This window comes from Psychrobacillus sp. FSL K6-2836 (assembly GCF_038003085.1).
In the GTDB taxonomy this organism is placed as follows: Bacteria; Bacillota; Bacilli; order Bacillales_A; family Planococcaceae; genus Psychrobacillus.
In genome coordinates this window covers 2,479,873-2,710,558 of record NZ_JBBOOM010000001.1, presented here as the reverse complement: position 1 = coordinate 2,710,558, position 230,686 = coordinate 2,479,873, and the positions used below count along the sequence as shown (strand labels likewise).

The window sequence follows — 230,686 nt, the reverse complement described above, 5'->3', positions numbered from 1 at the left end:
GCAAGACCTTTCTCCGTCAAGTTATATTCTACCCGTATAGGTACCTCGGAAAAGACAGTTCTTTCAACTATTCCCTCTTTTTCAAGTTCCTTTAAACGCTCTGATAACAAACGCCCACTAATAGGAAGTGACGACTCAATTTCATTAAATCTTTTTGCTCCATCCATTAGTTGGTGCACGATTAGCGCCGTCCATCTTTTTCCTAGCAACTCCATTGCCTTTGATAAACGTGGACATAATAACGTTTCTTTCATCTGATTCACCTCTATTACTTCCTATTATATTCTTTTTTTCTCACTTTGTAAAATTAAGTAATTTAATTACTTGACGTAACCAAGATATTAATCTACATTTAGTTACATAAAGTAACTAAAAGTTTACCCTTTAGAGAAAAAGGTACAGTAAATTATGGTTTTATTATATTGTTTCGAAATAAAAACTCTTGATTTCAAAACAATATTGTTTTATACTAAAAAAAACAATCCTTAGGAGGAAATTAACAATGACAAAATTTAATCTCGACGCTGCACATTCTACAATCGACTTTTCAGTAAAACACATGATGGTTTCAAAAGTAAAAGGATCATTCACAAATTTCACAGCAGACTTAGATGGTAATGCCGAAGATTTAACCGGTGCTACAATTAGCTTTGATATTGAAGTAAAATCAATCAACTCAAACAACGAAGATCGCGATAACCACTTACGCTCTGGAGATTTCTTTGATGCAGAAACCTACCCAAGCATCAAATTTGTGGCAACTGATATTAAGAAAACAGACGATGGTGAATATGACGTAACTGGTGACCTTACGATTAAAGACGTTACAAAACCAGTAACATTTGACGTTGAATACGGCGGTAAAGGTACTAATCCATGGGGTCAAGAAGTAGTAGCTTTCTCTGCAGATACAAAAGTAAATCGTAAAGAATTTGGTTTAACTTGGAACCAAGCTTTAGAAACTGGCGGCGTTCTAGTTGGCGAAGACATTAAAATCACTGTTGAACTTGAGTTAAACCCAGCTCAATAATTGTTGTAAATGGAAAAAGCTATCCTTTTGGATAGCTTTTTTGTTTGTACTATAAAATCACCGGTTCACAAGTTTAATACCAACTAAAATTAACTGAATATTACGAAATATATTGCATACTTTATAATGTTAAAAAAATGTGTTATTGTATGAATTATCTTATTTTCTGAAAGGGCGGAATATTATGTCCCAAATGCTTGCTTTAGTTATTGTCGTTGCTATTTTATTTATTGGAGACTTTGTTTCCATACGGACTAAGGCTTGGATTCCTTCTGTTTTCGTAGCTGCTGTTCTTTTCATTATTGGTTATTGGACTTTCTTCCCAAAGGAAATCGTTTCGATAGCTGGTGTACCACCAGTAGTTGCAACTATGATGATTTATCTTCTAATCACAAATATGGGTACATTACTTTCTCTTAAACAACTAAAGGAACAATGGAAAACTATACTAATTTCACTAGCTGGAATTTTAGGTATAATTGTCGCATTATTCACAATTGGAACTGTATTGTTTGGAGTTGAAACTATCATTGTTGCAATCCCCCCATTAGTAGGAGGTGTCGTTTCTGCTCTCATCATGTCAGAAGGTGCTGCAAATGCGGGTCTTACCACTTTGTCGGTTTTCGCAATTGTCATTTACGTTATGCAAGGATTCGCCGGATATCCACTTACTTCAATCGTTCTAAAAAAAGAAGGAAAAGACCTTCTTCAAAAGTTCCGTTTCGGTGAGATTACTATTGCAGGACAAAATAACGGTGAAGCTGAAAAACCAAAAGAAGAACTCAAAATGTTTAGTAAGTTACCAGCCAAATATAATACGGATTATTTTAAGCTGTTCCGTCTAGCTTTCGTCGGTTTCCTTGCTTATGGGGTATCTACTCTTTTAAATCCTATTATAGAAATTAGTCCTTTTGTAGTTTGCTTGTTATTTGGTATTATCGCGGGAAGTTTTGGTTTCTTAGAAAGCAATGTCCTACAAAAAGCAAACAGCTTCGGTATTTGTATTTTAGTATTAATGCTCTTTGTTTTCGATGCTTTGAAAAATGCTACCCCTTCAATGATTATGGAACTACTTTATCCACTTGTAGGAACAATTGTTATAGGAGTAATCGGAATGTACATCTTCTCCTTCATCATTGGAAAAATCCTGAAAGTTAGCAAAAACATGGCTTTTGCAGTTTCTTTAACAGCACTTTACGGATTTCCTGCTGATTACATCATTACAAATGAAGTTATTAAATCTTTAACAGAGGATGAAAAAGAAAGAGAAGTTTTAACTAGTTACATGCTTCCTCCAATGCTTGTAGGTGGATTCATTAGTGTGACCATCGTATCTGTTATTCTAGCAGGTATTTTCGTAGGATTCTTATAAGTAGTGTTTGAAGAAAGTAAAAAAACATATTGAACAATGATTATAGATGAAACGGCATTATGATTAACGGAGGGAACAGCATGATTAACAATAAAATAAAAGAATCAATCAAAAATAATAGAGAAGAACTAACTCAATTACGTAGAAAATTGCACAGCGAGCCTGAGCTATCATTTGAGGAATTCAAAACAACTCAGTTTGTATGCGAGTATTTAGATAATCTAGGAATCTCTTATCGAAAAACTGAACCTACCGGAGTTATCGCAGAAATTAAAGGGGCAGCAGGAGGAAAAACAGTTGCTCTTCGAGGAGATATGGATGCCCTTGCTGTTCAGCAGCTTAACAAGCATGTCCCTTACGCCTCTAAAATAGAAGGTAATATGCATGCATGTGGTCATGATGCACATACCTCTATGCTATTAATAGCAGCAAAGGCACTTTCAGAGGTAAAAGATCAGCTTCCCGGTAATGTACGCTTCTTATTCCAGCCAGCAGAGGAAATAGCACAAGGTGCACAGGCTATGGTCAACCAAGGCGCTATGGAGAATGTTGATAATGTTTTCGGCATTCATATTTGGTCTCAAATGCCGACAAATAAGGTTTCCTGTACACCAGGTCCTTCTTTCGCTGCAGCTGATATCTTCAAAGTGACATTCAAGGGTCGCGGTGGTCACGGTGCCATTCCAGAGGCTTGTATCGATGCAGCTCTTGTTGCTTCGTCTTTCGTTATGAACATTCAAACAGTCATTTCCAGAACGATTGACCCACAAAGCCCCGCTGTTCTAACAGTTGGTAAAATGGTCGTTGGTACACGATTTAATGTTATTGCGGAGAATGCAGAGATAGAAGGAACTGTCCGTACGTTCCAGCCAGCTACTCGGGATCATATTGAAAAATCTATTACCCAATATGCGGAAAGCGTGGCAGCTATTTACGGAGCAACCGCTAAAGTTGAATATATAAGAGGCACAGATGCTGTAGATAATGATGAGGAAAGTGCTAAACTTGTCCAACAGGTAGCTTCAGCAGCATTTGGATCAGAAGTAGTTTTCAATGAGAAGCCGACAATGGGTGGAGAGGATTTCTCTGCATTTTTAACAAAAGCTCCTGGTAGCTTTGCATTTGTCGGTAGTGGAAACTCTGAAAAGGATACGGAGTGGGCTCATCATCATGGCAACTTTAATATAGATGAGGATGCACTTTCTACTGGTGCTGAACTGTATGCGCAGTATGCTTGGGCATATTTGAATAAATAAAGTCAAAAATGCATTCTGGTAGAGAAAACAGATTCATAGTTTTCTCTGCCTTTTTTTGTGCGGAAATTATCGTCTGACTTTTGGAACTATTTTTATAGAGAATCGTATATAATATAGATTATAAAATATAGAATTGGAGAGATATTAATGGAAGATTTATTAGGAATAGGTCTCGGTTTCGTAGCAATCATATTGACTTTTTCAATACCACTATCCGCAATTTGGACAAATCATTTACGAAAATCACAAAAAGTACGAGCACAAATCGTTAAGGACGAAATTGAACTAGAAAAACTTCGATACAATAATTTTTTAGTGGAAACAGAGAAAATGCGTCTAGACCTTCAATCCAAACAGGCAAGTTTACTAGAAACAGCGGATCCAGTTATTTTAGATTTACAGAAGCAGTCGATATATGAAGCACAAACTATATCTAGATAGAATTATCTTGCCAAATTTCAAGACGATTGTTTTTTTATGCAAAAAAATAGGAGTTTACTATGAAAACATCTACCAAAGGATTTTTCCAGTTACTCAAAAGTCTTAAGTGGCCAGTAAAGATAACAATTATAGCAATTGTTCTATCCCTCTTAAGTACTGTTATTGGATTAATCGTACCTCTTGTTACAAAAGATTTAGTTGATACGCTAACAACTACTGCTTTCAATTGGAAAATGATTGGCGTTTTACTCGTCGTATTCCTTTTGCAGGCGATTTCAGGCGGATTTTCATTTTACTTATTATCTTATATCGGTGAATTTATCGTCGCGGATCTTCGTAAAAAACTATGGAGCAAAGTACTCCATCTTCCTGTTCCCTACTACGATCAAAATGAAAGTGGCGAAACGATGAGTCGTATTACTCAAGATACGACGACGTTGAAATCACTTATTACGGATCATTTAGTAAATTTCGTGTCTGGAATTATTACAATTATAGGGTCCGTTATTATCTTATTTTTTATTGATTGGAAAATGACGTTGATCATGCTTATTAGTGTTCCGCTAAGTATAGCAATCATGATGCCACTTGGCACGATGATGCACAAAGTATCAAAGTCTACCCAAAAAGAAATGGCTTCGTTTTCAGGACTTTTAGGGCGAGTGCTATCTGAAATCCGGTTAGTAAAATCTTACCAGGCAGAGAAAACGGAAACTGTTAGAGGAAATGAGGCCATTCAAAACTTATATCGATTTGGCTTGAAAGAAGCGAAGATACAAGCATTCATCTCCCCTTTTATGACGCTCATCATGATGGCAATTTTAGTCGTCATTTTAGGTTATGGCGGTTTACAGGTATCTAAAGGAATCTTATCTGCCGGAGATCTCGTTGCAATCATCTTTTACTTAGTAAACATTATTGTTCCTTTTGCACAGATGGCAACATTCTTTACCTCTTTCCAAAAAGCAGTTGGAGCAACGGAGCGTATCCAAGAAATATTCTATATGGATGCTGAAACAGCAGAACTAGAAGCACCAAAACCTTTAAAAGATGGAGTTATAACATTTGAAGATGTCCATTTTTCTTATGGCCCTGAGAAGAAAGTAATAGATGGTATTTCCTTAACAGCACAGCCAGGAACCGTTACTGCTTTTGTTGGACCTAGTGGTGGAGGAAAAACTACTATTTTCTCCTTGCTTGAACGATTTTATGAACCTGATTCTGGAACCATTTTATTCGATGGATCACCAATTACCAGGTTATCTTTACATGCCTGGCGCTCTAAAATTGGCTACGTCTCTCAGGAAAGTCCCTTAATGAGCGGCACTATTTTATCGAATATGACGTATGGAATGACGGAAAATCCTCCAATGGAGAAAATAATCCAAGCAGCTGAGGCAGCAAATGCTATAGATTTTATAGAGGAACTGTCAGACAAATACGACACACTCGTTGGAGAACGGGGCATCAAGCTATCAGGTGGACAACGCCAACGGATCGCTATTGCACGTGCACTCTTACATGATCCTAAAATATTATTATTAGACGAGGCAACCTCTAACCTAGATAGTGGTTCAGAAGCATCCGTACAAGAAGCGCTCGAACGATTAATGGAAGGTCGAACCACCCTGATCATTGCTCATAGACTCGCAACAATTATTCATGCCGACCAAATCTTATTCTTAGAGCAAGGGAAAATCACAGGAAAAGGCACACATGAAGAGCTTCTTGCACACCACAAACTATACAAAGAATTTACACATGGGCAAGGATTGTCGTGAAATAGAAACTCCAATGAGCACAGTCTTTAGACTTGGCTCATTGGAGTTTTATAAGTTAAAAACGTATAAGCCTCTACTTCTCGAATTCCTCGACAATTCTGTGTTATCATAACTAACAACTAAGAGTGAAAAGTTTGATTAACTAAGATGGAGGTTCATTATGCAGCTAACAATTAGAGCAACAGGTGAAAATGTAGAAGCTATTACTTATCTTCTTGCTAAAAACCCTAATAATATATATGAACGGAACCATAAAGGTCATCACATTAGAATGTTTTATAATGTAGTAACTGATACAGAACTTGAGCTGACTATTTTCGTGTCGCCAGATCCACTAGCCCTTGTAAATCATTCTTCGAATGCATATGACATAACCCATTATATTAACGATCGTGAATTTGTAGTAAGCAGCATCTTTATGTCACTCATCCGAAATGCACTTGGTACTGCTTTAAACGGGAAGCCAAAAGAAGAATATACAAAATGGGTGGATTACCGTTTTCCTTTTGTCTTTAGTTTTGGACCGGTTGCAACTGAGTTAAGTGAACATGAAATTCGGAATCTATTTGAACCATTGGGTTATGATGTCAGAGTTGAGTATGCAGAAACGGATTATTCCTTTCGTTTAAAAGAAAGAAGTTCTGCATGTTTTATCACTTTGTCTAGTCAAACTTCCCTTCAAAAAGGGCTCCAACAGCTATTTATACTCATTCCGGTGTTGGACAACTATAAACATTATTTTATTGATGAATCAGAAATTGAAAAGCTAAAACGGTACGGTGAGGGCTGGCTTGAGGATCATCCCCAGAAAGAGTTTATCGTCCGTAAAGCTTTACGTTTTAAGGAAATCTATAGTCAACTTGAAGAACAGGATAATTCTGAAAAGCAAATTCATCCTATACCGCTGAATGAGCTTCGTTACGAAAGAATTGTGGATTCAGTTAGAAAACTACCCGTAAAAAATAAGATTGTCGATTTTGGATCTGGTGAAGGTAAATTATCTGCTCGACTAGGTTTTGTTGAAGAGGTTCGGGAGATTTTTGCCGTGGAACCAAGTGAAATTGCAAGATTAAAAGCATTGAAACGATTTGAAAAGATAAAGGATCAAAAAGGCTTTGTCGAACCAAAAATGATTTGGGGCTCTCTTTTTTACTTTGATGAACGCTTAAAAAACAAAGATGTCATCATCCTTTGTGAAGTGATTGAGCACATCGATGAAGAAAGATTACCAAAAGCAATGGATCTAATTTTAGAACATTATTACCCAGCTTCTTTAATCATTACTACACCAAACAAGGAATATAATCATGTTTATCAAATGGTTGATTCTATGCGACATAATGATCATCGTTTTGAATGGACAAGAGAAGAATTTAAGAAATGGTGTCTTCGTATGAATCACTCTGAACGCTACGAGCTGTCGTTTGAAGGTATTGGGGATGAGGATGAAACCCATGGTTTTCCTACTCAAATGTGCACGTTTATCAGGAAGGAGAAGCATTCATGAAAATAACAATACCAAGTTCAGGGATTGTCCTTCTAATCGGCGCGTCCAATAGTGGAAAAACAACATTGCTAAACAACTGGATCCGTGAAGAAACTATTTTACCATCGGAAGTGATAAGTTCTGATGATTATCGTTTAGTTGTGGGCGATACGAATTTTATTGAATGGACAGGCAGACCAAAAGATGAGGCAGATAGTCTCTACGACCAATACTATACTATATCAAAAGAAGCCTTCCATATGATGGATAATGTAATCGAAGCTAGATGTCGATTAAATAAATTAACATTTATAGATGCAACACATATTTTCTCAGATGATCGAAAAAAATATATAGCGTTAGCTCGAAAACATCATGTACCAATTGTTGCAGTTGTATTAGATATTCCACAAGAAACACTACTTGAACGTGATGAACAACGAGAACAACCTCGTGGAAAGAAAAAAGTAAAACAGCAGTATCAAAATTTAAAGCGGGAAAAACGTTCCATAAAAAAAGAAGGGTTCAAATCAATCTATTCCATCAATGCGGAAGAAGAAATTGGGCTTGTGCGGATGGATCATCCTCTACTGGTCGATGTGGAGTATGGTATTGATTTAATTGGAGATATACATGGCTGCTATGATGAATTTATTGCCCTTTTGAAAAAACTTGGTTACAAGGAAAGCGATGATGCATTATATATCCATCCAAAGGGTAGAAAGTTTATGTCTGTTGGTGATGTTATGAGCAGAGGACCAGAATCACTAAAAACGATGCTGTTTTTCCAACGACATGTCGAACAAGGATTGGCATATATGACGGACAGCAACCATGGTTGGAAAATTGCCCGTTGGCTTGATGGACGAAATGTAACATTAAATTATGGGGACGAGAAAGTAGAAGAAGAATTTAAAGAATATGAGAAGGCTCATGGGATAGAGAAGACAACGGAAACAAAGGAAATGTTGAAAAATTTCCTACTTCGTTCTCCTTCTCATTATGTATTAATGAAAAATGGTACTCCTACCGCAGTATGTACCCATGCCGGAATTAAAGATGAGTTTATTGGTAAACAATCACCTGATATTCAAGATTTTTGTCGATATGGAGATACAAGTGGTTTGAATGAAAAAGGAAAGCCAATCCGGGACGATTGGTTTGTCCATCATAAAGGGAGCATAGTTATCATTTGGGGACATGACCCAAAACTACAGCCACTTGTGATAAATAATACGATTAATATCGATCAAGGCGTTGTTTTTGGTGGTAAGCTAACAGCGTTTCGATATCCCGAAGAGGAATTCGTTTCTGTAAAAGCCGCGAATGATTATTCTGGTCCATTAGATAATCCATTGCAGGAATGGGAAAAGAAACGTTTTGATGCACCAAATATAGGGAAGTTTATTGACGGATATTCCGTACAGACTGAACTTTTAGGAGATATTAAGGTTCATCAGGATATCGTTAAATCTGCTATAGACACCGTCTCTCATTATACGGTTCCAATCGAACAACTGCTTTATATTCCACCAACAATGAGTCCTACTCCGGAAACTTCAAAGCTTCCCGATTTCTTAGAGCATCCAAAAGAAGCTATTGAATATTATCGGAGTCATGGGATTGAAACGTTGATCGCTGAGAAGAAGCATATGGGCAGTCGTGCAGTACTACTTTTATTTAAAGATAAAGAATCAGCGAAAAAGTTCATCGGTTGGGAAATAGAAGGTGTAATCTACTCGAGAACTGGAAGAAGATTTTTTGATAAGATAACAGAACAAAAAGTTTTACGAGAGTTAAACGAAGAGTTGACTCGAAAAGGGTATTTTGAAAAGTATGAAACGGACTATGTATTATTAGATACAGAAATTATGCCTTGGAATTTAAAAGCTAAAGAACTAATTAGCAGTCAATATGCTCATGTTTCGGAAAATGCAATTTTAGATCGAAAGAAACTATTAGAAAAGCTAAATAGTTCCAAACATGTGGATGTGAAGAACTGGCTAGTAGAATACAAGGAAAAACTTGCGAATGCAGAGACATTTAAAGAAGTGTTCCAAAAGTATTGCTGGGATATTGAAGGGACAAATACTATTCAAATTGCACCGTTTCATGTGCTTGCTCACAGTAATGTATCATTTTTTCATAAGCCCCATACATGGCATATGGAAATGAATAAGGAATTCGCTAAGGATTCATCTCTTTTTGTGACAACTGAATATAAAACCATTTCTGATGCAGCGAGTGAATTAGAAGTAATCACTTGGTGGGAAGAAATGACAAAAGAAGGACATGAGGGAATCGTTATTAAGCCTGAATTTTATATCCCAACATCTAGAGGAAGACTAATACAGCCAGCTATTAAAGTAAGAGGTCGTAAATATTTGCATATCATTTACGGGATGGATTATTTAAGTCCTGCAAACTTAGAACGATTGAAGAAACGAAATACAGGTAAAAAGCAAAAACTTGCACTAAAAGAATTTGCGTTAGGTATAGATGGTATAAAACGTTTCGTCAATGGTGACTCGATTGAACGTGTGCATGAATGCGTTTTAGCTACTTTAGCAATGGAATCAGATCCAGTCGATCCAAGATTATAATATTTCGGTACAAAACTGTTTGAAATTATTTATGGACATTAAGAAAACCAGGAAAAAACATGCCCAGCCCTTTAAGGTCAAAACCTGTTTCTATCGTTTTCGAAGTGCTTTGGACAGACGTTTTGCTATAAGATTACCGTTTGATTTTTAAAAAGGCTGGTAATCTTATGGCAGTTGCCTGTCTGTCCGTGCCCTTCTACAACTATTAGAAACAGGTTTGTGCGTTTTTGGATAACTAGAGAGAAGCCACTTTCCTATTTTTAAAGGAAGCTCACGAAGATACAATTTCGTGAGCTATTTCGCTTCTTTATTTAGTAAACACTTACTATTCCTCTTTATCTCCACCAGTAAAAAGAAAACTGCCTGCCTCCATCTATCATTGAATAACAGTATCTCTACTTCATCAGCAATTACAAATCTTTATATCCCTACATTAACTTGAGCTAATCTTATTATCTAAGCGATACGCTTTGCCAAATCTTCTAAAGTAGTACTACGCGATAAGACATCACAACGAACGCGTAAGGCGGTGACAGCTTATACGCTCACCCTTGCGGAGGCCAACAGGATGTTGGTCACGAAGACGTTGCGATCGCGATGTGGCGCACTTAGCCTTTGTACTTCCACCTGAAACGGAAATCTGTAGTCTGAGTTAATTCTGTGAAGACACTGTAATTTTCAATATTATAATCTCCACCTGTGAAAGTATCTTGTAAAAAACATCGATTTTCTGCGCTTTTTCATCGTTACTTTCTTAATGAAAGCTTTCTATGTTTTTCTAACTAGAATATGGTATCTTATTTATATAATTGGATTTGTTTTCCTATTTATTGGCTTAAAAAAGGGTGTAGATTAGATGAACCTAGGACAATTGATCAAGTTAGAGCGGCAGAGACAGAATATAAAGCAAGAAGCATTAGCTACCGGTATTTGTGTCCCCTCTTACTTGAGCAGAATTGAAAACGGATTAGTCATTCCAAGTGAAGACATAAAAAATCATATTCTGATGAGATTGAATATTTCTTTAGACTCATCGAATGGCGATCAAAATGAAAAAAAGATTGTTCAGTTTAAACTAAAGTTCAAGCAAGTACTAAACTCTCGAGATAAAAAGTTGGCTAAAACGCTTCTTTCCGAAATTCATCTTTATATTGTAGAACATCCGCTAGAAGAAGAACGACTAACCCTCCTTTTGTTAGAAGCTCGCTTGATGCTCATGTTACCTGAAGCAGTGGATATGAAAAGTAATGTCTACATTTTAGAAGAATTCAAAAAAGAAATGACTATTGAACAGTTATTTTATCTCTACACGATTCAAGGTATTACCGCCTATCAAGATAATCAGTTTAGCCATGCCTCTCAGATTTTTAAAGAAGTTTTTCAATTGATAAAAGGCTTTCGAATGGAAGACTGGGAGATGGCAGAATTATATTACATATCTGGGTTATCACTTTTATCCGAATCTCGCTACATTCTAGCAATCGATTATGTAAAGGAAGCCATTTCCTATTTCAATCAAGAAATTTTAATCGAACGATCGATGGAGTGTTTAATAATCCTTGGTATTGCACAAAAACATACTGGCCTCTTAAAGGAAGCACTCACTACTTTTGAAAAGGCTAGAGATATCAATTCAAAAATAGAATCCTCTGAGTTCAATGGAATGATTGAGCATAATTTAGGCTCTTGCTACTCGCTGCAAAAAGAGTCTGAACAAGCATTGCTGCACTTTTTTTATAGTTTGGATGCGAAGCATAGTCCTGATGATAAAATTGTGACTATTCTATCTATTTTGAAAGAATATCATAAAATTGATGATTTGCAGAATGCATTAGTATGGCTGCAAAAAGGGATAGAGACTATCGAGCATTTGTCCAATAGCAAAAAGGATCTCTATTCAAACCACTTCTCCGTATATGGAGCGATATTACTGGAGAAACAAGAACTTATCCCCATTTTCAAGAAAGCTTTGGACTATTTCGGAGGTAAGCAGGATTATAAAAACTGTATGATTTATTGCTACGTATTAGCTAAGCGATTAGCTGAAACTAAACAATATAAGCAAGCATCAATTTACTACGAATTAGGGTTTCATTTTCATTTGAAGCAATCAAAAGTAACTAGTTGGGAGGAATTGTCATGAAGAAAATTGTATTTGGAGTTCTATTTTGTTGCGTTCTATTCACGCTTCCAGTTTTAAGTTCAAACCATCTGGGAGAAGATGACAAACCAAAAATTACTTCTGTTGACGAGTTTATCTAAACACAGAATCAGATTTAGTGAAACATAAAAACGAGCCCTCTTCTAAAGATGGACTCGTTTTTATCTGTTAAATACTATTAGCTTTAGGAAGTCTTATTCAACCGTCACTTCTTCATCCACAATAATATGCTGGCTGTATACCTCTACAAATTCCAAGGTTTCCTCAATATTGTCTACAAGTTCAAAGACGTCGAGAATCATTACGAGCTTTATCGTCGTTTCTTCCCCAAAAATGTTTTTATAGGTGACATCTTTATAATGTGCCTTAACTAGACGATCAACATCCTCTAATTTTACAGCCCGTATGATATTAATGGTCTCTTCATATATTTTGTTTGACATAGTACTAGATAACGAAATGTGTTCGAATAATAGTTTGACAGAAAAAATTTTATACATTGCGCTCACCTCTTACTTATAACTCTATTATGTGAGCACATGTAATGCTATATATTTCATGTGTGAAAGTATCGTAGAAAAGATGCACTTAAATCACATTTTTTGTTCTCACTTTCATCCTTATGTTAGTTCAAATATTAAACTGGCTTTCATATAGCTCGGAGTAAAAACCTCGTTGTTCCAATAGCTCTTTATGTGTCCCCACCTCGATTAAATTACCTTGGTGAATGACTAAGATTTTATCAGCGTTTTCAATCGTTTTTAACCGATGGGCTATGACAAAACTGGTACGCCCTTCCGATAGACGATTTAGGCCTTGCTGGATATCTATTTCTGTTTTCGTATCGATACTGGAAGTTGCTTCATCTAGAATTAGTATATCTGAATCTGCTAAAATGGCACGAGCAATCGCTAATAATTGGCGCTGTCCTTGACTTAAATTGGACCCATTCCCAGTAATCTGTGTGTCATACTTATCGGGTAAATGCTTGATAAATCGATGAGCAGATGCCAGTTTAGCAGCCTCTATTACTTCCTCATCGGTTGCTTCTAGTCTACCGTAGCGTATATTTTCTAAAATGGAGCTTGAAAATAGAAAAGTATCTTGTAAAACAATACCAATTTTTTCACGAAGCTTACTTATTTCATATTCACTGATAGATACCCCATCGATTTTAATATCTCCAGAGTCTATCTCATAAAAACGCATGAGCAAATTAATGATTGTAGTTTTTCCTGATCCTGTTGGACCTACTAAAGCAATCTTTTCTCCTGCTCTAGCGTCAAAGCTAATATTCTTCAAAATCGGTTTTCCAGTCTCATAAGAAAAGTCAACATTGGAAAATGTAATGTCTCCTTTTAAAGTATCTATTGTAAGTGCGTTTTCCTGGTTTTGAAGATCCGGAGCTTCATCCATTATTTCAAATACTCGTTCAGCTCCTGCTATAGCAGACTGAAAGGTATTCAATAAAGTTGAAAGCTGATTAATTGGTCTAAAGAATTGTCTTGAATAATTAACAAATGCTGCAATGATACCAACTGTTGCCAATTCTTGTACTGTCATCACAGCCCCAATTCCAATAATTAAAGCAAGACCTAAATTGTTGATAAAGTTGTTGATAGGTCCTAGAAATCCCGATACAGTATCAGCAGCAGTTGCTGAGTGACGAAGTCGTTCATTAACTATCGAGAACTTGTTGAAATTCTTTTCTTCTTGCCCAAAAAGGGTAATTACTTCATTTCCTGAAATGGCTTCTTCTATAAAACCATTTAGCTCACCTAAATCACGTTGTCTTTTGATGAAGTTGCTACTACTATAGGTGATTATCTTTTTCGTTGTAAAAATAACTAATGGAACCACTAACAGTGACACTATAGCCAACACCCAGTTAAGCATAAACATCGCTATCGTTACACCTGTCACCATCATTATAGTAGAAATAATTTGAATTACACTTTGACTTAATGCGTTATTCAAACTTTCAATATCATTCGTAACGCGACTCATAAGGTCTCCATGCGTACGTTTATCGAAAAACCGCAATGACAGAGTTTGAAACTTTTCATATAAATCTTGGCGTAGTGACCTAATTGTTTTCAAAGACACTCGAACCATTAAAAAGTTCTGTAGCCAAGTAAACATAGCAGCTGCTGTGTACACAATTGCTAATATTACTAAGAAACGTAGTGTTCCGTCCATATCCTTTGGAATTATATACTCATCAATGGTGACACCAATCATATAAGGAACCAACAAGTTTAATAGAGTAGATATTACAACCAATATAATTGAAACAACAATAGCAATTTTTTGTTTCTCCATATATCGCCAGATTCGTTTTAACGTACCTTTTTTATCTTTTGCTTTTTCTACCGGTCCACCAAATCCTCTTGGACCTCTTGCACGACCAATTGCATTAGAGGCTGGTTGAGCAGAAGCTTTACTCATAGGAAAGGACCTCCTTTCCACTTTGGGTTGCATAAATACTGAGGTAAATCTCGCTAGTTTCAATCAGTTCATCATGTGTACCACTTGCTACAACCATTCCATCCTCCATTACAAGAATTCGATCGGTGTTTATAATGGAAGAGACTTTGGATGATACGATGAATACAGTTGTATCCGATAGATACTGCCCAAGTGCTTGTTGTACCTGAACTTCAGATATTGCATCTATGGCAGAAGTCGAGTCATCTAATACTAGTATTTTCGGTTGACGGATAAACGAGCGGGCCATCGATAAACGCTGTTTTTGGCCACCAGACAGATTTGTAGCCCCTTGCATAAGCTCATGGGAAAACTGCCCATCTACTTTTTCTATAAATTCACTGGCAGCTGCTGAGTTAGCTGCTTTTTCCATGTCCGCTAAAGTTGCCTCTTCTTTACCGAAGCGTATATTTTCTTCTATTGATCCTGCAAATAACGTTGCCTTTTGAGGTACAAACCCGATCAAACTTCTTAAACTCTCAATAGAATACTCTTTTATGTTTATTCCATCTATCAATATCTCCCCTAAATCTGGATCATACAATCTAGGAAGAAGTTTGATAAGTGTTGACTTCCCACTTCCTGTAGGTCCTATAATTCCAATCGTTTCTCCACTATTCACATGAAACGAAATATCCTTTAATACATATTCCCCATTTTTGCTATAACTAAAATTGACTGATTTAAACTCTATCTCTCCCTTGATGTCGTTGTCCGATACAGGTTTAATAGGGTCAGTTACATCAATTTTTGTTTCCAAAACTTGTTGAATTCGACCAGCAGATGTGAATGATCTCGTAATCTGCATTAATACATGACTACTAGATACCAACCCGTTCATAATAATCGTTAAATAGTTGGTGAACGCTAAAATAACTCCGACCTCTAGCGTTCCCTCATTTACTTTTATAGCACCCATCCACATCCCAATTACTACACCAATATTAACGATAAATAGCATAACGGGCATTAGTGTGAGAATCACCTGTTCTGCCGACATATTACGTTTCGTTAACTCTTCATTTACACCTTTAAATGCTTTTATCTCATAATCTTGTCGATTGAATGATTTAATCACACGTATCCCCGCAAACGTTTCTTGAAGCTTCGTATTCACTTTGTCCATAGCTTTTTGTACTCTTTCAAATAATTTTCCTGTTTTATAAGAGAAAAAGTAGATTAAAACAATTAGTATTGGAATAACAACCAATAGCACAGGGAATAGCTCTCTAGCGGTAAACCAAACAATCGCAACTGCTCCTATAAATAATAGCGGTCCTCTTACAAAAACACGAAGTGTCATCATAAGTGCTTGTTGGACAGCAGTTATGTCATTTGTCACAATCGTTATTAATTTCCCTACACCAATATTGTCCATATTTTTACTTGAAAACTTCTCAGTCATTTTGAATACATCTCTTCGAATATCAGCCGCAAAATTTACTGCTGCTCTAGTGCTATATATCGTACACCCTGCTCCACCTACCAGCCCAATGACTGCAGTAACAAGCATTAGAACACCAAGTTTCACGACATAAGCTGTATCATCATTAGCAATACCATCATCAATAATATGCTGCATGATTGTCGGTGATAATAAATCCATCGCCACTTCAATACACATAAAAATTGGCGCTAAAATAGCAAAAAGCATATATGGTTTAACATAAGGAAGTAGTTTCCTAAAGGATTTCATAAAATCTCACTCCCTAATAGTCCTCTGTCTGTAATCGTTCTGTTATTTCTTTCATAAACGCAATAAGTTTTGGTGAATTCTCGGGAGTGCTCCGGGTTTGCTTTATCGCCTTTCTAAGCTCAGCCTCCCACAAATCAATTATCTCTTTTAGATGAATAGCTTCTTCAGAGTTTTGCCAAATCCACCGAGCCTCCCAGTTGCTCCAAAATGACCCCTCTTTGCGATTTGCAAACTCCAGCAATCGACTTTTCCCCTTTTCTTGAATGCAATAAGTCTTTTTATCGGATGAAGGTTCGAGTTCTATCATTTCCTGCTCTAGTAATTCTTGAAGTGCAGGGTATACCGTTCCCGCACTGGCTGAATAATGTCCTCCCGACCTAACTTCTAATTCCTTCATTATTTGGTAGCCATGCATCGATGCTTCCTCCAATAGATGCAGGATTGCCATCTGAACAAATCCTCTACGTCTTTTCATGTAAACCAACTCCTTTATATATATCGGTAATTTTAATCGATATATCGATTAAAAACAATAGTAAAAGGAGTTACCCAATATAATTTAGGTAACTCCTTGTTATCAGCTATTATGGAATCGTATATTCTAATTACTATCAGTCGACATATTCCACTTTTTCTAATGGTTCAAATGCAGGACCCTCTAATACGTCTCCCTTATAACTAAACCTGGATCCATGACATGGACAATCCCATGAGCTTTCCGCATTATTAAAGGAAACATTACACCCCATATGAGTGCATGCCGGTTTTACTAAATAAACTTTTCCTTGGTCATCCTTGTAAGCGCCGACCTTTTTACCATCTAGCATTATTAGATCACCACTACCATTTTTTAAATCCTCAAGCTTCAAATCTACCAGTTCTGTTTTCCCTTTAACTAGTTCTTTTGCAACACTTGCATTGGTCTTTGCGAAGCTTGTTATATCTTCTTTTTTCAGTTTAGAGCGGGATGGGTTATAAAGTTCTATATAGCGGTTTTCCCTTTCCAATACAAGATCAGCCATGATTCTTGCGGCAACCGTACTGTTGGTCATTCCCCATTTTGCATATCCGGTTGCCACTAATACATCTGACTTTCCTGCTGTCATCGCACCGACATATGGTAGCTGATCTAAAGTAACTAAATCTTGAGCAGACCAGCGATAATCATAATTTTTCACCTTAAACTGTTCTCGACCAAAAGCTGCGAGAGTTTCGGTATTCTCATTTGTATCGCCTTCGAATCGACCAGTTACATGACCTTCTCCTCCAATTATCAAATACCTTTTTCCATCATTACCTAATGCTGTCCGTACAGATCTTGTAGGTTTCTCTACATTTATATACATACCTTTTGGATAATTAGTCGGTGCAATAGAAGCTAGTGCGTAGGAACGTTCTGAATGCATCCGAGCAAAGTATAATCCATCTCCATCATTAAATGGGAAATGACTGCAAACTAATATTTTGTTTGCACGAATTAGCTGACCTTCCATTAGTTCTACTGTGTTAGACTTAACGGTCTTTGCACGAGACTCTTCAAAAAACTGTACTCCATTCTCTATTGCTTTATCCATTAATGCCTTTGCGTATTTTATCGGATGGAACTGGCCTTGGTCTTCTAACTTAAGTGCTTGCTTCACTGTATAAGGTAGTCCGGTATCCTTCGTTAAGGTTGCTCCTTCTATGCCAAGAGTGCTGTAAGCCTCCATTTCCTTTTCCACTTTTTCTATACCAACCTCGGTATCTGCATAAATATAGGCAGGCAACGTTTCGTATTCGCAGTGTATGCCCAATTGTTCAATCGTCTGTTTTATAAACTCTTTGGCTTCTGTATTTGCGTCATAGTATAGCCGTGCCTTTTCTTCTCCAAAGGTAGTAATCAGTTGCTGATAGATGGGACCATGCTGCGCGGTCACCTTGGCAGTTGTGAATCCCGTAGTTCCTTCCAATATCCGACTACCCTCCACTACTATCACCTTTCGTCCGCTACCACTAAGCAAATATGCTGCGGTAATACCTGTGAGGCCAGCGCCGACAATGACAATATCCGTTTCGATATTATTATTTATTTTAGGATATAGCTGAAGGTCATTATTTACTCTCCAGTAGGATTTAGATTCCTTAGGTAAAATTTGATCTGACAATATATTTCCTCCTTTTTCTACAGTGTCTATCTATTGATGAAACTTTATTCAATATTTTGCGTATAAAAGAAAAACAGTTATAAGTTAGGGGTATGAAGATGGATAGTTTTGGGTTCTTTGTTGCTGGGATGCCTATATTTTTTGTGATAGTATTTTTATTAATTTTGGGGCTTATTATTTTTGCGATTATTCAGGGTTTAACGCAGTGGAGTAAAAATAATAACTCTCCTAAGTTATCTGTACCCGCTCAAGTAGTGACTAAACGCTCTAAAACGAGTGGTGGTTCGGGCGATAGTTCAGCATCGACTTCCTACTATGTTACTTTTCAATTTGATAGTGGCGATCGTTTGGAATTGCGTCTTAACGGCACAGATTATGGGATGCTTGCAGAGGATGACTTAGGTATACTGACTTTCCAAGGTACAAGATATCACTCATTTGAAAGAAAATAAAAACGTGCAGGCTCAATTTGGGCTGCACGTTTTTTGTGAATGACTTGTATTTGTAATTGCGCTTTTCAAATCACCGATCCTCTTTCCCCCAGCACTCCGTGTTCTTTAGACCAGGAATTGTTTTTGCATAAAATACCGGATTTTCTCCTTTTTTTCGTTGCTTCGTGTAATCATTGAGCACACGGAATGCTGTTTTGCCAAGGAGCAGTATCACAGCAATATTCAGCATCGCCATTAGTCCCATGAATAGATCTGCTAAGTTCCAAACTAGTTGTACATGTGCAAGAGATCCGAACATGACCATCGCTAACACTAGCACGCGGTAACCAGTCATCCACCCCTTATGTGTATTGATAAATTCAATATTCGTCTCACCGTAATAATAATTTCCTATTATAGAACTGAAAGCAAAGAAGATAATAGCTATCGCTACGAAATATGGTGCCCAACTTCCAACATGTTCTGCCAACGAATTTTGCGTTAACACAATTCCATCACTTTCTCCTGTCTTATAGAGACCTGCCAAAATAATAATGAATGCAGTTGCCGAACATATGATAATCGTATCAAAAAATACTCCAAGACTTTGTACTAAGCCCTGTTTTGCTGGATGAGATATACTTGCAGTAGCTGCCGCATTTGGCACACTACCCATCCCAGCCTCATTGGAGAATAACCCACGACGTACACCTTGCATGATTGCCGCACCCAAAGTGCCTCCTACTGCTTCTCGAAGACCAAACGCCTCCGTAAGGATCAAACTAAGTACTGTAGGTATTTCTGAGAAATTAGTCACCACAACGTATATGGCAACTATTAAGTAAAATATAGCCATTACTGGCACGATGATTTGAGTCACCTTAACAATTCTATGTACACCACCAAAAATAATTGTTGCCGTTAGCAACACTAACAAAATCCCTATTACATACGGAGGAATACTAAATACTTCTCCTACGGAAGCCGATATCGTATTAGACTGAACCGCATTAAATATAAAACCAAAGCACAGCGTTAATAAAATACTAAATATAATAGCTAATTTACGAGTACCTAATGCTTTCTCCATATAATACGCCGGTCCACCTCTAAACGTATCTCCGTCCTTCACCTTATAAACTTGTGCAAGTGTACTTTCGATAAAAGCAGTTGCCATACCAATTACAGCAATTACCCACATCCAAAAAACAGCCCCTGGGCCACCAACACCAATTGCGAGTGCTACACCAGTAATATTCCCAGTCCCAACACGTGAAGCTGTACTAATTGTAAAAGCTTGAAAAGGTGAAACTCCACCCTTCTCTTCTTTCTTTTCGACAATCAATCGAAACATCTCTCCAAACAAACGAAATTGTACAAATTTCGTACCAATGGTAAAGTAAAGTCCCGCTATGATTAACAAGGCGATCAGTATATTACTCCATAGAACATTATTTACTGAGTCAACCATACTTTCAATCCAGTCCATAGTTTCTCCTCCAATTTTTTGTTAACTTTTTTTCTATACCCTTTTTTCCATAAGAAAAACCAATAGTGGATTCCCCTATTGGTTGAATTGGGCATCATTTTATTTTAGCCTACAATCCTTCTTCTTCCGCCACTTTTTGTAGCGCTCCTACGAATGTTTCTGTTGGTTGAGCTCCTGAAATAGCATATTTGTCGTTTATAACAAAGAAAGGTACTCCCCGGACACCGATTTGCCCTGCTTTAGCAATGTCTATACGTACATCTGCTAAATACTCTTTGGAGTTCAAGACTTTTTCTGCTTCTTCTCTAGATAGATCAAGTGATTCGATCAGATCAAGAAGTACATCATTATTTCCAATCTCTTTACCCTCGATAAAGTATGCATGTAGCAATAACTCATTTGCTTCTTTTGCTTTACCTTGTGCAGATGCCCATTTTACTAATCGATGTGCATCTAAAGTATTGGCAGGCTTCATTGCTTCAAAATTATAATCTAGCCCTACAGTTTTTGCTTGTTCTACTACTCCAGCCGTCATCGTTTTAGCAGCTTCCACAGTAGAACCATATTTTTCTGCAAGCACTTCATACATAGTTCTATCAGATTGTTTTGGTGTATTTGGATCTAATTCAAAGCTTTTAAACTCTACTTGTGCTTGTGAATTAAAACCGGTTTTTTCTAAAGCTTCTTCTAATCTTCTTTTACCGATATAACAAAAAGGACATACGAAATCGGACCAAACTTCAATTTTCATTTTCATCATCACCTCTTCTACATTGTAATAGGATTAAATCTTGAATTCAAAATTACTGCTTGTCGGCTTAGATGGTCCGTCTTTATATGTGAAAATAACACATTCTATTGATTGACAGAGGTACATTCATATTGGATAAATATTCCGTTTCACAAGTAAAACCCCTTCTTCAGCAAGTATATAGCCATCCAGCTCAAGTAACGTGGGAGTAAAGCAAGTAATTTCTCCCTGAGCGCAAATAAACGACATATCAAAGCAAGTAAAATGCTACCCGACATTAAAAACCAGTCTAAAGTGTGACTTTCTATATTGATGTGTGGTTGCCATGTAGTACGTATGCGGATATTGCCAGCATCAATACAATAAATAGATGAAATACTCTATGATATAGAAAAAACGATGCAAATTGCATCGTTTTTTAGTTTTTCTTATTCTGTTAAAGCTTCTGTTAAGGCTGGTACTACTTGTTTTTTACGAGATACTACACCTTTTAGAAGAGCTGTATTGTTTTCAAATTTTACGCTGAATGCAGCTTCTGCTTTTAATGCTAGTTTTCCAAGAGCTAATGCTACGGAGTCGTTATTAAGGATATCTGTTACGACAAAGAAAAATAGATCTAATTCTTTTTCTTGGATTTCACGAGTTATTAACTCTTCTAGTTCCGCTTGACGATTCATCACATCATTGACGTCTACTGCGTTTACTTGTGCAATGATTACCTTAGACTCACCCATACCAAACTCTTTCGCATCTAGCGTAAGTAGGTCCTCTAAGCTCTTATCACTCAAATCTGCTCCTGCTTTTAGCATTGCAAGACCGTACTCTTCAACACCCACTCCAGCAATTTCCTCTAACTCTCTTGCAGCAGCTATATCTTCCTCTGTGCAAGTAGGTGATTTAAATAATAATGTGTCTGAAACAATTGCAGATAGCATTAATCCTGCAATATTTGCAGGTACTTCTACGCCTTTTTCTTTATAGATTTTATTTATAATAGTAGCTGTACAACCTACTGGCTCTGCGCGGTAGTATAGTGGATCAGCTGTTTCAAAATTTGCAATACGGTGGTGATCGATTACCTCTGTTACTAGAACCTCTTCGATACCATCTGCACTTTGTTGTTTTTCATTGTGATCAACTAAAATCACCTTTCTCGCTTCTGTTGATACGTTTTCTATAAGTCTTGGCGTGCCGAAACCGAATTTCTCTAATGCGAACTTTGTTTCATTATTTAAATCGCCTAAACGAACTGCTTCTGCTTCCACACCGATCTGATTTTTTAAGTGTGCATAAACGATAGCAGATGTAATTGTGTCTGTATCAGGGTTTTTGTGACCAAAAACGAGTACTTTTTCCATGAATAATCCTCCTAAAATCTATTTCCGACTATATTCTATCATACATCTTGAGTGTCATTGAAAAGTAAATCCGCTAATTTATGCTTTTGATGTAAGAAATCTGACAGTGTATATCCATCTAACACCTGTAGATAGGCATTCAGTGCTAAGCGTAATGCTGCTCGTAATCCACAAACTGATGTAATAGCACAACTATTCGTCTGACAATCAAAGCATTCAACAAGATGAAAGTCGTCTTCGGTATGTCTTACAACCTGTCCTATATTTATAGCTTCTGGCTCCATTGCTAAACGGATACCGCCGCCTCTTCCTCTAACCGTATCTATATAACCTAGTTTCCCAAGCTCATGGGTTACTTTCATCAGATGGTTTTTGGATATTCCATAAGCATCTGATATAGCCTGAATCGTAGAAAGTTTTTCTTTTTCTTGTGCTCCAAGGTATATTAACACGCGAAGTGAGAAATCTGTATACATAGTCATTCTCATATTGCCACCGCCATTCTTCCATATCATTATAACTATTTTGACAACATTGTGGTATAAATGTGTCTGATTTATTAAAGATGTATTTTATATATTGCTTTTAAAATTTATCAGGAGTATATTGTGTTTGTAATCAAAAGAAAAGGACGTGTTTATAAATGTTATCTCAACAAACAATTGATATCGTCAAATCTACAGCACCAGTTTTAGAAGTACACGGTGTAGCTATTACTACTGCTTTTTACAAAAATATGTTTGAAGCTCATCCAGAACTATTAAATATATTCAATCATGCCAACCAAGCAAAAGGCCGTCAACAAACTGCTTTAGCGAACACAGTGTACGCTGCTGCTGTTCATATTGATAATCTTGCAGCAATCATTCCTGTAGTAAAACAGATTGGTCAAAAACATGTGAGTTTAGGTATTAAACCTGAACATTATCCAATTGTTGGAGAATTTTTACTTGGTGCTATTAAAGAGGTACTAGGGGATGCAGCAACGGATGATATTATCAATGCTTGGGCAGAGGCTTATGGAGTTATTGCAGCTGCATTTATCGGCATTGAGGAAGAAATGTATACTGCAACTGAATCTAAACAAGGAGGTTGGAGATTCTTCAAGGATTTTGTTATTGCTGACAAAGTAAAAGAAAGCGATAATATCACTTCATTCTATTTGAAACCTGCTGATGGCTCTGTATTACCATCTTATGAGCCTGGTCAATTTATCACTATTCGTGTAAGTCTTCCAGGAGAAAAGTATTTGATGAATAGACAATATAGCTTATCCAAAGCGACAGATAGTGAATCATTCCGTATTTCTGTGAAAAAAGAAGACGAAAATAACCCGGAAGGTAAAGTATCGGTTCATCTTCACAATAATGTGAATGTTGGGGACAAAGTAGAGCTTACTGCACCAGCTGGAGATTTCATATTAGATCCATCAAAAGCTACACCAGTCACTTTCGTAAGTGGTGGTGTTGGAATCACACCGATGATGAGTATGTTCGAGACGATTGCGAAAAACAATCCGAGTCGTTCAGTATCCTTTATCTATAGTGCCCGTAACGAAAGCTTACATCCATTTGATAAAGATATTCGCTCTTTGATGGAAAACATGGATGATGCAAAATATGTATCGCTATACTCTGAAAGTGGCGATGGCTTTATCACGAAAGATGTTCTAAAAGAACATGCTATTGTAAACGGCGATGTTTATGTATGTGGTCCAGCAGGATTTATGGAAGCAATGATCAATCACTTATTAGAGCTAGGAGTTCCAAATGAAAATATTCATTTCGAATTCTTCGGACCGGCAATGCAATTAGAATTAGTAAAAGCTTAATCATTTTTATGAAAAGTGTTACTTCTATATGAGGTAATGCTTTTTGTTTTGGAATAATTTTACTGTTGGATAGATTTTAAGTTATGTTTATTTATCAACAATAATGTTATAATTAGGATATATTTCATACCTTGAGAAGAAATGAGTGAATATGTCTAATGCCCAAAAATTCCGAGAGCAAATACATCCCACTGGCTGACTTTTTTAAACAATCGACTAATAAAGAAATTATATTAACATACGTTGAAATCGAAGCAATTATTGGGCATGTTCTTCCTAATGCCGCTTATTTAAGTAGTAGTTGGTGGAAAAAAACGAAGCCACCTGCACTTCATTATTTTGCATGGACAGATTCAGGTTATTCCGTAAAAAGGGTTGATCTTGGAAAAGCAATTCATTTTCACAGTGTTTTACATGAGACCGATGAACGTAAATCTGATGATAATAACAATCAAGACATTCTTATTATTCGGGAAGCGGATTTAGAGGATGCTCGTCCTTTTATAAACTTACAGGAAACTATTTTTGCAGAAACAGATTTTATGTTATTCGGAAAATCTGATAGACAATTAACAGTTCAAAGTATCCGCAAAAGCATGAATACATGGAAAACTTCACCTAACTCTATTTTGCTTTTAGCTATTATGAACGGCCAATATGCAGGCTATGTACAGTTTATTGGAGGCCCAGCTCCACGTGCTGTACATAGGGCATCTGTAGTTATTGGGGTCAAGCAAGATTTTTCTAAGAAGGGAATTGCATCTTCTCTAATGCTTCAAGGAGAAAAGTGGGCAAAAGGATCTGGCATTTCTAAGCTTGAACTTACTGTTATTAAAGAAAATATTAATGCACAAAAACTCTATAAGAAGCTTGGGTTTGAGTTAGAGGGTACACGAAAAAACGCTTTAATTATTCATGACCAATTCGTAGATGAATACTATATGGGGAAACAGATTTAAATCTGTTTAACATGTTCCAAGACAGACTTCCAAATATCAACTTTTGGAAGTCTCTTTATTTGTAAAAAGGAATTTGTATTATAGTGTCGAATTGTTACTTTGATGGGGTGAATAATATGTTGGAGTTTAAAATCAATAAGGATTGTTTTAACAAAGCAATTTTAGATGTTAGTAAAGGAGTATCAACGAAGACTCTTTTACCAGTCTTATCTGGGATAAAGTTAGTAGTTAATATCGATCATTTAATCCTAAGTGGAAGTAACTCAGTAATAGCTATTGAGAGGGTTATTCCACTAACATTGAATGACAATAGCGTTTTGGAGGTCATTGAAACAGGTAGCGTTGTTTTATCGGCAAAGCATTTAAGTGAAATCATAAAAAAGTTACCCAGTGACATTCATATTAAAATGCAAGAGAAACAACTGGTGACTATACAATCGGAAGAAATCATTATCCGTTTAAATGGCTTTAGTTCGGAAGAATATCCTACTCTCCCGGACATCGATTTATCAAAACATATAAGTATTCCAAGCAATAAGCTGTTAGAAATCATGGAGCAAACTATGTTTGCTGTTTCTAACAACATGTCTAGACCTGTTCTAACAGGAGTAAATATAACCTTATCAGAAAATGAGCTTTCATTTGTTGCTACAAATTCACAACGTCTAGCATTAAGAAAGTATTCATTAGTATCCGACTTTGAAGGATCGTTTATTATCTCGGAAACAAGTTTACGTGAGCTTTCTAAGTTAATTAAAAATGAAGTTCACATGATTACTATTTATTTTTCGGATAAATATATATTATTTAAATCCGATAATCTAACACTGTATTCAAGCCTTATTGAAGGTAGTTATCCTAACACATCGGGATTATTTCCAAAAGAGGCTAAAACGATTATTACTTTAAACACCAAACAGTTTTTACGAGGTATTGATCGAGCCTGCCTCTTTGCTAGTGAGTGGCGAAATAATAACGTACACATAGAAGTGGAAAGTAAAAACGACCTTAAAATTACCTCTTTCTTCTCTGAGATAGGAATAATAGAAGAAACACAACCTATTAAAGAAATCACCGGCGAGTCAGATTTAAAAATTTCACTTGATGCAAGTTTCTTAATGGACGCTTTAAAAGTGATTAAAGAAGAAGAAATAAGATTGAGTTATAGCGGTTCAATGGGTCCGATTTTAATCGAACCCATCAATAATCCTTCTTATATCCAGCTTATCTCACAAGTACGTACATACTAAGAAAAATCGGGCAAAAGACATGCTTGGTTCTATAAGTTCTAAACCTGTTTCTATAGTTTTCGAAGGGCTTTGGACAGATATTTTGCTATATTATTACCGAGCGAATTTTTAGTGATATTGGTTGTGACTTCCTTCACAACCAATATCGCTTTTTTTCGGTAATCTTATGGCATTTGTCTATCCGTCGTCCTTCTACAACTCTTAGAAACAATTTGGAAACGAGTTTTAAAACAATCACTTAATACTGATCTAAGTTTTCGAAAGTTAACTCCTTACTTTTAATAACTAGTCTTATGCTACATAATAAAACCAGAGAGGACCTATTTCCAGGTCATCTCTGGTTATCTCATTTTCGATACGAATGGATTATCTGTTTCCCAGAATCTATACGGGTAATGGACGGCCTCTCCACTGTTTTGAATACCTATTCTTGGACCAGTGGATACAGAGGTTACCCGCTCCCCTTCTGCCATATATAAGGGCTTATCTGTCCAATGTGATCCATAGTGTTCCATGGATATAGCCATAGCTTTTGTTAGCTTTCCTGGGCCATTTGTCCATTGTTTCATCGGAAGGTCGTTACGGAATTGCTTCATCAGTTCTAAGCCCTCTATTGGTTCCACAGCACGTATTAATATCGCATTGGGAATGTCCAAAGGTGCCGCAACGACGTTGATGAGCGTATGGGTATGCATTTGATACGAGTATATTAATCCTGGCTCTCCAAACATAACCTCAGTCCGCTTTGTCCTTCTATTCCCAAAACTATGTGCTGCTTGGTCGTCAGGTCCCATATACGCTTCAGTTTCAACGATTTTCCCAATAAGTAGCCCACTTGGATGCTCATGGACAATATAATTTCCTAATAATTGGCGAGCAAGTTCTAAAGTTGGCTGTTGAAAAAAACTAGCGTTAATTGGCTTCATTTTAAATAAACCCCATTTTTTTCGCTTCGAATGTTAACTCTTCTCTAAACTTAGGATGAGCAATCGATATAAGTTGTTTCGCACGTTCTGAAATTGGCTTTCCGAACATTTTAGCTACACCGTACTCCGTAACAATCATATCCACATCATTTTTAGATGTCGTTACTACTGATCCTGGACTTAGACTAAGCTTTATACGAGATATTTCATCATTTTTAGCTGTAGAAGTCATACATACAAACCCTTTCCCTTCTTTAGCAAAACGTACACCACGAGCGAAGTCTGCCTGTCCTCCTGTAGAAGAATAGTAATTTCCGGCAACCGTTTCGGATGCACATTGCCCAAATAAGTCGACCTCTGTAGTCGCATTAATCGAAACAATACGCTCTTCCTTGGCAATTTCTCGAGGATCATTCACAATACTTACAGGTAAAAACTCCACAGCGGGATTATTATCAAGGAAGTCATACATTTTCTTTGATCCATGGGCAAATGTAGCAATGATTTTCCCTTTATTCGTAAACTTTTGTGTTCCATCAATAGCTCCTGCTTGTACTAAATCCACAATTCCATCGACGAACATTTCAGTATGAATGCCTAAATGACGATGACTTTTTAATAAGCTCACTACGGCATTTGGAATAGAGCCAATACCAATTTGCAGAGAGTCCCCATTTCTAATCGTATCCGTTACATACTCAGCTATTTTAATATCCTTCTCGCCAATAGGAACTGCAACATCCTCGAATAAAGGACGATTATTTTCAACAAATCCGGCAATTTGACTAATATGGATTTGATTTTGACCAAATGTACGAGGCATATGTTGGTTCACCTCTAATATAAACGGGACTGTACCGATAAATTCACTCACTATATCTGCCTGTGTCCCCAAGGAAAAGTAACCAAACTCGTCCATTGGCGAAGCTACAGCCATAATCACCGACAGATTTGTAGAGCTTTTTAATATACGTGGCATTTCATGAAAATGATTTGGAACTAAGTCCACCAATCCTTGATGAAACTGTTTTCTTGTCGCCCCACTTAAAAAATAAGAGACATGATGTAGCTGTCCTGGAAAGGCGCCATTCATATACTCCCTAGATTGTAATGCAAGCAATTGATGGACTCTTACATTATTCAATTGATGAGCATGATCCTCTAAAATATCCAACAGTTTATGTGGTTCTCCATTTGTAAGTGGAAGAATAATATCTGCATTAGTAGGAATTAAGTCTATTACTTGCTGTGCGGTCAGCTGTTTGTTATTCATGTTGGTATACTCCTATGTTGTTCGGTATTTTTTAATCGGTGCGGTCATTAGAAATTCTTGTTCCCCATTAGTTTAGCCATTATTCCATTTTACTATGTTTTCACCTGCAGGCAAAACAAAAGAGGCTCGGACAAAACCCACCTCAAAATTAAAAGCAGTTCAAATTTTACGATGAGTAAAATTTGAACTGCTTTATTTTTATGTCTACTTCGTAGCCGTTGTTCTCCGTTACGGCGGACGCTTTCCTGGGGGCACGGGTCGAGCCTGTAGTCTCTCCCACGCGCTTGTCCCCTGGGAGTCGCCGCCTTCACTCCGCACAACTAATATTTCTTCTATATTCAGTTAATCTCTACATAATTTCAGGCAACAAAAAAGGACATCTTCTGTTAAAATTTTAGTATCCTACTACCAAATTCTAAACGAAAGAAGTGTCCTTATGTTTAAAAATTATAACATGAATCAACTCATTTTACCGCTAGATTTAGAAGTGAAATTACAAAAAAATGATATTGCCTTTTCCATCCACCATTTAGTCGAAAGTATTCCAAATGAAGCTTTCGCTCCTTTCATTCATCATACAGGTTGCCTATCGTATCATCTCATACCCTTGGGCTAGCCACATCATGCGAATACTATCTTTCATCAGATCCTCCATTTTACGACCTGAAAAAGTGGATTGTGTGTACCCACATAAAATCAGTTTTAGCATCATACGAGGCGCACTATTAACCGTTTCCGTGTACATCCAGATATGAAAGAACTGTTTCGCCAATGTTTTGTACAATTTCGTGGAAAGTCGTGGATTGAAAATGAAATTGGGGTCGCATTCATGGCCACAAATTTAAGAAAATACGCGGTACGAGGATAACGTCTCGTAGGATATTTTCAAAATAAAATGTAAAAAGAGAAATCGCACTGTGCAATTTCTCTTTTTGCGTAAACTGAAACTAATTATGTCCCAGCCTCCTGCATCTATTCTAATTCTACTTGTTTTGTTTCCGTACCTAGGAACAATACTGCTAATACTCCAATAACGATTGCAATACAGAAAATGGTGAAGATATAACCGATTTCATAGCCTCGCATTACGAGAGTTCCAACCAACAATGGTCCCAAAATCCCTCCTATACGCCCAACAGAGGCAGCCATACCAGAACCGGTTGCTCGAATGACTGTTGGATATTGCTCTGGGGAATAAGCATATAACGCTCCCCATGCCCCAAGGTTAAAGAATGATAAAAGAATTCCTGAAACCATCAATAATGTTGTTGTCTCTGCAGAGCCAAAGACGAATGCACTTGCCGCAGTTCCCAATAAATAGGTGACTAACACAAATTTCCTTCCCGCCTTCTCGATTAACCATGCTGCTGAGAAATAACCTGGTAATTGAGCTATGGTCATGATTAATACATATTCAAAACTTTTAATGAGGGTGAATCCTTTAATGACCATAACACTTGGTAGCCATAAGAACATTCCATAATAGGAAAACACAACTGTAAACCAAACAATCCATAACATTAATGTTCGCTTCGCGTATTTCTTTGACCAAACTTCACTCATGTTTTGCATAATACTTCTAGATTCCGATTTTTTCTCCGTATATTTTGGGGAATCGGGTAATTTTATCCTCAAATAAATTGCATAAAATGCTGGTAATGCTGTGATTATTAAAGCAACCCTCCAGCCGTAATCAGGAATTATAAAATAGGCAATTATTGCGGAAATAATCCATCCTGCCGCCCAAAAACTTTCTAATAAAACCACTACTTTTCCACGTTCTTTAGCTTCCACACTTTCAGATACTAATGTTGATGCTACGGGAAGTTCTCCTCCGAGTCCCATTCCTACAAAAAATCGTAAAAGTAGAAATGCAGCTAATGTTGTCGTTAGAGCGGACAGTCCACTTGCGATAGAGAACATCAGTAGTGTAATCATAAATATTTTTTTTCGGCCTACTTTATCTGCAAAAACTCCAAATACGAGAGCTCCTACTGCCATCCCAATAGAGTTGACACTCCCGATCCACCCCATCTGTTCTGGAGATAAATTCCAGTCTACTGCTAAGGCTGCTATTACAAATGATAGTATTCCAACATCCATTGCATCGAACATCCATGCAAGCCCTGCAATCCCCAATAGTTTATTTTTAGATATCTTTTTTTGTTCTTTCATAGCTGTATATCCAACCCCTGTCTTTACACCTGTAAAGTTTTTAGTTTACTTGTTTAGTATACGCAAGGTACAACAAAGTTACAATATAAATTTTATCTTGTTTTTTACACTTTATTAGAGTAAAATGTCCTTTATACAAATACATATGTTTCTTCAAGAAGAACAGAGAGGCGGAATACATCATGGCTTGGCAAGGATTAATAGAAGAGTATAAAGAGTTTCTACCAGTAACAGAAAATACCCCTAAATTGACTTTACTGGAGGGTAATACGCCTCTTATTAAGCTGGAGAATTTATCAAAAGAATTAGGCATCGAATTATACGTAAAGGTAGAAGGAGCAAATCCCACTGGTTCTTTTAAAGATAGAGGCATGGTGTTTGCTGTTGCAAAGGCAAAAGAAGAAGGAAGTAAAGCAGTTATTTGTGCTTCTACAGGTAACACTTCAGCTGCGGCAGCTGCTTATGCAGCTCGTGCTGGAATGCGAGCAGTTATTGTTATTCCAGAAGGGAAAGTAGCAGCCGGGAAGTTAGCTCAAGCATATATGTACGGAGCAGAAGTTATTCAAATAGAAGGAAACTTTGATGTGGCGCTTGATATGGTCCGTGCAATAAGCGAAACATCTCCAATTACACTAGTGAATTCTGTTAACCCCTATCGTATTGAAGGGCAAAAAACAGCAGCTTTTGAAATTTGCGATGTGTTAGGTACTGCACCTGACTATCTAGCAATACCAGTAGGAAACGCAGGTAATATTACTGCTTACTGGAAAGGGTTTAAAGAATATAACGAGAAAAAACAAACAGGTCTACCTCAAATCTTTGGCTTTGAAGCTGAGGGCTCTGCTGCCATCGTACAAGGAAAACCTATCGAATTCCCTGAAACAATCGCTACTGCAATTCGTATCGGTAATCCAGCTAGCTGGAAAGGCGCAGAAGCAGCACGTGATGAATCTGATGGTGTCATCGAAGCTGTAACGGATGATGAAATTATCGAAGCGTATAAACTAATTGCAAGTAGAGAGGGTGTCTTCGCAGAACCTGGCTCATGTGCTTCTATCGCAGGTCTATTACGTTCAGTAAAAAACGGAAAAATTAAAGCAGGAAGCAAAGTAGTTGCAGTATTAACTGGCAACGGTTTAAAAGATCCACAAACTGCAATTGACGTAAAAGTTGCTGAGCCACATAAACTAGAAAGTAATGCACCAGCTCTACGTGCATTTATCGAGGAGGTGCTGGCATAATGGTTTGGTGTATATCAATACCGGCAAGTACAGCGAACCTTGGACCAGGATTTGACTCCATCGGTATCGCCCTAGATAAATATTTAGAGCTTGAAGTCGAATTAGGATCTGATTGGAAAATCATTAATTTAACGGATAATCTTCCCGATGTTCCAAACCCACAGGATCACTTAATTGTCCAAGCTGCTGAAAAAACTGCTGAGCTACACGGTTTTTCACTTCCTCCATGCACAGTGAGAGTGAAGAGTGAAATTCCGCTAGCACGTGGTATGGGGAGCAGTGCTTCTGCCATTGTCGCTGGGGTTGAATTAGCCAACCAAGTCATGGAATTACACCTAACTACCCAAGACAAATTAAAAGTTGCGACTATAATGGAGGGACATCCTGATAACGCAGCTGCTTCCATTTATGGGGGCTTTACCATTTCCTCTAATGCAGAGAATGGGGAGATAAATGTATTTCATGCCAATCATATCGATGCATCATTTGTTCTTTTTATCCCAAATTTCGAGTTAAAAACTGCTAAGGCAAGACAAGCATTGCCAGATACTTATACTCGTCTAGAGGCAGCACAGGCAAGTGCAACCGCAAATTTGTTAACTGCAGCCTTTCTATCACAAGCATTTGAACAAGCTGGAACTTATATGGAACAGGATTTATTTCACGAGCCATACCGACTCGATTTAATCCCACAGAGTAAGGATATAAAAATCGCTGCTAAAAATGCAGGTGCATATGGAACTTGTATAAGTGGTGCAGGACCTACCCTCCTGTCGCTTGTTGAAAAAGGAACAGAAGTAGAATTCATCTCTAAGTTAAAAGGACAGTTCCCAGATTTCAACCTCGTCGCAGTACCTATGAATCGTACAGGAACAATTGTTTCGGTAAAAAACGCTGAACCTACTCGTTAAGCGGTGAAGTAAGTATACTTACAGAAAGTTTTCTACAGGTTGAAGTTTTTATACGTTTCCGATCAATTATTAAAGGCAGTGCTAGCTACTCTCTCCTAAGAGAAGCTACACTGCCTTTTTTTATTGTTAAGCTAATAATACAAGACTTAGGGCCATTACGAGCATTCCTGCAACGACTCCGTAAATAGATAAATGAGTTTCATCATATTTTTTCGCTGCTGGTAGTAATTCATCCAATGAAATAAAGACCATAATTCCTGCTACTGCTGCAAATACTACTCCAAATACTACTCCATTTAAATAAGGCATCAGTATTAAATAAGCGACGAATGCTCCAACTGGTTCAGCTAAACCAGATAAGAAGGATAATTTAAAGGCTTTTTTTCGACTTCCTGTTGCAAAGTATATTGGTACTGCTACCGCAATCCCTTCTGGAATATTATGAATTGCTACCGCAATAGCAATTGCAATACCTAAATTGGGATCTTGCAAAGCAGATGCGAAGGTTGCAATTCCTTCAGGAAAATTATGAATTCCTATGGCAAGAGCTGTGAAAACACCCATTTTCATCAATTTGGTATGCTCTGGGTTGCTTAACTTTACATCCATATCTTCTACACTTTTAACCTCATGGGGATTACCAAGAGTAGGTATTAATCGATCTATTACCGCAATTACTACCATCCCACCGAAGAAACCAACTAATGTCATCCAATACCCATTAGTCGCTCCAAGTTCTGCTACGAGAGAATCCTTAGCCTTCACGAAAATCTCTACTAAGGATACATAAATCATGACACCCGCTGAGAAACCTAATGCAACTGATAAAAATTTTGTATTCGTGCGAGATGTCAATAAAGATAGCAGACTACCAATCCCTGTTGCAAGACCAGCAAATAATGTAAGTAACAAAGCAAAAGCTACATTTCCATCCATTGACCCAACTTCTTTCTATTTAATCGATTTTCATTTATTATACGCAAAATGTTTCCTTCGTGCAACTCTTTTCAACTAACGAAAACATTATTTTTTTACCTATGATCAATTGGAAAATTTCTTGAAACCTTTAAAAGAAACATCCTGCTCCTCAATTTGTTGCCTAACTGAGCTAGATTTAACCTATAACAAGTCGTTTTAAAGTTTTAACTTCCTCCTATCTACTTCTTCTAAATAAGAAAAACCGAGCAAAAAGACGCCCGGTCCTTTAAGTTCAAAACCTATTTCTATCCTTCTCGAAGGGCTTTGGACAGACATGTTTGCTATATGATTACCGAGTGAATTTTTAGAGATGCTAGTTGGTTGTGACCTCCGTCACAACCAACTAGCATCCATTTTTCCGGTAATCTTATAGCGTTAGTCCCGTTTTAACGGGCAGTACACTCCCATTTAAATGTTTGACCTAAGCGACAAAAAGCATAAGTGGGAGATAACTGCCCGTAAAAAGCCCGAATGGTTCAACTAACATTCCGTGGGGATGAAGCCCCCACGGAATGAAGTTTTACTTTTTCTGTCCGGCGTCCTTTTATAACTCTTAAAAACAGGTAAGTGCATTTTTGGATAACTAGAGAAAAGATACTTCCCCATTCATAGAGAAGATGACAGTCTAAGTACGCGACATCGTGGCGCTCCTGCGCAAAGCTCGTCGCAAAATAAAAAAACATTTCGCAACGACTGCCTGACCCACATCGTGTGGGCCCCGAAGATGCAATTTCGTTCGCTATTTCGCTTCTTTATAAGGTAAACACTTACTATTTCTCTATACTTCCACTTATATAATAGAAATTCTACTTCCTTCATCTCTTATCAAATAATAGCATTTCTAATTCAAAAGCGATTACAAATAATTTGATCACTCTTTAAAATTTGAACAATCTTATTATCTAAGCGATAAGGTTGACTAAATCTTCTAGTGGAGTAGTACACACTGCTTGATTGTAGGGGAAGGTGGCGACTCCGGCAGGATCAGTGAGACAGATAAGACATCTCAGGCGAACGCGGAGCGGCGGTGATGGCTTATCGCTCACCCTGCGGAGGCCAACAGGATGTTGGTCACGAAGGCGTTGCGATCGCGACGTGGCGCACTTAGCCTTTGTACTCCACCTGAAACGGAAATCAGCTGTATTATTCATTATTTCAAGTCCCATGAACCCGGTGTTCACGCTACATTTTTTTATCCTTTCTTATCTTTTAAAAAAGCATCAGAAAAAGTGTTTGAGACACTTAATCCAATGCTAGATTTTAATATAAGTATTTTTATTACGTGAAAACCGCTATTATTCTATTCCACAACAGTGTAACTACCGTGCTCCATAGCAATTACATATTCAGGCTGCGGTGGTTTTCCACCATGTTCTTTAATTTTCTTTTTATGCCCCGCAATATGCTCTGGACTTTTTTCCCATGCTTTCCAAGCCTCTTCTGATTCCCAACGAACAATCATTAATACTTCTTCTTCACCGCGACGAACATTTTTCACTAATAACTCACGCCCGATGAAACCTTCACGTTGCTCAATTAACGATGGACCTTGATCTGGTTTTTTATTAAAGCGTTCTAGAATTTTATCAGCATTTCCTTCTGTCACTGTCCATTTACGAATTTGTACTAACATTTCCATTCCTCCATTTAAAATATCTCTGTATATTCTGTCTCTTTAGCTATGTGTATCAATTGACTTCTCTTCATTAACAATCTCTTGAGTTGTTTCTTCTACTTCATATAGTTCAAATAGCTGTGCAAACTCTTCCATTAGTGTTTCTACTGCCTTCAATTCACCAACTATAATTGGATTAATTGATTGTAATTCAGGAGTTTCTAGTTGTTTCTTTAATGCATTGGACTTCATATTCATCAGATCATAAAATGCTAATGCTCTACCTCGTCGGAACGTTTTAGCACCGTGTTTTTTCTCTATATCTACTTGTTCTGGTCTTCCTCTGCGTCGTCCTTCACGATGATGTTCGTCATGGTGACCATGTCTACCTCTAGGATGTGATTCACTTCTCATATCAACGCCTCCTTTGTATACGTTTGTATACTATATCAATATTGTATACAAAGGTATACAATTAGTCAATTAAGAGTCCTTTAATTCGTCTAAGATAAAATCAAAAACTCCTATTCGATAAATAATTTCCAATACTATCCCAATCCTGCTTGAGAAAGTCTCGATTGGACGGTCTATAAAACACAGAGGCTGGATGGTAGGTAGGAATTATCATATAACTTTCAGCAGACCATATAAATTCAGCAGAATCCAGGGATTTCAAATGCCGTATTGGTCTATGAAGCAATTCACCATGCAATATAGATACCTTTGCATCTTTTCCCAATAAACGTTGTAAACCAACATTTCCTAACGTAACAATAATATGAGGCACAATATTTTTTATTTCATAATCTAATATTGGTGCATGTGCCACTACTTCTAATTGAGTAGGTGGGCGATTATACTTTTTTTGTATTAACTCGCCATTTCGTGTCTTCTTTTCTCTCCACACATATGGACGGCTGCGAACTGCGCTTGTCATGTATACGTCTTCTCGGGTCAATCCAATACTTTCTAATGACTTATTTAACTCGTCACCAGCTCTACCGATAAATGGCACTCCTTTTATCGCTTCATTCTCTCCAGGAGCTTCACCTATTAGTAAAATACTTGGTTTTTTTGGTCCCTTCCCTTTAACAAATCCTTCAACAGGAAATCCTGCTATACGTTCGACCCCAAGTTTAACAAGCTCCTCTGGTATTTCAAACATGTATCTCACTCCTCTTAAAAAAACCTTTCCAACAAGGAAAGGTTTTTACTGTGTATACTTTTTAAAAACTCTGTTTCTATATTCATACCACAATGCTACGATTACAAACCAAGAATATCCAATCATCCATCCAGCTATTACATCTGAAGCATAATGTCGATGTTCCGCAATACGAGATAGCCCTACCATCATGGTGATAGATATGGTGATTGTCCAGATTAGAACCTGTTTTAGTCTACTCGATTGATGCTCTGTTAAAAAGTAAGCAATCGTAAACAAACATAAAAGTCCAACCATCGCATGCCCGGACGGAAAACTAAAGGTTTCTATCTGTTGTGGAACATCCGGACGTTCTCTTTCAACCCATTTTTTGAGCATTTGATTTAGAACATTTCCAAATCCTATGGAAAGTACAACAAACAGCATTCCCCGATAGTTTCTTGACCGAAACCATAGATAAATAATTAATATAAGCGTTATAAATACAATAAATTTAGTTTCCCCTAAGTAATGGAATAATCCAATCACTTTATTATCACCAAACAACTGGGACATCTGATAGTCGAGCTGCGCTATTTCTTTCGAACTGAAATATAATAACAGGACAGCAAATCCTAATAATGTTACTAGGCTAAGTGGATAAAACCATTTCCTCATAACAAAAACCCTCCTATCCATTAACCAAATTATATGTTAAAAATTTTAGGTTGTACAATGAATACAGCTAAAAACTCACCTAAGAAAAAACTACTTTTCCATCTGATTGGTAAAATAGATTAATTTGATTTCTATTATAGTCAAGAAAAGAGCTACCTTACTCGTATACACGAATAGGATAGCTCTTCTTTAGAATGGATTATTTTAATTCATCTAAGATTTCTTGTAGTTTAGCTGCCTCAGTTGTTACACCGTTGCTTGAGAAGTACCAGTTCGTACCGTCTAAGTATACGATTTTACCTTCTTTATAAGCACGTGTTTGTTTAATAATATCATTTTCGATATCTGCTTTAATCGTTTCTACATCCGAAACTGTACGGTCAACGATTAATAATACTTCTGGATCTACAGAAAGTAATGACTCATAAGAAAAGTCAGACCCGTGGGAAGATGCTTTAATATCAGTTGTTGCTGGTTTGAAACCAAAATCATTGTACACATATGCGAAACGAGATTCTGCACTATTATCGAAGCCAGAGATTTTTTTGTCGTTATACATTGCAACTAATGCATTTTCATAGCCAGCTGCTTTTTCTTTTACAGCATCAACTTTTTCTTGTAATTCAGCTTTTAACTCTTCACCTTTTTCAACTTTACCAAACATGTTTGCGGCTAAGTCAACTGTTTCATAAACTGCATCAATATAGTTCGAATTATCGGAACCGATAAATACCACATTTGGTGTAATTTCTTTTAACTCTTCATAGAATGGAGTTTGGCGCCCTGACATAAAAATGATATCTGGGTTTGCAGCTGCAACTGCTTCGAAGTCGATTGCTTTTAATGTACCAACATCAGCAATTTCATCGCTTGGTGCATATTTTTCTTTTAAGTGTTCTGGAATATTCCCTTTACCACCACCAGCTGCTACACCTACGATACCTTCAACTCCTAGTGCGTCAAGTGTATCTAAGAAACCATAGTCCAAAGAGATGATGCGCTTTGGCTCTTCTTCTAACGTAATGTCTTCAAAAGTAACTGAAGCACCTTCTTCTGTTTCGCGAGCAGTAGTTAACGAAGATACTGTCATTGGAAACGCTGACTCTTCCACTACTTCTTTTTCTGTTTCACTTGCTTCGTTGGTGTCACCTGCTTTTGGTGTCTCTGTTTCTTCTGATCCACAAGCAGCTAACATTAATGCTAATGCTGCAGCAGTTATAATATTCCACTTCTTCATACTAAATTTCTCCTCCTAATAAAACTCTTTCATTTTGAAAATGATAATGAAAATCATTCTCAATCAACTAAACCAAATTCTAGTTTAGTTTGCTTCAATTGTCAATTACTTTCTTAAAATTAATTATGCGAATTAAAATAGACACAGATTCTACAGCCATCTTGCACTTGAACAGGAATATGCATATCATACACTTCGCGTAAAGAATCTGAGTTGATAATCTCATCTGTTGGACCATCTTTTACTAAACGACCATCCTTTAACGCAACGATACGATCTGAATAAACAGAGGCAAAGTTAATATCATGCAATACGATAACTACTGTTTTCCCTAAATCATCTACTAATTTACGTAGAATTTTCATGATCTGAACAGAATGCTTCATGTCTAGATTGTTTAATGGTTCATCCAGTAAAATGTATTCAGTATCTTGCGCAATAACCATAGATATAAATGCGCGCTGCTTTTGTCCACCTGAAAGCTCATCTAAAAACTTATCTTGCATATCAGTTAAATTCATATACTCCAACGCTTGATCCACAAACTTATTATCTTCTTCGTTCAAACGCCCTTTTGAGTAAGGATACCGACCAAAGGCTACAAGCTCTCGAACAGTTAAACGAATATTTAAATGATTTGATTGCTTTAAAATTGCAACACGCTTCGCAAATTTATCTGATTTCATTTTCTTTACATCTGATTGGTCTAACAATACTTCACCTGTATCCGCATCTAACAAACGACTTACCATTGACAATAACGTTGATTTCCCCGCACCATTAGGTCCAATAAAGGACGTAATGGCTTTTGATTGAATTTTTAAAGTAACATCTTCAACTACAATTTTTTTCCCAAAGCTTTTAGAGAGCCCTTTAATTTCTATCATGCTGCTTTCCTACTTTCCTTTAGTAATAAGTAAATAAAGTAAAGACCGCCGATAAAGTTAATAATTACACTAATCGTTGTCGTTAAATTAAATACGTGTAGCACTAAAAATTGACCGCCGACTAATGCAATGATACTAATTAAACTTGCTCCTATAATTAAAACCGAGTGTTTGTATGTAGCAAAATATTGATACGCTAAGTTGGAAACGATTAACCCTAAAAACGTAATTGGTCCTACTAACGCTGTCGATACTGCTATTAAAATCGATGACAAAATTAGAATTCGTAAAACCATCTTGTCATAGTCAATACCTAAGTTCATGGCATTATCACGCCCTAAAGCCATAACATCTAATTTATGTAATATGCGTGTGCCATAAAGAAATGCTAATACTAAAATACCTGCTGATAAAAATAACAATTCTGTTTTTACATTCATAAAGCTAGCAAACAATCTAGCTTGTAAGCTTTCATACTCTACTGGATCAATAATTACTTGCATAAAGGTAACTAAGCTTCCAAGCAATGTACCGATGATCATACCTGCCAATAGCAATAAGAAAATCGGATACTTATCTGCACGAAATAAGAAGCGATATAAAATTAAAGCGAACAAAACCATAGCAATAATTGATACTCCAAAGTTTAAATAACGGCTTACAACAAAAATAGAAGATGATCCTAAGGCAAAATAAATAATCGTTTGAACTATATTGTACATGGAGTCAATACCCATAACCGATGGTGTTAATAGCCTATTGTGGGTTACGGTTTGGAACGCAACTGTTGCATAAGCGATTGCAGTACCTGTAATAATCATCGCAAACATTCGTTCTAAACGTTTTGGAAATGCATAACTAAAACCACCTTGAATATCGTAAAAGGCAAATAACATCATAAAAATGAGCGCAATAACCGATAATAAAATTAACTTCGTACTATTTTTTCGCATATGCTTTCCCCCTAAACAACATAATTAAGAAGATCGCACTACCGATTACTGCAACAGTTGTATTTACCGGAATTTCAAATGGATGTACGATTAAGCGGCTAATAATATCACAGAACAATAAAAATGCTGCACCCATAAAAATGGTGTGTGGTATTGTTTTACGTAAATTATCCCCTAAATAAAGGGAAACAAGATTTGGTACTATTAATCCTAAAAACGGGATAACACCCACAGTTAAAATGACTGTCGTCGAAATAACAGCAACAATAATTAACCCGATATTCAATACCGTACGATAGCTTAAGCCGAGATTTTTAGCAAAATCCTCACCCATACCCGCTACGGTAAATTTATTGGCGTAAATATAAGCAATAATAATTGCTGGTACAGCTACATAAAGAAGCTCATAGCGTCCAGAAACAACTAGCGTGAAGCTCCCCTGAAAAAATGCATCAACATTTTGTAGCATGTTCCCTTCATACGCTAGGAAAGTAGATAGTGCTCCTATAACATTTCCGTACATAATACCAATAAGTGGTACAAACACAGCATCTTTGAACTTAATTCGTTCAAGCAACTGCATAAAAATAAATGTACCTATTAAAGCAAATGCAAAACTAAAAGCAATTTGTCCAATATATGACATACCTGTAAAGAACATCATTGATATGATAATCCCTAGTTTTGCTGCATCTAACGTACCAGCCGTTGTTGGCGATACAAATTTGTTTCTACTTAAACTTTGCATTATCAAACCTGCAATACCCATCCCTGCGCCAGCTAAAATTATAGCTAATAATCTTGGTAAACGACTCATTAAGAAAATTTGTGTTTCTAATGATTCCCAATTAAGCAAATCACTTGGCTTTATGTCAATCGCACCAATAAATAGCGAAATTACTGACAGGATGATTACTGTAACAATCAGCATCCACAGTCTCATTTTAAACCCCATATTTCTTTTATTCTCAGATGCTATTGAAAATTATTCTCAACACTGAGTAAATATTTTATTATATATTGAAGATAAAATCTTCCCTACACTAGCCCAACTAGCGGAACAAATATAAGTACTATGTATTAGCAAATACTATTATCGATATTCCTAATCTAGTTGCATCAAACGTCCCAGCAGTAGTTGGTGATACAAACTTTTTCTACTAAGACTTTGCATAATTAGAGACCTTCAAAACTATCCTTGTCATTCTTTTTGTATATAGACGGTATTGAAAATCATTATCAATTAGTGACAGTTTAATTATAGCATCTCGACCATTTAAGTCAACGATTAGATGAAAATGATTTTCAATTGACCATACACGTATATGCCGTTTCAATCTATTTTAGTCCTATTCTATTTTACTACATTCTGCCCCTAATTCAAAAAGACTACTGCAATTGTTGATTTTTCGCAACAATTACAATAGCCTTTTAAATGTAAACTATTCATTTAAAGTTCAGTTGCACCATCAATAATTTCTTGAGGAACGACAATCTCATCTATTTCATTGAAATTAGAGAAGTTGGTTTTAGCATTCAATTGCATGTTCACCGTTTCGCCTTCTATTGTCATGTCCATATCTATAATCATATCTAATTTGTTCGTTTGGAATGATTTTTTATCAATATGAACTAAGTATTCAATCGAATGAATAGCAAAGTCTAAGTTAACATTTTCTTCTGTAGTTAGACTTTGAAGTGCTTCATCTACCTGATCTTGCACAAGACTCGTAAACTCTTCCCCACTACCCTCAAGTGTTAAAATATAATTTTCATCGTCTTGTTCAAATTCCACTTGTTCTAAATACTCTTGTAAAGGCTGCAGTTGAGTTGCAGGATCAGTTTGTTTTGTAGTACTTAACATTTGGTCTACCATTTCCTGAGGAAACTTCATCCATTGTGCAGTGGTGCCTTCATACATATACATGGCATCTTCTGTAATATAAGTCTCCATCTCAGTCTCCTGAGATTCTCCACCTTCACCAACGCCCAACATAGTAGTTGTACCCTTTTGGTGCATTTGCATAGGTTCTATTATATATTCCATATCCATCACTGATTGAATATCCAAAGTCATTTCTTCACTTGGAATAGTCATTGTCTGTTTCATATCTATCGAACCTTTTACGCTTTTTAGCTCTTTTGAGGCTTTCATTGACTTGTCATATACTTCTTGTAAAGTGAGTTTACTAGTTTCCGTTACCTCTTTTTCTTGCACCGGAGTTGCGGTTTCGTTACAAGCAGCCAAACCTAATGATAAGGTTACTACCGATAATAGTGCTGTCCATTTTTTCATAAAAATAATCATCCCTTCTCAGTAAGATACTTACTTTACGGGATGGTTATTTAAATAGTTTCACTTTTATAATAATAACAGGTAATAACAGGAAGAAAGACTCCCTTTAATAGGTATTTTATTCTACTTAACGCCACGCATATATTTTTGGATCAATGGAGTCATAAAGTAGAGTAAGAAACCGATAATTAGAGCTACTGCTCCAATAACACCGAAGTAGATAATTTCGTTTTCCGGTGTATAAAATTTAACTACTTGAGCATTGATAGCTTGCGCCGATGCGTTCGTCATGAACCATAAACTCATTGTTTGAGCAGCAAATGCTCCTGGTGCAAGCTTTGTAGTAGCAGATAATCCAACTGGTGACAATAATAATTCACCTAATACTACAAGGAAAAAGCTCAGTACAAGCCAGAAAGGACTAACTAGAGAGTCTGTTCCATTGAAGTAGGCTGGAATGATCATGACGATAAAGGACATCCCCGCAAAGAACAAACCAAATGAGAATTTCTTAGGTGTAGATGGTTGTCTGTCCCCTAATTTTACCCACATCCAAGCAAACACTGGTGCAAGCGTAATTATAAATAATGGATTTAGTGATTGGAACCAGGCAGGTGAAATCTCAAATGATCCAATCATTAAATCTACTCGTTCATCTGCGTATTGAGCTAAAATGTTCGATCCTTGCTCTTGAATAGCCCAGAACATCATAGCTGCAACAAATAATGGAATGTATGCAAGTAATCGAGACTTTTCATCCTCAGTTGTTTTACTGCTTCTATACATAACGATAAAGTACAATGTAGGAATAACGATACCTAGAATAGAGACTGTCATGATGAATCCAGCAATCGTTAAAATACCTTGTTGGATCAATATAAACCCAACGACCAGAATAATAACTATAGCAATACCAATTCTCGTTAATACTTTTTTACGTTCTTCTTTAGACATTGGGTTTGGCACATATGTACCTGCTAATCCCAGATATTTCTTTTTCGTGATCAAAAATACGATTAATCCTAATGCCATACCTATTGCGGCAATTCCGAATCCTAAATGGAAGTTATATTCAAGACCAATAGTCCCAACGATTAAAGGTGCGATAAATGCCCCCATGTTAATACCCATGTAGAAAATACTAAATCCTGAATCACGGCGAGTATCTTCTTTCGAGTATAGATCCCCGATAATGCTTGAAATGTTTGGTTTCAGCAAGCCTGTCCCAATGATAATCAGTGCCATTGACACAAATAGAGTAGTCACTCCTCCAGGAAATGCCAAGACAATATGACCAAACATGATTAGGACTCCACCGTAGAAAACGGTTTTGGTTGTACCGAATAGGCGGTCGGCTATCCAACCACCAATAATCCCGGACATGTATACCAGTGAACCATAGACAGACATAATTGAGTTAGCAGTTGAACGCTCTAAACCTAGTCCACCCTGCGTCACTTCGTAATACATGTAGTAAATTAATATGGCACGCATTCCATAGTAGGAAAAGCGCTCCCAAAATTCCGTGAAAAACAATGATAGTAATCCTTTCGGATGACCAAAAAACCCTTTTTGAGGGACAGATTTAACAATCTCTTCTCTTGATGCCATTCTTTTTACCTCTTTTCTAATTTTGAGAATATTAGGAATAAACTCCACTTAATATAGTCAGAGCATATAAAGAGTTACCTAATACCTTAAACTAACAAGACAATTATTATAAACTTCCCTTTTTCAATTGTCAAAAAACCTTTTATATTTAAATTAGGAAGATTACTATTAAAAAAAGAGTAAAATCAACAATTTCAGATGATTTACTTCAAGTAAATTGACGAAAATTGGAATTTTTATTTATTCTATCGAATTTAATTATTTCGACTTTTGAAATTGTTAGTTATAATAGTCGTTATGACAGAAGGAAGGAGCGATTTTAATGCTCAAGAAGTTTTTCTCATATTACAAACCGCATAAGCGACTTTTTATCATTGACTTCAGCAGTGCTGTATTTGTCGCAATTTTAGAGCTTGTATATCCATTAGCAGTTAAATGGTTTATCGATGAATTGTTGCCTACTGGTGATTGGGGCATGATTACACGAATTAGTATTCTACTATTAGTAGTCTACATATTCAGTACTTTTCTACAGTATGTTGTGAGTTACTTTGGACATAAGCTCGGGATTAATATCGAAACTGACATGAGACAGCAGCTATTCAATCATGTTCAGCGTCAGTCGTTTCGATTCTTCGACAACACTAAGACAGGTCATATTATGAGTCGTATCACGAATGATCTTTTTGATATTGGTGAACTTGCCCATCACGGTCCTGAGGATTTGTTCATCGCATTTATGACAGTAATCGGGGCATTTACGATTATGTACAATATAAATCCTGAACTTGCGATTATCGCTATCGTCATGGTGCCAGTCTTATCCGTCGTAGCAACGTATGGTAACATTATGATGAATAAAGCTTGGAAAAACATGTACGGGAAAATTGCCGATGTAAATGCACGAGTAGAAGACAGTGTTTCTGGTGTTCGTGTCGTTCAATCTTTTACAAATGAAAATTTTGAAATAGCTCGTTTTAAAGAAGATAATGGTCAATTCCGTTTAGCTAAGTTGGTTGCCTATAAAGTGATGGCCGGTACACATTCCAGTATCTATATGTTAACTCGGCTTGTTACATTGGTCGTGCTTGTTGTAGGAGCTTGGTTTACGTACAAGGGCGTTCTTAAATACGGAGAGCTTGTAAGCTTTGTGTTATATGTCAATGTGTTGATCAAACCTGTGGATAAAATTACTGCACTACTTGAGCTGTATCCAAAAGGAATGGCTGGGTTCAAACGTTTCTTAGAGCTAGTTGAACAGGATCCTGAAATTCAGGACAAACCTAATGCACTTACTGTTCAGCATTTAAAAGGGGATATAACTTTTGAACAGGTTGGTTTCCGATACGATGAACATAAACCTGTATTAGATAATATTAATTTGTCTATTAAAGCAGGAGAAACCATCGCTTTTGTAGGTCCATCTGGCGCAGGAAAAACTACTATTTGTTCACTAATCCCAAGATTTTACGATGTTCAAGAGGGTGTCATCTCTGTTGACGGATTGAACATTCAAGATATTACAATGAAATCATTACGTTCACAGATTGGGATTGTACAACAAGACGTGTTCTTGTTTACAGGGTCCATTCGTGAAAATATCGCTTACGGTAAAAAAGATGCTAGTGAAGCAGAAATTCGTGATGCTGCCAAAAAGGCACATTTAGAGGATATGATCGCTTCTCTTCCAGAAGGCTATGATACACAAATCGGGGAACGAGGACTTAAGTTATCAGGTGGACAGAAACAACGTCTAGCGATAGCGCGTATGTTCCTGAAAAACCCACCAATTCTAATTTTGGATGAGGCTACATCTGCTCTTGATACAGAAACAGAACGATTCATTCAGAAGTCTTTAATGGAGCTTGCTGAAAATCGTACTACACTTATTATTGCACATAGACTGGCAACTATTCGTGATGCAGACCGTGTACTTGTCGTAACAGAAGACGGGATTGCGGAGGATGGAACCTACAGTGATTTAGTAGCACAGGATGGTATATTTGCTAGACTGCATAATATACAGTTTCAAGAGGTTTAATGTGAAATAAAAAGTTGTCCCCCAGTTGGAAACCACTGGCGAGACAACTTTTTTATTTATACCCACTGAATCTCTTCTGCATTCTAGTGATTCTTTTTTACATTCTAGCGATTCTCTGCGGCATTCTAGCGATTCTTTGCTACATTCTAGTGATTCTATCTATTGAACAAATAAAAATTCTTGAAAGCGATCATAATCTGACTTTTTCAATTCTACCTGTACGACAGTACCCTCTTCTTCATACGAGGTAGAGGAAACTGATGCATGCTCGTTTAGGTAAGATACAATATCCCCACGATCAAACGGGATCAGTAGTGAGCAGCGGACATAATTAGAAAAAATATGCTTTTTAATAATCTCTAATAATTCATCCAGTCCTGCTCCCTCTTTCGCAGAAATCCAAATATTATCTCCAGCAATATGTGGGTATTTCATATCAGCTAAATCCGATTTATTGTATACATAAATTGTTGGTACATCCTCCACACCGACAGCATGCAGTGTATCATTCGTAATGTCCATCATAAAGCGATGTTCATCATTCGAGACGTCTACTACATGTAGAAGTAAATCCGCATCACGAGCCTCTTCCAATGTGGAGCGAAAAGCTTTCACTAAGTGATGAGGAAGCTTACTAACAAATCCTACTGTGTCGGTTAGTAAGAATTCTTTTTGGTCCGGAAGTTTAATCTGCCTTACGGAAGTTTCTAGAGTGGCAAAAAGCATGTCCTTTTCAAATACTTGCTTCGATTCCGTTTGCCCAACTTTGTTGAGTAATTGGTTCATAATTGTCGACTTACCAGCATTCGTATAACCTACTAAGGACACCACAGGAATTGCGTTTTTCTTACGTTGCTTCCGTTGTGTTTCTCGTTGATCTTTTGCATGTTCAAGGTCTCTTTTAAGCTTAGCAATTTGGTCTTCGATTTTACGTCTATCAAGCTCTAGTTTTGTTTCCCCGGCGCCACGGTTTTTGAATCCGCCGCCAGTTCCTCCTCCTTGTCGACCAAGAGATGCTCGGAGTCCCACAAGACGTGGAAGCATATATTGAAGTTGCGCCAAATCAACTTGCATTTGTGCCTCATTCGATTTTGCACGACGAGCAAAGATATCTAGGATTAGCATTGTACGATCGATAACTTTGCAATCTAAGTCGCGTTCTAGATTTCTTATTTGTGATGGAGATAGCTCATCATTGAATATTACAAGATTAGCACCTGTTTCTTCATAAAAGTTCTTAATTTCTTCTACCTTACCTGTGCCAACGTAATGGGAAGAGGTAACTCGTTCAAGATTTTGCGTTACTTCCCCAACTACCTCCACATCTAGTGCCTCTGCTAAATTGTGCAGTTCTTCCAATTCATATTCAAAATGTTCATCTTTTTGTAGTTTAACGGCAACGAGTATTGCCTTTTCTATTAATTCATCCATTTATTTTCTCCTTTTAAAGAAACCGATAGATTGCTTGTTCGTAAATGATTTCTTCCTGTAGATTAGCACCCTCTATATTAATGCTTACAAGTCGCTCTTTATCTTCATTTGTACTTTGTTTAAATATTAATCGAGTATTTTCCAACAGTAATGTTTGTTCATCCTGCTCGATCAGTTGAAAATACCTTTTCCATTTATTCATTACTTCCCTCGGATTTCGAACTTGAAACTCACAAGCAGTAATAGTTAACTCTAAATTGCTTTTATCGATTGTTCCATCCTCTTGAAGCAAATGGTATCTGGTATCATCGCTCTCCTCCCATTCTATAAAGAACGGAAAAGGTAAATCGTTACTAATTTCTTCTTGTAAAAATAGCATTTTCCACTTACGTACTAATCCACTAGTCGTCTTCCTTTCAGCATGTAGAACTCCCGATGTTTTTATACCCCGCTCCTCTAGCTGATTACAAAGATTATCTATAGTCGTAGTGCGAATGCAAATTGTATTGAACCCTGATCCACTCGTATTCAAGTCATGGAGCATAAGATTTATTAAAGGATGATTAGCATTTTTTGCAATTTCTTCATATTCTGCTGCAAGCCATTCAATATAGCTAGTTTTTGTATAGAGAAGTGCGTTATATGTTCCCCACTGAGTATGTTGACCACCCACTACTGCATGGATACCTTTATTAGTCCAATCCTCAGTTACTTCTATTGGTTTTTTCGTTACACTATGAACGATATGATCCAAATACAAGGTAGAACCTCCATTCAATAATTCCCATATTATCAGTATATCAATAAATGTTAAGAGCATCGATTTGAAAAACGGATGCTCTCATCTTTTCTAAGATTCGGCCTTTATAACTTGTGTCCTGACAACAATATCATAAAGGGATTTTTTTCTTTTAGTAAATAGCGTTGTTAGGATATATGCAAACATAAGCGTATAGATAATCCCACCAACGATATAGTAATTTAATGGAACTTCTGCATCTCCGAGGTAAACTAGACGATAAACTAGATAATGCGAAAGCTCCCAAGGAAGAAATTTCAGAATGGTTCTACAAATGGCATGGAGTATCGTAATAGCTTCATACCGTTCATTGACTACTTTAATCCCCATATATCTCTTTCCAAGGGACTGTCTCCCTATCACTGAGTCACTTATAATAAAATATAGTGAAACCGGCAAAGTCACCATTAGAAATCCTGTGACTTGTGCTACTACAAGTGAGCCACTAAATAAACTCTGCACAGATGGAAATATTAATATATTAAAGATAGCAAGCACAACCAAGTAGGCAAATATAAGCAAGTAATCAAGCATAAACGCTTTGAATCGCATTATGAAATTTGCATTCACTTAAAGTTATTCCTCCTATTGGATTTGTTTTCTTATTCTGGTTACATGAATCTTGTCGATTTCCCAGGAAATAATTCGAATTATGCCTCGGTCTTCTCCTTAGACATTTCACGAAGGAGGAATTTTTGGATTTTTCCTGAAGCTGTCATCGGATATGCCTCAATAAATTCTACATACTTCGGTATTTTATGAAATGAAATTTTCCCTTTGCAGTATTCCTTTAACTCATCAGAAGTTATTTGCTGACCATTTTTTAAGATAACCCATGCCATAAGCTCTTCCCCGTATTTTGGATCTGGTACTCCAACTACCTGTACGTCCTGGACCTTAGGGTGCTGATATAAAAATTCCTCTACTTCTTTTGGATAGATGTTTTCTCCGCCACGGATGACCATATCTTTAATACGTCCTGTTATATCGATATATCCTTCCTCATCCATCACCGCAATATCACCTGTGTGAAGCCAGCCATTGTTGTCGATTGCCGACTTGGTTGCTTGATCGTTTTTATAATAGCCCTTCATCACTAAATAACCTCGTGTACAAAGCTCTCCAGGAACTCCTGCTGGTGTATCATCTCCAGTTACTGGGTCGATAATTTTAACCTCTACTCCTGGGTGTGCCTGACCAACTGATGACACACGTTTTTCAATGGGATCATCTGTCTTCGTTTGTGTAATGACTGGAGATGCTTCCGTTTGTCCATAAGCTATTGTTATTTCGGTTGCACCCATGTCATCCATCACTTTTTTCATCACTTCGATTGGACAAATGGATCCTGCCATAATACCTGTTCGCAGCGTATTCAATTTAAACTGATTAAAGTCAGGATGATTCAATTCTGCGATAAACATTGTCGGTACCCCGTGCAACGCAGTACATTTTTCATCCTGTACTATTTTAAGTACTTTTCCAGGATCGAACTGTTCGATAATGACCATTGTAGTCCCATGTGTGACGGATGCGATTGTTCCCATTACACACCCAAAACAATGGAAAAACGGCACTGGAATACAAAGACGGTCTTTTTCCGTCAAATATATATAATCTCCCACAAGTTGTCCGTTATTTACTATGTTTTTATGAGATAGCATAACGCCTTTAGGAAAGCCAGTAGTTCCAGAAGTATATTGAATATTAATAACCTCATCGTTGTGAAGTGAATTTAAAGCGAATTCCAGTGTTTCGTCCGCAACCTCATCAGCAAGTGCCAATAGCTCCGACCATGTATACATGCCTTTATACTCATTCTCACTCATTACAATAACACGCTTAAAATGTGGAAACTTTTCGGAGTGAATATTGCCTTTTTCCGACTGAATGATTTCCGGGCATATTGCACGTACAATATCTAAATAGGAAGTTCCTTTATAAGATTCACATAATATAAGAGTTGTAGCATCAGATTGCTGCAATAGATATTCTAGTTCTTTCTCTTGATAATTTGTGTTCACTGTTACTAGAACTGCACCCATTTTTCCTGTTGCGAATTGGCTAAGTAACCACTCTCTCTTATTGTCAGACCAAATAGCCACATGCTCTCCTTTTTGAATACCCATACCGATAAAGGCTTTTGCAAGCTCATCTGTTTCTTCATCAAATTCTTTATATGTTTTTCGAATACCAAGTTCCGGATACACATACGCTTCTGTGTCTGGAAATTTTCTTGCTGCTTCTTTAACAATTTCCCCAACTGTTTTTTCATTTAACAAACCAATCACCCCTTTGAGGTTTATATATATTCTATTTTATCATAAAATTCTGATGAAATAGACATTTCATTTTCTAATTGACAGTCTGTTGAAACATGGTAAAATCCTAATTACTTTAACGATTGAAAGCGTTGAATCGACAAAGTGTGAAAATTAATTTAGGAGGTTATATAATGTTTCGAATTTCATCTACGATTACGCCTCCTTTTAAAGAGGCATTGTTTCTTATTTTATTAATCATTACTTTAATGGCTGTTTGTATTATAGAATTTGAGGCTGTACCTCATATGCCCATTTTATTTGCTATTTTGCTTTTAATAATGTATGGACTCATAAAAAAGGTGTCATTCAGCTCATTGGAAGTAGGACTCATAGAAGGGGCTAAAACAGGGCTCGGAGCAGTTTTCATCTTTTTCTTTATAGGAATTTTAATAAGTAGCTGGATGATTGGCGGAACTATTCCAACGCTTATTTTTATAGGATTTCAATTCATTTCTCCACATTTTTTCTTTGCAATTGTCTTTTTAGTTACTTGCGTCATTGGGTTATCTATTGGAAGTTCATTAACAACCGTCGCAACTATAGGGGTTGCATTTGTCGGTATAGCAAGTGCTATGGATATTTCATTGGCTATAACTGCGGGGGCTGTTGTATCAGGTGCCTTTTTCGGAGATAAGATGTCCCCATTATCAGATACAACGAATCTAGCATCTGCCATTGTTCGAGTTGATTTATTTGAGCATATCCGAAATATGGGCTGGACTACAATTCCCGCTTTTTTTATAGCGATAATTGGCTATGCAATACTTTCACCTAATAAGGAAATCCAGCAGCTAGAACAGATAAATGTACTAAAAGATGGACTACTTCAAACTGGTATGATTCATTGGTACTCATTGCTGCCTTTAGTTTTTCTTATTGTGCTTTCTTTTAAAAAAGTACCAGCTATTTTAGCTCTTGCATTGACGTCTGCTAGTGCAATAGCTGTTGCATATTTCCATCAGTTTTTTACTGCAAGTGAAGTATTAAACATCCTATTTAGTGGTTATACATCTCAAACAGGTATAGCAGCGATTGACTCCTTACTTTCTAGAGGCGGAATGTCTAGTATGATGTTCACTATTTCACTTGTCTTACTGGCTCTAAGCATGGGGGGTCTTTTATTTACCTTAGGTATCGTGCAAAGTTTATTGCGAAAAGTGGAAAGTTTACTAACAAGTGTTGGGAAGGTTATTTCAGCTACAGCATTTACTGCTATTGGGGTAAATGTGCTTATCGGTGAGCAATATTTATCGATTTTATTAACAGGTGAAACATTCCAAGCCCATTTTCAAAAAGTCGGATTAGCAAACAAAAACCTGGCTCGTGTGATGGAGGATGCAGGTACAGTAGTAAATCCACTGGTACCTTGGAGCGTATGCGGGATTTTCATCACAGATGTTTTATCTATATCAACGATTGACTACTTGCCGTTCGCCTTTTTCTGTTTGCTTTGTCCTGTGCTCACTATTTTGTTCGGACTGACTGGCAAAACACTTACTTATAATAAATGAAGTCGATGTGATACACTATTTCCAAGTATATTACGAAAAAGTAGGCGATATTATGGAATTTCAGGAAATGAAAGAATACTTGCTTGAGCAAATTGTAACGAAGCAGTTAGTCAGTGCAACCATTAGTCAACCACGTGCAAAGTCTAATGAAGTGAAACGAGTAAAATTAAAACCGATTGAGATAAAAAATACGTATCATATCCAGCTTGAATATCAGTACGAGCGAATATTGAAGCATGAAAATATTGCTTTAGATGCATTTACAGAAACATTAGATGAGCTCTTAGAACAGTTCCGTCAGCTTCATATAGATTTCAAAGCAGAAAAAGTACAGGCTCAGCTTTCTAAGAAAAACAAAGTGATGTGGAAATCAGAAAAATCAGCAGCCACAAAAGCGGTAGACCTTTCCCATAACCGTAAAAAAAATTATTTGTTGGATGAGCATACACCATACCCTTTTCTTATACGATTAGGTGTGCAGACATCTGATGGAAAAGTCAAAAAGCAAAAGTATGACAAGTTTAAACAAATTAATCGCTTTATCGAATTTATCGATGATACACTTGCCTACCTCCCCAAGGATAAAACCGTTCGAATTCTCGATTTTGGATCAGGTAAATCGTATTTAACATTCGCATTATATCATTATTTAAAAATCGAAAAAGGACTTGATATCCGAGTTACTGGGCTTGATTTGAAAAAGGAAGTCATTGAAGAATGTGCACAAATTGCAGATGATTTAGGATACGATCAGCTAGAATTTTTAGTTGGAGATATTAATGACTATAATGACGAAACTGCTGTGGATATGGTTGTCACGCTTCATGCCTGCGACGTTGCAACAGATATGGCACTTGCAAGAGCTGTTAAATGGGATGCGAGCGTTATATTAAGCGTACCTTGCTGCCAACACGAATTAAATACACAGCTAAATGCACCGGGTTTAGATATTATGTTGAAACATGGACTAATTAAAGAACGCTTTGCAGCTTTAGCAACGGATTCCATACGAGCAGAGATTTTGAATATGGTTGGATACGAAGCACAATTAGTAGAGTTTATCGATATGGAAAACACACCAAAGAACATATTGATACGTGCTTATAAGACGGGCAAAAAACCTACTTCTGAACAAATGACCAGTTATCAGCAATTTAAACAGATGCTAAATGCAAAGCCGTTTTTGGAGAATGAATTAAAGGATTATTTGAATTGATAACGATTGAAATACCACGTCGCTGGAGGATCCTATGATGAAAGAACCAACAATTAAAAAAGTTGCTTATGGTGTAGCAATGGCGATCGCAATTATCATTGTGCACTTTATCGATGCTCGCGTTTATGCGATGCCTCCCATTTTCTCATTGTTTTTAGCGATTTTCATAACCTATCTTGGTATTGTATTTATTAAGAAATCTGATAGATTCGATCAAACGATTTCTAGAACTAAATATAATTTAATAAATGCAATAGTTGTATTTGTACTTTTCATTGCTTATTTTACGATTTCTGGATAGGAAAAACTGAGCAAAAAAGATTCCCGGTCCTCTAAGCACAAAATCTGTTTCTAGCGTTTCCGAAGTGCTTTGGACAGAACTTGTCGCTATATTATTACCCCGTGAATTTTTAGAGATGCTGGTTGGTTGTGACATCCGTCACAACCAACCAGCATCCTTTTTTTCGGTAACCTTATGGCGTTCGTCTGTCCGTCGCCCTTCTGCAACGCTTAGAAACAGATTAGTGCGTTACTTTCCTATCTCTTGAAAAAGAGTAAGTAAGAAATGTCTTAAGACACTTCTTACTTACTCTTTTCTTTTATAATTCCTGACGTAATGCTTGAATCACGTCAATTTTAGTTGCTTTGCGTGCTGGTCTCCAGCCGGAGATCATTGCTACTCCGATACTAATAGCAGACGCTAAAACTACTAGCTGCCAAGGGATTAATGAAAATGTAATAGATAAGTCTTGAAGTCCATCCTCCCCTAATGCAGCCCCAACAACCATTGGTAGCAGCCAGTTAGCAAGATAGCTCACTGCATATGAAATGATGACCGCAAGGACAGTACCAATTATGCCAATCCATGCACTTTCCATTAAGAACAATCGTTGAATTAGTTTAGGGCTAGCTCCAATTGCTTTCATCACGCCAATTTCACGAGTTCTTTCAGTTACTGCCATTGTCATTGTGTTGAAAATACCAATAGATGATATAAGAATTGCAATTGTTCCAACGAAGATTAATCCAATTTTAAATGCCATAAAGAATACATCGATTTGCTCTAATTGCTCTGATACAGAATAGACGCTATAGCCCATATCCTTTAAGTCTTTTGTTACTGATTTCACATGCTCTAAACTAGATGTATAGATTTTAGTAGTTGTGTAAGTAAAGTTTTCCGGAATTTCTTCTACATTTGCTTCATAAGCTCCTGTTAATTCTGGTAGCCATGATTTATCCATTAAAATGCTTTGATCTACAATCCAGTCTTTTGCTGGATTATCCATTACACCTACAACTGTAAAATTCCATTTTTCTGGGAAAGTATTATCTGAATCATATGATTGCAATGACAATGAAACTGTTTCGCCGATAACCGACTTTTCATAACCCTTTGGAAGATCTGCCTCTTCAACAACTTCTTCCATTTTTGCACGGTCTTCATCTGTCCATAAATTCTGTGCAAAGTGGTACCCTACTACTATTTCCGATTCATTTTGTGGTAATCGTCCTTCTGATAATTTAAGGTTTGATTGTTCTTCCTCTTTCATATCAGTTAATTGCAAGTTTCCTTGTATCGTACGGTCCTCTAAATGGAAGGTTGTCATAACTTCCATGCTTGTTCTTTGAACGATTGCGCCCACATATGGTACAGATTTGATTTCTTGCAGATTTAATTCTTCATTTTCATTCGGGTAAACTTCTACTTCCGTGATGGCTTGATCTTGGAGGATTTCGTTGCGCATAGTATCTTGTATACCAAATCCAATCGAAGCTAACACGATTAAAAACGCACAGCCCATTGTTGCGGCAAGCACTGTCATAAATACACGTAACTTATTTTTCTTAATATGTTGTCGAACAAAGTCGACTTGATCTTTAAATAACATGTTTAGTGTCTCCTTTCACTAATTCCCCGTCACGCATTTTAAATGTTCTATGTGCAATGCTTGCTACTTCCTCGTCGTGCGTGATCATCACAAATGTTACGCCTAGTGTTTGATTTAATTTTTGTATTAACAATAAAATATCCTGCTCGGTTTCGGAATCTAGACTTCCAGTTGGCTCATCTGCAAACAGTATAGGTGGGTTAGTAATTAGGGCACGTGCAATACTTACACGTTGCTGCTGTCCTCCAGATAATTCATTTGGATAATGGTCTCCAACCTCTGTTAGCCCTACCTTGTCCATCATTTGCCCGACACTTGCTTTTCTTTCCTTCGGGGATATACCCTTTAGCTTCAAAGGTAGCTCTACATTTTCAAAAGCGGTTAATCCAGGCATCAGTTGAAAGTTTTGAAAGATGAAGCCGAAATTGTTTAAGCGAAACGCCGCTCTTTCCGTTTCATTTAAATTAGCTGTTTCTTGCCCATTCACTGTAATTGAACCTTGTTCGGGACTCATAAATCCCGCTATTGTGTGTAGCAAAGTCGACTTGCCAGAGCCACTTTTCCCTACAATAGCCACGATTTCTCCCTTTTCCACTTCGAATGATAAACCTTTTAAAACCGGCACTTTTTTCTCTTTTCCTTTTTTTCCTATTAGAAATGTATGATTCACTTGATTTACTTGTATCATTATTTACCCTCCCGTTTCGCTACTTCACTCATTGTACCCGCCATTTCTTAACATTCTAGAAGGATAAAAATGAAGAAATTCTTAAGATAGTTTGAAATGTGGAGGACGCCCGTTGGCCTCGACTAGCGTTGGAAGAATGACGGTAAAGGCGTACTTTGCCTTTATCCGACATTCTGTAACGACTCGAGGGGTTGGCGTCCGGAACTAGATAATAAGAAAAACCGAGCAAGAAGATGCCCCGTCCTTTAAGAACAGAAACGTAGATATGCCGCTGATTTCCGCTCCGAGCGGACGCTTTCCGTGGGCACGTCTTCAGCCGCTTCCCTTGCTCCTGCGCAAGCTCGTCGCAAAAAAGATTTTCGCTACGCTTAGTCCAGGGTCTTCAGCTCGCGCTGTTCCCACTGGAGTCGCCGCCCTGCTCTCCAATCAACTAGGTCCACTTTAACTAAACGCATAATTGGATATAAAACCACATAAATATACGTGTTTTATCTTAAAATAAGTAATGATGAAATGGACACTTGTAAAAGAAAATCTACTTTTTCCTTTCATTAAAATAGGATTCCTAACCGGGCTCGTCTACTCTTTTCATCTGAGCGAGAGGCTATGTTAAATCTTAGTACTACTCACTTAATTGATTGTAGTGAAATTTGGCGACTCCAGCGGGATAAGCGAGAAAGTCGAGACCCCGCAAGGAGCGTAGCGAATGAGGAGGCTCGACCTCGCCCGCGGAAAGCGTCCACATGTAACGTAAATCATAGGGATTATTCCGCCTTGAAAGTTTAGTGAACCCAGTAATCATAGGACATTTTTATATACTTTCTTCCTTTAAAATAAAAAAAGTGCACAAAGTTTTCACTTCGTACACTCACATCACTTTATTACATTTTAATAGCCACTCTCTTCGTAAGCTGGCGGATGAGCCATAGAACTATAATTATCATTACTACTATTCCTAGTATGGATATAGGTAACGAAAAGTCGTACGAGGAGAATCTGTCTGCTACCGGAAGTCCTAACCCTATACTTAATAATGCATTCTCTAAAAGGACCAAGACAATTGAAATTGCGATAAACACTATCCCGATTACAACACCAAAACGATAAAAAGCACTTCCTATTAACCAACCTAGTAGATAAAACGTTAAAAGGTTTAAAGTAACGATGAAGATCGCTAACAACCAGCTACTTTGAGGGTCGACATAAGGAGCTATAATAATGGATTGAATGATTTCACTAATAATTCCATCGTCCTCTACGTCGACTTTTTCTCCAAAAGTCGTCGAAAATATAGTAGACATATTAAATATTTTCAAGACAAGTAATTCAATTACAGAGACTATACCTGAAATCACTGGAAGCGCAATAGAAAGCCCTATAGAAGCAAGTGCTGCTCCTTTAAAATAATCTTTTCTTGTTACACCATTACTGACGTAGTGAGGCAAAAAGCCATATGATGAAATTATACCCACTACAAGCATGAATATATTAGACGCTACAAATGTCGAGACAAAATACAATTCTATATCATTATCATTGTTAATAGCTAAGACTATTTTTACTATATGAATTGCGAACATTATTCCTAAGAAGCCAAATGCCCAAAATAGTTGGACCCAGAACAAATCTGTTGCTACCTTCGGAAAAATCGATGCTTTTTTCAACTTAGTCATCCCCCTCTGTCAAATGTATAAACAGATCTTGAAGTGAAATTGGACCAACCTCAAGTCCCTTTTGCTGAGCCGCTTTTCGGTCACGATCATTCAGTTCTCCATATACCATAACGGACTTCGTATTCCCCAATTGTTGAGTATTTAACTGTTTCATCGGGCGTACAAATTCATCTACAATCTCGGTCGCACCTGTAATGGAGGACCCTTTTGTTATTAGTGACTCAAAATCCTCTTGCAATACAATACTTCCTTTATGCAAAATGATTACTTCATCAAACAAGTAATCCATTTCGGATACAAGATGTGTAGATAATATAATGATGCGCGGGTGGTTTGATTGGTCCTCTAACAATTCACGGTAAAATATATCTCTAGTTGGGGCATCCATCCCAAGGTAGGCCTCATCAAATATCGTAATCGGGGACCTGCTTGCTAGGCCAATCGTTACGTTTAGCGCAGACTGCATACCCTTTGAGAATTCTTTTATTGGTTTTTTTAACGGGAGTTTGAACTTTTGCACTAAATAGTCAGCGTACTTTGCATCAAACTGTGAACGGTATCGCGCTACATACTCTAGTGTTTCTTTTACATTATCTGATTCCTCTTTATAGTCTTTATTGAAGATGAAAGATACATGTTGCATTATTTCCGCATTTTCGAATGGGGCTTCGCCACCTATTGTGACAGTTCCACTTGTTTGCTCGCGGAATGAAGCCAAGATAGAAAGTAGAGATGTTTTTCCAGCACCATTTCTACCTAATAGCCCGTAAACTTTTGGCTCATTTAGCATGAACGAAACATCCTTTAATGCGGAGTAGGAACCATAGGTTAAGCCTAAATTGTTTACTGAAACATTTAAAGTCATTGAGAATCACTCCTTTTCACTTTGCTTAATAGCTCGACGATTTCGTTTTCGGTTATACCTAATTTCTCGGCTTCTCTCACTAGACCCACGATATAATCATCTACGAATGCGTCTTTCCGTTTTTGGACTAGCATCCCTTTAGCTCCTTCTGCTACGAACATCCCTATCCCTCTTTTTTTAAATAATATTCCTTCTTCTACTAATTGATTGACCCCTTTTGATACGGTTGCATGATTAATCTTGTAAAAGCTAACCAATTGATTCGTAGAAGGTGCCTGCTCCCCCTCTTTTAATTGATCGTTTACAATTTGATCTTCGATTTTTTCTCGTATTTGCAAATAGATCGGTTTGTCATGGTCGAAAATTGTGCTCACTACAAAAACCTCTCTCCTTATCACTTATATGGTTATATACTTATGTGTATAACCATAACAGTTGAAGTAATTTTCGTCAAGCAGAAGCTTTATCATTTAAATTAATAAAAGGCAAACTTTCTTTCAGCCAACCCCGTCTAATATTTAGTACGTTCGAACGTTACAGTTAGAAAAAGGAGCACACCCCTGTCATGACAAAATCAGAAAAGTTTCAGCAAGTGGAAAATTATATAGTTGAAAACCAACATGCCCATTATCGGCTGGCCTATAGCTATGTAAAAAATAAGGAATCTGCCTTGGATATTATCCAAGACAGTATTATGAAAGCTTTAAGATCGATTGATTCTCTTGAGCAAACTCAATATTTGAAAACGTGGTTTTATCGTATATTAATAAATACTTCCATAGATTTTATTCATAAAAACAAACGAATGGTTGTAGTGGAGGATGAAGTTTTAGACTTTCATTTACCATCCCAGGAAATGGATGTACCAGATATCGACCTGTACGAGGCAATCGATCATTTAACACCGGAACAGAAAACTCTAATTATCCTTCGTTTTTTTGAGGATATGAAAATAGAGGATATTGCGAAGATGCTTGGTGTAAACCAAAACACAATCAAAACAAGATTATATGCTGCTTTAAGGAAATTACGCACCAATATGGAAGAGAAGGTGAAAGTATGAGTAAATTAAATGATTCTAAAAAACAATATAATGATATTGAAATACCAACAGAGCTAAAGCAAGTAGTAAGTAAATCCGTTCAAACTGTAAAAAGAGAACAATCGAAGAAAAAACCGTCTTTCAAAAAGTTTGGAATTGGAGTTGTTGCAGCTGCAGCAATCTTTGTAGCAAGCGTTAATATGAACCCTGCCCTTGCCCAATCACTTTCCGTAGTGCCTATTCTTGGATCCATCGTTCAAGTCGTTTCGATACAAGAAATAACTATAGAAGAGGACACATATAACGCGGACTTGAAAACACCAAATGTAACTGGACTAACTAATAAAGAATTAGAAAATAGTCTAAATGAAAAATATATTGCAGAAAACAAAGAACTTTATGAAGGCTTCCAAAAAGAGATGGAGGCTTTGAAGGAAGCGGGCGGTGGTCATCTTGGTGTCGCATCTACGTATGAAGTAGTGACGGATACAGATGAGATTCTATCGATTAGCCGCTACGCAGTGAATATAGTAGGTTCTTCATCTACAACGATGAGGATAGATACGATTGATAAAAAAAATGAAGTCCTTATCACATTACCTAGTCTATTTAAAGACGACAAAGGATACATCGAGACAATCTCCACGTATATTAAGGGTGAAATGAAAAAAGAAATGGCTGCAGATGAAATGAACATGTACTGGATTGCCGGTGAAGAAGATAGTTTTGATGGTTTTGATACCATTCGACCAGACCAAACATTCTCTATTACTTCAGATCATAAGCTAACCATTTCCTTCGATAAATATGAAGTGGCGCCAGGTAGTATGGGCGTTATTACATTTGAAATACCAACGGATGTTATAAAGGAAGAGTTAATTAGTGATTATTATATTAAGTGATTCCAATGATATTCGAACGATTATCATTTATATTCAGCCGGTTACTTGCTTATCCAACCAATAATCGGACTGATTTAACCGATTTTCAAAATAACACTCACAAAAAACGCTCCTTCTCACAATATGTGAAAAGGAGCAGTTTTTTTTTTATGAAGGCATTGGTGTTTTGGTTGGTGCCGCATACCCTTCCTTATATGTTTCATCGATTGTATTACGAATTTCTACTAGTGACTTTCCTTCTTGGATCATCTGGATGGATGTGATAGCCGTTTCTAGGCAGGCTGCACAACGAGTTCCATGATCATCCCAAACGACTTCCCCATTTTCTTTTATTTCATGAACGAAGCAGTTGAAATTACTTTCGTGACCTGCACTATCTCCGCAGCCACAATAGCAAGGCATCCACTTTAGCACATCATTTGCCTTTGCAGCGGCTTGATAGACAAGCTTCATGTCCTCGGACTGTGTTTCTAAGAAAGCTGGCAAAACATCTGTTGATGCTGTAGTTTCTTGCAAATCGCCATTTTCTAAATGACCTACGTGACCCTCGTGCTCTTCATGATTTTCTTGCTCATTTTCCTTACCACATGCCGATAGCACTAATATACAGCTTAATAGAATAAATAATATTTTTTTCATAATTACCTCTTAAATCATATTTTCAGGTCGGACAATTTCATCGAATTTATCAGCAGTCAGAAGATCTAATTCGATTGCCGCCTCTTTTAATGTTGTTCCGTTTTTATGGGCATGTTTTGCGATTTTAGCTGCATTTTCATATCCAATATATGGATTCAACGCAGTTACTAACATTAGTGAGTTATCTACGTGATGCTTAATCGTATCTAGGTTAGGTTCAATTCCAACTGCACAATTATTATTGAAGCTTAGAATGGCATCACTTAATAACCCAACTGATTGTAAGAAATTGTGAATGATAACTGGTTTAAATACATTCAATTGATAATTCCCTTGGCTTGCTGCAAAGCTGATGGTTGTGTCATTACCCATTACTTGTGCAACAACCATTGTCATTGCTTCACTTTGGGTTGGGTTTACTTTACCTGGCATAATGGAGCTTCCTGGTTCATTTTCCGGTATTGAGATTTCACCAATTCCCGAGCGAGGACCACTTGCTAGTAAGCGAACATCATTCGCAATTTTCATCAAGTCAGCTGCTAATGCCTTTACTGCCCCGTGGACGTAAACAACATCATCATAGCTTGTTAAAGAATGGAACTTGTTTTTGGCTGATGTAAATTCGATTCCTAGAGCTTTAGAAATTTCAGCCGCCACTTGGTCACCAAAGCCTTTTGGCGCATTTAATCCTGTACCAACAGCTGTTCCACCGATTGCAAGCTCCTTCATATCTTCTACACTTTGTGAAATCATTTTCGCTGATTTTTCTAACATTCTATGCCATCCACTAAACTCTTGTCCAAGTGAAAGAGGTGTTGCATCCTGTAAATGTGTACGACCGATTTTGACAATGTCCATAAATTGTTCGGATTTTTTGCCCAGCGTTTCCTTCAATACACCAATTGCTGGTAGTAGCTGGTTCTCTACTGCAAGTACTCCTGCGATATGAAGCGCTGTTGGGAAGGTGTCGTTAGAGCTTTGTGATTTGTTCACATCATCGTTAGGATGAAGACGTTCTTCGCTCCCCTTTTCCTCAAGTATTTGGTTTCCTCTATGAGCGATAACTTCATTTACATTCATATTAGATTGTGTACCACTACCTGTTTGCCAAACAACTAACGGAAAATGCGCATCTAGTTTCCCAGCTAGTATTTCATCTGCTGCTTCTGCGATAGCATCTTTTTTTGCTTCTGATAGGTTTCCTAGCGAATGACTAACGATTGCTGCAGATTTTTTTAAAAGGGCCAAACCATGAACTACCCCAATTGGCATCTTTTCTATACCAATTTTAAAGTTTTGTTTGGATCTTTGCGTTTGTGCTCCCCAAAGACTATCTTCTGGAACTTTAATTTCCCCCATAGAGTCATGCTCAATACGATAAGACATTAACCTCGCTCCTTTTAAATCCATTTATTTTGTTTTTCTTCAAGCATTGCCAAAAATTCATCCACTACCTCAGGGTGAAATTGAGTGCCTCTTCCATCTTTCATCTCTTGAATGGCCTCCTCAGTCGTCATTGCCTTACGGTATACCCGATTCGTGGTCATTGCATCGAATGCATCCACCACCGAAACGATAGAAGCTTCTATGGAAATTTCATTCCCTATTAAACCATATGGATATCCCTTTCCATCATACCTTTCATGATGTTCTTCTACAATAAAAGCGGCTTTACGCATTCGCTCTATTTCATGATTGCGCATCATCTCTGCCCCTAAAGTTGTATGCATTTTAATGACTTTCCATTCATCTTCTGTTAGTTTACCCGTTTTGTTCAATATTTCTATAGGGATTGCTAGCTTACCAATATCGTGAAAATAGGAACCCACCGTTAGAATAGCAACCCCTTGTCCTTTTGGTTTCATTCTTTTCCATAGTTCAATAGAATAATCACAGATTCGTGAGCAATGATGATAAGTATACCCGTCCACTTCTTGAATTCGCTTAGCATCTCGTTGAATTATCTCACGCTCTGAAAAGCTTTTATCAAATCTCGAGGAAGTCATTTCAAATAATATCTCCACATGTGATTCTGTATTACAAGTGATAATCCCGCCGCACTCATTTAAATCAATTACATCACCTCTATGCAGTGTCGACTTTTGACCATCCAGCTCTATTTCTAAAACACCATTTAAAATTGTATAACGCTCCACAAAATCAGCAGAATTATTTGAGTTATAATAGAACCAAGTAGTTGTATTAGGAAACAATGTGTATAAAGAGTAAGAAATATTTTCTGCACTTCCAAGAAATGTAGTAACCGATTGATCTGTAAATACTCTTGGAAGATATGCTTTCATCCGTATATCCTTTATCTGTTCAACTGTTAGCATATTTTACCCCCTATACTTATGACAACATTCTGCTTTATCTGCTTTTATTATACAATTCAAACAACTTAAATGAAATACAATAAAAAGAACCTATGAATATTTTCATAGGTTTTTTGCCTTAAAACGTTATGGAGTTTCATTTATACTTTTTATTTCTTCCGTTAACCGTTCTATACTTGGACGAACATTTCCTTTCCCCGCATAGCTTTCTAGCATTTCCTTTACATCGATTCCAGAGGAGGCCTTTAGCGTTTCTTGAAGAGTAGACATCAAGTTCGTTGCATAAGAGGTGACTTTGTTGGCCCCTCCACCCTCTCCGCCACCAGTGTCGACAACCGTAATTTTGTCGATATTTGAAAGTGGACTAGCAATTTGCTTAGCGTATTCAGGAAGCATATGAACAATCATATCGAGAACAGCCGCTTGACCGTACATTTCAAAAGCCTCAGCTATCTTACGTTTTGCTTCTGCCTCTGCAAGTCCTTTAAGTCGAATAACATCGGCCTCTGACTCCCCTTGTGCTCGTTGTGAATCCGCTTTTGCTTGACCATCTAAACGAACCTTCTCTGCATCCGCTTTTGCTTTTGCTTCAATTCGATACTTCTCTGCATCTGCCTCTGCTATCTCACGTGACTTAGAAGCTTCTGCATTTTGTTCAATAGCATAACGATCTGCATCGGCTTTTTTCTTCACTTCAGAGTCATATTGCTTCTCTCTTCTTAGAATTTCTTTTTCTTCTAGCTCTATTTGCTTTTGACGTTCAATAATTTGAATTTGCATTTCTTGCTCGGTTACTTCTTGCTTTGACCGTGCAGTTTCAAGTTCATATGCTTGGTCAGCACGAGCTTTAGCAATGTCTTGCTCACGGCGATATTCCGCAACCTTCAGTTGGTTGTCTTTTTCCGCTTCAGCAATTTCTGTTGCTCTTTCGATTTCAGCTCTCTGCGCATCCTTAGAGGCTTCTGCACGTTTAATACGTGTTTCTTTTTCTGCCTCCGCTGTTGCGATATCCGCGTCACGCTTAACTTGCGCAATTCTCGGCTTTCCTAGGGAGTCCAAATATCCGTTTTTATCACGTACATCTTTAATTGTAAAAGATACAATGATTAACCCCATTTTCGCTAAATCCTGGGAGGCTACACGTTGTACTTCCTGCGAAAATTTATCTCGATTTTTGTAAATTTCCTCTACGGTCATGGAGCCTAAGATAGAACGTAGATGACCTTCCAATACTTCCTTCGCTTCGTTTTCACGGTCTGCCTTTGATTTACCTAAAAACTGTTCCGCAGCAGTAGCGATTTCCGAAATAGAACCACCAATTTTAAAAATTGCCGTTCCATCCGCCATTACAGGAACACCTTGCTCAGTATATACTTCTGGTGTAGTAACTTCTAATTTACTAGAAAGTAAGCTTAGCGGTTCAGCTTGTTGGAACACTGGAAATATAAATGTACCTCCACCACGAATAATTTTAATGCGATTACCAGAATCGTCTGTATGGACATTCTTAGATCCTAAATAGCTCCCTGTTACAATTAGCGCCTCATCTGGTCCTACCGTACGATATTTTGTAATAAAAACAGCTAACATTGCAACTATAACAAACACTACTATCCCAATAACTATCAACATTTCCATTTGCATTTCTAATTCCCCCTTTTATCTATACTAACGGTAAGTATTCCTTTACTAAAAAAGTTCCATTATCAAAATCTATGATAAGTACCTGTTTATCGTACTCAATTTCTTCATTGTCATAGCCTGCTGCTCTTTTAGAAATTACTCCACTTACCGTTTCTATTACTATTTCTCCAAACCCATCTGATGGTATCGGAATTATGACTCTTCCAACTTGACCTTGCAGAGATTCGTTTGTATATGCTGTGGAAACCTCTGCTGATGCAAGCGGAACTAATATAAAGAAGTAAAGTAAGAAAGTTAATATACTAGAAATAATGAGAGCTGCCATAATAACAAATTTCTCGTCCCAATCCGTTAGTTTTAATAGTATAAAACCGGATGCACATATAAATAATAAGAAAGAAAGAATCGTTGTCGGATTGAAAATGCCGCCATCCATTCCATCGATTGCATCTGCAAACAACACATACAAAATAGTGATTAAACCTATACCGATTAATCCATATAAATAGACTTGTTCTATTTCACTCACCCCTTTCCACGTTTAAAGTTAACTTAGTAATATATACGGAAATACTTTCAGAAAGTTTCATATATTTCCTTTTTTATAATAGCAATGTAATTCATCGTTTCAATTACATTTAAATTCTATCAATTCTGACAAAAAACGACGTTTTTCGACTAAAAATGGGCTTATTTGTTCTATTTTCGAGTTCTAATGTTACAGTATTGTAAATTTCGATAATCTAGAGTAAAAATTGTGTTGATTTTGTATTTTTTTTGGTATGCTATTTGAGGAAAAAGTAAACATATTAATTAAGTCCAGGAGGCTTTTATGATTAGTTCAAAAAAACCAGATCCATTTTTCGTATCTCTATTAAAAATTGCAGAAAACGTACGTGATAGCGCTCATTATGCAGATGATTTTCGTATTAATACGGTTGCAGATTTAAAAGAAATCAGCGTTCACTTAAAAAATTACGAAACAGCGGGAGATACTTTAATACATGAATTGATCGTTATGTTAAATAAATCCTTTATGACACCAATTGAACGTGAAGATATTCTTGAACTTGCGATTCGTATGGATGACATTTTGGATGGTATTGATAATTTCACAGCTCACTTGGAAATGTTTTCATTGATTGAAATTGATGAATCTATGCGCACATTCTTAGGTTATATTGTGAAAAGCACGGATGAAATCGTTAAAGCGATGGAACTCTTAGCTACTAAAAAACTTCTGAAAATGCATGAACATTCTATACTTATAAAAGATTATGAAAGAAAATGTGATGAGGTGCTTCGCTCATCGATTAAACAATTATTCTTGAACGAAAAAGATCCTATACGCATTATTCAATTCAAAGATATATATGAACAACTAGAAGAAATCGCTGATTATTGCCAAAACGTAGCTAATACGTTGGAAACAATTATTATGCGAAATGCGTAGGAGTATACGCTTATGGAAACAATATTTATATTAACCATTCTAGTAGTAGTCTTTGCTCTTGCATTTGACTTTATCAATGGATTTCATGATACAGCAAACGCCATTGCCACATCCGTATCAACAAGAGCTCTAAAGCCTAGAGTGGCTGTACTAATGGCAGCAATAATGAACTTTGTTGGTGCTTTAACATTTACTGGAGTAGCTAAAACGATTACAAAAGATATTGTGGATCCTTTTGCCTTGCAAAATGGTTCGCTTATTATTTTAGCGGCATTACTCTCAGCGATTATCTGGAATCTAGTTACATGGTATTTCGGGATTCCTTCCAGTTCTTCTCATACGTTAATCGGCTCTATCGCCGGAGCGGCAGTTTCATCTGCTGGCTTTGCAATTTTGAACTGGGAAGGTTTCATCAAAATCATTCAAGCGTTACTCATTTCACCATTTTTAGCCCTTGCTGTCGGCTTTTTAATGATGTCATTATTTAAAGTTATTTTTAAAAACGGGAGTTTATATGGGACAAACAAGAGGTTCCGTATATTCCAAATTGGTACGGCTGCCCTTCAATCCTTTACGCATGGTACGAACGATGCGCAAAAAGCGATGGGTATTATTACAATGGCTTTAATCGCAGCCGAATGGCAAACAAATGACGATATTCAATTATGGGTTCGTATTGCTGCAGCTACTGCAATGGGCCTTGGTACTTCTATTGGTGGGTATAAAATTATTAAAACTGTTGGTGGTAAAATTATGAAAATACGTCCTATTAACGGGGCAGCTGCTGACTTGTCTTCTGCAATGATTATTTTCGGTGCTACCACTATTCATTTACCAGTTTCCACTACACATGTTATTTCTTCCGCTATTATGGGGGTTGGATCAGCACAACGTGTGAAGGGTGTAAAATGGGGAGTTGCTAAAAAAATTGTCTTAACGTGGATTATCACTTTACCTATTTCAGCTGTTATGGCGGGTATTATATTCCAAGTATTAAATTTATTCTTCTAATGTAATGATCCCTTGTCTTTGCGGACAAGGGATTATTTTTTGTTTGGATAGCTATGAATGGTACGGGTTCTCTCGTATATCAGTGGATTACTCTCGTATAACATGCACGCTCTCGTATAGGAGCTGATTACTCTCGTATAGCAAGGTCTCTCTCATATAGAACCAGTTCGCTCTCGTATAACAGCAAATCTCTCTCGCATAGGACCTGTACACTCTCGTATAACAACAGACCGCTCTTTATTCTTTGATCTTTAAACCCAGTGATTTTGCAAAGCCGATTGCTTGTTCCGTGGAGACCGTACAACCTTGCATTTTATCTAATGATACGGATAGTTGTTCATACGTATTCGAACTTAAATCGACTCCAGATAAAGCAGTATCTGTAAAATTCGCTTCATTTAATTCACAGCCTTCAAAATTCACCTTATCAAATGTAGCCTCTATAAAATCCGCACGGTTGAATGCAATTTTAGAGAAGGATACTTTTTTCAATTTAGAAAAACTCATACTCACATAGTTTGCAACCGAATCTACTATCTTCACTTCGGTCATTCTACTTTGGGATATATTGGCTCCTACTAGCTTCGAGCTCAGGATTTCTACTCGATGGAATACCGCGTTCCCAAAATCGACATTGGATAGGTCACATTTTTCAAAAATACAGTCAACAAACTCTACTTGCTGAAAACGGACACCTTCCATAGAGATATCCCGAAAATAAATTTGATCAAAAACAATTTTATCCTCTTGCTCCTCATCTAACTCCAGCTCAGTAACTAGTCCATCTGATACATAATAATCTTCTAAAAGTGCTTTTTGCACATCAAGCTCTTGCAATGATTTTGATATTTTTGGTGCTGCTACCTTCAATGGAATCCCTCCTGTAGAATTACTACTCATATTCTATCATTATATTAGTATCTTTATATCACTTTGTTTTACAATGTAACTAGGCTTTATTTGAGGAGGAATTTTATGACAGGCTTGTCCAATATAGTGACACGTCACTATAAGGCGATATTAGGTATTTGGTTACTTATATTTGTAATTTTGGCAGTGTTGGCTATTCGTTTGCCAGGTCTATTAGAGGGCGATGGATTTAGTACAGACGGAGAACATGCAGAAGTGATGGAGGAATTAACGAAAACATTTGATTTTCCAGCAGAGTCCCTATTTGTCGTTTTTGATCAAACCTCCAATAGTACGATCGAAGACACATTAAATGAGATAGAACAGCTAAATCTTGCAGAGTCTATTCAATCTCCTTTAGAGGATGACTCTTTATATAAAGATCATGTTGCCTATGCCATGCTCCACTTCGACTCCGATGCTGATATGACTGGTGCAGTTGATGACATCAGGGAAGCTATTGACGGAGAGCAAGGAGTTACGTTGACAGGTGGTGCTGCTATTAACAAAGACATTAATAGTGCCAGTCAAAAAGACTTAGCTAGTGCAGAGGCAATAGGCTTACCGATAGCTATTATTGTATTACTACTTGCATTTGGTAGTGTCGTTGCAGCGTTTATCCCACTTGCCATTGGAATTGTAACGGTGGTCTCCGCTTTCGGAGTGATGACCTTATTTAGTGAGACGATGGATTTGTCGATTTTTGTTATGAACATTATCCCGATGCTTGGATTGGCATTAAGCATCGATTTTGCCCTATTACTCATCAATCGCTATAAAGAAGAGCTTGCTAAGAATTCGATAGCAGATGCAGTACAAACTGCTATTCAAACAGCTGGACGATCCATCATATTCTCTGCAATATGTGTATTTATAGGTTTAGGAGCAATGCTTGTCATGCAAGTCGAGATATTCCAAAACATTGCATTAGGTGGAATGCTCGTCGTAACTATTGCGGTATTGGCGTCTATTACTTTGCTCCCCGCTCTATTAATGCTTTTAAAAGAACGTATCAACAAATGGACGATTATTCGTGTAAAACCAGGTGCTACAACTAGATGGCGCAACTTCGCCTCGTTTGTTATGAAACGTCCTGTCACATTAATACTTGTTGCATTAATTATTTTAGGAATTGGGATAATACCAGTAAAGAATATGGAATTGACTATTCCTCAAGTGGACTCCCTTCCAGAGTCTTATGATTCTAGAGAAGCCTATGAGCTAATGGACCAACAATTTGGTTTAGGCGAACAGTCCACTGTTTACATGATTGCCGATCGATCAGATGGCTGGGATAATACTGCTGGCTTAGAGGACATAAAAAACATAGAAAATGAGTTACTCGCAGATAATTATGTCAAGTCGGTTAATACAATTTTCACAGTAAGTGAGATCCCAACCGTAGAGCAATGGGAACAAAGCTTAATGGTGCCAGAAGTCGAAGCTCAACTAACACCTTTAATAGATACATTTGTTCAAGACAATAAATTACTAGTACCAGTAACCCTAAATTTAAACGGTTCTTCCGATGAGGCACAGGACTGGGTACGAGAATGGTCAGAAAAAGATTTAGGCGTCGACTTTAAGCTAGGTGGCCAACCTAAATTCAATCAAGAAATTTTTGATGAAATATTCGACAAAGTAGGTTGGCTATTAGCAATTATTTTAGGCTCTACTTTTATCATTTTAATGATTGCGTTCCGTTCTATTCTAATACCATTGAAAGCGATTATTATGAACATCATTGGTCTAGCTTCCACTTTTGGAATTCTCGTATATATATTCCAATATGGACATTTTGGAATCGAAGAAACTACGATTGCATTAATCATTCCTGTTATTGTATTTAGTCTCGTATTTGGTTTAAGTATGGACTACGAGGTATTTTTAATCTCTCGTATACAGGAGGAATATTTAAAGCACCAAAATAATACATTAGCAACTGTTGATGGTTTGACTTCAACAAGTAAGATCATTACATCTGCAGCCCTAATCATGATTGTTATAACGGGAGCCTTTGCATTTACAGAGGTAATGCCTGTTAAACAGATTGGTGTTGGTATTGCGATTGCCGTAGCGATAGATGCATCTATCATTAGGTTATTGCTTGTTCCAAGTTTAATGAAGCTTTTCGGTAAATGGAACTGGTGGCTTCCTTTTAGAAAAGGGCCTTATAAAGCAAAAAAACTACATTAACTTGTCAAGTAATGGTGTAGTAAGATGTTTACTTGCTTAACAGATAACTTTTCCATAGAAAATCACTCCCAGTATGTAGAAAGCCAAGCAGAGCGAGTCTGCTTGGCTATATTTTTTAGAATTTCGACTGGTACCATTGTTTCGCTGCTTGCACTTCATCTTGAGTTAATTGGTGACCATATGCATGCCAGTAAAGCTCTACCTCTGCTCCCGCTCCTTGCAGCAAGTCCTGTAGATCCTCTGATTCTGTTGCTGGACACATCTGATCATTTTTACCAGCTCCGATGAATACAGGAGTTTTTGGCATATCCGGTAATTCTACACCACGTCTAGGAACCATTGGGTGATGTAAAATGGAACCCTTCAGTACATTTTCATATTCAAATAAAATATTTGCAGCAATATTGGCACCGTTGGAATAACCAATCGCCACTACATTATCTCGATCAAATTCATACTTTACCGCTGCTTCATCGATGAATTTTTTCAATTCTTCCGTTCTAAGCTGTAAATCTTCTAAATCAAAGACCCCTTCCGCTAAACGTTTAAAGAATCGTGGCATTCCATTTTCTAAAACATTTCCGCGCACACTCAAAATATTAGCGGCCGTATCTATTTCTTTACCAAGGCCAACTAAATCATGCTCATTTCCACCTGTTCCGTGTAAAAGTAATAGTGTTGGTCGCGAGGAATCCTCACCTTTATAAAAAACATGGTTCATGTTATAACTCCCTTTCAATTATCTTGAATTTGAGATAATTATAACGGATGCTTATTTCTAGGTCAAATGATTAGTATCCTCTTCATTTGAAAGAATTAACTTCAGTCGGTCCGGTTCATCTACACGAATTGCAAATTCGGTTATACTTTTTTTCATCCCCATAAACATTGTTACCTCAATTGGCATACTGAGGTGTATAATTGCTTGCGGTTCAACAGGTTCAAAATCTTTATATACAAACTGTACCGTATTCTTATTTGGAACTTTTGCTCCCCAGTTTACTTCTTTGATCAAGTTAAGAGGAACAATAATTCTGGTGCTAAGACCCTGTGAAATATACAGTTTTCCGTTTTTAACTTCCAAAGGATATAATTTCATAATTTGAATTTCTGCCAAAAAGAAGAACACTGAGTATATATTTAAGATTAATAATATAATTGATAGGATAAGGGATTTATCATGCAACCACCAATGGAGCCCTATTGTTTCAATAAGAATTGCATGAATCAGCATCATATGGATGGCAATTGCACTTGTTTTTTTATGCATTGTTACAACACCTTCATGATTAGGAGCTTTCTTCTTCCATGAAAAAAATGCATAATACATCATTAGAAATTCGGACATCACAACCCGAATTAATATATTTTTAGTCACTATTTTTTCAACCGATGGAAGTAAACTGAATAATACTCCCTCATTCGCTTGTTTCATTTGTAATCGAATTTTGGGTATTTTCCAAATGACTAAAAAGATTAATATCATTTCTGCGATTATTAATAGCATCTCTATTACGATGCCTGCGTAAAGTATTCCAGTAAACGGGGAAAAAAACTCGTTAGGTATGAATATTCTTGCTATAACTAGACCAGCCACGATTATTCCAATTGTTTGCTTGATGGATAATTTAAAGGCTGCATACATTAAAAGTGGCACTACAATGGCTAAATCAATTAGTGATCCTACTACAGCACCAGTATTGAGTTGCAGAGACAAATAGTCCTGTACAGAGGATTGGTAGATTAAAAAGTTGGTAGAAAGAACTAGGAAAAGTAAAGCAATCGCTATATTTGCATACTTGGTTTTACGATAAACCATAAAATTTCCTCCTTTATGTATCCTACCCATATTATAACTTCCTGTTTTTACTGAACACCAGTATAATGTGTAGAACTATTCAAAAAAGGAGTACAATTTAATGACTATAGAAAAAGAGCAACTTGAGAAAAGGATTCTTGTTTCACAACAAAAACAATCTGCAGATTTTATCCTTCGAAATGCTACTGTTGCAGATGTATTTTCACTAAGATGGATAAAGGCAGACATAGTAGTTTCGGATGGCATGATTGTTGCAATTGATGCTACAGGAAGTTATGAAGCTGTGCTCGAAGAAGATGCAGAAGGAAAGTATGTCATTCCCGGATTGATAGACGGACATATTCATATAGAATCTTCCATGGTCACTCCTGCTGAATTTGGTCGTATATTACTCCCCCATGGTATTACAACCGTTATTACGGACCCGCATGAGATAGCCAATGTAGCTGGATCGGAAGGGATTCAATTTATGCTTGATGATGCAACAAATAGCGAAATGGATATTCATGTGATGCTTCCATCCAGTGTTCCCGCAACTCCTATGGAACACGCAGGCGCTATTCTTCAGGCAAGTGACTTGCACCCCTTCCTTGAAAATGATGCAGTTCTAGGACTAGCAGAAGTAATGGACTTCCCCGCTGTACTATCTGCGGAGTCTAAAATGATGGACAAACTAAAAATGGCCATGGACGCGAAAGTAATAATTGATGGTCATGGCTCTGGACTTAACTCAGAGCAAATTACAGGTTACCGCGCAGCAGGTATTCAAACAGATCATGAATGCGTTACTGCTGACGAGGCATTAGACAGAGTTTCCCAAGGAATGTATGTCTTGATGAGAGAAGGCTCTGCAGCGAAAAATATACGAGATCTACTACCTGCCGTTAATACTCATAACGCTCGCCGATTCTTATTTTGTACAGATGACAAGCATTTAGATGAGCTCCTCGAAGAAGGCAGCATCAATCACGCAATCCGACTAGCTATAAATGATGGAATGGAGCCTCTCCAGGCCATTCAGTTAGCGACACTTAACGCAGCTGAATGTTACCAACTAACCGATAAAGGAGCTCTTGCCCCTGGTTATATTGCCGATTTCTTATTAGTTGAAAGCTTAGATGATTTAAGAGCCATTGCCGTTTGGAAAAATGGAGTAAAAGTTTCACAACATCAAGGAATGATTATGGAGGAATACAATATACAGGAACCATCCACTCGCCTAACTAGTACAGTGAAACTGCCTAATTTGTCGATAGATTCTTTTGCCATTCCTTTTACTAATGACGGAACGGCTAATGTTATGGAAATTATGCCAAACCAAATTACTACGAAAAAAAAAGTAATGAAAGTTCCAGTAGTAAACGGCCTATTCACAACAAGTGTAAAGCAGGATTTACTTAAGCTTGCCGTTATTGAACGCCATCACTCTCTCGGAACAATAGGTCTGGGAATCGTACATGGCTTCGGTTTGAAGCAAGGTGCTATTGCGACTACCATCGCACATGACTCACATAATCTCATCGTCTTAGGCACGAACGATGAGGATATGTTAAAAGCCAGCCAAGAATTAGAACAAATTCAAGGCGGATTCGTTATCGTCCAAGAAGGAAAGGTTCTCGCCTCCCTTTCTTTACCTATTGCAGGTTTAATGACAAATCGTCCAGCTAAAGAAATCGCACTGGAATTAGAAAAATTGCATGAAGCACTTTATATACTTCATCCAGATTTAGATTTCCATTTATTCTTAACATTATCTTTTATCAGCCTTCCTGTAATTCCAGAACTAAAACTGACAGATAGCGGACTATTCGATGTCGTCGAGTTCAAACATATTCCGATACAAGTAGATTAAGTTTTTCCAATTAAATAAAAACCGGGCAAAAAAACGGCCAGTCCTTTAAGATCAAAACCTGTTTCTGTCGTTTTCGAAGAGCTAAACGGAAATCACAGCATTAATCATTCTTTCAAGTCCCGCGGACCGAGTGTTCACGGGACATTTTTATATACTTATCTTTCAAAAAAAGCTGCTCCATATCCAGGAGCAGCTTTTCTTACGCTATTTTCTTCGTACCCTTCCAAATAATAGAACCAATCGTCGTTATTACTAATACGACTAGCCCTAATATGAACGGATAAATAATATTCACATCATATAGTACCCCGGCAAGCAATGGACCTAATACATTTCCTATACTCATATATGCATTGTTCATACCCATCGCAAATCCTTGTTCGTTTCCAGCTAATTTAGAGATTAATGTTGTCAGCACTGGACGCAAAATGGAAGTAGATAGGAAAATGATCATCGTAATTACAAAGAAAAATGCATAGCTCGATATTAAAATCGAAAGTAGGAAACCAAAAGCGGCTACACCTAAAAAGATTCTCAACACATTTGCTTCACCGAAACGTCGAACAACTTTATCCACCACAAACAATTGAATAATTACACTCACAATTCCAGTTGCTGTGATCATCCAGGCAATATCCTGCGGTGAGGCACCGAACTGATCATCAACAAATAGACCTAGAACCGATTCATAGGCAAGTAATCCAAAGCTCATTACTAATGTAATAACAAGCGGGATAAAGTAAGGCTTTTTAAATGATTGTGCAATTTCTTTTATCATTGGTTCTGATTTACCCTCAGGAACACCTACGTCTGCTGGCTTACTTTCCTTCAGAACAAAAGTGGAAAAGATAACTGCCACAACACCTACCAAAGCAGAAACGAGAAGTGGCATTTTTAAGCCAAATTCCGCCAAGAACCCACCAATACCAGGCCCTACTACTATACCCAAGGACATTGCAGCAGATATTAAACTATTTCCCTTTGCACGCTGGTCCATCGAAGTAATATCCGCCACATATGCAAAAATGGCTGGAACTAATAACGCTGCACCAACTCCCCCAATGGCACGAGAAACATACAAGATACCGATAGAATCTGAGAAGTAAAATACAAACATAGATAGAGCAAGTCCGCTGAGACCAGCGATAATCATAATTCTTCTCCCGTATTTATCTGCCCATTTACCGGCAATCGGAGACATCACAAGCTGTGCTCCAGCAAATATGGAAATTATTAGACCTGCCGCTAGCCCGCCTTGATCGATAGATTTTAAATAAGCAGGTAAAATGGGAATAATAATACCAAAACTCCCAATAGCAATAAACATATTAATCATTAATATAAATAATTTCTTTCGTTGATCCTTCGTCATCTCATACCTCTTTCTTCCACAATACTAATACATAAGCAATAGACTAACATGATTTATCCATGTAAGTAAACAACAAAGCTACCATCCACCTTTGGAAACTGGTGGCAGATAGCTTCAGTATTTTATTCATTTAACTTTTCAATCGTCAAACTACAATTACTAGTTCAAATTTAAACTCTTCTTAAAAGGAACTTAATGTTAGATACACTTAGCCAGTGAAATTGTAAGCTTCCCAACAGAGTAAAAAAACCGATGTAACGAGAGTGTCATCTACGCCATATCGGTTCTTCATTATCATTCATTTATCTTTTCAATCGTCTTGGCCGTCCCTTGAGCAGGGTATGATTCTTCAAGAGTGGTATATCCAACCTTCACTTCATCGTGTAACTTTAATCGACTACGCTGATCCATAGTCAAAGAAAACCATATAGCGTCATTACCAGCTTCCAGTGCTTCTTCCACCGACATATTTTTGGCCTCATCAACTGATAAACCACCAATTACTAAAATAGAGGTATCTTGAATATCGATAATAATTCCCTCTGTGTATGTTGTTGGTTGTTGCGGTTGAGTAGGATTATCTTCAAAAAACTGCATAATAAAATAAAAGCTCGCACCAATTGCAATTAGTATGATACTAATTACTATTCCTACCGTATACTTCCCTTTCATAATAGGAACCCCCTTATCTTTTGCTATCTAGACGGAAGCCCTCTTCTAAAAGGTAAGTTTTTGCTTCACTATATGATCCAAAGCTTTCCTCTAAATTATACCCATGATAGATATTCCATAGTGTATCTTCTTGTAATAGCGTTAACTTAGAATCTTCTTTGTTTTTCCAAACCTCTTCTATTTCCTCATCTTGCTGCTCTTCTTCCTCTGTTGAAAGATAAGCAATCGAGTCTTTAATAATTGTTCTAAGCTCTTCAGCAGAAGCTTCACGAATATTCAATAGCCCTTTATCGTCAGCTGCTTCATATTGAGGAAGATCTCCAACATAAACAAAGCCATTTCCATTCGGATGAAGGTGATAAACAACAGTTGTTTTTTCATATAAACTCTTTTCGTAATGATAATTTACTCGTTTCATCGATACTTCTTTACGAGTAAGCTCCGTAAATTCTTGAATAATTGCTTCTTTTTCTTCAAATGTTAGCATGTGATTCCTCTTCCTATACGTTTTTTCATTTACCTAGTATAGCACACTCTTTACCCTCTTCGCGTCCACCACTCCGCTAAAATAACGAAACAAATAACAACTGCAATCGCTACTGCAAAAAACCAATCTGGTAAGCTCCCCAAATTTATGCCTCCTTGCTAATTCGCATCACGAATCGTTCGAAATTTTGTGATGTGAACCCTTCAACTTCCTCCATTGTATAGCTTTCTAATAATTCTCTTACTATATTTTGTGTTTTGGATGCATCTTCCAAACCTAATACAAATTCACTAATCCCATCAAAGTCGGAACCTAAACCTACAAGATGCTTACCACCAAGAGAAATGATATGTTCTATATGCTCCACCAAGTCCTTTATCTCTACTGACTTCTTAGTATCATTTATAAATGGTGGATAATATACAACATGGATAGGACTATTTTTGGCAATTAGTGCTTTTATTTGATTGTCAGTTAAGTTTCTTGAGGAGTTGCATAGAGCCTTTGCATTGGAATGACTTGCCATCAGCCATTTCGCTTTAGGAAGAACATCCCAAAAAGATTGTTCACTCAAATGAGAAACATCAACAATTATATTTTGCTCGTTCAACAAAGTCACGACTTCTTCTCCAAATGGGGTTAACCCAGTACTAGATTCTTCGGAAGAACCATCCGCTAATTTGTTTGCTCCATTCCAAGTAAGACCGACTAATTTCACACCGTGAGATAGTAATAGCTTCAGCTTATGCATGTCTCCGTCTATCATATCAAGTCCTTCTAGTGATAAGACGGCTCCAATTTGTCCTTCTTTTAGTGATCCAAGTTGCTCCCATTCATATATGGAGATAATATTGTCATCCTTCCCCACAATTTCCGTGTGGAAAAACTCAATTTGACGAATTGCCTCCAAGAATAACTGTTCCTTAGGAAATCCTTCCGAAACAAATACCGCAAACACTTGAAGTGCAATTCCTCCAGCCTCCAACGCTTTTTTACTTGCTTGGAGTTTTGGAGAATCTGCAAATGAAATAGTATTCTCCGCTTTTGCTAATTTGTAAAGTACATCACAGTGTAAATCATAAACTTTCATCTTATCCTCCTAAAATCTTGAGCATTCAATAATCACTCTGGTGCTTCTTCACCAAATGCCAGCCATTCATCCTTCGATGGTCCATACATACCCGGAACTGGTAATCCGGCTTGTCGCATAAGTATCGTCATCTGCCCACGGTGATGTATTTGATGGTAGATTAAGGTTTGCAAAACGGTCGCAACTGTCCATAGTTCTCCGTACATATCTTTTTCTTCTATAAGGCTTTCATCCGTCCATTGTTCTTTTATAGCCTTAACAATTGAATTACTAGACTCTCTATATGCCTCCACCATTTCTTTCGCAGTCAATGGCTGGGGTGTTTCATGTGGAGTTGCGGAAAATTGCAGTCCAGTTCTCCCTATCATTTCATCTATACTTGTAACGAGATGCCACGCAAGCTTACCGAGGGTACGCCCTTCTTCGGACACTCTTTGCTGTAATGACTCATCTGTCAATGCTTCTAAAATTTTCAGAGTCGAATCACTTTCATGCTGCCAATCGGTTAAAAAGTCTTCTATGTTTCTAATCATGTTCATACCTCCAAATAGTATTATGTAATTAATTTCGTCACTTGTTTTAAATAATCCTGCCACCATCAAAATACCTTTCGAATAGATATTGCAGTCCAGTTCTGATATACTAAAGGATAGACAATAAGAGGACGTGAGCGCATGATTAAAATTGAATTACCAAAACCAACTGTAACCATCACACAACGTGAACAAGTACTAAAAGAAGGCGAAATAGAAATCCCAGCAATTCATGGATTTATCGACTTCCATCAAATCCCTCGTGATAAAGGTGGCATTTTCTTTTTCTACAATAAGAATGATGAACTTTTATTCGTTGGTAAAGCGCGTAAAATTAGACAGCGTATTAAAAAACACTTTGAAGACAATGTTTCACCGATGATTAAACATCGTGATGAAGTGTACAAAATCAGTGTTTGTATTGTAGAAGAGGCAATGGATCGTGAAATTTACGAAACATACGCTATCAATACTCAAAAATCGAAATACAATATCGACAAAGCATTTTTTAGATAAGATGAAATCCCATGTTCTCGTAATAGAGGAACATGGGATTTTCTCTGTCTAGCTCCAGCGCCTAGCCCGCCTGAGTCACTTCAGGATTTCAAGGCCGAACGATTCGGGTCAGTCAGTCGTCGCGACACGATGTCGTAAACTTAAACTGACTTCCAATACATAGGCGCACACGCTTTTCTATTTTACTTCTTCAAAAATACTTGTACTGTGCTTTGGTTGTACACGTGCTTTTGGATCTATGAATGCTTTAATATGGCTAATAGCAATTGGAACCTCTCCAAATCCTACTGCAATCAGTTTTACTTTCCCATCATGCGTACATACATCACCAGCAGCATATATTCCTTCTACACTTGTTTCCATTTTTTCATTGACTACTACAGAATTTTTCTCCATTTCCAGACCCCAGTTCTTTAAGGGCCCGAGGGATGCAACATTTCCGTAGTTCACTAAAACATGGTCTACTGCAATGCTTTCCTCGGTTTTATCCTTACCGACAATCACGACTTCTTGGATTCCTTCGCCATCGCCAATTACTTCTTTTATTGCATATGGTGTTTTGACCTGTACAGTAGAATTTTGAAGCTGTTGAATGGTCATTTCATGGGCAGTAAATTGCTCTTTTCGATGACAAATGGTCACGTTCGAAGCAACGTCCTCTAACATTAAGGACCAGTCGAGTGCAGAATCTCCTCCACCTAATACAAGTACATTTGAATCCCGGAAATTCTCCAAATTTTTTACTTTATAATGAAGGTTTTTCCCTTCATACTCAGCAGCTCCTGGAACATTTAACTTACGCGGCTGAAATGAACCAATCCCAGAAGTAAGTAAAATCGTTTTGGAATAATGCACATTTTTATCCGTTGTTAACGCAAAATAATCTGGCAGCTTCTCTAACGCTATTGCTGTTTCCTCTAAGCAAATGGTTGGATTACTATAGGCAGCCTGCTCTTCTAAATTTGCTACTAAATCTTTTGCTAAAATTTTCGGAAGACCACCGATATCATAAATATATTTATCAGGATAGAGCTCCATCAATTGTCCGCCTAGCTGTGGAAGACTATCAATAATCTTCACTTTTAAATCACGTAATCCTCCATAAAACGAAGCGAACAAACCTGTTGGACCACCACCAATAATTGTTACATCGTATATTTCACTATTCATACCATTTCACCTCATAACTATTTAATCTATATTATCTGATGCACAGCATACAATGATACATTGTTACAGGAAACGATTTCGAATCTCGGGAGGTGGAATCATACAGCTATCTTTTTTCCCAAACCATGCATAACGATTTTTTGCTATGAATTTATATACTACGTTGCGTATAGGTTTAGGAATTACCTTCAGCACATGTAAGTACCTCCAAAGCCCATTTAAATGTTTGCTAATTTGGAGTGCAGCATCTGATGAGTTATACACCTTATGTTGATCAATAACTAATATACTATCCAAAGTGTCAGGTACAGCATACTTAGTCCTGAGCGTTACCCCGATATCACTTTGCTGCGCCGCAAACTGGAAATATCCTTTAGGATCTCGCTTAATTATAAACTGCACACTCGCATCACAAAAATTGCATTCTCCATCAAACAAAACGATAGCTGGCATAGGATCCACTCCTTTCCCCTAGTGTACTATAATCACTACTGAAAATCGCTTAATCGGCTCTCTAAATATTTTATCTTATCGTTACATGAACTAAATATTTCAATCCCAACACAAAAAAACTGGGCAAAAAAGATGACCAGTCCTTTAAGGTCAAACCTGTTACTATCGTATTCAAAGGGCTTTGGACAGACATTTTACTATATGATTACCGAGTGAATTTTTAGGGATGCTGGTAGGTTGTGACCCTCATAACCTACCAGCATCCCTTTTTTTCGGTAATCTTATGGCGTTTGTCTATACTTCGACCTCTTACAACCCTCAGAAACAGGTAAGTGCGTTTTTGGATAACTAGAGAAAAGATACTTTCTTATTCATAGAGCAAGCTCACGAAGATGCAGTTTCGTTCGCTATTTGGATTCTTTATTTAGTAACTACTTACTATCTCTCTTGAGTTCCACTAGTAAAAAAGGAAATCTACTTTCATCATCCTTCATAACAGAATAGTACCTTTGATTCAACAGATGGTTTTATCACTATATTAACTTTGACCACTATTATCATCTAAGCGATAGCCTATGCTCTATCTTTTTGCCTGCATACTACACATTATATTGATGGTAGTGCAAGGTGGCGACTCCGGCAGGAACGCAGTGACGAGGAGATTGAAGCTGCGCCTGCGGAACGCGTCCATCTGTAACGGAAATCACAGTATTATTCATTCACTCAAGTATCATGAACTCAGTGTTCTCCGCATATTTTTATATACTTACCTCAAAAAATGCCCTAAAGTCTAGTAAGAACTTAAGGACACCTCTATCCATTTCACTGCTTGTCTTGTGGTGTATCAGATGAACCAACCTCTTCTAGTGTCTCAAAGCTGTTGGAATAATCGCGAAGTCTATCGTCTTCATCCTCCACAGGCTGATCTGTAGTAGAATTTAAAAGCGATTCTTCTACAGGACGAATTTCTTCATTGACCTCTTGATGAGCATGCTCTACACAAGTCAGCGCTGTAGGAACAGCTTCTAAACGAGCAAGTGGGATTTCTTCCCCACATTCCGCACATTTCCCGTATGTACCTTCCTGGATAGCAGCTAATGCTTTTTCAATATCTACCATTTCCTCATCAAAGTGTCTATTTAATGCCAATCGAGTATGCTGATCGGTTAAATCAGTCGCATTATCCGCAGGATGATTGTCATAGTTGGATAACTCAGTCGTTTCAAACTCTTCTTCATTTTGCTTCTGGTGCTCTAACTCTTTAAAGCGCTTTTCTAATGTATTTTTTAATTTATCGTATTTTGTCATTTAAATTCCTCCTTGGGTTACTTAAGGATTACCCAAAAATCAGCGAAATAAAACAACTTGCACATCTACCTTTAATACAAGCAAATACGAATACAGTTGCATACGATGATGAACTAAGTGATTCATGATTTGTAGAAACCACTCTTCTAGGCGATACTTGCTTCCCCAATAGGTGGTAAATTCCTTTGAGAATGCTTCCTCCGTAAGTTGATCTATGTGCTTCATAACCTCCTGGATACCTTCCAAAAATTGTTCTTTAGCAGTTTGTATATTAACTGGTTTACTTTCTTCATAATATAACTGCATTTGATCTATGTTATATCCTTTGCAAATATTTAAATCTGCCTGGGGTATTTGAGCAAGATGCACACAAACTTCCCAAACAGACATTTTATTTTCAATAGGACGTTTAGAAAGTAGCTTTTCGTCTATATAATCAAATAACTGGGTTATTGTATTGGAGATATAAGTTAATTGGTTTATCAAAGAGGGAATCATTTTATCTCACCTTCCATTCAGAGTGTTTTAGTATGGTATTTTTTTGTTTTTGCAGTATGATTAATATTAAGGGAGTGGTTGTTAATGGGTATACATAAATTTTTTATGAGCATGAACGATTTAGAAAGAATTATCCGATGTCCCGGACGTTTTAAATTTGAAGAGCATAATGTCGCTGCTCATTCATGGAAAGTTTCTCAATACGCTATGTTTTTTGCAACACTAGAAGAGAATAACGGTGCGACTATTAATTGGAAATCACTTTACGAAAAAACGATCAACCATGATTTCGCTGAAATTTTTATCGGAGACATTAAAACACCAGTTAAGCACGCATCTCCTGAGCTTAAACAAATGCTAACTCATGTAGAAGAAAAAATGATGGAGAAGTTCATATTGGATGAGATCCCAAAAGAATTTCAGCCTGTATTTTTTGACCGAATGAAAGAAGGAAAAGACGATACTATTGAAGGCCGTTTACTTGAGTTAGCTGATAAATTGGATCAAGTATATGAAGCCTTTGCTGAATTACAACGTGGAAATACGGATATTGAATTTGTGAATATGTATGAAACAGCTTTAAGAAAAATTCTTCATATCCCATTAGAAACTAGTATAAACTATTTTAAAGAAGTTATTATGCAAGAAATTATGAAGGAGCAATCCGTCATTGATGTGAAATCTATTACCGTACAATTACTAGTAGAATAAATTTTTACCAATTCTGTGCGATATATTGTATAATATGTTGTATAATATTGTTATACAATTAAGATAATTGAAGGGGGGAATCGTTTTATGCCTATTCCAGTTAATCATACTAAGCCTGTTCGTACAACTGCTAAGCTACATGCTTTCAACCAGCTACAACAATGGATTATAGACGGTACTTTACAACCAGATGAGAAGCTAAACGATATCGAACTTGCACAAGCTTTAGGGGTGAGTAGAACGCCCATTCGAGAATCCTTACAACTTTTGGAGTCTCAAGGCTTTGTAACGATGCAACCAGGGAGAGCAACACAGGTCACACCAGTAGAAAAAGAGGATATTAATAATCTCTTGCCGCCATTGGCAGTATTGCAAGCGCTTGCAGCGGAGCTTGCGAGTCCTAATATGGATGAAGAAGCACTAAGTCTATTAGAAGAAAAAAATAGAGAATTCTCCGAAGCTCTACAAGCAAAAGAATTTACTACAGCCCTAAGAGTAGATGAAGAGTTTCATCAGCTCATTGTTGATACTGCCAATAATCCATACATACATTCCATGGTAGAAATGCTTCAAGCACATGTACGTAGATTGTTTTACTATGAAAAAATTGTCTTACGAGAATATTCTGTTGAGCAACACGAGAATCTAATTCGTGCATTCCGCGAAAACAACACCAAGGAACTAGCAGAAGTAATGCGTGCAAATTGGATTTATACAATAGAAGAATTTTAAAATAGAAGAAAAGTAGAATCTAGGGCATACGACAAATCAAAGTTGATTCATTGGGTTAGGGTCTATTGTTGAGAATCAATTTCTTAACAGCACCCAAACAGTAGAATAGTAAGAAAAGCGTGGCAGGGGGCATACTTTATAGATATAATTACCCTTTTTGTATATGATAATATATAAGTTGGTTTGTTCATTATTATTTTATCCACTATAATATTAAAAAAATTATTTTATTTTATATTTTCCCATGATATTGCAAAGGGTGACTTAAAATGAATTTAGAAACTGAGGATCCAAAACAAGTTGTTTTACAAGTAGGAGCAGTACTTAAAAAACTTCGTAAAGAAAAGCGTTTAAGTCTTGAAGATTTATCAGAATTATCGGGTGTGAGTAAGCTTACGCTAGGAAATATAGAACGCGGAGAAACAAATCCAACAATAGGGATGTTATGGAAAATCTCAAAAAGCTTATCCATTCCACTTATGGCTTTATTCTCAACTGAAAATAATGTGAATCTCTCTCGGGCCGGGGAAGGGCTAAGAATTGTTGGGGACGGAAATAACTGGGCAATTGAGCCAATTTTTCAAAATACAAATAATGATATGGAAATGTACCGTGCTTATTTACAGCCAAATAGCTCCTACCATCCGGAAAAACATCATCATAATACAACTGAACTTGCAACTATCATGTCCGGAACAATTACAATTAATGTTAATAATGATTCATATATCTTGAATCAATATGATTCGATTAGTTTTTCTACAGATGGCACACATTCATATGCCAATCATACCAACGATGTTGTTGTTCTCCATATCATATTGAAATACGGAATCTAAATTTCTTTTCTCCTAGCTTATCCTGATACAAGTAATGCTTCAATCCACCTAATGGATTGGGGCATTTTTTTAATTTATTTAAAACAGTTCTCTATTTAAGGATAGACAAACTCAAATAAATATATTATAGTATTTATTAATTAGTGAATTATATATTATAATATACCAATTGTGGTTAGTTATGAAAATATGTTCTTTCTTATATCATTCATCTTTACAGTAAATCATAATGAACAAACTACAATATATGAGTTTTTCAAAAAGCTAGGAGGAACTAGGATGAGTTCAATGGACCAAATAATTAAAAAGGAGAATAAAGGAGCCATCTCAACTGTTGGCAAATCTGCCGTTTGGATAATGATTGTTGGTATTGTATTTATTGCTGCTAACTTACGGGCATCTTTAACCTCAGTAGGACCAATAGTTGGTCTTATCAAGGATGATATGAATATTTCAAATACATTGGCAGGAATGGTTACCACCCTGCCGTTATTAGCTTTTGCGCTTCTTTCACCTATTGTACCTAAATTGGGACAAAAACTTGGGGTGGAACGAATTATTTTTGGTTCCATTGTCTTTCTGACTGTTGGTATTATTATACGTTCCCTTTCAGGAGTTGTTGCTTTATATGTCGGTACGGCTGTTCTTGGTTTGGCTATCTCCGTCGGTAATGTATTGTTACCTGGCCTGATCAAACGTGAATTTCCTGAACGCATTGGCTTAATGACGGGTGTATATTCCATTTCTATGAATTTATTTGGAGCAATAGCGTCTGGTGTAAGCGTTCCTATTGCCCTTGGAATGGGATTTGGCTGGAAAGGTGCATTGGAAATTTGGGGCGTTTTAAGCTTTATATCTATTTTATTTTGGTTACCACAGATGAAACATCGTAACGTAAAAAGGGATACCGTTCATAATAAAACGGCTGACAGTCATGTGAATTTGTGGGGTTCGGCACTAGCGTGGCAGGTAACCCTGTTTATGGGACTGCAATCCATGATCTTTTATGTACTTGTTGCATGGCTGCCAGAAATTCTTAAGCAGCAGGGATTGAATTCGAGTCAGTCCGGCTTGATGCTTTCCGTTATGCTTTTAGCTCTTCTTCCTTTTACTTTCATCGTCCCGGTCATTGCTGGACGCATGTCCGGTCAACGTTCGTTAGTGACTATTACATCGATTTTACTTTTAATCGGGACGTTTGGGTTACTATACGGTAGTTCTAAATTAATCGTTTTGTGGATCATCGCTCTAGGCATAGGAGGAGGCTTCGCATTTAGCCTATCCATGATGTTTTTTGGCTTACGCACAAGGAATGCGCAACAGGCTGCGGAATTATCAGGTATGGCTCAATCGATTGGATACCTGCTTGCGGCTGTTGGCCCAACCCTATTTGGTTTTATACATGATGCAACTAATAGCTGGACGATTCCACTTTTAATATTGGTTGGCGCATCGATCCTACTCTTTATATTTGGTCTTGGTGCAGCCAGAGAGCGATATATAGGTCCTGCACTACAGTAAAAAATATAGTTTTGGAATGAAAGGATAATGAATAATCTTGTCGCTATAGATGAATCCGATATGAATAGCAAAATACTAGAAGCAACCTTGAATATTGCCAATAACGAGAAATCTAATGTAACACTAGTGAATGTTAGTAAGGAAAATGTAACAACTGGTTTAACTGACATATAGAGCAAGAATGTCCAACAGAGTATAAACAGTGGCTTGAATAATAAAAAAGGTGACCATGTAAGAGTTGCTTTCACAACCTCCATGGTCACCTTTTAATTACACTGACTTTATGTCCGTTTTTTCAAATCTCGCAATGATTCCTGTCACGAGCGTTACTACTACGAAAGGCATTAACCATCCTAAACCTACACTATAAAATGGCAATACGTTCTCGTAAAAACTTACGATTGGCTGTAACCAGCTAAAATACTCAATTTCTAACGATCCACAAAGAGCTTTTAAACCGTCTACAATACTTATTAAGAACGTTACGAACATTACACTAACGTAAACTAGTCTTGCGTGATTAAACAATGGTGATAAGAAGGTTAAGAATATCAATACAATCGCTAATGGGTACAATAACATTAGTACTGGAATGGAATACGTAATAATATTAGACAATCCAAAGTTTGCAATGATACATGTGAATACACTAAAGAAAATGACAAATGCTTTATAACTAATCTTTGGCATTAACGTGTGGAAGTATTCGCTACATGCAGTAGTCAGACCAATACTTGTCGTTAGACACGCCAAGAAGATGATAACAGATAAAAGTATAGCTCCAAATGACCCGAAATAATGCTCCGATGCAGCACTTAATACTGGACCACCATTTTCAAATAGTCCATATAGGTTCACACTAGTAGCCCCTAGATAAGCAATTCCAGCATAAATTAATCCTAAGAATAAAATAGCAATTCCGCCTGATTTCGCTGTAGCAACAAGGATTCCTTTTGTCGATGTCACACCCATGGAACGAATTGCTTGAATTACGATAATACCAAATACTAAGGATGCTAATGCGTCCATCGTATTATAACCTTCTGTAAATCCAGTCATAAAGGCATTTGTTACATAGTTCCCCTGCGGTTCTTCAAAGGCTCCCATTGGCTTAAAAATTACAAATAGTAATAAGAAGAATAATCCTATTATAATTCCAGGAGAAAGATATTTCCCGACATTATCCACCATTTTTGATGGATTTAATGATAGCCATAATGTGAGTCCGAAGAAAACAAGAGTAAAGACTAATAATCCAATTTGAGCATGTTCTTGATTCAAGAATGGCAGAATACCAACCTCAAATGAAACGGCTCCTGTTCTTGGCAAAGCAAAAAATGGTCCTATTGTTAAGTAAAGAAGTGAGGTAAAGATTACCGCAAAGACAGGATGTACTCTACTAGAAAGGTCCTGTAAATTTTTACTTCCTGAGAATCCCATTGCTAAAGTACCTAAAAACGGCAACCCAATTCCAGTTAGCAAGAAACCAATGACCGCTATCCAAACATGTGTCCCTGCGTTTTGTCCTAAACTCGCTGGAAAGATTAAATTCCCAGCTCCAAAAAATAATGCAAATAGCATAACTCCAATCACTAAATGATTAGAGAATGATAATTTAGTCTTCATTTTGTTGTACCTCCTGTGATATAAGAAATAATCATTTCTTGTGTTTTCTAGATGTTTGCTATGAATGCTATACAAATGACTTTTTCTATCACGCCCGTATGCAATATATCAAAGTTGATAATACTATGGAAATCAGTAGAATGCAATATATTAGACGAAATTAATTGAACATTTCTTTTATTTTCACAAATATATATAGTTAAATTGACATATTTCCAACTAATAGTTATGATACTCAAACGCCTTGCCCTTTGAATAATATCTCATATTCCATCTTATTAATGAGTCTATATTCCTAGCAAAAATTTAACAAAAATTACCTTCTTAAATAACTAGAACTTATACATTAACCCCTTGAACATTAAACCCAATCTCTCTTTATATAAATCTAAGAAAATCATAAGTTCCTTTTAAGTGCAAAAAAGTGGAAGCCGACTCTGCCCTCGCTTATCTAGAAAACGTCCGCCTAGAACGTAAATCAGTGGCATTGTTTAACAGAACCTACTTTAAGTAAAAAAGCTATACAATCGGAGATCTCTCCAATCGTATAGCTTTTCTTTTATGATTTATCCTCTGGAAATAATACTTCCTTTAAAGCATCATCTGAGGAATTTTCAGTAAGCTCCACTTTCGACCGATACGCTGCTCGCGTTAGTAAGTGCCCTGCGACAGGGGCAGTCAAAAATACAAATAATATACCTAGTATAAGACGCACACTTATAAAATTTTCACTTACCCAAAAATATATAAAGGCTCCAGATAGGGACAACAATACTGCTACGGTTGAGCTTTTTGTAGCTGCGTGTGATCGTGTATAGACATCTGGAAGGCGGATGATCCCGAAGGCACTAATCACACTCATGACACTTCCTAAAAAAATGATAACAACAGCAACAAGCTCAATCATCTGACTTATGCTCAATAATAGCCCCCCTTTCAATATACTTGGAAATGGCAATTGTACTGATAAAAGCAAGTATACCAAGTATAAGAATAGCCTCTAAAAATGCCTTTGTTTTTAAGACAATCGAAATAATAGCAATCATTGATATGAGATTTACACCAATCATGTCTAAAGCTACTGCTCGATCTGGCATAGAAGGACCTTTAATGATACGAAATAGAGCAATTGCAATAGATATAGCAAATAATGTTAGAGAAGCCAACAGTATTTTTTCAATCATTAGCGGGTCACCTCCATTATTGCTCTCTCAAATTTAGTTATGGATCGCAATACATCTGCTTTAGACTGTTCTATATCCATCGCATGGATGTAAAACATATCCCCTTCTGGGTTCACTTCCATCACAACAGAACCAGGAGTCAACGTTAACAACATTGCTAGAGTGGTAATTTCCCAGTCTCCTTTTAGCTCTGTTTTATATGTGAAAATTCCAGGCTTTAGGTCCCAACGTGGATTTAATATTTGTTTACTTATTAGTAGACTCGACTGAGCTAATTCTGATATAAATATGAAAATCAACTTAATAAGGGAGAATAATCTTCTCAAATAAAACTGAGTCCCAAAAAAGCGATGCATTAAGAAAATTATGAAGATCCCTACGATGAAACCACTAAAAAATGTCGTCATCTTTAGTTCATCTTCGTCCTTTAATGTTGTCCACAAAAATGCTATGAATAGGTTTAGTAAAAACTGTGCTGGCATATTCTCACCTCTCCCATCACTTATTTCCTCCCATTACTGCATCAATATACACGGATGGATTAGAAAGAGTATGAGCTGCGTCCGTAACATAGTCGGATATAAACTCTGCTCCAAGTCCTAATGAAACCGTTGCAATTCCCAACAGTACAATTGGTATAATCATTCCCATTTTCATAGGTTTTTCTTCTTCAAGACTAATAATAGTTTCCCCAAATATAGTATTTAAGAAAATCCGAAGAAGCGAGTAAAGCACAACTATACTGGAGATAAAAGCCAATGCTAGTAATATGTAAGAACCTGATTCGCTAGCACCTTGTCCTACTAAAATTTTACCTACAAATCCACTTAACGGCGGGATACCTGCCAATGAACAGGTGACCAGGAAGAACATCCATCCAAATAGAGGATAGTTTCGTATTAGTCCACTCATTTCATCTATTTTTGATTTACCAGTTAAGTAAATCATCGTACCAGCTAGTAAAAATAACATAGCTTTTGCAAACATGTCATGAATTACGTAGTAGATAGATCCAGCAATAGACGTTTCGGTTCCAACAGCCAGACCGATCATTATAAATCCAACAGCTATTACCACATTATAAGAAACGATTAATCGAACATCCTTAAAAGCAATTGCCCCCATACATCCGACAATCAATGTAATTCCCGCCATTATCCCAATTAATGTGTGGGATATTAGTGGCTCGTGGTAGAATATGAGCGTAAATGTCCGGAAAAGTGCATATATTCCTACCTTTGTTAGTAAAGCACCAAATAATGCGGCAACCGCAGTTGGTGGGACAGAATAGGATCCTGGAAGCCAAAAGAATAGTAATAACCCAGCTTTTAAACTAAATACTATTAAAAACAAAATACTTATTGTTGTAAGTAAAGGTCCTTGTCCCGCCTCCGCCACTCTTTCTGATATATGAGCCATATTTAAAGTACCAACCGTACCATACAAATAGGCAAGGGCTACTAAGAAGAACCATGAAGCAAGAACATTAATCACTACATACTTTACCGCTTCTCTCAGCTGTGGTTTTGTCCCTCCCAGAGTAACTAATACATAAGAGGCTAATAGCATAACTTCAAAACAGACAAACAGATTAAATAGATCCCCAGTTAAAAACGATCCATTAACTCCTGCAACTAAAAATAACACAAATGGGTAGAAGTACATTTTTTCATGTCTTTCTCCAATGGAAGAAAATGCATAGATTAAACAGATAGCTGTAACTATACTTGCAGTAAGTACGAGTAACATTGCAAAGGAATCTGCAACAAATAGAATTCCAAATGGAGGCTCCCATCCAGCAAAATCTAATCGTATAATTCCATCTGTCTGAACACTATTTAAAATAATTATACTTATCCCTGCAATGCCAATCATCGTTATTAAACTGATAATACGCTGCAATTTCACATATGGTCGTAAAAATACCAATACAATCCCAACCATAATAGGAATGATCAACGGTAAAACAATTAAATTATTCATCACTTGCCCCTCTCAATTCATCGAGATCATCCGTACCAACATCCTGATAAGTACGGTAGGCTAGTACAAGTATGAAAGCTGTTACTGCAAAGCTAATCACGATAGCAGTTAATATTAGTGCCTGTGGCAAGGCATCAGTATAAGGTGCATCTGCTTCTTTTAATAAGGGAACATTCCCTTGCTTTAAGTTCCCCATCGTTAATATGAGCAAATGTACTGCATGGGAAAATACAGCGGTTCCTAAAATTATTCGAATTATATTTCTAGAGAGGATTAGATATGTGGCAACGGCAACTAAAATCCCTATTAACATAATGATCAATGTTTCCATTCGTTATCCACCATCCTCACTTATGCTTAAAATAATCGTTACTAGTACACCTACAACCGTTAAAGCTACACCCGCTTCAAATATAGTCACCGTCGTCAGTTCTGTTTCTCCAAAAACAGGCAAATCAAAATAGGCAAAGGTTTGAGACATGAATGGAACTCCAAACAATATGGATCCAAATCCTGTGGATGTAGCTAATAATACGCCAAACGCAGCAACATATTTAAAATCTAGCGGTAGACTCTTTTTGACCGTTTCAATGTCCGTAGACAAATATAGCAATACAATTGCGGATGCTAGAACTAGTCCACCGATAAATCCCCCACCCGGTGTATTATGACCAGACATAAACAAATACACACCGAATGTTAAAATGATAAATACAACAATTCTACTAACTGTACGGAGTATGACATCATTGATCTTCAATGTTTTCATCCTCCTTTTTTGCTTTTAGCTTAATCATCGAATACACACCTAAACCCGCTATAAATAGTACGACCACTTCGAGCATCGTATCAAAACCACGGAAATCTCCCAATATAGCATTTACGATATTTGCTCCTCCAGCTAATTCATAAGCATCTTCAAAGTAGCTAGAAATAGTATCGAATTGATTGAAATCTACTACTGATAATCCAACTAAAACAACTACTAATCCGACCGCTATCGATATTATTCCATTGACTACTTTTGTTCCTTTTGGAAGCTTTTCCATTTTCCAATCCGGTAAATGAGAAAAAGCTAATAGGAATAATGCAGTGGTAACAGATTCAACGACTAACTGGGTTAAGGCTAAGTCTGGAGCCCGGAAAATAACAAAAAAGATAGCAATTGAGTAGCCTAATACTCCATTCAACAATGTCGCTGTCATACGTGACTTAGCAAATAGCATAGATAACGCCGCAATCGCCATAATAGCAACTAAACACACTTCATAGACTCTGAAAGTTGCATTTGTTGAAATATCAAACGAAAACGCTCTTGAATAAAACAAATACCCACCTACAGCCAATACAAAGAATACAAAAATATACATTAAATAATGTCGTAATAATCCGTTCATATAGCGATTAGTTACTATATTGGATTTGCTAACGGAGGACGCCAACAAATTATTATAAAGTGCATTCAATGTGAAGCGAGAAGAAAACAATCCATAGATTGGTTTCCATAATTTAAGGAATTTAAATAGAATAGCACCTACTATAATAACTGCAATAGTCATGAGTAATTCAGGTTGCACTCCATGCCATGCTGATATTTTTGGTGTTAAGTCTGCTGCGTCTCCAAAAGTTGGATAAATACTGCCCATAGCCGGTTGTAATATATATTTACCTAATAGATTTGGAAAGAAGAAAATACCAACAACTAAAGCGGCAAGAATCATTGGAGATATTAACATTCCAATAGGTGCTTCATGAATAGGTTTATCCAATTTTTCTGGCTGAGGTTTACCAAGAAATGCTTTAAAAACGATAATCACACAGTAAACAAATGTAAATACACTAGCGATCCAAGCTACAACTGGGAAGATAATTCCGAACGATGGTAAAGAGAAAATATCTACTTCCATAATATGTACAGTTGCTGCAAAGAACATTTCCTTACTAAGGAATCCATTGAACGGTGGTAAACCGGCCATCGATAAACTTCCTATTAAAGCGACGGTAAATGTAAATGGCATGAATGTCATTAATCCACCTAGTCTTCGAACGTCCCTTGTTCCTAACTCGTGATCGAGAATTCCAACGACCATAAACAATGCACCTTTAAAAGTTGAATGATTGATCAAGTGAAATAAAGCAGCAAATGTTGCTTGTGTGTACAGAACTGAATCAGCAGAATAGCCAAACTGTAATGCTATCGACCCTAAACCAAGCAAGCTCATGATTAGCCCAAGCTGACTAATAGTAGAAAACGCTAGTAATGCTTTCAGATCGGTTTGTCGGACAGCATTAAAGGAACCCCAAAATAGAGTAATCATCCCAACTACACTTACTACCCAAAACCATACTTCATCAGCTCCAAAAACTGGCGTGAAACGGGCCACCAAATATATACCTGCCTTCACCATCGTTGCCGAGTGTAAATAAGCACTAACAGGGGTTGGTGCCTCCATAGCATCCGGTAGCCAAATATGGAAAGGAAATTGTGCTGATTTCGTAAATGCACCCAGCAATACTAAAATCATCGCAGGTATGAACAATGCGTGGTCGCTAAACTCACTCACATTAGCAATTATTTCTCGAATACTGAAAGAACCAGTCATCGTATGTAACATGATAAAACCAACCAGCATAGCAATTCCGCCACTTACAGTGATTAGCATTGCTTTTTGTGCACCCTGTCTAGAGGCTTGTCGATGATTCCAAAAGGCGATTAACAGGAACGAAGAAACACTCGTTAACTCCCAAAAAACATATAACACCATTAAGTTATCAGAAAAAACAACTCCAAGCATGGCACCCATAAATAATAATAAATAACAATAAAAATGTTGTAAGGATTCTTTAGATGAAAGATAAAAAATGGAATATAAAATAACTAAGCTTCCAACGCCTGTGATTAATAGAGCAAATATCATACTTAGTCCATCTAAATATGTAGTGAAGTTAAAATCTAATGTGGGAATCCATTCATAGGTATGGACATAAGTTTTACCACCTGCTACCGAGGGAATTAGCCTAGCAAGTATGACAAACAAAGTAATAGGTACGATTAATACAAACCAACCAAGGTGAATCTTATTAAATCGCCTGTATAAAAAAGGCATAAGTGCGGCTGCTATAAATGGGATTAATATAACTAAATTTATAGAAAACAAATTTTAACCTCCTATTGGTTAATTAAGAATTAGGATTGGGTAGTGTGGGGGGAGAAATTTTTTTACAGTATAGACTTGACTATCCTAGCAACTAGTAGCATAATAGGATTCCATATGAGACCCTACAAAATACAGTAGAATTTAGGATATATAGCTTGCTTGTGTAAATAGCAAATGCATATTATGTATGGAGTGGGATGTAGTTATACTACTATACATGCATTTAATAATTATACATGAAAGATAGAGACAACGCACTTTAAGTGTTTTGAAGCATATAGTTATTCAGTAGAAAATTACACGAAAAATAGATAGAGGAAAACAAAAAAGAGGTGTGTACAACCGTGAAACGCGTAAAAGGTCGAATGGATGAGAGTATACTTGTTTGCGTATACTACGGGCCAAATGGAGAGCGACTAATTAGAAGAGGACATAAAATGGCAAGTATGCTAGATTGTCCACTATATATACTAACAGTTGATCCACTACCATATGATGCATTCGATGCTGAGAAATCTGGATATATTGAACAGTGGAAAAATTTGGCGGATGAGTTGGATGTTGAAGAGTTTATCATTCGTGATAACGAAAAACGTCCTTCTCCAAAAGTTATTAAAGAAGTGGCCCATGGTTTAAATATAACTCAAATTATTATAGGACAAACCGCACAAAGCAGATGGGAAGAAATAACAAAGGGATCATTCATGAATGTCTTGTTAAAAGAAATTCCTTTCGTGGACTTCCATGTTGTTTCGGTTGCCCGTTACATTAAAGATGAAGAAGATGGCATTTTCGAAAAAGGAGTCCGTGCTTATTTAGTGGCAGACGGAGATTCTTATAAAGTCTCCTTCACTTGTGAGAAGAATATGTGCCAAGAAGGTATTTTCTTCAAAGAAATCGGAACAGATTTTGAAAACGGTATTTTCAAATTTATGCATAACAACAAAATGCACCAAGTTCATATACAAGAAAATCTTGTTACTGATCCAACTCAAGTTCCGGATGGGTGTAGCTTAAAAGCATAGGGATACAATAAAAAGCATTACAAAAACCAGACAAAAAGTTGCCCGGTCCTTTAAGTTCAAAACCTGTTTCTAACGTTTCCGAAATGCTTTGGACAGACTTGTCGCTATATTATTACCATGTGAACTTTTAGGGATGCTGGTTGTGACGTACGTCACAACCAGCATTCCCTTTTTTTTCGGTAATCTTATGGCGTTTGTCTGACCGTCGCCCTTCTACAACTTTTAGAAACAGGTTAGTGCTTTTTTGGATAATTAAGGATAAGATACTTTCTAATTCATAGAGTAAGCTCTCGAAGATGCAATTTCGTTCGCTCTTTCGCTTCTTTATTTGGTAACCACTTACTACTTTTCTTTATATGCACTAGTATAAAAGAAAATCTGTTTTCTTCAACTATCATTGGATAATCGCACTTCTAATTCAAAAGAGATTACAAATAATTTTATCACTTTCTTAAATTTGAACAATTTTATTATCTAAGTGATAAGCTATGCAAATCTTATAGTGGAGTACTACACACTAGTTGATTGTAGTGAAAGGTGGCGACTTCAGCGGGAACAGCGAGAAAGTCGAGACCCCGCAGGGAGCGTTTCAAGGGAACAAAGGCTAAGAGCGCCACCTCGTGTGGCAACGCCTTCGTGACCAACATCCTGTTGGCCTGAGGAGGCTCGGCCTCGCCCGCGGAAAGCGTCCACCTGAAACGGAAATCACAGTATTATTCATTTTTATAGTCCTATGAATCCAGTGTTCACGGCACATCTTTTTATACTTTCTTTAAAAAAACGGCTAATCACTCGCTTTTCATTAATTTCACATCGTTATTTTTCGGTCCTTGGGTAGTGCCAGTGCCACTAACCCTATTATTGGTAACGTCGAAACGACAATCATGGTCGTGTAAACACCTACATAATCCATTAACATCCCGATTACCACTGCTCCAATAGCTCCCATTCCAAATGCTAGACCCACAGTTAACCCAGCCATCGTCCCAATTTTACTCGGTACAAGCTCCTGCGCATAAACGACAGTTACCGAGAAGCTTAGCATGATGAAAAATCCTATCGCAATGAGCAACAATATAATTGCCCAAACAGGTACGTACGGTAGTAATAGACTTAATGGGATTGGGACCGCCATTGACAATATAATGACATTTCTTCTTCCCATTCGATCCGCCATAGGTCCACCGAAAAAAGTCCCTACTGCCCCTAATGCCAGAAAGATAAAAATAATTAACTGCCCTTCTTTTATAGTCATACCATAGTTCTCCATCAAATGAAAAATATAAAAATTGGTCATATTGGTAACATAAAAGGAGCGAGCAAAAATTAAGACCATCAAAAGAGTTAAGGCCACACCGACTTGTTTTTTAGTTAAAGCTGGGAGTGAAGAGAGAAGCGTTCTCTTTCTTTTGGAAAGCTTCTCCGCCTCCAACTGCTTTTTATACCATGCAGAAATCTTCGATAATAGGAATATCCCCACTGCGGCAACAACTAAAAATAGTGCTGCTCCTTTTTGACCCAAAGGCACTAGTATAAATGCACTTATAAGCGGAGCAAGTGCTTGTCCAGAATTTCCTCCCACTTGATAAATAGATTGTGAGAGTCCTCGTTTAGATCCCGCTGCCATAAAGGATACCCGCGATCCTTCTGGATGAAATACTGCTGAACCCAACCCTAAAAATATTACCGATACGAGAATCACCCAATACTCTGGTGCAAGGGCTAATCCTGCCATCCCAACTAAGGAGCACAACATCCCAAGCGGTAATGCATAAGGCATAGGTTTTTTATCACTTATAAATCCTACAATCGGCTGTAGAACCGATGCAACAATATTTAATACAAATGAGATTAAACCTAGCTGGGTAAATGTAAGACCTAGTTCCGATTCTAATACAGGAAACATTGCAGGAATTACCGCCTGCAACGTGTCATTAAATAGGTGACATACTCCTATTGCGAACATTATGGGATATACTGGATTACCCATTTTGTGACTGGAGTTCAACTTGGACATATTTTCACATTCTTTCTAATGTATAAACAATTAAAGTTATTATAGCTCAAACTCGACAAAATTATTTCATCATAGATAGAATAGTAACAAAATTCATGGCAACACTAAGCATTATGTCGAAATGAAACGAGGTTATACGAAAAATATGGAGACCTTTTTCGAAATGAACTTTTGGGAAATGATTTTGAGATCCACCCTTTCCTTCATAGTGTTGCTTATATTAGCAAGACTATTAGGAAAGAAACAACTGAGCCAACTCACTTTTTTCCACTATATTACCGGTATAACAGTCGGTTCTATTGCTGCCGAAATTGCCTCCCAACATGAAACACCCTTTCTTGATGGATTGATTGCACTTATTTGGTGGACGGTCCTCACGTTATTAATGAGTTATATATCTTTGAAATTCCCTACAATCCGAACATGGATTGATGATGAGCCTACCATTGTCATAAAAGACGGTGAAATCAGTACAAAGTCTTTAAAGTCAGCACGTTTACATATGGACGATGTATTAATGATGCTAAGAGAGCAATCTATTTTTTCTATTCAGGACGTACATTATGCTGTTCTTGAAACGAACGGTGAATTAAGCGTGATGAAAAAAGTTGGTTTGCAAGAAGCTACAAAACAGGATGTTAAAGTACCACTTACTCTTCCTTTATTTATACCCTCTGAAATAATAGCTGATGGTAAAATTGTAAAAAAGAATCTAGATGAATTAGATTTAACCGAAGAATGGGTTATGAAGAAACTAAGAAAACATGGAGTAGATTCAGTTAGTGACGTGTTTTATGCACAATTACAAACAAACGGCTCGTTGTATATTAGCTTAAGGGAAAATGGGATTTAAGAAGTAAACACCACAAACTAAAGAAGCGACAAAAAGTGACATATTCACTTGTTATCGCTCCTTTTTTCTATGCCTACTTTAAATAAGTTAGAATGGCATTACACAGTTCTTCTGGTGCCTCATACATACTCATATGCCCTGTGCCCTTTATGACTACTTGCTTGATATTTTTTCCACTTGCTGTAAATGTCTTGTCAGTTGGAATAAGTTGGTCATTTTCACCAGCTATTAAAAGTACAGGTAGCTTAGTATTTGCCAAAACTTCGGTACGATCCTTTCTTTCTTTCATCGCATTAAGTGCATTTTTTGCTCCTTGTGCGGGAGTTCCATAACCAACCTTCTTCACGTCCTCGATGGATTGTTTGTAGGTTTCCACATTATCTGGAGCAAACAGCTTGGGAACTAGCCCGTCAATGAAGGAATCGATACCATCCTGCTCTATTTTTTCAGCAGACGTAATTCTTCCTTCCTTTGCTTCTGCAGAGTCAGGAAATCCTGTGGAATGAATTAAAGAGAAGCCATTTAAATATTCACTATATCTTTCTGCGAAGGCCAATGTGATATAGCCTCCTAATGAATGACCGAACATCGTTGCTTTCTCTATTCCTAATTCTTCTAAAAAGTCCTTTATAACTGATGCGTATTGGTCTATTTCCTGCACGCTGTCGTAACCTTCAGATTCTCCATGTCCAGGAAGGTCGATTGCAATTACTCTAAAGCTTTCGGAAAGCTTAGGCATTACTTTACTCCAATATTCGGAGCTGCCACAAAATCCGTGGATTAGTAGTAGCGTTTCTCCTTGGCCTTCCTCTTTATAAACAATGTTAGAATTAGTAGTTTTCATTAAATCATCTCCCTAATGTTTCATTAATTGATTGGTTCAACTCCTGTATATTTACCCCATCTAGTTGTTTATTACTCAAATTATATTTCTTTTTAATAGCGAGAACTCGTTTCACGCTTTCATCAATTCTTTGTTCTGTAATTTCTCCAGCTTCTATCGCTTGGAGTATTGCCTCTTTCACTTTTTTTACATTTGCGTAGTCATGTGCTACTAACACAATGTCATTCCCTGCTTTTACTGCAGATACGGCTGCTTCACTTATTTCAAAGTTATTTAAGATTGCTTTCATCGTCATGTCATCTGTTATGATAACACCTTCATAATCTAGTTGTTCCCTCAACACATCGGTAATAATGACCTTAGATATGGAAGCTGGGTATGTAGAATCTATTTTCGGCAGTAAAATATGACCCATCATAATGACCTCCACACCTTGCTCTATTGCTCGGGTAAAAGGTATTAACTCAAGTGCATGTAAATCCGCTAAACTTTTTTGAATTATTGGTAGCTCTTTATGGGAATCTACAGCAGTGTCGCCATGACCCGGGAAATGCTTTACGACCGAAATGACCTGCTCACTTTGAATACCTTTCATCAGCTGCAGCCCAAGCTTACTTACTATCTCCGCATCAGTTCCAAAGGATCGGTCTCCAATAATCGGATTGTCTGGATTACTATTTATATCAAGGACAGGAGCAAAGTCTAAGTTAAAACCAAATGCACTTAATTCTTTTCCTAATAGTTTTCCGATATTATAAGAAAGCGCAGCATCATTTTGCTTTCCTAGATATTCGCTTGTCGGTAGCTTAGTTAAGTCCGGTAGCCTAGCAACTCTACCCCCTTCTTCATCTACACCTAAAAATAGCGGAACTTTATTCTTAATATTTTCTTCTTTTATCGAATTTAATAAGGAAACAGATTGATCCGCATTCTTTAAATTATCCTTGAACAAAATAATACCGCCCACTTGATGTGTAGATATGATTTTCTTTGTTTCATTTGTAATGACGGTTCCTTTTATCCCTGCAAATATCATTTGCCCGACTTTTTCTTCTAGACTTAAATCGGATAAGGAGACTGATTCTTCAATTTCTGTGAAAACGGAAATATGATGAACCACTGGATTTGGATTTTCCTGCGTTGGCTTAGGCAGTATCCATTTCAATTGAATGTTCTTTGTGACGTCATATATAAGTATCGTTTGATCTACTTGGTCATCCTGATAGCTTCTAATTTTATCCGGTTCCCCTTTAATGGATTTAATATCCTCGAGATGGATTTGTTGGATTTCAGGTGAACTGGAGCGTATATCAAAAACAACTTCAGATCGATGACCTACTGAAGCATCGTTAGATAGAAACTCCTCATAAATGGCACTAGCATTTTCACTTTTTCGCTCTGGATCCCCCCATAGTTCATGCACTTTTTGAATGGTGGTTTCTCCTACGATAAAAGGCGAATTAATCGTTTGTCCTTTTTCCGCAAGTTCAAACAAGAGAGATACAATGGTTTCCGTATCTGAAGACACTTCTAACGGCACTCCCTCCCGCACATTTCCATCTCCATTAGGTTCTTTGAGCATTACAATTATGGCAATTACTAAAAACAATAGAAGAAGTATTACTACTTTCTTCGTCATCATAAAACCTCCAAACAAATGATGAGCTTATCCCTACTTCCATAAGCCTAACCAATATCCCTGTAATTTAACTAAAATATAAAGCGTTATATTTGATATATTTTTACTTCTCAAATATAGTACTAGTTGAACTTTGATATTATAAAATGAATGAAAAGAGGAAAAGTTATGTCTAATAAAGACACTATGATATGTGATATAGAAACTGGAATTTGCGGACCTGCAGGAGAAGGTAATTCTGTTATAGAGCTAATCGACTTAACTGCCTTACCTATTAAAAAGAATTCTGACTCAGCTACTGAGCAAACAGAAAAAGATAAATAAGTTCAAACGCCCTTCGGTAATAAGTACTGAAGGGCGTTTCATACACTACTCAGACTCTGGCAATGTTTCATAAGCCATTTTATAAATAATTTCTTTATGTTGAGGATAATCATGTAACAATTCCTTTTGCGTAAAAAGTTCAAAATCATCGTATTCAAATCCCGGTGCTACCATGCATCCGACGAGTGAAAATGTACCACCCTCCATAACGGAAGATCCAAAAATAGTATTTTTGGGCACCAACACTTGAGGAACTTCCCCATTTTCTATATCTAAGCCAAGCTTATGTTCCACATAATTACCTTCCTCATCAATTACATGTACTAAAAGTGAGCTACCATCATGGAAATACCATAGCTCATCCGACTTTAATCGGTGAAAATGGGACACATCCCCAGCACCTAATAGAAAATAGATACTCGTATACAATTTCCCATTACCGTTAGGATTCTTGGAATAATAACTACTTTGAAAATACCCTCCTTCTGGATGTGGCTCTAACCCTAAATTCTTTATATAGTAGGAAGCATCCCTCATCATTGCACCTCTTTCACTTCTAAATGTTTCATACAGTTAAATAAATGACAAACGTTTTCATGATTCCCCAGTTCCACAATTGTAACAGAAGTGTTGCCGATATCACGAGAAAATTCACCGTCTGGAACAAGTGCATATAATAATCTACTTATGAAGCCACCATGACTAACTACGAGCACTCGTTTTCCCGGGTAATTTTGTTTTATTTCTTCTATAAAGGACATCCCACGAGAAATAATAACATCTTCCGGCTCAAAGCCAATATCCTGATTTCTCCAATCTAGTCCCCATTTAGCAATCCGTTCAGCTTCAGTCGTTCCTTCGATTATGCCTCCACCAATTTCTCCTAGACGTTTATCTTGGATAAAGTCGATACCCGGAAGTTTCTTTGCAATTATTTCAGCTGTTTTCTTAGCACGGATGAGTGGACTTGTATAAATGACGTCCCATTCCTCGAACTGTATTCTTTCTGCTGCTTGCTCTGCCATTTGGATTCCTTCTTCATCTAAAGGTACATCTGTGTTCCCCTGTGCTCTCCCTTCTTTATTCCACGCTGTGACACCATGTCTTACAAATCCTATCGTTGTCATGTGATTTCCTCCTTACTTATTCTCTCATTATAATCAAAGTAAAATGATTGAACAATTACCGCTTGACCTTAACGCTACGTAAAGGTTTAAACTGAACGTATTAGGAGGTGATAAGGTGGAATACACCGTACAAAAGCTTGGTCAGCTTGCTGGTATCAGTACGAGGACACTTCGATATTACGATGAGATTGGACTACTTAAACCGGCACGCATCAACTCATCTGGGTATCGTATATACGGAACTACTGAAGTAGATCGACTGCAGCAAATACTGTTTTACCGCGAACTTGGGGTAAATTTAGATAGCATTAAAGAAATCATGACTTCCCCTACATTTGACGGAACCCAGGCACTTCGAGATCATCGTGAAAAACTGCTTGAAAAAAGGGCGCAACTAGATGCACTTATCAACAATGTGGATAAATCAATTAGGCAAACAGAAAGGGAGATAAGCATGACGGATAAAGAAAAATTTGAAGGCTTCAAACAAAAACTTGTCGATGACAATGAGAAGAAATACGGAAAAGAAATTCGAGAAAAGTACGGCGAGGATGCTGTGAATAAGTCCAATGCAAAAGTAAAGGAAATGACAAACGAGCAATATGAGGAAATTCAAAAATTAGAAGAGCAACTGTTTAACAATTTAAAATCTGCTATGGATACTGGAGATCCTGCAGGTGAACTGGCTCAAAAAGCAGCAGACTTGCATAAACAATGGCTTTGCTTTTACTGGGATCAATACTCTAAAGAGGCGCATGTTGGTCTTGCAGAAATGTACGTGGCTGACGAACGCTTTACCGCTTATTACGATAAAGTACAATCGGGTGCAACTGCATTTTTACGGGATGCGATTGTTATTTACACAAAGTGAAACTTCAAACAATGAGGGTTTTCTTCAGCCACCACTGATTGTAACTCGGGACAAAAAACTAGAAGGCTCATGTCTTCTAGTTTTTTGTAGATATCATTTTATATATCTTATTTATTACATAGACACCACCCAATAAAAAAAAGAAGGCAATAATATAGTTGAACAAACTTTTCTCTATTTCGAGTATGTTCAATAAATAAAGAAAAACAATAGCCCAGATTATTATTAATACGATTTTAATAATATCCAACCCTCTTCCTAATTTGGAAGTTTATCTGCAGCATTTTTTAATACTTTCTCGATTATGTGGATATCCTCTGGATAAGCAAGATCTAAGTCTTGGATTTCCTCAAGTGACTTCCAAGCAATTTCATGTATAAATTCATCTGGATCCTGAATTGTTATTTCACCGCTTATTATTTCTACTAAAAAGTAGTCCACATAGTAAGAGATGCCATGCGTACTAATAACTCCACTTTTATTATGTACCTTGTCCAACGTTTTCACTATGAATCCAGTTTCCTCGCTGAATTCTCTTATACAGCATTCCTCTAATGTTTCGCCTTCTTCAAGCGTACCTGATGGCACTGTCCATTTCTTATCTTCTCCCGGAGCTGCTTGAAGTACCATTAACACATCCTTCTGATCATTTACACAAATACCTGCTGCACCTTTCCAGCTAAACATAAACCTCCACTTCCTCTCTTTATATCCAATCTTCCTCTACTACATTGAGTTCATAACGTGATTTTTTTAAATCTACACGTCCACTGGCAGAAAAATGGACTCCTTCCACTTCTAGCATCACTTTTTGTGAGTATGCCGATTCTTCATCAGCTATAACAATTTCCCCTTTCGCATTAATCACACGGTGCCAAGGAAGATTATATTTGGCACTCATAGAATGTAAAACACGAACAACCTGTCTTGCTCCTCTAGGGCTTCCTGCAACTTTTGCAATTTGTCCATACGTCATCACTTTTCCTGATGGAATAGATTTTATAATATGAATTACTTTTTTAGTAAAAGGGTTCATCCTACAACTTCCTTTCATTCTCTCTAATTATAACTGACAGTTTTAAAAATTATAATTGCATTTAATCCAGTACCTTGCATAAGATAATAGTATGTGATATATTCTATCTAAGGTACTGTTCATTGTGTAGTAGCGAAAGGAGGAAATAAATGATGAATATTCAATTTAAAAAAGGAGTTTTAAATTTATGTGTGCTTGTTTTATTGGATAAACAGGACCGATACGGGTATGAGCTAGTCCAAAAAATATCCGATCAGATCTCGATTTCAGAAGGATCCGTATACCCATTATTGAGGCGGTTGACGAAGGAAGGCTATTTTACTACCTATTTACAGGAGTCCACAGAAGGTCCCCCTCGTAAATACTACAAGCTAACTGATTTGGGTCGCTCCTACTTACATGAACAGCTAAAAGAATGGGAAAGCTTTACAACTGGCGTAAATAATCTAATTGAAGAGGGTGTAAAAAATGACTGAACAACAATTTTTAAATGAATTAGAACTTGCTTTAACGAGGCTTCCAGTTGAGGAGAGAAATGATATTCTTTCTGACATTAAAGAGTATTTCTCAAATGGGCGAGAAGATGGAAAATCAGATAGTGAAATTGCAGCCTCCTTAGGGTCACCTAAAGAAATTGCGGAGGAGCTTTCCGAGAACCAAGTTCAAATTCCAGAGAAAATTACCTCAAGCAACGAAATCATTAAAGTCCCTCACTCGAATTTTTCGAATGTAATGATGGATATCGACTTTGGCTCTTTATACGTAGTCCCTTCGGAAACAGAAGAAACTACTATTGAGTTAATAGGAGAGCATGATAAATTAGAATTGACTACAGATATAGTAAACGACACATTATCGATTCGATTAAAAACCAAAAAGTTTAAATTATTTAGCTTCCTATTTTTGATAAAAGAGCTGAGAGTAAACGTTGCTCTGCCTAAAAAGGTCTATACAACAATTATTATGAAAACAGATAATGGACGAATTCGAGCAGAAAAAATACTCGGGAAAAATATTAAAGCAACATCAGATAACGGGAGTATCGGATTAAAAGAATTTGCTGCGAACATTCTTGAGGTAGAAACAGATAATGGGCGTATTGAAATAGAGAAAATGCAAGCAGATAAGTTCACTGCCCAAACAGACAACGGTAGAATTGAACTACGAAATATTGATGCCGAGCAAGTTCATACGGAGACCGATAACGGAAGAATTATAATGCAATACGTAAACGGGAATATTATAGGAAAAACCGATAACGGTAGAATCGAGCTACTAACTACTAGCTTGGATCGAATGATTGAACTGGAGACAGACAACGGAAGTATTTTAGTAGAAACAGAAAACGACCCAACGGACGTATCCATTCATACAAAAGTAGATTTTGGCAAAATAAGCGTGTTCGGTGAAAAGAATTCTCGCACTATATTTGGCAATGGAACAAACAAAGTCCGTCTTTCTTCAGATAACGGGAAAATAACAGTAGAAAAGAAAAGCGGAACGATGGTTTATAAATAAGAGAAACAGCGGGGTATCGTGACTGATGTCATGACCCCGTCTTTTTTAGTCCTGTTACTTTCTTTTGTTCCACTGCCTAACGTCACATGACATATTGATTTTTAACTATTCCAACTAAACTAGAGTTAGTATAAAAAGCCGACATGTTAAAACTAGAGGAATGAATTTACTTCCATAATCGCAATAAGCCTTGTTAAAATCGCAAGGTCATAGTTGCAAATCGCAAGTCGAAACGCTTTTAGAGTGTATCGCAATACGCCTTTCAAAGTTCCAACTAAAGAATTTTCCACTTTTTTGTACCTTATCCCCCCACAAAAAGCCCTTCAAGACAATGGATGTCTTGAAGGGCTTTGAACAAGGGCTTTTTTTGTTAGTTTTCTTCTACTTCCTTACGGTTTTTCTTGAATAATTTCGATAGTATTTCATAAACGATTGGCACAACAATTAACGTTAATAACGTTGAACTTATCAAACCACCGATTACTGTAATACCAAGACCTTTCGAGATTAAACCGCCACCGCCACCTGAACCAATAGCTAATGGTATCAATGCACCAATCGTTGCAATTGCTGTCATTAGAATAGGACGGAGACGAGTTGCTCCGGCTTCTAGAATAGCTTCACGCATACTCATGCCATCACGTTCCATATGAATAACTCGATCCACAAGTACAATCGCATTTGTGACTACGATACCGATTAACATGAGCATACCCATCATAACCGATACAGAAATAGTTTCTCCTGCGATTAATAAACCAACGAATGAACCAATTACTGCAAATGGTAATGAGAACAATATAGCAAAAGGTGCTACACCCTCACGGAATGTTACAACTAAGATAAAGTACACGATTGCAATAGCCGCAAGCATTGCTATTCCAAGCTGTGTAAATGTTTCAGTCATATCAGCAGCTACACCAGCTACACCGACAGTCACTCCTTTAGGCAAGTCTAATTTATCAATTGCTTCATCTACTTCAGATGTTGCGACTGAAATATCATCTCCAAGGATTGTTCCAGAAACAGTTGCATAATACTCCCCTTTACTACGTGCAAGAGTATTAAGTGTTGTTCCTTCTTCTACTGTTACCAACTCAGAAAGAGGCATTGTCGTACCCAATGCTGTAGGTACTTCTGTAGCTAAAATATCATCTACAGATTTCGGTTGCTCTGCTTTTTCTTGCTGAACAATCACATCTAGCGTATTGCCATCTTTTTCAACAGTCGTGAGTACATCCTGTGTAGCTGTAGGACTTAACATCATAACGATCTGACCAGTTGTTAAACCATACTGAAGCAATTCATCTTGTTCTACTTTGAATGTATATTCTACATATGCATCCTCAGCACTAGAAGTAACTTCTTCTAAGCCATCATTTTCATTCATTACATCTTCTACCATTTTTACAGCTTCACTTAGTTTATCTAAATCTTCACTGTAGAATGTGTAGCTAACTTCATTTGATGACATCGACATAGCGGAGAAGTTTTGGCTCTTCCACTCGCCCGTTTGACCAATATTAAATGCATACTCTTCGATTTCTTCACGTACCTCTGGGAAGTTTTCCATTTCTGGATCGAAGATTAGGTACATTAATGCACCACCTGCTCCGCCACCCATCATCGCAGCTGCTGGATCAGCACTATCGCTATCCGTCACTGACACTTGAAGAATATCAATATCGTCCCTTTTTAATAACTCTTCTTCTACTACTGCAACATTAGCTAACGTATCATCCTTTAACTCACCAGCCTCCGGTGTATACGTTAAATACATAACTTTTTCTTCTTCACTTCCCATGAAGCTAAAGCCGATTAATGGAGTCAAAGCTAAACTACCAACTAATAATACAATAGAAACGATAGATGTAATGACTTTATGGTTAAGCGTCCATTCCAATACACGCTTATAGCCATTAGCCAGTTTACCTACTTCTTTATGATTACTTTCTTTCTTTTCACCATATAATTTCTTTTTAAATAAGAAGTGAGACAATGCCGGAACAATTGTAATAGCCACGATCAACGATGCCCCAAGTGCAAACGTCATTGTTAATGCGAATGGCATAAACAATTCTCCGACCATACCACCAACAAATAGTAATGGCGCAAATACTGCAACCGTAACTAGTGTTGATGACATAATAGGTTTGAACATTTCAATAGTTGCTTCACGTACAAGCGCACGACCTGATAATTTTTCGTCTTTTAAATGAAGACGACGATAAATATTTTCCACTACTACAATGGAGTCATCTATTACCCGTCCTATCGCAACTGTAATAGCCCCGAGAGTCATAATATTCAATGTAATATCCATCCAGTTTAATAATAGTAACGCCATGAAAATAGATACTGGAATAGATACAATTGAAATTACCGTTGATTTAAAATCACGTAAGAAAAGTAATATGATTAATACTGCAATCAAACCACCAAATAAGGCTTTTTCAATCATCGTAATAACCGATTTTTCAATTGGTTCACCTTGGTCAAGAGATATATCAATAACAAGACCATCAATATTTTTCTGTTCCTCTTCAATCAGTTCTTTCACACTATTTACAACGTCAACTGTATTAGCTTGTTGTCCTTTAACAATTTGAATTGCAATAGCATCCTCGCCGTTTGTGCGTGAAACAGATTGGACTCTACCTACTTCCTCTATTGAAGCGATATCGCTAAGTTTCACAAATGGTGATGGATTCGTTGCAGATGGTGTTACTGGAATTAGCATTTCTTTTAATTCTTCTGAAGTCATGAACTTGCCATCTACTGAAACAGCTTCTTCACCTTCTTCAAATTCATAAAGACCCAATGATACAGCTAAGTCACTTGCTTGAATCATTTGTTTTACACTATCTTCTGTTATGCCTAGCTCAGCCATTTTTTCATCGTTATAAGTAAGCTGAACTTCCTCTATATGCTGACCTGCAATAGTTGCAGAAGCCACACCATCAATTTTCTCAATTTTAGGAACTAATAGATCTGAAACTGTAGAAGTTAACTCCACAATGTCTTCTGTCGTACTACTAACACTTAATGCCACAACAGGCATCATATTCATGCTAAGAGCAGTGACAATTGGTTCCTGTGCTCCTTCAGGTAATTTTACCGACTCTAATGCTGACTTTAATGCACGATTTGCTTCGTCCATATCCTCACCATATTCATATTCCACTTGAATACTTGCCATATTCGAATTGGAATTAGAATAAACGGATTTTACACCCTCAAGGTTTTCTACTACTTTTTCCAAAGGCATGGATACATCTTCCATTACCTGCTCAGGTGTTGCACCAGGATAGACATCCATTACCATTAAATACGGGATTGAAATATCTGGAATTGTTTCCATGTTCATACGTGTTCCTGAATAAATACCGGATACTGTGATAATAATTGTAAGTAGCCATACTGCTAATTTATTGTGCAGGACAAAATTAACTAAACCTTTCACTCTTACACCTACCCCTAATTGACTTTAATTTCTCAATTACTTATAATAATGACTTATTAGTCAGTTGTCAATAATATGAACTAGGAGCGGTAGTTTCAGATGGGTAAAAAACAATTAATAATGGAAAAAGCATTAGAGCTTTTTGCACAACAAGGATTTGAACTTACTTCTGTTCAACAAATCACAGAACACTGTGGGATTTCTAAAGGTGCTTTCTATTTGTCTTTCAAATCAAAAGATGAATTGATATTAGCATTAATCGACCAATTTATGAGTCAAATGATTTCAGATACTGACTATCAGGTCACAACGACCCAAAATGATGAGAAAACATTATATGAATTTTACTTTACCATGTTCCAATCCACTCAAAAGCATTCCAATTTTGCTAAGATTTTGATGAAAGAACAGTCCCAATCATTTAATAAGGAGCTCGTTATAAAATTTCATTATTATGATCGATTACTAGAAAAAACTATCCTTACTTTGATGGAAAGGTTATTTGGGGAAAAGATCGAAAACACAAAACATGATTTAGTATATTGTATTAAAGGTTTCATCAGTATTTATTCGGAATTAATTCTATTCAATAATGTCCCAGTAGATTTGGATCAGCTCGCGCAATCATTAGTAGAAAAAACAAACCTGCTTGCGACACACGCTACAATTCCATTTATCACCGAAGAAATTTTCCAGTTAAAACGGTTGACTCATACGGAAGTAACGACTGATCAACTGCTTGAAATCTTAGAGCAGAATTTAAAAGAAGTAGAGGAGCCACTTGAAAAAGAATCGCTTACTTTGTTAAAGCATCATATACTAGAACCCTCTCTAAGCCCTGCTGTAGTAGAAGGTCTTTTAAAAAATATTCAAAGCTATCCTAGTTGCAAATGGGTTGCATTCTTACTTCGGAATTACTTCAAACTTGAATATAATGAGGGAAAATAAAATAGGGACATTTTACTTGTAGAAATCGTCTATCTGTTTCCGCATCGTTACGCTAGATTCGAAATATGAAATTACGTTGGAGCAAAAATTAGCATTAATAATTCACGTAAATATTAGTTGGTGATTATTTCAAGGTTCGTTCGTACATAAATCGGGTATTTTATAGACAACATCACATTTATAGAGAGTTGCGATAAAATGTTTGGATTTTCGGATTTACTATCTTTGGTAATTTCAGCATTTATCATTTTGCCTATAGTTGTATTTCTGCGAGAAACAGGTTACTTGATAGCAAGTGAGATTTTTGGTGTGAAGAATCCAAGATTAACTATTGGTTCTGGACCACGGGTTTTCAAGTTTTGGATAATTGATGTTCGAAAATATTATCATCTATTTAGCTGGTTTTCATATGACTCTTTAAGAAGGAAAAGTAAGCTAGCATATATATGTATTTACGCAGGTCCAATCTTCATGAATCTTTCTGTGGCCCTATTATTAAATGCATTATTAGCAAACGGGCTGTTAGAAGAACATAAAACGTTTTGGAATCGCTTTGTATTTTATGCTTTTTACTATGTTTTGTTTGATATTATTCCGATGAGAACAGTAAATGGCATGCCGAATAACGGACTGATTATTTATGAAATGCTTCGGTATGGAAAACGGACTGACTATAACCATGAACCTTTTATATACAAAACAACTGATATTGAAGAGGAATACCAAGAATCTTTAGAAGAAATAGAGGATAACAAAAAAGATGAGGGTAGATGAAGAGGGCTGCTACTCCCCGTCCTTCGTCTACCCCCTATTATAAGGTATCTTTCATTTACCTAAACGTAAAATAGTATTACTATTTTGTTTCCAATTTCAAATGAACAGAATCTACGAGCTTCTGATAACCTATTTCCTGATAGATTTTGTTCGATGTGGGGTTCATCATATCTGTGTATAGCACACAAAACTTAAATTCCTTCAATAACTCTTTACTAACAGCGGCTACCATCGACCGCCCATACCCTTTTCTTCTTTTTTCTGCCGGTGTAAAAACAAGAGAAACTGTAATACCATTTGTTGTTGGTCTTGCCTTTTTCATCATGGATACAACTTCCCCTTGGTCTTCCCATAAGAAGACTTCCTTTCCATCTAACATAGTTTTCACACGTTTTTTTACTTCTACTGGAGCTGTTTTTGGTAGCCCAGTATCTTGTTCAAACTGACTGTACCATTTCTCTAAAAGCAGTGCATCGTTAGCTGTGGCATACCGCCATGTGCCGGGGCTCAATTCTAGTGATTGCTCTACTTGGTCAAGTCTATAGAGCCCTTGATCCATCATCATAGAGTATTTCCCACCCGTTTTTTCTTGCCACTTTTGTGCAAACTGAAAAGCCCATTCCTTTACACTGATAATTGATTCTACCGGTACGGAATGATTGATTAATTCAGTTATACATAAATCAGTACAAGTTGATATTTGATGTTCATCAACAAATATTATATTTAAAGGATGTGGTGGAGTCATTTGAAAGATTGCTAGTAATTGACCGTTTTCTTCTATAATTGCCATGTAAGGATTTTCGTATGCACCAGCTTTTATTCTTTCTAGAACTCCAAGAAATAGGCTAAATCTATCTTCATTTTCTTCCAAAAATGGGGTTACTCGGTTTGCGAATGCCTCTACATTTTCATAACGCTGAAAATTCATATAATTGTCCTCCTTTTATCTTTGTATGTTAATATAACCTAAAACACCGCTGGGGGGGATACTTTTATGAAAGTTGTTTCAATTAGAGATATTCATATAGGAAAAGGTATACCAAAAGTCATTGTTCCGATAATGGGGAAAACTCTAGAAGAGCTCCTTTTGGAAATAAAAACAATTAAACAAATAAATTTAGATATTGTCGAATGGCGTGCAGATTTGTTAGGGGATATTGAAGATTTAACTAAAGTAAAACAAACACTTTCTATCATTCGGGAAGAGCTATACCCTATCCCGCTGTTATTCACTTTTAGAACACATCGTGAGGGCGGCAATAAAATCATCGAGGATTCATACTACGAAACACTTCTTGTGGAAATGATGAAAACGAAGGAAATAGATTTAATAGATGTAGAGTTGTTTTCACCTAACGTGAATGAAATTATGGAAAGTGCAAAAGAAAATGACGTTAAGATTATTATGTCTAATCATGACTTTGAGAAGACTCCGGAAAAGGAAGAAATCGTGTGGAGACTCAGAGAGATGCAGGAGTTGGGTGCGCATATAGTCAAAATTGCCGTAATGCCTAGCAACCCATCAGATGTTTTGACACTACTAGATGCGACACATACGATGCACTCATTATTTGCAGACCGCCCAATTATCACCATGTCCATGGCTTCTACCGGGGTAATAAGTCGATTAGCAGGTGAGGTCTTCGGTTCTGCAGCAACATTCGGTGCTGGTGTAGCATCATCTGCACCTGGTCAAATTCCAGCCAGTAACCTTAAACATATTTTAGAATTACTACATACCAATTAGGAAAAGGGAAAGCATCGTTCAGAGTCAAAACTTGTTTCCTCGGCTTTCGAAGGGCTTTGGATATGCTTGTCTTTATATTAATACCGACTGTTAGAGAAGATGATTGTGACTGATACCACGATCATCCTCTCTTTTTTAATCTAACGAAGTTTGCCTGACCGTCTCCCCCGTACAACTTTTGGAAACAGGTTATAAATATTTTTGGGAGGAAGAAATTCTTTCCTACAAATAGAAAAAGCACCCGAAGATACAATTTCGGGCGCACCTCTCCTTCTTTATTGGGCATACACTTACTATTTCTCTTTAATTCCAACACTCTAAAAATACGCTACTTTCCCTTTTGCTCATTAATGGGTTAAATAAATGACATTAAAATCCTATGCTAAATCTTCTCGTTGAGAACCAATTACTTACTTGATTGTAGTGGCAAGCGCCCGCCTGAAACGGAAATCAGCAGTATATTCTCCAAAATACCTGGTAGGAATACTGGAATTATGGAAGGCAAAATTATATACTTTCTTACTTTATAATAATTGCGCTAGTCGAATCATATCCACACACGGGATGCCATTTTCAATAATTTCCTCTTCATAGTGGAAAGTGAAGAAATCAATGTCCACTCCGATAATTCGAAAACCACATTTTTGATAGAGGGCTAGCTGATCAATACTCGAATTGCCGGTTCCAACTTCAATTACTTTATACCCCTGTTCCTTTGCCTTATTAATAGCATCTATTACGAGTGCTTTTCCAAAGCCCTTACCTTGATGCTGCTCCACTATCGCAATATTAATGAGTTCTACGGTTTCGGGTCTAGTTGAAAGTAATACAAATACGCCCACTATTTCTCCGTCTTCTTCGCCGATATAGCATTTCCCCCGTTCTAGGTATTGCTTTATAAGCTTTTCAGAAGGATCTGCCAGTAACAATAGATCCATTGGGTATGCTTCATCTATTCTACGTATTTCCACGTGTTATCTCCTCCACCTTCTTTTATATATATTTGGTACCACCTCTACCTTACTTCTAGTATACTTTTAACATAACTCATTTTCCGAATAATAAGTAGAACATATAAAAGAGGTGGAACAACTTGTTTTGGGAGGAAATAGACGACAAAATACTATTACATACTCCGAATGGATTTAGCTTTTCTAAGAATCTTCAATATCTCGCCAGATCAACTAATGAATGCTTATTTCATATTCGAGACAATAAAATTCGAAAAGCGATATCACTAGGTTCCTGCACCACATTAATAGAAATAAGCAACTCGGAAGATCAAATTCTAACAATCGAATTTTTAAATCTCACACGACCTGAAAGTAAAAGCAGTCGCGAAGAGGTGATAGCTTATATAATTGAATGGTTTGATCTAAAAGTGGATTTGCAGCCATTTTATATTTTGGCTTCTGCTGACCCTATATTGTCGCAGGCATCAAAACAATTTAATGGGCTACGTATTATGGGCATTCCTGATTTATTTGAAGCGATGACATGGGGTATACTCGGTCAGCAGATCAACCTAACTTATGCCTATACATTAAAGCGTCGTTTAGTGGAAACTTATGGTCATTCTATTCATTTTGAAGGGCACGACTATTGGTTATTTCCAACACCTGATGCTATTGCAAATCTGACTGTACAGGATTTAATTGGATTAAAAATGACCGTAAAAAAATGTGAGTATTTAATAGAAGTGGCCAATTTAATCTATAAAGGTGTACTGACAAAAGAAATGCTTCTTGTAGAAAATGATGTAAAAAAAGCTGAAAAGGTTCTTACTCAAATTCGTGGGATAGGACCGTGGACCGCTAATTACGTATTAATGCGCTGCTTAAGATTTCCTTCCGCTTTTCCTATTGATGATGTTGGACTACATAATGCTATTAAACAGGTAAATGGATCACAAACCAAGCCCTCTAAGAGCGAAATTATGCAGTTGGCTCAGCACTGGTCCGGTTGGGAAGCATATGCAACGTTTTATTTATGGAGATTGCTTTACTGATGATTATGAATGACCCACAGCCTGTTTTACTCTCAATCTAAGGAAAACCGGGCAAAAAGACGCCCTGCCCTTTTAAGAAGACTAACCCTAGCAACACCGTTGATTTCCGCTACGGCGGATGCTTTTCGCTTAGCACGTCTTCAGTCTCCTGTGGCCAACAGGATGTTCACGAAGTCGTTGCCACACGATTTGGTTCGCTTAGCCTTTTCTATTCCCACAGAAGTCACCACCTGCGCTTCAATCAACTAGTATGGATGGCAACAAATTACAGGTTGGTATTGTCCCTACATTAACTTAAAATAATCCAATCGTCTTAGCAATAGGCTTTGCTCAAACTTCTTGTTAAGTACCACTAATTTAATTGATTGTAATGGAAGGTGGCGACTCTAGCAGGATGAGTGAGACAGATTAGCCATCACAACGTACGCGAAGCGACGGTGATGGCTAATCTCTCCCCCTGCGGAGGTCAACAGGATGTTGGGCACGAAGGCGTTGCCACACGACCTGAGACGGAAATCAGCAGTTTTATTAATTTTTTTAAGTACAATGAACCCAGTGTTCACGTTTCATTTTTATATACTTCTTATTCTTGAACATAAAACCCATCCTTCTCAACTAGAGAAGGATGGGTTTGATTTTATTGCAAAATATCCAAGATTTCTTCTGATACATATGTTTTCTTATTTTTTAACACTGGTTGTTCTAAAAATAACCGCAGGCTTTTATTGTAGCTGTAAGATTTCGTATCACGAATAAGTTGGATAGAACTGTTCCCTTTTGTAAGAGTTACTTTCTTTTGCGCTGAGTTTGCGTTATTTTCCACTTCATATCCAAGTTGTTCGGCTACTTTACGTATCGGAATCATTTTTATCCCATTTTGTATAAAATGATCATCATTTATAATTTGTTTCAGTTCAGGTGAAAGGTAATTTACAGCAACAATCTTTGTTGGAGCTGTTTGAGCTGGAATACTTTTTGTAGCTCTATTATAAAATATGATTAGCTCTTTTCCCTCTAAATCCTCCTGAGTTATTGCTTCTCCTTTTTCATTACGTATGTCAGTCTCTTTGGAAATGTTCAATTGAAGCTCTCGATCTAAACTAATCAAGTTTTGGTCAAACTTTGCCACTTTCACAAAATCGAATTTTTCTTTATCATGAACTACGAGAATTTCTGGAGTTATTCTTGCTGGATAAATCAAAATCATTGGCTTATTTTTATCGTAGTAAGCTTCTATTTTTTGGCCTTTTTTAAAGGATTCTTTTTTAACTGGCACTGCCTTTGTCCCATTGAAGAACAGGACATTTTTATCTAGTGTGAAGATAGTCGTGATTGGTTCATCCTCTTCTGTGACTACTGTTAGTGCTAGCTGATTATTATCGTTTGTTATTTCTGTTATAACTCCTTCAAATTTCATGAAATTTGAAGCGTCCTCTACTTCCCCAGAAGAGATTGCTACTATTTTACTTGGAGTAGTTTGAGCTGGAATGCTTTTTGTAGCCATCGTATAGAATACAATAAGCTCTTCTCCACTTAAGTCTTGTCGTTCTATTTTTTCTCCTTCAGCATTTTCTAAAATAGTTTCATTATCCACATTCAAGTTCAATTCATTATCTAAACTACGTAGTTCTTCGTCAAATTTCCCTACTTTAACGGAACCGAATACTTTATCATCATGTACAATCACTAATTCAGGTGAAATTTGCGGTGGATATATCATGAGCATCGGTTTATCTTTGTCATAGTAGGCATCTATTTGCTGGCCTTTTTGGAATGCTGAATGCTCCATTTTTTTCGTTGATCCACTATTGTATACAAGCGTTTCGCTCGTTACGTTGTAAAAAGTTATCTGCTGCTCTTTGTCAGCTGTTTCTACAGTTATTGTGACAGTGTCCTCTTTTTCCTCCACTTTAGTTATAACTCCAGATGCTTTAACAAAGTTAGTTGCTTCTACTTTTGCATCCCCACTTTGTGCATACACTCCTTGGCTCCCTATAAGCCCTAACATTAAAATCATTACGATAGCTCCATAAATTTTCTTCATCGAATCTCTCCTTTTTTTACTTCTCTTACCATTTGACGGGCTTATTTACAAAAACGTTACAATTTAAATGAAACATTTTTAATGCTCACTCGTATTAAATAAAAAGAGAAAATAGATAGGAGTTTGAATATGACGTTATCAATCAACCAAGTAACTAAGAGATATCAAGACTTCGTCGCTGTTAATAGTCTATCCTTTGCAATTGAAAAAGGAGAAATATTTGGATTGATCGGGCAAAATGGTGCTGGTAAAACAACGACATTTCGCATGATTTTAGACTTACAGGAAACGACTGAAGGAAGTATTACGTGGAATGGGCAGCATATAAATTCGATTAATAGGGATATTCTAGGTTACTTACCTGAGGAGCGCGGCATCTTTCCAGCTATGACAGTGGAAGATCAACTATACTTCTTCGGAGAGCTAAGAGGTAAACATAGAAAAGAACTAAAAAAAGAAGTAGATTATTGGATTAATCGTTTTGAATTAGATGATAAGCGAAAGGCTAAAGCGGAAACTTTATCTAAAGGAAACCAACAAAAGGTCCAATTAATCGCTAGCTTTATACATCAACCAGAGTTTCTAATATTAGATGAGCCTTTCAGTGGATTGGATCCTGTAAATATGGATCTACTAAAGCAAGCAATTCTAGACTTAAAGCGTAAGGGGACGACTATATTATTTTCTAGTCACCAAATGGATAATGTGGAAGAGCTTTGTGACCATTTATGCTTACTGAAACGGGGTGTGTCTTTGTTTTCGGGAAGTTTATTGGATTTAAAGAAACAATACGGAAAAACAAAACTAACGATACGGACAGAAATTCCAAAAGAAGTTCTAGCAGGATTACATGGTGTAAGAGATATTCAAGTAGGCAAAGATCATTATACATTAACGCTTGAGGATGAATCGCATGCGCAGTCTATCTTTGACTATGTCTCTAATGGGAAATATATAGAGAAGTTCAGTTTGGATTATTTATCATTAGAGGAAATTTTCAAGGATAAGGTAGGTGGTACGCATGTCTAAGTTCTGGTTATTAGTTAAGCAGCTATATGTTCAAAAAGTAAAAGCGAAATCATTTATCTTTTCTATCGTACTATATGTTGCGGTTATCAGTGGGGTTATGTTCTGGTCTGACATTAAAGAAGCATTTTTCCAGGAAGACGCACTACAAATTGCTCTAATCAACGAAACAGATATGGAAATCGAGGCTTTATTTGATTCGACGAACGACATAGAATTTACCTTTCCAACAGATGAGGTAGAACAGGTAGAAAAACAAGTAGTCAATGGGGACTATGCCGCTGTAATTTTCGTTGAGGATCAGGACAATTCATTGATAGCAGAAATCGCCACCTTTGAACCACTGACATTTAATGATCAGCAAAGCCTTTCTTCAACTCTACAATATGCAGGGAAAATATATGAAGTGCAGCAGCTAAATTTAACAGCTGAGCAAGCAGATAAAATTCTTCAATCCGAAACTACAATCACGATGAAAAATCTTGATAAGCAATCTGCCTCAGGTAAAAGTGAGGATGAGAAGGCTGCAGGAATTGGCGCTTCCTTTTTAATAGGCTTTCTAATTTATTCATTTGTTATGACATTTTTATCAATGATTACAACTGATGTCGCTTCCGAAAAAGGTTCACGTGTTCTAGAGGTTTTACTTGCTAGTGTAAAGCCATCTACACATTTTATGGCAAAATTAACCGGAACATTTCTTCTAGCGTTAACACAAATCGGAGGGTTATTACTCATTCAAGGATTGTTATTTGCACTGATTGACGGAGGCTCTAAATGGGATGTTGTCCAGGAAATTGCCAACGAATTATCCCTTGCATTTATCGGATACTCAGTAGCATTTTTATTGATAACTATCATTTTATACTTAATACTAGGTGCATTATTAGGATCACTAGTTTCCAAGGTTGAGGAATCGAGTCAGGCAATGATGCCAGCGATGATGGTTGGAATTATTGGATTCTACGTGTTAATCTCAGGTATGGCAAGCCCTGATACGCTGCTGATTAAGGTGTTCTCTTATATTCCATTCACATCAGGTATGGTAATGCCATTGCGAATTGGGGCAACAGATATATCCTCATTTGAACCAATCCTGTCCATGTCTATACTAATTGTGACTGTAATTCTACTATTCCTACTAAGCTTATCCTTCTACAAACGAAGTGTTTTAACTTATAGTAGTGGAGGTATAATTCAAAAAATAAAAACCGTGCTAAAGGTAACAACTTAATATTATTACATCGAAATAATCGCGAAGGTATCCACCTTTGCGATTATTTTTGATACAATCTTTGATTTTTTGCATAAAATAATGGATGAAAGAAGGGATGCATATATGTGTGGAATTACAGGATGGATTCATTTTCAAAGGGATTTGAGAAACGAAGTATCGGCAGTTGCAAAGATGACGGAAACCTTAAAGAAGCGCGGCCCAGATGATGATAATATTTGGAGTTCTCCGCACGCCTTGTTTGGACATCGCCGTCTAACAGTAGTAGATCCTGTTGGTGGAAAACAACCAATGACTAAAAACTATCAAACAAGTGAATATACACTTACGTATAATGGAGAACTATATAATACAGACTATCTCAGGACAGAATTATTGAAACGTGGGCATTCCTTCTCTGGTCATTCGGATACCGAGGTTTTATTGACCTCTTATATTGAGTGGAAGGAAAAATGCGTTGACTACTTTAACGGTATATTTGCTTTTGCCATTTGGGATGAAACCGAACAAAAATTATTTATAGCACGAGATCGCTTGGGAGTTAAACCACTTTTTTATACCGAAAAAAATGGAGGATTCCTTTTTGGTTCAGAGCAAAAGTCGCTCTTTGCACACCCTGCTATATCTCCAATCATCAATCGTCAGGGCCTTGCAGAAATTATTGGATTAGGTCCATCACGTCCCCCTGGCTCTGGAGTATACAAGGACATAAATGAATTACGCCCTGCCCATGCACTAAGCTTAACTCGTAACGGGCTTCGGACTTGGCGGTACTGGAATGTAGAAAGCAAGAAGCATACAGATTCTTTAGACGAAACAATTGAAAAAGTTCAATTCCTAGTAACCGATGCTGTAGAAAGACAACTTGTATCAGACGTACCACTTTGCACATTCCTGTCTGGTGGTTTGGATTCTAGTATAATTACATCAATTGCTGCCAAATCCTATTCACGGAATTCGAAATCTCCTCTGCATACTTACTCCATTGACTATCAAGATAATGATCACCATTTTCAAGGCAATACATTTCAACCTTCAAATGACCTTCCTTGGATTCAAAAGGTGACAAACCATCTAGATACAAAACATCATTTCTCTATTATTACCCAACAAAAACTAGCAGAATATCTAAAAGAGGCTGTACACGTACGAGACCTTCCCGGAATGGCAGATATCGATTCTTCTTTACTATGGTTTTGCAGGGAGATTAAGCAGGACTTTACGGTAGGCTTATCTGGAGAATGTGCGGACGAAATATTTGGCGGCTATCCTTGGTTCCATCAAGTAGGAAACGCAGAAAAAGGATTTCCTTGGATACGATCTACTAACGAACGTTTCCAGTTATTGAATGATAGTTGGCAAGGTAAATTACAAATTGAAGAATATGTACAAAATGCATATGATACAACTTTAGCTGAAACTCCACTTTTAGAGGGTGAAACAGATGTAGAAGCAAAAAGACGGGAACTGTTTTATATGAATATGACGTGGTTCATGACTACTCTTTTAGATAGAAAAGATCGTATGAGTATGGGTGCTAGTTTAGAGGTGCGTGTGCCATTTGCGGATCATCGGTTGGTGGAGTATGCATGGAATATTCCGTGGGAATACAAAATGGTTGGCAATCAGGAGAAAGGTATTCTACGAAAGGCATTTCAAGGGAGTCTGCCATACGATGTACTTTATCGCAAAAAAAGTCCATATCCCAAAACGCATAATCCTGTTTATACAGGTATTGTGAGTAGTCTGTTGAAGGAACAGTTGCAAGATAAAAACTCTATTCTGCACGAGCTTTTTCAAAAGCAACGCTTGGCTGATTTAGTCGAATCGAATGGAGAAGCATTTAAAGTACCATGGTTTGGTCAGTTAATGTCTGGTCCACAGCTTCTTGCATATCTAGTACAGTTGCATATTTGGTTTAAGGAATATAATGTTCAACTAGTGGATTGAAATTAAAAATACTGCATGTAGTACTTTTAAAATTTATGATACCGCTGATTTCCGTTTCAGGTGGACACTTTCCGTGGGGTGAGCGATGAGCTCATACCACTGGAATCGCCACCTTTCACTTCAATCAATTAAGTGAGTAGAATAGAACTTAACAGCTAGATTTACCAAAGCTTCTCGCTAAGATTGAACACTAGGTTCGAAGCATGATAATTCATATACTCTTTTATAAAAATCTAATTTAAAAAGAGCCTGGGACAGAACCCCAAAACAGCATTTTTCTCTGTGAGAAAAATGCTGTTTTTTTGCTGTGCACAAAATTGATTTCCATTCCAGGGACGCTTTTCACGGGCGTGGCCTGAGCCTGTAGTCTCAGGCATCACGCTATTCCCGTAGGAGACGCCCCTCCATTCCAATCTACTTTATTAAATATCCATTATTTAGTAAAGGTTTCTCCTTATCCAATAAAATTTCTACTTCTGTCCCGCCTCTTTTTACTAACTTGAAATTTCACGAAAATAAGCATCGATAAATGGCACAAGATAGTCAATTACAGCTTCATCCGGACTTAGCTTAGGATGATGCAGTCCATATGACGAGTTAACTCCAGCCCAAAATAATAGCCCCGGTATTTCTTGTAGGAAATAACCAAAGTCTTCGCCAGTCATAGCTGCATCACATAAAATGGCGTTAGTTGCCGGGTTTGCTTCCGCAAATGCCAAAAACTCGTTCGCAAGTGCCTCATTATTTTTAACCTGATAATAGGACGAACCGTAGTCTATATGAATGTCACATTCAAAACCAATTTCTGCTGCTCGACAAAATGATTCGATTTTTTCTTTAATGATCGTCATCGTTCCTGCATCCATCGTACGAATAGTACCCTCAAGACGAGCATGACCAGAAATAATATTCTGCACTGTTCCAGAGGTGAACTTCCCAATCGTAAGAACTGCGGGATCCATTGGATTGACTGAACGACTTACAATTGTCTGTAGTTGCAATAATAGTGTCGCGGCTGCAACGGACATATCTCTTGCTTGATGCGGAAATGCCGCATGCCCTTCCTTGCCAATTACATCGATAAACAATTCAGATGTATTAGCAAACAGTAAGCCTGGACGTGTAGCTACCGTACCAACAGGATATTCTGGCGCTACATGGAAGGCAAATATTTTATCGGGCATCAACGCTGGCTGCTCTTCTTTCAACCATTCACGCATTGGAAGTGCACCACCTGGACTTTCTTCTGCCGGTTGAAATAGAATAACTATATGATCTTTTATAGGATTTTCTACTAGTTTTCCGAGTAAACCCAATGCCACCGTCATATGCACATCATGACCACAGGCATGCATTTTCCCAGGATGACTGGATTCGAATGGAAGTCCAGTCACTTCTGTTATCGGAAGACCATCTATGTCCGTTCTCCAACCGATTGTTTGTGTAGGTTCAGTTCCCTCTATTTTCACAACTATACCTGTTTTCCACGTAGTGATTGTTAGTCTATCCTGTGGGAGTGCACGAATTTGCTCCAATAAATAACTTTGTGTTTTTACTTCTTCAAAACCTAATTCAGGTATGCGATGTAAGTCTCTCCGAATATCTTGTAAGGTTTTCATCGTCCACCAACTTACAGCTGACGCAATTCTTGCATAATTTCGGTTTTCGATCTAGTTTGGTCATCAATTTCTTTAATCACTTTAGCAGGTGCTCCAACAGCTACCGTATATGGAGGGATGTCCTTAGTAACAATGGCTCCGGCAGCTACAACTGCACCTTTACCAACTCTACATCCTTCAAGAACTACAACGTTTGCACCAATTAATACGTCATCTTCGATAATGACAGGAGTTGCAGAAGGTGGCTCAATTACACCCGCTAGCACTGCACCAGCACCAATATGACAGTTTTTCCCTACAGTCGCTCGTCCACCTAGAACTGCGCCCATATCAATCATCGTACCTTCTCCAATGACTGCCCCAATATTAATAAGTGCGCCCATCATAATAACACTATTATCTCCGATACTAACTTGATCTCGAATAACAGCACCTGGCTCGATACGTGCATTTATCCCCTTTAAATCTAAAAGTGGAATAGCAGAGTTACGACTTTCATTTTCTACTACTACGTCTTCAATTTGATTTTTATATTCATTTAAAACCGATTCGATTTCAGACCATTCTCCAAATAATACTAGCGAATTTCCTTCACCAAACACTTTTGTTTGTTCCCCGAAAGAAATCTGATCTATGCCGTTTCCTTTTATGTATACTTTCACCTGTGTTGATTTCTTTGCGTGTTGAATATATGAAATAATCTCGTTTGCATCTAGTTGTTTCATTTTCCATACCTCCTCAAATATGTGTCTATTCTACAGGAATTTTTATTAAAAATCACGAATTTATATTCATTCCACAAAATAAAAATTGAAAATTCATATTTTCTTATAACTTTTATACATTACTCACTTCTTTCCATTATTAAAGACAGTTATATAAAAAATATGTTATAATTCTATTAACAAATTTGAAGGGACGATGGGTGGACTATGATTATTTAATCTTATTTCTTGCATAATATTTACTGCTTCCTGCAGAACAAAATATTTTATACGCAAACGGAAATAGGATTAGTCTGCCCATTATTCAAAATAATACGAATGATATTCTCTACACTGTAATGATTGTGTAGCGTTTTTTCGTATATGCTTCATGGTCAGCAACATCCTTCCGTATTATTCGGAGGGATTTTTTTATCCCTCCAAAGAGGAGTTGTTTGTATGACATTATTAGGAAAACTAATGGATATAAGCATTACATTTGGTGATGATGAGGTATTACAGAACGTAAAAGGAGATATTCCATCAGATGTCGTGATTGGAATTGTTGGTGGAAACGGTCAAGGTAAATCGTCCTTGCTTTCCGTTCTTTCTAATGAAATACTTCCTGCTAGCGGCAAGGTGGAATGGATTGGGAATTCCCCTTCTATAAGCTACTTTCAGCAGGAAGATGAACACTTTAGTCAAATAGAATACGAACATGATGAATTAGCCTACTTCAGTAAATGGAGTGTTCCAGAGGGAAGAGAATATGCTCAACTGAGTGGCGGGGAAAAGATGAAAAGAAGGTTGTCTCGTGTTTTTGCAGAGAACTCGCAAGTATTATTGCTAGATGAACCTACTAATCATTTAGATCAAGATAGCTTATCTTATTTAAAAAAACAAATTTGCTCCTACAATGGCACAATCATTTTAGTTTCACATGATCGTTATTTCTTAGATGAAGTAGCCGATTATATCTGGGAAGTTGAAAATAAAAGACTGACAGTTTACGCAGGAAATTATTCAACTTATAGAGATAAAAAAGCAGAGAAACTCCTGACACAGCAAAGGCAATATGATGCCCAACAGTCTAAAATACAGCAGGTGGAGAAACAAATTTCTGAGCTAAAAAACTGGTCATCCAAAGCACATGCAGAATCCACCAAGCATGAATTTAACAAGGAATATTATCGTGTTAAAGCGAAAAAAATGGATATCCAGATTCGCTCCAAAAAGAAACGACTAGAACTGGAACTTACCAAGAACACCGTTGATAAGCCGGATGAAGAAAAAGAAGTGTTGTTTTCCATTGATGGAAACAAGAAAAAAGGGAAACGTGTCATAGAAGCAAAGAATTTGAGGAAAGACTTTGAAAAAAGAACACTCTTTCTGAACACATCTTTCACCATACAGGCGCAGGAACGTGTAGGGTTATTAGGTTCAAATGGTAGCGGAAAATCGACATTTTTCCGTATGCTATTAGGAGAAGAAAGCTTTCAGGGAGACCTTTGGAAATCTGAATCCATGAATATTGGCTATTTACGTCAAACTGTTTTTGACTTACCCGAAGAACAAACACCATTTGAATTTTTTGGACCGCCTGACTTTGAGGTAAGAGGGCTTATCCAAACACTCATGACGAACTTAGGTTTTTCCAAAGAACACTGGTCCCGTCCTATATCTACAATGAGCATGGGAGAACGAGTGAAGCTGAAACTAATGGAGTTCATGCTCGACCAAAAGGATGTTTTACTTTTAGATGAACCGACGAACCACTTAGATCTTCCTTCTCGTGAGCAATTAGAAAAGACACTTTCCACTTATCCCGGGACCATTTTACTCGTAACACATGATCGATATTTCTTAGAAAAGCTAACGAATAAATTGCTTGTTTTTGAAAATAAATCAATTCGAAAGCTGGAGATGAACTATAACGAATGGATGCATAAAAACAATGAATCACTACTCGAAAAAGAACTCTTAACATTAGAAACAGAGCGACAGGCAGTACTAGGAGAACTTAGTTTTTTAAAGAATAATGACCCTAAATATAGCATGCTAGATATACAATTTAATCAATTAACTAAGAAAATAAATGAATTAAAAAAGAAATAATTTAGAAGGCAGCTCCTAATTAGGGGCTGCTTTTATTGTGTATCTTATGTGGACTGTCGTTTTCAATCATACTTTGCCAATTTCCCAGGAAATATGTCAGTATATATACTTCTATTTACTTTTTTTGGCTATCACCATATAATGAAGTAAATCCAATAAGAAAAGTAGGTTTTAAAATGGAAACAATTCCGAAACCTCTCGTAATGGTCAATCAATGGACGATTGTTCTATTTGTAATCATTGCACTTCTAACTCAATCAGCGTGGGTATTACTTATTCCGTTAGTTGCAAATTTATCAAGTTTATTAACAGGGTTTCATCCAATACTAGCTGTGGCAAAACGATTTTTATCTAAACCTGCCAATCAATATACACAAGAAGACTATGGGCAGCTTAGATTCAATCAATGGCTTGCAGTGGGCTTTTTGTTGGTAGCCAGTATCAGTTTTTTACTAGGCTGGTCATTATTATTTAATATCGCAACAATTATGGTAGGCCTTGCTGCATCTATCGCCATCGCAGGGTTTTGTATCGGTTGTTTCATGCGATTCCAATTTCAACAATGGAACTATCGTAGAAAGAAATCAGCAGCATAACTTTAAAAGCGGAGGCGCCTATGTCAGCCCCGACAAGCGCTGGAAGGATTTCCGTTAAGGCGTTTTTTGCCTTTGCTGAAATTCTGAAGCGACTCGAGGGGCTAGGCGTCGGAGCTAGACAGACGCTGACTAAAAAGTATATACCTTCATAATTAACTTAAAAAACAGCCTTTCCATCGAAACTGGAAAGGCTGTTTATTTGTCTTCAAATTCAAAGACATCTTTTAATATACTTGTTCCCTCTTTGTCTAACCTCCCATAAGAATCGCCTTCAATAATCGTAGAGGTACCGTTGCTTTCAAACCAAACAAAGTATTCCACTAAACGCTCAGGCATATTTACGTCATCCTCTAAAAAAAGAACTGCTTTTACATTCTCTCTTCTCGACATTTCTGCTTTAACATTTCTTTCCCATTCAATCCGATTGAATACTTGGGTTAATTCATCGATTTTGTTCACATCAGCAATAATTATTTCATCTGCATAATTACCGTCTACAGTTACATGAAAAACATCCACTCTTGTCAGTTTTTCTACTGTTTCATTTTTAGTACAGCCCACTAACATTAAGATGGCCAGCATCATGAGTAGACAAATTACTTTTTTCATCAGATCCCTCCGCTAATGAAATCTAAAATCATATTTTTCCTTGGGAACATTTAAAGTACGATTATTGATAATTACAGTATCATTATCCACCCAAGAAATTTCTGCAACTTCTTCTCTGTAATTCCAGTATATATTTTTGGTTTCTTCATTTTTTTCATTAAAAACAAGCTCACCACGAATAGCATAGGAAGTCGTGGCTCCCCCATTTGTAACATAAGCTTTTAACGTATATTTACCATCTGGTGATGATTCCTCCGTAAGAAATTCTCCTTTTGGAAGACTTTCCATACTTATGAAAAATGTATACACTAAGATTCCTAGTAGAACTACACTCAAAGTAATCGGTACGCCTACTACAAGAAGAATTATCTTTAGTTTTCTTTTCATCCCTCTCTCCTTTTCCCATAATAATTAGTTCTTACAATTGAAATAATAACTAGTAAAATTGCGCCAATGAAAATTAGAGAAATCAGATTGCTTATACCATATTTGTTACCAGCGTACTCCCCATCTATCACCGCTTTAATAAATGTTCCATTGTCCTTCTGTACAGCAATGGCTTCATCCGTGCTTATCCCTTGGATGGAATAATACTTAGTTCCCTTCGGATAGGCATTTGAGAAATTACCAGAATAGGTTCCTTCTCTATCCGAAGACTTCGTCACATGTCCGATTTTTTTATCAACCTCACTTACTTGTTCATCGGTAATAACATATACGTAGTCATCCCATACAACAAATGCATATGCCCAATCTGCTAATGACTTAATTGGAAATAAAATAGATATAGATAATATAAAGACAACACCAAAACGAAAAGTATTTTTACTATTCAAGCAATAACCTCCTTGAAGAAGTTGACGTTTCATCTCCCTTTCAGTTCCCCTATTTAAGTAATAAACAAAAAGGCTGCTCCAAAGCAGAAAAACACTTTGAAACAGCCTAATCTTCTATTATTCTCCCAAATCTACATTGTGGTAAACTTGTTGAACATCTTCTAAATCTTCAATAGCATCGATCATTTTCTCGAATTGTGCTTGAGCGTCTGCATCTAATGCAATATCGTTTTGAGCAAGCATTGTTAGTTCCGCTACTGTGAAGTCAGTTACACCTGCAGCTCTTAATGCTTCCTGTACAGCATGGAATTGATCCGGCTCTGCATAGACGATAACTGCATCTTCCTCTTCTAAAATATCCCGTGCGTCAACGTCTGCTTCCATTAAGATTTCTAATACGTCATCAGCAGTTTTTCCTTCTAACCCAATAACTGCAGTTGCATCAAACATATAAGCAACTGAACCACTAACACCCATATTACCGCCATTTTTGCCAAATGCAGCACGTACATCAGATGCAGTACGGTTAACGTTATTTGTAAGTGCATCAACGATTACCATAGAACCGCTTGGTCCGAAACCTTCATAACGAAGCTCATCGAAGCTTTCTTCTGATCCACCTTTTGCTTTTTCAATCGCTTTATCAATAATATGCTTAGGCACACTGTATGTTTTTGCACGTTCTAGTACTACTTTTAATGCTTGGTTAGAAGTAGGATCAGGCTCACCTTGTCTTGCAGCAACATATATTTCACGACCAAATTTCGCATAAATGCGGCTAGTATTAGCGTCTTTGGAAGCTTTCTTTTCTTTAATATTATTCCACTTACGACCCATAAGTCCCACTCTCTTTCGCTAAGCTAAATTTTATACTGTAACATTATACACGAAAGCCCGATAAACTAGCAAAATAAATACATTAACTTCCATTAACCTACTACTGGTTTGGATATAATTCTTGCAGAAATGCAATAGATTTTGTAATCATTTCCTTTAAAACATCCACATCTACATCATCCACTTTGTTTATATATACACATGATTTTCCTGCTGTATATTTTCCGAAGCGTTTGAGCGCTTCTTCTCGCGCCGTGTCCCCAGTCGTAATATATAAACTAATCTTTGCCTTTCTTGGCGAGAAGCCTACTAAAGGAGCATCTCCTTCGTGACCTGAAGCGTATTTATAATGATAATTCCCAAAACCAATAATGCTCGGTCCCCACATTTTAGCTTCGTAACCGGAGGTCTGTTCAAAGATTTCTAATAACTTGTATGCGTCTTCACGTTTCTTTGGATGATCAACTGCCTCTATAAATTCAATTACATTAGCGTCTGTTTCTTTCATCTTTGCTTCGTATTTAGCCATTTTTTCTTATCCCCTCTCGATAACTACTTTTTATAATAAGCTCGTGACACGAGTAATCCAACCACTCCTAGTACTATAAATAATAACGCCTTAATAGCTACAGATACAAATGAGATATCAAACAATATGACTTTCGCTAACGTCACAAACAGAATACCAACACCGACGTACTTACCTTGTGGCAACGAAAAACGACTTAATACCATATATAGTATAGCCACGATAATCCATAATGAACTGGTAATGACTCGCTCCATATTGCTTCCGGTGTCCCCTGAAACTAAGACAGCAATCATATGCAAATAGTATAAAAGTAAAACTGCAACATATGGAACTCCGATATTTAAAAGAGTTTTCTCTATAAAAATACTCGCTAGCAAATATACCCCATAAACTGTACCTACTATAAATACTGTCCAGTGTAGCATTTCCCACGATACCCAGCTCATAATCGAAAAAGATAGCACATAGTAGAAAGCCACGATATAACTAATACACATAAGAATTAGGTGTAACATATGCTTGTATTTCTTATATACGAATAAGTATATAAAGCTCAATCCAATTATTCCTTCAAACAGTAAATTATCAACTTGGAGCTGCATTATATTTAACACAGCAATGGACCCACCCGCTATAAAAATAGGAGCACGTATCGAATCCTTTTGAAATGCATAATAACAAATCCCGTAGACGAACGTAATAATTATCATTAAAACTGTTGCTTCATTATCCGTAAATACTACACTAACCCATAAAGCAGTTAATAACATAATTGAAAATAGCATATACGCTTGTTCCTTTAACACCTGCTTCGTCTTCAAAAGACTAACCAATAACGCAAAATGTTGTACGAATATTGGAAGCATTGCGATCCATTTATACACGTCAGGTACACTTGCAAAAATAAAGAAAACTAATATCGCTACCTGTAAGAAAATGATCGAAACATAGTATAAAGCCTTGTAAGAATATTTTAGGGAAATCCATAGAAATACTGTAAAAAGAACCGTTTCGTAAAAAGAAAACAACGGAATATTTGGTGAAGTACTGTTTATCAAAAAAGGTACAAATACCCCTCCAACTGTAGCAACAATCCCAATTCCTTGTGAGCGGTACTTATAGGTTAGAAATACTCCCAATGAAATCCAAAGACCATTGAAAATAAAAGCTACTGTTGGTCCAGATATATTATACAGCTGATGCATTGCAAAAGTGGTCAACATTAGGATTGGAATAGAACCACCAAGAAGCATATGCCCTAAATTCTTTCGACTTCTTTTAGTTTGCCATATACCCAACGCAATTAATGCAAAACCAACAACAAAACCAATGACTACTTTTACGAATGGCTGTAGAAAACCGTAGTCCGATACCGCTTTGAATCCCCAAATTATTCCTATTATAAATACGACAATAAATAAGGGCGGCAATATTTTCTGAAAGATAAGTATATCCCATTCAACAGGCTGTCTCACTTGTTGCTGATCCTGTATGATAGGTCGCTCGGGTTGAGAAATATTTGGTTTAGTATGTATTTGCTCTTCTAAAAATCGAACCCGTTCTTCTAATTGCTCTATTCGCTTTTCAAGAAGTTCACTCTTCTCCACTCAAGCCCTCCTTTTTCAATATGTTCTACTCATACTATTAGACAAATATTGAAAATATCCTTTAAAACTCATTATAAATTGATCATAAACAAAAGGAGGACCTATCATCTAGATAGCCCCTCCTGTTGTTTAAATCTTTAACTCTGTCTCTTTTTCATAAACCTTAATAGAGCCACCAAAGGGACCGTACGTAATTGTTGAATTCACCCAACCATAGTTTTCATAGTATTCTTCTAAATCACTAGATAAATATAGCTTTTCATACCCTAGTCGTGCAGTCACGTTCAACCCGTGCTCTAAAAGAATTTTACCTATTGACCTTCCCCTATGCTCCGGTTTCACATATAAGCAGCCTAACCAAGGAAATAAATCTTGTCTGCTATTAATGTCATTTCTAAGTAATGCATATGTACCAATAATTTCATTGTCCTCTATAGCAATATAAAATCTTGGTATAGCATCCTTTTCCATACTTGAATGTCTCATACAGTCTTTGTAAAAATCATAGTTTGTTTCATTTCCCCACTGCCCCCAAAATATTTTCACTGATTCCTCAAACAAATCAGATCGCTTTTGGATATTCAAAATTTCCATTTAAGCACCCCTTTTTATATCTTCTTTGTCTTCATTCACTATATAATATAATATACCTTTATTTCCATAGGATGGTGAGAAAAAATGAGAGATCGTGGAGCAACTATTATTATTGAAAATGGTCAAGTAGCACTCATCAAACGAACGAAACCTCACATGACGTATTACGTGTTTCCGGGTGGAGGATTAGAAAAAGGAGAGACTCCAGAGCAAGCAGCGATTCGTGAAACATATGAAGAGATTGGTGTACATGTAAGAATCCAGCGACCTTTTAAAATTCTTGAACAAAGTGGCACTCAACACTTTTTTCTAGCAGATATAATAGGCGGGAAATTTGGACCCGGAATTGGTGAAGAATATACCGATCCATCTTCCCAAAGAGGCGGCTATGAACCGATTTGGTTAAATATTAAAGACCTGTCATCACTGGATGTACGTCCTAAAGAAATTATCGAACTAATTACGAAGTATTAAACCGTCCAACGTTCGCACAAAATGACAGGATGACTTTCAGACTTTCTATTAAGATACATATAAGGAGTGAAGCCAGTGGGATGGGTAGAGTCGATTCAACAAGCAATAAGCTATATGGAGGATCATTTACTCGAGGATTTATCAATGGAACAAATTGCAAAGGAAGCAAATTCTTCTGTTTTTCATTTTCAGCGTACTTTTTCTATCTTAACGGATATGTCCCTCGGAGACTATATTCGAAGAAGACGACTAACTTTAGCTGCTCAAGAATTGCTGAATACGGACAATAAAGTAATCGATGTCTCCTACAAATACGGCTATGACACTCCTGAATCTTTCACAAAAGCATTCCGTAAACAACACGGGATAACGCCTAGTGAAGCGAGAAAAAATATTGGGAAAATAAATTCCTATAACCGCCTGATCATTCAGGTAAATTTGAAGGGGGTAGAGCCGATGAAGTACAAAATTGTAGAAAAAGAAAGCTTTCAAGCTATTGGAGTGAAAAGAACGTATAACTGCAAGAATGGGGAAAACACACAAGGTATTCCTTTGTTTTGGGATGATGTACATGCAGATGGTACAGATGATTTGCTGTTCCAATTAAATAATGGAGGAATTAAAGGGGTACTTGGTGTTTGCGTTGCAGACGCAGCATACCAAGAGAATAGCTTAATTGATTATTGGATTGCAACAGATCATGTAGGCGAAGTACCAGAAAACTTATCAGCAATCACAATCCCTGCATCCAAGTGGGTTGTGTTCGAGGTACACGGCGCGATGCCAGATGCCATGCAGAACACATGGAAACAGATATATTCCGAGTGGTTTCCATCCAATCCGTATAAGCCTGCAGGAACACCAGAGTTAGAAGTGTATTCCGATGACGATCCGACTAGCGCAAATTGTTATTCCGAAATTTGGATACCGATTAAATAACAGCAAAGACCCAAGGACCACGAGTGTCCCTTGGGTCTTCATATTTAACCTGGATATTATTTCAAATTAAGCTACCTCGAAACTCCACACATATCCTGAACTCAACCAAACTTTTTACTAAAGCTACAATTATCTACAGGCATTAAAGCATTAATGCTTGCCCTCCTTCAAGTAAGTTTGCTGCCCCTCTTTTTCTTGTTAAGATAGAGTCGAAATTGAAACAACTTCGGCTAACGACAACCGAAATTCATCTCTCTCCTACTCATGGAGACGGGGGTCTTCTTTCAAGAATGGTAAATTTCGTTATAATACGGACAATTATTTTCACACATGAAAGTTCTTCACTTTTATGCTAATGTCATTATATGAAAAAACTTATACCTCTTTTACTATTACTGGTTGTTGTATTTTTAGCATCAGGGCAGACAGCTGAACAGCAATCTATGCAGGATATCCTAAAAGCATGGCTCCCTAACAAACCACTGGAATCTTTTTTAAGTCTTTTTCAAATTCCATACTGGGGTATTCTCGTTTCGGTGGAGGAGCGTGGATACTATGCTTTTGTGGAGTTTTTAATACGAAAAGGAACACATTTCATTTATTTTGGAATAATTGCTTTAGCCATTTATATTGCGTTGCCTAGATTTAAGTATCGTAAGGTTACAACGATTGTGATCACTATGCTTCTTGCTATTACCGATGAATTTCGTCAATCTTTTACAAGCGGTCGGACGGCTTCTCTTCAAGATGTCATGCTGGATACATCCGGGGCAATTGCTGCTTTAGTGTTGCTGACATTTTTTCAATGGTTTAAGCATAGAAAAAACGTTGACTGATGATGAATGGGTCAACGTTTTTTCTTTAAGCTCCATTATCACTAAAATAACATGTATACCACACGGATATTCGCTTATCGAAAGCTGTATCTTACCTTAAGTTAATCCTTATGCACTGGATATTTCAATGCATTTTTCTTCATTTTTTGCTGTGCAGCTTCCTTTAAGTCAATCCCAAGAACATCAGCAAATTGTAAAAGATAAATGAATACATCTGCTGCTTCATCAGTAATTGCCTGCTTGTCTTTTTTTATTGCATCCTCTGCAGTAAGCCATTGAAAATGCTCTAATAATTCGCTTGCTTCTAAAGAAATTGAAATCGCAAGACTACGTGCATCATGATTTCCTCCCCAACCTCGCTCATCCCGAAACGTTCTTATTTCTTCTGTTAATTCTTTCATATTATTCTCCTGTCTTTGCTATTAATGCATAAGTGTCCGCCAATGGATGTGAGTATTTATTTCACTTCCCCCTTACTTTCATTTCAAGATTAACGACATATGCTGTTCTTCGTAAAAAGTATTCCCTACCTTCAATGCCATCTCTTCTGTCCCAAATACCTTAAAACCTAATTGAAGATACAGATTCTTTGCTGCCTCATTACTTGAAACTACGGATAGGTTTATCTTTTCAATTTCCCTGCTTACTTTTGCTTGTTCAATTGCCAATTCCATTAGAGCTTTACCAATACCTTTTCCTCTGCCAGTTGGACTTACATACATAGCGAAAATATTAGCTCGATGCATCATCTTCAAGCTACTCTCCTGCAAAAGAGTGACCATTCCGATTAGTTTATACTGATCGAATGCCCCAAACGTATAATTTCCCTTTACCTTTAAATTGTCCTTTACTCGTTCAATTGGGTTGTCCCGTTGAATTGCTTCTTCATAGCTCGTGCCAAATGCTTCTGGGCTATTTTGTAATGCTTCTAATCTTAACTTCCAATATGCACTCGCATCTTCAGCTACTAATTGTCTATACTCCATCCTTATACCTCCGAAAAATATCTTTCCTTACATAATTCATGTGCATATAAAACGAATTCTCGACAAGCTTCTGCACGAAGGGATTCTGTATCAAACAATGATTTTGAATGCACAGACGTACGAATTCTCCATCCTTCTTTCAATAATAGATGCCAATGTTCAGGCAACGTCTTCAAGCCTGTTTCCAATGCTCTTTTCTTGGAAATAATTTGACCATTCTCTAAGGAGTAAAGAATCCTACAAATAGTAGCAGTACTGGATTCCACCATTTCATCCGATACTGAAATCTTTACTTCTTTCGCTTTACAGTACCAATACTCATTTATATTATATTTTAATGTATTGAAGACATCTTCCCACTTAGTCGCAATATCTAGCTCTATAATTGGTGTTCCTTGTAGTACAATTCCGTACTCCTTTAAAACCCACCAAGTTACATGATTAATATCCCAATGACCAACCTCTAGACACCCATCCGAGCAGTAAGGATAAGGAGCTAAACTATCATTTATTTTTCCAATATCATCTTTTAATACATACATTCCATCCAAACGTGCTCCGATGTTTTCATTAGATAATTGAATATGAATATCTTTTAGAATTTCTATTTCTTGTTTGTTTACTGTTCGCTTCAATAAAACAATAAAATCAATATCGCTCTTTCCCTGTTCAAAAGCCCCTAATGCAGTAGATCCATAAATATAGACCCCTTCCATTAAATCCTTTGAGAAATATGTATTCAATAAATGCAAAAAAGCTTGCATTAATTGATGTACCTCCTGTGGTAATGATTGCTTCATGATTCACTCCCCTATCGCTCCATGCTCAAAATGTATCCTGTGATATAAAAGAGCTTGCACTACTGCACAAACTCTTCTTTTAATAAGGAGCAAATTGCCGCATCACAAAAATGTCCTTTTTCAAACGCTGCTTTTCGCAAAGTACCTTCATATACAAAGTCTGCTTTTTCTAATGTTTTTTGTGATGCTATATTTTCAGGATCAAAGAGTGCTTCAATTCGATTTAACTCCATCGTCTCGAAACCGAAACGTAAAACGGGCTGCAAAACCTCTGTCATAACCCCTTTTTTCCAAAACTCTGGAGTCACTTCAAAACCAATCTCTGCTTTAAAATGTTCCTTCTCCCAATTGTGATAACCACAGCTACCAATAATTTCATTGTCTTCCTTTGTAGCAATCCCCCAGCGAAACCCCTCTTTTTTATGGTATCGCTTTTGCCAATTTTCTATTAACATTTTCGCTTCCTTTATGTCCTTAAACGTATTCAAATCATAATACTTTGTGACCTCATCTTGTGAAAAATAATGAAATACTTCCTTTGCGTCACTGGCTTCAATCGGTCGCAATAAAAATCGTTCTGTTTCCAATCTTGGAAATCTCTTTTTATGATTATCATAAAGAAGTAAAACTACAAATTGAGCAATAGCTATTAATCCTGCTAAAATACTTAAAAAGATACTGACCCAAATATGGTTCGCAATTTCTCCGTTTCCAATAGGTCCTACTCTCGGCTGATACATAGAATAGATTCCCCAGGCATTACCAGATAGAATAGCGAGACCTCCCAATAATAATATCCACTTTCCCATTCAACGACCTCCGTAATAGCTTCATTCGTTATATACTACCGAAAATCCTTGTTGTAATGAGATGCATTTTGTATTTATATTTTCTTTTCCACGCTTAATCCCTCTATAAATTCCGAAATACTCATTTCACCTAAAACACCTACTTTGTGTTTCCGAACAGAAACTGCATTATTTTCCTTTTCTTCATCACCTATAATGAGCATATAAGGATGCTTTTGCATAGCTGCTTCCCGAATTTTCAAGCCAATTTTTTCTACCCGATTGTCTATCTCCACTCGATACCCCTTCTGCACAAGTTGTTGTTTTATACTCTCTGCATACTCGCTATGTGCATCTGAAATTGGCAGTACTTTAACTTGAATCGGCGATAACCACAGTGGAAAACTACCTTGAAAATGCTCTAAAAGAATAGCTATAAAGCGTTCAATGGAGCCGAAAATTGCTCGATGGATCATAATCGGTTGTTGTAATTGATTGTCTTCGTCGATATACCTGCAGCCAAACTTCTCAGGCATTTGAAAGTCGAGCTGAACAGTTCCACATTGCCAGCTACGCCCCAAGGCATCTAATATATGAAAATCAATTTTCGGACCATAAAATGCCCCATCCCCCTCATTTACCTGGTATTCTACCTGCTTATGCTGAAGAACTGTTTCAAGCGCATGCTCCGCTTGATCCCAAGCCTCAGCTGAACCCATATAATTTTCTGGTCGAGTGGATAGCTCTACCTTATAACTAAAGCCAAATTCTGAGTAAAATTCATCTACAAGGTCTAGCACCTTAGCTATTTCACTTTCAACCTGCTCCTCCAAAACAAATAGATGAGCATCATCCTGAGTGAATGCCCTAACACGCAATAATCCATTCAACGATCCAGAAAGCTCATGGCGATGTACTAATCCAAGTTCTGCATATCTAATCGGTAGCTCTCGGTAGCTTCTTCGCTTACTGTTAAAAATTAATACTGCTCCTGGGCAATTCATTGGTTTAATCGCATATTTTTGATCATCTACATCTGCAAAGTACATATTCTCATGATAGTGATCCCAATGTCCTGATTTTTCCCAAAGCTCCTGCTTCATCATAATGGGAGTTTTAATCTCTTGGTAGCCTGCTCGTTGATGCTTCTCTCTCCACAGATTTTCAAGTATATTTCGCAATATCATCCCTTTTGGTAGATAAAACGGCATTCCTGGTGCTTCCTCCATCGACATAAATAGCTCTAATTGCTGCCCTAAATTTTGATGACTTACTCTTTCTTCTGCTTTCACTGACATATAAACTCCTCCTTATTTTTGATAAAAAAAACAATAAAAAAACCACACCCATCCCTGGTAAAGGGACGAGTGTGGTCGTGGTTCCACCCTAATTTGCAACACAAAAAGCAGTTGCGCTCATATAAGATAACGGTTTCCCGATTATGGATAATTACATAAATGCGTTCACCATAATTGCTCCAAGGTGGTAAATCATTTGTTTTTCTTTAGGGGCTTTCAGTCGGTGACCCCATTCTCTGATAAGAAAATATAAAATGATCCATGTCCTTTTCTTCGCTTGAATATTAAAATACAAAAAGACCACACTCATCCCGGTAAAGGGACGAGTGTGGTCGTGGTTCCACCCTAATTTGCAACATCAAAAAGATGCTTGCGCTCATACAAGATAACGGTTTCCCGATTATGGATAATTACATATATGTGTTCACCATAATTGCTCCAAGGTGGTAAATCATTCACTTTTCTTTAAGGGCTTTCAGTCGGTGACCCTATTCTCTGATAAGAAAATTTAAAATGATTCATGTCCTTTTCTTCGCTTGTTACTTTTATTTTTCTTAGTATATGCAACAAAATTCAAATAGTCAACATTACTTTTTTATTTTTTTGTATTGTTTCGCTTCGCCATTTGCTGTAACGGATCCCAAACACCATTAAACGGAGGAGCATATGCAAGATCAAGATCCAATAACTCAGAAAAGGTCATTCGATGATGAAGGGCGGTTGCTAATACATCAATTCTTTTATCTACACCATTTCCTCCAATAATTTGACCACCTAATAGCTGTTTACCTTCCTTACGAAAAATCAATTTTATATGCATCGTTTCCTTTCCAGGATAATAACCTGCGATGTCCGTAGCTTCCTGAACGTGCACATCATATGAAATACCAAGCTGCTCTGCTTCTTTCTCAGACAAGCCAGTTTTTCCAAGCGCCAAATCAAAAAATTTCATGATGGATGTGCCAACTATTCCTTTAAACTCAGTCATTCGACCAATCATATTTAATCCTGCCATTCTACCTTGTTTATTTGCAGTTGTTCCTAAAGGGATATAATCATTCAGTTGTTTAATACGATGAAAATGAGTTGCACAATCTCCTGCTGCATAAATACTTTCCACATTCGTTTCTAAATGATTATTTACTACAATTGCTCCATTTGGATGCATTTGAATGCCAGTTTCCTCTAGAAATTCAGTTGTCGGTTTAACCCCAACAGCTACCAATACTAAGTCAGTAGGATAGCTTCCTTTATCTGTTATTATCCTATTTACTCGAGTATCTCCCGTTAATGATTGGACTTCCTCATTTAATAATACTTCCACGCTATTAGCCTTTGCATGTTCATGTATTAAACATGCTACATCGCCATCAAATATGCCTGCAAGCTGATTGCCTCTTTGAATAATGCGTACCTTTTTCCCAATACTCACAAAGTTTTCGGCCATTTCTAATCCGATATATCCTCCACCAATAATAGTAACCTGTTGAACATTTTCTAAATCAGCAATAATCGCCTCTGTATTTGGAATCGTTTTAATCGTATGAATCCCTAATAAATGACTACCATCCCATTCAGGAATTACTGGGGTAGCGCCTGTTGCTATTAGTAATCGATCATAATTTAATATGAAGTTATCTCTCGTTTGCAGTATGTTCCCTGACACTGTTTTATTTATCGGATCGACATTCGTCACTTCGTATCCTGTTTTTGCATCAATACCATATTTACTTCGGAACATTTCAACACTTCGAGCTATGACATCTGTTGAAGAAGGTACATGCTTTCCAACTACATAGGGTAAGCCACACTGCCCATAGGAATAGATATGCCCTTTTTCCAACGTTGTAATTTGAGCACCTGGATCGTTACGTACAATTTCCATTGCTGCACTCATCCCTGCTGCATCCCCACCGATTATTACGTAGTGCATGAAATTTTCCTCCTTTGACTTTCCTTATTACTCTTTCTATTTCCTGAGACAACTTTCCTTCCAGTATTAGTGAATAGTTACTTTTGTTATACACTATATTTTTTTGTGTTCCTCGGGAATAGATAATTATATTAATATCGTATTCTATGTAAAAAGGCATGCCCTATAGGACATGCCCGATTTAAAAGTATTTTATACTACTCGATTCCAGAAACGATGCGTAGCAATAGCTTTCAAGAAACTATCCACAAAGCTCTTTCCAGTTTCTTTGCAGAGAACGCCGGCTTGACCAGTAAAGTGAAGATTATCGACTAGTTGTTCTCCACTAAATGTAGCACCGATCGGCTTGAAATGTGCATAGGCTTCCTTGATGAAATATGAAGCCTCTTTTTCAAACATAGCTGTTTTACCATGCGAGCTTGCTACATACACTGCATCAAACAATACAGAATCAGCAGTTAAGAATGTATGGTCTACCGGTAGTAGCGTCCCATCTGCTCCAGTAACTGATCCATGATGATCACTCACTATTTCCGGCATTGTTCCTTCTGCTTTTAAGTCTGCAAGAATCATAGCTAAATCCTCGTCAAACCCTTCTCCCACTAACACAGCAATTTTACGTGTTTGGGCTTTCATAATGGTATTTAATTGACTAAGTGCTGGGGAAGATTTTGTATTATTAGAAGTACTTACGCCTTGCACTACTAGTCCTAAATTTTCTGCTACCTTACTCGCTAAGTCAAAATCTACATGTGCAAACATTTCCAGTACTTGTTGACGAACGGTCAATTCTTTACATTTACCAAGCTCGAAGCTGAATGCACTAATAATATGTTCTTTTTCTGGATCACTCATGCTATTCCAAAATAACGTAGCTTGTGAGAAATGATCTTTAAAGCTCTCACTTCGAGCTCGAACTTTACGAGCATCTATCTTTTCCTGATAATGCGTATACCCGCCTTCCGCTTCACTAACAGGTGCTGGGGTATTTCCAGCAAGAGAGTTTTTATGGTAGCTCACTCTTCCTACATTAATCGATTGCCTACCATATCCATCACGTTGGTTGTTATGGAATGGGCAAACAGGTCTGTTTATCGGTAGTTCATGAAAATTAGGTCCACCAAGACGGATTAATTGTGTATCTGTATAGGAGAACAATCGCCCCTGAAGTAGCGGATCATTTGAGAAATCTATTCCTGGTACAACACTTCCTGGATGAAATGCAACTTGCTCTGTTTCGGCAAATACATTATCTACGTTACGATTTAATGTCATCTTCCCTAAAATTTTCACCGGAATTTCTTCCTCGGGCCATAGTTTAGTTGGGTCTAAAATATCAAAATCAAATTTAAATTCATCTTCCTCTGCAATTAGTTGGACCCCAAATTCATACTCTGGATAGTCACCATTATCAATCGCATCATATAGGTCACGACGATGGAAATCCGGATCTTTCCCATTTAGCTTTTGTGCTTCATCCCATACAACCGAATGGGTACCCAGTAAAGGTTTCCAATGAAATTTCACAAAATGGGATTTACCTGCCTCGTTTATGAATCGGTATGTATTTACACCGAACCCTTCCATCATGCGGAAACTACGTGGAATCGCACGATCCGACATAGCCCACATTATCATATGCGCCGTTTCCTGATTGTTGGCAACAAAATCCCAGAACGTATCATGAGCAGTAGCTGCTTGTGGTATTTCATTGTGTGGTTCTGGTTTCAAGGCATGGACCAGGTCCGGGAATTTAATAGCATCTTGAATGAAAAAGACCGGAATATTATTTCCTACTAAATCATAATTCCCTTCTTCGGTATAAAACTTCGTCGCAAATCCTCTAGCATCCCGCGCTAACTCACCAGAACCACGTGATCCTGCCACAGTAGAAAATCTTACAAATACAGGAGTCTTTGTACCAGGTGTTTGTAAGAATTTCGCTTTTGTAAATTCACTCGCTGATTCGTATAGCTCAAACTCTCCATGAGCCGCATATCCTCTAGCATGCACTACACGTTCTGGAATTCGCTCATGATCAAAATGCGTCATCTTTTCACGGAAATGAAAATCTTCTATCAAAGTGGGTCCTCGTTCTCCTGCTTTTAAAGAAAATTCATCCTCAGATATTTTTAGACCCTGATTCGTAGTCATAGCTTGACCTTGATCATCCACACGGAATTCTTCTAATTGTTCATTTTTGTTGTTTCCATTTACTTTCTTATCCAAGCTATCTCCTCCTCTATTTTTATCTTCTCTTTTTTATTACCCTGTATGAACTTTCAAAAACCCTTTAAATAAAATCTATTATCAATTCCGATTAAATTTATCGGAATTGCTATTGACTTCATCTAGATGAAGTAGTAAGATTGTTTCAACAACTCCATACTACTTATTAAGAGAAGCTTAGGGACTGGTCCGATGATGCTTCAGCAACCGCCAAATCAATGGTATGGTGCTACTTCCAGCAAGAAACTTGAGAGATAAGTGCACAAAACTACTTACTCTTTTCGTTCTGGGAAGGGTTTTTTATTTCCCTTAATACCTACTTAACTAATATGAATAATAAAAATTAAAGGAGACGACAACTTTGAATAACCTGTACATCAAAACGGAAAAACAGCAACTATGGATCAAACGTTTATATGAGTTAGAAGATAAATTTAAAAGTAAATCCGCTGAAATTGATGAGCAATCTATTTTTCCAAAAGAAAACGTGGAGGATTTGATCAAGCTTGGATATGCAAGCCTTACTCTACCCGAATCATATGGCGGTAATGGATTTTCTGTCTACGATATGGTTCTTTTACAAGAAACACTTGCTAGCTTTGATGCCAATACGGCTTTATCTGTAGGTTGGAGCTTAGGTGTTGTTGGTGAACTATTCGAAAACAAACTTTGGACGAAGGAGAAACTAGACTTTTTTGCAGCAGAAGTATTAAATGGTGCACTCGTAAATCGTTCCGTTAGTGAAGCTCAAACCGGAAGTCCAACACGGGGGGGTAGACCTGGAACTACTGCCATAAAAAACGGAGATTCTTGGGTATTAAATGGACGTAAAATATACACGACCGCTTCCCCAGTACTTTCCTATTTTTTAACATCTGCTTGGATTGAGGAAAAAGAAAGAGTCGGTTTCTTCCTTATTCCTCGTAATACAGAAGGTCTTTCCATTGAAGAAACCTGGGATGTTGTATCCATGCGCGGAACTAGTAGTAATGACTTAGTACTAAATAACGTAATCGTTCATGAGTCGTATTTGGTAGAGCTCCCTGAATTCGCTAATGGCGGGAAGATAAATGGTTGGTTGCTACATATACCTGCGACCTATCTCGGGATCGCTCAGGCAGCAAGAGACTACGCAGTACATTTTGCGAATACACATTCACCGAATAGCCTGAATGGACCTATAGCACAGCTGCCAAATGTTCAGCAGCTCATTGGAGAAATAGATTTAGAACTTACGAAGGCTAGATTAGTCATTTACGGAGTTGCCTCTGCCTATGACAATGAGTCTACAAAAGAACTACTATCCAACGAAGTAAGCGTAGCGAAGCATATTGTTACTAATTCAGCTATCACTATTGTCGATAAGGCGATGCGTTTAGTTGGCGCCAAAAGTTTGCAGAGAACAAATCCACTACAACGTTATTACCGCGATGTCCGAGCAGGACTCCATAATCCTCCTATGGATGATATGACGATTAAAAAACTGGCACTTTCAGCTTTAGAAGAAGTAAAAGTGAAACTTCAATCAGTGGTCCCACGCTGATTGTTAACGGAACTCAGGCAAATTACGCCGCATCGTGCGGCAATGCCTGAGTGGCCAACATCCTGTTGGCTCGAGGCTCGCAGGATGCGAGTCACATAGACGAAGCCACACGACGTCGCGCTTTTCGTCTATGTTCTACGGCGGGCTTTTACGGGCAGTTGATCTACCATTACCTTTTTGTTACTTTTGCCATGTCTTGAAACGATAGTCATACTGCCCGTAAAAGCGGGATAAAAATAAAAACTTAGTAAAACGATAAGGAGAATGAATATGAATAAGTATTTTAAATTGGCGGTAGTTGGATTTGCTTCCATTGCAATTTTAGCAGCTTGTAATTCTGGAGAGGCTTCTACTTCATCAGAAGGTGGAGATGTTCGTAAGGTAAAAGTAGCATACGACATGGCTTCCAAACCTATCTCTTGGTTAGATGATAAAGGAAATGCTACTGGATACGACGTAGAGGTTATGAAATTAGTTGACGAATTACTTCCTGAATATGAATTTGAATATGTAGGTACTACAAGTGATGATCTATTAATCGGAGTAGAACAAGGTAAATTCCAGGTTGGAGTAAAAAATGCATTTTTTACAGAGGAGCGCACAGAGAAGTTTATCTATCCTAAAGAGTTTCTTGGGTTAAGTAGTGCTGGTCTAGTATTAAAAAAAGAAAATGAAGGTATTAAAACTTTAGAGGATTTTGCATCCGCTGGATACTCTTTAGCACCTATTGCCGCAAATAATGCCCAATATACAGTAATTGACGAATACAACAAAGCAAACCCTGATAACTCAGTTAAACTAGACGCAGGTGATGCGTTTACTGTAGACGTAGTTCAATGGGTCAATGAAGGTCGCGTTGACGGTGGAGTTATTATTGAAGGACCATTCCAAAAACAAGTTTTAGATGAAACTGGACCTTATTACAACTTAAAAGATGAAGTTGTTTACAATGAGTTCGCTGTTATTAAGACGTGGCCATTATTCAACAAAAAAGAACAAAAATTTGCTGATGCATATGACAAGGCTATTAAACAATTACAAGAAGAAAAGAAAACGAATGAACTTAGCACAGAATTCTATGGTCGAGATCTTTTTGAAGTATTAGATCAAGTAGAAAGATAAAGTGAAACTTCAATCAGAGGAGTTCTTCATCCCACTTATTGTTAGTTTTACCATTCGGGCTTTTACGGGCAATTGATCTCCCACTTATGCTTTGTTGCTTAGTCCATGCCTTGATGTGTGAGTTATACTGCCCGTTGATGCGGGATAAGATAGGATTCCTATAGAGGCTGTTTAGCGTAGGATGCGCTGGCAGCCTTTCAAAATTTTATGGGGGGAATAATGCGTAATATGGAAAAATACTTTGATATAGCATACATATGGAATTCACTACCAGTATTGCTACCATTTTTAAAAGTAACTTTTATGGTTGCAGGATTGTCCATTATTTTCGGGACTTTTCTCGGTTTGATCCTTGCTGTGATGAAGCTTGGGAAGAGTAAAATTGCTCAAAAAATAGCAAATTTCTATACAACCATTTTAAGATGTACTCCATCTATCGTGCTACTATTTTTAGTGTATTACGGTGTGCCTGCCATAGCCGATAATTTCGGATTGTATTTACATGATTTAAATACAGCAGTATTTGTAGTCATTACCTTCACCCTACAATTTGCAGCTATTATGTCGGAGGTTATTAGGTCTGCCTATGAGTCCATCGAAAAAGGGCAATTTGAAGCCGCTGTTAGCGTTGGTTTAAGTCCCTTTCAAGCGTATAGACGGATCATTTTTCCACAGGCATTGGTCGTTGCATTGCCTAACTTTGGAAATGGTCTTATCGCATTACTTCAGGAGGGGTCTCTTGCTTATACGATCGGCTTAATCGATATCGTTGGTAAAGCAAATTTAATCATTGCAGCAAACTATAATACGCATGCTTTAGAAATTTTCATCGCTCTTGCGATTGTTTACTGGGTTTTATCTATAATTATCGAAAAATTCTTTGGAAAGCTTGAAAAAGTATTTAGCAAAGGAAAGCATACGATTAACACAAATTAAGGAGTGTAAATAATGTCGGAAGGTTTAAATTATACATTTTTAATAGACACATTCTTTGTTGCATTATCCGGTGTGCCAATTACGCTTCTTGTTACGATTGTAGCTTTGCTTATTGCACTACCTTTAGGCTTTTTATTGGCTTTAACACGCATCAATCAAGTGCCCGTATTAAACTGGTTCTCAAGGATATACGTTTCCTTCGTAAGAGGTACGCCAATTATTATTCAAATATTTATCGTTTATGCAAGCGTACCTTTAATACTCTCTCTTTTCTTTGAAAGATACAACATCAATATAAACGTCTACGATATCAACCCTATTTGGTACGCTTTTATCGTTTTTTCTTTCAGCACAACCGCCATATTAATTGAAGTATTTAGATCAGCTTTAAGTACTGTCAACAAAGGACAGCTAGAAGCAGCGCAATCAGTTGGCCTCTCAAATTTCCAAGCCTACCGCCGAATCATTATACCTCAAGCGCTAGTCGTGGCAATGCCAAATATTTGTACAGCTACCGTAAATCTAATAAAAGCTACATCACTCGGTTATGCAATGTCTCTACAGGAAATCACATTAAAGGCAAAAGTAGCAGCAAACGTAGGTTATAACTATGTGGAAGCTTATATAGATATTTTCCTTGTATATATTATTCTGTGCAGCCTTGTCGAATACGGATTTAAACTATATGAAAAACGCCTACGCAGATACAAATATGTGAGCGCTTAAGGAGGGGTATCGAATGTTAAAGATCAATGATATTCATAAATCATTTGGAAAAAATGAGATATTAAAGGGAGTAGACCTATCCATTGATAAAGGTGATGTAGTAGTCATTCTTGGTCCTAGTGGATCTGGAAAAACGACATTATTACGTTGCATCAACTTTTTAGAAAAAGCCGATAGTGGTAAGGCAACTTTTGGCGATTTACAAGTAAATTTGCATGATGCCTCTAAAAAAGATATCCACACCATCCGACAAAAAACAGCTTTCGTATTTCAAAATTATAATTTATTCAATAATAAAACTGCTCTCGAAAATGTAACAGAGGGTCTCATCATCGGTCGTAAAATACCTAAATCCGAAGCAATTGATATTGGAAAAAAAGCTCTGGACAAGGTAGGTTTATCTGACAAACATGATTCCTATCCTAGTCAGCTTTCCGGTGGTCAGCAGCAGCGTGTTGGAATCGCACGAGCAGTAGCATTAAACCCCGATATTATTCTATTTGATGAACCAACCTCTGCACTAGACCCCGAGTTGGTTGGAGAAGTACTAACAGTCATGAAAAATATTGCCAATGAAGGTACTACTATGTTAGTCGTTACACATGAAATGTCCTTTGCAAAAGATGTCGCAAACCGAGTTATCTTTATGGATGGTGGAGCAGTAGTTGAGGAAGGTACACCTCATGATATTTTCGTAAGTCCAAAAGAAGAACGCACGAAGAAATTCTTAAAACGCGTATTACCAGAGGATTATACGTTTCATATTTAGGACAATAAGAAGCTGGTCTTCTAAGAACAGAAAGGCAGATATGCCGTTGACTTCCACTCCGAGCGGACGCTTTCCGTGGGCACGGCTTCAGCAGCTTCCCTCGCTTACGCTCAATCTAGGGTCTTCAGCTCGCGCTGTTCCCACTGGAGTCGCCGCACTGTGCTCCAATCAACTAGGTCCACCTTATATAGACGAATAATTGGATAGAAAACCGCCTAAATATACATGTTTTATCCTAAAATAAATAAGGATGAAATAGACTCCGATAAAAGGAGATCTACTTTCTTCTTTCATGATAAAATAGTATTCCTTACCGGACAGACGGTTTTATCCCTTTATTAACTTTGACTATTCTTATTGTCTAAGCTAGAGGCTACGCTAAACCTTTTAGTAGAGTACTACTCACTTAAATGATTGGAGTGAAATGTGGTGACACTAGCGGGATAAGCGAGAAAGTCGAGACCCCGCAGGGAGCGTAGCGAAGACATTGGCCAAACTTTATTTGGTCAATGTCTTTGCGACGAGTAACCCCAGGAGCATATGTTTTCAACGAGGAGGCTCGACCTCGCCCGCGGAGGCCAACAGGATGTTGGTCACAAAGGCTTTGCCACAGGACGTGGCGCACTTAGCCTTTGTTCTCCACATGTAACGGAAATCACTGTATTATTTATTCTTTAAAGTCCCATGAATCCAGTGTTCACGCTATATTTTTGTATATACTTATTATCTAAGAAGCGGCGGAAAATGACTAAATCATTTTCCGCCGCTTTTATGATTGATATTAATTTAACCCATAATATTATAGCCAGAATCTACAAAGATAACTTCACCTGTTACACCACTTGATAAATTACTTAATAGTGCAACGGTCATATCTCCTACTTCTTGTTGCGTCACGTTTCTTTTTAATGGTGACTTTTCTTCAATTTGGTGCAAAATCGTATTGAAAGAAGAGATTCCTTTTGCAGCCAATGTGCGAACTGCTCCAGCAGAAACAGCATTTATACGTACATTGTTTTTCCCTAGGTCCAAAGCCAAATACTTAACAGATGCTTCTAGAGATGCTTTGGCGATCCCCATTACATTATAGCCTTCTAGTACACGTTCAGCACCTAAGTATGTCATTGTTACGATAGATCCACCTTCGGTCATAAAAGGCGTTGCTTCTCTGGCTGCAGCAATAAGCGAATAAGCACTTGTATCTTGTGCAAAAGCATAGCCTTCTCTTGAAGTTTGTAAAAAGTCACCTTTTAAATCTTCCGCATGTGCAAAGGCAACAGAGTGTACTACACCATGGATTACTCCAGCTTCCTCTCCAATTTGTTGGAATGCAGCCTTAATACTATCATCATTATTTACATCACATTCTACTACTAGTTTTGCCTCTAAATTATTATCTTTCAATAACTTTTCTATTTTTCCAAGGGAACGTTCTTTACGGTATGTAAAAACAACATTTGCGCCTACTTCAAATAACGACTTCGCTACTCCCCATGCTAGGCTACGCTCATTTGCAACACCCATAACAACAATATTTTTACCTTTTAATTGAATTAAGTCTCTCATAAGTACCTCCAATTTATTATTCACATATATTATACCTGTTATTAGCACCTGGTTATTAGTTTAATCATACCATAAACTCTCCTGATTGTAATAAATCATTTTGTGTTTTGCCCTGTCTTCTGGTTGTAATATTTGTAAAGAAACTGTAAACATTCTACCTGAGTCTTCTAAATGTAAGAGTTTTAGTTGTAATAAAAGTGAAGTGGATTTATTTCCCACATGGTCCCATTACTTTTACATGCTAAAATCAAGGGGCAAAAGATTCTAGGAGGTAAACAATGAAAAAACAATTAGTTATCACTACATTAACAGCTGTTATCAGTTTAAGTACAATAAGTGGAATTGTCCCTGTTGATCATAATGAATACAAAGCCTCGGCTGCAACAATAAATTCTCAAAATAACCAGCAAGCAGTAGAAGCTAAAGCAGACCAATTAATACAAACTGCAAAAAGTTTAATCGGTAAGTCTACGTATAGCAATACTGTGTACAAGCCTACTTATCCTTACAAATTTTCATGTGCAACTTTTCTCATGTATATATTCGAAAAAAATGGAGTTGACTTAGCTACATACAATGAAGACTATATGATGAAACAGGGTTCATATGTTGCAAAGAGTCAATTGCAAAAAGGGGATTTGCTTTTCTTTGATAGCAGAGGCGGAAGTATTCCTAATCACGTAGCTATGTATATAGGTGACAATAAAGTCATCCATATGGCAGACCCTAAACAAAACATTGTCATTTCTGATTTAGATAGCAAGCCATATTATAAAGATAATTATATTACAGCACGAAGAGTGTTACCTACTCTACTCCCTTCTAACCCAGCAACTAAAGGGGATAATATTGTTACTAAAGCTTATAGTTTAAAAGATAAAGTGACTATGGGTACTGTTAATAGTCCGTCGTCCTTACGTTTTACGGCGACTGGGTTTGTAGACTATATTTATAAAACAAACGGAGTCACATTAAGAACTACAAATATTAAAGAATTAATGAAAAAAGGAACCACAGTTTCTAAAGCTAACTTGAAGAAAGGTGATCTAATTTACTTTAATAGTGTGGTGGGATCAAGCAATCCAACAGTGGTAGGTATCTATGCAGGAGATCATCGTATTATTGTCCCTAGTTCAAATGGGGTCACATCAAGAGTTCTATTTGTAGATTATTACAAGAAGCATTATATTACTGCAAAACGTGTTTTCTAAGCAGACCACATCCACTAATATGGTTAGTTAACTGGGTAAAAGAAAACCGGTCCTTTTAGCTCAAAAGCTGTTTCTAGCTTTTTCGAAGTGCTTTGGACAGACTTCTTGCAATTTATTATTATCGAATGATTTATTTGAGAGTCTTGTCGCGACTACGTCACGACAAGACTCTCTTTTTTGATGATTTTATGGAATTTAGGTTCTATAATTTATAACGTTGGTGAAAAAATCACCTTCTCCAGATTATTGGAGAAGGTGATGGGACTTCACTAACGTTATTTTTATTTTAATAGAAAACAAGTGAAGCTCCCCATAGAATTAAAGTCGTCGAAAACCATCATCTTGGAGGGAAATGTTAAGCTAGTCTACGCATTATTCTTTTTTAAACTATTAGCAAAATCAATCATAGACCTGCTTGACATTGGCCCCTTAATCAACAAAATTGTTTGATAATTCAACTTTGGTTTTAAAACTTCCATTACTCCTTGTACATTTTGGAATATATGGACATCCGCCTTAGTACCTTCTTTTAACGCCTGCCTTGCAATTTCTTCTGCTTTGCTTCCTATAGTTATCAAACTATGAATATTCCTTTTTGCAACAAGGCTACCGATTTCTGCATGATACTTTTTTTCAAAGTTTCCTAATCGATTAATATCACCGAGTACTAAAATAACGTTTTTATCTACCCCAATTGTATCTAATACATTTAATGCTGCCTCAACGGAAGTAGGATTATTTGTCCATGTATCATCAATTATTGTACTTCCACCAATTCCATTTGAAAATTCAAGGTGTCTGGTCATATTTTGAAATGTCGCTAGACGAGGAATTGCATCCTCCAAATCCATCCCCATTACGTGAATAGCTGCAAGCGCAGCAAGTGCATTATAAACCTGATGTTCTCCGTATCCAGAGATGAAAGCTTTAAATGTTTTATTTGAAAAATGAAAAGAAAAACTCATGCCCTTATTTGTAAACTTTACATCCGATGCTCTGAAATCAGATTTTTGACTACTTCCAAAGTAAATAATTTTCCCCTTAAAATTACGTAATGACACTTTCTTCGTATTTATATCATCTGCGTTTATGATTAGTGTACCGTCTTTTGACACTCCATCTACTATTTCTGACTTAGCTTTTATATACCCTTCGAGATTACCACAACCATCTAAATGATGAACGCCAATATTAGTAATTATCCCAATTGTCGGCTGATAAATCATACACTGATGTTTTATATTACCCGAGTTACCCAATCCAAGCTCAAAAACTGCCGCTTCGGTTCGGTCATTGATACCCACCAAATAAGGTAGGGATTGCCTTGGTTCATTCTTACTGCTTATAGATGCATGAACATTCCTATCTTCACTTAGTATATGTTTAATCATTTCCTTCGTTGTCGTTTTACCACATGTACCTGTTATAGCTACAACTGGAATGTGAAAAAGTTTTCGATAATAATCCATGAATCCCCAATATGCTTGCACGAGACTTTTAACTTTTATTACTGTAGTATTTGACATTGCACCTTTCATTTCCTCTTTAGGTTTATCGGTAATCACAAGAGATGGTCCCTTATTATCTATTTCTTGCCAGTTTATAGAATCGCTTCTGCTAACAAACATTAGCGTATTTCGTGTCGTAAGTTCGTGTCGTTTATAATAGATAGCATTTCTGACATACCAAAGTTCAGAACCACTTATTAGCTCACCTTGGATTAAATCCCTAATCTCTTTTACTTGTAAAGACTTCAATAAAATACCTCCTCTCTCAAGTTTTATATGAGCTATACTTACGTGTAAATCTCATTCACCATTCTGCAGTTTCCTAATTTCTACAATTTTTCTCCAAATGGATTTGCCATCTAGGATTTGCAAATCCGCTAATTCCATGAGTATTAAAAATAATTGGTTTAGTTTCGGCATTTAACCCCAAATCAATTCTGTATTCTCTAGAAGCATACTCTGAGGCTATAACTTGAGCTGCTGAAATAGAGATTTCCTTTATACTCTCGACCAATTCCTTCTGTTCTATTTCATTCAATTGCCAATGAGGCCATTAGCATTTTCAAGAAATATACCTCCTTTCGTTTTCCTCTTTTATAAAGTTCATTTTTTTCTATTATTTATTTTCAATATATTCATATATACATTTTGGTCTTTATGCTCTTTGAACATCGTTAGGTCGGGGACATAATTCCCTTCAATAATCCATATGTCTCCTTCATCAGTAATCCCAACATCAAATCCAATGATCTTCAAACCTATATTTTTTTTATCCAGTCGATTTGCAGCCGACAGACAAACTTCATCTATTTTTTTATGAAAAGCTTCACTATTTTTTGAAAGAATAGTGGAATCTTGTATAGCATCCTCTAAAGTGAGTAGCTTCTGAGCAGCATTTGTGACAATAAAACCTTTCCCAGCCAGTTTTACTATTTTGCCCGTTACGTTCCATCCGGATTCATACTTTTGAGCAATTACTCTAACGTCCAATGAACATTCGTCAATTGTAGCCAATTGTACTTTTTCTTGGATGATATAATCCTTATTAGAGGTGTAAATAGTATCCATAGCATATTTATAAGCTTCATCTATATTTGGTTTAGTTATAATGCTAATACCAGAATGAATTTCATACGATTGATGCTGTGTTCTTTTTATTTGTACAACTCCTACCCCATGCTGGCCATTACAAGGCTTAATAATTACTTCATTGTATCTTTTTACATAACCCCTAAACGTTGAACTCGTTAGTAAATCCGTCTTTGGTATTAAGGGTCCTCTAAGTGATTGATACTGATCCCACTTACTAATTGAAAAATGAAGGATTGCTTCACAGATTCCTATGTTCTTCTTATCATCAGTGATAACCTCAACTACAATCGTATTACAGGTTGGAAAGGACTTTCCAAGTTTATTGGCCACGATATAAGAAAGTCCTTTGTATTTTTCAAAAAAGTACTGCTGAGTATTTTTTATAAGAATCTTGGAGTCTGAACATTTCGTTATAGAAGTTACACACCAATTAGAAGTAGAATTTTTACGATGGACAGTGACAAAGAATTGGTAAGGGGTCCTTGCAGGTTGAAGAGGTTGAATAATATAATATTTTTGTTTTATTTCATATTGGTTTATATACTCAAACATATCTTCCTTATTGGTTATAGTGATCATTTTATTTGTCGATTTAATTTGGTATTTATTATTTACGAAAGAAATTATAAAATTTCCAGGACCATAAGAAGGTTTTACAACAACAGTATTATACTGATCCAAAAGGGAGAAAAGTTCTTGTCTGGAAAATAGAACAGTTTTCACTAGGTGTTTTTGCAATCGTTTTTCTTTTTGTAATAGTTTATATTGACTAAGTCTTCCCCTACTTACTCCCATTTTGTACGCCTCCTTAATATTGATACTTTTATATCCTATTCAGTAAAAAAACTTCCCTCTAGTTATTTTGTGAATTTAAAAAGTAATATACAGGCGTCAATGTCAGAAGGGTTTAGCGTAAGACCTACACTTGCTCCAAAAACCCTTGGTAATAATCACCAAGGGTTTTTGAAATTATAGTTCCTGACAGCCTAAAGCTATAATGGAACCTTGTTCAACTGGAGCAGCTCCATTTTGGTCAAAGAAACCAGTTATTACGAAGCTTTGGACATCATCAACCGCCGCTGAAGCAACTTGATCTCTAAACACTGCTTCGAATGGAAATTCCTCTCCATTTACGGTTCCTGTACCGGTTACCGTTACTACACAGTTCTGACCTTCTCTTCTACATACAACAGAAGTTATTTCGTTGGCCGTAAAAGTGAAATTATTTTGGTTTGGAGTTTCTGTATCTTCAAAGACTAAAGAAAGTGTAGAATTGGTCAATCTCGTTACACAAACATTCGCTAGGTACGTGAGGTTACCTTCAATCGTACCAGTCTGTCCGTTAAATCTAACGTTATTATCTTCAGAAAATGCATCCACTAATACTCCACAAGGACAAATTGTTCCCATCCCCTTCCCTCCTTTCACTAAGAATATTGTAAGATATGAATACCAATATTATTATGGCAAGGCGGTTTGTCCATTTACTTTATATAATTGGCTCCGATAAAAAGATTTATCTATTTTTTCCTTAACTTAGCAGCTAATTCTATTATAGGCTTCATATACATATCACCTTTAATAAGAATTATTGTATCGGCATCTGCAATCTCATTTAATAAACCATAAACAAGTGTACTATTATTAAATTTATAGACTTGGGAATTTAAACCTAATTTTACTGCATGATCAGCAATGATACTTGCATGATAGCCAATCGTGATTAATACATCAACCCCATTTTGATAAACAATTTTTCCAGCTTCTTCGTGAATAATATAGCCCCAAGACCCTAAATCTGTAATCGTTCCAATTACCGCTATTCTTTTTTTCCTTAATTTCACTTCATTGAGCACCTTTAAAGCTGCATCCAATGATGTCGTTGTAATACTCCATGTATCATCTAATATGATAGATCCATTGATCCCATCTACTATCTGAAGCTGTTTATTATACTTCTTAAATGATTTCAACCTTTTTGCGGCTTCCGGGATACTTACACCCATTTCATTAACCGCAGCAAGTGCAAAAAGAGCATTGTAAACCTGATGCTCACCAAATCCGGGTACAAAAACTTGATAATTTCTATTTTTGTGCTGAACACTAAACTGCATACCATCTTTAGAGTATTCACTATTAGTAATTTTAAAGTGGCAATATGAGTTTCTCCCAACCCTGATTATTTTACCTAAGAACTTTTTTACATCGATTTTTCGGGTATTTAGATCATCTCCATTAATAATTAATACTCCTGATGGATCAATTATTTCGACCATTTCACCCTTCGCCTCAATATAGCCCTCAAGCGTTTTGCAATAATTTAAGTGATGGGCTCCTACATTTGTAATAATTCCAATTGTCGGTTTGAAATATTCCCCAGCATTTAGGACATCACCAGGTGCACCTACAGCTGTTTCAAATACGGCGGCCTCTGTGCATTCTCCAATATTCAAAAGATACTGTAAAAAGGCTGTACGTGAATTACTAGTACGGTTTGTAGCAGTCACCTCTCGGTCAAAGGATAAAATATGCTTAATCATTTCTTTTGTAGTTGTTTTTCCGGCAGTGCCTGTTATAGCAACTACTGGAATATCAAATAGATTCCTATAGTGGTGTATAAATTTCCAATATGCTTCTTCTGAATTCAAAACATATATAACTGTTATATTGTCCGGTATCTCCTCTTTGTTATACTTTCTCTCTGTCACAAGTACCATTGGAAAAAATTTCTTCAGACTTTTCCAATCTACAATCCGTTTACTTATAAAAAGAATTGTATTTTTATTCTTAATTTGTTTTAATCGGTAGGCACCATAATAAACTTCCGTATTATCCGAACCTTGTACTAATTCACCAGAAATTATTTCCCTAATATCACTAACATTATGGACTTTCATAATTTTAAACACCTCCTCTCACACTCATAATATGTTTAAATTTATAAGTTGTTTGGATAATTATTAAAAAAATAATGGGATATATAACCATGTATCTTTTATGGTCAGTCATACATATAAGAAGAGTCTGTTTAAAAGGGAGTGAGCCGGGTGAAAGCAATTATTTTTATAAGTACAAATAAATCAGGCTCCAGTAGAGAAGCTATTAAAGCAGCTGAAAAATTGGGGTACTTTACAATTCTTTTTACAAATAATGATAAGCAGTTTCAACAAAGGAAGGAATATAAAGATGTTCATAAAATGACTTTTGTGGATACAAGTAGCTTGGAGGAAATGAGAGAGGAAATATCTATGCTTCAGACTAAAGGTGTAGATGTCAAAACAATCGTGAGTTTTGTAGATCCTTATGTTCATATAGCTTCCACTCTTTGTGATGAATTTTGTAAGAATAATAATTCGTCCAAAGCAATTAAAATGATGGAGGACAAAGAGGAAACCCGACAGTTTCTTCAAAAAGAATCTTACACACCTAGATTTATATCTATCAAGCCAAATGATATTATTTCAACAAACTCAATAATTGAGAATTTAGGTTTACCTATTATAGTTAAGTCACCGAAATCTACAGGTTCTAAAGACGTACTCCTAGCGAAAAGAAAAGTACAACTGGAAAAAAACATTGACATTCTCCGTAGTAAAAATCCAAAAGAAACGATAATCTTGGAAGAATATATTGGAGGTGATCAATTTTTAATTGAAGCCGTCGTTTACAATAAAACTGCTCATATTGTTGGAGTTATTGAACAGGAAATAACTAGAGGAAAAAGGTTTATCATTACAGGATATGGAGTTCTAGTGGATGTTCCAGAAAAAATAAAAAAAGGACTAGAAGACGTTCTTCATTCAATTACTAAGGCATTTAGTATTGAAAATGGCGCATTGCACCTCGAACTACGTTTATCTAAAAACGGTTGGAAACTCATTGAGATTAACCCAAGGATTTCTGGTGGAGCAATGAATAAGATGCTACACGCAGCATTCGGAATTAGTTTAGTAGAAGAAACGCTTAAGCTATTTTTAGGCGAAAAACCAAACCTTACTCCAAAACATCACCAACATGTATTTACTAAATATTTTGTCTCAGAAGAAAGAGGGATCCTCGAAAAAGTTACAGGAAAAGGGAGAGCAAAGAATTCCCCTGGAGTCGTTGAGGTCTATGTAAAAACTAAAAAAGGGTCTCTACTAGTTCCACCGCTATCAATGGGACACCGATATGCATATGTAATTGCAACAGGCACTAGCTTAAAAGAAGCTAAAGATCATGCAAATACAGCTATTAACCAAATTGAATTCCATCTAAAACCTAAAGAAAATGAGGACACCTAATAAGTGCTCTCATTTTTTATTTGCTTATAGCTATTATTTTGAATTTAAATGACTATACTTTGAAGAATTGATCTAAAAAATGAACAGTATCAAACATATTTGTTTTACTTGCTCCCTTAACTAAAATTGTATCATCCTTTGTCACTATCTTTTTTAATAATTCATGCATTTGGTCCTTGTTAGTGTAGTGATAAATATTCTTTGCTGGAAAGCCCTTTTTAAGTGCCTCTGCTCCAATTTCTTCCGTGCGAAATCCGTATGTGATTAAAATGTCAATTCCCTTTTCATGCACATAATCGCCAACTTTACTATATTCTTGCTCTCTTAGGTCTCCCAATTCTCGCATTTGACCTATAATAGCTATTTTTCGATTACCCCTAATATTAGTTAGTACATCAAGCGCAGCTCTTACCCCTTGTGGATGTGAATGAACAGTGTCATCGATGACTGTTATGTTGTCACGGCAATTGTAGATCGTTAATCTTCTTGGTGGTTTTCTAAAAATAAGTCCAGCTTTAATTTCCATTGGCGTAAAGCCCAAGTAATCTGCAACAGCAATTGCATTCAATGCATTATATACATGATGTTCACCCAATATAGGAATAAACAATGTAATTTCCCGACGTTGTAGCTTTATCTTAAAACTCATTCCATTTTCCTCGTATTTAACATCATATGCTCTGTAGTTCGCTGGAGATTTTATACCAACAGTCATTATTTTTCCTTTAAATTGATCGGTCTCCAGATACTTTGAATTATCATCATCCTTGTTTAAAATTAAAATACCAGATTGGTCCATACCATGAATTAATTCGGATTTTGCATGGGCTACTTTTTTTATATCACTATCGAAGTTTCCTACATGTGCAAGACCAATATTTGTTACTATACTAATAGTTGGCTGTATAATGCTGCAATGCTCCGTTATTACCCCAGGGTAGGCCATCCCATATTCTAGAACAACTGCTTCATGCGTGTCATTAATAGCTGCTGCGTGTTTTTTTGTATGCTCCGTCGTATTCCAATAATCCTTAGACTCAAAAATAGTCCATTTTTTTGATAAGATAGATGCAAGAAATGCTTTAGACGTTGTTTTTCCAGCACTTCCAGTTATCGCAATGATTGGAAGATCCACTTTTTCTTTTCTGTTGTTCTTCTTACTCTCGGTTATCTCTTTGTTTATTTTAGCTTGATTTTCAGCTATAAACTTTGCATATCTTATAGAATTCACTACTACGTCTAATTCTAAATAGAATGCTGGTGGGCAACCCGGTCGCCAGTTAACCTCATAAATCCAAATTTTTAAATTCTCATCTAATCCGATATCGATTCCGATTTCATCAATTACTTCCCCATACTTCATCATTTGAATTTCATCTAAATGATTCGCTAGCGACAAAGAAAAGTGCTCCAGCATACGTTTAATATTAAATGCTTCTTCTTTAAACTCTTGTTGCAAGAAAGGATCAAGGTAATTTGTATATCCCCCATTATTAATATTAGCAATAATTGATCCCGATGGTGCAATTCTTGGATAGATAGTGGTAATTACCCATTTTCCTTCTCCATTTTTTTGTACATGAAGCCTGAAGTCAAACACTTGACCGGACTTTGTAAGGGAGTGTATATAAGGCTGAACAATAAAGGTCTCTGTGGATAGCTTTTCTATGAGGATATCGTTTAACTGTTCTTTAGTATAAGTTGTACTTACAGAATCCTTTCTTACTTCATACTTCTCGTCTGCTTTATGAATGAAATAAATTCCTTTTCCTTTTCTTCCGTCAATTGGTTTAAAAACAACTTTGTGAAAGGAAGAAATATACTTATAAAAAGTTTCTAAATCCTTTATAATTTCTGTAGGAATTAAGTAGTTTGTAAATTCCTTCGCCTCTTTTAATCTCTCACTGATATTCCACTTGTTTCCGATTGAGTTCGTGGTGAATGGAATAGAACTTTTCAATTTGTTAATTATTTCTTTTGACTTTATTAACTTTTCGGGGCTCCCAGCATTATATATTACATCAGGGAAAGGCATTATTCTCTCACGCCAGTTTCCATTCTCATACACTTGACCCCTAATTGTTCTGTTTACAAAATTTACTGTTCCTGGTGAAAAGAAAAAAAAGTTAATTCCCTCGGCCCTCGCAACAGCCGCATACGCATATGACTTGATGACTGTTTTAGGATCTTTTCGATGATGTAACATTCCTATTGTTATCATTTTAATCTCCTTTATATTTAGTCTATTTAAACTTTGCAATATTACCCCAATGGATGATAAAAAAACAAAATTTAACATCGCTTTATAAGTATTAGATTCGACAATTATTTCTTGTATACGGACAAACGTTCAGTTTTTATATAAAATATCCTCTATCATTAAAAAAACCCTCAGAATTTCAAAGGGATAAGTTTATCACTACCATTTAGGCTCAATAATAATTTTCCTTGTTAACATTTTGGTCTCCAAAGTTTGGATGGCACAGATGAAGTTTGTATCAATAACCCTGCAAATAGATGTTTTCTCTAATCTAACCACATCACAAGGAGCATTGGACACATTACCTTCAATATCTATTGGTCGCAGTAGTGAAATTGTTACACAGCATTTTTCTAAATCAACGAGTTCAATTCTGAAGTAGTTAGTTTCAAATCCATCCTGCACACTGCTTATTGTTAGTAAGTCTCCTTTTGTTGTTGTAAGTAGAAAGGGAATAGTATCGGTACCTACTATTTTAGCTAGTAAATTTCCGAAAAACTTTGTTTGAGAGTCTTGTAAAAAATCTTGAAGTAATTTTAATTCGTAGAACGCCTCACATATATAATTACATCTTTCACTGGACAATTAATAGTTCACTCCCTCCTACACTATTAATATTGTTTTAGTTCTATTAAAAAGGCTCCATATAAAACTTTATCTCCTTAGCTGCCGCTAAAGTATTCTCCTCTGCTTGTTTTGCGGATTCGGATGCTGCAACGATACAAGCGTATCGATCACCCATTGAATAAGGTCTTTTAAGAACTCTTCCAATTTTCGGTTTTATATGAATATATTTAATATCATCATGCTCTAATGCCCGTTCTTTACCAATAACTCTTAGTAATTTACCTCTTTTTTCTATCGTTAAATACCTAGCATATACATACTTTTTTCTCGTTTTTATAAAAGAAAACTCTTCTCCTAAATAAACTTTTAATATTTCTTTTAGAAGATTAATACCAGTACCTTCTTCAATAATTCTGTTCATGGCACCACCGGACATTCTCGGATTAATTTCTATCAGTTTCCATTCACCTTGGACAAGTTTCATCTCCATATGACATGATCCGTTAGAAAATCCTATTTGTTCAATAATGCTCGATATATGCAAACGGAGCCTATTTAGTATTTCCTCTTCTAACATTGCTGGATATTTATAAGCCATGACAATAAATTTTCCATTATATATTACTTCTTGTTCTATTATCTCTATAAATTTTATCTCATCTTGATGGACCACCAATTCAATCAAGTACTGCGGTCCTTGTAAAAATTCCTCAATTAGCAAGCATTTAGTTGGATATCTTTTTTGCAAGTCAATTATATTTTTTGCTAAATTCTCTAATGTTTCGACCTTTAACACGTCCTTAGAGCCATTCGATACAGGTGCTTTTATTATTAAAGGGAGATTGGGTTCAAGCTCTGCGTCTAAACTTTGAAGGGGACTGTCTGGATGAACTATCCAGTAATGAGGGGACACAGATAAATGCTTAAACTTTTCTCTTATAGCTATTTTATCTTCCATTAAAATTATTGATTCCAATGAGGCCCTACCAACGCCTAACCGATTAGATAGACGTATCGAATAAGAAACATAGGGATCAATGAAACTAAAGCAAGCGCATATTTCCTTCCCTTCCCTTTGTAGTTCAGCTATTTTTTTCATCACTAGCTGTTCGTCAAACAAGTTTTTAATAAATAGAGTTTCATTTGCTTCCATGTAATCCCACTGGTTGTTCTTATCAGTAAACAAAACAACCCAGTACCCCATTTCACTTGCAACCATTAGAGCCTCTTTACTTGTACCAGAGTTATAACTTCCGATGAACACAATCGACTTCATAAATTAACCACCTATTTTCATCCATACTTACTGTATTTATATAATATGAACGATAATACAGAGCTCTAACGTTGATTGCCTATTACAGGAAGATAATTTTTTCATTCACGCCCCCCAAAAAACGGGAAAAAGAAACCCAATCCTTTTAGTTCAAAACCTGTTTCTATCGCTTTCGAAGGGCACTGAACAGACTTTGAACAGACTTTTGCTATATTATTACCGATTGAATTTTTGAAGCTACTGGTCGTGACTAAGCTCATGACCAGTAGCTTTTTGCTCGGTAATGTTATGGCTTTTGTCTGTCCGTCGCCCTTCATCAACTCTTAGAAACAGGTAAGTGCATTTTTGGATAACTAGAGAAAAGCTACCTTCTTATTCATAGAGAAAGCTCACGAAGATACAATTTCGTGAGCTATTTCGCTTCATTATTTGGTAAACACTAATTATTTCTCTTTATTTCCACTAATAATTTAAATAAATATTACAGTGCGTCTACTATACATTAACTTCATCTAAACATATTATCTTAGCGATAAGCCATGCTAAGTCTTCTTGTTGGGTTCTACTCACTTAATTGATTGTAGTGGAAGGCGGCGACTCCAGCGGGAAAGGCGTTAGTTGAAGACCCCGCAGCGAAGACATTGGTCAAACTTTGTTTGGGCAATGTCTTTGCGACGAGTAACCGCAGGAGCATATGTTTTCCAGCGAGGAGGCTGAAGCAACGCCCGCCGAAAGCGTCCGCATGACACGAAAATCAGTAGTATTATTTTTTTTAAAAGTACCATGAAAACAGTGTTAAGAGATCACTTTTTTATACTTTCTTAAAAAAAGCTACCAGAATCCTTTGTAGGAGCTGATAGCTTTTCAATCCTGTTTAATAATTAAACCAGCGAACCACCCGATTTACTATATTTAATAATTCCTTCTGCGCTCTTATAAGCTAGTGCAGCCACTGTTCCTGTCGGATTATACCCTCCGTTATGCGGGAAGTTTCCTGCACCAACTACAAACAAATTTTCTGCATCCCAGTGTTGTAAAAACGGATTTACTACACTATTTTCAGGACTAGCTCCCATAATAGTCCCTCCCGTATTATGAGTTGTTTGGTAGCCAACAATATCGTAATCCGTAATGACATCCTTACCTTCTACCGTTTTCGCTCCCATTTCCTTCATAATATTTGTGGATATTTCTGTAATATATTTATGCAAGGCTCTATCCTGATCCGTAAAGTTATATGTCATTTGAAGTAGCGGTACCCCATAAGCATCCTTGTACTTACTGTCTAGTGACAAGTAATTTTCCTTATGTGGCATAGATGCACCTTGAGCTCCAACCGATAATGTGCGAGTGTAATTGTAGATAGAATTTTTCTTAAACTCTGCTCCCCAAGTTGGTGTACCTCGTTGAATTGGATTTGTTTCGATTGGTCTAAATCCGGTTTGCGTGATGGAAATACTACCGCCATGAATAAAGTCTAAATCACTGTGATCAAAGTTGTCCGCATTATAATCATCGATCGACATGCCAAGGGCCCCCGCCCCCATAAATGTGTTCATTTGGTCTTCAAAGTATCCAGTTGCACCAGGTAAAATTTGATAGCAATAATTTTTTCCGAGTGTCCCCTTCCCAGTTTCAGGGTCGTATTGTTCTCCAATATTAGATACCATGAGCAACTTGGCGTTATTCATAACGTAACTTGCCAGAACAACTACCTCGGCTTCTTGGATAAATTCTTCTCCAGACTCAGTATCCAAATACTTAACACCAGTCACCTTATTCCCACTTTTTATGACTTCTAATACATTCGCATGAAACCTTGCTTCAAATTTCCCAGTTTTCATAGCGGTAGGTATAACTGTTATTTCAGGTGATGTTTTGGCTCCATATTCACAACCAAATCGCTCACAGAAACCACAGTATTGACATGCATTTATGAACTCCCCATCTGGATTTGTGTATGCTTCTGATAAATTAGCAGAAGGTAGCATAAAAGGAGAATATCCTAGTGATTTGGTTGCTCCCTCAAATTTCTTTAAGATGGGAGTTTTTTTCATAGGAGGTGTTGGAAAGTCCTGAGCTCTCTTCCCCCAAAATGGATTTTTATCTTCCCCAGAAATACCTGCTGTCTGATCATACTTATAAAAATAAGGTTCTAACTCATCGTAGGTAACGCCCCAATCTTGAATTAAATAATCACTGGATAGTTTATTTGGACCATATTTTGCGTCTGTCATCGTTTTAATTTGAAAATCATACGGATAAAATCTCCATGTATGCCCATTCCAATGTGTTCCTGAACCCCCTAGCCCCTCACCGAGTAAAAAAGAGCTTAACTGTCTCATTGGCAATGCAGGCATCTTTCGGTTATTTCGAATGGTAATGGTCTCTTTTGCTAGGTCCTGCATCAATTCATAACGAACAGCATAACGGTATTCATCATGTATTTTCTGGTAGTCCTCTGTTCCTCGTTTTCTTCCTCTTTCTAAACCAATCACCTTTAATCCTGCTTTTGCACATTCTGCCGCAATGATTCCGCCAGTCCAACCTAAACCAACGATCACGACATCTACTTTTGGTAATGAAGTCGCCATAAGTTTATCCCTCTACTTTCTTTTACATTCCGCCAAGTGACTTTGGCTCAATTTTTTGGAATTTATCCTTTTCAATTACATCTATATATGCCATTTGATGACCAGGGAACTCTTTCATTTTCCAGCCTTCCATGTTTCGATTACCCCCGTACATTGGGTCTGCATAGGCCCCTTCTAATGTTGCCGTTCGAAGCAAGCGAAAGAAAAATGCTGAAGTAACTCCCGTCATAGCTATCTCATCGTTTTGAAAAGCGGTTAAAATCTCATCCATTTGCTCAGCTTCTAAATCAGAAAATCCTTTGTCGAATCTATTGTTAGCCTCATCTTCTAGCTTAGCAATTCCTTGCCTAAAAATGGATGCTCTTGTCAAACGACTCTGATAGCCTTGGGTTTTAGCACCTACAGCAAATGGTCCATGCATATACTCTTTTGTATTACTCCCATACTGCGCTGCTAGTTGACGATCGATAAAATAAGCAACCCCTAAATCAATTGCTCCTGGTCCTAAATCATCTTTTGGCAAAATCCGTTCAGTAGCATTTGAAAGCACATCAAACTCTCTCTGAGTTTGAAAGAATTGAAATCCCTGGTTAGTTGCCATTTCGTGATGAGTATTGCCTGTATCCGCTACATTTTGGTCTGTCTTATTTGCATTTAATCCAACTAAGCCACCAATTAATCCGCCACCTATTAAAGCTCCAGTAGCAATCCCTGTCGTTTTTAGAAAGTCTCTTCTTGAATAATTCTTTGGTTTTTCTGTCATATCCATTGTCTCCTTTAAGATAATGATCTTACTCGGAACTTCTTAAAAAAGGATATACAAATCCATCCACTTTTAATCATTCGACATGATTTAAATTAGCGCATCTTTTCCTTTTATAAAGATTGTTGCTATAAAACTTGTTTTTTTATCTAACGAAAAGCAACATCTATCCGTGAGAGGTGGTAGCTTTTTCAGTTGGTTTTATAACTTCCTCTGTATTAGTCGTAAATAATTTAGTGATTCACTACTATCTGTAATATATTGCATTTCATGTTTCTCACAATTTTATTGAAAATTATGATATGATAAAACATAAAATTTTATATAGCGTTAGGAGTGCTTATATTGAAGGTTCAACCATCTACTAAAATGTCATTATTTGAAAAAGCAATTTTTGGGGATTTGAAAGCCGCCGCAGCTGCCAAGCAAGCTCAAGGCTTTGACCTATATGATTTAAGCCTAGGTAGTCCTGACCTTCCACCAGATGAACGTGCTAGAAAAGTATTATCAGATCTTAGCTATGCAACAGATTCATATGGCTATACTCTTACTGGAACAAAACGCTTCAATGAGGCAGTTGCAGATTATTATAAACGTCGCTCCAATGTTCTATTGGATCCAGAAACGCAGATTGTTCAAACGATGGGTTCACAGGAAGGACTTGTCCATCTCCCAATTGCCTTTTGTGATGAAGGAGATATTATTCTAACGACAAATCCTGGTTATGTAGCTTATGATGCTGGCATTAAACTTGCTGGTGCAGCACCCTATTATATGGAACTATTAGAAGAAAATAAGTTTTTACCTGATTTAGATGTAATACCTGAAGAGATTGCAATGAAGGCAAAACTAATGATATTAAATTTACCTGGAAATCCAGTGCCCGCAATGCCTGATCCAATTTTCTTTGAGAAAGTTGTTGCCTTTGCCAATAAATACAATATAGCTGTTCTACATGATGCAGCTTATTCAGAATTCTATTTTACTGGGAATTCACCAAGCAGCTTCCTCTCAACACCGGGAGCATTAGAAGTAGGGATGGAGATCAACTCTTTATCGAAAAGCTTTAGCCTTGCTGGTACTCGGATTGCATATATTGCTGGAAACGCAGAGATGATTAATATTATGAAGCAACTAAAATCGAATTTAGATTTTGGGATTTACGGTCCTATTCAGGAAGCAGGGATTGTTGTCTTAAACCATGCAGAAGAGATAACAGAACGTTTGCGTATGATATTTTCTGAGAGGCATCATTTCCTCACAAACGCATTAACTGATCTTGGGTGGAAAGTCGCTCCTTCTACTGGGGGGATGTTCGTTTGGGCAAAATATCCGTATGAGATGAATGACAGGGATTTCGTCTTTGAAGTAATTGATCAAACTGGAGTCGTAATAGTTCCTGGAACCGTTTTTGGGTCCGCTGGCGCAGGCTACGTTCGCGTTGCATTAGTACAGGATATAGACGTATTGAGACAAGCAGTAGAACAGCTAAAAAAATTAGAAGTACTATCGATTTGTTAACATAAAAACAAGCGTGGAGGGTAGTGACTAAGTCATGACCTTCCACGCTGTTCTGTTTTTCCTGCATGGTGTAGTAACACAGGGTGCCCTTTACGATCAAAACCTATTTCTATCGTTTCCGAAGTGCTTTGTAAAGTCTTGTAGCTATACTATTGAATGATTTTTTAGAAACACCGGGCTCGCGCACCATAAATTTATATACTTTCTAAAAAAAAGACCAAGAGATAACTAGGTAGGAATCTGCCTAGCTATCTCTTAGTCCATCTTTCTCTAGCGTCGGCTGTACAAGAGCAAACTTTTCCCAGCGTCTACTTTTCCATCTAAAGAACATAATTGTAGCGCGAGTCCATTCATCTGCTGCTATTGCTAGCCAAACTCCAACTAACCCAAGGTCGAGGACAAATATCAATAAATAACCTAATGGCAAACTCATCATTACCATAGACAAGGCTCCCATCAATACTGGGAAGCTTGCATCTCCTGCAGCACGCAAGGAATTGATAATCACAATGTTTATCGTCCGTCCGGTTTCTAATAGAAAACTTAGTAACAGTACAGATGCACCTATCTCAATAATTTCTTTATTGTCCGTGAAGAGACCCATTAATGGATACCGCAGAACAATGACGATTGTTACCATTGTTACGGTAAAAATAATAGCCCATTTCACACTAAACCATACCGACTTATAAGCTTCATCTTTTTCATTTGCGCCTACAAACCTTCCGACAATAATAGCAGTTCCCATTCCAATTGCGATAGCAAACAAGTACGTGAACATCGATATATTCACAGCATATTGCCTTGCTGCCAATGATTCCGCTCCCAAATAGGTAACGTAGTATAAGAAGACAATTTGACAGCCTTGATATAAGATCTGTTCAAATGCGGATGGAAGACCAATCCGTAAAATCTTCGTAATATACTCTTTAGAGAGAGTGAAATAATAATGAACCTGTACCCGATACTCCATCACTCGGTACAACAACCAGAAGAAGACAAGTAAAGCTATGAAACGACTTAGTACAGATGAAATAGCAGCACCTTGTACACCTAATTCTGGAAAACCAAATTTCCCAAAAATCAATACATAGTTTCCTATAACATGGATAATATTCATCCCAAGGGAAACAAACATTGTCTGCTTCGTATAACCATGCACACGAATAATAGCTGCAAGTGCATTAATAATGGCCTGTAAAAAAATGGCCCCGCCGACTATCGTCAAATATTGATGAGCATGGACTAGCACATCACCTTGTAGATTCATTGCTGTCATCATACTTTTAGAAAATATAATAAACCCAACACTAAGGAGAATCCCCACACATAAATTTAGTGTTACTGCTAAGCCTGAAATTTTCGATGCTTCTATATATCGCTTTGAGCCTAAATATTGAGAAACAACAATTGCCGCACCATTTCCGACAACCTCTAATACTAGGATAGCTATATGAATGTACTGATTTGCTGCTCCTACTCCTGATACGGCATCATCCGAAAGGGCACTGAGCATAAATGTATCTGCAATCCCCATTAACATAAATAAGAATACTTCTAAAAATATCGGCCAAGTCAAAGTAAATAAGCTTAACCTTTCGCCTAAATTGTTCTTTTTAGTGATTACCAATGTAACTCCTTCTTTATCCTGTAATTTTCAATAAGAAGAATCTTACCACAGAAATTGAATTTCTCCTATAGGATTATAATCGGAATACACGAGCCTGTTAAGTACAGACTTTTCCTGTCATACAAAAATACACGTTCGACTATTTGCAAAAAGTCAAACGTGCAATATATATTATTCAATACCTACATGTTTATGAATATATTCTCTGATTTCTGGAACAGATAACTCTATTTCATATGTCAAAAGGTTATCCTTTACATATGCTAATTTGTTGCGCTCTACCGCATCGGATTGAATGTGTAATATATTATCTATATATAATATCCCTTCATTGGTAATCATACGATCATGGTCACTCAACAACCCTATATCATTTAGTTCTCCCTGTATGCTGGTCAAATTATCTCCTAATGCATTTGTTAAAACTTCCCCTAGTTCATTTGCATTTTCGTCATTTTTTTCTAAAAAGTTACAAACATAATATGCTAGAAGTATTTGTTCCTTTTCTACTAATTTCCCCATATTTTTTCCCCATTTCATCTTTTTTTCTATTATTCCTTTTCTCTCTCAAGTTTAAACATAAAAAAGTTGAATGGAGTCTACTTAGATATTATGATTTTTAGGTAACTATTTTTTCAATGTCTGTTTTTATCGATTCTGGACTATCTGTTGGAGCGTATCTTTTAATAATAACGCCGTTTTTATCGACAAGAAATTTAGTGAAATTCCATTTGATATTTTTCGATAGAATCCCCTTACTATTAGTAGTTAAATGTTGAAATAGCGGGTGAGCATTTTTTCCATTAAGCTTGGTCATTTCATGCATAGGAAAAGTGACGCCATAGCTCATTCGACATGCCTGCTCCGCTTCTTCCGCGTTACCTAACTCTTGTTTAAATTGGTTTGAAGGGAAGCCTAGCACAACGAGTCCATCATCCTTAAACTCGTTATATATTTTTTCAAGCCCATCAAACTGGCCGCTTAGTCCACATTTAGTAGCTGTGTTAACGATGAGCATTGGTTTTCCTTTGTACTCATTTAACTCATACTCTTCGCCATCCGACTTTTTTACTTTAATATCGTAAATACTCATACTACTCACTCCTCTAGTTAAAATTGAACTGTAAAGTTTTTGAGTTAATATTTTCGTTAGGAACCTATAAACAAAGCACACTGACAAATTGCGATAAAGAATGCTGCATTATTTACAGGAGAATCGTCATACACCTCAAGTTGAATTTTAAATACCTCATCAATATTTGCTTTCCACCTTGCAATCTCATTGTCATTATAAACAAACTTTGACCAATCTTCCATTTCCTTATCTAATCTAATCTGTATAATTCCATCTGTGATTAGTAAATCTGGCACGAGCTCCTTCCACTTGTCGTATGCAACTATATATTTCTTATGCTCGATTTTGTCATACGCTTCAAAATAGACCTTTCCTTTACGAGACATTTTCTTACACATAAATATTAACTGACCTTTTGTATCGTATACGTTATACCAAAGAAAGTAGCGGTAATCCATTGCCTTATCTAGTCTTTTCTTTAATCTATTCGAATAATATCGTTGAAATGTATAAACGATTTCTCCCTTTTCGTTATAAACAGAGGTTTTCGGAGTCTCCTCAATATCAATGGGTTGTTCGTATGTATAGTTAGCCACGATCATCCCTCCTGTTTAAAAATATAACATAACTCGACTTAATTATTTCCCGGGAAACGTTTTTTTCGTTAAGCTTCCTTATGAATAATTGGCTTCGGTCCAATTAAAGTATAAATAATCCCTCCAAATACAAGCAATATTCCGATGGTTTGCAATACGGAAGGACGGAAATCTAATAAAATTGTATCTAATAAAATTGCAACAATAGGATCTACAAAAACTAAAGCAGAGATAACAACCGTCGATAACTTTCTTAAACTATTAAAAAATAAATAATATACAAAACCTGTATGTATTAAGCCCGTCCCTAATATGTACAACCAATTGGATTTGGTCAAGCCTTGAAACACATCAAAGTCCATAAAAGGAAATAGCAACACAATTCCGATTCCCGTCTGTATAAATGTCATCGCAAAGGCACTTAATCCGCTAATCCCCTTACCAAGCAACATGGTCATTGCATAGCAAAATGCAGAAAGTATAGCCCATCCAAACCCTGAACCTATAAAGTCTGAGAACGTCCCAAGACCGTCATACCCTATAATACAAACACTACCAAAGAAGCAGACAATTATCGCTAGTAATGATTGTATTGTCATCTTTTCCTTCAAAAATATAGTTCCTAATATTAAAACAAAGATTGGTGCAAGATTATATATAGAGATAGCTATCGTAATGGACATTTTTTCGAAAGCTATAAATAGAAATACCCAGTTCAGCACTAAAAATACCCCACAGACTAGTGTCTGTAAAATTTCTGACTTCTTCCAAACTTCCACTTTATATTGACCGGTAATTAACCAACAAAAGCCTAAAAAAACTGTAGCGCATACACAACGAACAAAGACCAATTCTGCTGCCGGGATACCAGTTTTTCCCGTGAAAAATCCGATAGAACCAAATATAGCCATAGAAAGTGCCATTTGGAGCATTGCTGATAAGTTCATGAAAGTCACCTTTTTCATCTAAATCATTATATGAAATTCTACTCATACTAGAAGCAGTGCTCATGAATTATATAAATTCATGAGCACTGCTAACGAAACTAGCTTCTCCTATAGATTTTACCATCTATAGCAGCAAGCTGCGCTGATAATTTAGAATATCTTCTATCGATTTTTCAAATGGGATTAAAGCAGGCATATTCTCTAGTAAAAGATCTGAAGGAGGTATGCTGACTTTCTCTTCTAATTTGTTTTCTTCAGATTCTATTTCGAAATCAACGCTAGAAATGGTCCGCAAACTACTTGTGATTTCTTTTAAATTTCTGGACAATCCCGAGGTTATATCATGTACACTACCTGAATCCCCCTTATTAAATAGAACTTCATAACCCGTAACTGCATCACGAACATCGAGAAAATCTCGTTGTGCCAATAAATTATTTACTATGAGCACTTTTTCTGCGCCAAGTAATTCCATTTCTGCTACCCTTCTAGCTAAAAGCGAGCAAACCCCGTTAGACTTTCCAGGACCAATTAAATTAGAGGGCCTAGCAATGACGATATTCATTTCATATAGTAATTCCCATGATTGCGCTACCAACACTTGTAATGTTTTACTCAAGCTATATGGATGTTTTAGGGATGTAATATCATTTACATCATATTGAAGTGCAGATCCAACGACTAGAACCTTACAGTTAGAAGTATGCTGTCGAATTGCTTCTAGTAGATACGCAGTGGACATTGTATTTATTTCTAAAGAGGTAATTGGATTTATCCAGGACGAGGATACATGATTTTGCCCAGCTAAATGAAGGACTCTGTCTGGCTTGTTCTTTTGTATCAGTTTGGTTAATTCATTTTTATCGGTTAGGTCACATGATTCGAAACGAGTTTGATCACTATCTATTTTAAACGGATGTCTAGAGACGCCAATTACTTCGTATCCCGCTTGCTGGAAATGACGACAGGCATGAATACCTGTAAATCCTGTTGCACCTGTTATTAATAATTTCAACTTAGTCATCCCAATTGCTCGTTCTCAAAATTTGCAATAGTAGCATCACTTTTCAATAGCTGATAAAATGCATAAGTTTCTTTCAATCCATCTTCTATTGTATACATTGGCTTCCAGTTTAATAGATTTCTAGCTTTTTTATTGCACAAACAGCTATGCTTAATATCCCCTTCTCTTGGCGCTGTAAATTCTCTTGAAATGGACATTCCGTGGATGTTTGTTAATAAGGAAAGTATTTCATTGATGGAAGTCTTTTGTGATGTACTTACCTGTATCGTTTCTTGATCACCATTCTCCAGCGCCGCAATGTTGGCAGCAACAATATCCTTTACGTAAATAAAATCTCTGGTTTGCTCTCCATCTCCATGCACATTAATATGTCCGCCTTTACTAAGTCGATCGAAGAATACTGACACAACACCACCCTCTCCTTTAGGCAGTTGCCGTGGACCGTATACATTGGCGTATCTTAAAATTGTATAAGACTGTCTATAAAGCTCATAGAAAAGCCTTATGTAAGACTCGGCAGTTAACTTGGACAATCCATAAAAAGAAGCAGGGACTGTGATCTCTTCTTCCGAAAGTAGTTCGTTTTTTACATTTCCGTATACAGCCGAGGTACTTGCAAATATAAATTTCCCCACTTTTGCTTTGCGGCAAGCCTCTAGCATATTTAGTGTCCCAATAATATTTACATCTCCATCATATTTGGGATATTGTACCGATTTTCCAACATCCGCTTGTGCAGCTAAGTGATAAAATGCATCTGGTTGGATATTCATAATGATTTCACTTGCATCCTCGCTGCATATATCGACGACATGTAATTGTGCTTGTAGATTAATATTTCTCTTCTGTCCAGATAACATATTATCTATAATATGAACTTCAATACCTCTGTCTATAAGTGCGTCAACAAGATGAGAGCCTATGAAGCCTGCCCCCCCTGAAACTATTACTTTCATATTCAAACTCCTTTTGCCTTTTCCATAATATATGCAAGTTGAATAAAAAGATGGATACTTACGCCTGAGAAATATGGATAGGTAACCATTATTTCAATTAAGAGTCGGCAGAATCGCGAAAGCCACGAACAAAAGCGCAAGCGACTATGTAAGCCCTGACAAGCGCTGGAAGACTTGCGATGAAGGGCTCTTTGCCCTTATTCGCAAGTCTGAAGCGACTCGAAGGGCTAGACGCTGGAGTCTGGAGGGAGAATCACTTGTAAAGTAGTTATCCACATGCAAAAGATTTTATAACTTCCTAGAGCATAAGAAAACCGAGCAAAAAAGATGCCCGGTCCTTTAAGGTCAAAACTTGTTTTTAGCATTTCCAAAGGGCTATGGACAGACGTTTTGCTATATTATTCCGAGTGAATATTTAGTGATATTGGTTGCGACAGCCGTCTAGCGTCCTTTGCCTTTGCTGATTCTGAAGCTACTCAGACGGGCTTGCTGTAGGAGTTAGACAGATAATAAGTAAGATGTTATATTTTTGAATCTATAAAAAAATGAATGAATCATAAGAGAATCATTCATTAAAGGATAATTTTTTATGAAGACTTGCTAAATTGGTGCTTCATAATGATGGGTGTAGCCATGTTTTGTCGTTTTGTCCATACACCTATGTTCGTTTTAACATCTGGAATCATATAGGAGCTAGGAACATTTTTCATAATTTCTTCCCAAACCCGATTATCTACAAACACTTTCGTATTCGATTTTGAGGTAGAGAAAATATTCTCGTAATACACACTACTCATCGGTTTCATCAATTTTATCGTTATAGTTGGAGGAATCTCATACTCCTCCGGCAAATGACTAAGAATATCTGCCCATATAGAACGATCCACAAATAAATTTGGAGTAGCAGGTGAATACGGAAACAACAAATTATAGTAATCTGATTTCATCGGTTTAAACAAGTCAACGGTAGAAGGATTCGGAAACACTGTTTCCTTTGGAATGGAACTGTCTATCTGATCCCAAACCTCTTTAATAATAGCTACCTCTGACTCTATTCCATTACTAGAAAACCTGGAGTTATAATTCTCCGATGAAGTAATAGTTTCTTCTTTTATTTTTTCCGATACAGCCGAGGATTTTTTAGAATTCCAAATGCTCTGCCACCAGTTTTTACATTTGTAAAAAAGAGCGAGAAAAAAAAGTTTAATGTATTGAATTGTGCGAGACATCTTGATCACCATTCTTCCTCATTGAAACAGCCTCATTATACATTTCTAGTAAACTTTTTATCCCTTGATCAATAGACCAATGTGTCATTCCCCATTTTTTTGCATTAGTTCCCAATTTCTTTCGAAGCTGATCATTGCTTAGAAGTAAATTTAAGTTTTCAAACAACATATTAGAATCCCCAGGAGGCGTCAATAATCCCGTCACCTTATGTTGTACCATTTCAGGCAGACCGCCAACATCACTGACTATTGTAGCTTTCCCTGCAATCTGCGCTTCGATTAGTGACAGTGGCTGGTTTTCTAACAATGTTGGCAATACATAAACATCGGCTTTTCCCAATAAAGCCGGAACATCGTCACGTCTACCTAGAAATTGAACATAATCATCTAAACCAAGCACCTTACTTTTAACTCGAAGTTTAGATTCTCCATCCCCCGACCCAACTATCCAACAAACCCAATCTTGGCGTTCCTTTTTTAGCTTCCCTAAAGCCTCTAGCAAATATTGAATCCCTTTTAAGTCAGTAAGTCTTCCAGTATAGATGATCACCTTCTTGTTTTTGGGTGGTGTAATAAGTGTTTTTACTTTCATTTGCTTTATAAAGTTTTCAGTATCAAAGCCATAACGTAATATTTTTATCTGTTCCTCTGCCACTTTAAATTCATCGATTAATATATTTTTCAACCAGTTGTTCGCTACAATAGTTATTTCCGCTGTATTTGCTCCTAGTTGTTCTAAATCATCGTAATAGGCTCTTGCAATATAAGAATTAGGTGTTTTATGGATAGTAGTTAATTGATGATGAATTTCATGCGCTACGGAACCGTGTAAAGTAGCAACCATTGGTATATGTTTGGGACGAATTCGATCAATACAGGCTGTAGCAATAACATCCTGGGTGTGTATCAAATCATAACTATCTAAACCAAAATAAGCTGTTCCTAATTCGAAGATATATCGTTGAAACTCTGTGTATTGGACTAATTTATTTTCATAAATTTCCGGATAATTATCCTTATTTATTTTGGCTTGAAGTAAAGGCAACAACTTGTCTCTTGATACTTTTTTATCTGTACCTATCATATGGATATTCAAATTTTCCTCATCATATCCAAGCATGTGAACTTCATGCCCAAGCTGTTCTAACTTCTTTTTCAATTGAACCATATAGTTCCAAACTCCACCTAAATGGGGAATAGACCAATATGTGGCTAGCAAGATTTTCAAGTTATACATCTCCCCGTTTTAACCGCATGCTCTATACTTATTTCTATTAGCTCTATTGTGTGTGGGCTATTAAATTCGAATCATTTGAAGAATAATAGGACAACCCTTTTCAGGTGCGTCCTCTGTTAATAAGACCAACCTTCCCTCAGTTACTCGATAATTTACTTTCGGCTGCAAAACCCCGTTAATAAAAAGATTCATGTAGGAAACAGTTACCGGATTCACAATCTGTTGATTACCGTAACCAGTAATAGCATCCTGTTCTGTATATACTTTCTTTACACCATCGGCTAACACAAAAAATTCAGTCGTAATAACCTCTCTATGGTTTACCACCTTGGACTCTGCCTTATTTACCGTTAAAGGAATGATTAAGGGCTGTGAAAAATAAGCAGTCGCTTTCCGTGGAACATACGGTTGGTTTTTCATTTCTTCCCTCCTACCAACTGAAGTAAAGTTAGTGTATCCATTTAAAATCAAAAATGTGTTTACCTTAGGACCTTTTTCTCATTTTTCAAGAAATACTCATCCGCCCATAACTCCTTCTCGTATTGAGTCATATGTTGAAAGAGAAATAAAAAGGAGGAACACGCTTGGCTTTAAAAATTGTTAAATTAGCTATAACCCCTAAACAAACTATTTCAACTTCACCCACTGTCGCTCGTTATTTTCATGAGGTACCAGAAACAATAACAGATGTTACCACCCATAAGATTAGTGCTTCGGATTTTTTAGATGATCAAGGTGAAACGACACAATCATTACCAACCCTAAATTTAAATAATAGCTATTTTAATGTATATATAAATGGGGTACTACAGATGGATGAAAACTTCTCTTATACTGCCGGAGAGGATGGAATAGGCTCCTTACTTATCTCTCTCTCAGAAGCTTCCGAAATTCCTAAGGGTACACCAATTATTATGGAGACAGTCAACTTTCATCCAGAGATAGTATCTGAATAGACAGGGTAACCTGTCTTTTTTTATTTGAAGAAGATTATATTTATACTGTTTTTCCCGTAGCAATCTTACAAACGAGAATAGGATAGACTATCTTTGTTTGAAAGGAGGGAAACCTATGGCAGGTACAAAAACGTTCATTAATGAAACAACAGCAAACTTTCAGGTTACACTGTTCATCAGAGCTGGTGAAAATCCCGTGAACCAAGATGGCTCAGAATCTTTTACATTAGAAGCTGGAGAGACCGTTACTATTACCTATGGAAACGAGACAGATAGTTTTTTAAATGGAATTTTGTTATTTACGATAGCAAATGGAGACTTGTATAGCAGTATCCAATTTACCACGATTGAAGATAGTTTACTGGATGTTCTATTAAATACAAATAGCGTCATTACTATTACCAAACAACAAACAGAATACATTTTAACTGGAAGTAATCCCCTACCCCCTACTCCTTAACTCACTTCAATGAGATAACCTCGGAAAAATTCCGAGGTTACCTTTCACACTGCATAAAATATTTTCCATGTATAGGAAACTAGCCCCTGCTCTCTTTCACTTTGCTGCATTAACTATTAAATAAGGTGTATATGATGCCTTTGTAGTTCAAGACAAAAGGGGGGTGAAACAAATGGATTTAAGTCAACTTAAAGGAGAATATGATGCCATATTTAGTCTAGGAGATCTCTGCTTAGCATCCATCCAACTGAAAAAACACAACTTGAGACCATACTCAGGCGTACTAGATTGGATGGCTAGTCCTGAACTATCCCAAGTAAATACGCTATTAGAAAATCGATTTATAGGTTTCCTCGAATATGACAATCTACGTGTTGTCGGATATGCTGATTCGTTTATATGCGTTTCAGATGATGGCTATAATCTTGTTTCGAATCACGATTTTGATGGAGAAAAAAATACACTAACTTATCTAGGTGCCTATGCGGAAGTAATGGAAAAGTATGAACGAAGAATCAGACGCTTTCTTTCCGAAATGGATAATGCTAAACGAATATTATTTGTCCGAACAGAAGGATCGTTAGAGGACACTGCAGTTTTACAAGATGTCCTTTCTAGATTAGTAAAACACGACTTCAGCATTTTACTCATTAACCACACATATGTCCAAGGAATTGTAGAAAAAAGTTGGCCTTTAGAAAAAGTTTGTTCGATTGAATTTCCTAATCAGGATACATGGGAAGGAAATCATGACTTATGGAAAGAGGTGTTAAGCGGGATTCGTTTGCGTACGTGATCAAATGTATCGAATGAATCTAAAAAATTAAATCAATTATTAGGGAGGAAAAATAGTGTTTACCAATGCAACAATATTGATAACCGGGGGGACAGGCTCATGGGGAATTGAACTAATCAAACAACTTCTTCTTCTTGACCCTAGGAAAATTATTATCTTTTCAAGAAATGAAAATAGACAAGTCATGATGCGAAGAAATTTTGAAGATACAAGACTACAATTTAATATAGGGGATATACGAGATGAAAATGCTCTTTCCGCAGCCTGCGTTGGAGTAGATTATGTGTTTCACTTAGCAGCACTTAAACATGTACCTGTCTGTGAGGAGAATCCTCTAGAATCTATTAAAACGAATATAGTTGGAACGCAGAATGTAATTGAAGCTTCCATAAAGAACCAAGTAAAAAAAGTAATCTACGTTTCTACAGATAAAGCAGCAGACCCAGCTAATACGTATGGTATGACGAAGGCACTTGGGGAAAAGCTGATTCTGCATGCAAACGAAATGGGCTCGCCTACTAGGTTCTTATGCATTCGAGGAGGGAATGTGCTTGGAAGCAGTGGCAGTGTATTACCAATTTTCATCAAACAACTAGAAGAAGAAAACCAAATCCGTATTACCGATAAAAGAATGACACGGTATTTTGTCACACCACATCAAGCGATCAAAACTCTTCTTCAGGCTACAGAATTAGGAAATGGAGGAGAGATCTTTGTTATGCATATGAATGCTTGTAATATACTCGACTTAGCTGAAGTACTTATTGAGTATTATCACAAAGAAGATGTCCACATCCTAGAAATCGGTGCTCGAGTTGGAGAAAAGACCCATGAGGTGTTAATCGCAGAAAACGAAATACCAATGGCCACCATATTTAACAAAGATTTGATAAAAATTTCTGCCTCAAATTCTACCAACGAAAATTCGTCTGTACCCGCTGTTTTAATAGACACGAAACAAAAACTAATGTCTAAACAAGAGATTAAAGAATTATTAGTAGAAGGCAACTTTCTGAAGTAAAAAATGTATATCAAATTAAACCAAACGTCATATAATTTAACACAAACTAAATTATGCAAAAAACCAGACTCGTTAAGATTGTCTAGTTTTTTGCATTTTTCTTTTCGGATACCGATTCATCTGCTGTAAGATAAACAAAAACACACCAATGAGCACTAATACACCACCAACAATTTGCCAACCTACTAGTCGCTCACCTAGGAAAATAGCAGCAAGGATGGTTGCCCCTACTGGTTCTCCTAAAATACTCATAGATATTGTTGTGGCAGTCACATAATTCATTAGCCAGTTGTTTATCAAGTGAGAAATTGTCGGTACAACTGCCAACAATACGAAAATTCCCCATTCCTTTAAATCATAACCTCCCATTACAACGCCAGTCAGTAAGTTATAGACAACGAGTGCAATGGCTGCAAATCCAAAAACAGTGAAGCTATAAATCCAATGAGAAACTTTTTTCACCGCTTTTTGACCAATCAATAAATATCCAACAACAGCAATAACACTAAGAAAAGAAAGAATATCTCCCAGAATGGCATTCCTACTCAGTCCAAAATCTCCCCAACCAACCATCACTGCCCCAATTACCGCAATACCCATGGTCAACAGTGCTGATTTCGTCGTTCTTTCTTTAAATAATATGACACCACCAATCAACGCGATAATAGGCTGTAGTGCAAGAATAATGGTTGAGCTTGCAACCGTTGTCAGTTTTAAAGATCCGAACCATAAGGCAAAATGTAAAGCTAAGAACATACCTGCAACAAACAGCAGTAGCCATTCTTTGTTCGTTAGTTTCTTAAACTCTCGCCTCTTAAACCAAACGACTGGCAGTAACAAAAGAGCCGCTAAAATCATTCGATACATACTTAATATACTAGCGGGTGCATGAGACCACTTGACAAAAATGGCCGCAAACGAAATCGCTATAATAGAAATGATTAATGGTAACACAATTGATTTAGATGTATTTGCTTGATTCACTTTTTTACCCCGTTCTTTTATTTTTCTATATGATATAAACTAATATACTGGATATAGCTTGAAATAGGAAATGTAAAAGAGTCTGGGACAGAAGTAGAAATTTTATTGGATAAGGAGAAACCTTTACTAAATAATGGATATTTAATAAAATTGATTGGAATGGAGGGGCGACTCCTACGGGAATAGCGTGACGCCTGAGACTACAGGCTCAGGCCACGCCTGTGGAAAGCGTCCCTGGAATGGAAATCAATTTTGTGCACAGCAAAAAAACAGCATTTTTCTCACAGAGAAAAATGCTGTTTCTGTCCCAGCCTCTTAGTAATGATCTCTTTTCCATTTTCTATATCTATCATAAATTCGTTTGCCACCTGTGTAACCAATTAAGACGACAGCTAGGCCAATTCCAGTTAACGATGTAATAAGTGCTATCCATTCAAAAAAGGAATAACCAGACACCTTTGCCCAATCTGTTTTCCCCTTCCAATCCTCAATGACGAGATTCATCCCATAAATACCAGAAACTACTGTAAAAATAGTTAACATAAATAACAGTGAATTATGCCGTTTGTCCGATTGATTGTCTTGAGCACGGTATAGCTCATCTACAGTTTGTTTTACTTCCTCGAAAAGATTCTGTAAACGGAATACTTCTCGTAACTTCTTCGTTAGCTCTTTCCCTTCCGTTCTAGCAGAAACCTCTTCAAAATAATATCGTGAATTGAATTTTGATATGAGTTCGATTAACTCTTCCACATATCTTTTATCCTTTGCCCAACTAACTTCACTATGCTCAAAAGAAACCTTCAACAGCATAATTTTATAGTAGTAATGAAGCATTAAATTATAATAATACACACTCATAAATTGAGAAATTTTCTGCTCTAATTGCTCTTTTTTCTTTATAGAAAGAGTAACCTGGGTGTGCTCTGAAGAAATTGTATATGTATATGGAGCCCAGCGATCATGAATGCGATTTTGAACATATCGCTTCACATAATCTGGATTGGAGCTTGAGATAAACTCATTTCCACTTATATCCTTTCCATCTAAATGAGCCAAGCGAAACAACTGATCTTCAGTAATTTCAGATTTATTGTTCGCGATCAAAAATAGAGAACTATGCATTCGTTCATCTTCAAAGTATGGAAGGCTACCATAATATCCAGCTAGCTTTTCGTTATGGATGATAAACGGTTTTACAGGCTGACATATATAATCAAAAACAAGCTCGTTTGTAGTTTGGAACACTTTGTTTTCTTGGTGAATTTTAGAACCTTTGTCGAAAGCAAGCTTAGGCTCTAGCACGCGAAAATGAGCTATATGGTCCAATATATTCGTCAATGTTTCCTGTTCTTGATCCATAGCAGTCCTTATGGTGATTATACCAATACCAAAAGGACATAAAATAATATCCACACTGTTAATGATAAAATTGGTTTTGTTGTCATTCACTTCATATATAAAAGATTCTTCTATAACCTTTGAGTAGCGCAAAAAGCCCCTATTATCCGTTTTAGCAGGGAATAGTTTATCTTCAATGAACGGCAAAAAGAACTGATCCAATTCCTCATGTATGATTTTTATATTATTTCCATAATATTTGTCTTGTAGTTCTTCTTTGTCTAAAGTGAAAAAGGTGAAATGATGCATTTCGAGCTGCTCCATTAACTTTTGCCGATCTTTTTCTCGAAAAGAGAATGGAAATAGATAATTCATGTATGCATCAGTAATATCCAAAGGTCGAATCACTAAACTATCCATTTCATTCACCCTCCATTTAGTTATTATTCTTCTTTACCTTACTAGTTCAATTCATAAACCAAAAATACAGTCATTCCTAAAATTTCCTTTAGGAATGACTGTATTTAAAAGCTAATTATTACTTAAAATTATTGTTATTGTTGTTATTACGGTTATTATTACGTTCATTTTGGTTGTTGTTTTTATTTTGTTCATTTTTGTTTTGCTCGTTTAAATTGTCAAAGTTGAAATCCTCACCGAACTCAGCTGGATTATTTTGATTGTTGTTATTACGATTATTGTTGTTATTATTTCGGTTATTATTGTTTCCCATGGCCGCTCACCTCCCTGACCATATTAGAATGGTCCGATGAAGGGATAATATACTTACTTCTTATTTATATTTTTTATTAGTGTTTTTTTCTTTTCCTTGATTAGCAATAGAATCCGTATCTATTTCCTCCGCAAATTCAGTTTGTAAGTTCGTCCGCTGGTAATACCCCGCTTTTTCTTCGGGGTTAGCTTTCCTCGGTTCGAATATATTTGTGTCCATATATCGATGTAAAAAGAGTTCTCCTACCATTAATAACAATGCAGATATAAAAGAAGCTGTCCCTAGAGCTATAGGTTGCTCATATATATAGGATCCCAGAAAGTAAATAACTGCATAAGCTATAACAAAATCGCCTATTGCTGCCCATACATTCCCTATTTTAGGTAATAAATAGACGTCTCCTACATATCCTACTACTGAGAGAACCACACTAGTAATGAGTATGTCTGTAAAAGACACGTCAAAAAAGATTCATAAAACAACCCATAACAACACAGTAATCATGACAAACTTCATTAAAAAGGCTTTCAAATACATTGGAAATCATCCCCTTCCATAAATGATTTATCTTTGTTTAGGTGGTGTATGTGCCTTGGATTGTTGCTTTGCAAACCATTCATTTATTTCACGATAACTCATGCCAGCATTTGCATTTAATCTTTTAACTTCTTCAATATCTGTTCCAACTACTGTAATTTTTTTAGTATTACTTATAATAAACCCATCCTTTCTATTACTGAATATAGGGCGACTTTTTTTGTACCATTGATAAAACAGTATAGAAACTAACCCTATCTCTACAGTATCTCCACCGTAGTACATAATCATGCTACCTAATTCTGCTTGATCTTTTGAAACCCCATTTGGAGGATTTGCATAAATATATTTAGATAAAATGGAATGACCTGCTAAAGCAAAAAGAAAGACGACTGTCCGGTATAAATAACTTTTTCTTAGTGGGGCTAAATCAACGTAAATAATAGAAATCGTAAATACATACCCAGCTAGAAAAACATGGACATGGATAATTACATATAGCAGCATATTCTCGTGCATCATAAGAAACAAATCAGTTGTGTAAAGTACACATAATCCACCTACGTTTAGTAAGGAAGCAATAATAGGATGCTGAACAAAATGCAAAGGACGACTGCGTAAAATTGTAGTCAACTTCCTTGCTTTATGTACACTAATCGTTCGCAGCAGAAGCGTTATTGGGGCACCTAACGCAATCAAAATTGGCGCCAACATACCAAGCAATATATGGCTAATCATATGGGCAGAAAAATCCGTGTGCGCCATATCTGCAATAGGACCAATTATAGCGAGCATTGCACATAGTACGCCAAAACTCCATGCAACAACTCGGTAAACTGGCCATGTTTTTTTCTTTCGATTGGACAGCCATACTGCCACAATATAAAAAAGGAATAACAATAAAAAAGGAATCGCTAGTGAAATCTGGAGAATATCTGCTGCTGAATAATGTTCATGGGTATGCATCGAATCTCTGTTCCTCCGTTCATGATTTTGTACGATAGATCAGAATAGCCCCAACAACAATCATAAAAGCAGCCAAAATATTCCATACTAAATCGTATGGAAGAATATCAACCTCGTAACGGATTTGATGCAAACCCATCCATTTATGTTGAATGATTCCGTCATAAAGTTGAAACACACCTGCCCCTAGAAGTATTCCGCCAATCCATCTCTTCAACCAAAATGCATGTCGTCTATGAAGATCTGCTAGTAGAAATGATGCTCCTATCGTAGCTATAAAGCTAAACGCATGAAAAATCCCATCCGACACCAGTCCAATATCCGTAGTGGATTTATCGTAAAAATGATGCCAGTGAAGAAGTTGATGAAAAACTACTTCATCTATAAATGCTACAATCCCTAGTCCAAACAAAATACCTGTCCACATATTCTGCTTTGCGTATGCTTTTTTATGAGGGTTTTGTTTGAGGTCAGAGGAAGTGCCTATGGAAGTCGTCATTTTTAACACCCTTTTTTAGATTAGCTTTTCCTTATAGGTGAGGATTTAAACTTCTACTCAATTGCTTTGCTTATTCCAAGATTGCCATTGTGCATGGTTAGTTTCTCTCGAGAGGTCATGAGTTCCCCCCAAAGTGCTCCGTAATGCCGATGAACGCCAAAACAGCAGCTGAAAATTTACAGCTGCTGTTTTAAAGTTATCTTCTTTACTTTAGGTTACCTACATACTTAAGACTATCTACCGATTGTTCATCAGCCTTGCCATCTAAAATATATTCGACATCTTGCAGTGTTTGAGAAAGTGAAACCTCTTGCCCAGTATGACCCGTAAAGGACTCTGCAACATAAAAAGGTTGCGTAAAATAGGCTTCTAAAAGTTCTCCACGTTCGTAGATTTCCAATTCATTATTTCGAATTTTATCTAACCCATGGACAACAACCAATGATCGAAGCTCCTTATAACGTCTTAGTAATTTCTGTGCTCTCTGTCTTAAGTTAAAGTGTCGTTGATCTACGTCCACTCCTTCCACAAGTGACGAAGTAGAAATAATAGGTTGAATAGCGGGATAGAGATGACGCGCTGCAAGGTCAGCATCCAATTGCCATACTGTTTCTAGAGGTCCAAAAGGTATATCCTCATCAACAACTTCTCCAGAAAGGTCCAAAAGAATGGTTGTAACGTTTTTAACTCCATCAGTGATCATTTTTTCTTGTAGATCTAATAACTGACCAGAAACCACATAACTCCTATCGGTTATCAACAGGATATCCCCAGAAATTTCCGACAACTTTGAAAATGTCTCTCCAATGGATTCAGTTAAATAATTCGCTAACCCAGTAATACCTTCTGTTTCAAGCTCATTGCGATGTTTTTGAGGCAATAAAAATACTGTCGTATAATCGCTATCCTTAAATCTGTGCATAAGTTCTGCAAGAATAACAAGCTGGCCCATTCCCGGTCGTGCAACTAAACCCGTTGTCCCCTCTTTCACTAATGGCGCAAAAAAGTCTAATGCTTTAATTTTGGTTTCAATCATATTCAACTTCTCCCCCCGTATGATTAATTCATCCACTGTGCAATTTGCTAAAGAAGCCAGTCCAACAAGGGTCCTAACCTCCGCTTTTCCCAAATCAATTTTCCCAGTACATAAATTTGAGACAGTCGCAGGTCTAATTCCTATTGATTTCGCTGCTGTAGTCAAATTAGGTACCTTTCTCCTTAGTAAGGCTACATTCAATCTTATATCTTCCACACTACCCCTCCTTCGTTACTTTTAATAGTAAATTAAATTACGTTTTAAAGCAACACTTTTTTCTCTTTAAAGTAATTATTTTTACTCCAAAATATAAAAACCAGGTAAATCAACAATATTAGTTGTTAATTTACCTGGTATTTTATTTTTAGAAAGTAGTATGATTCATCAGTGACAGAAAGTATTCATTGTAATTTTGAATTATTTAGAACAACAAACTATTCCGTTCCCGATACAACATCTGTCTCCATAGATTGGTTTACGAAAGGTTCTTCTCGCACAGGAGGTATCGATGTATCCTCTTCTTGATTCGGTGGTGTTTCTGTTTTCGGGATTACCTCAGTATCAGGTACTGGTTTCGTTTCCTCTATAGGAGCTGGCGGTGTTTCTGGAATCGGAGTTGCTTCCGGAACAACCACTGGAGCAGGTATCGGTGCTGCCTCAGGTATTGGTACAGGCATTAACTTTAACTGAGCGACTTGACCATCTAATTGCGCTTTTGCATTTTCTAAAATGATATCTATGTTTTTCATAATCGCAGCTTCTTGTTCACTATTATCAATGGTCATTCCTGCTTTTATGTTATTAGCATATTCTTGTAACGCTGCAATACGAGTTTGTTTTTGAGTAGCTGTGAACTCAGCAAGTTGTTCCTCGGCTAATTGCATTTCTGCTTTTAATTGTTCTTTTAATTGTCCCATTAACGCGTCTCTTTCAGTTGCAATCGCATAATCTATTTCTTTAATTGATTCATCTTGTTTTTTCGAGAACCAGTTTGCCATTAATAGTTGAACGTCTACATCTGCTAGAGCAGTTTTAACACTGCTTCCAAGGCTAACACTTAAAAATATTGCTCCAAGTATAATTAATAGTTTTCTTAAAGGGTGCATAGTTTTATATTTTTCTATTTTACTTAGCATGTCTTTTCCTCCAATCAGAAGAATAAGGGCCTCAAAATAGGAAGGCCCTTGTTTATTATTAAAACTATTTTTTAAATACCGTCAATAAGACCCTGCATTGCTGTTTTAGCAGCATTCTCTAATTCTAGAGCTTTAGTATCAATAGCCTCTTCTTGTTCTTGTATCGCAAAGTCTGTCATGAAAGTAACCCAAATACGAACTTCTCCAACTCTCGTATCAATTAAATCCTTAATTTCTTCCGTAGTATCATATGTTTGGTCATTTAACTGTGTTTGAAGTTCAGATTTTGCCGTCTCAATTGCAACCCGTAACTCTTCAAGAGCTTCATCTTTCTTCTTTGTAAGTTCAGTATTCAGTGTTTCAAGAGCTGCAGAACCTACTTCACCAGTATGTTCATACATCTTGTCTGAAGCTTTTTTTGAATACTCTGTCCCAGCATCATAAATTTTGTCCTCAGCATTTTCAAGGATTGTTGCAAATTGACTTGTCATATAACCTTCAATCTCTACTTTTTTCGTGTCAATCGAACCAATGTGTTTATCAAGTTCATTATCAATGTTTGTGATCGCCGTTAAACTGGATGATTCTTTACTTCCGTTAATATCATTAGTAGCCCCTTGTTTTAATGTATTAAACTCTGCCTTTAATACTTCTTTTTGTTCGTTAGCATAAATTTGAACATCTGATTTCATATCTGCTTTAGCAGTAGTAAATTGAGACTTAAACCAAGTTTGCAAATTTGTTCCTGCATCGGATGCCCCGAAAGCTACTCCTGCTCCTGCGAATAGTGTTACTGCTACTGTTCCTGCGATTACTTTTCCCTTAACTGTTTTCAACATATGAATATCCCCTTATAATATAGTTTTTTTATGAATGAGTCCTACTTACCAAAAACTTCTATTAACACTTCATCAATATCTTGATCAATTTCTTTTTCTATTGCTTCATTGTCAATATAGTCACCGATTTTTTCTTCCTTTAACTCAAAAACTGCATCGTCTAATTGGCTTTTAACTTCCTGTTGATACTCTTCGATACCTGCCTTTGAATCTTTTATCTGATATTCAATTATCTCTTGAATAGTAGTTTGATAACTTTCTAATGTTTCCAATATAAAAGTATTTACTTCTTCAAAGGTTTTTTCTACTTTATCTAAAGCAACTTTTCCTTCACTCTCCTTTTGGAACGATTGATCATACCATTTAGAAAGGGAGTTTCGTGGCAAGCCACTGGCATAAATGGTACTGGATCCTAGTAGAACAAAAAATACTAAAATAATTCCTACAACTTTTTTCAGCGTTAGCACCCCTTTAACGTCGCCCCAAGAATACTGTTCATTCTTATAAACTTATATACCTAAAAATTTAGAAATAAGTACCTCCTTATAGTTAATTAGTTTATATTTCCTTCTGGTTCTCCTTCATGGATAATTAGTTAGTGATAGAAGATTAACATAATTATACTTTAGCTAAATTTGCGGGAAACGGATTCTTCATAACTTCTATTTTTTCTACAAACATAGTCATAAACTCTACAGTTGCGACTTACTGTGAGGGCATAAAGTTACATATAAATTCTTTTTTTCATTAAAATACAACTAAATAATCAAGTCTATTTACTCACTAAAATAAAAAAAATGCATACAAACACTTGTATGCATTTCCTTTTACCTATATAAAATTGATATCTTCCTACTCACTAAAAAAATCAATCTCTATGATTAGGTTATCTATTATTGATTCTACATTAAAAAGATTCTAATTCCTTATAATATATATTAGTACCATGCAATTCTCCGCTTACTGATTTTGCATAGTTAGGAATTTTCCCAGCTTTTATATAGCCTAAATTATTATATAAATGGTTTGAAGGATCACCTTCCCTTGTATCTAGAACTAATAACGACTTTTTCTCTTTCACAGCAATCTCTTCTGCTTTTTCTATCAGAAGACGACCAACGCCTTTTCGGCGATAATGTGGATGGGTCATCAGCTTGGCTATCTCTGCCCTGTGAAGTCCGTTCGGCTTAGTGCATATATGTAACTGGATACTACCGATGATTCGATTGTTTAGTTTAGCAACAAATAAAAATACATTTGGGCTCAACACTTCTTCCCAGTATTTCATCGCATCCACTAACTCCAATGGCGGTAAGAAACCAATAGATCCCCCATCTCCTACCACTTGTATAAGCAGCTCTGAAAGTTCCTCAGAATGTTCACTTATAGAAGTTAACCGCTCAATCTCTAACTCATTAAACACAACTATCACCCCGTAATTTATTTATTACTAAATTATTTCGACGTAGAAACAGAAATACCTTTACTCGCTTCTTCTATAAACTGAAGTATTTCCTGGCGAACAGGATAGAGACCTAACGCTTCGGATGCATCTTCTGATTTTCGAACTTCCCAGAATTTATCGGCCAGATCTTCATTAGCAAATGTAGTACTCGATAAGATGTGGATATCTTCTGCTATAATTTTTCCTTCTGGAGAATTCGGTGATTTCCCTTCTGCCAAACAAATTTCTATTCGTTTCATAAGATTGATCCATTTCACTATGTCATTTGGATCTGCTTCTAATTTCGGCAAGCTAGACTTTAAAGTTGCTCTTTCCTCTTCATCAAATATTTTCTTCCATACATCTTCCTTACTATATGTTTGATGTTGTTGGAAAAGCGGTACTAATTCTTCCCACCTAAGTGTCCCTTCTAGCTTCATAATATTGAGTAAAGTGTTTGTATGCTCAAGGGATTTCTGTAATTGTTGTATATCTGTCTTTAGTCGTTCTTGGTGCAACTGAAGTATGTTAGCAGTGGAAACTCGCTCGATAATCTGCTGTATATCCTTTAGCGGAAGCGAAGCTGCTTTTAACAAAGTAATCTTTTCGAGTAATAATAGGTCGTCTTCAGAATAAAGCCGTTTACCACTTTCGTGAATCATCGTTGGTTTAAGTAAATTTATTTGATCGTAATACCGAATAGTACGAACAGAGATATGAAGTTTTTTTGATACCTCTCCTGTAGTGTAGTTAACCAAATTCATCCCCCCAGATAAAATGTCTTGCAGGTAACGTTACGTCACCACTTATTCTAAAAATAACATATTTAGTTATTGGAGGAATTATAAAATGAAAGAATTTTCTTTTAAATCGATGTATTGGTCTTGGAAAGAACTCGTACTACTGTTATTGATCACCTTCCTATTTGTCCCTATTGTTATGGAGAACCTGTTACAGGAAGCTTTATACGTTTTGTTTGAAGACAGTCTTTATGCAGGCACGTTAACAGGACTTTTTATGGCTATAATTTTTACTGTAGGAGTTTCTGTCATTGCATTGAGACCACATAACCTCTCATGGCGAGCTGTCGGCTTCAACAATTTCCAAACCTCATATTGGAAGTCTATTGTATTTTGGACTGGATTTTTAATAGTAATTAGTTTAGTAATCGTTATTTTAATGGAGCTCCTTGGTGGGACTACAGAAAATACAAAGACAGAAAGCCTACAAAATAATATGGGAATCTGGTCAATTATCATCGCTTTCGTCTCAGCTGCTATCATTTCTCCTGTTTATGAGGAGATTTTCTATCGAGGCTTTCTTTATAGATGGTTTAGAGTCAAGTGGGGGGTGCAAGCTGGGATATTACTAAGTTCTTTTGTATTCACACTTGTACATATTCCTACCTATAATGCCTTGCCAATCAATTTCCTTTCAGGTGCTATATTTTCTTGGACGTATGAAAAAACTAAATCTATATATCCTGGAATGATTATACACGCTGTCTTTAATGGCATTGCTGTAGTCTTAACTGCCATAGGTTAAAAAAACTCCTCACCAAGTAGGGTGAAGAGTTTTATATCGTTATACAATTTGATCGATAATGCCGTAACTCATTGCTTCTTCTGCTGTCATGAAATAATCACGATCGGAGTCTTTGGCTATTTTTTCAACGCTTTGACCTGTTCGTTCTGAAAAAATACGATTAATCCTTTCTTTCATCAGAAGTATACGTCTAGCACTGATTTCAATATCACTCGCTTGGCCTTGTGCTCCTCCGAGTGGTTGATGGATCATAATTTCACTGTTTGGCAAGGCAAAACGTTTACCTTTTGCACCTGCAACTAATATGGTTGCACCAAACGAGGCAGCCATTCCCGTACAAATCGTACGGACATCTGGTTTAATGATTTGCATCGTATCATAAATCGCAAATCCGGAACTTACCGAACCTCCTGGACTATTGATATATAAAGAAATATCCTTTTCGGGATCATCTGCTTCTAAAAATAACAGCTGAGCCACGATATTATTTGCAACGACGTCATTGATTTCGGATCCAAGGAAAATAATGCGATCCTTCAATAGTCTCGAATAAATATCATAAGAACGCTCTCCATGTCCTGTTTGCTCTACAACATATGGAATAAGATTAGACATTTTCTTTCTCCTTTCTATGCTATAGCTAAAAGCTCCTCTTCTTTCCAAAAAGTAAACTGAGATAATAACCTAGCTACTTCTGGTTGATAGAACGGAACAATTAGCACTTCGCCATTTTTCTGTAGGAATGAGATTAGCACATAAGAAGAGTTACCCTGTACGTAAGACTGAACGATAGAGTGGCTTTTGGAAACAGGAGCTCTTTTTCCGCTTCGCATATACGGTTGTTGCTGATTATTCTGGTAAACACGAATAACGGCATTCGGATCGCCACTGCTCCATGCCTGTAAATAAGACATAGTCGTTTCGTCTTCAACATCATATTGAAAGGATTCATTGTATCTTCGCCTTGCATTTTTCCTAGCCCTATTAAGAGCAGCTTTAATAGAACCTTCACTAACCGAAAGTAAGCTCGCAGTTTCTTTCGATGAGTAGCCAAAACCCATGATAAGTAATACCACTATCCTTTGTTTTGCAGACAGTTCATGTAGTAATGCATAGATTTTTGTAAATAACTCTTCTGAAGGTCCCTCTTGATAGTTATAATTGGACATGTCTTGGTGCAGATTTTCATCTATTTTTCGTTTACGATGTTTGTCGATCCAAGCATTGGAGGCTATTCGAAACAAATAGGACTTTGTCATTTGCTTAGGCATTTTCATCCAGCTAATATATGCTTTTTCTATCGTCTCCTGCATTAAGTCTTCTCCATCCCATTTAGTACGCGTTAGGGATAAACAATACTTTCTTAAACTGTGCATAAAAGGCTTAATAGCCAGCTCAAATTCCTCATTCAATTCATTCGGAGTTTTTTCAACAAGCGGCCGCATGTTTACCCCTCCTTCAAATTTGTCTTTCACTTATATAAACGGAAAAATAGACTGAAAAGGTACGCTCACCAAAAATATTTTTAACATATCACTTATCGATGCGTATCATGTTCTGGCTGAAACAAATCCTCGGCAGTATTTCTAACCATTGAAAAATTATCTACATTATAATGTCCATGTAGTATTATATTATGGTGATTAATGATTTGCTCTGCTGTAAGAACTGATGAACCTGTTGTTGAATGTCCATCTCCAACTAACGTTACATCCAATTGTGATACGGTTGCAGTGCGTACTGCCGTATCTATGCAATGCTCCGTTTTGCAGCCCATAATAACTACATGCTTAACATCCTGATCCTCTAAAAATTCTTTTAAACCTGTTCCATAAAATGAGTTAGTTGCAGCTTTATCGAATGTCTTTGAGTCTGTTGGTATAGTAATATCCCTGTGTACCTGGAACCCTTCACCTTTTCCTTCTGCCACATCTGTATCCCTAACAAAAACTACCAAAGCTTCTGATTCAGTAGCTTTTGTAATTACTAAATTAATATTTTCAATTAGCTGTTCTTTTTGAAATACACTCCCCTCCTGGTCATTCCCTTCTATTAACTCCTGTTGTGCATCAATGATTAATAATGCTTGTTTCATAACAACACCTCTTCTGATTTTTTTAAAATATCTTCAAAATACTGGACTAATGAAGTTTCTCTTCCTTCTTTATGCCACTCTTTATACAGCTTAAATACACTAGGTATATCCCCATTCATCTTTTCAACAAGTAATTTAACCTTTAGATAACTTCTCCAATAATCAAACATAATACTTGAAAGTGACCCCTGGTAAGACATCGAACCGAAATCATCCAAATCATTCTCACCATAGTCTTCTGTAAAAATGTTAACTAACTCTAGTTCAATAGCAGTTATTTCTTCAAATTGTTCTTCAGTTAAACAATACTTTCTAGGCAAATAAAAGCACATTCCTTCTTCAAACCAAATACTATCATGTCGGTCATCCTCAAATTCATCTACGAACAAGTCAATATGATGCGTTAGTTCATGGGCCAGAATGACAAATAATTGATCATTACTAAAGTTTTCATAAAAACTTTGAATATGGGGCATGACCTTACCATCCAATTGAGAGACCAATAGGTTTTGCCACTCTTTCAAAATCGGGGACATATAAATGAAATCTTCTCTTGTGAATGCTGGTATTGGTATAGTCGAAAATGTAGTAGTTGCCAGCTCCCCCTTTGTCCAGAGTACTCCCTTAGGAATAGTCGCCAATTCAAAATTCTGTTCCAATATTTGCTGATAACTTTTTAGTTTTGCCATTAATTCTTTTGTAATATTTTCATATTTAACGGCTTCCTCGGAGGTCTCAAATGCTAAGATACTTTTCATGTTACTATCACCTCTATCTAACCTATATTGACTGTACAACTTAAAGCTTCATTTTTAACTTCTACAAAGAATGTTTGTTGTACATACTCTTTTCCACCATGCTCGTCATACCAATTTTTCACACGGGCTACATGTTCTTGGTCGCATCTTATGTTGGACTCAATTCTCACATAATCCTCGTAGCTATCGTATTCCCATATAGCAAATACTTCCACATTATTTTCTTTTGCATCAAGCATCCATCTTCCAACTAATCGAGAACCGTTCTTTAGCTGATTTGGTAAATTAATTTCATTGAAAAGTCTATTAAAGTTTTCCACAAAAACCTCTTTTACAATATAAAACTTTCTTCTATAAAACATGTAATCCCCCCCTTAAAATTTGCTCCATATTGCTTTTGTATAGGCAAGTTTAAGTCCTGCTCGTTTCATATTTCGATGACTTCCACTTCCGTATGCAGCCTCACTAGTTATATACCGTGCTCCTTTTTCCATTGCTATTTCAATCCGCTTTTGAAGCAATTCAGACTGTACTCCCATATTCCGATAACTGGGTAAAGTTGCAGCCGCCGCTAAAGTTGCGAGTTCTCCTTGCACATATAGAACCGCAATTCCGACTGGAACCTCTTGCTTATATGCAACGTAAAATTCCCAGCCCGGAACTTCAAATAGAACTTCATTGTTTTGCTTGATCCCATCTTGAATAAAAGCGAGAAGCCCGAATGCAGCTACGTAAATCGAAGCAAATAAATCAAATTCATCTTTCTTTAGAGACCGAATTTCTAGAGAGGGCGGTATGCTCCTCTTTAGGTCTTTAATTTCTCCTATAAAAGATGCATGAAAGCCAGACTGATACAACCCCAGCTCAGCTAGTTTTCTAAATAACAGTTCGGAACTGTTCGGAGGAGCAATCTCGACACGAAAATTAATCGAAAGATTCTCATAGAAACGAAAGATTTCTTCTATATGTAAGAGATCTTGTTCATTCAATCCTCGAACCGTATTAAAGGCTGGACCTGGAATATGTTTAACAGCAAAAGCATGGGTTATGCCTTTTACTAACTGGTGGACCCCCATAGGATTCCCCTGGATTGATTGAATTGCATTTAATCTAGAGGTTAAAGTTTGTATTTCTGAATGCTCTAGTATATTTAAGTTCATTCTAATCCCCCATGATGTTTAACAAAATTTAATGCCTTTTGTGTTGAATCGATAAGTGATTCATCTCCTTTTCGTACTCTTAGATCCATTGCTTTTTGGAAACACTCATACGCCTCACTTATTTCTTCTAGCTCTAATAGACATTTCCCTTTGTGCTGATAAGCAAAGTCTAAAAGCTGTGAATGTTCCTGCTTACATTGATTTATCACAGCATTAAATATACTCAGAGCCTGCTGGTATTGGTCTGCATATTTCAACGCTTCTCCCAGGCGAATCAGATTACTTATCTGTTTATTCCCTTCACTTAATTCAACTGCTTTAGACAGTACTTCAATCGCAGGTTTCATTTCTCCTTTTATACGATACAAGTTTCCTATAGTGCCATATAGAAATATTAACTCCTCTGTTTGAGATCGATTGGTACCTTCGAAAATTGCTTTCTCAAAATCCCTTATTACCTTTTGTAATGCAACCTCATCGGAGCATTTTTCCCGCAGAAAATCATTTTCGTCAAAATAAATGAATGACTGTAGCGACAAGAACTCTTTTTTTAAATCATCTATTTTCAAGATATCATCCATTCCATTAAAAAGTGATCATCTTCTAAACTTTTCACAATTCGAAAACCACATTTTTCGTAGCATTTTATAGCCTGTAAATTTGTACTTTTAACATCTAGAACCACCTTAGAAACACCATTCTTCGAACTCAAGCACCCTAACAAACCACTAATCATCTGAGTTCCTATCCCTTTACCCCATAATTCTGTTTCTCCGATAAATTGGTCAATTCCATAGATAGACTCTTCCACCGAATAACCGTACATTTCCAATTGATCTTTAGGGGTTCTATAATATTGTATATAGCCTATCGGTTTATCTTTATATTCCACGATGCAGGGTAATGCTCTTTGTTGATTCTCGGACCATACTTAGCAATCACTTCTTCTAATGTAAGCCTTGGACCGTAATAATCTATGACCAAATCATCATTTAGCCATTTTGCCATGTAAGGATAGTCGCTTTCGCTCATAGCTCTAATATTCAACTCATCTGTTTGAATCATATTCTCTCCACCTTTATTTGCCATAAAAATTTGTAATATCCGAATGGATATAAAAATCCTTCATGAGTGATTCCCCATCATCAACTCTACGGTAATTTAGCGGATTGGTACTACTGCATGACAAGCACAGAAAACAAAACACCTTTTTGGATAAAGACACTTTGATACTCCTTACTTTACAAATATATTATTTTTTGAATATTTCACATCTTCATTCATTTCTGATAGAATAATATACATACAATAGTAGTGAAAACCAATCTAAAGGGGATTATGACATGAATCAAAAAAAGTACCGCAGAAGAAATACGATGGCGTTTACGGTACTCGCTTACTTTACGTTATTTGCCGGTGTGTTCATGTTCAGCATTGGTCTTTATAATGCAGACAATTTGCAGCTAAATGAAAAAGGATATTATATTGCAGTCATGATTTTAGTCGCAGTTGGAGCAATCCTTACCCAAAAAGTTACACGAGATAACGCTGAGGATAACGATATTATTGCTGAGCAAGAACAAGAACGACAAATGAGCGGTAACCGAATTCCACCTAGCACGAAAGAATTATAATAATTAAGTCTTAAATCCTGTCATTATATACACAGGATTTTTTTATTGTTCCATTCTGTTTATACTTATCATGCCATTATCTTGCTCTAGCGCAAAAATATCTGGGTTTTTCATCTGTTGCCATTGAGCAAATCCAAACGTTGGATCATAGTGATTAATGAGCAAGGACAATATATTTCCATGAGAAACGATTGCAACGTGCTCCATTTGCTCATTTTCGAAAACCTCATCCAACACTTTTCTTATACGTGTTAATGCGTGATTACTAGACTCTCCACCTAAAAATATTAAATCTCTCTCTATAAATGTTCTTTCCAGTTGTTCTAACCAATCCTCCATAGGATCAGAACTAAGCACCCGTTCTTGTAAATTTTCATCTATTATAATAGGGATTCTTTTACTTTCCGAAAATGGCTTAATTGTTTGCAGCGCTCTTTTATATGGACTGGAAATAATATGGTCGATGCGAAATTTCTCTAAAATAGGAACCAGCTCTAAAGCATTTTCTTTTCCTTCGTTAGTTAACCCCGCCAATGGCTCTTGTCCTGTTGCTTTACAATGCCTGATTAGATAAATAGTCATCCTCTCACCTCACTACTTTAAATTCGCCATTTCTACTTTTATTCCTGTTAAATATATGAATTTTCCGAACTATTATATATACTTAATTTAAATAACTATAAAGGAGTGGTCAATATGAACAACGTTCTACAGGTGATTGAGAAGTAAAGGATAATTTTCCATCTCTTTTCAATCCAATAAACCTATAAAAAAACTACGGAATGAAAAGAGGAATAATTTTGTATCAAGACAAAGAATTAGTTATCAGACCTATTAAACACGAAGATTTAACTCGACTATGGGAATTAATGTGCAAGGATGAAAAGCCAGAGTGGAAAAAGTGGGATGCCCCCTACTATGAATATAAATCAGTACCATATGACAAATTTATGGAGAAGGCTGATTCATATATTGATCGTGAAGACTTCTGGGGAATCGAAGTAGATGGTGTGCTAAGAGGAATTGTTTCTTATTATTGGGAGCATGAACCTTCCAGATGGTTGGAAATGGGCATTGGATTTCATGAAGCTGGTAGCTGGGGAAAAGGTTTAGGTACCCGCGCACTAAGCCTTTGGATGAATCACTTATTTACTACTTTACCTCTTGTTCGAGTTGGATATACAACTTGGTCAGGTAACCAGCGGATGATCCGGGTTGGCGAAAAACTGGGAATGACGATGGAAGCACGTATCCGTAAAGTACGTTATTATAATGGGCATTACTATGATTCGATTCGGATGGGGATATTACGAGAAGAATGGGAAAGCTTTACACACAACAGTTAATCCAATTTGTGTCGTGTCGTACAATCTAATAAGGAATCTCTATACTTATTCTAAGTAGAGTGGGACATTTATTGATATACTACATAAATACAAATCTAATATGTAGGTGAAATTAGTATGTTGTCCTTTGTGTTAACTGTAAAAAGATTTCTAGAAGCTTTAGTGAAGTCTTTTAAAAATCCTATGTTCTTGTCTCTCTTTACTACTTTATTTCTTATAATTCTTTCTGGTACCCTCTTCTACACGAAAAAAGAAGGATGGGGTGTCCTAGACGCCATATACTTCTGCGTTGTAAGTCTAATCCCAACTGGTGTGAATACAAACTTATCACCTACCACCGATTTAGGTAAAATATTCACAATGCTTTACCTGGTTGTAGGTACAGGAGTGATGTTTATTACATTACTCACTTTAGGGAAAACAATGATCAATACAAATGCTTTAGAAGAAAGAAAAACAGAGAGACAAAAGAAATTGAATGAGGACAAGAAGAAAAAATAATTATGCAAGCTCGAAAACCAGGAGTGTCTAATGGACCTCCTTGGTTTTTATTTATTTTATCGAAATGTAAAGGAGAATTCTTTACCTTCAACGAACTAAATACATAATGGAATTATTAAAGGAGGAGTATGATGACACACGAAGTAACGGATCACCTTGGTAGAAAAGCAGTTCTTCCTAAGTCGCCTAAACGTATTGTTTCCATATGCCCCGCTATTACAGAAACACTTTTCTCTCTAGGCTTGGAGAAGAAAATTGTAGGGAGGACGAAATATTGTATCTTTCCTAAAGACATAGTTGACCAAGTACCGATTGTTGGTGGAACAAAAGAGGTCATTCTTGAAAAAGTAAAAGAGCTTCAACCAGATCTCATCCTGGCAGAGAAAGAGGAAAATACGGAAGAAATGGTACTGGAGCTTGAAAAAATAGCACCCGTTTTTGTATTAGAGGTAAAATCCATACAAGATGCATATAGATTTATCACTACACTAGGTGAGGTTACTAAAACTGAAGATGCTGCAAGCCTTCTTTTAGCTTCCTCCCAAAAATCTTTTCAAACTATTGAAAGTAAAAAGAATGGAAAAGCTGCATATGTTATTTGGCGAAAACCTTATATGGTTGTAGGTGGTTCTACTTATATAAATGATGTGCTAAATACAATGGGCTTTCAAAACCCTTTCACAAATGAAGAGTCAAGATATCCTGCGGTGACAAAAGAGCAGCTTGCAAATGCCCAGCTCGATAAACTGTTACTTGCCTCTGAACCATTTCCGTTTAAAGAAAAGCATCTAGCTGAGTTCCAAGCATTTCTCCCTCATACGGAAATAATTTTAGTTGATGGCGAAATGTTTTGGTACGGCTCCAGAATGCTAGTGGCTGGAGAGTATTTAGCTAAAATTAGTGAGTAACTAAAGTTTTTAAAAAGATGAATACCAATTGTTAAAGAAATATTAAGGATATACCAGCACTTGGTATAGGGTGTGGTAAAAATACAAAGGTTTTTATTGTAAATGGACTAAATGTTACAGGTATTGAGATTTCAAAAACAGCGATTGATTTGCGAGGCAAAATGGGCTTGATATAAGAAAGATTTGAAATACGAGACTGGGACAGAAGTAGAAATTTTATTGGATAAAGAGAAACCTTTACTAAATAATGGATATTTAATAAAATTGATTGAAATGGAGGGGCGACTCCTACGGGAATAGCGTGACGCCTGAGACTACAGGCTCAGGCCACGCCCGTGGAAAGCGTCCCTGGAATGGAAATCAATTTTGTGCACAGCAAAAAAAAAAGCATTTTTCTCAAGAGAAAATGCTGTTTTGGGGTTCTGTCCCAACCTCATTTTAGTTTTGGAAACGCGGTTCCATCTTTTTTAATTGCCAGTCATAGAGAAAATTGCCGAAAGGAATAAATGCTACTGCTAAAGCTAACATAGACCAAATAATATTCCATCTTAATCGTATTTGTGCATATAAAATAACAAGCACATACGCCACAAAGATAAAACCATGGACAGAGCCAGCAATCGTAACTGCCATTGGTATATCCATCCAATACTTAAGTGGCATTGCTATAAATAGAAGGATTACTAGGGATATACCATCTAAAATGCCTGCGATCCTTAATTGTCCAAGTGTTGTTTTAATCATATAATATTACACCTACAATTCTTTTTTTAAATCTTTTTCACGAATTCCGATTTTAGTTTCATCGCACCGAACCCATCAATTTTGCAGTCGATGTTATGATCTCCTTCTACTAAACGGATGCTTTTTACTTTAGTACCTTGTTTTAACGTAGAAGAACTTCCTTTTACCTTTAAATCTTTAATGACCGTTACTGCATCTCCGTCATTTAAGACATTTCCATTTGAGTCTTTTACAATTTGTTGTTCCTCATTACTATCACTTAATGCCTGCTGTGACCATTCGTGTGCACATTCTGGACAGACAAGGTTACTTCCATCTTCATATGTATATGCTGAATTACATTTTGGACAATTTGGTAATGCCTCCATATATTATTCCTCCATTCACTTATTAGTCTCCATTCTAATGTATTGCTAGTCTCCATTCAACTACTTGACTACTCTATTTGTGTCTAGATGTTTACCACATTCTTCCGATGGGTACCTAATCTATAAGACAATAACGGTAGGAGTGAACTAAAATGGAGGAAGAAAAACGTGTAGAAGTACATCGCGAGGAAAGAACCGATTCCGGAATGGTTGGCGCTACTTTCATCAAATACGTTGCATATTTAATCATATTCTTTGGTGTCCTTTGGTTCTTAATCTCATATGTATTCCCAATGTTTTAACTCGAAAAGTCGAAGCACCTATGTGAGCCCCGACAACGTTCTTCTGCGACTAGCTTGCGCAAGAGCACATGTTTTACTGCGACGAGCTTTGCGCAGGAGCAAGCGTTGGAAAAATGACGGTAAAGGCGTCCTTTTCCTTTATCCGACATTCTCGCAGGGCTAGGCGCTGGACGCTGGAGTTAGACACCAACAAAAGCGATATCCCCATTCCAATTTCAATGGAGATATCGCTTTTTTATGAGGAATAGTTATTACTAACCTGCATGCTTATTTCAACCTAACCTGATGCCATTTATTCCGTTTCTGGAAAGAACGCTTGAGCAGTTAGTATATTAACTAAAGTTGGTCCCCCTGTTCCAATTGCGTTTTGGATAGTAGATTCTAACTCTTCCTCTACTTCGACTCCAAATGCTGTCCAACCACATGCCTCTGCTACCTTTACAAAATCAGGATTTGTTAGTTTAGTTCCTACTTCCTTTAAACCTGCAGCTTGAATTTTGTCGCTTTCCATTTGTAAAGAGCCATTATTAAACACAAAAACTGTAATATCTAAATTGTAACGAGTGGCAGTCAAAAGGTCTGCAAGCACCATTTCGAGACCACCATCTCCAACGATAGCAACGACTTGTTTATCTGGTTTCTCCATTTTAGCTGCGATTGCTGCTGGTAACCCAAACCCCATAGAGCGCCAATAACCAGAAAACAGCATGGTTTGCTTGCTTTGACGGAAATTACGATTCATCCATACCGTTACATCTCCGGTATCTATTGCTAGTATGGCGTCTTCCGCAACTGATCTCTCTAACGCTCGAACAATACGTGAAGGATGTAGTGGGTAATCGTTATTTTCCCCTTCCTGTTCGTTCTCATTGGCCCATTTTGTTTTTATTTGTTCGATACGATTAAGCCATTCGTTATTCGGCTCATATCCATCGATAAATTCCTGTAGTAGTGGAACGACTTGCTCTGTTTTGCCTTTAATAGCTAGTTCTACAGGAATACCACTTGTAGCACTTTCTATATGTGTATCAATTTGAATAATTCTAGCCTTTTTAGGAACATAACCTTCCGGCCACCAGGATACACCTGCAAGAAGTATAACATCGGCCTCTTTAAAAACTTCTGAAGTATGTGGATTTCCTCCTTCACCAATTCCTTGGAGAAGATACGGTGTTGCTTCCTCAAAAAGCCCTTTCCCACCGAAGCTCGTAATAATACCAGCTCCCCATATCTTAGATAAACTCACGATTGCCTCCGTAGCTTTCTGAGCTCCTGCACCAGCTAAAATCATTGGGAGCTTTGCCGTTTTCATCAGGGTAGCTACTTCTGTCAAATCATCCCTTTGGAACGTCTCTGCTCCCTCGATTACTTTAGGAAGCGGTCGAGCCTTTACCTGAGTTTCTTTTTCAAATAAATCCTTTGGAATAGATATATGCGTAACAGCACGTTGTTGCAATGAAATTTGAGTAGCTTTTTGTAGTAATTCAACAACTGCATCTTCACTTGCTAAATTTGCCGAGTAACTAGCAAATGGCTTAAAAAGCTCTTGCTGGTCTACATATTGCTGAAAGTCTGTTCCAATTTTATTTAATGGTGCTTGACCTGTCAGTGCTAGTACCGGTGCCTTATCCGCATAGGCATCTCCTAACCCGTTGAGAAGGTTCGTTGCTCCTGGACCCATCGTAGACGTACAAACAGCAAGTTTTCCGGTCAGCTTTGCCTCAGCAGAAGCCATAAATGCTGCAACTGATTCATGTTTCACTGCAATAAATTCAATCTTATCCTGTTTAGCTAATGCATCCAATAGTCCAATGATTGTATCTCCCGTGACACCATAAATACGCTTAACTCCATAGTGAGACAGCTGATCCAATATTACTTCAGCAACTGTTTTTCCCATTACTAACCTCTCCTTTATATTCCATATATATAAAAGATGCCCTTAATCCTTATGATATAAACTTTTTTATAAGGAATTGGGAAGTATGATTATCCAGTTTTCCTAGATAGTTTAAGTTGAATTGTTATTGAACAATTCGATTGTAGAATTCAAAATAGAAAAAGCGTTCATAAAGTCTTGGGAAAGACTCCATGAACGCCTATTAATATTTTTATACTAATTGTTTAGAAAGTTTTGCAGCAGCAGCTTTAACTTTTTCTAAACCTTCTGCAACGATTGCATCTGCTTGTGCAGGCATCGCATTATGTCCTTCGATTATTACTTCATCTACGATTTGCATACCGAAAACGCCACCTAATACATTTTTCATGTAGTTAACTGCCATTTCCATTGGTGCTGCTTCTGGTGAAGAATAAATACCACCACGAGCATTTAAGATAACTGCTTTTTTGTCAGTTAATAATTGTACTGCTTGACCATTTTCATCATATTTGAAAGAGAAGCCAGCTTGGTAAATATAGTCGATAAATACTTGTAATGGTGCTGGAATCGTTAAGTTCCATAACGGGAATGCAAATACTACTACATCAGCAGCAGTTATAGCGTCCATTGCTTTTTGTTTAGCAGCGATTAAACGAGCTTCTAATTCTGTTAACTCTAATCCATCTGATAATTTACCGAATGCATTAAAAAGGTCTTGTCCGATAAAAGGCATGTCTTCTGCAAACACATCATAAGTTGTTACGTTTGCACCTTCTAAATTTTCCATAAATGTATCGTACATTCTGCTAGAAATACCTTCTGCAGAAGGGCGGTTGTTTGCTTTAACTACTAAAATATTCACTTTAAATTCCTCCAATGTTTATAATAACATCTGTAATGCTAACAGATTTTTTAGTAGACTTGCAATTACTTTGAATTCGAAATGAATATTATTATTATATTAGTTCACTATTTCTTCACAATTTCATTAGCTTAGTAATTTAACCTTCTACGTGTGGCAAGAATAATAATGATTGCCGGAATAGTACATAAAACCATTCCTAGAAAAGATAAACCTGGTTGGATTTCATATAGATATCCCCCAGCGAATGTTAGAACAGCTGTGCTTAAACTTAAAGCCAATCCCGAATAAATACCCTGCGCATTGGCAATTTGGTGTTTCGGTAAGGATGAATTTAAATAACGGATGAAAGCAATATGCGCCATCCCAAAAGACAGAGCGTGCAATGCCTGTGAAACAATAAAAATACCGACATTTGGGAACATAAAGATTAAGACCCAGCGTAGTGTAGATCCGATCCCAGCTAATAAGAGTAACGAGGAAGGTCTCCATTTAGCTAAAAAGCTATCTGCCTTCAAAAAATACAAAACCTCAAAAAGTACGGCAATGTTAATAATCATTCCAATATAAAACGAATTCACTTGCAATTCTTGTAAATAGATATATCCATAATTGTAATAGGCCGCATGAGCACCCTGTAGTAAAAATACGATAACCAATACAACAGGAAATGTTTTGACCTTCCATAATTCCTTCATCGATAGCTTTTCTTTTCTATCTTCTACAGTTGGTTTCGTAAGTAAAATAGCCGGAGTTGGCATACATAGCTTCATCAATAAAATAACTAATCCAACAAGCATACTCCATAGAATTGCTTGCTCTCCCCAAAATCCAGTTAAAATACTAATAATTAAAACCGCAATAACAAATCCGATTGATCCATAGGAACGACTTTTTCCATAATGAATCTTTGCCTGTTGCACAAGTGCAGAGGCACTACTTTCAATTGCAGGAAGTAAGGTTGGATACACTAAACTGAATAATAAAGTAATAATAAGTAGCACTATGCTAGATTTTGCAGGAATATACAAAATCGTTGCGAGTAGGGACAGTATAGTTAAACTGAGTATTATTTTTTTATTACTCATATATTTGGACATAAAAGGAAAAACAAACATGGTGGAGGCTGCACGGGCGATTAAGCCAAAAGCCATAATCATACTCGCATCAGCAACGGTTAAATTTTTATCATTCACTAACCAACCAGTCCAGTAAGGTAAAAAGATTCCCCAAGTGAAAAAGAAAGTGAAAAAACTTTGGGAAAGCCAGCGTTGATTGTTAATCATTTACAACTACCTCCATTCGCTAGATTGAATGATAGCATGAGTCAAATTATAATAATAGGAGATATCTCATATATTTGAGAGGAGGAAGATCAAATATGAATACACTAGATAGAATAGAACAAGCATATTATTTAGAAAACTATGCATTTCAGTCATTTTTTTCTTTTGACATTTCTCCCTTTGTTCAGGTATTTCAATTCAACAAAGGTGATTTTATCGTTCAAGAAGGTGCAGAACCTGAATATCTTTTTTATATGGTGGAAGGCAAGGCAAAGCTCTATGTAACCCATAAAAACGGAAAGGTTTCATTGATAAACTTTTTAACTTCACCAATATTTATGGGAGAAATCGAAATGCTAAATGAAGAAAAGTATTCGAAAAGCATTCAAACTAGCTCAAAATCCATTTGTATTGGAATCGCAATAGAAAAATGCAAAGAAAAATTATTAGCAGATGCTCATTTTCTAAGGTATTTATGTGTATTTTTAAGCAATAAGTCGACGGTGCATTCTGCAAAATATACAAAGCATCAAGCGTATCCATTGGAAAACAAACTAGCTGAATTTATACTTTTGTCCTCACACCAGAACATGTACAAGGAAAAGCATACGGAAATTAGTGAATACTTTGGCGTATCATACCGCCACTTACTTCATACATTTGCTCAATTATCTGAAGCAGGGATTATAGAAAAAATGAAAATGGGCTACAAAATATTAGATAGAGAAAAGCTTCAGGCATTAGCAGACGAGATAAAATAAATTGTATCTTCAATTAGATGTTTTTTTATTCCCAATAATTGAAATTGAATTCTGGCATAAAATACTGAGATATGTGGTAGTTAGATTGGGTTATGTGGCGGTTAGATCGGGTTATGTGGTAGTTAGATTGGGTTATGTGGCGACTATTAGTTTATGTGGTGGATGGTCGAACTTTTGTGGTAGTTAAATGAGGTTATGTGGAGGTTAGTCAAACTCTTATAAAACTTAGTTGCATACTAAAAAAACACCTTGAAACGATTTACTAGCCGTCCCAAGGTGTTCATATATATTATGAAGTTAAATCAGCTGACTCTTGAACAACAACAGGTTCTCCTGCTTTTAATAGAACTTTATTTTTCCCTAATAACAGTCCCAATATTAACATGAGAATTCCTGTTCCTAGTAAAATCCATTCTACTCTCACGATATCTGCCATAGGTCCAAAGATGAGCATCCCTATCGGCATCATGGAAGTCGCGATCATTCCAAACACACCAAATATTCTACCAAGGTAATCACCTTCAACTCGCTCCTGGATTAAAACTGTAGTTGGTGTATTAAACACTGGCATAGACACCCCGAATATCGCCATGAATAGTAAGTAAGCCCAAAAGATAGGCATAATTCCTAGTGCAATCGTACAAATACCCATAACAATACTAGCAAGTGTCATTGTATGCACTTTGTTGGTAAAACCACCCCACGAAGCAATAATTGCCCCACCTGCCATCATCCCAATAGAAAAGGCAATTTCAATGGCAGTTAATCGCCATACATCATCTCCAAAGCTACGCGTCACTTGTAGTGGAGTTAAAAATGCGGCTGGCGCCATCAAAATGAAAAATAACGCAAAAAACAAAAAGAATTTTTTTAGAAAGGCATGCTTATTAATATATGTTAACCCTTCTTTAAAATCAGCGAGATAACTAGTCGTTTGTTCCATAGATGCCTTCGCATGTGCTGGAATTTTCAAAAATACGAGCAAAGTGGCAATTGCTAAAGCTGCAGTGACAACATCTACAAAGAAAATCATTTCTAATGTAGTCATCGTTAGCAATGCTGCACTCACCATAGGAGACACAAACATAATAATTGCTTGTATACTACCGTTAGTTCCGCTTACCTTCGTAAGTTTATCCTCCGGAACAATTTGTGGCAAAATAGCCCCAACTGCTGGACCTTGAATACCTGTTCCTATCGCTCGAACAGCTGCCATAGCAAACAGGAGCCAAATAGCATCGTATCCCATTAAAAAGACAATTGCCATTACGAGAGTTGCAGTAGCAATCAGACCATCCGATAAGATAATGAGCATCTTTCGATTGTAGCGATCTGCCCAAACTCCTGCAAATGGAGATAAAATAAAGGTTGGGATGAATCCACAGAGTATAAACAGTGTCATCATCATTCCTGACTTTGTAGTAAGTGTTACATGCCACATAATCGCATATTGGACCAATGAGGAACCAAAAAGCGATATCGTTTGGCTACTTAAAAAGATAATAATATTCCTTTTCCAATTTTCATATTCCGTATTCATTTTCTTCACGACCTTTTCTTATATATTTCTGCTTGAAAAGTAAATGGTAAGGTCTTTTTGCTCGAATCGAAAAAGGTTAAGTATATAACTATTTTTAGACAACAAAAAAGAGGGTAGATTCCCCCTCTTTTTGATAAACGTAAAATAAAGTTTTCCCAAAAGACAGACTAATCCCATTTACTCCACACTAACGCAGAGTCCTTGATCCTATTCAATTAACGGTTCAAAGTTTGGATTCTAAGTCTCATAGATGCTGTCAAAAGGAAAACCTCCATTTCTTTTAAGTGAATTTCATTTTACCATAGGTTTTTTTACTATTCAACAAATACTATTTAGCTGTGTATTTTTTAATAGCAGGTAAAATTTCATTGCCGATTATTTCTATGTTCTTCAACAGTTTTTCAAATGGTACACCGCCAAAATCCATTTGTCCGATATATCGTTGATGGCCAAATACTTCATACTGATAAAGAATTTTTTCAATGATCTGCTGGGGGCTACCGATATTCATGACATTATGAGGATCCGCGCCTAGAGCAAATGCATCTTTTGGATAACCACTGCCATTCGATAATTTCATTCCTTCATTGATATAAGGATAATATTCGTTTTGTGCCTGTTGCGTCGTTTCCGCCGCATAGAAGAACCCCGCTGTAGCAACTGGAAGCTTGGAAGGATCATGGCCACTGCTCTTAGCAGCATCTCGATATGCATCAATCGAGCGTTTGAAAGAGGATGCAGGTCCTCCTAAAGTAGCCAAAAACATTGGCACACCAGCATGGCCTGCCTTAATCGCACTTGCAGGATGTCCACCTACTGCTCGCCAAATAGGCAACGAGCCTTCTTGTGGACGCGGTATAACGCTTGCATCTTTCAATGGTGCACGGAATTGTCCGCTCCAATTGATGACATTTTCTTTATTGATCTTCAATAATAACTCGAACTTTTCTTCGTATAACTCTTCGTAATATCGAACATCGTATCCTAATAATTCGAATAGACCTATTCTAGATGCACGCCCAGCTACAATTTCTGCACGCCCCCTGGATAGAAGATCTATTGTTGCAAAGTCTTCATAGACTCGAACTGGATCAGACGTACTTATGATCGACGATGAACTCGCAATTTTTATCGTATTGGTTGCTTGTGCAATTGCTGCTAAAACAACTGTGTGAGCCTGTGTTGCAAAGTACTCCTGATGACTTTCTCCAACACTGAAGAAATCTATTCCTGCTTGTTCTGCCAGCTTTGCCAATTCGATAATTTCATGTAGGCGCTGCGTTGCAGAAATACGTTCTCCTGTGTGTGGATTCGGCATATGATCGCCTAATGTATATAGCCCAAATTCCAATCCTTTGCTTTGATCAATTCGATACTTTTCCATTTACCTCACCCTTCTATTTAAAAAGATTCTCCTAAAATTATTACTTCTCATATAGTAGTATAGTATTGAAATTCAACTTTAGTAAGTACGCACAAAAAAGTGGTATAGTATACAAAATGATACTAGTTAGAGGAGACTGCACTATGGATATGCAACCAGAGCTATGTAAAGTGGATGATGCTTTAGGTATCTTAGTAGGAAAATGGAAACCGATTATTTTATTGATACTTTTACAAGAAGGTACAAAGAGATTTAGTGATTTAAAACGTAGTGTACCTGGCATTACTCAAAAAATGCTAACAAAACAGCTTCGAGAGTTAGAGGAAGAGGATATTATCACTCGTAATGTCTACGCTCAGGTCCCCCCAAAAGTGGAATATTCCATTAGTGAATATGGAAAAAGCTTAGAACCCATTTTAGTAGCCATGCATGAGTGGGGAACTGCACACACGCTTCATAAAACAAAAAAAGCTCAACAACAAACAAGTTGACTTGCGATTTGAGGACACAATGTTGCGATTAGCAACCTGTAACTTGCGATTCGACAATTTTTTTCCTTATAAAAACGGCCCCTAATTAGAAAGGAGCCGTTTTACTTATGTAGAATTGCTATTCTATTTCTCTAGCCGGGATAACCATATCAATATGCGGAATATTATCTTCTAAATATACTTCCGACACTGTTTCAAAACCAAAGGACCGATAGAATTCTTCCAAATGCGCTTGAGCCTGTGCATAGATAGGCATTCCTGGATAAATAGTTTCTATATATTCCAGTCCCCTCGCTACAAGCTCTCTACCTAATCCAGATTTACGATAATTCCCGGCCACTAGTACTCTCCCAATATGGATATTATCCTCTTCTGGAAACACACGCATGTATGCACATAATTCATTGTTTTCCTCTTTAAAAATATGTGCGCTTATTAGGTCCACATCGTCTACTTCTGGATATGGGCAATTCTGCTCCACTACAAAAACAGCCACTCTCTCTTTATAAATACGTTGTAACTCCAAAGGACTTAACTCTTCAAAGGCCATATAATTCCACATATACATCACTCCTTACTTTAAACCCTATTATATACCATCAAACAGATTCCATATCAATCTTCCTACCCCTCTAACTAACCAGAAAATCAATCGGAAAGGAAGGAAAAGTAATTCTGGTATCCAAAAGAAAACATCAAACATAAAGTCACCAAATGTGTATTGGTCACTATATTTTCTACGTTTCTTCCTAACTTCCTTCTTAGTTTCCCATCGTTCACTCATTATCTACCACTTCCCTCAATAAAAAATCTTCTATATCAGTTACAATACTTTTTAATAAATCAAAGGATTTATAAAAATCTTCCTGATGTTCTAGTCTATGATTAGCATTCCGTATCAGTCTCGTTGTAATATGCTCATTCTTCTTTACTTTCCTCCAAACTTCCTCGGAATAAATTTTATCTTTATCTCCAAGTATGCATAATCCTTTATTTGGAGTTTCACTTATTGCATTTAATACATCGGTTCTATTTATTAGCGGCGTTAACCATATTCCCTTTGCCTGTTTAAAAATAGTCCTATTTAGCTCGGAGCTCATCGCTATTGTTCCGATTGATTTACCAATAAACAAAAAGTTTTCATAGGAGTGAGATTCAAGAACCTTATCTATTACTAATTTTGCATCCATTACCACTGCTTTGTATAAATCTTCCTGACTTAAATCATCATAAAATTCATCTTTGTATGGAAAATTAACTTCTAAAATATGCAGGGACTGATTGAATATGAGCTCACCCAAAAAGTGAAATATAGGACTATTAACCGTATAATTTGAGCCTGGAAGAAAGATTACTAAACACTTTGCGTTGTCCGTCTTCCCATACATCGTATATGGTACCTTCATATCTTTAAATCCTATAACACTTGAATTTAAATACTTCATCTAGAACACTCCCTAATCTATTCATAAAATGTCTTTCTCCCTTTATCTATGCCCATCTTTTCTTGCCTGTATATAACCATAGTAAGTACAAGTTCCATGCTGGAATATATCCTTTACCTCAAAACCGCATTTCTCATAAAAGCTAAAGTTATTTGCAGAAGTATGGGCAAACCAATCACCATGAGGAAGCTTTTGTACACATAATTCCACAAGCTTTTGGCCAATACCTTTCCCTCGATATTCCGATTGCACAACTAAATCCATAATATTTGCTGCCATTATTTGATCGGAAATGACTCTGACCATCCCAATCATTTTTTCGCCGTCCCAAACAGTATATGCCCATGTTGAATTTTCAAAAATAAGCGTGAATTTTTCTTTCTGCCAATCCGGGGTTTGCTTACTCCATCCGGCATCTTTAAAGAGTTCCTCCACATATTCAGCAGGAATCCCTTTTGTCCCTTCCCTAATAACAAGCCCTTCAAAATAATAGTACATTCGCACTTCCCCCTTTATAGCTTATTAGTATATATACTACATCCAGGGAGATATTTCCTTTTTTAATAAGAGCTTAATAAACTGATAAAACAAAAAATCGGGTCAGCCCACATGAATGGTCAGACCCAACTTTACTTATTATACTTTTTCCCCAAGACTCAATCTCAGTTATATCTCCCCAACCTTCTCCACCTTGAAAATCGAGAGAATTATACTAAGTCCTCCTAATAAGAAAAATACTACAAATAAAAGGTTCAGATTCAGATTAAACATCGGAGCGAAGTTAAGTAATTGCATGATTAATATTGCACATAGTACAGTTGGAATCGTGAGCCTTTTCCATATCCCTAGGAAATAAAGAGGTATAAAACTAATGATTGTAACCTCAAAAGATCGAATTATCATGTCCTTAAAGTAGAGGAGTAAATCATCTGGATTAAATTCCCCCATAATAATGGGGTGTATTTGATCAATTACGTAGGTGGACAATCCTGTCAACAAAAAGGAAATAATTGTAACGAGGAAAACAAGAAGACCGATAAAGAGAATTTTCGCTGTAAATAGTGTTTTTCTATTGATTGGATAACCATATGCAAGAGAGATGGTTTTATTCTTGTATTCATCAATAAACACCTGATTGATAAGAGAAGCTCCGAAGAGAATTAGCCCTGTTTGAATTGCCTTATTAAGCTCCATTACCGTTGTAAAGCTATGACCAAAATCTGCACTAACTTGCTTTATAAAGAAAAACGGTAAAAACATTAGGATAAGCCAGTAGATTATCACTTCACCAATAACCGTATATCGCTTTAACTTTTTTCCTTCTAATAGAATAAGTTTAATCAAGTTCGCTCCCCCCATTAATCTGCTCATAAAAGTAATCTTCCAACGAACTCGTGTGTTTTTGCATTTCTTCAATTTCCACATCATGAATTATAAGCATTTTGGAAATGGTGTTTTGCGAATGGGTTAAATCATATATACGAATTCGATTATTAGAAATCATTTTGAGATTGAAAATTTGTAATTTGCTTTCGAGTAAATAGAGTGCTCTTTCCATATTCGAAGTCATCAGTTCTATATACTCCGTTCGTTTCTTACGAATATCTGCTAAAGTAACTTCGTTCAACAATTTACCATCCTTAATGACTCCTACTCTATCAACAACCTGTTCCATTTCTCCAAGAATATGACTGGAAAGTAAAAAAGTTATTCCATACTCCCTATTCAACATTATGATTAATTTTCGTATATCCTTAATACCGATTGGATCTAGACCATTTGTTGGTTCATCCAGAATAATGAGTTCTGGCTTCATGACGATGGCTCTAGCAATTCCTAATCGTTGCTTCATCCCCAGTGAAAAGTCCTTCACAACTTTGTCTTTGTTATCTTTCAGCTGCACCATATCTAAGGCCTCACTAATTTCATTATCGTCATAAAACCCTAAGTATTCTCCATGCAATTTCATATTCTCTATTGCGGTTAAATGCTCATAGAAGATTGGATATTCTATAACGCTCCCCACGCGTTTTAATACTGTTTTCGTTTTTTCTGTCAGTTTTTGATTGAACAATAAAATTTCCCCGCTAGTAGGTGTTGTTATTCCAGTCAGCATTTTCATAATCGTTGTTTTACCGGTTCCATTTTGCCCTAAAAACCCATATATTTCTCCTTTTTTTACGTGCAAATTTATATCCGAAATTAATGTTTTTCCTTTTACTGTTTTCGTTAATCCACTTGTCTGAATTGCGTAATTCATCCTTATCCCCCTCACTTCTATATCTATCATAATCGGCAAAGGTATCTTTTTTCTGTACTATTCCTTACAAATTCCTTAAGAATAGTACTTTGCTTTTTCCATATGCCATTAAAAAAAGAAGGTCGTTCCAGTAGGACATCCCTTCCAAGCTTTAATATGTAATTCGTTTGAAAATGCAGCTAAACACTGTTTTTTCGTATGGCTTACTGCTTAAATGAATCGATCCTTTCATCGCCTCTGTTAAGCGCTTTGTAATGCTTAAGCCCAAGCCACTTCCTTGAAACTCAGGATTTCTAGCATCATCTAAAGTATATAACCTTTCAAATACGCGATCTTGATGTACCGCTGCTATTCCTCTCCCATTATCCCAAATATCCACTGTTACAAATTCTTCTTCCTCTTGAACCGTCATGCCGAATGTACCGCCATCACTTCCATATCGAATAGAATTCGAGATGAGATTGCTAAATATTCGACTTAAAGCATCTTCATTTCCAAGAATATAGAGTGGTTGTTCGGGAATATTTAACTCTACTTGAATACCTTTGGATTGTAATAATTCATAAAATTCCAACACCGTTTTCCGACATACTTCATTGATTGCTACCTGTTTTAACGGAATTGCATAGTCATCTGCATCTATTTTTACAAGGTCAAAAAATTGGTTCAGTAAATCGATAACATCTTTCGTTTTTTGATAAAGTTTGTTACTTACCTCTTTTCGTTCATCTTCGTTCATATTTTCATTCAGGTTCAATTTTTCCACATACCCTAAAATAACCGTGAGTGGTGTCTTCAGATCATGAGACATGTTTGATAGCATTTTACTGGAGCTTTCTTTTGCCTTTGCATAATCCGCTCTTACTTTTTGGTTATAGCTTAAGAAACGATTTATTTGGATAAGTACAAGCTTAACAGCCTCCTGATCGGTTTGTATTAACACCTTTTCCGCTGACTCATTTTTTATAATGTCTGATAACTTTTCGTGTATTTCCTTAAGGCTCTTATTCATCTTAGCTCTAAAAAAGTATTGAAGACCATTCAGTATTAGAAGGAAAATAATAATAAAAATTAAAATAGCAATCATCTATTTATCTCCCAATTTGTATCCAATACCCCATATTGTTTGGATGTACTTCGGAGTAGAAGGGTTTTTTTCAACTTTTTCTCGGAGCCGTCTAATATGAACATTAATGACGTTTTCATTACCGTAATAATCATCATTCCAAATTAAATGGTAAATCTGCTCCTTCGTGAACACCCTACTTGGATTACTCATAAAAAGTTTTAATATATAGAACTCTTTGGATGTGAGTTGAACATGCTGTCCTTCAACTTCTGCGGAAAAGGTATTTAAGTTCAGCGTAAGCTCTTGGTAGTTTAACGTTTGCGAAGTAATTCGATTATTTCCTGATGTGTACTGCGTAGCCCTACGAATAGCAGCTTGTACCCTAGCGGTTAGTTCAATCATAGAAAAAGGTTTGCTAATATAATCATCTGCTCCAAATCCAAGACCTAACGCTTTATCCAACTCGTTACCTTTCGCCGAAATGATTAAAATAGGAATCATACTTGTAGCTCTTACTTCCTTTAATACTTCCATTCCACTTAATCTTGGTAGCATCAGATCTAGCAAAATCAAATCAAGCTCTTCACTTTTAAAAAGAGTTAAAGCTTCCTCTCCATTAAATGCAGTTAATACTCGAAAATTTTCCCGTTGTAAATGACTAGCTACTAGTTCACTAATTTCTTTGTCGTCTTCTACGAGCAGAATATTATTTTGCATTTATCCACATCCATTTCTCTATGTCTAGTACCGCCATTATATCTCATTTATTACCAAACGGGGAAAGGAAAAAAGACAGTCATTGTAGAAGATAGTAGAAGTTAAAGGATGTGAACGATATGAAGTTAAACAAAAGCTTTCGATCTATCTGGTTAAGTAGTGCCACCTCCGAACTTGGTGGTGCGTTTTTTACTTTTTGCAATTCTATATTAATTTATGAACATACTGGTTCTGCAACTGCACTTGGTTTAGTGTGGTTAATCTATTACATTCCATCTTTTTTTATGCAGCTATTTATAGGGCCATATATTGATCGGTGGAGTCGTAAGTATACGATGATTTGGTGCCAATTAGTCCGAGCTATTCTCGCGATGGTATTAGCGATTACTTTGTTCTCCGATTGGTTCTCCGTTTCACTCATTTATATCGTTCAGGTTATTGTTGGATTGATAATGCCTATATTCACCCCTGCCAATCAATCCATTTTACCGACGATTGTCGAGAAAGAACAGCTTGGAAAAGCAAATGCATCTCTTGAAAGTGTTCGTCAAGTGATGGCAGTAATGGGACCAATTAGTGCAGGAGTGTTAGTAGACTTTATTGAGGTGAACTGGCTGTTAGTTATTATCTCAGTAGCATTTTTATTAAGTACATATAATTTGTTACAAATAAACGAAAGGCATTTAAAGCATGAGGTCCGAAAACCTTGGATTCAGGATTTTAAGGAAGGATTAAATTCTTATTTTGAGCAGCCATTAATTGTTTGGTTAGGTGTTTTCTTCGGTTTTGTTCAATTCGGGGTTGGGGTAACAATTGTAACAACACTCCCTTATATTACAACAGTGTTAGAGCAGCCAACTGTAGCTTATGGATTCTTTATGGCAGGTTTCCCGGTTGGTTATATAATTGGGGCTTTACTTAGCTCTAAACTGAAGCGGTGGAGTGGGGTGGGGGTATTATTTAGTGCCCTGTTTATCGGTGGCTGTACTTATTTATCGCTAGCGTTTACTCCATGGTATTCCTTGGCCCTAGTAACGGAGGCAATTGCGGGAATTGTTATTGCGATTTTCAATATTTATAACATCACATTAATTCAACAGCGAATCCCAAATCAACTCATGGGAAAAGTTACATCGGTGCGTCTATTGATCATGCGGCTTATGCTCCCACTTGGTATTCTATTTGCCACTATAAGTGTTCAATTTATCGCAATACGAAGCCTATATTTAATCATTGGAGCAATCATCTGCGTTACTTCTTTAACTGGCTATGCTTTCTTGAAAAATAGAGAAGACATTAAATAATATATTTATGGAAAGAGCCCTCCTACTATTTCTCAATTCTCAAGTAGAAAGGCTCTTTTTAGGTATTTTACAAATTCACTATATTTGAAACTATCCTGTAAATACTTGATCATACGGGTAACGATAATGAACATTTTTTGGTTTCATGAGTATAAAAAACAAAGTTAAAGGACCAATTCGTCCGATAAACATTACCATACATAAAAGTACTTCACCTATATCACTAATTTGTGCCGTGATTCCCATTGATAGTCCAACAGTTCCAAAAGCCGATACAACTTCAAACGCCAGAGGTAAGAAAGGTATCTTTTCAGTAATAGTCAATAAAAACACAAAGAAAAAGACTATGAATAAACTAATCGTTGATATCGCTAGAGATCGTATTACTGTCTCGAGACGGATAGATCTTCCAAATAATTCTGGTTCACTACGTTTACGTAAAAAAGAAACTGTAGCTAAAACTATTACCATAAACGTAGTTAGCTTAATCCCAGATGCTGTCGATGCACTACCTGCTCCTATAAACATTAAAACCATAGTAAAAAGGATTGTGGGATCCTCCAGATCACCGTAATTTAATGTATTAAACCCTGCAGTACGAGGGGTCACTCCTTGAAAGTAGGATACCATTAATTTATCTTGTAATGGCATAGAGCCAATTGTTGCTGGATTATTATACTCCAGTACGAAAACAAAGGTAATAGCTATAACATTGATAAGTATAGTTCCGACAACCATCATTTTCGTATGAAGGGACCATTTCTTAAATGACTTTTTCTGTTGAATATCAACTACTACGGTAAATCCGATTCCACCAATTATAAATAATAACGATAATACGATATTCACAATAGGGTCATGTGCAAAGCCAATCAGGTTATCAGGGAACAAGGCAAAACCAGCATTATTAAATGCAGAAATTACATGAAAAACACTTAAATATAGTGCTTCCTTAAATCCAAAAGTTGGTATCCAGTGAAGAGTCAAAACGGATGCCGCAAACAGTTGTACCGATAGAACAAACGTTAAAATTAACTTCACTAGCTTTATAATGCCGCCTACTGAATTTTGATTGAATGACTCTTGTATATAAATACGGTTTTGAAGACCTATTTTCTTGTTTAAGAGTATTAGGATAGCTACAGCAAACGTCATTAAACCAATACCACCACATTGAATAAGAATCATTAGTACAACTTCCCCAAATACAGTCAATGTTGTACCAGGGTCAAATACACTAAGCCCTGTCACTGTTGTTGCCGATGTAACCACGAATAATGCATCTATCCATGATACGTGGGTGGTTGTCGCAATAGGTAATTTTAACAAAAGGGTCCCTACAAATATTAAAAACAAAAAACTCCCAGCAATAATAACAGGTGGTGAAATAGTTCTTCTTTTCTTTTTAATAGTTTGCATATGAACACTTCCTAGAAACAAATTTGAAAAACCTTATTTCTTTAAAGAAGGTGAAAATCAGATCTAATTGTTATTTGGAATGGAACAACAAAAAGCCCACAAGGCATAGGTAATAGCCTAGTGGACATAGAATCATTCTCACTAGCTCCAATTCCTCTCTCACAACGCTTACGGAGTTAGCTGTCGGATTAGGGCAAAAGAGTAGCCCTCCCTACTATCGTAGGATTCACCCCATGCGGTTTGGTAGCCACGAATGGTTCCCCCGTTCCAAATGGATTTAGCGATTTCGAAATATGAAACTGAAGGTAATAATACTCCGAAGTATCGAACTTGTAAACAAATATTTTAGAAGTTCTAATAGCTTTACATATTTATCAGACGTAGGGATTTATTCTAGTAAATGTACTACGGAAATATACATTATTTTATCCTGTTGTAAAATAAATTTAGACAACCAATTTTGCCAATTCCTTTTATTTTTCAATAAATTTAGATGGATCAATTTTTGTCTCTTCCCATGTCCCTTTCTTACTTTTAATAATTGAGAGATCAGAACATCTGTATCATTCGTTAATTGGACAAAGATGAATCGATAATGGTTGCCATCCGTGCCAATTATATCACTGGTTTTTACAAAGCTGCTGCTGATTCCCATTCACAGAAGAATTCTTCTACTGTTGAATATCTGTCCTTTTTATCTTTCTGAACTGCTTTCATAGCTACTTCGTAAAGTTCTAAACTAGCCTCCCACTTTAAAATCGAGCGGTCCATTTCTCCACCCAACAGTCCAAATGCAATTGCACCCATATTAAAAACGTTAGTTCTTTCATCAATTTCAGCACCTAATTCAAATTCTTCAGGTGACATAAATCTGGATGAACCCCATAGTCTTCCCCTTGTATTTTTAAATGGTTTTTTCTTATAAAAGTCAATATCACAAATCCTTGTACTATTGTTCTCGAAATTATATAAAATACTTCCATCATAAAAATCAATCGCTACATAATTTCGCTTCTCTACATATACATGAAATTCAAAAATACATTTCAGTGATTCTAATCGAGTTTCAACAGATAATTGTTTATATCGAAAAAATGGTGAGTCAGGATGTGTATATTTTTGAGGAGGTGGAAAAGACCAATGGGAATGAAGACACTCTCCATCAAACCAATCAAATACTAATGCATATCCCTCAGCGATTTGAAAATGATCTATTAAATTTATCAAATATGGATGCTTCAACACTTCATAAAGATGAACTGACTGCTTTAATCTTGCTACTGCATCTTTAGGTTGTCCCGTATACTCTAGAGTCTTTGCCCCTGCATATTTTACAAACCTTTTTACACCATCTATATCTATACCAAAACAAATATTTCCAGAATCCTGTTCGTCAAAAACACAAAAAACTTTCCCAAGAAATGTGAGCCATTCGAAATCATGTTGTTCCTTTAGCTGAAATGAAACACTTCCTAAACTAACCAATTTCGTATCGTTCATTCAATACCTCCAATATAAAATCGCTCTTTGTTTTAACATATTATTCTATAACTATCTCATAAAACCTTTTTATTATTTTATTCCATTCATTTAATTAGCCCCTTCAGAAACTCCCTAGGAAAGTTACTCTAAACAAAGGCTTATTAGTAAATAAATAGCTGTTCCCCAAATAAAGATTGCTGAACATTTATTAAATAAAATGAATATTTGACTACTTATGTTTATTTTTTTCAATGTGGCACCTAAAACTGCTAAGCCGAAAAACCAAATCCAAGATATAAAGACACAAGCAACAGTGAAGAAAAGTAGTTGTTGTCCACTATACTTTACAGCACTTGTACCAATTACACCGATTGTATCTAATAATGCATGTGGATTTAGGAAGGACACGGATAGTGCAAAAACAATTTGTTTCTTCAGAGGCAATGCTTCTTTTCCTGATATGTTCATAGCTTTCGAAGACCAAATCACTTTTCCCATATATAAAAGAAATAGAATTCCTGCAACTAACAAAATAATCCTTAGAGACTCAGATTGCAAAACGATTAATGATAATCCTAAAATGGCGAGTACGATTAATACTGTGTCACAGATTGCTGCTGTTAACACAGCAGGGAGTGCTCTAAGCAGACTTGGTTGAGTGACACCTTGTGTAAATACAAATATATTTTGTACACCTAAAGGCAGTATAAGCCCAAATGCTAAAAGAACACCATGAATGATAGGTTCCATCTTTACAACTCCTTTCTTCTCCATCATACCTATGATATAAATATAGAAAAGGTCCAATTGGATGGTCGAATTTCCACCCAATTTTTAATGGAGGAATTAAATATGCAGTGGCAACCAAATCGATCGTTACCAATCAGCTTATCTAAGCAAATAAGTGAGTGGATGATAAAACAAATTCAAAGTGGTGAGTGGCCAATCGAAACAAAATTGCCACCACAACGCCAACTAGCGCTATCACTTGGTGTCAATCGTAGTACGCTACAAGAAGCGATTGATGACCTAAAGGCAGATGGATTATTATCCTCTAGAGCTGGCTCTGCTACGTTTGTGACAAATGATTCGTGGAATATTTTTTTAAAACAAAAACAGCCTAACTGGCAGCAATATATTGAAACTAGTATTCATAAATCCAACTATCAAACGATTCAACTGATTAATGAATTTGAACAAGATAACTCCGTTATTCGACTAGGTACAGGCGAACTAAGCCCAACGTTATTACCGACTACTGATATCCATTCCTCACTAAACCATCTAAATTTTGACGGTAAGGAAATTGGCTATTCTTCCCCTCAAGGAAGTTTGGCTTTGCGCAAAGCGATTTGCGAATATGTAAAAAAAAGAGGAATTATAACGACACCTGAGAATATTTGCATCGTCTCCGGTGGTCTTCAGGCACTTCAACTAATTGCTCTTGGTTTACTAGAAACAGGTTCTTTCGTTTTTCAAAAGCCCTTTTCTTATTTAAATTCTATTCATACTTTCCAATCTTTTGGTATAAATTTATTTAGCCTTTCGGAAAATCAATTTACTACTGAAACGATCCAACGAATTCGTAAAAAAAGACAGGCTATTTTATATACAATTCCCACACTCCATAATCCAACAGGTATCTGTATGACTTTAGAAGAGAAAAAAGGTTTATATGATTTATGTGAATCAGGACAATTACCAATAATTGAAGACGATGTATATTTTGAATTACTTTTTGGCAAGCCGACTCCAGCGATAAAGTCCTTTGATAGAGCAGGGCAAGTACTCTATATTGGCAGTGTATCAAAAACCTTGAGTCCTGGCCTCCGAATCGGTTGGGTGATTGGCTCAACACCTGTTATTAAACGATTAGCAGATATTAAAATGCAAATGGATTACGGTTCAAGTGCCATTTCCCAACAAATTGTTGAATATTGGTTACGTACTGGATTATATGAAAGACATATAAACTATTTAAAAAAAGAATTGAAACGTCGTGCGGATTTTATGAATCGCTTATTAAACCAATATTTTAAGGACATAGCTACTTGGGAACCTCCTCTAGGCGGGTTTTATATTTGGCTAAAATTTAAAGAGCCGATTGTAACAACAGATTTATTCATGAATCTACTAAAAAAAAAGGTGCTCATCAACCCAGGATATATTTATGCACCAAATGATACACAACATATTCGTTTGTCATTCGCTTATTGTTCTCATGAAGAACTAAAAAGTGGAATTGAAATACTCTATCAGGAAGCGACCCGGGTTAAGTAATTATTTCGTTATCTTGCTATTACACCTCAGTAAAAATTTAATTATAGACACTAGGAACGAATTTTCCTGTAGCTTAGACATTTTTTCAAGAAGTTTAAAATTTTGTAGTGTCCCACACAATTTAAACGCTATTCAAAACGGTTTCGAATATAGGGAACATTGCTATAATGTAGATAAATATTATTGTTTCGGAGGTGAAAACGTGGATAGTAAGCAGTGGATTTTAATCATTGACGATGAGGAAGACTTGGCACGTCTCCTTGAGAAAGTTTTATACAAAGAAAGCATTACGAATGTTGTAACAGCAGGATCGGTTGCAGATGGATGGGAAAAGTTTCAAAAGTTTAATCCAGCACTTGTATTGTTAGATATTATGCTACCAGATGGCGAAGGCTACGACTTATGCAAGAAAATTCGTGAGGTTTCCAATGTCCCGATTTTATTTATGTCCGCGAGGGATGAGGAAATTGATAAGCTTTTAGGGCTGGCGATTGGTGGTGATGATTATATCACCAAGCCATTTAGTCCCAAAGAAGTGGCATATCGGGTGAAGGCTCAGCTAAGGCGGGCTGGTTTTTCAGAGGAAAATGTGACTCCGAAAAGTTTGCAAGTTGGTCCTTTTGAGCTCAGTGCAAGTGAAACAGAATTGCAGAAAGATGGAAAAACAATTGAGCTTACTGCAAAAGAAATCGGACTTATGAGCTGTTTTATGCATCATCCGAATCAGATTCTAAGTAAGGAAACCTTATTTGAGCATGTGTGGGATGATAACTTTTTTGGTTCTGATAATACGGTAATGGTACATATTCGTCGATTACGAGAAAAAATTGAGGTAGAGCCTTCCAATCCTTCCTTTATATTAACCGTTAAAGGGCTTGGCTATAAACTACATACCAAGGGGTGAAGGAAAATGAAGTGGAAATTGACACGGCGCTTTTTGGGATCCGTTGTTACAATTGTTGTGATTGTAGGGGTTGTGAATACAATTATACTTTTATCCTTACTCATCTATAAATCAATGAATAATTTTGAAACAGACGAAGGGTCTGCTGAAAACTTTAGCAGAAATTTTTCACAATATATAGCACTGCAACACGACAAACCAATGGTCAATGAAAAAGGTTTAGAAAAACTAAGGGAACTGAATGCTTGGATACAATTTTTGAATAATAATGGTGACCAAGTAGCAGCTTTTTATACTCCTGAGAATTTACAAAAAAAGTATTCTCCAATTGAAGTTGTTCAAACGTATAAATATCAAGAAGTAGATGGAAAGACTACAGTTTTTATAGGAGAGGCTCATCACTTTACTTATTTAATAGGAATTAAAAATCAAAAAATTGACCGATATGTATTTACCTATGATTACGGACAGGTCCTTAAAAACATTAATATCGTACTTTTACTAATTCTAACAGTTGATATTTTCATTGCATTAATAGTTGGATTTATATTCGGAAAAAGATTAACAGGTCCCCTTCACATTTTAATAGATGGAATCCATCAGCTACGCGAAAGACGCTTTAAAAAAATGCCCATACCACATGGTGTGTATGAAGATGTATTTCGCAATATGAATGAACTCTCGCTAAAGCTTGATCAATATGAGAAAGAACGTAATCAACTTGACCAAATGCGTGAAGAATGGATCAGCAATGTTTCGCACGATATGAAGACACCACTCGCCTCTATTCATGGATATGCCGAATTAATGCAAGATAGTGCCAAAGATTTAACAGAAGAAGAATTGTATGAATATACATCTATTATAAATAGGCAGTCCAAATACATGAGTGATCTACTAGATGATTTAAATTTAACGATGCGCTTGCGCAATAAAAAACTTCCCATGCATTTAGAAGAAGTAAATATTATTGCCGTAATACGTGAAATGACGATTGAACTATTAAATGATCCACAATTTGGCGATCGAGATGTTGAATTTGTGGCTAATGTGGACAAAGCCGTGCATAAAGTGGATAAAAGGTTATTGAAACGGGCAATCGTTAACTTTATCTACAATGCACTTGTGCATAACAATGAACAAGTTGCAGTAAAAATACAAATTGATAGTGTTTATCCACATTGTGGACAAGAGCAAAAATCTAATAACATATCCACAGCCTCAGCATTCCATACACAAATTACCATCGCTGATAATGGTAGAGGAATCTCTTCTAAAGACATGGATCAAGTTTTCGAACGCTACTATCGAGGTACAAATACTACTAGCACACATGGGACGGGTTTAGGAATGGCGATTGCACGTGATATTATCTTAGCTCATAACGGAAAAGTAGACTTGAATAGCTCAGAAAACAAAGGAACAACTATAACAATACTTTTATAGAAAAAAGGACTGTTCTCCACTTTTTATAGGAGACAGCCCTTTTTTCTATTCTAATCATTTTTGTGCTTTTTTCGGTATTTCTTCTAGTTTCACTTCATCGTAAGAGGATACTTGATCACCTTTCTTTACGTACATTTTCAAGTAGGCATCTTTTCGAAGATTTTTAATTGCTGTGAATTCTAACGGAATAGTTTTACCATCCGCATTTGTAGCATCTAGTCGATAAGAATAGGAAGTCATAATGGAACCATCATCTAGTTTTTCCTCATGCGGTATGCCATCCTCAGTAATTTGCAAATAATAATTGTTTGCATTCATGCGGTTAAAATCTATTTTTGTGAATGCAAATACTCCTATTACTAGTGTAAATAAAACACCCACTACTATTAGAAATTTTTTCATCTCTATCATCCTTCTGTTCTATTATTTTGTGTGATAATCCGATTGTAAGAAGCTACTGTTAAGATATAATACAGTCCATAGATAATCGTATAAGCAATCATCCAGATTAATACTGGTTTTCCGAGGTCCATCATAAGTAAACTAGAGAAGGCTTTTAAAGCGATAGCACTGTGTAATAATCCTATTGCTAATGGGACAAAAAAGATGACGAATACCTGAGAAGCAATGGATCTACGAATATCCTTTGCACCAACACCCATTTTATGAAGCATATTGTATTGAGATTTATCTTCCTCCGCCTCCGTTAATACTTTAAAGTAAATGATACTTCCTGTTGCCGCTAAAAATACTAAACCAAGGAAACTACCGATAAAGAGCAAGGAGCCTACACTCTCAATACCTGTTTGGAAGTCCTGGGGAGCACTTGAAAATTGTGCTTCTTCAGGTAAATAACTTGCAATCTTTTTAGATAAATCTACAGAAGCTTGGTCCACACCGATGACTCGGTATTTTAATGCTTCTCCTTCTTTTTGTAGCGCTTTAAAATGATTGTTTGATACTACCACTACAATACCGGATGTCCCGGAATTTAAAACTGTTTGTTTTTTAAAGCTTTGGAATGTAATCTCAGTGCCGCTTTCTGTAGAAATAGTTTTACCTTTATACTTTGGAGAGAATCTTTCATCATACCCAATGTCTAAAATAACTGCATTGCGCTCATTAACAGATAGTTTCTCTTTTTGTTGAATTGCCGCTATTTTGTTGTATGTTTTTTCATTGATAACCGTATAAATTCTTTTATCCGATGCATTAACCGCTGAGCTTAATTGTTCCGTATTAAATGTGACAGATAAGGCCTCGATATTTTCATCGTACGTCAAATCTGTTAGGGCTGCGCTGACCTTTTGATCGATTTTTTCATCCGTTTGCTCATACATAAAAGTATTCGGATTAGCGCTCGTAACTTGGTCGTTTACGTTGTAATAAAGACCATACACTGCTCCTCCTGCTGTTACGGTTGTAGCACTTAATACTGCGATGACGGTCAATGTACGTGCATTCCCTCGGATACGATATAATAGTTGGGAAATTGTCATTAAGTGAAGCCCTTTCCACAGCCATTTCTCATTTTTCTTCATCACAGTTAATACAAAACCAGTAACACTATGGAACAATAGAAATGTACCGACAATGACGGTTGTTAAAATGATTAGCGCTATCATTAAAAAGCCGACTGCTTGCCACACTTTTGAAGTAATAATATCTTGAAGCGCCAACCAATAACCGGTAGATATTAGTAATAATCCAATTGTGGCTACCGTCATAGAAGGCTTCGGAGTCACCTCTCCTTTTTTCGATGCATGAAATAAATCGATGAGTTTAAACTGATAGATTAAACGATAGCCTTGGAACGATGTTACTAAGAAAATTGCTAGAAACACAACAGTGGTATTCAAAGCTGCCTGTTCCGAAAATGTAAATGGTGCGATGACATCATACCCCATTAAATGAATCAAAATGGTCATAAACCCTTTTGAACAAAGAAAACCAAGTCCAACACCAACTACTAATGAAACCAAGCCTAATAATAAATTTTCAAAAAAGAGCATAAAGCCAATCTGCCGTTTACGAACACCTAGCAATGCATACAATGCCACTTCTTTTTTTCGTTTCTTCATGAAGAACGAGTTCGAATAGGCTATAAATACGGCAACGAAGAGTAGGAGAATGACTGCTGCACCGCTCATCAGTGAATCCAATTTTTGTGAGGAAGCTGTTTGTTCTGCAATCGTATCGCTGTATTTTAATGTCACAAATGTAAAGTAGATAACAATACTAAACACCATAGATGCGATATATAAAAAATATTGGGAAAAGTTTCGTGCAATGTTCTTTCTAGCTAGACTAAATAACGTCATCTACCTCACCCCCAATTGTTGCAAGTACGTCCAAAATTTCTTGGAAGAAAGCTTTTCGTGTTTTGTCTCGACGGTAAATTTCTGTAGAAAGCGTACCATCCTTGATGAAAATAATACGTCGACAGAAGCTTGCGGCATATGCATCATGTGTCACCATCATGATGGTAGAATTATTATTTTCATTTAGCTTATTTAAACTTTCTAATAGATCTGTCGCTGATTTTGAATCCAGTGCACCTGTTGGCTCGTCTGCCAAAATCATTACAGGCTCCGTCACAAGTGCTCTTGCAGCTGCTGTTCTTTGTTTTTGACCTCCAGAAATTTGGTATGGATATTTATCTAGTAAGTCTTCAATACCAAATACTTTAGCAATATTAGTCACTAAGCTATTAATTTTTTTTGCTGGAACTTTCGCAATTGCCAGTGGCAATAATATATTTTCCTTTACAGTAAGAGAGTCTAACAAATTGTAATCCTGGAATATAAAACCCAGATTATCACGTCTGAAATCGGCTAACGCATCTTCTTTCATATCGTGGATACTCGTATTGTTCATATATATCTTTCCTTCAGTCGGCGAATCAATTGTTGCCAACATATTCAGCAGAGTTGACTTCCCTGCTCCTGAAGGACCCATAATCCCTACAAACTCTCCCTCTTGAATATCGAATGATATATTTTCTAATGCAGTGTATGCTGCATTGGATTTACCATATATTTTTTTTACATTTTCTACTTTTAATAACGATTCCATTTTTTTCACCTCATCAATTTTGTCGATATGTATACTATAAATGCTCATCCTTACAGCAATTTTATGCCAACCTTACAGCAAGCTTAAATCCGAAAAAACCCGATTTCTATTAACTAGAAATCGGGTTTTACATTATTGTTTTCTGGTTGAATATAAATCAGATGCTTCATCGAAATAGAAACGGCGTTTTCCTTTACTTAATAGGACTAACAAAGTATGAATGAATAACACTATCGTTAATATCAAATAGATACCCCAGGCACCCAATGATAAAAAGACGGATAATTTATAATAAATGGTGTCCATCGGCACTAGCACATTATTCAAAGTTCTCGCTATAACAGTTATAAAATACATAGCGTAGATAGCACCAAAACGCTTAAACAATCGCTTGTTTGTTTCTGCTTTAGAAACTTTACTGTCATATCGAAACCGCATGATCTTCGTACCAACTGTATATCCACCCCAAAGTAATGGAACGATAAAAAACATTACAAATAGGACAACTGTATTCACAACAAAGTCACTAACCTCATTGGCATAGGTCATGCTTAAAACTATTTTGCTGATCGTTTTACTAATGAAAAGATCAATGATTAATGCCAGTAACACAGACATCATTTTTACCTCATCATGAGCTAATAGTTCATCTGCTTTTTCATTAACCTTCTGCTTCGACGGAAATAACGCTAACACAGCAGGAGCAATAAAGAAGCCAAGTAGCCCTCCTGTCGTATTTAACATTAGATCATCTACATCAAAAATTCGATAAGCACAATTATAAATCCCATAAATACCAGTTACCTGTGTTACTTCGTAAAATAGCGTCAGAAGAAAGGTGAAGCCCAAAGCTTTCTTCCAATATCTTTTCACTTGGAAAAAATAACGCAAATAAACCCCAAATGGTAACAATAGCAGGAAATTGAAAAGTGCTTGAAAAAATGAAGGTTGTTTAAATAACAAAATATAAGTTATTGGTTGCGACAAGACTATACCACTATTTTCAAAGGTATTCACCACAAATTGAAATGGTATTAGTGAAAAATGCTGTGTATCAGGTTTTTGAATCGAACATGTATCACGTACTTCCGGCAATGGCAGTAATACTAGAAATAGTGCTGATAGAAAGTAAAAGATAAAAGAAAAAGTAATAAATGTGATAGAAAGTGGAAAGTGATTATACTTTCTATATGTATAAACGAGCCATGGAATAAATAACATAAATGCTAATATGACAAAAAAGATGGCTGCTACATAGATTGGTTGTGTATATGCTGTCAATTTCTCTCTCACCTTCTCCTTGAAGATATTTATAACCTACATAATAACATGTGCTTTTATATGAAATTTATTTCGGTAAAATATATTCGTTTTTAATACCATTAATATTTTTTAAAATTCTCAATGCCCCTTTTTATTATACTTGAATTTAAAAAAGACCAATTCACCTTAAAAGCTTTAAGGTTGCTGTAAGGTTGCTATTAATATAATGTAAGGTTCGAAAATTATACTAACCTTTAAGCAGAGTAATATAAAACTTAAAGGAGAATTATAATGAATCCGTCCATTTCAAAAAAAGAAAGAATTATTTCATTAGACATTATTCGTGGAATTGCCCTTTTTGGTATACTCCTGATAAATGTCGGAGCGTATAAAATTATTATAGAAGGACAACCGCTACCAGATTATAGTGGTGTTAATGGAGTTATCCACCAACTAATAGCTATCATAGTAGAGAAGAAATTCTTTTCCATTTTTTCTTTCCTATTTGGAGCAGGTCTATTTATTTTTGCTTCAAGAGCGGAAAAACGCGGAGACAAACCTAGATTACGAATGGTAAGACGTCTACTAACTCTCTTACTTCTTGGGATCATACATTCAATCATATTTTGGGGAACAATTCTACACGTATACTCGATTGTTGGGTTGTTTTTAATCCCTTTTTATCGCGCTAGAGTTTCTACCATCAAAAAGTGGCTTGTTGGAATGACAACTATCCACCTAGTTTCTCTAGTATTAATGATTTTCTTGCCTACTCCGAAACTGCTCTTACCAATCTTAGAATTCTTTTCTAACGATTTAATACTAATATTCATAATGTTTTTGGCTGGTTTTTTAACTGCTAAAGCAGGTTGGCTTGTACAGATACAAAGTTTGTCCAAACAGATTCGATGGATGCAAGCTGGAACTTTTCTTTTGTTCATCCCTTTCTCACTGTGGATTTGGAATGCTTTTCAAAGCGGAGACAATAATGTAGATTTACTTATTACTTTAGGGACAATACCGACGACCTTGTTTTACTTATCAACATTATTTTTATTGTTAGAAAAAAAACATGTCTTGAAATTTCTGAAACCAATCTCATTTGTCGGCCAAATGGCTTTTACAAATTATATTGCTCAAAGCATTATAGGAACAATTATCATTTCACTTATTGGTCTTGATGTAGTTTCCCCAAAGGATATTATCTATATTGCAATCTTGATCTATGCTATTCAGATAGTCTTTAGTATAGCCTGGTTCAAATTCTTTTCTATGGGACCATTGGAGAAAATGTGGCGTTATATGACCTATGGTAAGAAATATGCAAAAAGATAGTGAATACGTTAAAATACTCAAACACAAAGTCTAGCGAGTAATAGCTTAATATGTACTTAAAAGGCCCATTTGTACATACAAATGGGCCTTAACTTCATTTCACTTATTAAATCTAGTTATAACCGATTTTCCCATCCTCTAAGGAAATTGATGAAACAATTAAACCAAAGGGATACTTCATTTTAGATTTTGTCCACACTAGTAAACTGCTTCAGATAAACGGAAAAGACTGTTTTTTCCTCGTCGCTCTTTACCTGTATTTCTCCCTCATGTATTTCCACAATACTTTTAGCAATAGCAAGTCCTAATCCTGAGCTTTCAGTATGCATGCCGCGTGATTTATCCACCTGATAAAACCTTTCGAATATATGAGGTAAGTCCATAGCAGGGATCGGATTCCCGTAACTTGTCACTTCTACTAAGATGTTATTATTTCTTTGAGTAGCAGATATATCAATTTGTTTTTTCCTTATCCCGTATTTTAAAGCGTTCGACAGTAGGTTCTCAAAAACACGAATAAGAAGATTACCATCGGCTTTGGTTATAAGTGGTTCAGAACTATAATTCTCAATACAAACATACTGCATCTGCTCTAACTCAATACGATAATGTTCAACAAGTTGTCCAAGCATTTCCTTTATATTTAAAGGTTCCTTATTTACTTTAAGCTGATGATTTTGTACTCTCGTATATTCAAATAAATCATGAATTAGCCTATGCAATAATGTTGACTTCTCATAGACAATATCAATGTAGTACCTTAGCTCTACTTCATCTCTATATTTATCTTCCGTAATAAGTGACAGGTAACCAATGATAGAAGTCAAAGGAGTACGCAGATCGTGAGAGACATTCGTAATAAGATCGTTTTTTGTTCTCTGAGCATTCCGTTCTTCCTGTCTCAGTGTATCCATTTTACTTATAATCATATTTATACTTTCTGTTAGTTGTAACAATCTTTCATCCCGGTAGCCAGGACTGAACCCAATTTCTGGACTACTTACATACTTTTTAGTTTCTGTAACTAGCTGATCGAAGGATATAAAAAACTGCCTTCTTTTTTCATGTAGGTAAAATAAGCTAAAATAGAAACTAAATACTATTAAAAAACTTAACTGTTCAAAAAGGAAAGGCCAGGGCGAATAAAGAATATTTTCAACCCTTCTCTTACCAACTAAAGTAACGAACTCGGTAACCAATCCGCTACCAACAACTGAGGTATTAACATAGCCTACCACTGCATTTTTAATTATAAATAAAGAAATTGCCGACAAAATAACAGATAGAATAATCCCAGTAACAATGCGCCACCTCGAGAAAAAAATCAATTCACTTAACACCGACTTAATAGTCAATTTTATAACCAACTCCCCAAACAGTTACAATCATTTTTTCTCCTTTTAACACTCTGTCTAGTTTTGCTCTTAAGTTACTTATATGTACCATTACCGTTTTACTTGAATAGATTTCCTGTTCATTCCATACCAATTGAAAGATATCTTCAGAACTAAAAACACGGCCAGGCTTACTGCAGAGTAGGCATAATATATCGAATTCAATTGAGGTCAATTTTAATGGGGTATCATCAATACTTACAGTATGATTCTGTTTATTTATTACTAAAGGACCATAGATCAAACCTTCCTTAGGAGAGTTGCTTTTTAAATATCCAGATCGTCTTAACAAAGCTTTCACTCGAGCTATAAACTCCAAAGGATTAAAGGGTTTAATAAGGTAATCATCCGCACCTGTAGTGAGCCCATATATTTTATCCATGTCCTCTGCCTTTGCGCTTAACATTAAAATTGGAACAGTCTGGTTATCTTGTCGAATTTCACGACAAACTAAAATACCGTCCTTTTTCGGCATCATCACATCTAGAATTATTAAATCAACTGAATGCCTTTTAAGCATATTTAATCCTTCTTCACCATCATGGGATAAATGGACCTCGTAATGTTCCGCCTCTAAATAAATTCGTAGTAATTTCGTAATATCTTTATCGTCATCTATTATTAAAATAGCCTCTGCCACAAGACATCACCACCTATTCCAAAATTCTTCTTATATTATAAACATAGATACTTTCGAAAAACTATTTTCTCATTAATCTTAAGAAATTATTTAGCTTTTCTTTCCCTTTTTTTTATATCAAATAGCTACAATATGGTTATGTTAATGAATATTAAGGAGAAGAAACGGAGGAAAGAGGATGAAACGCAGAAAGATAAAAAGGAAAGTTAATTTTTTTATTACCTTAATCATTTTGTCGGTGTGCTATATAGGGATTTATAAGTTTAGTCAGAGCAGTCAAGTTCAAAGTTTCATGAACGAGATAATAGAGGTTTCCGGCCCCTCAACAACCTTCATACATTCATCATTAAAAGCACCTAACATAAAAGGACAAGCAGCAATATTAATGGATGCTTCTTCGGGAGAAATATTACTGAAACAAGATGCAAACAGTGCCTTCCCTGTTGCAAGTATGTCTAAATTAATGACAGAATATATAGTTCAGGAGCAAATTCAAAATGGAAATATTAAATGGGATGATCTGGTTGAAATTTCACACAGTGCTAATAATATGGATCCACAAGCGGTGAAAATTTATGTTAAAGACAATGATGCTCTAACAGTTCGTGATTTATATAGTGCAATGGTCATCTCCTCAGCAAATAATGCTACAAGAGCTTTAGCAGAGCATGTAGCAGGCACTGAGAAAAGATTTGCAGAACTAATGAATAAAAAGGCAAAAGAAATTGGTCTTTCTTCCAAAACTAACTTTGTAAACTCAACTGGATTAGTAAATACAGACGGCTCTGAGAACATGATGACAGCAGAGGACGTTGCAATATTAGCCTATCAGTTATTAAGTGATTTCCCTGAAGTAGTGGAAACAACAAATTTGCTTGAATATGAATTAGCATACGATAGTACAAACTTAAAGAATTCAAATTCTATGCTATATCCTGAAAATCAAGACCTATATTTTAATCTGGTAGATGGCTTAAAAACTGGGTACACAGAAACTGCCGGATATTGCTTTGCAGGAACAGCAAAGCAAGGAGACAAACGACTTATTTCAGTAGTAATGGGTACTAAAAGTGATGACGCTCGTTTTCGCGAGACATACAAGCTACTCTCATTTGGATTTGATAATTTGTAACAAGCTTTTCGTTCAATGTTGCAAAGGAAAATTTCTGGACGTTATCCTTAGTTAAGATTCAAGATTCATTTCTAAAATTTCTTTTCAGAAAAGTTTAGAAACTTGGAAAATAACTCTGAATGTAGTGGTACGAAGCGATTGCCGAGTAATAATCCGATGGCAAAGAGTTTACTACTAAATAAAAGGTTGACCTATTGGTGTTATCATACTATAATTTCGTTTAATATTATTTATATTAAACAAGCGAAGAAAAGAACATTATTAAGCCGGTCTCCCTGTTAGAAGAGAATCAGTGGTTGGTGAAAACTGATACAAAGATTAGGTGAACTTCATTCTTGGAGCTTTTTTTATACTATATTTTAAAGAACGTAGTATAAAACGGATTAAACCGTTATTTTACCAAGTGGGAAACATATATTTGTTTCCAATTAGGGTGGTACCGCGTGAACAGCCACGTCCCTATCGTAAAAGATAGAGACGTGGCTTTTTTGTCTTTTAACAATGGATTAGAAGACGTAATAAAAATGGATTGGATTGGTTAGTTTGCAAACAAAAGAGCAATGGTCATCAAAGATTGGTTTTATCTTATCAGCTGCAGGATCAGCTATTGGAGTAGGTGCAATATGGAAGCTCCCTTACGTTACAGGTATAAGTGGAGGAGGCGCATTCTTTCTTCTTTTTATATTATTTTCTTTGTTTATGGGCTTCCCGTTATTATTAGCAGAGTTTGTTATTGGTAGAAGTACGCAAAAAGAAGCAATTAGCGCGTATCGTATTCTTGCCCCTAATACTAGTTGGCATTGGATTGGAAGATTAGGGGTATTCACCTGTTTTCTTTTATTGTCTTTTTATAGTGTAATTGGTGGCTGGATTGTTATATATATTACAAAAGGTCTGTTTGGTGGAATAATTACTGAGGGTGCAGATTATGGATCTGTGTTTAACATAACGATTGGAAACCCTCTTTTGGTTATTGTTGCTCAATTTGTATTCTTAGCTATTACAGTTTTAGTGGTAGCTAAGGGAATTCAAAATGGAATTGAAAAAGTAAATAAAATTTTGATGCCCGCTTTATTTGGACTATTTATCGTTCTAATCATTCGCTCCCTAACACTTGATAACGCTATGGGGGGTGTGAAGTTCTTTCTAGCACCCGACTTTTCAAATATCACATCTGAAAGTGTCCTATTTGCAATGGGTCAGGCCTTCTTCTCTTTAAGTGTCGGTGTGTCAGTCATGGTTACTTATAGTTCGTATCTTTCTAAAAAAGAGAGTTTAATACAACCAGCTATTTCAATCGTTTCAATGAATTTATTGATTGCTTTATTGGCAGGTTTAGCAATTTTCCCGGCTGTATTCTCACTAGGCTTAGAACCAGCTGAAGGACCAGGTTTACTGTTTGTTGTATTGCCGGCTGTATTTGATCAAATTGTTTTAGGAGAAGT

At 36.6% G+C, this 230,686-nt stretch carries 228 protein-coding genes, 5 pseudogenes, 2 riboswitches and 1 other annotated feature (2 of these 236 running past the window's edge); of the genes and pseudogenes, 78 read left to right on the top strand and 155 right to left on the bottom strand.

Annotated elements, in window-relative coordinates:
• On the bottom strand, window positions 1-254 hold the 5' portion of the coding sequence (locus MKY37_RS12880; RefSeq protein WP_340779922.1) for a winged helix-turn-helix transcriptional regulator. The gene continues 52 nt to the left of window position 1, outside the view; the window shows 254 of its 306 coding nt (coding positions 1-254); its start codon is at window positions 252-254; the stop codon falls past the left edge of the window.
• 248 nt (window positions 255-502) lie between these two features.
• Here MKY37_RS12880 and MKY37_RS12875 point away from each other — a divergent pair, with 248 nt between their 5' ends.
• The 9 genes from MKY37_RS12875 to MKY37_RS12835 all read left to right on the top strand — a co-directional run bounded on the left by MKY37_RS12875 (window position 503) and on the right by MKY37_RS12835 (window position 12,231).
• Window positions 503-1,030 carry a YceI family protein gene (locus MKY37_RS12875; protein ID WP_340777695.1) on the top strand — a complete coding sequence of 176 codons (528 nt, stop codon included), beginning with the start codon at window positions 503-505 and terminating at the stop codon, window positions 1,028-1,030.
• A 184-nt stretch (window positions 1,031-1,214) separates the two neighbouring features.
• On the top strand, window positions 1,215-2,402 hold the full coding sequence (locus MKY37_RS12870) for a hypothetical protein (RefSeq protein WP_340777693.1): 1,188 nt from the start codon (window positions 1,215-1,217) through the stop codon (window positions 2,400-2,402).
• An 80-nt stretch (window positions 2,403-2,482) separates the two neighbouring features.
• Complete coding sequence (locus MKY37_RS12865; protein ID WP_340777690.1) at window positions 2,483-3,658, top strand: M20 metallopeptidase family protein; 1,176 nt, start codon at window positions 2,483-2,485, stop codon at window positions 3,656-3,658.
• Between the two features lie 147 nt (window positions 3,659-3,805).
• Window positions 3,806-4,099: a hypothetical protein gene (locus MKY37_RS12860; protein ID WP_340777688.1), complete on the top strand. Its 294-nt coding sequence runs from the start codon at window positions 3,806-3,808 to the stop codon at window positions 4,097-4,099.
• Between the two features lie 59 nt (window positions 4,100-4,158).
• Window positions 4,159-5,880: an ABC transporter ATP-binding protein gene (locus tag MKY37_RS12855; RefSeq protein WP_340777686.1), complete on the top strand. Its 1,722-nt coding sequence runs from the start codon at window positions 4,159-4,161 to the stop codon at window positions 5,878-5,880.
• A 160-nt stretch (window positions 5,881-6,040) separates the two neighbouring features.
• Window positions 6,041-7,387 carry a 3' terminal RNA ribose 2'-O-methyltransferase Hen1 gene (locus tag MKY37_RS12850; protein ID WP_340777684.1) on the top strand — a complete coding sequence of 449 codons (1,347 nt, stop codon included), beginning with the start codon at window positions 6,041-6,043 and terminating at the stop codon, window positions 7,385-7,387.
• Window positions 7,384-9,969: a polynucleotide kinase-phosphatase gene (locus tag MKY37_RS12845; RefSeq protein ID WP_340777682.1), complete on the top strand. Its 2,586-nt coding sequence runs from the start codon at window positions 7,384-7,386 to the stop codon at window positions 9,967-9,969. The genes MKY37_RS12850 and MKY37_RS12845 overlap by 4 nt, the downstream gene beginning before the upstream one ends.
• A gap of 856 nt (window positions 9,970-10,825) precedes the next feature.
• Complete coding sequence (locus MKY37_RS12840; protein ID WP_340777680.1) at window positions 10,826-12,112, top strand: helix-turn-helix transcriptional regulator; 1,287 nt, start codon at window positions 10,826-10,828, stop codon at window positions 12,110-12,112.
• Window positions 12,109-12,231 carry a hypothetical protein gene (locus tag MKY37_RS12835; RefSeq protein ID WP_340777678.1) on the top strand — a complete coding sequence of 41 codons (123 nt, stop codon included), beginning with the start codon at window positions 12,109-12,111 and terminating at the stop codon, window positions 12,229-12,231. Before MKY37_RS12840 ends, MKY37_RS12835 begins: the two co-directional genes overlap by 4 nt.
• 93 nt (window positions 12,232-12,324) lie before the next feature.
• On the opposite strand, the gene MKY37_RS12830 is transcribed toward MKY37_RS12835, so the two are convergent.
• The 5 genes from MKY37_RS12830 to MKY37_RS12810 all read right to left on the bottom strand — a co-directional run bounded on the left by MKY37_RS12830 (window position 12,325) and on the right by MKY37_RS12810 (window position 18,457).
• Window positions 12,325-12,630 (bottom strand): DUF4288 domain-containing protein, encoded by a 306-nt coding sequence (locus MKY37_RS12830; protein WP_340777676.1) that lies wholly within the window; start codon window positions 12,628-12,630, stop codon window positions 12,325-12,327.
• A 130-nt stretch (window positions 12,631-12,760) separates the two neighbouring features.
• Window positions 12,761-14,578, bottom strand: coding sequence for an ABC transporter ATP-binding protein (locus MKY37_RS12825; RefSeq protein ID WP_340777674.1), 1,818 nt, complete (start codon window positions 14,576-14,578; stop codon window positions 12,761-12,763).
• Entirely contained in the window at window positions 14,571-16,313 is a 1,743-nt protein-coding gene (locus MKY37_RS12820) for an ABC transporter ATP-binding protein (RefSeq protein WP_340777671.1), read from the bottom strand. Before MKY37_RS12820 ends, MKY37_RS12825 begins: the two co-directional genes overlap by 8 nt.
• A 13-nt stretch (window positions 16,314-16,326) precedes the next feature.
• The gene (locus MKY37_RS12815; RefSeq protein ID WP_340777670.1) at window positions 16,327-16,788 is read right to left on the bottom strand and encodes a PadR family transcriptional regulator; all 462 of its coding nucleotides are present in this window, start codon (window positions 16,786-16,788) and stop codon (window positions 16,327-16,329) included.
• 136 nt (window positions 16,789-16,924) lie between these two features.
• Window positions 16,925-18,457: an FAD-dependent oxidoreductase gene (locus tag MKY37_RS12810; RefSeq protein WP_340777668.1), complete on the bottom strand. Its 1,533-nt coding sequence runs from the start codon at window positions 18,455-18,457 to the stop codon at window positions 16,925-16,927.
• A 98-nt stretch (window positions 18,458-18,555) separates the two neighbouring features.
• On the opposite strand from MKY37_RS12810, the gene MKY37_RS12805 reads away from it, so the two are divergent.
• Entirely contained in the window at window positions 18,556-18,909 is a 354-nt protein-coding gene (locus MKY37_RS12805; RefSeq protein ID WP_340777666.1) for a DUF2500 domain-containing protein, read from the top strand.
• Window positions 18,910-18,979: 70 nt separating this feature from the next.
• Here the strand turns inward: MKY37_RS12805 and MKY37_RS12800 are convergent, their stop codons facing one another.
• From MKY37_RS12800 to MKY37_RS12785, 4 genes are all read right to left on the bottom strand, one after another.
• Window positions 18,980-20,377: an alanine/glycine:cation symporter family protein gene (locus MKY37_RS12800; RefSeq protein WP_340777665.1), complete on the bottom strand. Its 1,398-nt coding sequence runs from the start codon at window positions 20,375-20,377 to the stop codon at window positions 18,980-18,982.
• Between the two features lie 109 nt (window positions 20,378-20,486).
• Window positions 20,487-21,128: a DsbA family oxidoreductase gene (locus MKY37_RS12795; RefSeq protein WP_340777663.1), complete on the bottom strand. Its 642-nt coding sequence runs from the start codon at window positions 21,126-21,128 to the stop codon at window positions 20,487-20,489.
• Window positions 21,129-21,556: 428 nt separating this feature from the next.
• Entirely contained in the window at window positions 21,557-22,486 is a 930-nt protein-coding gene (locus MKY37_RS12790) for a manganese-dependent inorganic pyrophosphatase (RefSeq protein ID WP_340777661.1), read from the bottom strand.
• A 38-nt stretch (window positions 22,487-22,524) separates the two neighbouring features.
• Window positions 22,525-22,974 (bottom strand): RrF2 family transcriptional regulator, encoded by a 450-nt coding sequence (locus tag MKY37_RS12785; RefSeq protein ID WP_340777658.1) that lies wholly within the window; start codon window positions 22,972-22,974, stop codon window positions 22,525-22,527.
• Window positions 22,975-23,129: 155 nt separating this feature from the next.
• Between MKY37_RS12785 and hmpA the strand changes: the two genes are divergently transcribed.
• The 3 genes from hmpA (at window position 23,130) to dnaN (ending at window position 26,526) form a co-directional block, all read left to right on the top strand.
• Window positions 23,130-24,317 (top strand): NO-inducible flavohemoprotein, encoded by a 1,188-nt coding sequence (hmpA, locus tag MKY37_RS12780; RefSeq protein ID WP_340777656.1) that lies wholly within the window; start codon window positions 23,130-23,132, stop codon window positions 24,315-24,317.
• 158 nt (window positions 24,318-24,475) lie between these two features.
• Complete coding sequence (locus MKY37_RS12775; protein WP_340777654.1) at window positions 24,476-25,276, top strand: GNAT family N-acetyltransferase; 801 nt, start codon at window positions 24,476-24,478, stop codon at window positions 25,274-25,276.
• Window positions 25,277-25,392: 116 nt separating this feature from the next.
• Window positions 25,393-26,526: a DNA polymerase III subunit beta gene (gene dnaN, locus MKY37_RS12770; protein WP_340777652.1), complete on the top strand. Its 1,134-nt coding sequence runs from the start codon at window positions 25,393-25,395 to the stop codon at window positions 26,524-26,526.
• A gap of 341 nt (window positions 26,527-26,867) precedes the next feature.
• On the opposite strand, the gene MKY37_RS12765 is transcribed toward dnaN, so the two are convergent.
• Both MKY37_RS12765 and MKY37_RS12760 read right to left on the bottom strand, forming a co-directional pair.
• Window positions 26,868-27,452: a DNA-3-methyladenine glycosylase gene (locus MKY37_RS12765; RefSeq protein ID WP_340777650.1), complete on the bottom strand. Its 585-nt coding sequence runs from the start codon at window positions 27,450-27,452 to the stop codon at window positions 26,868-26,870.
• 1 nt (window position 27,453) lies between these two features.
• Window positions 27,454-28,725, bottom strand: coding sequence for an acetyl-CoA hydrolase/transferase family protein (locus tag MKY37_RS12760; protein WP_340777647.1), 1,272 nt, complete (start codon window positions 28,723-28,725; stop codon window positions 27,454-27,456).
• A gap of 436 nt (window positions 28,726-29,161) precedes the next feature.
• Here MKY37_RS12760 and MKY37_RS22400 point away from each other — a divergent pair.
• Window positions 29,162-29,326 (top strand): annotated as a pseudogene (locus MKY37_RS22400) (IS5/IS1182 family transposase); the annotation flags it as partial.
• A 6-nt stretch (window positions 29,327-29,332) separates the two neighbouring features.
• Here MKY37_RS22400 and MKY37_RS12755 read toward each other — a convergent pair.
• Both MKY37_RS12755 and MKY37_RS12750 read right to left on the bottom strand, forming a co-directional pair.
• A pseudogene (locus tag MKY37_RS12755) lies at window positions 29,333-29,443 on the bottom strand (transposase); the annotation flags it as partial.
• Window positions 29,444-29,697: 254 nt separating this feature from the next.
• A complete protein-coding gene (locus tag MKY37_RS12750; RefSeq protein ID WP_340777644.1) occupies window positions 29,698-30,900 on the bottom strand; it encodes an MFS transporter in 1,203 nt (400 codons plus the stop codon).
• A 182-nt stretch (window positions 30,901-31,082) separates the two neighbouring features.
• On the opposite strand from MKY37_RS12750, the gene thrC reads away from it, so the two are divergent.
• Window positions 31,083-32,141: a threonine synthase gene (gene thrC, locus MKY37_RS12745; protein WP_340777642.1), complete on the top strand. Its 1,059-nt coding sequence runs from the start codon at window positions 31,083-31,085 to the stop codon at window positions 32,139-32,141.
• Complete coding sequence (gene thrB / locus MKY37_RS12740) at window positions 32,141-33,052, top strand: homoserine kinase (protein ID WP_340777640.1); 912 nt, start codon at window positions 32,141-32,143, stop codon at window positions 33,050-33,052. Before thrC ends, thrB begins: the two co-directional genes overlap by 1 nt.
• Window positions 33,053-33,178: 126 nt before the next feature.
• Here the strand turns inward: thrB and zupT are convergent, their stop codons facing one another.
• The 12 genes and pseudogenes from zupT to MKY37_RS12685 all read right to left on the bottom strand — a co-directional run bounded on the left by zupT (window position 33,179) and on the right by MKY37_RS12685 (window position 44,451).
• On the bottom strand, window positions 33,179-33,988 hold the full coding sequence (zupT, locus tag MKY37_RS12735) for a zinc transporter ZupT (RefSeq protein WP_340777637.1): 810 nt from the start codon (window positions 33,986-33,988) through the stop codon (window positions 33,179-33,181).
• A 1,342-nt stretch (window positions 33,989-35,330) separates the two neighbouring features.
• On the bottom strand, window positions 35,331-35,663 hold the full coding sequence (locus MKY37_RS12730; RefSeq protein WP_340777635.1) for an antibiotic biosynthesis monooxygenase family protein: 333 nt from the start codon (window positions 35,661-35,663) through the stop codon (window positions 35,331-35,333).
• Window positions 35,664-35,705: 42 nt separating this feature from the next.
• Window positions 35,706-36,059: a hypothetical protein gene (locus tag MKY37_RS12725; RefSeq protein WP_340777632.1), complete on the bottom strand. Its 354-nt coding sequence runs from the start codon at window positions 36,057-36,059 to the stop codon at window positions 35,706-35,708.
• 100 nt (window positions 36,060-36,159) lie between these two features.
• Window positions 36,160-36,810 carry a uracil-DNA glycosylase gene (locus MKY37_RS12720; RefSeq protein WP_340777629.1) on the bottom strand — a complete coding sequence of 217 codons (651 nt, stop codon included), beginning with the start codon at window positions 36,808-36,810 and terminating at the stop codon, window positions 36,160-36,162.
• A 45-nt stretch (window positions 36,811-36,855) separates the two neighbouring features.
• Entirely contained in the window at window positions 36,856-37,467 is a 612-nt protein-coding gene (locus tag MKY37_RS12715) for a phosphatase PAP2 family protein (RefSeq protein ID WP_340777628.1), read from the bottom strand.
• A 199-nt stretch (window positions 37,468-37,666) separates the two neighbouring features.
• Window positions 37,667-38,704, bottom strand: coding sequence for a siderophore ABC transporter substrate-binding protein (locus MKY37_RS12710; protein WP_340777626.1), 1,038 nt, complete (start codon window positions 38,702-38,704; stop codon window positions 37,667-37,669).
• Window positions 38,705-38,823: 119 nt separating this feature from the next.
• Window positions 38,824-39,591, bottom strand: a complete 768-nt coding sequence (locus tag MKY37_RS12705; protein ID WP_340777623.1) for an iron ABC transporter ATP-binding protein — start codon at window positions 39,589-39,591, stop codon at window positions 38,824-38,826.
• Window positions 39,588-40,544: an iron chelate uptake ABC transporter family permease subunit gene (locus MKY37_RS12700; RefSeq protein WP_340777621.1), complete on the bottom strand. Its 957-nt coding sequence runs from the start codon at window positions 40,542-40,544 to the stop codon at window positions 39,588-39,590. The genes MKY37_RS12705 and MKY37_RS12700 overlap by 4 nt, the downstream gene beginning before the upstream one ends.
• Complete coding sequence (locus MKY37_RS12695; RefSeq protein WP_340777619.1) at window positions 40,531-41,487, bottom strand: ABC transporter permease; 957 nt, start codon at window positions 41,485-41,487, stop codon at window positions 40,531-40,533. Before MKY37_RS12695 ends, MKY37_RS12700 begins: the two co-directional genes overlap by 14 nt.
• Window positions 41,488-41,623: 136 nt before the next feature.
• Window positions 41,624-41,724 (bottom strand): annotated as a pseudogene (locus tag MKY37_RS22395) (ABC transporter permease); the annotation flags it as partial.
• Between the two features lie 270 nt (window positions 41,725-41,994).
• Window positions 41,995-42,840 (bottom strand): DUF6612 family protein, encoded by an 846-nt coding sequence (locus MKY37_RS12690; RefSeq protein ID WP_340777617.1) that lies wholly within the window; start codon window positions 42,838-42,840, stop codon window positions 41,995-41,997.
• A 123-nt stretch (window positions 42,841-42,963) separates the two neighbouring features.
• Window positions 42,964-44,451 (bottom strand): peptide MFS transporter, encoded by a 1,488-nt coding sequence (locus MKY37_RS12685; RefSeq protein WP_340777616.1) that lies wholly within the window; start codon window positions 44,449-44,451, stop codon window positions 42,964-42,966.
• A gap of 322 nt (window positions 44,452-44,773) precedes the next feature.
• Between MKY37_RS12685 and MKY37_RS12680 the strand changes: the two genes are divergently transcribed.
• Window positions 44,774-46,492 (top strand): ABC transporter ATP-binding protein, encoded by a 1,719-nt coding sequence (locus MKY37_RS12680; RefSeq protein ID WP_340777615.1) that lies wholly within the window; start codon window positions 44,774-44,776, stop codon window positions 46,490-46,492.
• 159 nt (window positions 46,493-46,651) lie between these two features.
• Here MKY37_RS12680 and hflX read toward each other — a convergent pair whose 3' ends face one another.
• From hflX to MKY37_RS12660, 4 genes are all read right to left on the bottom strand, one after another.
• Complete coding sequence (hflX, locus tag MKY37_RS12675) at window positions 46,652-47,923, bottom strand: GTPase HflX (protein ID WP_340777614.1); 1,272 nt, start codon at window positions 47,921-47,923, stop codon at window positions 46,652-46,654.
• Between the two features lie 13 nt (window positions 47,924-47,936).
• Window positions 47,937-48,683, bottom strand: coding sequence for a VOC family protein (locus tag MKY37_RS12670; RefSeq protein ID WP_340777612.1), 747 nt, complete (start codon window positions 48,681-48,683; stop codon window positions 47,937-47,939).
• 90 nt (window positions 48,684-48,773) lie between these two features.
• The gene (locus MKY37_RS12665) at window positions 48,774-49,292 is read right to left on the bottom strand and encodes an RDD family protein (RefSeq protein ID WP_340777609.1); all 519 of its coding nucleotides are present in this window, start codon (window positions 49,290-49,292) and stop codon (window positions 48,774-48,776) included.
• A gap of 80 nt (window positions 49,293-49,372) precedes the next feature.
• The gene (locus tag MKY37_RS12660; RefSeq protein ID WP_445323042.1) at window positions 49,373-51,004 is read right to left on the bottom strand and encodes an AMP-binding protein; all 1,632 of its coding nucleotides are present in this window, start codon (window positions 51,002-51,004) and stop codon (window positions 49,373-49,375) included.
• 173 nt (window positions 51,005-51,177) lie between these two features.
• Here MKY37_RS12660 and nhaC point away from each other — a divergent pair, with 173 nt between their 5' ends.
• Genes nhaC through MKY37_RS12645 form a run of 3 tightly spaced genes read left to right on the top strand, consistent with a single transcriptional unit; the run spans window position 51,178 to window position 54,074 of the window.
• The gene (nhaC, locus tag MKY37_RS12655) at window positions 51,178-52,557 is read left to right on the top strand and encodes a Na+/H+ antiporter NhaC (RefSeq protein ID WP_340777607.1); all 1,380 of its coding nucleotides are present in this window, start codon (window positions 51,178-51,180) and stop codon (window positions 52,555-52,557) included.
• Window positions 52,558-52,609: 52 nt separating this feature from the next.
• The gene (locus tag MKY37_RS12650) at window positions 52,610-53,773 is read left to right on the top strand and encodes a class I SAM-dependent methyltransferase (protein WP_340777606.1); all 1,164 of its coding nucleotides are present in this window, start codon (window positions 52,610-52,612) and stop codon (window positions 53,771-53,773) included.
• A 37-nt stretch (window positions 53,774-53,810) separates the two neighbouring features.
• Entirely contained in the window at window positions 53,811-54,074 is a 264-nt protein-coding gene (locus MKY37_RS12645) for a hypothetical protein (protein WP_340777604.1), read from the top strand.
• 298 nt (window positions 54,075-54,372) lie between these two features.
• Here MKY37_RS12645 and MKY37_RS12640 read toward each other — a convergent pair whose 3' ends face one another.
• From MKY37_RS12640 to MKY37_RS12620, 5 genes are all read right to left on the bottom strand, one after another.
• Window positions 54,373-55,665: an ABC transporter permease gene (locus MKY37_RS12640; protein ID WP_340777602.1), complete on the bottom strand. Its 1,293-nt coding sequence runs from the start codon at window positions 55,663-55,665 to the stop codon at window positions 54,373-54,375.
• Window positions 55,655-56,353 carry an ABC transporter ATP-binding protein gene (locus MKY37_RS12635; protein ID WP_340777599.1) on the bottom strand — a complete coding sequence of 233 codons (699 nt, stop codon included), beginning with the start codon at window positions 56,351-56,353 and terminating at the stop codon, window positions 55,655-55,657. Before MKY37_RS12635 ends, MKY37_RS12640 begins: the two co-directional genes overlap by 11 nt.
• 881 nt (window positions 56,354-57,234) lie before the next feature.
• Window positions 57,235-58,026, bottom strand: a complete 792-nt coding sequence (locus tag MKY37_RS12630; RefSeq protein WP_340777597.1) for a hypothetical protein — start codon at window positions 58,024-58,026, stop codon at window positions 57,235-57,237.
• Complete coding sequence (locus MKY37_RS12625; protein WP_340777595.1) at window positions 58,019-58,891, bottom strand: ABC transporter ATP-binding protein; 873 nt, start codon at window positions 58,889-58,891, stop codon at window positions 58,019-58,021. The genes MKY37_RS12630 and MKY37_RS12625 overlap by 8 nt, the downstream gene beginning before the upstream one ends.
• Entirely contained in the window at window positions 58,888-59,265 is a 378-nt protein-coding gene (locus MKY37_RS12620) for a GntR family transcriptional regulator (protein ID WP_340777593.1), read from the bottom strand. Before MKY37_RS12620 ends, MKY37_RS12625 begins: the two co-directional genes overlap by 4 nt.
• Before the next feature lie 191 nt (window positions 59,266-59,456).
• Between MKY37_RS12620 and MKY37_RS12615 the strand changes: the two genes are divergently transcribed.
• A complete protein-coding gene (locus MKY37_RS12615) occupies window positions 59,457-59,954 on the top strand; it encodes a sigma-70 family RNA polymerase sigma factor (protein WP_340777591.1) in 498 nt (165 codons plus the stop codon).
• Complete coding sequence (locus tag MKY37_RS12610) at window positions 59,951-60,835, top strand: DUF3298 and DUF4163 domain-containing protein (RefSeq protein ID WP_340777589.1); 885 nt, start codon at window positions 59,951-59,953, stop codon at window positions 60,833-60,835. The genes MKY37_RS12615 and MKY37_RS12610 overlap by 4 nt, the downstream gene beginning before the upstream one ends.
• Window positions 60,836-60,982: 147 nt before the next feature.
• Here MKY37_RS12610 and MKY37_RS12605 read toward each other — a convergent pair whose 3' ends face one another.
• From MKY37_RS12605 to MKY37_RS12585, 5 genes are all read right to left on the bottom strand, one after another.
• Window positions 60,983-61,474, bottom strand: a complete 492-nt coding sequence (locus MKY37_RS12605; RefSeq protein WP_340777587.1) for a PCYCGC motif-containing (lipo)protein — start codon at window positions 61,472-61,474, stop codon at window positions 60,983-60,985.
• 9 nt (window positions 61,475-61,483) lie between these two features.
• Entirely contained in the window at window positions 61,484-62,860 is a 1,377-nt protein-coding gene (gene fumC / locus MKY37_RS12600; RefSeq protein WP_340777585.1) for a class II fumarate hydratase, read from the bottom strand.
• Between the two features lie 14 nt (window positions 62,861-62,874).
• Window positions 62,875-63,810 (bottom strand): HD-GYP domain-containing protein, encoded by a 936-nt coding sequence (locus MKY37_RS12595; RefSeq protein WP_340777582.1) that lies wholly within the window; start codon window positions 63,808-63,810, stop codon window positions 62,875-62,877.
• 126 nt (window positions 63,811-63,936) lie between these two features.
• Window positions 63,937-65,454 (bottom strand): flotillin family protein, encoded by a 1,518-nt coding sequence (locus MKY37_RS12590; protein ID WP_340777580.1) that lies wholly within the window; start codon window positions 65,452-65,454, stop codon window positions 63,937-63,939.
• 19 nt (window positions 65,455-65,473) lie between these two features.
• Entirely contained in the window at window positions 65,474-65,983 is a 510-nt protein-coding gene (locus tag MKY37_RS12585; protein WP_340777578.1) for a hypothetical protein, read from the bottom strand.
• Between the two features lie 303 nt (window positions 65,984-66,286).
• Here MKY37_RS12585 and MKY37_RS12580 point away from each other — a divergent pair, with 303 nt between their 5' ends.
• Both MKY37_RS12580 and MKY37_RS12575 read left to right on the top strand, forming a co-directional pair.
• Window positions 66,287-66,907, top strand: coding sequence for a DUF47 domain-containing protein (locus MKY37_RS12580; protein ID WP_340777576.1), 621 nt, complete (start codon window positions 66,287-66,289; stop codon window positions 66,905-66,907).
• Window positions 66,908-66,919: 12 nt separating this feature from the next.
• Window positions 66,920-67,918 carry an inorganic phosphate transporter gene (locus MKY37_RS12575; protein ID WP_340777574.1) on the top strand — a complete coding sequence of 333 codons (999 nt, stop codon included), beginning with the start codon at window positions 66,920-66,922 and terminating at the stop codon, window positions 67,916-67,918.
• A gap of 237 nt (window positions 67,919-68,155) precedes the next feature.
• Here the strand turns inward: MKY37_RS12575 and MKY37_RS12570 are convergent, their stop codons facing one another.
• Window positions 68,156-68,788, bottom strand: coding sequence for a pentapeptide repeat-containing protein (locus MKY37_RS12570; RefSeq protein WP_340777572.1), 633 nt, complete (start codon window positions 68,786-68,788; stop codon window positions 68,156-68,158).
• Window positions 68,789-68,893: 105 nt separating this feature from the next.
• Between MKY37_RS12570 and MKY37_RS12565 the strand changes: the two genes are divergently transcribed.
• Window positions 68,894-71,023 carry an MMPL family transporter gene (locus MKY37_RS12565; RefSeq protein ID WP_340777569.1) on the top strand — a complete coding sequence of 710 codons (2,130 nt, stop codon included), beginning with the start codon at window positions 68,894-68,896 and terminating at the stop codon, window positions 71,021-71,023.
• A gap of 115 nt (window positions 71,024-71,138) precedes the next feature.
• Here the strand turns inward: MKY37_RS12565 and MKY37_RS12560 are convergent, their stop codons facing one another.
• Both MKY37_RS12560 and MKY37_RS12555 read right to left on the bottom strand, forming a co-directional pair.
• Window positions 71,139-71,744, bottom strand: coding sequence for an alpha/beta hydrolase (locus tag MKY37_RS12560; RefSeq protein WP_340777567.1), 606 nt, complete (start codon window positions 71,742-71,744; stop codon window positions 71,139-71,141).
• 57 nt (window positions 71,745-71,801) lie between these two features.
• Complete coding sequence (locus MKY37_RS12555) at window positions 71,802-72,842, bottom strand: beta-carotene 15,15'-monooxygenase (RefSeq protein ID WP_340777565.1); 1,041 nt, start codon at window positions 72,840-72,842, stop codon at window positions 71,802-71,804.
• Between the two features lie 100 nt (window positions 72,843-72,942).
• Between MKY37_RS12555 and ade the strand changes: the two genes are divergently transcribed.
• The gene (ade, locus tag MKY37_RS12550; RefSeq protein ID WP_340777562.1) at window positions 72,943-74,694 is read left to right on the top strand and encodes an adenine deaminase; all 1,752 of its coding nucleotides are present in this window, start codon (window positions 72,943-72,945) and stop codon (window positions 74,692-74,694) included.
• Window positions 74,695-74,893: 199 nt separating this feature from the next.
• Here the strand turns inward: ade and MKY37_RS12545 are convergent, their stop codons facing one another.
• The 5 genes from MKY37_RS12545 to MKY37_RS12525 all read right to left on the bottom strand — a co-directional run bounded on the left by MKY37_RS12545 (window position 74,894) and on the right by MKY37_RS12525 (window position 78,848).
• A complete protein-coding gene (locus MKY37_RS12545; protein WP_340777560.1) occupies window positions 74,894-76,066 on the bottom strand; it encodes an MFS transporter in 1,173 nt (390 codons plus the stop codon).
• A gap of 294 nt (window positions 76,067-76,360) precedes the next feature.
• Window positions 76,361-76,738, bottom strand: coding sequence for a YobA family protein (locus MKY37_RS12540; protein ID WP_340777558.1), 378 nt, complete (start codon window positions 76,736-76,738; stop codon window positions 76,361-76,363).
• A 13-nt stretch (window positions 76,739-76,751) separates the two neighbouring features.
• Window positions 76,752-77,225 carry a hypothetical protein gene (locus MKY37_RS12535; RefSeq protein WP_340777556.1) on the bottom strand — a complete coding sequence of 158 codons (474 nt, stop codon included), beginning with the start codon at window positions 77,223-77,225 and terminating at the stop codon, window positions 76,752-76,754.
• 145 nt (window positions 77,226-77,370) lie between these two features.
• Window positions 77,371-78,315, bottom strand: a complete 945-nt coding sequence (locus tag MKY37_RS12530; protein WP_340777554.1) for a dipeptidase — start codon at window positions 78,313-78,315, stop codon at window positions 77,371-77,373.
• Window positions 78,316-78,347: 32 nt separating this feature from the next.
• The gene (locus tag MKY37_RS12525) at window positions 78,348-78,848 is read right to left on the bottom strand and encodes a DinB family protein (protein ID WP_340777551.1); all 501 of its coding nucleotides are present in this window, start codon (window positions 78,846-78,848) and stop codon (window positions 78,348-78,350) included.
• 141 nt (window positions 78,849-78,989) lie between these two features.
• Here MKY37_RS12525 and MKY37_RS12520 point away from each other — a divergent pair, with 141 nt between their 5' ends.
• Window positions 78,990-79,364 carry a nucleotide excision repair endonuclease gene (locus MKY37_RS12520; RefSeq protein ID WP_340777550.1) on the top strand — a complete coding sequence of 125 codons (375 nt, stop codon included), beginning with the start codon at window positions 78,990-78,992 and terminating at the stop codon, window positions 79,362-79,364.
• Between the two features lie 177 nt (window positions 79,365-79,541).
• On the opposite strand, the gene MKY37_RS12515 is transcribed toward MKY37_RS12520, so the two are convergent.
• The 4 genes from MKY37_RS12515 to MKY37_RS12500 form a co-directional block, all read right to left on the bottom strand.
• The gene (locus MKY37_RS12515) at window positions 79,542-80,534 is read right to left on the bottom strand and encodes an NAD(P)/FAD-dependent oxidoreductase (RefSeq protein WP_340777548.1); all 993 of its coding nucleotides are present in this window, start codon (window positions 80,532-80,534) and stop codon (window positions 79,542-79,544) included.
• A 63-nt stretch (window positions 80,535-80,597) separates the two neighbouring features.
• Window positions 80,598-80,987: a thiol-disulfide oxidoreductase DCC family protein gene (locus MKY37_RS12510; protein WP_340777546.1), complete on the bottom strand. Its 390-nt coding sequence runs from the start codon at window positions 80,985-80,987 to the stop codon at window positions 80,598-80,600.
• Window positions 80,988-81,809: 822 nt separating this feature from the next.
• Window positions 81,810-82,295, bottom strand: coding sequence for a TraR/DksA C4-type zinc finger protein (locus MKY37_RS12505; protein ID WP_340777544.1), 486 nt, complete (start codon window positions 82,293-82,295; stop codon window positions 81,810-81,812).
• A 39-nt stretch (window positions 82,296-82,334) separates the two neighbouring features.
• On the bottom strand, window positions 82,335-82,793 hold the full coding sequence (locus MKY37_RS12500; protein ID WP_340777542.1) for a DinB family protein: 459 nt from the start codon (window positions 82,791-82,793) through the stop codon (window positions 82,335-82,337).
• Between the two features lie 84 nt (window positions 82,794-82,877).
• Here MKY37_RS12500 and MKY37_RS12495 point away from each other — a divergent pair, with 84 nt between their 5' ends.
• From MKY37_RS12495 to MKY37_RS12475, 5 genes are all read left to right on the top strand, one after another.
• Complete coding sequence (locus MKY37_RS12495; protein ID WP_211895794.1) at window positions 82,878-83,504, top strand: YfbR-like 5'-deoxynucleotidase; 627 nt, start codon at window positions 82,878-82,880, stop codon at window positions 83,502-83,504.
• An 87-nt stretch (window positions 83,505-83,591) separates the two neighbouring features.
• Window positions 83,592-84,236, top strand: coding sequence for a GntR family transcriptional regulator (locus tag MKY37_RS12490; protein WP_340777539.1), 645 nt, complete (start codon window positions 83,592-83,594; stop codon window positions 84,234-84,236).
• 269 nt (window positions 84,237-84,505) lie between these two features.
• Window positions 84,506-85,075, top strand: a complete 570-nt coding sequence (locus tag MKY37_RS12485; protein ID WP_340777536.1) for a helix-turn-helix domain-containing protein — start codon at window positions 84,506-84,508, stop codon at window positions 85,073-85,075.
• Between the two features lie 279 nt (window positions 85,076-85,354).
• A complete protein-coding gene (locus tag MKY37_RS12480; protein WP_340777533.1) occupies window positions 85,355-86,596 on the top strand; it encodes a CynX/NimT family MFS transporter in 1,242 nt (413 codons plus the stop codon).
• 27 nt (window positions 86,597-86,623) lie between these two features.
• Window positions 86,624-86,770 (top strand): hypothetical protein, encoded by a 147-nt coding sequence (locus tag MKY37_RS12475; RefSeq protein ID WP_340777531.1) that lies wholly within the window; start codon window positions 86,624-86,626, stop codon window positions 86,768-86,770.
• Between the two features lie 96 nt (window positions 86,771-86,866).
• Here MKY37_RS12475 and brnQ read toward each other — a convergent pair whose 3' ends face one another.
• The 8 genes from brnQ to MKY37_RS12435 form a co-directional block, all read right to left on the bottom strand.
• A complete protein-coding gene (gene brnQ, locus MKY37_RS12470) occupies window positions 86,867-88,222 on the bottom strand; it encodes a branched-chain amino acid transport system II carrier protein (RefSeq protein WP_340777529.1) in 1,356 nt (451 codons plus the stop codon).
• 559 nt (window positions 88,223-88,781) lie between these two features.
• Window positions 88,782-89,129, bottom strand: a complete 348-nt coding sequence (locus MKY37_RS12465; protein WP_445323067.1) for a Na+/H+ antiporter subunit G — start codon at window positions 89,127-89,129, stop codon at window positions 88,782-88,784.
• Complete coding sequence (locus tag MKY37_RS12460) at window positions 89,122-89,406, bottom strand: Na(+)/H(+) antiporter subunit F1 (RefSeq protein ID WP_340777524.1); 285 nt, start codon at window positions 89,404-89,406, stop codon at window positions 89,122-89,124. The genes MKY37_RS12465 and MKY37_RS12460 overlap by 8 nt, the downstream gene beginning before the upstream one ends.
• Complete coding sequence (locus tag MKY37_RS12455) at window positions 89,406-89,888, bottom strand: Na+/H+ antiporter subunit E (RefSeq protein ID WP_340777520.1); 483 nt, start codon at window positions 89,886-89,888, stop codon at window positions 89,406-89,408. Before MKY37_RS12455 ends, MKY37_RS12460 begins: the two co-directional genes overlap by 1 nt.
• 16 nt (window positions 89,889-89,904) lie before the next feature.
• A complete protein-coding gene (locus tag MKY37_RS12450; RefSeq protein ID WP_340777518.1) occupies window positions 89,905-91,389 on the bottom strand; it encodes a Na+/H+ antiporter subunit D in 1,485 nt (494 codons plus the stop codon).
• Window positions 91,382-91,720, bottom strand: coding sequence for a Na(+)/H(+) antiporter subunit C (locus MKY37_RS12445; RefSeq protein WP_340777516.1), 339 nt, complete (start codon window positions 91,718-91,720; stop codon window positions 91,382-91,384). The genes MKY37_RS12450 and MKY37_RS12445 overlap by 8 nt, the downstream gene beginning before the upstream one ends.
• A 3-nt stretch (window positions 91,721-91,723) precedes the next feature.
• Window positions 91,724-92,149 carry a Na(+)/H(+) antiporter subunit B gene (locus MKY37_RS12440; protein ID WP_340777514.1) on the bottom strand — a complete coding sequence of 142 codons (426 nt, stop codon included), beginning with the start codon at window positions 92,147-92,149 and terminating at the stop codon, window positions 91,724-91,726.
• On the bottom strand, window positions 92,136-94,547 hold the full coding sequence (locus MKY37_RS12435; protein ID WP_340777512.1) for a Na+/H+ antiporter subunit A: 2,412 nt from the start codon (window positions 94,545-94,547) through the stop codon (window positions 92,136-92,138). Before MKY37_RS12435 ends, MKY37_RS12440 begins: the two co-directional genes overlap by 14 nt.
• A 344-nt stretch (window positions 94,548-94,891) precedes the next feature.
• Here MKY37_RS12435 and MKY37_RS12430 point away from each other — a divergent pair, with 344 nt between their 5' ends.
• Window positions 94,892-95,572, top strand: coding sequence for a histidine kinase (locus MKY37_RS12430; RefSeq protein WP_340777510.1), 681 nt, complete (start codon window positions 94,892-94,894; stop codon window positions 95,570-95,572).
• An 808-nt stretch (window positions 95,573-96,380) separates the two neighbouring features.
• On the opposite strand, the gene MKY37_RS12425 is transcribed toward MKY37_RS12430, so the two are convergent.
• On the bottom strand, window positions 96,381-97,589 hold the full coding sequence (locus MKY37_RS12425; RefSeq protein ID WP_340777509.1) for an MFS transporter: 1,209 nt from the start codon (window positions 97,587-97,589) through the stop codon (window positions 96,381-96,383).
• A gap of 145 nt (window positions 97,590-97,734) precedes the next feature.
• On the opposite strand from MKY37_RS12425, the gene MKY37_RS12420 reads away from it, so the two are divergent.
• Window positions 97,735-98,442 carry a DUF421 domain-containing protein gene (locus MKY37_RS12420; RefSeq protein WP_340779919.1) on the top strand — a complete coding sequence of 236 codons (708 nt, stop codon included), beginning with the start codon at window positions 97,735-97,737 and terminating at the stop codon, window positions 98,440-98,442.
• A 73-nt stretch (window positions 98,443-98,515) separates the two neighbouring features.
• Here the strand turns inward: MKY37_RS12420 and MKY37_RS12415 are convergent, their stop codons facing one another.
• Together MKY37_RS12415 and nagZ are read right to left on the bottom strand one after the other, a co-directional pair.
• Window positions 98,516-99,286: an alpha/beta fold hydrolase gene (locus MKY37_RS12415; RefSeq protein ID WP_340777507.1), complete on the bottom strand. Its 771-nt coding sequence runs from the start codon at window positions 99,284-99,286 to the stop codon at window positions 98,516-98,518.
• 4 nt (window positions 99,287-99,290) lie between these two features.
• Window positions 99,291-100,925, bottom strand: a complete 1,635-nt coding sequence (gene nagZ, locus MKY37_RS12410) for a beta-N-acetylhexosaminidase (protein WP_340777505.1) — start codon at window positions 100,923-100,925, stop codon at window positions 99,291-99,293.
• Between the two features lie 168 nt (window positions 100,926-101,093).
• Here nagZ and MKY37_RS12405 point away from each other — a divergent pair, with 168 nt between their 5' ends.
• On the top strand, window positions 101,094-101,249 hold the full coding sequence (locus MKY37_RS12405; protein WP_340777503.1) for a hypothetical protein: 156 nt from the start codon (window positions 101,094-101,096) through the stop codon (window positions 101,247-101,249).
• Between the two features lie 45 nt (window positions 101,250-101,294).
• Here MKY37_RS12405 and MKY37_RS12400 read toward each other — a convergent pair whose 3' ends face one another.
• Entirely contained in the window at window positions 101,295-101,789 is a 495-nt protein-coding gene (locus tag MKY37_RS12400; protein ID WP_340777502.1) for a cupin domain-containing protein, read from the bottom strand.
• Complete coding sequence (locus tag MKY37_RS12395) at window positions 101,786-102,376, bottom strand: histidine phosphatase family protein (protein WP_340777500.1); 591 nt, start codon at window positions 102,374-102,376, stop codon at window positions 101,786-101,788. The genes MKY37_RS12400 and MKY37_RS12395 overlap by 4 nt, the downstream gene beginning before the upstream one ends.
• 115 nt (window positions 102,377-102,491) lie before the next feature.
• On the opposite strand from MKY37_RS12395, the gene MKY37_RS12390 reads away from it, so the two are divergent.
• Window positions 102,492-103,247: a MerR family transcriptional regulator gene (locus MKY37_RS12390; RefSeq protein WP_340777498.1), complete on the top strand. Its 756-nt coding sequence runs from the start codon at window positions 102,492-102,494 to the stop codon at window positions 103,245-103,247.
• 258 nt (window positions 103,248-103,505) lie between these two features.
• On the opposite strand, the gene MKY37_RS12385 is transcribed toward MKY37_RS12390, so the two are convergent.
• A complete protein-coding gene (locus MKY37_RS12385; protein WP_340777497.1) occupies window positions 103,506-103,934 on the bottom strand; it encodes an NUDIX hydrolase in 429 nt (142 codons plus the stop codon).
• A gap of 19 nt (window positions 103,935-103,953) precedes the next feature.
• A complete protein-coding gene (locus tag MKY37_RS12380; RefSeq protein WP_340777495.1) occupies window positions 103,954-104,283 on the bottom strand; it encodes an MGMT family protein in 330 nt (109 codons plus the stop codon).
• Window positions 104,284-104,435: 152 nt separating this feature from the next.
• Here MKY37_RS12380 and MKY37_RS12375 point away from each other — a divergent pair, with 152 nt between their 5' ends.
• Together MKY37_RS12375 and MKY37_RS12370 are read left to right on the top strand one after the other, a co-directional pair.
• On the top strand, window positions 104,436-104,759 hold the full coding sequence (locus MKY37_RS12375) for a PadR family transcriptional regulator (protein ID WP_211895821.1): 324 nt from the start codon (window positions 104,436-104,438) through the stop codon (window positions 104,757-104,759).
• Window positions 104,752-105,801, top strand: a complete 1,050-nt coding sequence (locus MKY37_RS12370) for a DUF4097 family beta strand repeat-containing protein (RefSeq protein WP_340777492.1) — start codon at window positions 104,752-104,754, stop codon at window positions 105,799-105,801. Before MKY37_RS12375 ends, MKY37_RS12370 begins: the two co-directional genes overlap by 8 nt.
• A 370-nt stretch (window positions 105,802-106,171) precedes the next feature.
• Here the strand turns inward: MKY37_RS12370 and MKY37_RS12365 are convergent, their stop codons facing one another.
• Window positions 106,172-109,264, bottom strand: a complete 3,093-nt coding sequence (locus MKY37_RS12365) for an efflux RND transporter permease subunit (RefSeq protein WP_340777490.1) — start codon at window positions 109,262-109,264, stop codon at window positions 106,172-106,174.
• 99 nt (window positions 109,265-109,363) lie between these two features.
• Between MKY37_RS12365 and MKY37_RS12360 the strand changes: the two genes are divergently transcribed.
• Entirely contained in the window at window positions 109,364-110,212 is an 849-nt protein-coding gene (locus MKY37_RS12360; RefSeq protein ID WP_340777489.1) for a TetR/AcrR family transcriptional regulator, read from the top strand.
• A gap of 198 nt (window positions 110,213-110,410) precedes the next feature.
• Complete coding sequence (locus tag MKY37_RS12355; RefSeq protein WP_340777487.1) at window positions 110,411-110,986, top strand: hypothetical protein; 576 nt, start codon at window positions 110,411-110,413, stop codon at window positions 110,984-110,986.
• Window positions 110,987-111,065: 79 nt separating this feature from the next.
• On the opposite strand, the gene MKY37_RS12350 is transcribed toward MKY37_RS12355, so the two are convergent.
• On the bottom strand, window positions 111,066-111,917 hold the full coding sequence (locus MKY37_RS12350) for a GNAT family N-acetyltransferase (protein ID WP_340777485.1): 852 nt from the start codon (window positions 111,915-111,917) through the stop codon (window positions 111,066-111,068).
• Window positions 111,918-111,983: 66 nt separating this feature from the next.
• Between MKY37_RS12350 and aroD the strand changes: the two genes are divergently transcribed.
• On the top strand, window positions 111,984-112,736 hold the full coding sequence (gene aroD, locus MKY37_RS12345; RefSeq protein ID WP_340777483.1) for a type I 3-dehydroquinate dehydratase: 753 nt from the start codon (window positions 111,984-111,986) through the stop codon (window positions 112,734-112,736).
• A gap of 524 nt (window positions 112,737-113,260) precedes the next feature.
• Here the strand turns inward: aroD and MKY37_RS12340 are convergent.
• Window positions 113,261-113,707 (bottom strand): GNAT family N-acetyltransferase, encoded by a 447-nt coding sequence (locus MKY37_RS12340; protein ID WP_340777481.1) that lies wholly within the window; start codon window positions 113,705-113,707, stop codon window positions 113,261-113,263.
• Between the two features lie 122 nt (window positions 113,708-113,829).
• On the opposite strand from MKY37_RS12340, the gene MKY37_RS12335 reads away from it, so the two are divergent.
• Window positions 113,830-114,744, top strand: a complete 915-nt coding sequence (locus MKY37_RS12335; protein ID WP_340777479.1) for a DNA-3-methyladenine glycosylase family protein — start codon at window positions 113,830-113,832, stop codon at window positions 114,742-114,744.
• A 637-nt stretch (window positions 114,745-115,381) separates the two neighbouring features.
• On the opposite strand, the gene MKY37_RS12330 is transcribed toward MKY37_RS12335, so the two are convergent.
• Entirely contained in the window at window positions 115,382-116,788 is a 1,407-nt protein-coding gene (locus tag MKY37_RS12330) for a stalk domain-containing protein (RefSeq protein ID WP_340777477.1), read from the bottom strand.
• A 129-nt stretch (window positions 116,789-116,917) separates the two neighbouring features.
• Here MKY37_RS12330 and MKY37_RS12325 point away from each other — a divergent pair, with 129 nt between their 5' ends.
• The 3 genes from MKY37_RS12325 (at window position 116,918) to asnB (ending at window position 120,998) form a co-directional block, all read left to right on the top strand.
• Window positions 116,918-117,817 (top strand): ABC transporter ATP-binding protein, encoded by a 900-nt coding sequence (locus MKY37_RS12325; RefSeq protein ID WP_340777475.1) that lies wholly within the window; start codon window positions 116,918-116,920, stop codon window positions 117,815-117,817.
• Window positions 117,810-119,048 (top strand): ABC transporter permease, encoded by a 1,239-nt coding sequence (locus MKY37_RS12320; protein ID WP_340777473.1) that lies wholly within the window; start codon window positions 117,810-117,812, stop codon window positions 119,046-119,048. Before MKY37_RS12325 ends, MKY37_RS12320 begins: the two co-directional genes overlap by 8 nt.
• A gap of 105 nt (window positions 119,049-119,153) precedes the next feature.
• Window positions 119,154-120,998: an asparagine synthase (glutamine-hydrolyzing) gene (gene asnB / locus MKY37_RS12315; RefSeq protein WP_340779918.1), complete on the top strand. Its 1,845-nt coding sequence runs from the start codon at window positions 119,154-119,156 to the stop codon at window positions 120,996-120,998.
• 494 nt (window positions 120,999-121,492) lie between these two features.
• Here the strand turns inward: asnB and MKY37_RS12310 are convergent, their stop codons facing one another.
• Window positions 121,493-122,617: an N-acetyldiaminopimelate deacetylase gene (locus MKY37_RS12310; protein ID WP_340777472.1), complete on the bottom strand. Its 1,125-nt coding sequence runs from the start codon at window positions 122,615-122,617 to the stop codon at window positions 121,493-121,495.
• A gap of 11 nt (window positions 122,618-122,628) precedes the next feature.
• Entirely contained in the window at window positions 122,629-123,342 is a 714-nt protein-coding gene (dapD, locus tag MKY37_RS12305) for a 2,3,4,5-tetrahydropyridine-2,6-dicarboxylate N-acetyltransferase (RefSeq protein WP_340777469.1), read from the bottom strand.
• 438 nt (window positions 123,343-123,780) lie between these two features.
• On the opposite strand from dapD, the gene abc-f reads away from it, so the two are divergent.
• Together abc-f and MKY37_RS12295 are read left to right on the top strand one after the other, a co-directional pair.
• Window positions 123,781-125,436 (top strand): ribosomal protection-like ABC-F family protein, encoded by a 1,656-nt coding sequence (gene abc-f, locus MKY37_RS12300; RefSeq protein ID WP_340777467.1) that lies wholly within the window; start codon window positions 123,781-123,783, stop codon window positions 125,434-125,436.
• A gap of 176 nt (window positions 125,437-125,612) precedes the next feature.
• Window positions 125,613-126,032, top strand: a complete 420-nt coding sequence (locus MKY37_RS12295) for a DUF4395 domain-containing protein (RefSeq protein WP_340777464.1) — start codon at window positions 125,613-125,615, stop codon at window positions 126,030-126,032.
• 195 nt (window positions 126,033-126,227) lie between these two features.
• Here the strand turns inward: MKY37_RS12295 and MKY37_RS12290 are convergent, their stop codons facing one another.
• From MKY37_RS12290 to MKY37_RS12260, 7 genes are all read right to left on the bottom strand, one after another.
• Entirely contained in the window at window positions 126,228-126,641 is a 414-nt protein-coding gene (locus tag MKY37_RS12290) for a hypothetical protein (RefSeq protein ID WP_340777462.1), read from the bottom strand.
• Between the two features lie 12 nt (window positions 126,642-126,653).
• Window positions 126,654-127,028: a DUF5412 domain-containing protein gene (locus tag MKY37_RS12285; RefSeq protein ID WP_340777460.1), complete on the bottom strand. Its 375-nt coding sequence runs from the start codon at window positions 127,026-127,028 to the stop codon at window positions 126,654-126,656.
• Entirely contained in the window at window positions 127,025-127,477 is a 453-nt protein-coding gene (locus MKY37_RS12280) for a hypothetical protein (protein WP_340777458.1), read from the bottom strand. Before MKY37_RS12280 ends, MKY37_RS12285 begins: the two co-directional genes overlap by 4 nt.
• A gap of 117 nt (window positions 127,478-127,594) precedes the next feature.
• Window positions 127,595-128,314: a YebC/PmpR family DNA-binding transcriptional regulator gene (locus MKY37_RS12275; protein WP_340777454.1), complete on the bottom strand. Its 720-nt coding sequence runs from the start codon at window positions 128,312-128,314 to the stop codon at window positions 127,595-127,597.
• A 100-nt stretch (window positions 128,315-128,414) separates the two neighbouring features.
• Complete coding sequence (locus MKY37_RS12270) at window positions 128,415-128,843, bottom strand: DUF1801 domain-containing protein (RefSeq protein WP_340777452.1); 429 nt, start codon at window positions 128,841-128,843, stop codon at window positions 128,415-128,417.
• 23 nt (window positions 128,844-128,866) lie between these two features.
• The gene (locus MKY37_RS12265; protein WP_340777450.1) at window positions 128,867-130,453 is read right to left on the bottom strand and encodes a DUF2339 domain-containing protein; all 1,587 of its coding nucleotides are present in this window, start codon (window positions 130,451-130,453) and stop codon (window positions 128,867-128,869) included.
• 129 nt (window positions 130,454-130,582) lie between these two features.
• Window positions 130,583-131,047: a GNAT family N-acetyltransferase gene (locus tag MKY37_RS12260; protein WP_340777448.1), complete on the bottom strand. Its 465-nt coding sequence runs from the start codon at window positions 131,045-131,047 to the stop codon at window positions 130,583-130,585.
• Window positions 131,048-131,131: 84 nt separating this feature from the next.
• On the opposite strand from MKY37_RS12260, the gene MKY37_RS12255 reads away from it, so the two are divergent.
• The 3 genes from MKY37_RS12255 (at window position 131,132) to MKY37_RS12245 (ending at window position 133,296) form a co-directional block, all read left to right on the top strand.
• Complete coding sequence (locus MKY37_RS12255; protein ID WP_340777446.1) at window positions 131,132-131,521, top strand: NUDIX hydrolase; 390 nt, start codon at window positions 131,132-131,134, stop codon at window positions 131,519-131,521.
• A 75-nt stretch (window positions 131,522-131,596) separates the two neighbouring features.
• Window positions 131,597-132,460: an AraC family transcriptional regulator gene (locus MKY37_RS12250; protein ID WP_340777443.1), complete on the top strand. Its 864-nt coding sequence runs from the start codon at window positions 131,597-131,599 to the stop codon at window positions 132,458-132,460.
• Window positions 132,461-132,825: 365 nt separating this feature from the next.
• On the top strand, window positions 132,826-133,296 hold the full coding sequence (locus MKY37_RS12245) for a VanZ family protein (protein WP_340777440.1): 471 nt from the start codon (window positions 132,826-132,828) through the stop codon (window positions 133,294-133,296).
• A gap of 101 nt (window positions 133,297-133,397) precedes the next feature.
• On the opposite strand, the gene MKY37_RS12240 is transcribed toward MKY37_RS12245, so the two are convergent.
• The 7 genes from MKY37_RS12240 to MKY37_RS12210 form a co-directional block, all read right to left on the bottom strand.
• Entirely contained in the window at window positions 133,398-133,697 is a 300-nt protein-coding gene (locus MKY37_RS12240; protein ID WP_340777438.1) for a nucleotide pyrophosphohydrolase, read from the bottom strand.
• Window positions 133,698-133,775: 78 nt separating this feature from the next.
• The gene (locus tag MKY37_RS12235) at window positions 133,776-134,282 is read right to left on the bottom strand and encodes a GNAT family N-acetyltransferase (protein WP_340777434.1); all 507 of its coding nucleotides are present in this window, start codon (window positions 134,280-134,282) and stop codon (window positions 133,776-133,778) included.
• A gap of 2 nt (window positions 134,283-134,284) precedes the next feature.
• A complete protein-coding gene (locus MKY37_RS12230; RefSeq protein WP_340777431.1) occupies window positions 134,285-135,082 on the bottom strand; it encodes an aminoglycoside adenylyltransferase domain-containing protein in 798 nt (265 codons plus the stop codon).
• A 59-nt stretch (window positions 135,083-135,141) separates the two neighbouring features.
• The gene (locus MKY37_RS12225) at window positions 135,142-135,891 is read right to left on the bottom strand and encodes a GNAT family N-acetyltransferase (RefSeq protein WP_340777428.1); all 750 of its coding nucleotides are present in this window, start codon (window positions 135,889-135,891) and stop codon (window positions 135,142-135,144) included.
• Window positions 135,892-135,965: 74 nt separating this feature from the next.
• Window positions 135,966-137,168 carry a threonine--tRNA ligase gene (thrS, locus tag MKY37_RS12220; protein ID WP_340777425.1) on the bottom strand — a complete coding sequence of 401 codons (1,203 nt, stop codon included), beginning with the start codon at window positions 137,166-137,168 and terminating at the stop codon, window positions 135,966-135,968.
• Window positions 137,169-137,763: 595 nt separating this feature from the next.
• Window positions 137,764-139,101: an FAD-dependent oxidoreductase gene (locus MKY37_RS12215; RefSeq protein WP_340777423.1), complete on the bottom strand. Its 1,338-nt coding sequence runs from the start codon at window positions 139,099-139,101 to the stop codon at window positions 137,764-137,766.
• Window positions 139,102-139,293: 192 nt separating this feature from the next.
• Complete coding sequence (locus tag MKY37_RS12210; protein ID WP_340777419.1) at window positions 139,294-141,330, bottom strand: catalase; 2,037 nt, start codon at window positions 141,328-141,330, stop codon at window positions 139,294-139,296.
• 160 nt (window positions 141,331-141,490) lie between these two features.
• A riboswitch (SAM riboswitch) is annotated at window positions 141,491-141,591 on the top strand.
• A 100-nt stretch (window positions 141,592-141,691) separates the two neighbouring features.
• On the opposite strand from MKY37_RS12210, the gene MKY37_RS12205 reads away from it, so the two are divergent.
• The 5 genes from MKY37_RS12205 (at window position 141,692) to MKY37_RS12185 (ending at window position 146,426) form a co-directional block, all read left to right on the top strand.
• Complete coding sequence (locus MKY37_RS12205) at window positions 141,692-142,873, top strand: acyl-CoA dehydrogenase family protein (RefSeq protein ID WP_340777417.1); 1,182 nt, start codon at window positions 141,692-141,694, stop codon at window positions 142,871-142,873.
• Between the two features lie 270 nt (window positions 142,874-143,143).
• On the top strand, window positions 143,144-143,995 hold the full coding sequence (locus MKY37_RS12200) for a transporter substrate-binding domain-containing protein (RefSeq protein WP_340777415.1): 852 nt from the start codon (window positions 143,144-143,146) through the stop codon (window positions 143,993-143,995).
• A 219-nt stretch (window positions 143,996-144,214) separates the two neighbouring features.
• Window positions 144,215-144,931, top strand: coding sequence for an amino acid ABC transporter permease (locus tag MKY37_RS12195; RefSeq protein WP_340777413.1), 717 nt, complete (start codon window positions 144,215-144,217; stop codon window positions 144,929-144,931).
• A gap of 12 nt (window positions 144,932-144,943) precedes the next feature.
• Window positions 144,944-145,657 carry an amino acid ABC transporter permease gene (locus MKY37_RS12190; protein ID WP_340777411.1) on the top strand — a complete coding sequence of 238 codons (714 nt, stop codon included), beginning with the start codon at window positions 144,944-144,946 and terminating at the stop codon, window positions 145,655-145,657.
• A gap of 13 nt (window positions 145,658-145,670) precedes the next feature.
• A complete protein-coding gene (locus MKY37_RS12185) occupies window positions 145,671-146,426 on the top strand; it encodes an amino acid ABC transporter ATP-binding protein (RefSeq protein ID WP_340777410.1) in 756 nt (251 codons plus the stop codon).
• A 786-nt stretch (window positions 146,427-147,212) separates the two neighbouring features.
• Here the strand turns inward: MKY37_RS12185 and fabI are convergent.
• Window positions 147,213-147,992, bottom strand: a complete 780-nt coding sequence (fabI, locus tag MKY37_RS12180; protein ID WP_340777408.1) for an enoyl-ACP reductase FabI — start codon at window positions 147,990-147,992, stop codon at window positions 147,213-147,215.
• 278 nt (window positions 147,993-148,270) lie between these two features.
• On the opposite strand from fabI, the gene MKY37_RS12175 reads away from it, so the two are divergent.
• Window positions 148,271-149,203 carry a C40 family peptidase gene (locus MKY37_RS12175; RefSeq protein ID WP_340777407.1) on the top strand — a complete coding sequence of 311 codons (933 nt, stop codon included), beginning with the start codon at window positions 148,271-148,273 and terminating at the stop codon, window positions 149,201-149,203.
• Between the two features lie 365 nt (window positions 149,204-149,568).
• Here MKY37_RS12175 and MKY37_RS12170 read toward each other — a convergent pair whose 3' ends face one another.
• The 5 genes from MKY37_RS12170 to MKY37_RS12150 all read right to left on the bottom strand — a co-directional run bounded on the left by MKY37_RS12170 (window position 149,569) and on the right by MKY37_RS12150 (window position 154,700).
• Entirely contained in the window at window positions 149,569-150,960 is a 1,392-nt protein-coding gene (locus MKY37_RS12170; RefSeq protein ID WP_340777405.1) for a UDP-N-acetylmuramoyl-tripeptide--D-alanyl-D-alanine ligase, read from the bottom strand.
• A 73-nt stretch (window positions 150,961-151,033) separates the two neighbouring features.
• Window positions 151,034-151,249, bottom strand: a complete 216-nt coding sequence (locus tag MKY37_RS12165; protein ID WP_340777403.1) for a hypothetical protein — start codon at window positions 151,247-151,249, stop codon at window positions 151,034-151,036.
• Window positions 151,250-151,314: 65 nt separating this feature from the next.
• Window positions 151,315-152,598 carry a YheC/YheD family protein gene (locus tag MKY37_RS12160; protein ID WP_340777401.1) on the bottom strand — a complete coding sequence of 428 codons (1,284 nt, stop codon included), beginning with the start codon at window positions 152,596-152,598 and terminating at the stop codon, window positions 151,315-151,317.
• 174 nt (window positions 152,599-152,772) lie between these two features.
• Window positions 152,773-153,213: a hypothetical protein gene (locus tag MKY37_RS12155; RefSeq protein WP_340777399.1), complete on the bottom strand. Its 441-nt coding sequence runs from the start codon at window positions 153,211-153,213 to the stop codon at window positions 152,773-152,775.
• 110 nt (window positions 153,214-153,323) lie between these two features.
• On the bottom strand, window positions 153,324-154,700 hold the full coding sequence (locus tag MKY37_RS12150; RefSeq protein ID WP_340777397.1) for a Mur ligase family protein: 1,377 nt from the start codon (window positions 154,698-154,700) through the stop codon (window positions 153,324-153,326).
• 150 nt (window positions 154,701-154,850) lie between these two features.
• Between MKY37_RS12150 and MKY37_RS12145 the strand changes: the two genes are divergently transcribed.
• Window positions 154,851-156,086: an ATP-grasp domain-containing protein gene (locus tag MKY37_RS12145; RefSeq protein ID WP_340777395.1), complete on the top strand. Its 1,236-nt coding sequence runs from the start codon at window positions 154,851-154,853 to the stop codon at window positions 156,084-156,086.
• Window positions 156,087-156,138: 52 nt separating this feature from the next.
• Here MKY37_RS12145 and MKY37_RS12140 read toward each other — a convergent pair whose 3' ends face one another.
• The 5 genes from MKY37_RS12140 to MKY37_RS12120 all read right to left on the bottom strand — a co-directional run bounded on the left by MKY37_RS12140 (window position 156,139) and on the right by MKY37_RS12120 (window position 163,546).
• Complete coding sequence (locus MKY37_RS12140) at window positions 156,139-158,307, bottom strand: YheC/YheD family protein (protein WP_340777393.1); 2,169 nt, start codon at window positions 158,305-158,307, stop codon at window positions 156,139-156,141.
• Window positions 158,308-158,505: 198 nt separating this feature from the next.
• Window positions 158,506-158,931 carry a CotY/CotZ family spore coat protein gene (locus MKY37_RS12135; RefSeq protein WP_340777390.1) on the bottom strand — a complete coding sequence of 142 codons (426 nt, stop codon included), beginning with the start codon at window positions 158,929-158,931 and terminating at the stop codon, window positions 158,506-158,508.
• Between the two features lie 46 nt (window positions 158,932-158,977).
• Window positions 158,978-160,189 (bottom strand): ATP-grasp domain-containing protein, encoded by a 1,212-nt coding sequence (locus MKY37_RS12130; protein ID WP_340777388.1) that lies wholly within the window; start codon window positions 160,187-160,189, stop codon window positions 158,978-158,980.
• Window positions 160,190-161,070: 881 nt separating this feature from the next.
• Window positions 161,071-162,783, bottom strand: a complete 1,713-nt coding sequence (locus tag MKY37_RS12125) for a GMC family oxidoreductase (RefSeq protein WP_340777386.1) — start codon at window positions 162,781-162,783, stop codon at window positions 161,071-161,073.
• Window positions 162,784-162,805: 22 nt separating this feature from the next.
• On the bottom strand, window positions 162,806-163,546 hold the full coding sequence (locus MKY37_RS12120) for a gluconate 2-dehydrogenase subunit 3 family protein (protein WP_340777384.1): 741 nt from the start codon (window positions 163,544-163,546) through the stop codon (window positions 162,806-162,808).
• 345 nt (window positions 163,547-163,891) lie between these two features.
• On the opposite strand from MKY37_RS12120, the gene MKY37_RS12115 reads away from it, so the two are divergent.
• Window positions 163,892-165,067, top strand: a complete 1,176-nt coding sequence (locus MKY37_RS12115; RefSeq protein ID WP_340777382.1) for an aminotransferase class I/II-fold pyridoxal phosphate-dependent enzyme — start codon at window positions 163,892-163,894, stop codon at window positions 165,065-165,067.
• Window positions 165,068-165,311: 244 nt separating this feature from the next.
• Here MKY37_RS12115 and MKY37_RS12110 read toward each other — a convergent pair whose 3' ends face one another.
• The 10 genes from MKY37_RS12110 to MKY37_RS12065 all read right to left on the bottom strand — a co-directional run bounded on the left by MKY37_RS12110 (window position 165,312) and on the right by MKY37_RS12065 (window position 174,181).
• Entirely contained in the window at window positions 165,312-166,697 is a 1,386-nt protein-coding gene (locus MKY37_RS12110) for an MATE family efflux transporter (protein ID WP_340777381.1), read from the bottom strand.
• A gap of 171 nt (window positions 166,698-166,868) precedes the next feature.
• The gene (locus tag MKY37_RS12105) at window positions 166,869-167,219 is read right to left on the bottom strand and encodes a hypothetical protein (protein ID WP_340777379.1); all 351 of its coding nucleotides are present in this window, start codon (window positions 167,217-167,219) and stop codon (window positions 166,869-166,871) included.
• Window positions 167,220-167,316: 97 nt separating this feature from the next.
• Window positions 167,317-167,790 (bottom strand): glutathione peroxidase, encoded by a 474-nt coding sequence (locus MKY37_RS12100; protein WP_340777378.1) that lies wholly within the window; start codon window positions 167,788-167,790, stop codon window positions 167,317-167,319.
• Between the two features lie 56 nt (window positions 167,791-167,846).
• Window positions 167,847-168,374 (bottom strand): tubby C-terminal domain-like protein, encoded by a 528-nt coding sequence (locus MKY37_RS12095; protein ID WP_340777375.1) that lies wholly within the window; start codon window positions 168,372-168,374, stop codon window positions 167,847-167,849.
• 62 nt (window positions 168,375-168,436) lie between these two features.
• The gene (locus tag MKY37_RS12090) at window positions 168,437-169,315 is read right to left on the bottom strand and encodes a DMT family transporter (protein WP_340777372.1); all 879 of its coding nucleotides are present in this window, start codon (window positions 169,313-169,315) and stop codon (window positions 168,437-168,439) included.
• 124 nt (window positions 169,316-169,439) lie between these two features.
• The gene (locus tag MKY37_RS12085) at window positions 169,440-170,339 is read right to left on the bottom strand and encodes an NAD-dependent epimerase/dehydratase family protein (protein ID WP_340777370.1); all 900 of its coding nucleotides are present in this window, start codon (window positions 170,337-170,339) and stop codon (window positions 169,440-169,442) included.
• Window positions 170,336-171,295 (bottom strand): NAD-dependent epimerase/dehydratase family protein, encoded by a 960-nt coding sequence (locus MKY37_RS12080; RefSeq protein WP_340777368.1) that lies wholly within the window; start codon window positions 171,293-171,295, stop codon window positions 170,336-170,338. Before MKY37_RS12080 ends, MKY37_RS12085 begins: the two co-directional genes overlap by 4 nt.
• Window positions 171,296-171,882: 587 nt before the next feature.
• Window positions 171,883-172,533: a hypothetical protein gene (locus MKY37_RS12075; protein WP_340777366.1), complete on the bottom strand. Its 651-nt coding sequence runs from the start codon at window positions 172,531-172,533 to the stop codon at window positions 171,883-171,885.
• Window positions 172,499-173,761 carry a glycosyltransferase family 4 protein gene (locus MKY37_RS12070; protein ID WP_340777364.1) on the bottom strand — a complete coding sequence of 421 codons (1,263 nt, stop codon included), beginning with the start codon at window positions 173,759-173,761 and terminating at the stop codon, window positions 172,499-172,501. Before MKY37_RS12070 ends, MKY37_RS12075 begins: the two co-directional genes overlap by 35 nt.
• Before the next feature lie 60 nt (window positions 173,762-173,821).
• Window positions 173,822-174,181 carry a DUF4183 domain-containing protein gene (locus tag MKY37_RS12065; RefSeq protein ID WP_340777362.1) on the bottom strand — a complete coding sequence of 120 codons (360 nt, stop codon included), beginning with the start codon at window positions 174,179-174,181 and terminating at the stop codon, window positions 173,822-173,824.
• Window positions 174,182-174,345: 164 nt separating this feature from the next.
• On the opposite strand from MKY37_RS12065, the gene MKY37_RS12060 reads away from it, so the two are divergent.
• The 4 genes from MKY37_RS12060 to MKY37_RS12045 all read left to right on the top strand — a co-directional run bounded on the left by MKY37_RS12060 (window position 174,346) and on the right by MKY37_RS12045 (window position 176,994).
• A complete protein-coding gene (locus MKY37_RS12060) occupies window positions 174,346-174,717 on the top strand; it encodes a DUF4183 domain-containing protein (RefSeq protein WP_340777360.1) in 372 nt (123 codons plus the stop codon).
• Window positions 174,718-174,832: 115 nt separating this feature from the next.
• The gene (locus MKY37_RS12055) at window positions 174,833-175,177 is read left to right on the top strand and encodes a hypothetical protein (protein ID WP_340777358.1); all 345 of its coding nucleotides are present in this window, start codon (window positions 174,833-174,835) and stop codon (window positions 175,175-175,177) included.
• A 172-nt stretch (window positions 175,178-175,349) separates the two neighbouring features.
• Window positions 175,350-175,973 carry a DUF1796 family putative cysteine peptidase gene (locus tag MKY37_RS12050; RefSeq protein WP_340777355.1) on the top strand — a complete coding sequence of 208 codons (624 nt, stop codon included), beginning with the start codon at window positions 175,350-175,352 and terminating at the stop codon, window positions 175,971-175,973.
• A gap of 55 nt (window positions 175,974-176,028) precedes the next feature.
• Window positions 176,029-176,994, top strand: coding sequence for a polysaccharide biosynthesis protein (locus MKY37_RS12045; protein ID WP_340777353.1), 966 nt, complete (start codon window positions 176,029-176,031; stop codon window positions 176,992-176,994).
• 72 nt (window positions 176,995-177,066) lie between these two features.
• On the opposite strand, the gene MKY37_RS12040 is transcribed toward MKY37_RS12045, so the two are convergent.
• From MKY37_RS12040 to MKY37_RS11985, 12 genes are all read right to left on the bottom strand, one after another.
• Window positions 177,067-177,978 (bottom strand): DMT family transporter, encoded by a 912-nt coding sequence (locus tag MKY37_RS12040; protein ID WP_340777350.1) that lies wholly within the window; start codon window positions 177,976-177,978, stop codon window positions 177,067-177,069.
• Between the two features lie 315 nt (window positions 177,979-178,293).
• A complete protein-coding gene (locus MKY37_RS12035) occupies window positions 178,294-179,739 on the bottom strand; it encodes a hypothetical protein (RefSeq protein WP_340777348.1) in 1,446 nt (481 codons plus the stop codon).
• 118 nt (window positions 179,740-179,857) lie between these two features.
• A complete protein-coding gene (locus MKY37_RS12030) occupies window positions 179,858-180,052 on the bottom strand; it encodes a hypothetical protein (protein WP_340777345.1) in 195 nt (64 codons plus the stop codon).
• Between the two features lie 60 nt (window positions 180,053-180,112).
• A complete protein-coding gene (locus tag MKY37_RS12025) occupies window positions 180,113-180,511 on the bottom strand; it encodes a DUF2512 family protein (protein WP_340777341.1) in 399 nt (132 codons plus the stop codon).
• Between the two features lie 105 nt (window positions 180,512-180,616).
• On the bottom strand, window positions 180,617-181,555 hold the full coding sequence (locus MKY37_RS12020) for a cytochrome c oxidase assembly protein (RefSeq protein WP_340777338.1): 939 nt from the start codon (window positions 181,553-181,555) through the stop codon (window positions 180,617-180,619).
• 19 nt (window positions 181,556-181,574) lie between these two features.
• Complete coding sequence (locus MKY37_RS12015) at window positions 181,575-182,054, bottom strand: DUF2243 domain-containing protein (protein ID WP_445323041.1); 480 nt, start codon at window positions 182,052-182,054, stop codon at window positions 181,575-181,577.
• 205 nt (window positions 182,055-182,259) lie between these two features.
• A complete protein-coding gene (locus MKY37_RS12010) occupies window positions 182,260-183,306 on the bottom strand; it encodes a hypothetical protein (RefSeq protein ID WP_340777336.1) in 1,047 nt (348 codons plus the stop codon).
• A gap of 218 nt (window positions 183,307-183,524) precedes the next feature.
• Window positions 183,525-184,226, bottom strand: coding sequence for a hypothetical protein (locus tag MKY37_RS12005; protein WP_340777334.1), 702 nt, complete (start codon window positions 184,224-184,226; stop codon window positions 183,525-183,527).
• 71 nt (window positions 184,227-184,297) lie between these two features.
• Window positions 184,298-185,065, bottom strand: coding sequence for a hypothetical protein (locus MKY37_RS12000; RefSeq protein ID WP_340777332.1), 768 nt, complete (start codon window positions 185,063-185,065; stop codon window positions 184,298-184,300).
• A 41-nt stretch (window positions 185,066-185,106) separates the two neighbouring features.
• On the bottom strand, window positions 185,107-185,532 hold the full coding sequence (locus MKY37_RS11995; protein ID WP_340777331.1) for a hypothetical protein: 426 nt from the start codon (window positions 185,530-185,532) through the stop codon (window positions 185,107-185,109).
• A gap of 440 nt (window positions 185,533-185,972) precedes the next feature.
• The gene (locus tag MKY37_RS11990; RefSeq protein ID WP_340777329.1) at window positions 185,973-186,488 is read right to left on the bottom strand and encodes a GNAT family N-acetyltransferase; all 516 of its coding nucleotides are present in this window, start codon (window positions 186,486-186,488) and stop codon (window positions 185,973-185,975) included.
• Between the two features lie 32 nt (window positions 186,489-186,520).
• Window positions 186,521-187,267: a MerR family transcriptional regulator gene (locus MKY37_RS11985; RefSeq protein WP_340777326.1), complete on the bottom strand. Its 747-nt coding sequence runs from the start codon at window positions 187,265-187,267 to the stop codon at window positions 186,521-186,523.
• A 91-nt stretch (window positions 187,268-187,358) separates the two neighbouring features.
• On the opposite strand from MKY37_RS11985, the gene MKY37_RS11980 reads away from it, so the two are divergent.
• On the top strand, window positions 187,359-188,054 hold the full coding sequence (locus MKY37_RS11980) for a CPBP family intramembrane glutamic endopeptidase (RefSeq protein WP_340777324.1): 696 nt from the start codon (window positions 187,359-187,361) through the stop codon (window positions 188,052-188,054).
• 39 nt (window positions 188,055-188,093) lie between these two features.
• Here the strand turns inward: MKY37_RS11980 and clpP are convergent, their stop codons facing one another.
• From clpP to MKY37_RS11935, 9 genes are all read right to left on the bottom strand, one after another.
• Window positions 188,094-188,669, bottom strand: coding sequence for an ATP-dependent Clp endopeptidase proteolytic subunit ClpP (gene clpP, locus MKY37_RS11975; RefSeq protein ID WP_340777321.1), 576 nt, complete (start codon window positions 188,667-188,669; stop codon window positions 188,094-188,096).
• A 14-nt stretch (window positions 188,670-188,683) separates the two neighbouring features.
• The gene (locus MKY37_RS11970; protein ID WP_340777318.1) at window positions 188,684-189,499 is read right to left on the bottom strand and encodes an RNA polymerase sigma factor; all 816 of its coding nucleotides are present in this window, start codon (window positions 189,497-189,499) and stop codon (window positions 188,684-188,686) included.
• A 92-nt stretch (window positions 189,500-189,591) separates the two neighbouring features.
• Complete coding sequence (locus MKY37_RS11965) at window positions 189,592-190,149, bottom strand: isochorismatase family protein (RefSeq protein ID WP_340777315.1); 558 nt, start codon at window positions 190,147-190,149, stop codon at window positions 189,592-189,594.
• On the bottom strand, window positions 190,146-190,907 hold the full coding sequence (locus MKY37_RS11960) for a hypothetical protein (protein WP_340777312.1): 762 nt from the start codon (window positions 190,905-190,907) through the stop codon (window positions 190,146-190,148). The genes MKY37_RS11965 and MKY37_RS11960 overlap by 4 nt, the downstream gene beginning before the upstream one ends.
• Window positions 190,908-190,924: 17 nt before the next feature.
• Entirely contained in the window at window positions 190,925-191,269 is a 345-nt protein-coding gene (locus MKY37_RS11955) for a cytoplasmic protein (RefSeq protein ID WP_340777309.1), read from the bottom strand.
• A gap of 12 nt (window positions 191,270-191,281) precedes the next feature.
• Window positions 191,282-192,067, bottom strand: coding sequence for a GNAT family N-acetyltransferase (locus MKY37_RS11950; RefSeq protein ID WP_340777307.1), 786 nt, complete (start codon window positions 192,065-192,067; stop codon window positions 191,282-191,284).
• Window positions 192,064-192,648 carry a tetratricopeptide repeat protein gene (locus MKY37_RS11945; protein WP_340777305.1) on the bottom strand — a complete coding sequence of 195 codons (585 nt, stop codon included), beginning with the start codon at window positions 192,646-192,648 and terminating at the stop codon, window positions 192,064-192,066. The genes MKY37_RS11950 and MKY37_RS11945 overlap by 4 nt, the downstream gene beginning before the upstream one ends.
• Window positions 192,633-192,959, bottom strand: a complete 327-nt coding sequence (locus tag MKY37_RS11940; RefSeq protein ID WP_340777303.1) for a GNAT family N-acetyltransferase — start codon at window positions 192,957-192,959, stop codon at window positions 192,633-192,635. Before MKY37_RS11940 ends, MKY37_RS11945 begins: the two co-directional genes overlap by 16 nt.
• A complete protein-coding gene (locus MKY37_RS11935) occupies window positions 192,935-193,132 on the bottom strand; it encodes a hypothetical protein (RefSeq protein ID WP_340777301.1) in 198 nt (65 codons plus the stop codon). The genes MKY37_RS11940 and MKY37_RS11935 overlap by 25 nt, the downstream gene beginning before the upstream one ends.
• A 278-nt stretch (window positions 193,133-193,410) precedes the next feature.
• Between MKY37_RS11935 and MKY37_RS11930 the strand changes: the two genes are divergently transcribed.
• Window positions 193,411-193,701 carry a YiaA/YiaB family inner membrane protein gene (locus tag MKY37_RS11930; protein WP_340777299.1) on the top strand — a complete coding sequence of 97 codons (291 nt, stop codon included), beginning with the start codon at window positions 193,411-193,413 and terminating at the stop codon, window positions 193,699-193,701.
• A gap of 42 nt (window positions 193,702-193,743) precedes the next feature.
• Here the strand turns inward: MKY37_RS11930 and MKY37_RS11925 are convergent, their stop codons facing one another.
• Window positions 193,744-194,283 (bottom strand): histidine phosphatase family protein, encoded by a 540-nt coding sequence (locus MKY37_RS11925; protein ID WP_340777297.1) that lies wholly within the window; start codon window positions 194,281-194,283, stop codon window positions 193,744-193,746.
• 218 nt (window positions 194,284-194,501) lie between these two features.
• On the opposite strand from MKY37_RS11925, the gene MKY37_RS11920 reads away from it, so the two are divergent.
• The 4 genes and pseudogenes from MKY37_RS11920 to MKY37_RS11905 all read left to right on the top strand — a co-directional run.
• Window positions 194,502-195,047, top strand: coding sequence for a GNAT family N-acetyltransferase (locus MKY37_RS11920; RefSeq protein ID WP_340777296.1), 546 nt, complete (start codon window positions 194,502-194,504; stop codon window positions 195,045-195,047).
• Between the two features lie 117 nt (window positions 195,048-195,164).
• The gene (locus tag MKY37_RS11915) at window positions 195,165-195,548 is read left to right on the top strand and encodes a potassium channel family protein (RefSeq protein WP_340777294.1); all 384 of its coding nucleotides are present in this window, start codon (window positions 195,165-195,167) and stop codon (window positions 195,546-195,548) included.
• A gap of 131 nt (window positions 195,549-195,679) precedes the next feature.
• Entirely contained in the window at window positions 195,680-196,456 is a 777-nt protein-coding gene (locus MKY37_RS11910; protein ID WP_340777292.1) for an ABC transporter substrate-binding protein, read from the top strand.
• Window positions 196,457-196,491: 35 nt separating this feature from the next.
• Window positions 196,492-196,626 (top strand): annotated as a pseudogene (locus MKY37_RS11905) (SAM-dependent methyltransferase); the annotation flags it as partial.
• 268 nt (window positions 196,627-196,894) lie between these two features.
• On the opposite strand, the gene MKY37_RS11900 reads toward MKY37_RS11905, so the two are convergent.
• Together MKY37_RS11900 and MKY37_RS11895 are read right to left on the bottom strand one after the other, a co-directional pair.
• A complete protein-coding gene (locus MKY37_RS11900; protein ID WP_340777290.1) occupies window positions 196,895-197,200 on the bottom strand; it encodes a DUF3817 domain-containing protein in 306 nt (101 codons plus the stop codon).
• Between the two features lie 26 nt (window positions 197,201-197,226).
• On the bottom strand, window positions 197,227-197,568 hold the full coding sequence (locus MKY37_RS11895) for a zinc ribbon domain-containing protein YjdM (protein ID WP_340777288.1): 342 nt from the start codon (window positions 197,566-197,568) through the stop codon (window positions 197,227-197,229).
• A 152-nt stretch (window positions 197,569-197,720) separates the two neighbouring features.
• Between MKY37_RS11895 and MKY37_RS11890 the strand changes: the two genes are divergently transcribed.
• On the top strand, window positions 197,721-197,870 hold the full coding sequence (locus MKY37_RS11890; RefSeq protein WP_340777286.1) for a hypothetical protein: 150 nt from the start codon (window positions 197,721-197,723) through the stop codon (window positions 197,868-197,870).
• 292 nt (window positions 197,871-198,162) lie between these two features.
• On the opposite strand, the gene MKY37_RS11885 is transcribed toward MKY37_RS11890, so the two are convergent.
• The 3 genes from MKY37_RS11885 to MKY37_RS11875 all read right to left on the bottom strand — a co-directional run bounded on the left by MKY37_RS11885 (window position 198,163) and on the right by MKY37_RS11875 (window position 201,897).
• Complete coding sequence (locus MKY37_RS11885; protein WP_340777284.1) at window positions 198,163-199,770, bottom strand: thiamine pyrophosphate-binding protein; 1,608 nt, start codon at window positions 199,768-199,770, stop codon at window positions 198,163-198,165.
• A gap of 211 nt (window positions 199,771-199,981) precedes the next feature.
• Window positions 199,982-200,614: an FMN-dependent NADH-azoreductase gene (locus tag MKY37_RS11880; RefSeq protein ID WP_340777283.1), complete on the bottom strand. Its 633-nt coding sequence runs from the start codon at window positions 200,612-200,614 to the stop codon at window positions 199,982-199,984.
• A gap of 131 nt (window positions 200,615-200,745) precedes the next feature.
• Window positions 200,746-201,897 (bottom strand): 3-phenylpropionate MFS transporter, encoded by a 1,152-nt coding sequence (locus tag MKY37_RS11875; RefSeq protein WP_340779915.1) that lies wholly within the window; start codon window positions 201,895-201,897, stop codon window positions 200,746-200,748.
• A gap of 98 nt (window positions 201,898-201,995) precedes the next feature.
• On the opposite strand from MKY37_RS11875, the gene yeiL reads away from it, so the two are divergent.
• The gene (gene yeiL / locus MKY37_RS11870) at window positions 201,996-202,661 is read left to right on the top strand and encodes a transcriptional regulator YeiL (protein WP_340777280.1); all 666 of its coding nucleotides are present in this window, start codon (window positions 201,996-201,998) and stop codon (window positions 202,659-202,661) included.
• Window positions 202,662-202,950: 289 nt separating this feature from the next.
• Here yeiL and MKY37_RS11865 read toward each other — a convergent pair whose 3' ends face one another.
• Both MKY37_RS11865 and MKY37_RS11860 read right to left on the bottom strand, forming a co-directional pair.
• Window positions 202,951-204,201 carry an MFS transporter gene (locus tag MKY37_RS11865; protein WP_340779914.1) on the bottom strand — a complete coding sequence of 417 codons (1,251 nt, stop codon included), beginning with the start codon at window positions 204,199-204,201 and terminating at the stop codon, window positions 202,951-202,953.
• Between the two features lie 328 nt (window positions 204,202-204,529).
• A complete protein-coding gene (locus MKY37_RS11860) occupies window positions 204,530-205,585 on the bottom strand; it encodes an LLM class flavin-dependent oxidoreductase (RefSeq protein WP_340777278.1) in 1,056 nt (351 codons plus the stop codon).
• 143 nt (window positions 205,586-205,728) lie between these two features.
• On the opposite strand from MKY37_RS11860, the gene MKY37_RS11855 reads away from it, so the two are divergent.
• Window positions 205,729-206,076, top strand: a complete 348-nt coding sequence (locus MKY37_RS11855; protein ID WP_340777277.1) for a winged helix-turn-helix transcriptional regulator — start codon at window positions 205,729-205,731, stop codon at window positions 206,074-206,076.
• Between the two features lie 118 nt (window positions 206,077-206,194).
• Here the strand turns inward: MKY37_RS11855 and MKY37_RS11850 are convergent, their stop codons facing one another.
• The 8 genes from MKY37_RS11850 to MKY37_RS11815 all read right to left on the bottom strand — a co-directional run bounded on the left by MKY37_RS11850 (window position 206,195) and on the right by MKY37_RS11815 (window position 211,567).
• Complete coding sequence (locus MKY37_RS11850; protein ID WP_340777275.1) at window positions 206,195-206,638, bottom strand: GNAT family N-acetyltransferase; 444 nt, start codon at window positions 206,636-206,638, stop codon at window positions 206,195-206,197.
• A 27-nt stretch (window positions 206,639-206,665) separates the two neighbouring features.
• Entirely contained in the window at window positions 206,666-206,860 is a 195-nt protein-coding gene (locus MKY37_RS11845; RefSeq protein ID WP_340777273.1) for a hypothetical protein, read from the bottom strand.
• Entirely contained in the window at window positions 206,853-207,521 is a 669-nt protein-coding gene (locus tag MKY37_RS11840) for an alpha/beta hydrolase (RefSeq protein ID WP_340777272.1), read from the bottom strand. The genes MKY37_RS11845 and MKY37_RS11840 overlap by 8 nt, the downstream gene beginning before the upstream one ends.
• Before the next feature lie 42 nt (window positions 207,522-207,563).
• Window positions 207,564-208,019, bottom strand: coding sequence for a GNAT family N-acetyltransferase (locus tag MKY37_RS11835; RefSeq protein ID WP_340777268.1), 456 nt, complete (start codon window positions 208,017-208,019; stop codon window positions 207,564-207,566).
• Between the two features lie 168 nt (window positions 208,020-208,187).
• Window positions 208,188-208,865 (bottom strand): ABC transporter permease, encoded by a 678-nt coding sequence (locus tag MKY37_RS11830; protein WP_340777267.1) that lies wholly within the window; start codon window positions 208,863-208,865, stop codon window positions 208,188-208,190.
• Complete coding sequence (locus tag MKY37_RS11825; protein ID WP_340777266.1) at window positions 208,858-209,781, bottom strand: ABC transporter ATP-binding protein; 924 nt, start codon at window positions 209,779-209,781, stop codon at window positions 208,858-208,860. Before MKY37_RS11825 ends, MKY37_RS11830 begins: the two co-directional genes overlap by 8 nt.
• Window positions 209,782-209,932: 151 nt before the next feature.
• Complete coding sequence (locus tag MKY37_RS11820; protein WP_340777264.1) at window positions 209,933-210,868, bottom strand: sensor histidine kinase; 936 nt, start codon at window positions 210,866-210,868, stop codon at window positions 209,933-209,935.
• Window positions 210,869-211,567, bottom strand: coding sequence for a response regulator transcription factor (locus tag MKY37_RS11815; protein ID WP_340777262.1), 699 nt, complete (start codon window positions 211,565-211,567; stop codon window positions 210,869-210,871).
• 119 nt (window positions 211,568-211,686) lie between these two features.
• Between MKY37_RS11815 and MKY37_RS11810 the strand changes: the two genes are divergently transcribed.
• The gene (locus tag MKY37_RS11810; protein WP_340777260.1) at window positions 211,687-212,871 is read left to right on the top strand and encodes an MFS transporter; all 1,185 of its coding nucleotides are present in this window, start codon (window positions 211,687-211,689) and stop codon (window positions 212,869-212,871) included.
• Window positions 212,872-212,961: 90 nt separating this feature from the next.
• Here the strand turns inward: MKY37_RS11810 and MKY37_RS11805 are convergent, their stop codons facing one another.
• The 4 genes from MKY37_RS11805 to MKY37_RS11790 form a co-directional block, all read right to left on the bottom strand.
• Window positions 212,962-214,290 (bottom strand): TrkH family potassium uptake protein, encoded by a 1,329-nt coding sequence (locus MKY37_RS11805; protein ID WP_340777258.1) that lies wholly within the window; start codon window positions 214,288-214,290, stop codon window positions 212,962-212,964.
• 149 nt (window positions 214,291-214,439) lie between these two features.
• Window positions 214,440-214,583, bottom strand: a riboswitch (cyclic di-AMP (ydaO/yuaA leader).
• Between the two features lie 95 nt (window positions 214,584-214,678).
• Window positions 214,679-214,945: a hypothetical protein gene (locus MKY37_RS11800; RefSeq protein WP_340777255.1), complete on the bottom strand. Its 267-nt coding sequence runs from the start codon at window positions 214,943-214,945 to the stop codon at window positions 214,679-214,681.
• Window positions 214,921-215,790 (bottom strand): serine/threonine protein kinase, encoded by an 870-nt coding sequence (locus MKY37_RS11795; RefSeq protein WP_340777253.1) that lies wholly within the window; start codon window positions 215,788-215,790, stop codon window positions 214,921-214,923. The genes MKY37_RS11800 and MKY37_RS11795 overlap by 25 nt, the downstream gene beginning before the upstream one ends.
• Window positions 215,791-215,913: 123 nt before the next feature.
• Window positions 215,914-216,522 carry a LysE/ArgO family amino acid transporter gene (locus MKY37_RS11790; RefSeq protein WP_340777250.1) on the bottom strand — a complete coding sequence of 203 codons (609 nt, stop codon included), beginning with the start codon at window positions 216,520-216,522 and terminating at the stop codon, window positions 215,914-215,916.
• 102 nt (window positions 216,523-216,624) lie between these two features.
• On the opposite strand from MKY37_RS11790, the gene MKY37_RS11785 reads away from it, so the two are divergent.
• From MKY37_RS11785 to MKY37_RS11775, 3 genes are all read left to right on the top strand, one after another.
• On the top strand, window positions 216,625-218,052 hold the full coding sequence (locus MKY37_RS11785; RefSeq protein ID WP_340777247.1) for an aminotransferase-like domain-containing protein: 1,428 nt from the start codon (window positions 216,625-216,627) through the stop codon (window positions 218,050-218,052).
• Between the two features lie 202 nt (window positions 218,053-218,254).
• Entirely contained in the window at window positions 218,255-218,956 is a 702-nt protein-coding gene (locus MKY37_RS11780) for a response regulator transcription factor (protein ID WP_340777243.1), read from the top strand.
• Window positions 218,957-218,962: 6 nt separating this feature from the next.
• Complete coding sequence (locus tag MKY37_RS11775; RefSeq protein WP_340777242.1) at window positions 218,963-220,402, top strand: sensor histidine kinase; 1,440 nt, start codon at window positions 218,963-218,965, stop codon at window positions 220,400-220,402.
• 54 nt (window positions 220,403-220,456) lie between these two features.
• On the opposite strand, the gene MKY37_RS11770 is transcribed toward MKY37_RS11775, so the two are convergent.
• The 4 genes from MKY37_RS11770 to MKY37_RS11755 form a co-directional block, all read right to left on the bottom strand.
• Window positions 220,457-220,804 carry a YxeA family protein gene (locus MKY37_RS11770; protein ID WP_340777240.1) on the bottom strand — a complete coding sequence of 116 codons (348 nt, stop codon included), beginning with the start codon at window positions 220,802-220,804 and terminating at the stop codon, window positions 220,457-220,459.
• Window positions 220,805-220,809: 5 nt separating this feature from the next.
• Entirely contained in the window at window positions 220,810-222,723 is a 1,914-nt protein-coding gene (locus MKY37_RS11765; RefSeq protein ID WP_340777238.1) for an ABC transporter permease, read from the bottom strand.
• Window positions 222,710-223,477 (bottom strand): ABC transporter ATP-binding protein, encoded by a 768-nt coding sequence (locus MKY37_RS11760; RefSeq protein ID WP_340777236.1) that lies wholly within the window; start codon window positions 223,475-223,477, stop codon window positions 222,710-222,712. The genes MKY37_RS11765 and MKY37_RS11760 overlap by 14 nt, the downstream gene beginning before the upstream one ends.
• A 132-nt stretch (window positions 223,478-223,609) precedes the next feature.
• On the bottom strand, window positions 223,610-224,758 hold the full coding sequence (locus MKY37_RS11755) for a VanZ family protein (RefSeq protein WP_340777233.1): 1,149 nt from the start codon (window positions 224,756-224,758) through the stop codon (window positions 223,610-223,612).
• 273 nt (window positions 224,759-225,031) lie between these two features.
• Here MKY37_RS11755 and MKY37_RS11750 point away from each other — a divergent pair, with 273 nt between their 5' ends.
• The gene (locus MKY37_RS11750) at window positions 225,032-226,075 is read left to right on the top strand and encodes a DUF418 domain-containing protein (protein ID WP_340777231.1); all 1,044 of its coding nucleotides are present in this window, start codon (window positions 225,032-225,034) and stop codon (window positions 226,073-226,075) included.
• A gap of 182 nt (window positions 226,076-226,257) precedes the next feature.
• On the opposite strand, the gene MKY37_RS11745 is transcribed toward MKY37_RS11750, so the two are convergent.
• Both MKY37_RS11745 and MKY37_RS11740 read right to left on the bottom strand, forming a co-directional pair.
• Entirely contained in the window at window positions 226,258-227,430 is a 1,173-nt protein-coding gene (locus MKY37_RS11745; protein WP_340777228.1) for a sensor histidine kinase, read from the bottom strand.
• Window positions 227,420-228,109 carry a response regulator transcription factor gene (locus tag MKY37_RS11740; RefSeq protein ID WP_340777226.1) on the bottom strand — a complete coding sequence of 230 codons (690 nt, stop codon included), beginning with the start codon at window positions 228,107-228,109 and terminating at the stop codon, window positions 227,420-227,422. Before MKY37_RS11740 ends, MKY37_RS11745 begins: the two co-directional genes overlap by 11 nt.
• A 178-nt stretch (window positions 228,110-228,287) precedes the next feature.
• On the opposite strand from MKY37_RS11740, the gene MKY37_RS11735 reads away from it, so the two are divergent.
• Window positions 228,288-229,241, top strand: a complete 954-nt coding sequence (locus MKY37_RS11735; protein ID WP_340777224.1) for a D-alanyl-D-alanine carboxypeptidase family protein — start codon at window positions 228,288-228,290, stop codon at window positions 229,239-229,241.
• Between the two features lie 237 nt (window positions 229,242-229,478).
• Window positions 229,479-229,705, top strand: a binding site (T-box leader).
• A gap of 79 nt (window positions 229,706-229,784) precedes the next feature.
• A pseudogene (locus MKY37_RS11730) lies at window positions 229,785-230,686 on the top strand (sodium-dependent transporter); its annotated part runs 436 nt beyond the window's last position; the annotation flags it as partial.

Excerpts from the sequence above, each read along its gene's own strand:
- MKY37_RS12875 (WP_340777695.1), top strand. The coding sequence starts at position 503 with ATGACAAAATTTAATCTCGACGCTGCACATTCTACAATCGACTTTTCA.
- MKY37_RS12870 (WP_340777693.1), top strand. The coding sequence starts at position 1,215 with ATGTCCCAAATGCTTGCTTTAGTTATTGTCGTTGCTATTTTATTTATT.
- MKY37_RS12865 (WP_340777690.1), top strand. The coding sequence starts at position 2,483 with ATGATTAACAATAAAATAAAAGAATCAATCAAAAATAATAGAGAAGAA.
- MKY37_RS12860 (WP_340777688.1), top strand. The coding sequence starts at position 3,806 with ATGGAAGATTTATTAGGAATAGGTCTCGGTTTCGTAGCAATCATATTG.
- MKY37_RS12855 (WP_340777686.1), top strand. The coding sequence starts at position 4,159 with ATGAAAACATCTACCAAAGGATTTTTCCAGTTACTCAAAAGTCTTAAG.
- MKY37_RS12850 (WP_340777684.1), top strand. The coding sequence starts at position 6,041 with ATGCAGCTAACAATTAGAGCAACAGGTGAAAATGTAGAAGCTATTACT.
- MKY37_RS12845 (WP_340777682.1), top strand. The coding sequence starts at position 7,384 with ATGAAAATAACAATACCAAGTTCAGGGATTGTCCTTCTAATCGGCGCG.
- MKY37_RS12840 (WP_340777680.1), top strand. The coding sequence starts at position 10,826 with ATGAACCTAGGACAATTGATCAAGTTAGAGCGGCAGAGACAGAATATA.
- MKY37_RS12835 (WP_340777678.1), top strand. The coding sequence starts at position 12,109 with ATGAAGAAAATTGTATTTGGAGTTCTATTTTGTTGCGTTCTATTCACG.
- MKY37_RS12830 (WP_340777676.1), bottom strand. The coding sequence starts at position 12,630 with ATGTATAAAATTTTTTCTGTCAAACTATTATTCGAACACATTTCGTTA.
- MKY37_RS12825 (WP_340777674.1), bottom strand. The coding sequence starts at position 14,578 with ATGAGTAAAGCTTCTGCTCAACCAGCCTCTAATGCAATTGGTCGTGCA.
- MKY37_RS12820 (WP_340777671.1), bottom strand. The coding sequence starts at position 16,313 with ATGAAATCCTTTAGGAAACTACTTCCTTATGTTAAACCATATATGCTT.
- MKY37_RS12815 (WP_340777670.1), bottom strand. The coding sequence starts at position 16,788 with ATGAAAAGACGTAGAGGATTTGTTCAGATGGCAATCCTGCATCTATTG.
- MKY37_RS12805 (WP_340777666.1), top strand. The coding sequence starts at position 18,556 with ATGGATAGTTTTGGGTTCTTTGTTGCTGGGATGCCTATATTTTTTGTG.
- MKY37_RS12800 (WP_340777665.1), bottom strand. The coding sequence starts at position 20,377 with ATGGACTGGATTGAAAGTATGGTTGACTCAGTAAATAATGTTCTATGG.
- MKY37_RS12795 (WP_340777663.1), bottom strand. The coding sequence starts at position 21,128 with ATGAAAATTGAAGTTTGGTCCGATTTCGTATGTCCTTTTTGTTATATC.
- MKY37_RS12790 (WP_340777661.1), bottom strand. The coding sequence starts at position 22,486 with ATGGAAAAAGTACTCGTTTTTGGTCACAAAAACCCTGATACAGACACA.
- MKY37_RS12785 (WP_340777658.1), bottom strand. The coding sequence starts at position 22,974 with ATGAGAATGACTATGTATACAGATTTCTCACTTCGCGTGTTAATATAC.
- hmpA (WP_340777656.1), top strand. The coding sequence starts at position 23,130 with ATGTTATCTCAACAAACAATTGATATCGTCAAATCTACAGCACCAGTT.
- MKY37_RS12775 (WP_340777654.1), top strand. The coding sequence starts at position 24,476 with ATGCCCAAAAATTCCGAGAGCAAATACATCCCACTGGCTGACTTTTTT.
- dnaN (WP_340777652.1), top strand. The coding sequence starts at position 25,393 with ATGTTGGAGTTTAAAATCAATAAGGATTGTTTTAACAAAGCAATTTTA.
- MKY37_RS12765 (WP_340777650.1), bottom strand. The coding sequence starts at position 27,452 with ATGAAGCCAATTAACGCTAGTTTTTTTCAACAGCCAACTTTAGAACTT.
- MKY37_RS12760 (WP_340777647.1), bottom strand. The coding sequence starts at position 28,725 with ATGAATAACAAACAGCTGACCGCACAGCAAGTAATAGACTTAATTCCT.
- MKY37_RS12750 (WP_340777644.1), bottom strand. The coding sequence starts at position 30,900 with ATGAAAGAACAAAAAAAGATATCTAAAAATAAACTATTGGGGATTGCA.
- thrC (WP_340777642.1), top strand. The coding sequence starts at position 31,083 with ATGGCTTGGCAAGGATTAATAGAAGAGTATAAAGAGTTTCTACCAGTA.
- thrB (WP_340777640.1), top strand. The coding sequence starts at position 32,141 with ATGGTTTGGTGTATATCAATACCGGCAAGTACAGCGAACCTTGGACCA.
- zupT (WP_340777637.1), bottom strand. The coding sequence starts at position 33,988 with ATGGATGGAAATGTAGCTTTTGCTTTGTTACTTACATTATTTGCTGGT.
- MKY37_RS12730 (WP_340777635.1), bottom strand. The coding sequence starts at position 35,663 with ATGTTAGTACAAATTCGTAAATGGACAGTGACAGAAGGAAATGCTGAT.
- MKY37_RS12725 (WP_340777632.1), bottom strand. The coding sequence starts at position 36,059 with ATGAGAAGTGAATCACATCCTAGAGGTAGACATGGTCACCATGACGAA.
- MKY37_RS12720 (WP_340777629.1), bottom strand. The coding sequence starts at position 36,810 with ATGTTTGAAATACCAGAGGAGCTTGTTAAACTTGGGGTCGAACGTATA.
- MKY37_RS12715 (WP_340777628.1), bottom strand. The coding sequence starts at position 37,467 with ATGAGGAAATGGTTTTATCCACTTAGCCTAGTAACATTATTAGGATTT.
- MKY37_RS12710 (WP_340777626.1), bottom strand. The coding sequence starts at position 38,704 with ATGAAGAAGTGGAATATTATAACTGCTGCAGCATTAGCATTAATGTTA.
- MKY37_RS12705 (WP_340777623.1), bottom strand. The coding sequence starts at position 39,591 with ATGATAGAAATTAAAGGGCTCTCTAAAAGCTTTGGGAAAAAAATTGTA.
- MKY37_RS12700 (WP_340777621.1), bottom strand. The coding sequence starts at position 40,544 with ATGCGAAAAAATAGTACGAAGTTAATTTTATTATCGGTTATTGCGCTC.
- MKY37_RS12695 (WP_340777619.1), bottom strand. The coding sequence starts at position 41,487 with ATGAGACTGTGGATGCTGATTGTTACAGTAATCATCCTGTCAGTAATT.
- MKY37_RS12690 (WP_340777617.1), bottom strand. The coding sequence starts at position 42,840 with ATGAAAAAATGGACAGCACTATTATCGGTAGTAACCTTATCATTAGGT.
- MKY37_RS12685 (WP_340777616.1), bottom strand. The coding sequence starts at position 44,451 with ATGGCATCAAGAGAAGAGATTGTTAAATCTGTCCCTCAAAAAGGGTTT.
- MKY37_RS12680 (WP_340777615.1), top strand. The coding sequence starts at position 44,774 with ATGCTCAAGAAGTTTTTCTCATATTACAAACCGCATAAGCGACTTTTT.
- hflX (WP_340777614.1), bottom strand. The coding sequence starts at position 47,923 with ATGGATGAATTAATAGAAAAGGCAATACTCGTTGCCGTTAAACTACAA.
- nhaC (WP_340777607.1), top strand. The coding sequence starts at position 51,178 with ATGTTTCGAATTTCATCTACGATTACGCCTCCTTTTAAAGAGGCATTG.
- MKY37_RS12650 (WP_340777606.1), top strand. The coding sequence starts at position 52,610 with ATGGAATTTCAGGAAATGAAAGAATACTTGCTTGAGCAAATTGTAACG.
- MKY37_RS12645 (WP_340777604.1), top strand. The coding sequence starts at position 53,811 with ATGAAAGAACCAACAATTAAAAAAGTTGCTTATGGTGTAGCAATGGCG.
- MKY37_RS12640 (WP_340777602.1), bottom strand. The coding sequence starts at position 55,665 with ATGTTATTTAAAGATCAAGTCGACTTTGTTCGACAACATATTAAGAAA.
- MKY37_RS12635 (WP_340777599.1), bottom strand. The coding sequence starts at position 56,353 with ATGATACAAGTAAATCAAGTGAATCATACATTTCTAATAGGAAAAAAA.
- MKY37_RS12630 (WP_340777597.1), bottom strand. The coding sequence starts at position 58,026 with ATGACTAAGTTGAAAAAAGCATCGATTTTTCCGAAGGTAGCAACAGAT.
- MKY37_RS12625 (WP_340777595.1), bottom strand. The coding sequence starts at position 58,891 with ATGACTTTAAATGTTTCAGTAAACAATTTAGGCTTAACCTATGGTTCC.
- MKY37_RS12615 (WP_340777591.1), top strand. The coding sequence starts at position 59,457 with ATGACAAAATCAGAAAAGTTTCAGCAAGTGGAAAATTATATAGTTGAA.
- MKY37_RS12610 (WP_340777589.1), top strand. The coding sequence starts at position 59,951 with ATGAGTAAATTAAATGATTCTAAAAAACAATATAATGATATTGAAATA.
- MKY37_RS12605 (WP_340777587.1), bottom strand. The coding sequence starts at position 61,474 with ATGAAAAAAATATTATTTATTCTATTAAGCTGTATATTAGTGCTATCG.
- fumC (WP_340777585.1), bottom strand. The coding sequence starts at position 62,860 with ATGTCTTATCGTATTGAGCATGACTCTATGGGGGAAATTAAAGTTCCA.
- MKY37_RS12595 (WP_340777582.1), bottom strand. The coding sequence starts at position 63,810 with ATGCTAACAGTTGAACAGATAAAGGATATACGGATGAAAGCATATCTT.
- MKY37_RS12590 (WP_340777580.1), bottom strand. The coding sequence starts at position 65,454 with ATGCAAATGGAAATGTTGATAGTTATTGGGATAGTAGTGTTTGTTATA.
- MKY37_RS12580 (WP_340777576.1), top strand. The coding sequence starts at position 66,287 with ATGATTAGTTCAAAAAAACCAGATCCATTTTTCGTATCTCTATTAAAA.
- MKY37_RS12575 (WP_340777574.1), top strand. The coding sequence starts at position 66,920 with ATGGAAACAATATTTATATTAACCATTCTAGTAGTAGTCTTTGCTCTT.
- MKY37_RS12565 (WP_340777569.1), top strand. The coding sequence starts at position 68,894 with ATGACAGGCTTGTCCAATATAGTGACACGTCACTATAAGGCGATATTA.
- MKY37_RS12560 (WP_340777567.1), bottom strand. The coding sequence starts at position 71,744 with ATGAACCATGTTTTTTATAAAGGTGAGGATTCCTCGCGACCAACACTA.
- MKY37_RS12555 (WP_340777565.1), bottom strand. The coding sequence starts at position 72,842 with ATGGTTTATCGTAAAACCAAGTATGCAAATATAGCGATTGCTTTACTT.
- ade (WP_340777562.1), top strand. The coding sequence starts at position 72,943 with ATGACTATAGAAAAAGAGCAACTTGAGAAAAGGATTCTTGTTTCACAA.
- MKY37_RS12545 (WP_340777560.1), bottom strand. The coding sequence starts at position 76,066 with ATGACGAAGGATCAACGAAAGAAATTATTTATATTAATGATTAATATG.
- MKY37_RS12540 (WP_340777558.1), bottom strand. The coding sequence starts at position 76,738 with ATGAAAGGGAAGTATACGGTAGGAATAGTAATTAGTATCATACTAATT.
- MKY37_RS12535 (WP_340777556.1), bottom strand. The coding sequence starts at position 77,225 with ATGCTAACATTTGAAGAAAAAGAAGCAATTATTCAAGAATTTACGGAG.
- MKY37_RS12530 (WP_340777554.1), bottom strand. The coding sequence starts at position 78,315 with ATGAAAGTTTATGATTTACACTGTGATGTACTTTACAAATTAGCAAAA.
- MKY37_RS12525 (WP_340777551.1), bottom strand. The coding sequence starts at position 78,848 with ATGATTAGAAACATAGAAGACTTTTTAACCGATTGGCAGCATGAAAGT.
- MKY37_RS12520 (WP_340777550.1), top strand. The coding sequence starts at position 78,990 with ATGATTAAAATTGAATTACCAAAACCAACTGTAACCATCACACAACGT.
- MKY37_RS12515 (WP_340777548.1), bottom strand. The coding sequence starts at position 80,534 with ATGAATAGTGAAATATACGATGTAACAATTATTGGTGGTGGTCCAACA.
- MKY37_RS12510 (WP_340777546.1), bottom strand. The coding sequence starts at position 80,987 with ATGCCAGCTATCGTTTTGTTTGATGGAGAATGCAATTTTTGTGATGCG.
- MKY37_RS12505 (WP_340777544.1), bottom strand. The coding sequence starts at position 82,295 with ATGACAAAATACGATAAATTAAAAAATACATTAGAAAAGCGCTTTAAA.
- MKY37_RS12500 (WP_340777542.1), bottom strand. The coding sequence starts at position 82,793 with ATGATTCCCTCTTTGATAAACCAATTAACTTATATCTCCAATACAATA.
- MKY37_RS12495 (WP_211895794.1), top strand. The coding sequence starts at position 82,878 with ATGGGTATACATAAATTTTTTATGAGCATGAACGATTTAGAAAGAATT.
- MKY37_RS12490 (WP_340777539.1), top strand. The coding sequence starts at position 83,592 with ATGCCTATTCCAGTTAATCATACTAAGCCTGTTCGTACAACTGCTAAG.
- MKY37_RS12485 (WP_340777536.1), top strand. The coding sequence starts at position 84,506 with ATGAATTTAGAAACTGAGGATCCAAAACAAGTTGTTTTACAAGTAGGA.
- MKY37_RS12480 (WP_340777533.1), top strand. The coding sequence starts at position 85,355 with ATGAGTTCAATGGACCAAATAATTAAAAAGGAGAATAAAGGAGCCATC.
- MKY37_RS12475 (WP_340777531.1), top strand. The coding sequence starts at position 86,624 with ATGAATAATCTTGTCGCTATAGATGAATCCGATATGAATAGCAAAATA.
- brnQ (WP_340777529.1), bottom strand. The coding sequence starts at position 88,222 with ATGAAGACTAAATTATCATTCTCTAATCATTTAGTGATTGGAGTTATG.
- MKY37_RS12465 (WP_445323067.1), bottom strand. The coding sequence starts at position 89,129 with ATGATTGAGCTTGTTGCTGTTGTTATCATTTTTTTAGGAAGTGTCATG.
- MKY37_RS12460 (WP_340777524.1), bottom strand. The coding sequence starts at position 89,406 with ATGATTGAAAAAATACTGTTGGCTTCTCTAACATTATTTGCTATATCT.
- MKY37_RS12455 (WP_340777520.1), bottom strand. The coding sequence starts at position 89,888 with ATGCCAGCACAGTTTTTACTAAACCTATTCATAGCATTTTTGTGGACA.
- MKY37_RS12450 (WP_340777518.1), bottom strand. The coding sequence starts at position 91,389 with ATGAATAATTTAATTGTTTTACCGTTGATCATTCCTATTATGGTTGGG.
- MKY37_RS12445 (WP_340777516.1), bottom strand. The coding sequence starts at position 91,720 with ATGGAAACATTGATCATTATGTTAATAGGGATTTTAGTTGCCGTTGCC.
- MKY37_RS12425 (WP_340777509.1), bottom strand. The coding sequence starts at position 97,589 with ATGTCCAAGTTGAACTCCAGTCACAAAATGGGTAATCCAGTATATCCC.
- MKY37_RS12420 (WP_340779919.1), top strand. The coding sequence starts at position 97,735 with ATGGAGACCTTTTTCGAAATGAACTTTTGGGAAATGATTTTGAGATCC.
- MKY37_RS12415 (WP_340777507.1), bottom strand. The coding sequence starts at position 99,286 with ATGAAAACTACTAATTCTAACATTGTTTATAAAGAGGAAGGCCAAGGA.
- nagZ (WP_340777505.1), bottom strand. The coding sequence starts at position 100,925 with ATGACGAAGAAAGTAGTAATACTTCTTCTATTGTTTTTAGTAATTGCC.
- MKY37_RS12405 (WP_340777503.1), top strand. The coding sequence starts at position 101,094 with ATGTCTAATAAAGACACTATGATATGTGATATAGAAACTGGAATTTGC.
- MKY37_RS12400 (WP_340777502.1), bottom strand. The coding sequence starts at position 101,789 with ATGATGAGGGATGCTTCCTACTATATAAAGAATTTAGGGTTAGAGCCA.
- MKY37_RS12395 (WP_340777500.1), bottom strand. The coding sequence starts at position 102,376 with ATGACAACGATAGGATTTGTAAGACATGGTGTCACAGCGTGGAATAAA.
- MKY37_RS12385 (WP_340777497.1), bottom strand. The coding sequence starts at position 103,934 with ATGTTTAGCTGGAAAGGTGCAGCAGGTATTTGTGTAAATGATCAGAAG.
- MKY37_RS12380 (WP_340777495.1), bottom strand. The coding sequence starts at position 104,283 with ATGAACCCTTTTACTAAAAAAGTAATTCATATTATAAAATCTATTCCA.
- MKY37_RS12375 (WP_211895821.1), top strand. The coding sequence starts at position 104,436 with ATGAATATTCAATTTAAAAAAGGAGTTTTAAATTTATGTGTGCTTGTT.
- MKY37_RS12370 (WP_340777492.1), top strand. The coding sequence starts at position 104,752 with ATGACTGAACAACAATTTTTAAATGAATTAGAACTTGCTTTAACGAGG.
- MKY37_RS12360 (WP_340777489.1), top strand. The coding sequence starts at position 109,364 with ATGGGTAAAAAACAATTAATAATGGAAAAAGCATTAGAGCTTTTTGCA.
- MKY37_RS12355 (WP_340777487.1), top strand. The coding sequence starts at position 110,411 with ATGTTTGGATTTTCGGATTTACTATCTTTGGTAATTTCAGCATTTATC.
- MKY37_RS12350 (WP_340777485.1), bottom strand. The coding sequence starts at position 111,917 with ATGAATTTTCAGCGTTATGAAAATGTAGAGGCATTCGCAAACCGAGTA.
- aroD (WP_340777483.1), top strand. The coding sequence starts at position 111,984 with ATGAAAGTTGTTTCAATTAGAGATATTCATATAGGAAAAGGTATACCA.
- MKY37_RS12330 (WP_340777477.1), bottom strand. The coding sequence starts at position 116,788 with ATGAAGAAAATTTATGGAGCTATCGTAATGATTTTAATGTTAGGGCTT.
- MKY37_RS12325 (WP_340777475.1), top strand. The coding sequence starts at position 116,918 with ATGACGTTATCAATCAACCAAGTAACTAAGAGATATCAAGACTTCGTC.
- MKY37_RS12320 (WP_340777473.1), top strand. The coding sequence starts at position 117,810 with ATGTCTAAGTTCTGGTTATTAGTTAAGCAGCTATATGTTCAAAAAGTA.
- asnB (WP_340779918.1), top strand. The coding sequence starts at position 119,154 with ATGTGTGGAATTACAGGATGGATTCATTTTCAAAGGGATTTGAGAAAC.
- MKY37_RS12310 (WP_340777472.1), bottom strand. The coding sequence starts at position 122,617 with ATGAAAACCTTACAAGATATTCGGAGAGACTTACATCGCATACCTGAA.
- dapD (WP_340777469.1), bottom strand. The coding sequence starts at position 123,342 with ATGAAACAACTAGATGCAAACGAGATTATTTCATATATTCAACACGCA.
- abc-f (WP_340777467.1), top strand. The coding sequence starts at position 123,781 with ATGACATTATTAGGAAAACTAATGGATATAAGCATTACATTTGGTGAT.
- MKY37_RS12295 (WP_340777464.1), top strand. The coding sequence starts at position 125,613 with ATGGAAACAATTCCGAAACCTCTCGTAATGGTCAATCAATGGACGATT.
- MKY37_RS12290 (WP_340777462.1), bottom strand. The coding sequence starts at position 126,641 with ATGAAAAAAGTAATTTGTCTACTCATGATGCTGGCCATCTTAATGTTA.
- MKY37_RS12285 (WP_340777460.1), bottom strand. The coding sequence starts at position 127,028 with ATGAAAAGAAAACTAAAGATAATTCTTCTTGTAGTAGGCGTACCGATT.
- MKY37_RS12275 (WP_340777454.1), bottom strand. The coding sequence starts at position 128,314 with ATGGGTCGTAAGTGGAATAATATTAAAGAAAAGAAAGCTTCCAAAGAC.
- MKY37_RS12270 (WP_340777452.1), bottom strand. The coding sequence starts at position 128,843 with ATGGCTAAATACGAAGCAAAGATGAAAGAAACAGACGCTAATGTAATT.
- MKY37_RS12260 (WP_340777448.1), bottom strand. The coding sequence starts at position 131,047 with ATGGAAATTTTGAATATCCAAAAGCGATCTGATTTGTTTGAGGAATCA.
- MKY37_RS12255 (WP_340777446.1), top strand. The coding sequence starts at position 131,132 with ATGAGAGATCGTGGAGCAACTATTATTATTGAAAATGGTCAAGTAGCA.
- MKY37_RS12245 (WP_340777440.1), top strand. The coding sequence starts at position 132,826 with ATGAAAAAACTTATACCTCTTTTACTATTACTGGTTGTTGTATTTTTA.
- MKY37_RS12240 (WP_340777438.1), bottom strand. The coding sequence starts at position 133,697 with ATGAAAGAATTAACAGAAGAAATAAGAACGTTTCGGGATGAGCGAGGT.
- MKY37_RS12235 (WP_340777434.1), bottom strand. The coding sequence starts at position 134,282 with ATGGAGTATAGACAATTAGTAGCTGAAGATGCGAGTGCATATTGGAAG.
- MKY37_RS12230 (WP_340777431.1), bottom strand. The coding sequence starts at position 135,082 with ATGAAGCAATCATTACCACAGGAGGTACATCAATTAATGCAAGCTTTT.
- MKY37_RS12225 (WP_340777428.1), bottom strand. The coding sequence starts at position 135,891 with ATGGGAAAGTGGATATTATTATTGGGAGGTCTCGCTATTCTATCTGGT.
- thrS (WP_340777425.1), bottom strand. The coding sequence starts at position 137,168 with ATGTCAGTGAAAGCAGAAGAAAGAGTAAGTCATCAAAATTTAGGGCAG.
- MKY37_RS12215 (WP_340777423.1), bottom strand. The coding sequence starts at position 139,101 with ATGCACTACGTAATAATCGGTGGGGATGCAGCAGGGATGAGTGCAGCA.
- MKY37_RS12200 (WP_340777415.1), top strand. The coding sequence starts at position 143,144 with ATGAATAAGTATTTTAAATTGGCGGTAGTTGGATTTGCTTCCATTGCA.
- MKY37_RS12195 (WP_340777413.1), top strand. The coding sequence starts at position 144,215 with ATGCGTAATATGGAAAAATACTTTGATATAGCATACATATGGAATTCA.
- MKY37_RS12190 (WP_340777411.1), top strand. The coding sequence starts at position 144,944 with ATGTCGGAAGGTTTAAATTATACATTTTTAATAGACACATTCTTTGTT.
- MKY37_RS12185 (WP_340777410.1), top strand. The coding sequence starts at position 145,671 with ATGTTAAAGATCAATGATATTCATAAATCATTTGGAAAAAATGAGATA.
- fabI (WP_340777408.1), bottom strand. The coding sequence starts at position 147,992 with ATGAGAGACTTAATTCAATTAAAAGGTAAAAATATTGTTGTTATGGGT.
- MKY37_RS12175 (WP_340777407.1), top strand. The coding sequence starts at position 148,271 with ATGAAAAAACAATTAGTTATCACTACATTAACAGCTGTTATCAGTTTA.
- MKY37_RS12160 (WP_340777401.1), bottom strand. The coding sequence starts at position 152,598 with ATGGGAGTAAGTAGGGGAAGACTTAGTCAATATAAACTATTACAAAAA.
- MKY37_RS12155 (WP_340777399.1), bottom strand. The coding sequence starts at position 153,213 with ATGGGAACAATTTGTCCTTGTGGAGTATTAGTGGATGCATTTTCTGAA.
- MKY37_RS12150 (WP_340777397.1), bottom strand. The coding sequence starts at position 154,700 with ATGAAAGTCCATAATGTTAGTGATATTAGGGAAATAATTTCTGGTGAA.
- MKY37_RS12140 (WP_340777393.1), bottom strand. The coding sequence starts at position 158,307 with ATGATAACAATAGGAATGTTACATCATCGAAAAGATCCTAAAACAGTC.
- MKY37_RS12130 (WP_340777388.1), bottom strand. The coding sequence starts at position 160,189 with ATGAAGTCGATTGTGTTCATCGGAAGTTATAACTCTGGTACAAGTAAA.
- MKY37_RS12125 (WP_340777386.1), bottom strand. The coding sequence starts at position 162,783 with ATGGCGACTTCATTACCAAAAGTAGATGTCGTGATCGTTGGTTTAGGT.
- MKY37_RS12120 (WP_340777384.1), bottom strand. The coding sequence starts at position 163,546 with ATGACAGAAAAACCAAAGAATTATTCAAGAAGAGACTTTCTAAAAACG.
- MKY37_RS12105 (WP_340777379.1), bottom strand. The coding sequence starts at position 167,219 with ATGGGGAAATTAGTAGAAAAGGAACAAATACTTCTAGCATATTATGTT.
- MKY37_RS12100 (WP_340777378.1), bottom strand. The coding sequence starts at position 167,790 with ATGAGTATTTACGATATTAAAGTAAAAAAGTCGGATGGCGAAGAGTAT.
- MKY37_RS12095 (WP_340777375.1), bottom strand. The coding sequence starts at position 168,374 with ATGATCGTGGCTAACTATACATACGAACAACCCATTGATATTGAGGAG.
- MKY37_RS12090 (WP_340777372.1), bottom strand. The coding sequence starts at position 169,315 with ATGAACTTATCAGCAATGCTCCAAATGGCACTTTCTATGGCTATATTT.
- MKY37_RS12085 (WP_340777370.1), bottom strand. The coding sequence starts at position 170,339 with ATGACTAAGTTGAAATTATTAATAACAGGTGCAACAGGATTTACAGGT.
- MKY37_RS12080 (WP_340777368.1), bottom strand. The coding sequence starts at position 171,295 with ATGAAAGTAATAGTTTCAGGGGGGGCAGGCTTCATAGGCTCTCATCTT.
- MKY37_RS12070 (WP_340777364.1), bottom strand. The coding sequence starts at position 173,761 with ATGTATAACTTGAAAATCTTGCTAGCCACATATTGGTCTATTCCCCAT.
- MKY37_RS12065 (WP_340777362.1), bottom strand. The coding sequence starts at position 174,181 with ATGAAAAACCAACCGTATGTTCCACGGAAAGCGACTGCTTATTTTTCA.
- MKY37_RS12055 (WP_340777358.1), top strand. The coding sequence starts at position 174,833 with ATGGCAGGTACAAAAACGTTCATTAATGAAACAACAGCAAACTTTCAG.
- MKY37_RS12050 (WP_340777355.1), top strand. The coding sequence starts at position 175,350 with ATGGATTTAAGTCAACTTAAAGGAGAATATGATGCCATATTTAGTCTA.
- MKY37_RS12035 (WP_340777348.1), bottom strand. The coding sequence starts at position 179,739 with ATGGATAGTTTAGTGATTCGACCTTTGGATATTACTGATGCATACATG.
- MKY37_RS12030 (WP_340777345.1), bottom strand. The coding sequence starts at position 180,052 with ATGGGAAACAATAATAACCGAAATAATAACAACAATAATCGTAATAAC.
- MKY37_RS12020 (WP_340777338.1), bottom strand. The coding sequence starts at position 181,555 with ATGCATACCCATGAACATTATTCAGCAGCAGATATTCTCCAGATTTCA.
- MKY37_RS12015 (WP_445323041.1), bottom strand. The coding sequence starts at position 182,054 with ATGACGACTTCCATAGGCACTTCCTCTGACCTCAAACAAAACCCTCAT.
- MKY37_RS12005 (WP_340777334.1), bottom strand. The coding sequence starts at position 184,226 with ATGCTAAGTAAAATAGAAAAATATAAAACTATGCACCCTTTAAGAAAA.
- MKY37_RS12000 (WP_340777332.1), bottom strand. The coding sequence starts at position 185,065 with ATGTTGAAAACAGTTAAGGGAAAAGTAATCGCAGGAACAGTAGCAGTA.
- MKY37_RS11980 (WP_340777324.1), top strand. The coding sequence starts at position 187,359 with ATGAAAGAATTTTCTTTTAAATCGATGTATTGGTCTTGGAAAGAACTC.
- clpP (WP_340777321.1), bottom strand. The coding sequence starts at position 188,669 with ATGTCTAATCTTATTCCATATGTTGTAGAGCAAACAGGACATGGAGAG.
- MKY37_RS11970 (WP_340777318.1), bottom strand. The coding sequence starts at position 189,499 with ATGCGGCCGCTTGTTGAAAAAACTCCGAATGAATTGAATGAGGAATTT.
- MKY37_RS11965 (WP_340777315.1), bottom strand. The coding sequence starts at position 190,149 with ATGAAACAAGCATTATTAATCATTGATGCACAACAGGAGTTAATAGAA.
- MKY37_RS11960 (WP_340777312.1), bottom strand. The coding sequence starts at position 190,907 with ATGAAAAGTATCTTAGCATTTGAGACCTCCGAGGAAGCCGTTAAATAT.
- MKY37_RS11955 (WP_340777309.1), bottom strand. The coding sequence starts at position 191,269 with ATGTTTTATAGAAGAAAGTTTTATATTGTAAAAGAGGTTTTTGTGGAA.
- MKY37_RS11950 (WP_340777307.1), bottom strand. The coding sequence starts at position 192,067 with ATGAACTTAAATATACTAGAGCATTCAGAAATACAAACTTTAACCTCT.
- MKY37_RS11945 (WP_340777305.1), bottom strand. The coding sequence starts at position 192,648 with ATGGATGATATCTTGAAAATAGATGATTTAAAAAAAGAGTTCTTGTCG.
- MKY37_RS11935 (WP_340777301.1), bottom strand. The coding sequence starts at position 193,132 with ATGATTCAAACAGATGAGTTGAATATTAGAGCTATGAGCGAAAGCGAC.
- MKY37_RS11930 (WP_340777299.1), top strand. The coding sequence starts at position 193,411 with ATGAATCAAAAAAAGTACCGCAGAAGAAATACGATGGCGTTTACGGTA.
- MKY37_RS11925 (WP_340777297.1), bottom strand. The coding sequence starts at position 194,283 with ATGACTATTTATCTAATCAGGCATTGTAAAGCAACAGGACAAGAGCCA.
- MKY37_RS11915 (WP_340777294.1), top strand. The coding sequence starts at position 195,165 with ATGTTGTCCTTTGTGTTAACTGTAAAAAGATTTCTAGAAGCTTTAGTG.
- MKY37_RS11910 (WP_340777292.1), top strand. The coding sequence starts at position 195,680 with ATGACACACGAAGTAACGGATCACCTTGGTAGAAAAGCAGTTCTTCCT.
- MKY37_RS11900 (WP_340777290.1), bottom strand. The coding sequence starts at position 197,200 with ATGATTAAAACAACACTTGGACAATTAAGGATCGCAGGCATTTTAGAT.
- MKY37_RS11895 (WP_340777288.1), bottom strand. The coding sequence starts at position 197,568 with ATGGAGGCATTACCAAATTGTCCAAAATGTAATTCAGCATATACATAT.
- MKY37_RS11890 (WP_340777286.1), top strand. The coding sequence starts at position 197,721 with ATGGAGGAAGAAAAACGTGTAGAAGTACATCGCGAGGAAAGAACCGAT.
- MKY37_RS11885 (WP_340777284.1), bottom strand. The coding sequence starts at position 199,770 with ATGGGAAAAACAGTTGCTGAAGTAATATTGGATCAGCTGTCTCACTAT.
- yeiL (WP_340777280.1), top strand. The coding sequence starts at position 201,996 with ATGAATACACTAGATAGAATAGAACAAGCATATTATTTAGAAAACTAT.
- MKY37_RS11865 (WP_340779914.1), bottom strand. The coding sequence starts at position 204,201 with ATGAATACGGAATATGAAAATTGGAAAAGGAATATTATTATCTTTTTA.
- MKY37_RS11860 (WP_340777278.1), bottom strand. The coding sequence starts at position 205,585 with ATGGAAAAGTATCGAATTGATCAAAGCAAAGGATTGGAATTTGGGCTA.
- MKY37_RS11855 (WP_340777277.1), top strand. The coding sequence starts at position 205,729 with ATGGATATGCAACCAGAGCTATGTAAAGTGGATGATGCTTTAGGTATC.
- MKY37_RS11850 (WP_340777275.1), bottom strand. The coding sequence starts at position 206,638 with ATGTGGAATTATATGGCCTTTGAAGAGTTAAGTCCTTTGGAGTTACAA.
- MKY37_RS11845 (WP_340777273.1), bottom strand. The coding sequence starts at position 206,860 with ATGAGTGAACGATGGGAAACTAAGAAGGAAGTTAGGAAGAAACGTAGA.
- MKY37_RS11840 (WP_340777272.1), bottom strand. The coding sequence starts at position 207,521 with ATGAAGTATTTAAATTCAAGTGTTATAGGATTTAAAGATATGAAGGTA.
- MKY37_RS11835 (WP_340777268.1), bottom strand. The coding sequence starts at position 208,019 with ATGTACTATTATTTTGAAGGGCTTGTTATTAGGGAAGGGACAAAAGGG.
- MKY37_RS11825 (WP_340777266.1), bottom strand. The coding sequence starts at position 209,781 with ATGAATTACGCAATTCAGACAAGTGGATTAACGAAAACAGTAAAAGGA.
- MKY37_RS11820 (WP_340777264.1), bottom strand. The coding sequence starts at position 210,868 with ATGATTGCTATTTTAATTTTTATTATTATTTTCCTTCTAATACTGAAT.
- MKY37_RS11815 (WP_340777262.1), bottom strand. The coding sequence starts at position 211,567 with ATGCAAAATAATATTCTGCTCGTAGAAGACGACAAAGAAATTAGTGAA.
- MKY37_RS11810 (WP_340777260.1), top strand. The coding sequence starts at position 211,687 with ATGAAGTTAAACAAAAGCTTTCGATCTATCTGGTTAAGTAGTGCCACC.
- MKY37_RS11805 (WP_340777258.1), bottom strand. The coding sequence starts at position 214,290 with ATGCAAACTATTAAAAAGAAAAGAAGAACTATTTCACCACCTGTTATT.
- MKY37_RS11800 (WP_340777255.1), bottom strand. The coding sequence starts at position 214,945 with ATGGGAATCAGCAGCAGCTTTGTAAAAACCAGTGATATAATTGGCACG.
- MKY37_RS11795 (WP_340777253.1), bottom strand. The coding sequence starts at position 215,790 with ATGAACGATACGAAATTGGTTAGTTTAGGAAGTGTTTCATTTCAGCTA.
- MKY37_RS11790 (WP_340777250.1), bottom strand. The coding sequence starts at position 216,522 with ATGGAACCTATCATTCATGGTGTTCTTTTAGCATTTGGGCTTATACTG.
- MKY37_RS11785 (WP_340777247.1), top strand. The coding sequence starts at position 216,625 with ATGCAGTGGCAACCAAATCGATCGTTACCAATCAGCTTATCTAAGCAA.
- MKY37_RS11775 (WP_340777242.1), top strand. The coding sequence starts at position 218,963 with ATGAAGTGGAAATTGACACGGCGCTTTTTGGGATCCGTTGTTACAATT.
- MKY37_RS11770 (WP_340777240.1), bottom strand. The coding sequence starts at position 220,804 with ATGAAAAAATTTCTAATAGTAGTGGGTGTTTTATTTACACTAGTAATA.
- MKY37_RS11765 (WP_340777238.1), bottom strand. The coding sequence starts at position 222,723 with ATGACGTTATTTAGTCTAGCTAGAAAGAACATTGCACGAAACTTTTCC.
- MKY37_RS11760 (WP_340777236.1), bottom strand. The coding sequence starts at position 223,477 with ATGGAATCGTTATTAAAAGTAGAAAATGTAAAAAAAATATATGGTAAA.
- MKY37_RS11750 (WP_340777231.1), top strand. The coding sequence starts at position 225,032 with ATGAATCCGTCCATTTCAAAAAAAGAAAGAATTATTTCATTAGACATT.
- MKY37_RS11735 (WP_340777224.1), top strand. The coding sequence starts at position 228,288 with ATGAAACGCAGAAAGATAAAAAGGAAAGTTAATTTTTTTATTACCTTA.